Origin of the sequence: Mycobacterium stomatepiae (genome assembly GCF_010731715.1) — a bacterium.
GTDB lineage: Bacteria > Actinomycetota > Actinomycetes > Mycobacteriales > Mycobacteriaceae > Mycobacterium > Mycobacterium stomatepiae.
Genome location: NZ_AP022587.1, coordinates 4535430 through 4763373 on the forward strand (window position 1 = coordinate 4535430; position 227944 = coordinate 4763373).

General features: G+C 65.4%; 216 protein-coding genes, 6 tRNA genes and 15 pseudogenes (2 of these 237 only partly in view). 117 read left to right on the forward strand and 120 right to left on the reverse strand.

The genetic code is table 11. The features are described from left to right. The 3 genes in view from ipdF to fadA6 are tightly spaced (at most 44 nt apart) and all read left to right on the forward strand, a layout consistent with a single transcriptional unit that may run on beyond the window. Positions 1-330, forward strand: the 3' end of a protein-coding gene (ipdF, locus tag G6N54_RS21465) for a (5R,7aS)-5-hydroxy-7a-methyl-1-oxo-2,3,5,6,7,7a-hexahydro-1H-indene-carboxyl-CoA reductase (RefSeq protein ID WP_163791819.1). 459 nt of this gene lie to the left of the window's left edge; the window shows 330 of its 789 coding nt (coding positions 460-789); its start codon lies beyond the left edge, outside the window; its stop codon occupies positions 328-330. Between the two features lie 44 nt (positions 331-374). Further along, the gene (gene kstR2 / locus G6N54_RS21470) at positions 375-977 is read left to right on the forward strand and encodes a TetR family transcriptional regulator KstR2 (protein ID WP_163791820.1); all 603 of its coding nucleotides are present in this window, start codon (positions 375-377) and stop codon (positions 975-977) included. Positions 978-979: 2 nt separating this feature from the next. Next, a complete protein-coding gene (gene fadA6 / locus G6N54_RS21475; protein ID WP_163791821.1) occupies positions 980-2140 on the forward strand; it encodes a steroid 3-ketoacyl-CoA thiolase FadA6 in 1161 nt (386 codons plus the stop codon). A gap of 123 nt (positions 2141-2263) precedes the next feature. Here fadA6 and ipdC read toward each other — a convergent pair whose 3' ends face one another. The 4 genes from ipdC to echA20 form a co-directional block, all read right to left on the reverse strand. Next, a complete protein-coding gene (gene ipdC / locus G6N54_RS21480; RefSeq protein WP_163791822.1) occupies positions 2264-3334 on the reverse strand; it encodes a (3aS,4S,5R,7aS)-5-hydroxy-7a-methyl-1-oxo-octahydro-1H-indene-4-carboxyl-CoA dehydrogenase in 1071 nt (356 codons plus the stop codon). A gap of 82 nt (positions 3335-3416) precedes the next feature. Continuing rightward, a complete protein-coding gene (gene ipdB / locus G6N54_RS21485) occupies positions 3417-4160 on the reverse strand; it encodes a cholesterol ring-cleaving hydrolase subunit IpdB (RefSeq protein WP_163791823.1) in 744 nt (247 codons plus the stop codon). Then, on the reverse strand, positions 4157-5041 hold the full coding sequence (gene ipdA / locus G6N54_RS21490; RefSeq protein ID WP_163791824.1) for a cholesterol ring-cleaving hydrolase subunit IpdA: 885 nt from the start codon (positions 5039-5041) through the stop codon (positions 4157-4159). The genes ipdB and ipdA overlap by 4 nt, the downstream gene beginning before the upstream one ends. Then, positions 5038-5796, reverse strand: coding sequence for a (7aS)-7a-methyl-1,5-dioxo-2,3,5,6,7,7a-hexahydro-1H-indene-carboxyl-CoA hydrolase (echA20, locus tag G6N54_RS21495; RefSeq protein ID WP_163791825.1), 759 nt, complete (start codon positions 5794-5796; stop codon positions 5038-5040). Before echA20 ends, ipdA begins: the two co-directional genes overlap by 4 nt. A 65-nt stretch (positions 5797-5861) precedes the next feature. Between echA20 and G6N54_RS21500 the strand changes: the two genes are divergently transcribed. After that, positions 5862-6659 carry an SDR family oxidoreductase gene (locus G6N54_RS21500; protein WP_163791826.1) on the forward strand — a complete coding sequence of 266 codons (798 nt, stop codon included), beginning with the start codon at positions 5862-5864 and terminating at the stop codon, positions 6657-6659. Between the two features lie 14 nt (positions 6660-6673). Next, positions 6674-7579, forward strand: coding sequence for an SDR family oxidoreductase (locus G6N54_RS21505; RefSeq protein ID WP_163791828.1), 906 nt, complete (start codon positions 6674-6676; stop codon positions 7577-7579). Between the two features lies 1 nt (position 7580). Here the strand turns inward: G6N54_RS21505 and G6N54_RS21510 are convergent, their stop codons facing one another. From G6N54_RS21510 to G6N54_RS21520, 3 genes are read right to left on the reverse strand one after another with little or no spacing between them, the layout of a single operon-like run. Then, positions 7581-8030 (reverse strand): nitroreductase family deazaflavin-dependent oxidoreductase, encoded by a 450-nt coding sequence (locus tag G6N54_RS21510; RefSeq protein ID WP_163791829.1) that lies wholly within the window; start codon positions 8028-8030, stop codon positions 7581-7583. A gap of 12 nt (positions 8031-8042) precedes the next feature. Then, complete coding sequence (locus G6N54_RS21515; RefSeq protein WP_163791831.1) at positions 8043-8429, reverse strand: hypothetical protein; 387 nt, start codon at positions 8427-8429, stop codon at positions 8043-8045. Positions 8430-8433: 4 nt separating this feature from the next. Further along, positions 8434-9597, reverse strand: a complete 1164-nt coding sequence (locus G6N54_RS21520) for a steroid 3-ketoacyl-CoA thiolase (protein WP_163791833.1) — start codon at positions 9595-9597, stop codon at positions 8434-8436. 132 nt (positions 9598-9729) lie between these two features. Between G6N54_RS21520 and G6N54_RS21525 the strand changes: the two genes are divergently transcribed. The 7 genes from G6N54_RS21525 to G6N54_RS21555 all read left to right on the forward strand — a co-directional run bounded on the left by G6N54_RS21525 (position 9730) and on the right by G6N54_RS21555 (position 16618). Further along, positions 9730-10980, forward strand: coding sequence for a cytochrome P450 (locus G6N54_RS21525; RefSeq protein ID WP_163791835.1), 1251 nt, complete (start codon positions 9730-9732; stop codon positions 10978-10980). Next, a complete protein-coding gene (locus G6N54_RS21530) occupies positions 10980-11993 on the forward strand; it encodes an acyl-CoA dehydrogenase family protein (RefSeq protein WP_163791837.1) in 1014 nt (337 codons plus the stop codon). Before G6N54_RS21525 ends, G6N54_RS21530 begins: the two co-directional genes overlap by 1 nt. After that, positions 11984-13147, forward strand: a complete 1164-nt coding sequence (fadE29, locus tag G6N54_RS21535) for an acyl-CoA dehydrogenase FadE29 (protein WP_163791839.1) — start codon at positions 11984-11986, stop codon at positions 13145-13147. Before G6N54_RS21530 ends, fadE29 begins: the two co-directional genes overlap by 10 nt. Continuing rightward, positions 13144-14094, forward strand: a complete 951-nt coding sequence (locus G6N54_RS21540) for a bifunctional MaoC family dehydratase N-terminal/OB-fold nucleic acid binding domain-containing protein (RefSeq protein WP_163791841.1) — start codon at positions 13144-13146, stop codon at positions 14092-14094. Before fadE29 ends, G6N54_RS21540 begins: the two co-directional genes overlap by 4 nt. After that, positions 14091-14492, forward strand: a complete 402-nt coding sequence (locus G6N54_RS21545) for a MaoC family dehydratase (protein WP_163791843.1) — start codon at positions 14091-14093, stop codon at positions 14490-14492. Before G6N54_RS21540 ends, G6N54_RS21545 begins: the two co-directional genes overlap by 4 nt. Continuing rightward, positions 14492-15661, forward strand: a complete 1170-nt coding sequence (locus tag G6N54_RS21550; protein ID WP_163791846.1) for a lipid-transfer protein — start codon at positions 14492-14494, stop codon at positions 15659-15661. Before G6N54_RS21545 ends, G6N54_RS21550 begins: the two co-directional genes overlap by 1 nt. Before the next feature lie 117 nt (positions 15662-15778). Continuing rightward, a complete protein-coding gene (locus tag G6N54_RS21555) occupies positions 15779-16618 on the forward strand; it encodes a hypothetical protein (RefSeq protein WP_163791847.1) in 840 nt (279 codons plus the stop codon). A gap of 67 nt (positions 16619-16685) precedes the next feature. Here the strand turns inward: G6N54_RS21555 and G6N54_RS21560 are convergent, their stop codons facing one another. Further along, positions 16686-17546 carry a MaoC family dehydratase gene (locus tag G6N54_RS21560; RefSeq protein WP_163791849.1) on the reverse strand — a complete coding sequence of 287 codons (861 nt, stop codon included), beginning with the start codon at positions 17544-17546 and terminating at the stop codon, positions 16686-16688. 1 nt (position 17547) lies between these two features. Beyond that, complete coding sequence (gene kstD, locus G6N54_RS21565) at positions 17548-19242, reverse strand: 3-oxosteroid 1-dehydrogenase (protein WP_163791851.1); 1695 nt, start codon at positions 19240-19242, stop codon at positions 17548-17550. 72 nt (positions 19243-19314) lie between these two features. On the opposite strand from kstD, the gene G6N54_RS21570 reads away from it, so the two are divergent. The 7 genes from G6N54_RS21570 (at position 19315) to G6N54_RS21600 (ending at position 25696) form a co-directional block, all read left to right on the forward strand. Continuing rightward, on the forward strand, positions 19315-20100 hold the full coding sequence (locus tag G6N54_RS21570; protein ID WP_163791852.1) for a 2-keto-4-pentenoate hydratase: 786 nt from the start codon (positions 19315-19317) through the stop codon (positions 20098-20100). A gap of 45 nt (positions 20101-20145) precedes the next feature. Beyond that, complete coding sequence (locus G6N54_RS21575) at positions 20146-21060, forward strand: acetaldehyde dehydrogenase (acetylating) (RefSeq protein ID WP_163791854.1); 915 nt, start codon at positions 20146-20148, stop codon at positions 21058-21060. Continuing rightward, positions 21057-22115: a 4-hydroxy-2-oxovalerate aldolase gene (gene dmpG / locus G6N54_RS21580; protein ID WP_163791856.1), complete on the forward strand. Its 1059-nt coding sequence runs from the start codon at positions 21057-21059 to the stop codon at positions 22113-22115. Before G6N54_RS21575 ends, dmpG begins: the two co-directional genes overlap by 4 nt. A 77-nt stretch (positions 22116-22192) precedes the next feature. Beyond that, a complete protein-coding gene (locus tag G6N54_RS21585) occupies positions 22193-22492 on the forward strand; it encodes a hypothetical protein (protein WP_163791858.1) in 300 nt (99 codons plus the stop codon). A 100-nt stretch (positions 22493-22592) separates the two neighbouring features. Then, positions 22593-23720, forward strand: coding sequence for a hypothetical protein (locus G6N54_RS21590; RefSeq protein WP_163791860.1), 1128 nt, complete (start codon positions 22593-22595; stop codon positions 23718-23720). Then, positions 23717-24499, forward strand: coding sequence for an SDR family oxidoreductase (locus tag G6N54_RS21595; protein WP_163791862.1), 783 nt, complete (start codon positions 23717-23719; stop codon positions 24497-24499). The genes G6N54_RS21590 and G6N54_RS21595 overlap by 4 nt, the downstream gene beginning before the upstream one ends. A 48-nt stretch (positions 24500-24547) precedes the next feature. Continuing rightward, positions 24548-25696, forward strand: coding sequence for a sulfotransferase family protein (locus tag G6N54_RS21600; RefSeq protein WP_163791864.1), 1149 nt, complete (start codon positions 24548-24550; stop codon positions 25694-25696). A gap of 3 nt (positions 25697-25699) precedes the next feature. Here G6N54_RS21600 and G6N54_RS21605 read toward each other — a convergent pair whose 3' ends face one another. Then, a complete protein-coding gene (locus G6N54_RS21605; RefSeq protein ID WP_163791866.1) occupies positions 25700-26146 on the reverse strand; it encodes a hypothetical protein in 447 nt (148 codons plus the stop codon). A gap of 1 nt (position 26147) precedes the next feature. After that, the gene (locus G6N54_RS21610; RefSeq protein WP_163791867.1) at positions 26148-27320 is read right to left on the reverse strand and encodes a Rieske 2Fe-2S domain-containing protein; all 1173 of its coding nucleotides are present in this window, start codon (positions 27318-27320) and stop codon (positions 26148-26150) included. Positions 27321-27446: 126 nt separating this feature from the next. Between G6N54_RS21610 and G6N54_RS21615 the strand changes: the two genes are divergently transcribed. Then, positions 27447-27971 (forward strand): gamma carbonic anhydrase family protein, encoded by a 525-nt coding sequence (locus tag G6N54_RS21615; protein ID WP_163791869.1) that lies wholly within the window; start codon positions 27447-27449, stop codon positions 27969-27971. 9 nt (positions 27972-27980) lie between these two features. Here G6N54_RS21615 and G6N54_RS21620 read toward each other — a convergent pair whose 3' ends face one another. From G6N54_RS21620 to G6N54_RS21645, 7 genes are all read right to left on the reverse strand, one after another. Beyond that, entirely contained in the window at positions 27981-28961 is a 981-nt protein-coding gene (locus G6N54_RS21620; protein ID WP_179969101.1) for an NHL repeat-containing protein, read from the reverse strand. A 58-nt stretch (positions 28962-29019) separates the two neighbouring features. Further along, complete coding sequence (locus G6N54_RS31865; RefSeq protein ID WP_179969102.1) at positions 29020-29364, reverse strand: NHL repeat-containing protein; 345 nt, start codon at positions 29362-29364, stop codon at positions 29020-29022. Next, the gene (locus tag G6N54_RS31870) at positions 29310-29978 is read right to left on the reverse strand and encodes an NHL repeat-containing protein (RefSeq protein ID WP_179969103.1); all 669 of its coding nucleotides are present in this window, start codon (positions 29976-29978) and stop codon (positions 29310-29312) included. The genes G6N54_RS31865 and G6N54_RS31870 overlap by 55 nt, the downstream gene beginning before the upstream one ends. A gap of 113 nt (positions 29979-30091) precedes the next feature. Beyond that, complete coding sequence (locus G6N54_RS21630; protein WP_163791871.1) at positions 30092-30499, reverse strand: nuclear transport factor 2 family protein; 408 nt, start codon at positions 30497-30499, stop codon at positions 30092-30094. After that, entirely contained in the window at positions 30496-31689 is a 1194-nt protein-coding gene (locus tag G6N54_RS21635) for a thiolase domain-containing protein (RefSeq protein ID WP_163791873.1), read from the reverse strand. Before G6N54_RS21635 ends, G6N54_RS21630 begins: the two co-directional genes overlap by 4 nt. After that, positions 31689-32753, reverse strand: coding sequence for a thiolase domain-containing protein (locus G6N54_RS21640; protein ID WP_163791875.1), 1065 nt, complete (start codon positions 32751-32753; stop codon positions 31689-31691). Before G6N54_RS21640 ends, G6N54_RS21635 begins: the two co-directional genes overlap by 1 nt. A gap of 15 nt (positions 32754-32768) precedes the next feature. Next, complete coding sequence (locus tag G6N54_RS21645) at positions 32769-33761, reverse strand: Zn-ribbon domain-containing OB-fold protein (RefSeq protein ID WP_179969104.1); 993 nt, start codon at positions 33759-33761, stop codon at positions 32769-32771. A 70-nt stretch (positions 33762-33831) separates the two neighbouring features. Here G6N54_RS21645 and G6N54_RS21650 point away from each other — a divergent pair, with 70 nt between their 5' ends. Genes G6N54_RS21650 through G6N54_RS21660 form a run of 3 tightly spaced genes read left to right on the forward strand, consistent with a single transcriptional unit; the run spans position 33832 to position 36838 of the window. After that, positions 33832-34872, forward strand: coding sequence for an LLM class F420-dependent oxidoreductase (locus G6N54_RS21650; protein WP_163791877.1), 1041 nt, complete (start codon positions 33832-33834; stop codon positions 34870-34872). Positions 34873-34916: 44 nt separating this feature from the next. Then, positions 34917-35633, forward strand: a complete 717-nt coding sequence (locus G6N54_RS21655; RefSeq protein WP_163791879.1) for an acetoacetate decarboxylase family protein — start codon at positions 34917-34919, stop codon at positions 35631-35633. Then, positions 35630-36838, forward strand: a complete 1209-nt coding sequence (locus tag G6N54_RS21660; protein ID WP_163791881.1) for a cytochrome P450 — start codon at positions 35630-35632, stop codon at positions 36836-36838. Before G6N54_RS21655 ends, G6N54_RS21660 begins: the two co-directional genes overlap by 4 nt. Positions 36839-36886: 48 nt before the next feature. Here G6N54_RS21660 and G6N54_RS21665 read toward each other — a convergent pair. The 3 genes and pseudogenes from G6N54_RS21665 to G6N54_RS21675 form a co-directional block, all read right to left on the reverse strand. Then, positions 36887-38145: pseudogene (locus tag G6N54_RS21665) on the reverse strand (IS30 family transposase). A gap of 67 nt (positions 38146-38212) precedes the next feature. Further along, the gene (locus tag G6N54_RS21670) at positions 38213-39055 is read right to left on the reverse strand and encodes a hypothetical protein (protein WP_163791883.1); all 843 of its coding nucleotides are present in this window, start codon (positions 39053-39055) and stop codon (positions 38213-38215) included. Positions 39056-39169: 114 nt separating this feature from the next. Further along, positions 39170-39994, reverse strand: coding sequence for a crotonase/enoyl-CoA hydratase family protein (locus G6N54_RS21675; RefSeq protein ID WP_163791885.1), 825 nt, complete (start codon positions 39992-39994; stop codon positions 39170-39172). A gap of 64 nt (positions 39995-40058) precedes the next feature. Between G6N54_RS21675 and G6N54_RS21680 the strand changes: the two genes are divergently transcribed. From G6N54_RS21680 to G6N54_RS21695, 4 genes are read left to right on the forward strand one after another with little or no spacing between them, the layout of a single operon-like run. Beyond that, positions 40059-41711: an acyl-CoA synthetase gene (locus G6N54_RS21680; RefSeq protein ID WP_163791886.1), complete on the forward strand. Its 1653-nt coding sequence runs from the start codon at positions 40059-40061 to the stop codon at positions 41709-41711. Then, entirely contained in the window at positions 41708-42475 is a 768-nt protein-coding gene (locus G6N54_RS21685) for a fructosamine kinase family protein (protein ID WP_163791888.1), read from the forward strand. The genes G6N54_RS21680 and G6N54_RS21685 overlap by 4 nt, the downstream gene beginning before the upstream one ends. A 25-nt stretch (positions 42476-42500) precedes the next feature. Continuing rightward, positions 42501-43325 carry an amidohydrolase family protein gene (locus tag G6N54_RS21690; protein WP_163791890.1) on the forward strand — a complete coding sequence of 275 codons (825 nt, stop codon included), beginning with the start codon at positions 42501-42503 and terminating at the stop codon, positions 43323-43325. Continuing rightward, positions 43322-44872: an acetolactate synthase large subunit gene (locus tag G6N54_RS21695; RefSeq protein ID WP_163791891.1), complete on the forward strand. Its 1551-nt coding sequence runs from the start codon at positions 43322-43324 to the stop codon at positions 44870-44872. Before G6N54_RS21690 ends, G6N54_RS21695 begins: the two co-directional genes overlap by 4 nt. On the opposite strand, the pseudogene G6N54_RS21705 reads toward G6N54_RS21695, so the two are convergent. After that, positions 44862-45633: pseudogene (locus G6N54_RS21705) on the reverse strand (alpha/beta fold hydrolase). The gene G6N54_RS21695 and the pseudogene G6N54_RS21705 overlap by 11 nt on opposite strands. Positions 45634-45815: 182 nt before the next feature. On the opposite strand from G6N54_RS21705, the gene G6N54_RS21710 reads away from it, so the two are divergent. Further along, positions 45816-47051 (forward strand): cytochrome P450, encoded by a 1236-nt coding sequence (locus tag G6N54_RS21710; protein ID WP_163791898.1) that lies wholly within the window; start codon positions 45816-45818, stop codon positions 47049-47051. Here G6N54_RS21710 and G6N54_RS21715 read toward each other — a convergent pair. From G6N54_RS21715 to G6N54_RS21730, 4 genes and pseudogenes are all read right to left on the reverse strand, one after another. Next, a pseudogene (locus G6N54_RS21715) lies at positions 47045-47758 on the reverse strand (hypothetical protein). The gene G6N54_RS21710 and the pseudogene G6N54_RS21715 overlap by 7 nt on opposite strands. 4 nt (positions 47759-47762) lie before the next feature. Then, positions 47763-49271: a long-chain-fatty-acid--CoA ligase FadD17 gene (fadD17, locus tag G6N54_RS21720; protein ID WP_163791900.1), complete on the reverse strand. Its 1509-nt coding sequence runs from the start codon at positions 49269-49271 to the stop codon at positions 47763-47765. A gap of 4 nt (positions 49272-49275) precedes the next feature. Further along, positions 49276-50373 carry an acyl-CoA dehydrogenase family protein gene (locus tag G6N54_RS21725; RefSeq protein ID WP_163791902.1) on the reverse strand — a complete coding sequence of 366 codons (1098 nt, stop codon included), beginning with the start codon at positions 50371-50373 and terminating at the stop codon, positions 49276-49278. Positions 50374-50401: 28 nt separating this feature from the next. Next, a complete protein-coding gene (locus G6N54_RS21730; protein WP_163791904.1) occupies positions 50402-51580 on the reverse strand; it encodes an acyl-CoA dehydrogenase in 1179 nt (392 codons plus the stop codon). A 190-nt stretch (positions 51581-51770) separates the two neighbouring features. Here G6N54_RS21730 and G6N54_RS21735 point away from each other — a divergent pair, with 190 nt between their 5' ends. From G6N54_RS21735 to G6N54_RS21790, 12 genes are all read left to right on the forward strand, one after another. Beyond that, positions 51771-51962, forward strand: a complete 192-nt coding sequence (locus G6N54_RS21735) for a ferredoxin (protein WP_163791906.1) — start codon at positions 51771-51773, stop codon at positions 51960-51962. Positions 51963-51997: 35 nt separating this feature from the next. After that, entirely contained in the window at positions 51998-52912 is a 915-nt protein-coding gene (locus G6N54_RS21740) for a 3-oxoacyl-ACP reductase (RefSeq protein ID WP_163791908.1), read from the forward strand. 237 nt (positions 52913-53149) lie between these two features. After that, entirely contained in the window at positions 53150-53914 is a 765-nt protein-coding gene (locus G6N54_RS21745; protein WP_036471724.1) for an MlaE family ABC transporter permease, read from the forward strand. Positions 53915-53921: 7 nt separating this feature from the next. After that, the gene (locus G6N54_RS21750; protein WP_163791910.1) at positions 53922-54764 is read left to right on the forward strand and encodes an MlaE family ABC transporter permease; all 843 of its coding nucleotides are present in this window, start codon (positions 53922-53924) and stop codon (positions 54762-54764) included. A gap of 18 nt (positions 54765-54782) precedes the next feature. Further along, positions 54783-55985, forward strand: a complete 1203-nt coding sequence (locus G6N54_RS21755; RefSeq protein ID WP_163791912.1) for an MCE family protein — start codon at positions 54783-54785, stop codon at positions 55983-55985. Then, on the forward strand, positions 55985-57037 hold the full coding sequence (locus tag G6N54_RS21760; RefSeq protein ID WP_163791914.1) for an MCE family protein: 1053 nt from the start codon (positions 55985-55987) through the stop codon (positions 57035-57037). The genes G6N54_RS21755 and G6N54_RS21760 overlap by 1 nt, the downstream gene beginning before the upstream one ends. Further along, positions 57027-58091, forward strand: a complete 1065-nt coding sequence (locus G6N54_RS21765; protein ID WP_163791915.1) for a virulence factor Mce family protein — start codon at positions 57027-57029, stop codon at positions 58089-58091. Before G6N54_RS21760 ends, G6N54_RS21765 begins: the two co-directional genes overlap by 11 nt. After that, positions 58088-59524: a virulence factor Mce family protein gene (locus G6N54_RS21770; RefSeq protein ID WP_163791917.1), complete on the forward strand. Its 1437-nt coding sequence runs from the start codon at positions 58088-58090 to the stop codon at positions 59522-59524. Before G6N54_RS21765 ends, G6N54_RS21770 begins: the two co-directional genes overlap by 4 nt. After that, a complete protein-coding gene (locus tag G6N54_RS21775; protein WP_163791919.1) occupies positions 59521-60678 on the forward strand; it encodes a virulence factor Mce family protein in 1158 nt (385 codons plus the stop codon). The genes G6N54_RS21770 and G6N54_RS21775 overlap by 4 nt, the downstream gene beginning before the upstream one ends. Before the next feature lie 11 nt (positions 60679-60689). After that, entirely contained in the window at positions 60690-62369 is a 1680-nt protein-coding gene (locus G6N54_RS21780) for a virulence factor Mce family protein (protein ID WP_163791921.1), read from the forward strand. Next, the gene (locus tag G6N54_RS21785; protein ID WP_163791923.1) at positions 62369-63079 is read left to right on the forward strand and encodes a mammalian cell entry protein; all 711 of its coding nucleotides are present in this window, start codon (positions 62369-62371) and stop codon (positions 63077-63079) included. Before G6N54_RS21780 ends, G6N54_RS21785 begins: the two co-directional genes overlap by 1 nt. Next, positions 63079-63564, forward strand: coding sequence for a mammalian cell entry protein (locus tag G6N54_RS21790; RefSeq protein WP_163791925.1), 486 nt, complete (start codon positions 63079-63081; stop codon positions 63562-63564). Before G6N54_RS21785 ends, G6N54_RS21790 begins: the two co-directional genes overlap by 1 nt. 10 nt (positions 63565-63574) lie before the next feature. On the opposite strand, the pseudogene G6N54_RS21795 reads toward G6N54_RS21790, so the two are convergent. From G6N54_RS21795 to G6N54_RS21805, 3 genes and pseudogenes are all read right to left on the reverse strand, one after another. After that, a pseudogene (locus tag G6N54_RS21795) lies at positions 63575-64152 on the reverse strand (hypothetical protein). A gap of 80 nt (positions 64153-64232) precedes the next feature. Continuing rightward, entirely contained in the window at positions 64233-65714 is a 1482-nt protein-coding gene (locus tag G6N54_RS21800; protein ID WP_163791927.1) for an alpha,alpha-trehalose-phosphate synthase (UDP-forming), read from the reverse strand. Beyond that, positions 65715-65879, reverse strand: a complete 165-nt coding sequence (locus tag G6N54_RS21805) for a hypothetical protein (RefSeq protein ID WP_163791928.1) — start codon at positions 65877-65879, stop codon at positions 65715-65717. A gap of 583 nt (positions 65880-66462) precedes the next feature. On the opposite strand from G6N54_RS21805, the pseudogene G6N54_RS30715 reads away from it, so the two are divergent. From G6N54_RS30715 to G6N54_RS21830, 5 genes and pseudogenes are all read left to right on the forward strand, one after another. After that, positions 66463-66631 (forward strand): annotated as a pseudogene (locus tag G6N54_RS30715) (DivIVA domain-containing protein); the annotation flags it as partial. A 494-nt stretch (positions 66632-67125) separates the two neighbouring features. After that, positions 67126-67437 (forward strand): hypothetical protein, encoded by a 312-nt coding sequence (locus G6N54_RS30720; protein ID WP_163787998.1) that lies wholly within the window; start codon positions 67126-67128, stop codon positions 67435-67437. 109 nt (positions 67438-67546) lie between these two features. Beyond that, positions 67547-68481: pseudogene (locus tag G6N54_RS21820) on the forward strand (enoyl-CoA hydratase). A 106-nt stretch (positions 68482-68587) separates the two neighbouring features. Continuing rightward, positions 68588-69433 (forward strand): SDR family oxidoreductase, encoded by an 846-nt coding sequence (locus G6N54_RS21825; protein WP_163791930.1) that lies wholly within the window; start codon positions 68588-68590, stop codon positions 69431-69433. A gap of 15 nt (positions 69434-69448) precedes the next feature. Next, positions 69449-70240 (forward strand): SDR family NAD(P)-dependent oxidoreductase, encoded by a 792-nt coding sequence (locus G6N54_RS21830; protein ID WP_163791932.1) that lies wholly within the window; start codon positions 69449-69451, stop codon positions 70238-70240. A 6-nt stretch (positions 70241-70246) separates the two neighbouring features. On the opposite strand, the gene G6N54_RS21835 is transcribed toward G6N54_RS21830, so the two are convergent. Further along, on the reverse strand, positions 70247-71824 hold the full coding sequence (locus G6N54_RS21835; protein ID WP_163791934.1) for an LCP family protein: 1578 nt from the start codon (positions 71822-71824) through the stop codon (positions 70247-70249). Between the two features lie 266 nt (positions 71825-72090). On the opposite strand from G6N54_RS21835, the gene G6N54_RS21840 reads away from it, so the two are divergent. Beyond that, positions 72091-72729 carry a DUF2510 domain-containing protein gene (locus tag G6N54_RS21840; protein ID WP_163791936.1) on the forward strand — a complete coding sequence of 213 codons (639 nt, stop codon included), beginning with the start codon at positions 72091-72093 and terminating at the stop codon, positions 72727-72729. A gap of 23 nt (positions 72730-72752) precedes the next feature. Here the strand turns inward: G6N54_RS21840 and G6N54_RS21845 are convergent, their stop codons facing one another. Beyond that, positions 72753-72959: a hypothetical protein gene (locus G6N54_RS21845; protein ID WP_276057019.1), complete on the reverse strand. Its 207-nt coding sequence runs from the start codon at positions 72957-72959 to the stop codon at positions 72753-72755. 121 nt (positions 72960-73080) lie between these two features. On the opposite strand from G6N54_RS21845, the gene G6N54_RS21850 reads away from it, so the two are divergent. From G6N54_RS21850 to G6N54_RS21885, 8 genes are all read left to right on the forward strand, one after another. Continuing rightward, on the forward strand, positions 73081-74232 hold the full coding sequence (locus G6N54_RS21850; RefSeq protein WP_163791941.1) for a TDT family transporter: 1152 nt from the start codon (positions 73081-73083) through the stop codon (positions 74230-74232). Between the two features lie 190 nt (positions 74233-74422). Next, the gene (locus G6N54_RS21855; protein ID WP_179969105.1) at positions 74423-75298 is read left to right on the forward strand and encodes an alpha/beta fold hydrolase; all 876 of its coding nucleotides are present in this window, start codon (positions 74423-74425) and stop codon (positions 75296-75298) included. A gap of 116 nt (positions 75299-75414) precedes the next feature. Beyond that, positions 75415-75633, forward strand: coding sequence for a hypothetical protein (locus tag G6N54_RS21860; RefSeq protein ID WP_163791942.1), 219 nt, complete (start codon positions 75415-75417; stop codon positions 75631-75633). Between the two features lie 119 nt (positions 75634-75752). Beyond that, the gene (locus tag G6N54_RS21865) at positions 75753-76355 is read left to right on the forward strand and encodes a S1 family peptidase (protein WP_163794882.1); all 603 of its coding nucleotides are present in this window, start codon (positions 75753-75755) and stop codon (positions 76353-76355) included. Between the two features lie 169 nt (positions 76356-76524). After that, positions 76525-76989: a lipoprotein LpqH gene (locus G6N54_RS21870; RefSeq protein WP_163791945.1), complete on the forward strand. Its 465-nt coding sequence runs from the start codon at positions 76525-76527 to the stop codon at positions 76987-76989. 50 nt (positions 76990-77039) lie between these two features. Next, positions 77040-77990 (forward strand): MAP_0585 family protein, encoded by a 951-nt coding sequence (locus G6N54_RS30725; protein WP_179969061.1) that lies wholly within the window; start codon positions 77040-77042, stop codon positions 77988-77990. 22 nt (positions 77991-78012) lie between these two features. Next, positions 78013-78783, forward strand: coding sequence for an enoyl-CoA hydratase (locus G6N54_RS21880; RefSeq protein ID WP_170313070.1), 771 nt, complete (start codon positions 78013-78015; stop codon positions 78781-78783). A 117-nt stretch (positions 78784-78900) separates the two neighbouring features. Continuing rightward, positions 78901-80541 carry a diflavin oxidoreductase gene (locus G6N54_RS21885; protein WP_163791947.1) on the forward strand — a complete coding sequence of 547 codons (1641 nt, stop codon included), beginning with the start codon at positions 78901-78903 and terminating at the stop codon, positions 80539-80541. Here the strand turns inward: G6N54_RS21885 and G6N54_RS21890 are convergent, their stop codons facing one another. Further along, entirely contained in the window at positions 80542-81147 is a 606-nt protein-coding gene (locus tag G6N54_RS21890) for a TetR/AcrR family transcriptional regulator (protein WP_163791949.1), read from the reverse strand. 72 nt (positions 81148-81219) lie between these two features. Here G6N54_RS21890 and G6N54_RS21895 point away from each other — a divergent pair, with 72 nt between their 5' ends. Both G6N54_RS21895 and G6N54_RS21900 read left to right on the forward strand, forming a co-directional pair. Beyond that, positions 81220-82635: an ABC1 kinase family protein gene (locus G6N54_RS21895; RefSeq protein ID WP_179969106.1), complete on the forward strand. Its 1416-nt coding sequence runs from the start codon at positions 81220-81222 to the stop codon at positions 82633-82635. After that, positions 82622-83836 (forward strand): cytochrome P450, encoded by a 1215-nt coding sequence (locus G6N54_RS21900; protein WP_179969107.1) that lies wholly within the window; start codon positions 82622-82624, stop codon positions 83834-83836. Before G6N54_RS21895 ends, G6N54_RS21900 begins: the two co-directional genes overlap by 14 nt. Positions 83837-83855: 19 nt before the next feature. Here the strand turns inward: G6N54_RS21900 and G6N54_RS21905 are convergent, their stop codons facing one another. Together G6N54_RS21905 and G6N54_RS21910 are read right to left on the reverse strand one after the other, a co-directional pair. Next, on the reverse strand, positions 83856-85394 hold the full coding sequence (locus G6N54_RS21905) for a sensor histidine kinase (protein ID WP_163791950.1): 1539 nt from the start codon (positions 85392-85394) through the stop codon (positions 83856-83858). Next, positions 85391-86116 carry a response regulator transcription factor gene (locus G6N54_RS21910; protein ID WP_163791953.1) on the reverse strand — a complete coding sequence of 242 codons (726 nt, stop codon included), beginning with the start codon at positions 86114-86116 and terminating at the stop codon, positions 85391-85393. The genes G6N54_RS21905 and G6N54_RS21910 overlap by 4 nt, the downstream gene beginning before the upstream one ends. 132 nt (positions 86117-86248) lie before the next feature. Between G6N54_RS21910 and G6N54_RS31170 the strand changes: the two genes are divergently transcribed. Next, positions 86249-86806 carry a hypothetical protein gene (locus G6N54_RS31170; RefSeq protein WP_163791955.1) on the forward strand — a complete coding sequence of 186 codons (558 nt, stop codon included), beginning with the start codon at positions 86249-86251 and terminating at the stop codon, positions 86804-86806. A gap of 387 nt (positions 86807-87193) precedes the next feature. Here the strand turns inward: G6N54_RS31170 and G6N54_RS21920 are convergent, their stop codons facing one another. The 4 genes from G6N54_RS21920 to G6N54_RS21935 form a co-directional block, all read right to left on the reverse strand. After that, positions 87194-87631 carry an ATP-binding protein gene (locus G6N54_RS21920; RefSeq protein ID WP_163794886.1) on the reverse strand — a complete coding sequence of 146 codons (438 nt, stop codon included), beginning with the start codon at positions 87629-87631 and terminating at the stop codon, positions 87194-87196. A 98-nt stretch (positions 87632-87729) separates the two neighbouring features. Further along, positions 87730-88170: a response regulator gene (locus G6N54_RS21925; RefSeq protein ID WP_163791957.1), complete on the reverse strand. Its 441-nt coding sequence runs from the start codon at positions 88168-88170 to the stop codon at positions 87730-87732. A 112-nt stretch (positions 88171-88282) separates the two neighbouring features. Further along, positions 88283-88588 (reverse strand): hypothetical protein, encoded by a 306-nt coding sequence (locus G6N54_RS21930; RefSeq protein WP_232072915.1) that lies wholly within the window; start codon positions 88586-88588, stop codon positions 88283-88285. Positions 88589-88861: 273 nt separating this feature from the next. Next, positions 88862-89176 carry a hypothetical protein gene (locus tag G6N54_RS21935; RefSeq protein WP_163791961.1) on the reverse strand — a complete coding sequence of 105 codons (315 nt, stop codon included), beginning with the start codon at positions 89174-89176 and terminating at the stop codon, positions 88862-88864. A 335-nt stretch (positions 89177-89511) separates the two neighbouring features. Here G6N54_RS21935 and G6N54_RS21940 point away from each other — a divergent pair, with 335 nt between their 5' ends. Beyond that, entirely contained in the window at positions 89512-90315 is an 804-nt protein-coding gene (locus G6N54_RS21940) for a DUF732 domain-containing protein (protein ID WP_163791963.1), read from the forward strand. Positions 90316-90341: 26 nt separating this feature from the next. Here G6N54_RS21940 and G6N54_RS21945 read toward each other — a convergent pair. Next, positions 90342-90416, reverse strand: a tRNA-Thr gene (locus G6N54_RS21945). A 29-nt stretch (positions 90417-90445) separates the two neighbouring features. Next, positions 90446-91171 carry a hypothetical protein gene (locus G6N54_RS21950; protein WP_163791965.1) on the reverse strand — a complete coding sequence of 242 codons (726 nt, stop codon included), beginning with the start codon at positions 91169-91171 and terminating at the stop codon, positions 90446-90448. Positions 91172-91329: 158 nt separating this feature from the next. Here G6N54_RS21950 and phoP point away from each other — a divergent pair, with 158 nt between their 5' ends. Next, entirely contained in the window at positions 91330-92049 is a 720-nt protein-coding gene (gene phoP / locus G6N54_RS21955; protein ID WP_163791967.1) for a two-component system response regulator PhoP, read from the forward strand. Between the two features lie 35 nt (positions 92050-92084). Next, positions 92085-93548, forward strand: coding sequence for a sensor histidine kinase (locus G6N54_RS21960; RefSeq protein WP_179969108.1), 1464 nt, complete (start codon positions 92085-92087; stop codon positions 93546-93548). Here G6N54_RS21960 and G6N54_RS21965 read toward each other — a convergent pair. The 10 genes from G6N54_RS21965 to G6N54_RS22010 all read right to left on the reverse strand — a co-directional run bounded on the left by G6N54_RS21965 (position 93536) and on the right by G6N54_RS22010 (position 102581). Next, the gene (locus tag G6N54_RS21965; protein ID WP_163791968.1) at positions 93536-93940 is read right to left on the reverse strand and encodes an HIT family protein; all 405 of its coding nucleotides are present in this window, start codon (positions 93938-93940) and stop codon (positions 93536-93538) included. The two genes, G6N54_RS21960 and G6N54_RS21965, sit on opposite strands and share 13 nt — an antisense overlap. Positions 93941-93972: 32 nt before the next feature. Beyond that, on the reverse strand, positions 93973-94389 hold the full coding sequence (locus tag G6N54_RS21970; RefSeq protein WP_163791971.1) for a ketosteroid isomerase family protein: 417 nt from the start codon (positions 94387-94389) through the stop codon (positions 93973-93975). Between the two features lie 16 nt (positions 94390-94405). Next, positions 94406-96415, reverse strand: coding sequence for an oxidoreductase (locus G6N54_RS21975; protein WP_232072916.1), 2010 nt, complete (start codon positions 96413-96415; stop codon positions 94406-94408). A gap of 77 nt (positions 96416-96492) precedes the next feature. Then, positions 96493-97620, reverse strand: coding sequence for an NDMA-dependent alcohol dehydrogenase (locus G6N54_RS21980; protein WP_163791975.1), 1128 nt, complete (start codon positions 97618-97620; stop codon positions 96493-96495). Between the two features lie 153 nt (positions 97621-97773). Further along, complete coding sequence (locus G6N54_RS21985) at positions 97774-98328, reverse strand: nuclear transport factor 2-like protein (RefSeq protein ID WP_163791977.1); 555 nt, start codon at positions 98326-98328, stop codon at positions 97774-97776. Positions 98329-98331: 3 nt separating this feature from the next. Next, positions 98332-98541, reverse strand: a complete 210-nt coding sequence (locus tag G6N54_RS21990) for a ferredoxin (RefSeq protein WP_163791979.1) — start codon at positions 98539-98541, stop codon at positions 98332-98334. Positions 98542-98551: 10 nt separating this feature from the next. Continuing rightward, a complete protein-coding gene (locus G6N54_RS21995) occupies positions 98552-99904 on the reverse strand; it encodes a cytochrome P450 (protein WP_163791980.1) in 1353 nt (450 codons plus the stop codon). Continuing rightward, entirely contained in the window at positions 99901-100725 is an 825-nt protein-coding gene (locus tag G6N54_RS22000) for an SDR family oxidoreductase (protein ID WP_163791982.1), read from the reverse strand. Before G6N54_RS22000 ends, G6N54_RS21995 begins: the two co-directional genes overlap by 4 nt. Beyond that, positions 100725-101945, reverse strand: coding sequence for a cytochrome P450 (locus tag G6N54_RS22005; RefSeq protein ID WP_163791984.1), 1221 nt, complete (start codon positions 101943-101945; stop codon positions 100725-100727). The genes G6N54_RS22000 and G6N54_RS22005 overlap by 1 nt, the downstream gene beginning before the upstream one ends. Next, entirely contained in the window at positions 101946-102581 is a 636-nt protein-coding gene (locus G6N54_RS22010; protein WP_163791986.1) for a TetR/AcrR family transcriptional regulator, read from the reverse strand. It lies immediately after the preceding gene. Positions 102582-102804: 223 nt separating this feature from the next. On the opposite strand from G6N54_RS22010, the gene G6N54_RS22015 reads away from it, so the two are divergent. From G6N54_RS22015 to G6N54_RS22030, 4 genes are read left to right on the forward strand one after another with little or no spacing between them, the layout of a single operon-like run. Beyond that, positions 102805-104271 carry an aldehyde dehydrogenase gene (locus tag G6N54_RS22015; RefSeq protein ID WP_163791988.1) on the forward strand — a complete coding sequence of 489 codons (1467 nt, stop codon included), beginning with the start codon at positions 102805-102807 and terminating at the stop codon, positions 104269-104271. 18 nt (positions 104272-104289) lie between these two features. Continuing rightward, positions 104290-105039, forward strand: coding sequence for an SDR family oxidoreductase (locus G6N54_RS22020; RefSeq protein WP_163791990.1), 750 nt, complete (start codon positions 104290-104292; stop codon positions 105037-105039). After that, positions 105036-105890 carry an NAD(P)-dependent oxidoreductase gene (locus G6N54_RS22025; protein WP_163791992.1) on the forward strand — a complete coding sequence of 285 codons (855 nt, stop codon included), beginning with the start codon at positions 105036-105038 and terminating at the stop codon, positions 105888-105890. The genes G6N54_RS22020 and G6N54_RS22025 overlap by 4 nt, the downstream gene beginning before the upstream one ends. Continuing rightward, positions 105891-106322, forward strand: a complete 432-nt coding sequence (locus G6N54_RS22030) for a carboxymuconolactone decarboxylase family protein (protein WP_163791994.1) — start codon at positions 105891-105893, stop codon at positions 106320-106322. 3 nt (positions 106323-106325) lie between these two features. On the opposite strand, the gene G6N54_RS22035 is transcribed toward G6N54_RS22030, so the two are convergent. Both G6N54_RS22035 and G6N54_RS22040 read right to left on the reverse strand, forming a co-directional pair. After that, positions 106326-107432: a M42 family metallopeptidase gene (locus tag G6N54_RS22035; RefSeq protein WP_163794888.1), complete on the reverse strand. Its 1107-nt coding sequence runs from the start codon at positions 107430-107432 to the stop codon at positions 106326-106328. A gap of 74 nt (positions 107433-107506) precedes the next feature. Next, positions 107507-108601 carry an aldo/keto reductase gene (locus G6N54_RS22040; protein WP_163791995.1) on the reverse strand — a complete coding sequence of 365 codons (1095 nt, stop codon included), beginning with the start codon at positions 108599-108601 and terminating at the stop codon, positions 107507-107509. A 73-nt stretch (positions 108602-108674) separates the two neighbouring features. Here G6N54_RS22040 and G6N54_RS22045 point away from each other — a divergent pair, with 73 nt between their 5' ends. Together G6N54_RS22045 and purD are read left to right on the forward strand one after the other, a co-directional pair. Next, positions 108675-109082 carry a MarR family winged helix-turn-helix transcriptional regulator gene (locus tag G6N54_RS22045; RefSeq protein ID WP_163791998.1) on the forward strand — a complete coding sequence of 136 codons (408 nt, stop codon included), beginning with the start codon at positions 108675-108677 and terminating at the stop codon, positions 109080-109082. Positions 109083-109107: 25 nt separating this feature from the next. Continuing rightward, positions 109108-110376 carry a phosphoribosylamine--glycine ligase gene (purD, locus tag G6N54_RS22050; protein WP_163792000.1) on the forward strand — a complete coding sequence of 423 codons (1269 nt, stop codon included), beginning with the start codon at positions 109108-109110 and terminating at the stop codon, positions 110374-110376. Here the strand turns inward: purD and G6N54_RS22055 are convergent. Together G6N54_RS22055 and G6N54_RS22060 are read right to left on the reverse strand one after the other, a co-directional pair. Further along, on the reverse strand, positions 110373-111956 hold the full coding sequence (locus G6N54_RS22055) for a gamma-glutamyltransferase family protein (protein WP_163792002.1): 1584 nt from the start codon (positions 111954-111956) through the stop codon (positions 110373-110375). The two genes, purD and G6N54_RS22055, sit on opposite strands and share 4 nt — an antisense overlap. A gap of 44 nt (positions 111957-112000) precedes the next feature. Then, complete coding sequence (locus G6N54_RS22060; protein ID WP_163794889.1) at positions 112001-112918, reverse strand: alpha/beta hydrolase-fold protein; 918 nt, start codon at positions 112916-112918, stop codon at positions 112001-112003. Positions 112919-112991: 73 nt separating this feature from the next. On the opposite strand from G6N54_RS22060, the gene G6N54_RS22065 reads away from it, so the two are divergent. Next, a complete protein-coding gene (locus G6N54_RS22065; protein ID WP_163792004.1) occupies positions 112992-113609 on the forward strand; it encodes a TetR/AcrR family transcriptional regulator in 618 nt (205 codons plus the stop codon). Positions 113610-113612: 3 nt separating this feature from the next. Here the strand turns inward: G6N54_RS22065 and G6N54_RS22070 are convergent, their stop codons facing one another. After that, the gene (locus G6N54_RS22070; RefSeq protein ID WP_163792006.1) at positions 113613-114356 is read right to left on the reverse strand and encodes a DUF429 domain-containing protein; all 744 of its coding nucleotides are present in this window, start codon (positions 114354-114356) and stop codon (positions 113613-113615) included. 80 nt (positions 114357-114436) lie between these two features. Between G6N54_RS22070 and purB the strand changes: the two genes are divergently transcribed. Beyond that, positions 114437-115855, forward strand: a complete 1419-nt coding sequence (gene purB, locus G6N54_RS22075; protein WP_163792008.1) for an adenylosuccinate lyase — start codon at positions 114437-114439, stop codon at positions 115853-115855. Continuing rightward, positions 115852-117108 carry a cytochrome P450 gene (locus G6N54_RS22080; protein WP_163792009.1) on the forward strand — a complete coding sequence of 419 codons (1257 nt, stop codon included), beginning with the start codon at positions 115852-115854 and terminating at the stop codon, positions 117106-117108. Before purB ends, G6N54_RS22080 begins: the two co-directional genes overlap by 4 nt. On the opposite strand, the gene G6N54_RS22085 is transcribed toward G6N54_RS22080, so the two are convergent. Beyond that, positions 117109-117729 carry a hypothetical protein gene (locus G6N54_RS22085; RefSeq protein ID WP_163792011.1) on the reverse strand — a complete coding sequence of 207 codons (621 nt, stop codon included), beginning with the start codon at positions 117727-117729 and terminating at the stop codon, positions 117109-117111. A gap of 57 nt (positions 117730-117786) precedes the next feature. Between G6N54_RS22085 and G6N54_RS22090 the strand changes: the two genes are divergently transcribed. Next, positions 117787-118680 (forward strand): phosphoribosylaminoimidazolesuccinocarboxamide synthase, encoded by an 894-nt coding sequence (locus tag G6N54_RS22090; RefSeq protein ID WP_163792013.1) that lies wholly within the window; start codon positions 117787-117789, stop codon positions 118678-118680. After that, positions 118677-120827 (forward strand): S9 family peptidase, encoded by a 2151-nt coding sequence (locus tag G6N54_RS22095; protein ID WP_163792015.1) that lies wholly within the window; start codon positions 118677-118679, stop codon positions 120825-120827. The genes G6N54_RS22090 and G6N54_RS22095 overlap by 4 nt, the downstream gene beginning before the upstream one ends. Positions 120828-120930: 103 nt before the next feature. On the opposite strand, the gene G6N54_RS22100 is transcribed toward G6N54_RS22095, so the two are convergent. Next, the gene (locus G6N54_RS22100) at positions 120931-122571 is read right to left on the reverse strand and encodes a DHA2 family efflux MFS transporter permease subunit (protein WP_163792017.1); all 1641 of its coding nucleotides are present in this window, start codon (positions 122569-122571) and stop codon (positions 120931-120933) included. Between the two features lie 224 nt (positions 122572-122795). Further along, on the reverse strand, positions 122796-124394 hold the full coding sequence (locus G6N54_RS22105) for a DHA2 family efflux MFS transporter permease subunit (RefSeq protein WP_197939549.1): 1599 nt from the start codon (positions 124392-124394) through the stop codon (positions 122796-122798). 235 nt (positions 124395-124629) lie between these two features. On the opposite strand from G6N54_RS22105, the gene G6N54_RS22110 reads away from it, so the two are divergent. Both G6N54_RS22110 and G6N54_RS22115 read left to right on the forward strand, forming a co-directional pair. Continuing rightward, positions 124630-125334 carry a DUF2334 domain-containing protein gene (locus G6N54_RS22110; protein ID WP_163792018.1) on the forward strand — a complete coding sequence of 235 codons (705 nt, stop codon included), beginning with the start codon at positions 124630-124632 and terminating at the stop codon, positions 125332-125334. Positions 125335-125374: 40 nt separating this feature from the next. Continuing rightward, positions 125375-127051, forward strand: a pseudogene (locus G6N54_RS22115) (FAD-binding dehydrogenase). A 32-nt stretch (positions 127052-127083) separates the two neighbouring features. Here G6N54_RS22115 and G6N54_RS22120 read toward each other — a convergent pair. After that, entirely contained in the window at positions 127084-127722 is a 639-nt protein-coding gene (locus G6N54_RS22120) for an MBL fold metallo-hydrolase (RefSeq protein ID WP_163792020.1), read from the reverse strand. On the opposite strand from G6N54_RS22120, the pseudogene G6N54_RS22125 reads away from it, so the two are divergent. From G6N54_RS22125 to purQ, 3 genes and pseudogenes are all read left to right on the forward strand, one after another. Continuing rightward, positions 127699-128432, forward strand: a pseudogene (locus G6N54_RS22125) (ATPase). The gene G6N54_RS22120 and the pseudogene G6N54_RS22125 overlap by 24 nt on opposite strands. 64 nt (positions 128433-128496) lie before the next feature. Then, complete coding sequence (gene purS, locus G6N54_RS22130; RefSeq protein WP_163792022.1) at positions 128497-128736, forward strand: phosphoribosylformylglycinamidine synthase subunit PurS; 240 nt, start codon at positions 128497-128499, stop codon at positions 128734-128736. Next, complete coding sequence (purQ, locus tag G6N54_RS22135) at positions 128733-129407, forward strand: phosphoribosylformylglycinamidine synthase subunit PurQ (protein WP_163792024.1); 675 nt, start codon at positions 128733-128735, stop codon at positions 129405-129407. The genes purS and purQ overlap by 4 nt, the downstream gene beginning before the upstream one ends. 6 nt (positions 129408-129413) lie before the next feature. On the opposite strand, the gene G6N54_RS22140 is transcribed toward purQ, so the two are convergent. Next, positions 129414-130799 (reverse strand): WS/DGAT/MGAT family O-acyltransferase, encoded by a 1386-nt coding sequence (locus tag G6N54_RS22140; protein ID WP_179969110.1) that lies wholly within the window; start codon positions 130797-130799, stop codon positions 129414-129416. Positions 130800-130993: 194 nt separating this feature from the next. Here G6N54_RS22140 and G6N54_RS22145 point away from each other — a divergent pair, with 194 nt between their 5' ends. Next, positions 130994-131833, forward strand: coding sequence for a mycofactocin-coupled SDR family oxidoreductase (locus tag G6N54_RS22145; protein WP_232072918.1), 840 nt, complete (start codon positions 130994-130996; stop codon positions 131831-131833). Here G6N54_RS22145 and G6N54_RS22150 read toward each other — a convergent pair whose 3' ends face one another. Next, entirely contained in the window at positions 131834-132655 is an 822-nt protein-coding gene (locus tag G6N54_RS22150) for a lysophospholipid acyltransferase family protein (protein WP_179969111.1), read from the reverse strand. A 372-nt stretch (positions 132656-133027) separates the two neighbouring features. Continuing rightward, complete coding sequence (locus tag G6N54_RS22155; protein ID WP_163792028.1) at positions 133028-133492, reverse strand: hypothetical protein; 465 nt, start codon at positions 133490-133492, stop codon at positions 133028-133030. Between the two features lie 423 nt (positions 133493-133915). Between G6N54_RS22155 and G6N54_RS22160 the strand changes: the two genes are divergently transcribed. After that, positions 133916-134314, forward strand: a complete 399-nt coding sequence (locus tag G6N54_RS22160; protein ID WP_232072919.1) for a VOC family protein — start codon at positions 133916-133918, stop codon at positions 134312-134314. Here the strand turns inward: G6N54_RS22160 and G6N54_RS22165 are convergent. From G6N54_RS22165 to G6N54_RS22200, 8 genes are all read right to left on the reverse strand, one after another. Next, positions 134308-134775, reverse strand: coding sequence for a cupin domain-containing protein (locus G6N54_RS22165; RefSeq protein ID WP_163792031.1), 468 nt, complete (start codon positions 134773-134775; stop codon positions 134308-134310). The genes G6N54_RS22160 and G6N54_RS22165 overlap by 7 nt on opposite strands. Before the next feature lie 17 nt (positions 134776-134792). After that, positions 134793-136241 (reverse strand): dihydrolipoyl dehydrogenase family protein, encoded by a 1449-nt coding sequence (locus G6N54_RS22170; protein WP_163792034.1) that lies wholly within the window; start codon positions 136239-136241, stop codon positions 134793-134795. Between the two features lie 24 nt (positions 136242-136265). Further along, positions 136266-136982: a haloacid dehalogenase type II gene (locus tag G6N54_RS22175; RefSeq protein ID WP_163792036.1), complete on the reverse strand. Its 717-nt coding sequence runs from the start codon at positions 136980-136982 to the stop codon at positions 136266-136268. 8 nt (positions 136983-136990) lie between these two features. Next, a complete protein-coding gene (locus G6N54_RS22180; RefSeq protein ID WP_163792038.1) occupies positions 136991-137854 on the reverse strand; it encodes a DUF427 domain-containing protein in 864 nt (287 codons plus the stop codon). Between the two features lie 45 nt (positions 137855-137899). Beyond that, positions 137900-138952: a zinc-binding dehydrogenase gene (locus tag G6N54_RS22185; RefSeq protein ID WP_197939550.1), complete on the reverse strand. Its 1053-nt coding sequence runs from the start codon at positions 138950-138952 to the stop codon at positions 137900-137902. A 139-nt stretch (positions 138953-139091) separates the two neighbouring features. Then, a complete protein-coding gene (locus G6N54_RS22190) occupies positions 139092-139748 on the reverse strand; it encodes a TetR/AcrR family transcriptional regulator (RefSeq protein ID WP_232072920.1) in 657 nt (218 codons plus the stop codon). Then, positions 139745-140446, reverse strand: coding sequence for a TetR/AcrR family transcriptional regulator (locus G6N54_RS22195; protein WP_163792040.1), 702 nt, complete (start codon positions 140444-140446; stop codon positions 139745-139747). Before G6N54_RS22195 ends, G6N54_RS22190 begins: the two co-directional genes overlap by 4 nt. Beyond that, positions 140410-141393 (reverse strand): alpha/beta fold hydrolase, encoded by a 984-nt coding sequence (locus G6N54_RS22200; RefSeq protein WP_163792042.1) that lies wholly within the window; start codon positions 141391-141393, stop codon positions 140410-140412. The genes G6N54_RS22195 and G6N54_RS22200 overlap by 37 nt, the downstream gene beginning before the upstream one ends. A 162-nt stretch (positions 141394-141555) precedes the next feature. Between G6N54_RS22200 and G6N54_RS22205 the strand changes: the two genes are divergently transcribed. Further along, positions 141556-142272: an SDR family oxidoreductase gene (locus tag G6N54_RS22205; protein ID WP_163792045.1), complete on the forward strand. Its 717-nt coding sequence runs from the start codon at positions 141556-141558 to the stop codon at positions 142270-142272. Between the two features lie 29 nt (positions 142273-142301). Continuing rightward, positions 142302-144001, forward strand: a pseudogene (locus G6N54_RS22210) (MOSC domain-containing protein). A 190-nt stretch (positions 144002-144191) separates the two neighbouring features. On the opposite strand, the gene G6N54_RS22215 reads toward G6N54_RS22210, so the two are convergent. Beyond that, the gene (locus G6N54_RS22215; RefSeq protein ID WP_163792047.1) at positions 144192-144992 is read right to left on the reverse strand and encodes a family 1 encapsulin nanocompartment shell protein; all 801 of its coding nucleotides are present in this window, start codon (positions 144990-144992) and stop codon (positions 144192-144194) included. Further along, positions 144989-146008, reverse strand: a complete 1020-nt coding sequence (locus tag G6N54_RS22220; protein WP_232072921.1) for a Dyp-type peroxidase — start codon at positions 146006-146008, stop codon at positions 144989-144991. Before G6N54_RS22220 ends, G6N54_RS22215 begins: the two co-directional genes overlap by 4 nt. 109 nt (positions 146009-146117) lie before the next feature. Here G6N54_RS22220 and G6N54_RS22225 point away from each other — a divergent pair, with 109 nt between their 5' ends. After that, positions 146118-147377: a M18 family aminopeptidase gene (locus G6N54_RS22225; RefSeq protein ID WP_163792049.1), complete on the forward strand. Its 1260-nt coding sequence runs from the start codon at positions 146118-146120 to the stop codon at positions 147375-147377. A gap of 11 nt (positions 147378-147388) precedes the next feature. Then, entirely contained in the window at positions 147389-147736 is a 348-nt protein-coding gene (locus G6N54_RS22230; RefSeq protein WP_163792051.1) for a VOC family protein, read from the forward strand. Positions 147737-147885: 149 nt separating this feature from the next. Here G6N54_RS22230 and G6N54_RS22235 read toward each other — a convergent pair whose 3' ends face one another. After that, positions 147886-148284, reverse strand: coding sequence for a nuclear transport factor 2 family protein (locus tag G6N54_RS22235; RefSeq protein ID WP_163792053.1), 399 nt, complete (start codon positions 148282-148284; stop codon positions 147886-147888). A gap of 127 nt (positions 148285-148411) precedes the next feature. On the opposite strand from G6N54_RS22235, the pseudogene G6N54_RS22240 reads away from it, so the two are divergent. Continuing rightward, positions 148412-149200, forward strand: a pseudogene (locus tag G6N54_RS22240) (helix-turn-helix domain-containing protein). 50 nt (positions 149201-149250) lie between these two features. Next, positions 149251-151527, forward strand: a complete 2277-nt coding sequence (gene purL, locus G6N54_RS22245) for a phosphoribosylformylglycinamidine synthase subunit PurL (protein WP_163794897.1) — start codon at positions 149251-149253, stop codon at positions 151525-151527. A 45-nt stretch (positions 151528-151572) separates the two neighbouring features. Here the strand turns inward: purL and G6N54_RS22250 are convergent, their stop codons facing one another. Together G6N54_RS22250 and G6N54_RS22255 are read right to left on the reverse strand one after the other, a co-directional pair. Continuing rightward, complete coding sequence (locus G6N54_RS22250) at positions 151573-152820, reverse strand: HAD family hydrolase (protein WP_163794898.1); 1248 nt, start codon at positions 152818-152820, stop codon at positions 151573-151575. 47 nt (positions 152821-152867) lie between these two features. Continuing rightward, positions 152868-154082 carry an MCE family protein gene (locus G6N54_RS22255; protein WP_163792055.1) on the reverse strand — a complete coding sequence of 405 codons (1215 nt, stop codon included), beginning with the start codon at positions 154080-154082 and terminating at the stop codon, positions 152868-152870. Between the two features lie 19 nt (positions 154083-154101). Between G6N54_RS22255 and G6N54_RS22260 the strand changes: the two genes are divergently transcribed. The 3 genes from G6N54_RS22260 (at position 154102) to purM (ending at position 157318) form a co-directional block, all read left to right on the forward strand. Next, positions 154102-154491 (forward strand): sterol carrier family protein, encoded by a 390-nt coding sequence (locus G6N54_RS22260; protein ID WP_163792056.1) that lies wholly within the window; start codon positions 154102-154104, stop codon positions 154489-154491. Between the two features lie 136 nt (positions 154492-154627). Beyond that, a complete protein-coding gene (gene purF / locus G6N54_RS22265; RefSeq protein WP_163792058.1) occupies positions 154628-156163 on the forward strand; it encodes an amidophosphoribosyltransferase in 1536 nt (511 codons plus the stop codon). A 60-nt stretch (positions 156164-156223) separates the two neighbouring features. Beyond that, entirely contained in the window at positions 156224-157318 is a 1095-nt protein-coding gene (purM, locus tag G6N54_RS22270) for a phosphoribosylformylglycinamidine cyclo-ligase (RefSeq protein ID WP_163792060.1), read from the forward strand. A 63-nt stretch (positions 157319-157381) separates the two neighbouring features. Here purM and G6N54_RS22275 read toward each other — a convergent pair whose 3' ends face one another. Then, positions 157382-157564, reverse strand: a complete 183-nt coding sequence (locus tag G6N54_RS22275; RefSeq protein ID WP_163792062.1) for a DUF3073 domain-containing protein — start codon at positions 157562-157564, stop codon at positions 157382-157384. 146 nt (positions 157565-157710) lie between these two features. Continuing rightward, complete coding sequence (gene ygfZ, locus G6N54_RS22280) at positions 157711-158802, reverse strand: CAF17-like 4Fe-4S cluster assembly/insertion protein YgfZ (protein WP_163792064.1); 1092 nt, start codon at positions 158800-158802, stop codon at positions 157711-157713. A gap of 213 nt (positions 158803-159015) precedes the next feature. On the opposite strand from ygfZ, the gene G6N54_RS22285 reads away from it, so the two are divergent. Continuing rightward, complete coding sequence (locus G6N54_RS22285; protein WP_163794899.1) at positions 159016-159888, forward strand: aminodeoxychorismate lyase; 873 nt, start codon at positions 159016-159018, stop codon at positions 159886-159888. Positions 159889-160124: 236 nt separating this feature from the next. On the opposite strand, the gene G6N54_RS22290 is transcribed toward G6N54_RS22285, so the two are convergent. From G6N54_RS22290 to lmeA, 10 genes are all read right to left on the reverse strand, one after another. Next, a complete protein-coding gene (locus G6N54_RS22290) occupies positions 160125-161627 on the reverse strand; it encodes a sensor domain-containing protein (RefSeq protein WP_163792066.1) in 1503 nt (500 codons plus the stop codon). A gap of 152 nt (positions 161628-161779) precedes the next feature. Next, the gene (locus tag G6N54_RS30740) at positions 161780-163213 is read right to left on the reverse strand and encodes a RyR domain-containing protein (protein ID WP_232072922.1); all 1434 of its coding nucleotides are present in this window, start codon (positions 163211-163213) and stop codon (positions 161780-161782) included. Between the two features lie 60 nt (positions 163214-163273). Further along, positions 163274-164152 carry a hypothetical protein gene (locus G6N54_RS30745; protein WP_232072923.1) on the reverse strand — a complete coding sequence of 293 codons (879 nt, stop codon included), beginning with the start codon at positions 164150-164152 and terminating at the stop codon, positions 163274-163276. A 119-nt stretch (positions 164153-164271) separates the two neighbouring features. Next, a complete protein-coding gene (locus tag G6N54_RS22300) occupies positions 164272-164940 on the reverse strand; it encodes a nitrobindin family protein (RefSeq protein WP_163792068.1) in 669 nt (222 codons plus the stop codon). A 162-nt stretch (positions 164941-165102) separates the two neighbouring features. Beyond that, a complete protein-coding gene (locus tag G6N54_RS22305; protein ID WP_163792070.1) occupies positions 165103-165405 on the reverse strand; it encodes a DUF1416 domain-containing protein in 303 nt (100 codons plus the stop codon). Position 165406: 1 nt separating this feature from the next. Then, complete coding sequence (locus G6N54_RS22310) at positions 165407-166240, reverse strand: sulfurtransferase (RefSeq protein ID WP_163792072.1); 834 nt, start codon at positions 166238-166240, stop codon at positions 165407-165409. 38 nt (positions 166241-166278) lie between these two features. Next, positions 166279-166749, reverse strand: a complete 471-nt coding sequence (locus tag G6N54_RS22315) for a DUF4395 domain-containing protein (protein ID WP_163792073.1) — start codon at positions 166747-166749, stop codon at positions 166279-166281. 94 nt (positions 166750-166843) lie between these two features. Continuing rightward, positions 166844-166963, reverse strand: a complete 120-nt coding sequence (locus tag G6N54_RS31715; RefSeq protein WP_370494849.1) for an Ms5788A family Cys-rich leader peptide — start codon at positions 166961-166963, stop codon at positions 166844-166846. Between the two features lie 5 nt (positions 166964-166968). Further along, positions 166969-167391, reverse strand: a complete 423-nt coding sequence (locus tag G6N54_RS22320; RefSeq protein WP_163792075.1) for a thioredoxin family protein — start codon at positions 167389-167391, stop codon at positions 166969-166971. 76 nt (positions 167392-167467) lie between these two features. Further along, entirely contained in the window at positions 167468-168277 is an 810-nt protein-coding gene (gene lmeA, locus G6N54_RS22325) for a mannan chain length control protein LmeA (RefSeq protein ID WP_163794900.1), read from the reverse strand. Between the two features lie 187 nt (positions 168278-168464). Here lmeA and G6N54_RS22330 point away from each other — a divergent pair, with 187 nt between their 5' ends. The 6 genes from G6N54_RS22330 (at position 168465) to pstB (ending at position 174226) form a co-directional block, all read left to right on the forward strand. Further along, positions 168465-169238: a winged helix-turn-helix transcriptional regulator gene (locus tag G6N54_RS22330; RefSeq protein WP_163792077.1), complete on the forward strand. Its 774-nt coding sequence runs from the start codon at positions 168465-168467 to the stop codon at positions 169236-169238. Beyond that, positions 169235-170185, forward strand: a complete 951-nt coding sequence (mshD, locus tag G6N54_RS22335) for a mycothiol synthase (protein ID WP_163792079.1) — start codon at positions 169235-169237, stop codon at positions 170183-170185. Before G6N54_RS22330 ends, mshD begins: the two co-directional genes overlap by 4 nt. Before the next feature lie 189 nt (positions 170186-170374). Continuing rightward, the gene (gene pstS / locus G6N54_RS22340; RefSeq protein WP_163794901.1) at positions 170375-171445 is read left to right on the forward strand and encodes a phosphate ABC transporter substrate-binding protein PstS; all 1071 of its coding nucleotides are present in this window, start codon (positions 170375-170377) and stop codon (positions 171443-171445) included. Between the two features lie 48 nt (positions 171446-171493). Further along, the gene (gene pstC / locus G6N54_RS22345; protein WP_163792081.1) at positions 171494-172525 is read left to right on the forward strand and encodes a phosphate ABC transporter permease subunit PstC; all 1032 of its coding nucleotides are present in this window, start codon (positions 171494-171496) and stop codon (positions 172523-172525) included. Next, positions 172522-173436 (forward strand): phosphate ABC transporter permease PstA, encoded by a 915-nt coding sequence (gene pstA, locus G6N54_RS22350; RefSeq protein WP_163792082.1) that lies wholly within the window; start codon positions 172522-172524, stop codon positions 173434-173436. The genes pstC and pstA overlap by 4 nt, the downstream gene beginning before the upstream one ends. 13 nt (positions 173437-173449) lie before the next feature. Continuing rightward, entirely contained in the window at positions 173450-174226 is a 777-nt protein-coding gene (gene pstB, locus G6N54_RS22355) for a phosphate ABC transporter ATP-binding protein PstB (RefSeq protein ID WP_163792084.1), read from the forward strand. A 4-nt stretch (positions 174227-174230) separates the two neighbouring features. Here the strand turns inward: pstB and phoU are convergent, their stop codons facing one another. From phoU to G6N54_RS22380, 5 genes are all read right to left on the reverse strand, one after another. Continuing rightward, entirely contained in the window at positions 174231-174899 is a 669-nt protein-coding gene (gene phoU / locus G6N54_RS22360) for a phosphate signaling complex protein PhoU (protein ID WP_163792085.1), read from the reverse strand. Positions 174900-174956: 57 nt separating this feature from the next. Beyond that, a complete protein-coding gene (locus G6N54_RS22365) occupies positions 174957-177098 on the reverse strand; it encodes an LCP family protein (protein WP_163792087.1) in 2142 nt (713 codons plus the stop codon). Positions 177099-177321: 223 nt separating this feature from the next. Beyond that, positions 177322-178455, reverse strand: coding sequence for a tRNA dihydrouridine synthase DusB (dusB, locus tag G6N54_RS22370; protein ID WP_163792089.1), 1134 nt, complete (start codon positions 178453-178455; stop codon positions 177322-177324). 17 nt (positions 178456-178472) lie between these two features. Then, the gene (locus G6N54_RS22375; protein WP_163792091.1) at positions 178473-179501 is read right to left on the reverse strand and encodes an acyl-ACP desaturase; all 1029 of its coding nucleotides are present in this window, start codon (positions 179499-179501) and stop codon (positions 178473-178475) included. A gap of 127 nt (positions 179502-179628) precedes the next feature. Next, complete coding sequence (locus G6N54_RS22380; protein ID WP_163792093.1) at positions 179629-180240, reverse strand: TetR/AcrR family transcriptional regulator; 612 nt, start codon at positions 180238-180240, stop codon at positions 179629-179631. A gap of 68 nt (positions 180241-180308) precedes the next feature. Between G6N54_RS22380 and G6N54_RS22385 the strand changes: the two genes are divergently transcribed. Continuing rightward, on the forward strand, positions 180309-181373 hold the full coding sequence (locus tag G6N54_RS22385) for an oxygenase MpaB family protein (protein WP_163792095.1): 1065 nt from the start codon (positions 180309-180311) through the stop codon (positions 181371-181373). A gap of 256 nt (positions 181374-181629) precedes the next feature. Here the strand turns inward: G6N54_RS22385 and G6N54_RS22395 are convergent, their stop codons facing one another. Both G6N54_RS22395 and G6N54_RS22400 read right to left on the reverse strand, forming a co-directional pair. After that, positions 181630-182424, reverse strand: coding sequence for a TIGR04255 family protein (locus tag G6N54_RS22395; RefSeq protein ID WP_372513293.1), 795 nt, complete (start codon positions 182422-182424; stop codon positions 181630-181632). A 133-nt stretch (positions 182425-182557) separates the two neighbouring features. Next, positions 182558-182633 (reverse strand) — tRNA-Lys (locus G6N54_RS22400). 112 nt (positions 182634-182745) lie between these two features. On the opposite strand from G6N54_RS22400, the gene G6N54_RS22405 reads away from it, so the two are divergent. The 3 genes from G6N54_RS22405 (at position 182746) to G6N54_RS22415 (ending at position 183053) form a co-directional block, all read left to right on the forward strand. Next, positions 182746-182818, forward strand: a tRNA-Glu gene (locus tag G6N54_RS22405). Between the two features lie 48 nt (positions 182819-182866). After that, positions 182867-182940, forward strand: a tRNA-Asp gene (locus G6N54_RS22410). Positions 182941-182976: 36 nt separating this feature from the next. After that, positions 182977-183053: transfer RNA gene (locus G6N54_RS22415), tRNA-Phe, on the forward strand. 230 nt (positions 183054-183283) lie between these two features. Here the strand turns inward: G6N54_RS22415 and G6N54_RS22425 are convergent. The 6 genes and pseudogenes from G6N54_RS22425 to G6N54_RS22445 form a co-directional block, all read right to left on the reverse strand. Further along, positions 183284-184588, reverse strand: coding sequence for a cytochrome P450 (locus G6N54_RS22425; protein WP_163792099.1), 1305 nt, complete (start codon positions 184586-184588; stop codon positions 183284-183286). A gap of 10 nt (positions 184589-184598) precedes the next feature. Beyond that, complete coding sequence (locus G6N54_RS22430) at positions 184599-185264, reverse strand: alpha/beta hydrolase fold domain-containing protein (protein ID WP_197939551.1); 666 nt, start codon at positions 185262-185264, stop codon at positions 184599-184601. A gap of 241 nt (positions 185265-185505) precedes the next feature. Further along, positions 185506-186066, reverse strand: coding sequence for an FAD-binding oxidoreductase (locus tag G6N54_RS31400; RefSeq protein ID WP_408632602.1), 561 nt, complete (start codon positions 186064-186066; stop codon positions 185506-185508). Then, a pseudogene (locus G6N54_RS31405) lies at positions 186040-187334 on the reverse strand (FAD-binding oxidoreductase); the annotation flags it as partial. The pseudogene G6N54_RS31405 and the gene G6N54_RS31400, both read right to left, overlap by 27 nt. A gap of 10 nt (positions 187335-187344) precedes the next feature. Continuing rightward, positions 187345-188958: a benzoylformate decarboxylase gene (gene mdlC, locus G6N54_RS22440; RefSeq protein WP_163792101.1), complete on the reverse strand. Its 1614-nt coding sequence runs from the start codon at positions 188956-188958 to the stop codon at positions 187345-187347. Positions 188959-188995: 37 nt separating this feature from the next. Continuing rightward, positions 188996-189823, reverse strand: a complete 828-nt coding sequence (locus G6N54_RS22445) for an alpha/beta hydrolase (protein WP_163792102.1) — start codon at positions 189821-189823, stop codon at positions 188996-188998. Between the two features lie 10 nt (positions 189824-189833). Between G6N54_RS22445 and G6N54_RS22450 the strand changes: the two genes are divergently transcribed. Both G6N54_RS22450 and G6N54_RS22455 read left to right on the forward strand, forming a co-directional pair. Beyond that, positions 189834-191123 (forward strand): PucR family transcriptional regulator, encoded by a 1290-nt coding sequence (locus G6N54_RS22450; protein ID WP_163792103.1) that lies wholly within the window; start codon positions 189834-189836, stop codon positions 191121-191123. Between the two features lie 665 nt (positions 191124-191788). After that, positions 191789-191856: transfer RNA gene (locus G6N54_RS22455), tRNA-Phe, on the forward strand. A 696-nt stretch (positions 191857-192552) separates the two neighbouring features. On the opposite strand, the gene G6N54_RS22460 is transcribed toward G6N54_RS22455, so the two are convergent. From G6N54_RS22460 to G6N54_RS22490, 7 genes are all read right to left on the reverse strand, one after another. Further along, complete coding sequence (locus G6N54_RS22460) at positions 192553-192921, reverse strand: hypothetical protein (protein WP_163792104.1); 369 nt, start codon at positions 192919-192921, stop codon at positions 192553-192555. Next, entirely contained in the window at positions 192912-194444 is a 1533-nt protein-coding gene (locus G6N54_RS22465) for a Trm112 family protein (RefSeq protein ID WP_163792105.1), read from the reverse strand. The genes G6N54_RS22460 and G6N54_RS22465 overlap by 10 nt, the downstream gene beginning before the upstream one ends. Positions 194445-194585: 141 nt before the next feature. Beyond that, a complete protein-coding gene (locus G6N54_RS22470; RefSeq protein ID WP_163792106.1) occupies positions 194586-195656 on the reverse strand; it encodes an MBOAT family protein in 1071 nt (356 codons plus the stop codon). A gap of 52 nt (positions 195657-195708) precedes the next feature. After that, positions 195709-196539 (reverse strand): hypothetical protein, encoded by an 831-nt coding sequence (locus G6N54_RS22475; protein WP_163792107.1) that lies wholly within the window; start codon positions 196537-196539, stop codon positions 195709-195711. 38 nt (positions 196540-196577) lie between these two features. Next, the gene (locus tag G6N54_RS22480) at positions 196578-197336 is read right to left on the reverse strand and encodes an AMP-binding enzyme (protein WP_264078363.1); all 759 of its coding nucleotides are present in this window, start codon (positions 197334-197336) and stop codon (positions 196578-196580) included. A 49-nt stretch (positions 197337-197385) separates the two neighbouring features. After that, positions 197386-198414 carry an AMP-binding protein gene (locus tag G6N54_RS22485; protein ID WP_163792109.1) on the reverse strand — a complete coding sequence of 343 codons (1029 nt, stop codon included), beginning with the start codon at positions 198412-198414 and terminating at the stop codon, positions 197386-197388. Beyond that, positions 198407-199867 carry a class I adenylate-forming enzyme family protein gene (locus tag G6N54_RS22490; RefSeq protein WP_163792111.1) on the reverse strand — a complete coding sequence of 487 codons (1461 nt, stop codon included), beginning with the start codon at positions 199865-199867 and terminating at the stop codon, positions 198407-198409. Before G6N54_RS22490 ends, G6N54_RS22485 begins: the two co-directional genes overlap by 8 nt. Before the next feature lie 1940 nt (positions 199868-201807). Between G6N54_RS22490 and G6N54_RS22495 the strand changes: the two genes are divergently transcribed. Further along, positions 201808-202764: a C1 family peptidase gene (locus G6N54_RS22495; RefSeq protein WP_163792115.1), complete on the forward strand. Its 957-nt coding sequence runs from the start codon at positions 201808-201810 to the stop codon at positions 202762-202764. Between the two features lie 4 nt (positions 202765-202768). Here the strand turns inward: G6N54_RS22495 and G6N54_RS22500 are convergent, their stop codons facing one another. From G6N54_RS22500 to G6N54_RS22515, 4 genes and pseudogenes are all read right to left on the reverse strand, one after another. After that, positions 202769-203224 carry a PPOX class F420-dependent oxidoreductase gene (locus tag G6N54_RS22500; protein ID WP_163792116.1) on the reverse strand — a complete coding sequence of 152 codons (456 nt, stop codon included), beginning with the start codon at positions 203222-203224 and terminating at the stop codon, positions 202769-202771. Positions 203225-203277: 53 nt separating this feature from the next. After that, positions 203278-203661 (reverse strand): hypothetical protein, encoded by a 384-nt coding sequence (locus tag G6N54_RS22505; protein WP_163792118.1) that lies wholly within the window; start codon positions 203659-203661, stop codon positions 203278-203280. Between the two features lie 239 nt (positions 203662-203900). After that, on the reverse strand, positions 203901-204329 hold the full coding sequence (locus tag G6N54_RS22510; protein ID WP_163792120.1) for a tautomerase family protein: 429 nt from the start codon (positions 204327-204329) through the stop codon (positions 203901-203903). A gap of 17 nt (positions 204330-204346) precedes the next feature. Then, positions 204347-205485, reverse strand: a pseudogene (locus G6N54_RS22515) (LLM class flavin-dependent oxidoreductase). Between the two features lie 5 nt (positions 205486-205490). On the opposite strand from G6N54_RS22515, the gene G6N54_RS30750 reads away from it, so the two are divergent. The 3 genes from G6N54_RS30750 to G6N54_RS22530 all read left to right on the forward strand — a co-directional run bounded on the left by G6N54_RS30750 (position 205491) and on the right by G6N54_RS22530 (position 207385). Then, positions 205491-205799 carry a BBE domain-containing protein gene (locus G6N54_RS30750; RefSeq protein WP_163792122.1) on the forward strand — a complete coding sequence of 103 codons (309 nt, stop codon included), beginning with the start codon at positions 205491-205493 and terminating at the stop codon, positions 205797-205799. 27 nt (positions 205800-205826) lie between these two features. Then, on the forward strand, positions 205827-206516 hold the full coding sequence (locus G6N54_RS22525; RefSeq protein WP_163792124.1) for a M15 family metallopeptidase: 690 nt from the start codon (positions 205827-205829) through the stop codon (positions 206514-206516). Positions 206517-206578: 62 nt separating this feature from the next. Further along, complete coding sequence (locus G6N54_RS22530; protein ID WP_163792126.1) at positions 206579-207385, forward strand: methyltransferase domain-containing protein; 807 nt, start codon at positions 206579-206581, stop codon at positions 207383-207385. 4 nt (positions 207386-207389) lie between these two features. Here G6N54_RS22530 and G6N54_RS22535 read toward each other — a convergent pair. Next, positions 207390-207608: pseudogene (locus tag G6N54_RS22535) on the reverse strand (SDR family oxidoreductase); the annotation flags it as partial. A gap of 64 nt (positions 207609-207672) precedes the next feature. Between G6N54_RS22535 and G6N54_RS22540 the strand changes: the two are divergent. From G6N54_RS22540 to G6N54_RS22555, 4 genes are read left to right on the forward strand one after another with little or no spacing between them, the layout of a single operon-like run. Then, on the forward strand, positions 207673-209250 hold the full coding sequence (locus G6N54_RS22540) for a methylmalonyl-CoA mutase family protein (RefSeq protein WP_163792128.1): 1578 nt from the start codon (positions 207673-207675) through the stop codon (positions 209248-209250). After that, a complete protein-coding gene (locus tag G6N54_RS22545) occupies positions 209251-209679 on the forward strand; it encodes a cobalamin-dependent protein (protein WP_163792130.1) in 429 nt (142 codons plus the stop codon). It abuts the gene before it with no gap. Next, entirely contained in the window at positions 209661-210617 is a 957-nt protein-coding gene (locus tag G6N54_RS22550) for an LLM class F420-dependent oxidoreductase (protein ID WP_163792132.1), read from the forward strand. Before G6N54_RS22545 ends, G6N54_RS22550 begins: the two co-directional genes overlap by 19 nt. Then, complete coding sequence (locus tag G6N54_RS22555; protein WP_163792134.1) at positions 210614-211651, forward strand: CaiB/BaiF CoA transferase family protein; 1038 nt, start codon at positions 210614-210616, stop codon at positions 211649-211651. Before G6N54_RS22550 ends, G6N54_RS22555 begins: the two co-directional genes overlap by 4 nt. 46 nt (positions 211652-211697) lie before the next feature. On the opposite strand, the gene G6N54_RS22560 is transcribed toward G6N54_RS22555, so the two are convergent. From G6N54_RS22560 to G6N54_RS22570, 3 genes are read right to left on the reverse strand one after another with little or no spacing between them, the layout of a single operon-like run. Further along, entirely contained in the window at positions 211698-212963 is a 1266-nt protein-coding gene (locus G6N54_RS22560) for an amidohydrolase family protein (protein ID WP_163792135.1), read from the reverse strand. A gap of 40 nt (positions 212964-213003) precedes the next feature. Next, positions 213004-213318, reverse strand: coding sequence for a DUF4286 family protein (locus G6N54_RS22565; RefSeq protein WP_163792136.1), 315 nt, complete (start codon positions 213316-213318; stop codon positions 213004-213006). Between the two features lie 20 nt (positions 213319-213338). Then, positions 213339-213641 carry a 2Fe-2S iron-sulfur cluster-binding protein gene (locus G6N54_RS22570; protein WP_232072924.1) on the reverse strand — a complete coding sequence of 101 codons (303 nt, stop codon included), beginning with the start codon at positions 213639-213641 and terminating at the stop codon, positions 213339-213341. Between the two features lie 178 nt (positions 213642-213819). Here G6N54_RS22570 and G6N54_RS22575 point away from each other — a divergent pair, with 178 nt between their 5' ends. The 4 genes and pseudogenes from G6N54_RS22575 to G6N54_RS22590 all read left to right on the forward strand — a co-directional run bounded on the left by G6N54_RS22575 (position 213820) and on the right by G6N54_RS22590 (position 217970). Further along, positions 213820-215235: a class I adenylate-forming enzyme family protein gene (locus G6N54_RS22575; protein ID WP_163792140.1), complete on the forward strand. Its 1416-nt coding sequence runs from the start codon at positions 213820-213822 to the stop codon at positions 215233-215235. Further along, positions 215213-216117: pseudogene (locus G6N54_RS22580) on the forward strand (acyl-CoA dehydrogenase family protein). The gene G6N54_RS22575 and the pseudogene G6N54_RS22580 overlap by 23 nt, the downstream one beginning before the upstream one ends. Further along, entirely contained in the window at positions 216104-217201 is a 1098-nt protein-coding gene (locus G6N54_RS22585) for an acyl-CoA dehydrogenase family protein (RefSeq protein ID WP_163792143.1), read from the forward strand. The pseudogene G6N54_RS22580 and the gene G6N54_RS22585 overlap by 14 nt, the downstream one beginning before the upstream one ends. A gap of 1 nt (position 217202) precedes the next feature. Then, positions 217203-217970 carry an enoyl-CoA hydratase/isomerase family protein gene (locus G6N54_RS22590; protein WP_163792144.1) on the forward strand — a complete coding sequence of 256 codons (768 nt, stop codon included), beginning with the start codon at positions 217203-217205 and terminating at the stop codon, positions 217968-217970. A 37-nt stretch (positions 217971-218007) separates the two neighbouring features. On the opposite strand, the gene mbp1 is transcribed toward G6N54_RS22590, so the two are convergent. Then, positions 218008-218250, reverse strand: coding sequence for a microaggregate-binding protein 1 (gene mbp1 / locus G6N54_RS22595; protein ID WP_163792146.1), 243 nt, complete (start codon positions 218248-218250; stop codon positions 218008-218010). A gap of 141 nt (positions 218251-218391) precedes the next feature. Further along, the gene (locus G6N54_RS22600) at positions 218392-219261 is read right to left on the reverse strand and encodes a proline iminopeptidase-family hydrolase (protein WP_163792147.1); all 870 of its coding nucleotides are present in this window, start codon (positions 219259-219261) and stop codon (positions 218392-218394) included. 225 nt (positions 219262-219486) lie between these two features. Here G6N54_RS22600 and meaB point away from each other — a divergent pair, with 225 nt between their 5' ends. Both meaB and G6N54_RS22610 read left to right on the forward strand, forming a co-directional pair. Continuing rightward, positions 219487-220374 (forward strand): methylmalonyl Co-A mutase-associated GTPase MeaB, encoded by an 888-nt coding sequence (meaB, locus tag G6N54_RS22605; protein WP_163792149.1) that lies wholly within the window; start codon positions 219487-219489, stop codon positions 220372-220374. Between the two features lie 127 nt (positions 220375-220501). Beyond that, on the forward strand, positions 220502-221401 hold the full coding sequence (locus G6N54_RS22610; protein ID WP_179969112.1) for a thiamine pyrophosphate-dependent enzyme: 900 nt from the start codon (positions 220502-220504) through the stop codon (positions 221399-221401). On the opposite strand, the gene G6N54_RS22615 is transcribed toward G6N54_RS22610, so the two are convergent. After that, entirely contained in the window at positions 221394-222047 is a 654-nt protein-coding gene (locus tag G6N54_RS22615) for a response regulator (protein ID WP_163792152.1), read from the reverse strand. The two genes, G6N54_RS22610 and G6N54_RS22615, sit on opposite strands and share 8 nt — an antisense overlap. Before the next feature lie 112 nt (positions 222048-222159). On the opposite strand from G6N54_RS22615, the gene G6N54_RS22620 reads away from it, so the two are divergent. Next, positions 222160-223377: a sensor histidine kinase gene (locus G6N54_RS22620; protein WP_163792154.1), complete on the forward strand. Its 1218-nt coding sequence runs from the start codon at positions 222160-222162 to the stop codon at positions 223375-223377. A gap of 114 nt (positions 223378-223491) precedes the next feature. Here G6N54_RS22620 and G6N54_RS22625 read toward each other — a convergent pair whose 3' ends face one another. Both G6N54_RS22625 and G6N54_RS22630 read right to left on the reverse strand, forming a co-directional pair. Beyond that, positions 223492-225105 carry an FAD-dependent oxidoreductase gene (locus G6N54_RS22625; RefSeq protein ID WP_163792156.1) on the reverse strand — a complete coding sequence of 538 codons (1614 nt, stop codon included), beginning with the start codon at positions 225103-225105 and terminating at the stop codon, positions 223492-223494. Between the two features lie 14 nt (positions 225106-225119). Then, positions 225120-225797, reverse strand: coding sequence for an IclR family transcriptional regulator (locus tag G6N54_RS22630; RefSeq protein WP_163792158.1), 678 nt, complete (start codon positions 225795-225797; stop codon positions 225120-225122). 126 nt (positions 225798-225923) lie between these two features. Between G6N54_RS22630 and G6N54_RS22635 the strand changes: the two genes are divergently transcribed. After that, positions 225924-226787 (forward strand): alpha/beta fold hydrolase, encoded by an 864-nt coding sequence (locus G6N54_RS22635; RefSeq protein ID WP_163792160.1) that lies wholly within the window; start codon positions 225924-225926, stop codon positions 226785-226787. Then, positions 226787-227944: pseudogene (locus G6N54_RS22640) on the forward strand (bifunctional 3-(3-hydroxy-phenyl)propionate/3-hydroxycinnamic acid hydroxylase) (it continues 567 nt past the right edge of the window). Before G6N54_RS22635 ends, G6N54_RS22640 begins: the two are co-directional and overlap by 1 nt.

The following is a 227944-nucleotide window of genomic DNA, read 5'->3' on the forward strand; positions in this document are numbered from 1 at the left end:
AACAACGCCAGCGTGCTGGGCTGGCGGGCTCAACATTCGCAGTCTCACTACGCGGCCGCCAAGGCCGGGGTGATGGCCCTGACCCGTTGCAGCGCAATCGAAGCCGCCGAATACGGGGTGCGGATCAACGCGGTGTCGCCGAGTATCGCGCGGCATAAGTTTCTGGAGAAGACGTCGTCGTCCGAACTGCTGGATCGGCTGTCGGAGGGCGAGGCGTTCGGCCGGGCCGCCGAACCGTGGGAAGTGGCGGCCACCATCGCGTTCCTGGCCAGCGATTACTCGAGCTACCTGACTGGTGAAGTCATCTCGGTGTCTAGTCAGCACCCGTGATAGGCCGACTGGCCAAGCAAGCGCTTGGTTGATATCCTGGGCGGGTGGACCGAGTGACCGGTCAGGCGAACAGCCGGCGAGACGAGCTCTTGGAGCTTGCCGCGACCATGTTCGCCGAACGGGGTCTGCGGGCCACCACCGTGCGCGATATCGCCGACGGCGCCGGCATTCTGTCCGGCAGCCTGTATCACCATTTCTCCTCGAAAGAGGAGATGGTCGACGAATTGTTGCGCGACTTCCTGGACTGGTTGTTCACCCGCTACCGCGAAATCGTGGACAGTGAAGCCAATCCGTTGGAGCGGCTCAAGGGCCTGTTCATGGCTTCGTTCGAGGCGATCGAGCACCGGCACGCCCAGGTGGTGATCTATCAGGACGAGGCCCAACGGCTGTTGTCGCAGCCCCGGTTCGCCTACATCGAGGACATGAACCGGCAACAGCGCAAGATGTGGGTCGAGCTGCTGCATCAGGGCGTCGAGGAGGGCTGCTTCCGGCCAGATCTGGACGTGGACCTGATCTACCGATTTATTCGTGACACCACCTGGGTGTCGGTCCGCTGGTATCAGCCCGGCGGACCGCTCACCGCAGAGCAGGTGGGTCAACAATATCTCGCCATCGTGCTTGGCGGGGTCACCAAAGAAGGAGTCTGAACATGGCTGAGGCGTACGTGATTGACGCTATACGTACCGCGGTCGGCAAGCGCAACGGCGCCCTGGCCGGGATCCATCCCGTCGACCTGGGGGCCCACGCGTGGCGCGGGCTGCTTGACCGGGTCGACGTCGACCCCGCCGCCGTCGACGATGTGATCGCCGGCTGCGTCGATGCCATCGGCGGCCAGGCGGGCAACATCGCGCGGCTCTCGTGGTTGGCCGCCGGCTACCCCGAAGAGGTGCCCGGTGTCACGGTGGACCGGCAGTGTGGGTCCAGCCAGCAGGCGGTTTCTTTTGGCGCGCAGGCGATCATGGCGGGGACGGCGGATCTGATCGTGGCCGGCGGCATGCAGAACATGAGCTGGATCCCGATCTCGTCGGCGATGACGGTCGGCGAGCAGTTCGGCTTCACCTCGCCGACCAACGAGTCCAAGCAGTGGCTGCACCGCTACGGCGATCAGGAGATCTCACAGTTCCGCGGATCGGAGCTGATCGCGGAGAAGTGGAACATCTCGCGTGAAGAGATGGAGCAGTACTCGCTGACCAGCCACGAGCGCGCGTTCGCGGCGATTCGTAGCGGCCACTTCGACAACGAAATCCTCACCGTGGAAACAGAATCCGGGCCCTTCCGGGTCGACGAGGGTCCGCGCGAGTCGTCGCTGGAGAAGTTGGCCGGCCTGAAGACTCTGGTCGACGGCGGCCGGCTGACGGCGGCGATGGCCAGCCAGATCTCCGATGGCGCGAGTGCGGTGTTGCTCGCTTCCGAGCAGGCGGTCAAGGAGCACAAGCTGACCCCCCGCGCCCGCATCCATCACATCAGCGCGCGCGCGGCCGACCCGGTGTTCATGCTCACTGGCCCGATTCCGGCCACCCGCTACGCGCTGGAAAAGACCGGGCTTTCGATCGGCGACATCGACACCGTCGAGATCAACGAGGCCTTCGTGCCGGTGGTGATGGCGTGGCTCAAAGAGGTCGAGGCGGACCCGGAGAAGGTCAACCCCAACGGCGGCGCGATCGCGCTGGGGCACCCACTGGGCGCCACGGGCGCAAAGCTGTTCACCACGATGCTCAACGAGCTCGAACGCATCGGCGGCCGCTACGGCCTGCAGACGATGTGCGAGGGCGGTGGCACCGCCAACGTCACGATCATCGAGCGGCTGTAACCCGTTGAGCCGCAGTGTGACACTCACCAGTCCGTTGGGCGTTGCACTGCGGCGTTGAGTGAGCGCTTACGGCGGGCTTTTCGCCGATTTCCAGCCCTGGCGCAACACTCGGCGCAGCGGCAGTTAGCCCTCGATGAAGCTCGACGCCGCTTGTAGGTGCTCGACGGCCTCACGCACGATTGATTCGATCAGCTCGGCGCACGACGGCAGGTCCTCGAGAATACCGGCGACTTGTCCGGACGCCAGCACCCCGGCCTCGGTGTTGCCCTCAACGAGCCCGGCTTTCAACAACATTGGCGTATTGGCCGCCATCACGACCTGCGCCAGGGTCATTTCCTTGCCGTGGCGCATCGCCAGGCCGTCCTGAATCATCGACTTCCACGTCATCCCGGACATGTGCTTGAATTTCGCGGCATTGCGAACCGCTGCAGTCAAACCCCTTATTGGCGTGCCGTTTTCCAGCTTTTCAACCAACCCGGTACGCAGCACCCGGTGTGGCATGCCGTCGACGCGCTTGGTGACCACCGTGCCGTCCAGCGCCGACTCTAGATAGCGGCGCTTGACCGTGTCGGGCACCGTGGAATCCGAGGTGAGCAGAAATCTGGTGCCCATCGCGACACCGGCCGCGCCGTAGGATAGGGCCGCGGCCAGACCGCGGCCGTCGAAGAAGCCGCCCGCCGCGATGACGGGGATGCCGGTGCCCTTGACGGCGTCCAGCACCGACGGCAACAGCAGCGTGGTGGCGACGGGTCCGGTGTGGCCACCGCCCTCGCCGCCCTGCACGATCATTGCGTCGGCACCCCAGCTCGCCACCTTGTGCGCGTGCTTGGCCGCGCCGATCGACGGGATCACCACCGCCCCAGCATCTTTCAGCCGTACGATCAACTCCTGCTTGGGAGCCAGTGCGAACGACGCGACCTTGACGCCCTCGCGGATCATCAGCTCGACCCGGTCGCCGGCGTCGGCGGCGTCCGCGCGCATGTTCACGCCGAACGGCTTGTCCGTGGCGGCCTTGACCTTCTTGATGGCGGTGTCGAGCTCGTCCAGCGTCATCGTGGCCGACGCCAGGATGCCGAGCCCGCCGGCATTGGCGGTGGCCGCTACCAGGCGGGCTCCGGCCACCCAGCCCATCCCGGTTTGCACCACCGGGTGCTCGACACCGACCAGCTCGGTCAGCGGCGTGCGCAGCTTCATAGCCACCGCCGACGGTGCAGTGGGGGCACCCCCAGCCGTGCAGCGGCGAGGGGGACGAAGCGATGAGGAGGAGGCGGAACAATCATGAACGTATCTCTCGGTCGCGCAACGCTTTCGGGTCGATCTTTTCGCGAATCAGGCTCAGCTCGGCATCGGTAGGCAGCCGGGTCTCGTCGGCTCCATCGAGTCCGTGGATCTCGAACGACGTGTTCTCCCGCACCTCGTCGGCCGAAACTCCGGGATGCAGCGACACCGCCCGCATGGTGCGGTCCGGCCCGCCGAAGTCGAACACGCCGAGGTTCGACACCATCCGATAGGTATTGGCGAAACGGAATGCCGGATTGTCGGCATCCACGTTGTCCCAGCCGATTCCGCAGACGATGTCGACCTTCTCGCAGAACACGCGCTTGGAGTGGTTGCCGACCCAGTAGCTGGTCGCGTGGTTGATCGCGTTGCCGGGCGCGCCGCGGACGCCGAACATCTGCCGCTTGGGCTGCTGCAAGGGGCCGAACGCCGAGATGTTCTGATTGCCAAAGCGGTCAACCTGATTGGCGCCCATCACCACGTGGCGGCGGCCCCAGGCCAGTGTCTCGAAGACGCGGCCGAACGGCATCCACCCCTCGACGGCGCCCGAGGCGCCCAGTGCCGGTGTATCGGCGAGCAGCTGTGCTTCGCCGTCGGTCAGCAGAATGTCGGGGGAGAACGTCAGGCGGGCCAGCCGCGCGCCGACCGAGGCCATGTTCGTCATCGGGCTGACCATGATCTCGCCGGCTTCCCTGAACAGTTCGGCACAGGCGATCGCGCACACTTCGGCTCGGGTGCTCACTTGGCTGCCTCCTCTGCGAAAGCGCGCACGGCGGATTGATATTCGTCCTCGCCGCCGGATAGGTAGGTGGCCACGAACTGTTGCCAACCCTCGTCGGTCGAGGCGGCCTCGGCGTAGTGCCGCTGGAATTTCTCATCGCGACCGTAATCCGGTGCGGCGGTGGTGAAGTGAGCGCCGTTCGGTGCTTCGACGACGCCGTCGACCATCATCCGGTTGACCAGCAGCGCCTGCGGCGGCACCGCCTTGATCAGCTCTTGGGTGGACACCACCCGTTCCACCGAAAGGTAGCGCTTCTCGGCGGCCATCAAGAACAGGTCGTCGAAGTAGGGGTCGATTCCGGTGTAGGCCGCATTGCCTTGGCTGTCACCGAGATTGAGGTGCGCGAACGCGGCGTCCAGGCGCAGCGCCGGCATCGCGATCAGCGTCTCGTGCCCGCCGCCGGGCGCCGGATACGGGCTGGTCACCGTCTTCAGCTCGCCCTCCCAGAAGTCCAGCACCGAGCTCCCCAGCCCGGCGCGAATCGGCAGGAACGGCAACCGTTGTGCCGCCGCCTGTAGGCCGCAGCGCAGCATGCCCTCATCCATCTCGCGGGCCTCGATCGCCCCTGCGCTGCGGGCTTTGGCGAACCACGGGTCGTAGAAGGGCGGCGAGTCCAGCGAGACGAACCCGTAGTACACCCGCTTGACCTTGCCCGCCGAACACAGCAGCCCAAGGTCGGGTCCGCCGTAGGTGACCACGGTCAGGTCCTTGACATCGGTGCGCAGCATGGCGCGCACGAACGCCATCGGCTTGCGCCGCGATCCCCAACCGCCGATGCCGATGGTCATGCCGCTGCGCAGCCCGGCAACGGCCTCGTCGAGCGTGGTTCTCTTGTCGCTCAAGACTTCTCACCCTTCGTCGTACCGGCGAACGCGTCGCGGTGCTCGTCGGACACCCCGGCGAGGTTGAGCTCGAACGTAAAGCCTTGCTCCATGCGGTAACTCGAGTTGACTCGCTGAACGTCGATCAAGTTCAGCGCTTCCTTGGCCGCGCGGATCACGCGGGTGTCCTTGGCGGCGATGTCGCGGGCGACCCGCAGGGCGGCCTCGTCGAGTTCGTCGCGGGGGACCACCTCGTGCACCGAACCGAAGTGGTGCAGGGTGGCGGCGTCCACGGTGGCCGCGGTGAAGAACAGCCGCCGCATCATGTGCTGGGGGACCAGCCGGGACAGGTGTGTGGCCGCGCCCAGCGCGCCGCGTTCCACTTCCGGCAGCCCGAAAGTGGCGTCGTCGGAGGCCACGATCGCGTCGGCGTTGCCGACCAGGCCGATGCCGCCGCCGACGCAGAAACCGTTCACCGCGGCGATCACCGGCACGGCGCATTCATAGACCGCCCGAAACGCGTGGTAGCAGCCGCGGTTGGCGTCGATCAGCGCGGTGAAGCCCTCGGTGCGCTGCATCTCCTTGATGTCGACACCGGCGTTGAAGCCGCGGCCCTCGGCGCGCAGGATCACGGCGTGGGTCTCGGGGTTCGCGCCGGCGGCCGTGATCGCGTCGCCGAGTTCGAACCAGCCCTTCGAAGGGATGGCGTTGACGGGCGGGTAGTCGACGGTGACGGCGACTATGCCCGGTTCTGTGCTGGTGGATGTAATGGTCAATTGGCACTTCCTAGTGAAATTGAGGCCGACTACCTAAGCAAGCACTTGCTTGGTACACTAGCACAGTGACTCGCGCCGAAGCAGGCCCCCTTTCTGCAGGAGCCATCAATTTGGGATTGGCCGGGCGGGTGGTTCTGGTGACGGGTGGCGTCCGCGGAGTGGGCGCCGGAATCAGTGCGGTCTTCGCCGAGCAGGGCGCGACGGTGATCACCTGCGCACGCCGTGCGGTCGAGGGCCTGCCGTACGAGTTTCATCCGTGCGACATCCGCGACGAGGAAGCGGTCCAGGCATTGATCGACACGATCGTCGAGCGCCATGGTCGGCTCGACGTCGTCGTCAACAATGCGGGTGGATCGCCCTACGTGTTGACCGCGGAGTCCAGCCCCAAGTTCAACCGCAAGATCATCGAGCTCAATCTCATTGGTGCGCTGCTGGTTTCGCAGTTTGCCAACGAGAAGATGCAGCCTCAGGTGGGCGGCGGGTCGATCGTCAACATCTGCAGCCTCAGCGGTAGGCGCCCGTCGCCGGGCACCGGTGCTTACGGGGCGGCCAAGGCCGGCTTGGAAAGCCTGACCCAGACCGTGGCGGTGGAGTGGGGCCCCAAGGTCCGGGTGAACGCCCTCGTGGTCGGCATGGTCGAAACCGAGCAGGCCGACCTGTTCTATGGCGACGCGGACTCGATCGCCGCGATCTCCAAGAACGTGCCCCTGGGCCGGCTGGCCAAGCCCGAGGATGTCGGTTGGGCCGCAGCATTTTTGGCGTCCGATGCGGCGTCCTACATCAGCGGTGCCTCCTTAGAGGTGCACGGCGGCGGCGAGCCGCCGCATTATCTGTCCACCACGACCGCCAGCGCGGTCAAGTAGAGGAGACAAAAACTATGGGCGTGGTCGACGGCCGTGTCGTCATCGTCACCGGAGCAGGCGGCGGGATCGGCCGCGCGCATGCGCTGGCCTTCGCGGCCGAAGGCGCGCGCGTGGTCGTCAACGACATCGGTGTGGGTCTCGATGGTTCTCCGGCGGGCGGCGGCAGCGCCGCGCAGGGCGTGGTCGACGAAATCACCGCTGCCGGCGGGGAAGCCGTCGCCAATGGATCCAATGTCGCCGACTGGGACCAAGCCGCCGCGCTGATCCAGACCGCGGTCGACACGTTCGGTGGGCTGGACGTGCTGGTGAACAACGCCGGCATCGTGCGCGATCGAATGATCGCGAACACCAGCGAAGAGGAGTTCGACGCCGTCACCGCCGTGCACCTCAAGGGCCACTTCGCCACGATTCGGCACGCGGGGTCGTACTGGCGCGGGTTGTCCAAAGAGGGCAAAACCGTTGACGCGCGGATCATTAACACCAGTTCGGGCGCGGGACTGCAGGGCAGCGTCGGGCAGGGCAACTACAGCGCCGCCAAGGCGGGAATCGCGGGCCTGACGCTGGTCGCCGCGGCCGAGATGGGCCGCTACGGTGTCACGGTCAACGCGATCGCACCCTCGGCCCGAACCCGGATGACCGAGACCGTCTTCGCCGAGATGATGTCCACCCAGGACCAGGCGTTCGATGCGATGGCGCCGGAAAACGTTCCACCGCTGGTGGTGTGGCTGGGCAGCGCCGAGTCGCGCGACGTCACCGGGAAGGTCTTCGAGGTCGAGGGCGGCAAGATCCGCATCGCCGAGGGCTGGGCGCACGGCCCGCAGATCGACAAGGGTGGCCGATGGGACCCCGCCGAGCTAGGGCCCGTGGTCTCCGACCTGCTGGCCAAGTCGCGGCCGCCCGTGCCGGTCTACGGGGCCTAGCTCACGCCGGGTCGCAGATGACGACCGGGATCACCCGGTCGGTCCAGGACTGGTAGTCGTCGAAGTTCGGATACATCGACACCAGCTTGGGCCAGTACTCCGCCTTCTCCTCGGGCGTGGCGTCGCGGGCACGTAACTGCAGCACCTCGTCCTTGATCTGCACCGACACTTGAGGATTGGCCTTGAGGTTGAGGTACCACAGCGGGTGCTTGTCACGGCCGCCCTGGGAGGCGACCAGAACGACACGGTTGCCGTCGCGTAGGTAGAGCAGCGGGCTCACCCGCGGCTCGCCGGTCTTGCGGCCGGTCGTGGTCAGCAGGGCGACCGGAGCCTTCTGGAAGACGCCGCCGAGCCTTCCCTTGCTGCGCTTGTAGATCCAGGTGTTGCCTTTCGACATCCACTTGATGAAGAAGCCGACCACTGGCGAATTGAGAGATTTGGGTTTTTCCATTGGCCCCGGACCCTAGCGCTGAATGAATGGATGGAAGCGGACTTTGATGTGATGGATTTCGGCTGCCCCGGTTGGACTTTCGGCGGGGATCACAAATGTCTCGTCGACCCGTGCGGCCACGCGCCGGCCACCGAACGCCGCCTTGGTCAGCACGTTGTATTCGGCTCGCACCTCGTCGCCGGTGATGGAAAAGGCCGGCGGTGTCGTCTCGGCGAGCAGCCGGTACTGGGGTCCACGATTGAGGCTGCGCCGCAGGTGGTTTCCGGAGAAGCCGTTCTTGAAGCCCTGCTCGATGCGGGTGCACCCGGGCGCGAACGGAACCGCATCGCCGACATGGCTGACGAGCGCGTCAATGTACGCCTGCGCCGCGGCGATGCGGTTCTCCTCAGAGACGATCAATGCGTTAGATGCGCTCGATGATGGTGCCGGTGGACAGCGCGCCGCCGGCGCACATCGTGATCAGCGCGGTGGTCTGATCGGTGCGTTCCAGCTCGTGCAAGGCGGTGGTGATCAACCGGCTGCCGGTGCTGCCCACGGGGTGGCCGAGTGCGATCGCGCCGCCGCTGACGTTCACCTTGTCCATGTCGGGGTTGTGCACGCGCGCCCAGGACAACACGACGGACGCGAAGGCCTCGTTGATCTCGGTGATGTCGATGTCGCCCATCTTCATCCCGGCCTTCTCCAGCACCTTGGCGGTCGACTGCACGGGCCCGTCGAGGTGGTAGTACGGCTCGGCTCCGACCAACGCCTGACTGATGATGCGGGCCCGCGGCTTCAGGCCCAGAGCCTTGGCCTTGTCCTCGTCCATCCACAACACCGCGGCCGCGCCGTCGGAGATCTGCGACGACGTGCCCGCCGTGTGGATCCCGCCCTCGATCACGGGCTTCAGGGAGGCCAGACCCTCCAGCGTGGTCTCGCGCAGGCCCTGATCCTTGGTCACGACGTGACGGTCGCTGGTCGGCTGCTTGTTCTCGTCGAGCACGGGCGCCTCGATGCCGCTGATCTCGCGGTCGAACCGGCCCTCGGCCCACGCCTGCTGCGCCTTGCGCTGCGAGTCGAAGCCGAGCTGGTCGATGTCTTCGCGGGTGATGCCGCGACGTTTTGCGATGCGCTCAGCGGCGGTGAACTGATCCGGCAAATCGATGTCCCACGACGCCGGCCGCAGGATCCCGCGATCGGGGCCGGCGTTGGCGCCCAGCCCGACGCGGCTCATCGCCTCGATGCCGCACGCGATGCCAATGTCGATGGCACCCGCCGCGATCAGGCCCGCGACCAGACCGTTGGCCTGCTGCCCGCTGCCGCACTGGCAGTCGATGGTCGCGGCACCGACGTGCTCGGGCAGGCCGGCGACGAGCCAACTGACGCGAGTGATGTTGTTGGACTGCTCGCCGAACTGCGTGACGCAGCCGCCGATGATCTGCTCGACGTCGCCGGCGTCGATACCGGCCTTCTCCACAAGAGCCTTCTGCGTGGCCCCCAGTAACTCGGTGGCGTGCAGACCGGACAGCCACCCGTTCCGCTTACCGATAGGGCTACGTGTGGCTTCAACGATGACAGGGTTACCCATTCCGTCAGGCTAGAACACGTTTCATTACTCTGACAAGCGAGGATGACGACCTGCCTTTTATCTGCGCAGGAGCCGTGTTTTACTGACACTAGAACACGTTGCAATTAGTGTTGTAAAAGGAGCGCACTCTACATGGCACCCCCCAACATTCCTTCCGACTTCGACTTCCTTGACCCCGACGTCAACCTCGCCGGGCTGCCCGTCGAGGAGCTCGCCGCGCTACGTAAAGCGGAGCCGATCCACTGGGTCGACATCCCGGGCGGTTCGGGCGGCTTCGAGGACAACGGCTACTGGATCGTCACCAAGCACGCCGACGTCAAGGAGGTGTCGCGACGCAGCGACGTCTTCTCGAGCTGGCAAAACGGTGCCATCCCGACCTGGCCGCCGGAGATGAAGCGTGAGCAGGTCGAGCTGCAGCGCAGCGTCATGCTCAACATGGACGCGCCGCACCACACCCGGCTGCGCAAGATCATCTCCCGCGGATTCACGCCACGGGCAATCGGTCGCTTGCAAGCTGAACTGGCCCAGCGGGCCGAGAACATCGCCAAGACCGCGGCGAGTGAGGGTAGCGGCGATTTCGTCGAACAGGTCTCGTGCGAGCTGCCGCTGCAAGCCATCGCGGGACTGCTCGGTGTTCCCCAGGAAGACCGCGACAAGCTCTTCCGCTGGTCCAACGAGATGACCGGCGGCACCGACCCCGAGTACGCCACCGTCGACCCCGCGCAATCGTCGATGGAACTGATCATGTACGCGATGGCGATGGCGGCCGAGCGCAACGAGAATCCCACCGACGACATCGTCACCACGCTGATCCAGGCCGACATCGACGGCGAGAAGCTCTCCGACGACGAGTTCGGGTTCTTCGTGGTGATGCTCGCGGTGGCGGGCAACGAGACCACCCGTAACTCGATCACCCACGGCATGATCGCGTTCGCGAACAACCCCGATCAGTGGGAGCTGTTCAAAAAGGAGCGCCCGGCCACCGCGGCCGACGAGATCATCCGGTGGGCGACCCCGGTCTCGGCGTTCCAGCGCACCGCCAACGAGGACATCGAGTTGGGTGGCGTGCTGATCAAGGCGGGGCAGCGGGTGGTGATGTCGTACCGATCGGCGAACTTCGACGAAGAGGTCTTCGAGGACCCGCACCGCTTCAACATCCTGCGCGACCCCAACCCGCACGTCGGATTCGGCGGCACCGGTGCTCACTACTGCATCGGCGCGAACCTCGCCCGCATGACGATTAATCTGATCTTCAACGCGGTTGCCGATCAGATGCCGGATATCAAGTCGATCGGCGAGCCCGAGCGGCTACGGTCGGGATGGCTCAACGGCATCAAACACTGGCAGGTCGACTACACCGGAAAGAGCGCGGTTACGTCCTGATGGATTTCGATCTCACTGCAACGCAGCAGGCTGTCGCCGATGTGGCAACGTCGGTACTCGAAAAGGATTTGGGCTGGGATGCTTTGGTCGGCGGAGGTGTGACGGCGCTTCCGGTGCCCGAACGTCTCGGTGGCGACGGCGTGGGACTGCCCGAGGTCGCCACGGTCTTGACCGAAGCGGGGCGCCACGGCGCGATCACGCCGGCACTGGCCACGCTGGGCTTCGGCGTAGTGCCGCTGGTAGATCTGGCGTCCGAGGAACAGCAGGACCGGTTCCTAGCGGCTGTCGCCAAGGGTGGCGTGCTGACCGCGGCGCTCAACGAGCCCGGTTCGGCGCTGCCCGACCGGCCCACCACCACCTTCGCCGACGGTCGGCTGTCGGGCACCAAAGTCGGTGTCGCGTATGCAGAACAAGCGGATTGGATGATCGTGACGGCCGACAACTCGGTCGTCGTGGTGTCGCCGAAGGCCGAAGGTGTCGAGCTGGTTCGGACCCCGACGTCGAACGGCTCCGACGAGTACACGGTGAGGTTCGCCGCGGTCGCGGTTCCCGACACCGACGTGCTGGCCGGCGCCACCGCCCGCCGCGTCAACGAGTTGGCGCTGGCGGCGATCGGCGCCTTCACCGACGGGCTGGTGGCCGGGGCGCTGCGGCTGACCGCGGATTACGTGGCCGGACGCAAGCAGTTCGGCAAGCCGCTGTCGACCTTCCAAACGGTCGCCGCGCAGCTGGCCGAGGTCTACATCGCTTCGCGCACCATCGATTTGGCGGCGAAGTCGGTGGTGTGGCGCCTGTCCGAAGGCCGGGACGCCGACGAAGATCTCGACGTGCTCGGGTACTGGATCACGTCGCAGGCCCCGCCGGTGATGCAGATCTGCCATCACCTGCACGGCGGGATGGGCATGGACATCACCTACCCCATGCACCGGTACTACTCGACGATCAAAGACCTGGCCCGCCTGCTGGGCGGGTCGTCTCATCGACTCGACCTGGTGGGAGCGCAATGTTCATAGACCTGACTCCCGAGCAGCGTGCGCTGCAAGCGGAGCTCCGCGAATACTTCTCGAATCTGATCTCGCCCGACGAGGCGAAGGCGATGGAGTCCGACCGCCACAACGAGGCCTATCGCGCGGTGATCAAGCGCATGGGGCAGGACGGCAAGCTCGGCGTGGGCTGGCCAAAAGAGTTCGGCGGCTTGGGTTTCGGCCCGATCGAGCAGTCGATCTTCGTCAACGAGGCGCACCGCGCCGACGTGCCGCTGCCGGCGGTGACGCTGCAGACGGTCGGTCCCGCGTTGCAGCAGTTCGGCAGCGAGGAGCAGAAGAAGAAGTTCCTGCCCGCCATTCTGGCCGGCGAGGTGCACTTCGCGATCGGCTACACCGAGCCGGAGGCCGGCACCGACCTGGCCTCGCTGCGTACCACCGCCATACGCCAGGGTGATGAATACATCGTCAACGGCCAGAAGATCTTCACCACCGGCGCGCACGACGCCGACTACATCTGGCTGGCCTGTCGCACCGACCCGGAAGCCGTTAAGCACAAGGGTATTTCGATCCTGATCGTCGACACCAAGGATCCCGGCTACTCCTGGACGCCGATCATTCTGTCCGACGGGGCCCACCACACGAACGCCACGTACTACAACGACGTGCGGGTGCCCGCCGACATGCTGGTCGGCGAGGAGAACGGCGGATGGCGGCTGATCACCACCCAGCTCAACAATGAGCGCGTGATGCTCGGCCCGGCGGGTCGTACCGCCGGCATCTACGACCGGTTGCACGCGTGGGCGTCCAAACCCGGTGGCGACGGCGTCACGCCAATCGATCACTCCGACGTCAAGCGGGCGCTCGGTGAGATCTACTCGATGTGGCGGATCAACGAGCTGCTCAACTGGCAGGTGGCCGCGGCCGGCGAGGACATCAACGTGGCCGATGCGGCGTCGACGAAAGTCTTCGGCACCGAGAAGATTCAGTACATCGGCCGTCTCGCCGAAGAGATCGTCGGCAAATACGGCAACCCGGCCGAGTCGGACACCGCGGAGCTGCTCGAGTGGCTCGACTCGCAGACCAAGCGCAATCTGGTGATTACCTTCGGTGGAGGCGTGAACGAAGTGATGCGCGAAATGATCGCGGCATCCGGCCTCAAAGTGCCGAGGGTGCCTCGATGACCGATATCAAGGAAGCGGTTGCGGAGATCACCGCCACCGTCGTCGCCAAGCCGCGCGACGCTCGGGATCCGGTGAATCAGCCGACGATCAAGAACTGGGTCGAGGCGCTCGGCGACGCGAACCCGATCTATGTCGACGAGGCTGCCGCCAAGGCTGCCGGGCATCCCGGAATCGTCGCGCCGCCGGCCATGATTCAGGTGTGGACGATGTTCGGCCTGGGCGGTGAACGTCCCACCGACGACCCGATGGGTCCGATCATGCAGCTGTTCGACGACGCCGGCTACATCGGCGTGGTCGCGACCAACTGCGAGCAGACTTATCACCGGTATCTGCGGCCCGGCGAGCAGGTCACCATTCATTCGGAGATGCGCGACGTGGTCGGTCCCAAGCAGACCGGGCTCGGCGAGGGTTGGTTCATCAACCAGCACATCACCTGGCGGGTGGGCGACGAGAACGTCGCCGAGATGGCTTGGCGCATTTTGAAGTTCAAGCCGCGCGAGGCCGGTTCGGCGTCGTCCGTGCCGGAGGACCTGGACGCCGACGCCATGATGCGTCCGGCGATGTCGCGTGACACCGCCTTCTTCTGGGAGGGCGTCAAAGCTCACGAGTTGCGTGTTCAGCGTCTCGCGGACGGCAGCCTGCAGCACCCGCCGGTTCCGGCGGTGTGGCAGGACAAGGCCGAGCCCATCGACTATGTGGTGGCCAGCGGTCGTGGCACGGTGTACAGCTACGTCGTGCACCACGCGCCGAAGGTGCCGGGCCGCACGCTGCCTTTCGTGATCGCGCTGGTCGAACTGGAAGAGGGCGTCCGCATGCTGGGCGAGCTGCGCGACGTCGACCATGCCGCGATCAAAATCGGAATGCCCGTTCGCGCAACCTATATCGACTTCCCGGCTGGCGACTCCGGCCCGGAGTGGACCCTTTACGCCTGGGAGCCCGACGCATGAGCGCACCTGTTGTTGAAGTGGGTACCGTGCTGCCTGAGCTGAAGCTGGAGGGTTCACCGACCTTCATCATCTCAACAGCCCTGGCCACCAGGGACTTTCAGGACGTGCACCACGACCGGGACCTGGCGCAAGCCAAGGGGTCCAAGGACATCTTCGTCAACATCCTCACCGACACCGGGCTGGTGCAGCGCTACGTCACCGACTGGGCTGGTCCGACGGCGCTGATCAAATCGATCGGGCTGCGGCTCGGAGTGCCGTGGTATGCCTACGACACCGTCACCTTCTCGGGTGAGGTGACCGCCATCGACGATGGCCTGATCACGTTGAAGGTGTTCGGTCGCAACAGCCTTGGCGATCACGTCATCGCGAACGTGACGCTGACGATCGGGGGTTCCTGATGTTGTCGGGTAAGGCAGCGATCGTCGGCATCGGCGCCACCGACTTCTCCAAGGACTCCGGGCGTAGCGAGCTGCGCTTGGCGGCCGAGGCGGTTCTCGATGCGTTGGACGACGCGGGACTTTCGCCGTCGGATGTCGACGGGCTGACCACTTTCACGATGGACACGAACAAAGAGATCGCCGTCGCGCGGGCGGCCGGCATCGGCGAGCTGACGTTCTTCTCGCAGACCCACTATGGCGGTGGTGCCGCGTGCGGGACGGTTCAGCATGCCGCGATGGCCGTCGCGACGGGTGTGGCCGATGTCGTGGTGGCGTATCGGGCGTTCAACGAGCGGTCCGGTATGCGGTTCGGTCAGGTGCAGACGCGGCTGGTGGGAGATGTTGGCGTACAAGCTGATTCGACGGCAGCCGACAATTCCTTCTCGTATCCGCACGGGCTGTCGACGCCGGCGGCGCAGGTCGCGATGATCGCTCAGCGCTACATGCACTGGTCCGGTGCGACCAGCCGGGACTTCGGCGCCATCTCGGTGGCCGATCGCAAACACGCCGCCAAGAACCCGAAGGCTTACTTCTACGAGAAGCCGATCACCATTGAAGACCACCAGAATTCGCGGTGGATCGCCGAGCCGCTGCGGCTGCTGGACTGCTGTCAGGAGACCGACGGGGCCGTCGCGATCGTGGTGACGTCGGCGGAGCGTGCGAAGGATCTCAAGCATCGGCCGGCGGTCATCGAGGCGGCTTCGCAAGGCTCCAGCCCCGATCAGTACACGATGGTCAGCTACTACCGCCCCGAACTGGGCCTGCCCGAGATGGGTGTGGTGGGTCGGCAGCTGTGGTCCCAGTCGGGGCTGTCGCCGGCCGACATTCAGACGGCGGTGCTCTACGACCACTTCACGCCGTTCACGCTGATTCAGTTGGAGGAGTTGGGTTTCTGCGGTCGCGGCGAGGCCAAGGACTTCATCGCCGACGGTGCGGTCGAGGTGGGCGGGCGACTACCCATCAACACCCACGGCGGCCAACTCGGCGAGGCCTACATCCACGGCATGAACGGTATTGCGGAGGGTGTGCGGCAACTGCGAGGCACCTCGGTGAACCCAGTGCCCGACGTCGAGCACGTACTCGTCACCGCCGGAACAGGTGTGCCCACCTCCGGATTGATTCTCGGCTAGGCGTCGGGCCTCTCGGCCGAACGTGCGGCCAGCCGCGCGTTCGCTGCCGAGCGCGAAGCTGGCCGCGCGTTCGTCGAGTGAAGTGACGTCGACGGTAGGGCATGCGACGCTGCGGCGATGGGCGAACCATTCATCGGAACTGAGGCAATCGCCCTCGGTACGGTGACCAAGAGTCAGTTGAATAGACGCTATAGGCGGCTATTCAGAAACGTGTATGTCGATCCTGACACTGAAGTCACGGCCGCGCTGACGGCGAAGGCCGGGTGGCTGTGGAGCGGACGGCGAGGAGTGGTGGCCGGGTTTTCGGCGGCTGCGCTGCACGGCAGCAAATGGGTGGATGACCGAAAAGTGGCGGAATTGATTCACATCCATCGCCACCGCGTGCCGGGAATCCAGACTCACGGAGACCTCATCGAGGCGGACGAAGTCGAGGTGATTGGCGGCGTCGCGGTGACATCGCTCGCAAGGACAGCCCTCGACCTGGGGTGTTGGTACCCGACCACGACTGCTGTGGCGGGTATCGACGCGCTCGCGAGAGCAGCTGAGGTCAAGGCTGCCGATGTTGAATTGCTCACCAAGAGGTACCCGGGACGCCGCGGCATCGCCCAGGCACGGGAGGCGGCGGGCCTATTCGACGCGGGCGCACAGTCGCCGAAAGAGTCATGGCTTCGCATTGTCTTGATCCGGGCAGGCTTGCCGCGGCCCCAGACGCAGATTCCTGTCGTCGACGAATTTGGCAGTGCGATCGCGCATCTAGACATGGGCTGGGAGGACATCAAAGTCGCGGTCGAATACGACGGCGAACAGCATCGGAATGATCGCTGGCAGTACAAGCGTGATATCCGGCGGTTGGAAGCGATCGAGGGCTTAGGCTGGATCGTGGTCCGCGTGGTGGTGGGCGATCGTCCGCCTGACATCATTCGCCGCGTCCGGGCAGCCCGCGCACGTCGAACGTGAAGCTGGCCGCACGTTCGAGCGCCAGAGTGCGGCTGGCCGCGCGCTCGGCTTGAGGAAGCGCCAAACGCTAGGCCGGGACCAACTCGACGCCGGACAGCACCACCGCGTTGTCGCGCGAGGGCGCAACGACAGCGGCCACGAAGCGGCCGTCTTCCTTCCACACGTTGACCCGCAGTGTCTCGCCGGGGAACGCCACACCCGAAAAGCGCGCCCCATAGGCGGCCACCGCACCGGCATCCCCGTCCAGCAGCGCGTCGGTGATCGCCTTGCAGGTCATGCCGTAGGTGCACAGGCCGTGCAGAATCGGCTGGGAAAATCCTGCGGCAGCAGCGAATTCGGGGTCGGAGTGCAGCGGGTTGCGATCACCGCACAGCCGGTACAGCAGCGCCTGCTGCGGCAACAAGGGCATATCGACCTCGAGGTCCGGGGCCCCATCGGGCGCCCCATCCGACGACGAAGGCCCGCGCTCGCCACCGAATCCGCCCTCACCGCGCGCGAAGATCGACCGTCGCTGCGTCCACAGCACGGTGCCGTCGGGAGCCGACGCCGTCGTCTCGCTCCAGATCACCGCTGCCTTGCCTTTGTCCCAGATATCGGTGAACCGGGTGACGGCCGTGGCGGAACCGGACGGCGGTAGCGGCCCGGGCACCTCGATCCGCTCGCTGGCGTGCAGCACCTTGCCCAGCTCGATGTCGATGCCGGGGAATTGCACCGTCGGCGGCTTGGTCATGTGGAACGACGCCGCGACGTTGCCGAACGTCGGCAGCACCTGCGGGGTGTCGTCGATCAGGTAGCGCAACTCGCGCGGGTCCATCGGGTCGGCACCGGCACCCAGGCCAAGGTGGTAAAGCTGGATATCGCTACTGCTCCAAGAGAATTCGAGGGGCTCTAGCTCGGCGGCCAGCGCGACGTCTACATCGATCGGCATATCAGTTCTCTCCTGCGATGTGCAGCGCGGCAAGGTACCCGAAGGTCATCGCCGGCCCGATGGTGCCGCCCGGACCCGGGTAGGTGTGCCCCATCACCGGTGCACTGACGTTGCCCGCGGCGTACAGGCCGTCGATGATGCTGCCGTCGTCGCGCAGCGCGCGGGCGTGGACGTCGGTGCGGATGCCGCCCTTCGTCCCCAGGTCGCCGGGCACCATCTTGGCGGCGTAATACGGTGCGTGGGTGAGCTCCCCGAGGTTCGGATTGGGCTTGTTGGTGGGGTCGCCGTAGTACCTGTCGTACGCGCTCTCGCCGCGGCGGAAGTCCTCATCGACGCCGGTGCGGGCGAAGCCGTTGAATCGCGCCACGGTAGCCGAGAACTCGGCGACAGGTAAACCGGCCTGCGCGGCCAGCTCTTCGAGCGTGTCGGCCTTGATGATGACGCCGGATTCCATCCACTTGGTCGGAATACGTTGTCCCGGTTGTAGTCCCGCGAAGATATAGCGGTCGCGGTACTGTTGGTCGAATACCAACCAGGCCGGAATGTTCTCGCCCGGGCCGGGCCCCTGACCGAATTCTCCGCCGTACATGTGATGACAGGCCTCGACGTAGGGCATCGACTCGTTCATGAACCGTTTGCCGGACATGTTGACGATGATCGACCCCGGCGAGTTGCGCTCCGACAGCGCAAACCACGGCGCGCCGACTAGCGGAACCGTCGGACCCCACCAGGCGTCCTCCATGATATCCAGTGCGGCGCCGACCTTTTCGCCGGCAATGATGCCGTCACCGGTGTTGGCTTTGGCGCCAACCGTCCATTCGGTGGTGATCGGCGCGCGCTGGTACTTCACCCGCATCTGCTCGTTGTGCTCGAAGCCGCCGCTGGCCAGGATCACTCCGCGCCGGGCCCGGATCAGCTGCGGTTCAACCGATTCGGACTCGCCGGCGGAGCGGACGTAAACGCCCCGAACGACGCCGTCCTCGACGTACAGATCGGTCAAAGCGGTGTTCAGCTGCACCGGAACGCCGGCGCGCTGCAGCCCGATTCGCAACGGCGCAATCAACGCGCGCCCCATGCCGACCAGGTTTTTGCCGGTGCTCTTCGCCCACATCGTGCGCGCGCCGACCTTCAAGCTGCGCAGCACTCCCCGCGGGTGCCGCTTGAGCATGTTCAGACGCACGTAGTCCTGCTGCATCACAACCACATTGAGCGGTACCTTGCCGTAGGCCGGTTCCAGCCCGCCCTCATCGGGCCCCAGCTTGCGCGCATCGAACGGCTTGGGTTCGATCGAGCGCCCCTCCGCGCGGCCGCCGGGCGCCTCGGGGTAGTAGTCGGAGTATTTCGGCACCCAGCACATCTTCAATGGCGTGTTCTTCAGCACGAACGACAGCATCTCGGGACCGCGCTGCAGGTAGGTGTCGATGCGCTCCGGCTCGACCCCGCTGACCGACCGGTCGCCGACGATTCCGTGCAGGTATGTGCGGGCAGCCTCGGGGGTGTCACGCACGCCGTCGCGCTTGAGGACCTCGTTGTTCGGGATCCAGACGCCGCCCCCCGAGCGTGCGGTGGAGCCGCCGAAATGTGGGGCCTTTTCGATGACTAGTGTCGAAAGGCCTCGGTGCGCGGCGGCGAGGGCAGCCACCATGCCGGCTCCGCCGCTGCCGACCACGACGACGTCGTACTCCTGCGCTGTCATGTAGAACACGTTATAGAATTGGCCGGGCTGGCCGCTACCGGCCCGGTCAAACGAACGAGGGGACTTCGGTAAATGCTCAGTGTTGCGATCCGCGACGAGCTGGCTGCCGACCTGGCGCAAGCCGAGCGCAGCCGTGAGCCGATCGCTCCGCTCACGTCCGCCCACCCCGACATCGACGTCGTCGACGCATACGAAATCCAGCTGATCAACATACGGCAACGGGTCGCCGAGGGGGCCCGAGTGCTGGGCCACAAAGTCGGCCTGTCCAGCAAGGCGATGCAGCAGATGATGGGCGTCGACGAGCCGGACTATGGCCACCTGCTCGACGAGATGCAGGTCTTCGAGGACACCCCGGTCAAGGCGGGCAACTACCTGTACCCGCGGGTCGAGGTCGAGGTCGGTTTCATCCTGGCCGACGACCTGCCGGGTGCGGGCTGCACCGAGGACGACGTGCTGGCGGCCACCGAGGCGCTGGTCCCGTCGATTGAGTTGATCGACACCCGGATCACCGACTGGAAGATCGCGTTGTGCGACACCATCGCCGACAATGCCTCGTCGGCCGGTTTCGTCCTCGGCAAGGCCCGGGCAAAACCGGCCGACATCGACGTCAAGACGATCGACGCGGTGCTGACTCGCAACGGCGAGGTGATCGCCGAGGGTCGCAGCGACGCCGTGCTGGGCAACCCGGTGACCGCGGTGGCTTGGCTGGCCCGCAAGGTCGAGAGCTTCGGGGTCAGGCTGCGCAAGGGCGACGTGGTGCTGCCCGGATCGTGCACGAAGGCGATCGACGTGCGTCCCGGTGACGACTTCGTCGCGGAGTTCGCGGGGCTGGGCTCAGTCCATTTGTCGTTTGAATAGGCTCGGATTAGATCAGTTGATTTAACGCTTCGAAAAAGGAGCATCATGCCGTCGAAGGCAAGCGTGGCCATTGTCGGGTCGGGAAATATCAGCACCGACCTGCTGTACAAGTTGCTGCGATCCGATTGGTTGGAACCGCGCTGGATGGTGGGCATCGACCCGGAAAGCGAAGGCCTGGCGCGGGCCCGCAAGCTGGGCTTGGAGACCACCCACGAGGGCGTGGACTGGCTGCTGGCCCAGTCCGAGAAGCCCGACCTGGTGTTCGAGGCCACCAGCGCGTACGTGCACCGGGATGCGGCGCCGAAATACGAAGCTGCCGGTATCCGGGCCATCGACCTGACGCCGGCCGCGGTGGGCCCGGCCGTCATCCCGCCGGCGAACCTGCGCCAACACCTCGACGCCCCGAACGTCAACATGATCACCTGCGGGGGACAGGCGACGATCCCGATCGTCTACGCGGTCAGTCGCGTCGTCGAGGTGCCCTACGCCGAGATCGTCGCCTCGGTGTCGTCGGTCTCGGCGGGGCCGGGCACCCGCGCCAATATCGACGAGTTCACCAAGACCACCAGCAAGGGCGTCGAGACCATCGGCGGTGCCCAGCGCGGCAAGGCGATCATCATCCTGAACCCGGCCGACCCGCCGATGATCATGCGCGACACCATCTTCTGTGCCATCCCTGACGACGCCGACCACGACGCGATCACCCAGTCCATCCGCGATGTGGTGGCCGAAGTGCAGACCTACGTCCCCGGTTACCGGCTACTCAACGACCCGCAGTTCGACGAACCGTCGGTTGTCAACGGCGGCAACCATGTGGTGACGACGTTCGTCGAGGTCGAGGGCGCCGGCGATTACCTGCCGCCGTATGCGGGAAACCTCGACATCATGACGGCCGCGGCTACCAAGGTCGGCGAAGAGATCGCCAAGGAGACCCTCGCGGTCACAGGAGCGCAATCATGACCACCGACATCTTCTTCAACCCGGTGTGGGACGTCCGCATGACGGATACGTCGCTGCGCGACGGCTCCCACCACAAGCGCCATCAGTTCACCAAGGAAGAGGTCCAAGCGATCGTGGCGGCCCTCGACGCGGCCGGGGTGCCGGTGATCGAGGTGACCCACGGCGACGGACTGGGCGGCTCGTCGTTCAACTACGGCTTCTCCAAGACCCCCGAGCAGGAGCTGATCAAACTCGCCGCCCAGACGGCCAAGGAAGCCAAGATCGCGTTCTTGATGCTGCCGGGCGTGGGAACCAAAGAGGACATCAAAGAGGCCCAGGACAATGGCGGGTCGATCTGCCGGATCGCCACGCATTGCACCGAGGCCGACGTCTCGATCCAGCACTTCGGCCTGGCCCGCGAGCTGGGCCTGGAGACCGTCGGATTCCTGATGATGGCGCACACCATTTCGCCGGAGAAGCTGGCCGCCCAGGCCCGCATCATGGCTGATGCCGGCTGCCAGTGTGTCTACGTCGTCGACTCCGCCGGAGCCCTGGTGCTCGACGGTGTCGCCGATCGGGTGTCGGCCCTGGTCGCCGAACTCGGCGACGATGCCCAGGTCGGTTTCCACGGGCACGAGAACCTCGGGCTCGGCGTGGCCAACTCGGTCGAGGCCGTGCGCGCGGGTGCCAAGCAGATCGACGGCAGCGTGCGCCGGTTCGGAGCCGGTGCGGGCAACGCGCCGGTCGAGGCCCTGATCGGCGTGTTCGACAAGATCGGCGTCAAGACGGGCATCGACTTCTTCGACATCGCCGACGCCGCCGAGGACGTGGTGCGCCCGGCCATGCCGACCGAATGCCTGCTGGACCGCAACGCGCTGATCATGGGCTACTCCGGGGTCTACTCGAGCTTCCTCAAGCACGCCGTCCGTCAGGGTGAGCGGTACGGCGTCCCGGCCCACGAACTGTTGCACCGGGCGGGCCAGCGCAAGCTGATCGGCGGTCAGGAAGACCAGCTGATCGACATCGCGCTGGAGATCAAACGCGAGCGCGACACCGGCGCCGCGGTAACGCGCTGACCCCGCCGGTGTAACGCACCGGCTTCGCTTTGCTGGGACACAGCCCGCGCATAGCTGACGTCGGTAATCTGGCCCGCATGAGCACATCCAACACACGCGGCCCGCGTCGCCGTGGACTGTACGGCCTGCTCGCCGGGGGGCTACTTACCGCAACCGCCGCGACAGTGATCGCACTGCCGGTGGCGAACGCGGATCCGTGTAACCAGACCGTCGGTGATTCCATCAACGCGTATCTGATTCGGCATCCCGACGTGAAGCAGACGCTGTCCGCCAAGTCTGCGGCGGAGGGCGGCAGCCCGAACGTGATGGACTATCTGAATCGGCATCCGGATGTCCGCCAGCACCTGATCGACCTCTCGCAGCAGTGCACCTCGTAGCGATCGGGCGGGCTAGTCTTTCAAGTCGGTAAACGCCCTCGACGACGCGCGGGAATGTTCGCCATAGACGAAAAAGTAGAACACGTTCTAGCGTCTAGGCGTGCTCACTAATCCCCTCGCTGCCGCGATCGCCGAGGCCGAGCAGCTGGTGGCTGCCGCGCCGTTTATCGAGACCGAAGCCGACCTGCTCGAAGGACTGCAATATCTGGCCGACGGGATCTCGGCCTGTATCCACATGGCCGTCGACTACGACCGTGACCATCCGTTCCTGCAGTCGGGCACCGGGCCATTCGCCAAGATGGGCCTGGACAACCCCGACACACTGTATTTCGGCACGCGGGTGCACGCCAACCACGATTACCTGGTGACCGGCGTGCGGGGTACCACCACCGACCTGAGCTTCCAGCTGCTGGGCGGCGAGTACACCGACGACAACGTGCCGGCCAGTCAGGTGGCCTTCGACGACCGCGAACTCGACATCGCGCCGGACGGCACCTTCGAGTGGCGGGTGCGCCCGACGAGCAATGGCCAGCTGGTGATGCGCGAGGTGTATGGCGACTGGTCAGCCCAACGCGGGACGCTGGCGATCGCCCGGCTGGACACTGCCGGCACCGCGCCGCCGCCGTTGACGCGTGAGCTCATCGAAAGGCGCTACGCCACAGCCGGAAGGCAGCTGGTGCAGCGGATCAAGACCTGGCTGCAGTTCCCGCAGTGGTTCTACGACAACCTTCCGGTCAACACACTGACCGCGCCGCGCCTGACGCCCGGCGGCCTGGCTACCCAGTACTCGTCGGTCGGGCACTGGGATCTGCGGCCAGATCAGGCGCTGATCATTACCATCCCGGTCAGCGACGCGCCTTACCTTGGCTTCCAGCTAGGCAGCCTGTGGTACATCTCACTCGACTACATCAACCACCAGACCTCACTGAATAACACTCAGGCGCAGGCGGATCCGGACGGGATGGTCCGCATCGTCGTCTCTGATGGCAATCCGGGTGTCACCAACTGGGTCGAGACCCTCGATCACCGACGCGGATATCTGCAATTCCGCTGGCAGCGGGTGTCTCGCGAGCTGACCGAGGCCGACGGGCCCACCGTCGAACTGGTCGACCTCGACGCGGTAGCGAGCAAGTTGCCGTACTTCGAGCAGAACAAAATTTCCGAGGACGATTGGCGCGCTCGAATTGCGCTGCGCCAAAAACAAATTCAGGCAAGGATGCTGGGATGACGAAGTTGCTCGATGGCAAGGTAGTGGTGATCAGTGGGGTTGGCCCGGGCCTGGGCACCACGCTGGCGCACCGATGCACGCGGGAGGGTGCCGATCTGGTGCTGGCGGCCCGCACTCCGGAGCGTCTGGACGACGTCGCCAAGCAGATCGCCGACATCGGCGGCCGCGCGACGACGGTGCGCACCGACATCACGGAGGACGACCAGGTGAGCAACCTGGTCGATGCCACGCTGGAGGCCTACGGCAAGGTCGACGTGCTGATCAACAACGCATTCCGGGTGCCATCACTGAAACCGTTCTCGGGCACCGGCTTTCAGCACATCCGCGACGCCATTGAGCTCAGCGCGCTAGGTGCGCTGCGCCTGATCCAGGGCTTCACCCCGGCCCTGGCCGAGGCAAAGGGCTCGATCGTCAACGTCAACTCGATGGTGCTTCGGCACTCGCAGGCGAAGTACGGCGCTTACAAGATGGCCAAGTCCGCGCTGCTGGCGATGTCGCATTCGCTGGCCACCGAACTGGGTGAGCAAGGGATCCGCGTCAATTCCGTTGCACCCGGCTATATCTGGGGTGAGACACTGCAGGGCTACTTCAACCACCAGGCTGGCAAGTACGGCACCACGGCTGACCAGATCTATGCGGCCACAGCGGCCAACTCCGACCTGAAGCGGCTGCCCACCGAAGACGGGGTGGCCTCGGCGATCTTGTTCATGGCCAGCGACCTGTCCAGCGGCATCACCGGACAGACGCTGGACGTCAACTGCGGGGAGTACCACACCTAATGCCGCTATCGACGATGCAGAGCGACGCGATGAGGAGGGGATGGCGTAATGGCGGGTGACCGCACAGATGTCGGTACCGTCGACGAGCTGAAAGCATCGGCCACCAAGCTGATCGGCCTCGACGACTTCGGCGCCGACGACGATAACTACGCCGAGGCACTCGAGGTGCTGCTGGACTCCTTCCGGCGCGACGCGAACCTCACCGTGTTCGGTAGCAAGATGAATCGGTTCTTCCTGCGCGGCGCGCTGGTGGCTCGGTTGTTCTCCGAGTCCATGTGGAAGCAGTACCCCCAGCATGTCGACGTGGAGATCAACCGGCCGATCTTTGTGACCGGCCTGGTGCGTACCGGCAGCACGGCGCTGCACCGGCTCCTGGGCGCCGACCCCGCACACCAGGGCCTGCACCTGTGGCTAGCCGAGTTTCCGCAGCCCCGTCCGCCGCGCGATACCTGGGACTCCAATCCGCTGTACCGCCAGCTCGACGAGCAATTCACCAAGGCGCACAAGGAGAATCCGGACTACACCGGCCTGCATTTCATGGCCGCCTACGAGCTGGAGGAGTGCTGGCAGCTGCTGCGGCAATCGGTTCACTCAGTGTCTTACGAGACCCTGGCGCACCTGCCCACTTACTCGCAGTGGCTGTCGCGTCAGGACTGGGGCCCGTCGTATCGCCGGCACCGCAAGAACCTTCAGTTGATCGGCCTCAACGACACTGACAAACGTTGGGTGCTGAAGAATCCCAGTCATCTCTTCGCGTTGGACGCACTGATGGAGACCTATCCCGATGCGCTGGTGATCCAGACCCACCGACCGGTCGAGACGATCATGGCGTCGATGTGCTCGCTGGCGCAGCACACCGCGCAGGGATGGTCTGACACCTACGTCGGAGCGCAGATCGGCGCCGATTCCATGGAGACCTGGTCGCGCGGGCTGGAGCTCTTCAACACCGCACGCGCCAAGTACGACCCCGCCCAGTTCTGCGACGTCGACTACCAGGATCTGATCGCCGACCCGCTCGGCACCGTTGCCAACGTGTGCAGCCACTTCGGCCTAACGCTGACCGACGACGCGCGAAAAGCCATGGAGGACAGCCACGCCGAGAGCCAGACCGGCGCTCGGGCTCCGAAGCACAAGTACTCGCTGGCCGATTACGGGCTCACCGCCGAAGAGCTCAAGGAGCGATTCGCCGGGCTGTAAGCCTCAGTCCTCGTCGGGACGCTCCAGATAGCCCTCGGCGACTGCATGCTCGATGCTGTCGGACAGCCGCGGGCAGGACCTGGTTCGTGCGGTGTCGCCACCGGATTCACGCACCTCGGTGAAGTGGGCACACCGCTGCGACGCCTCGGTATTCCATTGCACCGCAGTATGTCCCGGGCCCAGCCTTCGCACGGTCACCGTGACATGACAGAAGCGGCAATCGACCGGCCGCAGACCCGACGTCAGGTAGCGCTCACGGTCGGCCAGGCTGGCCTCGCGCACCGCCGCCGCGCGCGCCGGGTCGTTCGCGAAGTCCCTTGATTTCGACCAGGACCCAGACCCCCCGTTGTGGGCCGGCTTGTCGTCGTGGTCGTGGCCGTCGCCATGCAGCAACAGCATCGATCGGGCGAGCCGATCGACGTCGGGAACCGCCGGCTGATCGTCAGACATTTCAGTGTTGTTCGGCTGGAACTTCTTCGGCCGCAGCAGTTTCGGCATCCTGTGCCTTCAGGTTCTCTTCGACCTCGACGTTCCAGTGTTCGATGGCGCGGCTGGTGTCCACCTCGATCTCGAAGCGCTCCACCATTTCCGGCTCGACGTCGGCGGCATCGACGTAGAACTGCTGATACCAGCGACGCAGCTGGTACACCGCACCGTCTTCCTCGACCAGCAGCGGGTTGTCGATCCTGGTCTTGTGCTTCCAGATCTCGACATCCTGCAGGAAGCCCTTGCTGACCCCCTCGGTGAAGACGCGGGACAGCTTCTCGGTCATCTTTTCGTCCATGCCCTTGGGCTTTTCGACTATGACACCCCACTGCAGGACGAACGAGTTCTGGGTCACCGGGTAGTGGCAGTTGATCAGAATCGACTCGGCTTTGAAGCCGCCGTAGCTGTTGTGCAGCCAGTTGATCATGAACGACGGTCCGAAGTAGGACGCCTCGGAGTCCAGGTGCGCCTCGCCGTAGGAGGTGCCCAGGTCGCTGACGTCCGGTCGGCCCACATTGTGCAGGTACTGCGACGCGACGTGACCCTCGAAGACGTTCTTGAAGTACGTCGGCAGCCCGAAGTGGATGTAGAAGAAGTGCGCCATATCGGTGACGTTGTCGATGATGTCGCGGCAGTTGGATCCCTCGATCAGGATACTGTTCCACCGCCACTCGGTCCACTCGTCGCTGTGGGACTCCGGGATGTCCGGAATGCGCACCGCCGGATCGGGCGGGTTGTTTTCGTGGTCGTGCCAGACGAAAAGCAGACCGCCCCGGACGTCGGTCGTCCATGACCGGGTGCGCGCCGTCTTGGGAGTGCGCTTGGCGTACGGCACCAGCTTGCACCGGCCATCGCCGCCCCAGCGCCAGTCGTGGAACGGGCAGGCAACCTCGTCGCCCTTGATGGTGCCCTCGGACAGGTCATAGCCCATGTGGCGGCAGTAACCGTCGAGCACCTTGATGTCGCCCTGCGAGTCGGCGAAGACCACCAGCTTGGTGCCGAACGCCTGGATCGAGTGCGGCTTACCGTCCTGGAAGTCCTTCGCGACGCCCAGGCAGTGCCATCCACGGGCGTATCTGGTCGGCAACGCGCCGGGATCGATTTCCCGGATGCCGACCGCGTTGGTGTCGGTACTCACCTGTCACCTCCAAATTGCGGGCCTCTAACTAGAACACGTTACAGTTTTCTGATGCGGACGCGCAACGACAGCGGATCTAGCTGCGTTGTCCCTGGGGGTGCTACCCGCTTGGGGTATATCTAGACGATGCCACTGTTTGCTTTCGAGGGCCGCGCGCCACGCATCGATCCGACAGCTTTCGTGGCGCCGACGGCGACCCTCATCGGCGACGTCACGGTCGAAGCCGGGGCGTCGGTTTGGTTCAACGCCGTGCTGCGAGGCGACTACGGGCCGATCGTCGTGCGGGAAGGCGCGAATGTGCAGGACGGGTCGGTGCTACACGCGCCGCCGGGCATCCCCGTCGACATCGGACCGGGTGCGACGGTGGCCCACATGTGCGTCATTCACGGCGTTCACGTCGGGTCCGAGGCGTTGATCGCCAACCACGCCACCGTTCTCGACGGCGCGGTGATCGGCGCGCGCAGCCTGGTCGCTGCCCATTCGCTGGTGACGGCCGGCACGCAGATCCCGGCCGGGGTGCTCGTGGTCGGATCCCCGGCACAGATCAAGGGCCCGATCGCCGGGACCGGCGCGGAGATGTGGATCAACCTGAATCCGCAGGCCTACCGCGACCTGGCGCAGCGGCACCTTGCCGGGCTGGAGCAGATCTGACCGTTCGGGTCAATGCGTGAGTACGGTCGGCTGGTATCCCGCCGCCAACTTCAGTACCCGGTTGTGGAAATCGACCACATACACGTCGTCCTGAGGTCCCACCGCTATCCCATAGGGCGCGAAGAGATCGCCGAAAGGCAACAGGGACACCGTGTTTGAGCCCACTGTCAGACGTAGCACCCGATTGTTGTTCAAGTCGGTGACGTAGACGCTGTTGCTGCGATCGACGGCCACACTGTTCGGAAAGTTCAGGCCGGTGAACGGGAGGATCTCCGGGTTGGTCGTGCCCGCGGGCAGCTTCTGCACCCGATTGTTGCCGGCGTCGGCGACGTACACGCCGTCGGTGCTGTCGACCGCCAGATCGTAGGGCTGGTTGAGATCGGTGAACGGAACCACGACCTGAACGGCTGTGCCGACCGGAAGTTCGAGCACCTGGTTGTTCTTGAAGTCGGCAACGTAGACATCGCCGACGCTGTCCGCCGTCACGCCATGGGGCTCGGTCAGACCGGCGAACGGTAGCTCAATCTGCGTCTTGGCGCCGGCAGGCAGTTCCAGCACCCGCTTGTTCTTCTGGTCGACGACATACAGGTTGCCCTTGGTGTCCGCGGCCAGGCCGGCCGGGCGGTTCAGACCGGTGAACGGCAACTCGATAGGGGTAGTGGAGCCGGCCTGCAGTTCCAGCACGCGATTGCCTCCGGAGTCGGCGACGTAGACGTTGCCGGCGCGGTCCACCTCCACGCCTTCGGGATCCGCGAGGGTGAACGGCAGCACGACCGGGCCGGGAGCCGACGGTGCCGAACTCGACGCTGTGCTCTGCGTGGACCCCGGGATGCCGGACGACGTGCGCCCGAATGCGAAATACCCGACCAGGCCGAGGGCCACGATGACCACGACGGCTGCGGCGCCGGCGATCGTCAAGGTGGGGCGGGACCGTGACGCCTTCGGCGGCTTGGCCTTTGCCGGCGTTTCGAATTCCCAATCGTCGTCCATGGGCCGCCTCTCTCAACCACGACGGTGATCGCGACACCCGGACACTACCGCGCGAGACCTAATTCCCAAGGGCTATCGGCTGGTATCCCGCAGCCAGTTTGAGCACCCGGTTATGGAAGTCGATGACGTACACGTCACCTCGACCACTCACCGCCAGCTCGAAGGGGGCGACCAGATTGGTGAACGGCAGGCTTGACACGGCATTCGAGCCGGCCGCGAGCTTGAGCACCCGATTGTTGTTCAGGTCGGTCACGTACACGTTCTTGCTCTGATCGACGGCCACGCTGTTCGGAAAGTTCAAGCCGGTAAACGGCAGTGCGACGGGGGTGGTCGCCCCGGCATCCATTTTCACCACGCGGTTGTTGCCGGCGTCTGCCACGTAGACCGTGTCGGCGTCGTCCACCGCAAGGTCGTAGGGCTGCTTGAGATCGCCAAATGGCAACTCGGACTGGGTATTCGAGCCGGGGGCAGTTCCACCACCCGGTTGGCGTTGAGGTCGGCGACGAAGACAGTCCCGCGGCTATCCACCGCGATCCCATGCGGATCGTCGAGTCCGGCGATCGGCAGCTCGATCTGGGTGGTGGAGCCGGCCGGCAGTTTCAGGACCCGCCTGTTGGCTTGGTCGACCACATACACGGCGTTGTTGCCGTCCACCGCGAGACCGCCCGGCTCGTTAAGCCCGGTGAAGGGCACCACAATCGGATGGTCCGAGCCGGACGTGAGCTCGAACACCTGGTTGGTAGCCGAGTCGGAGACGTACACATTGCCGGCAGGGTCGACCTCCAGGCCGTCGGCGTCGGTGAGCTGAAACGGCAGTACGAGCGGAGCGGCACGACTCGGCGACGGAGCCGGCTTGGAGGCGGCATGGTCGGCGGTCGTTCGACCGAATACCAGGTAGACGCCGGCAGAGACGACCGCGACGACGATGAAGATGACCGCGGCCATGATCTTGAGAGACGCCCCGCGCCGTGGTGGTGTGGCCTTGGCGGGCGCTTCGACTTCCCAATCGTCATCCACGGGTCGACTCCCTCAACCCCCCCGGGTCATCGCGACACCAGGACACTACCGCGCGGCGTTGCCCGCGCACAGCAATTTTCGGGTGAATTCCGTAAATCGGCTTTGCCGACGACCTAGATCTTGCGGGTATTGGCCGCCGCGCGGTCCATCTCCCAATACGCGCGCAGGGCAACTAGTTTGCCCTCGTCGTTGGCCTTGTAGGTGAACACGCCTTCGGCCGTTGTCTGGTAGTCGCCGGTGGTGATCAGGATATGGCCGACGTTCGCTTCCTCGTTGCCGCACTGGTAGGTGTCGCGGAAGAAGAACTCGATCTTGGTGGTGGGGGAGATGGCCTTGTCCCAGAACGCCGAGATCGCATCGCGGCCGCGGTGTCCCTTGCCTTCGGGGTCGAAGGCCGACGGACCGATGGGATCCTCGACGACGGCGTCGTCGGTGAACACCGCAAGCCAGGCATCTTTGTCCCTGGCCCCGACCGCCTCACGCGAGCGCCGGCCGGCCTCGTGGGCCGGATGTTCGGTCACGCGCTTACTTTTTCGGGTTTGTCGGCCCCGACCACCCACATCGAGTAGTACTGCGAACCGCCACCGTAGGCGTGCCCCAGCGCCTTTCGTGCACAGGGTACCTGGTGATCGCCGCCCTTGCCCATTACCTGGATCGCCGCTTCGGCGAAGCGAATCAGGCCGGAGGCGCCGATCGGGTTCGACGAGAGAACCCCGCCGGAGGGATTGACCGGCAGCTTACCGCCTATTGCGGTCTCGCCGGATTCGGTGAGCTTCCAGCCCTCGCCCTCGGGCGCAAAGCCTAGGCTTTCCAACCACATTGGCTCGAACCACGAGAAGGGCACGTATATCTCGGCGGCGTCGATCTCGTCGATCGGGCTCTTGATGCCGGCGGCATCCCAGAGCGCCTTGGCCGCGTCGCGGCTGGCCTGCGGGCTGACCTGGTCGCGGCCCGAGAACTGCAGCGGCTCGGTGCGCAGCGCGGTGGCATGGATCCACGCTACCGGTTGTCCTTGCGCCAGGCGGGCTTCGGCGATCTCCTCGTCGCCGATAACGACGGCGGCGGCGCCGTCGGAGGACGGGCAGGTCTCGTCGTAGCGGATCGGGTCCCACAGCATCGGGGACTCCATCACCTTCTCGACGGTGATATCGGGTTGGTGCAGGTGCGCCAGCGGGTTGCGGGCTCCGTTGAGCCGGTCCTTGACCGCCACGATGGCGCCGATGTTCAACGGCGCGCCCGAGCGGCGGATGTAGGAGCGCACATGCGGGGCGAAGTAGCCGCCCGCGCCGGCGCCGACTGGCTTGATGAAGGGGATGGGAATCGACAACGCCCACATGGCATTTGATTCCGATTGCTTCTCCCACGCCATCGCCAGCACCCGCCGGTACTTCCCGGACTGGACCAGGCTGGCGGCCACCACCGCGGTGGACCCACCGACCGAGCCCGCCGTGTGTACCCGGATCAGCGGCTTGCCGGTGGCGCCCACGGCGTCGGCCATGAACAGTTCCGGCATCATGACGCCCTCGAAGAAGTCCGGCGCCTTGCCGACCACGACCGCGTCGATGTCGTCGAAGGTGGAGCCGGAGTCTTCCAGCGCGCGGTCGATCGCCTCGCGCACCAAGCCGTTCATCGAGACGTCTTTGCGCTTGGCTACATACTTGGTCTGCCCGGTACCCAGTACCGCGGCGAGGTGCGCTCCTCCACCGGCCATCAGTTCTTTCCTTCCATGACCGCGACCAGGTTCTGCTGCAACGCGGGTCCGCTGGTGGCGTGCGCTAGCACTCGATTCGCAGAACCGTCCCAAATGTGTTGTGCGGCAAATCCGATGCGCTCGAGACCGGCGACGAACATGGGGTTGGCTGACAATGCTCCGCCGGACGGATTGACTTTCGTCTTGCCCGGGATCCGGATGGCGTCCATCAGGATCAGGTGCTGGTGGGTGAAGGGGGCATGGATCTCGGCGACATCCAGGTTGGCGGTGGTGCCGCCGGTGGCCGCCTTGGTGGCTGCCCGCGTCGACGGGGAGTCGGTGAGGTCACGTGCACCGAGCACCGGGGTTTCGATGCGATGCTCGATTCCGGTTATCCAGGCCGGGTTTTCGCGCAGCTCGCGGGCACGATCGTCGGCAGCGAGCACGATTGCGGCCGCGCCGTCGGTGATCGGTGCGATGTCGTGCCGCCGCAGCGGGTCGGCGAAGAAAGGCCGGTCCAGCAGGCCTTCGACGTTGACCGCCGATTCGACCTTGTCGACGCGTCGGGCGTTGGTGAACGAATCGAATGCAACGCGGGCCATTTGGATTTCGGTCCACTTACCGTTGTCGAGTCCCAGACGGGCCTGCAGTCCGGCCATCGACACCGAGTCCGGCCACAGCGGCGCGACGGTGTAGGGGTCGGTCTGCCGAGACAGGATCTGGCGCAGGATGCCGGCCGACGACTTGCCGAATCCGTACACCAGCGCGGTGTCCACCTCGCCGGTCAAGATCTTGATGTAGGCCTCGTAGAGAGCCCAGGCCGCATCCATCTCGACGTGCGACTCGTTGATCGGCGGAACGGCGCCGATCGAGTCGATCGCAGAGATAAACGAAAAGGCCCTTCCAGCAAGGTAATCGGACGATCCCGAGCACCAGAAGCCGATATCGGTGCGGGCGATGCCCAGCTCCTCGTAGAGCTGGGCGAAGCACGGAATCAACATCTCGACGCCGTTGGTGGTGCCGTCGGTGCGGCGGACATGCGGGGGGTGGGCAAAGCCGACGACCGCAACATTGCGTTCGCTCATGTGCAGGTGGGCCCTTTACAGGTGGTGCTTGTAGGTGTCGTACTCGGCGTCGGGTTCACCGGTGGGCCGGAAGTACTCGATGTTGTCGATGCCAAAACCCCACTCCTCGCGAGGTTTCCACACCGCTTCCACGCGCATGCCCATCCGGACCTCGTGTGCGTCGATGTCGGCGACCAGATGTAGGAACGGGATATCGGCACCGTCCAGCAGCACATAGGCGGCCACGTAAGGAGGCTTGATGCGCTGACCCTGGAACGGGATGTTGATGATCGCGAATGTGGTGACGGTGCCCTTGTCCGGCAGCTCGACGAACTCGGTGGTGGGCTGGCCGGTGGCCGGATCGGCGCCGTGCGGCGGGAAGTATACCTTGCCGTGTTCGCCTGTCTTGGCCCCCAGCAGTTTGCCTTCGGCGATCGCCCGCAGGTAGGCGCTTTCCTCGTGCGAGGCGGTGTGCTGAATGGTCAGCGAGATCGGCGTGATGATCATCGTGACCGGGTCCTGGTCACTGGCGACCGGCTCGACCGGCTCTTCCTCCTCACCAAGCTTGAAGTACGCGATGTCGGTGATGGCGCCCACCGTTTCGTCGGCCCAGTGCACATGCACCCGTGCGCCGGTCTTGATCTTGTCGGGTTCGCCGGCATCGACCGCATGTATCAACGGAGTGTCCGCGCCGTCGAGCTTGATCAGGGCCCAGGCGAACGGACGGTCCAGCGGCTGGCCCTCAAGGGGGTCGGGCTGCCAGGCCCAGGACATCACGGTGCCGACGGGCGAGACCGGTACCATCTTGCCCAGCGGTTCGTAGGTGACCGGGTCATATTCCGCCGGTGGCACATGCACCCGGCCATCCGATCCGCGCACCCCGAGGACACGGTGCTCACGCAGTGCGGTGAAGAACTTGCTGAGCGTGGTCCCGACTGAACGGGTGTAGTCGAAGGACAGAGTTAACGGCGCTGAGAGGGGCGGCTCGGAATGATCGTTCGTGGTCGGGCCGCTCGAAGTGGCTGTCACGCCTTCGAGTAGAACAGGTTCTAAGAACCGATTCAATATCGGGTCCGTTCTGGCCGGGAAAGGCGGAGAAATGAAGCTGGGTTTGCAGCTGGGATATTGGGGCGCTCAGCCGCCGGAGAACCACGGCGAACTCGTCGCCGAGGCCGAGGCCGCCGGATTCGATGCCGTGTTCACCGCCGAGGCGTGGGGGTCGGATGCCTACACACCGCTGGCCTGGTGGGGTTCGTCGACGCGGCGGGTGCGGCTGGGCACGTCGGTTGTTCAGCTCTCGGCGCGGACCCCGACCGCGTGCGCGATGGCCGCGCTCACTCTCGACCACCTCAGCGGTGGGCGGCACATTCTCGGGCTGGGGGTGTCCGGACCGCAGGTCGTGGAGGGCTGGTACGGCCAGTCATTCCCGAAGCCGTTGGCGCGCACCCGCGAGTACATCGACATCATCCGGCAGGTGTGGGCCCGCGAGGCGCCTGTGACCAGCGACGGCCCGCATTACCCGCTGCCTTTGAAGGAGGGGCCCGGGCGACCGGCAACCGGCCTGGGTAAGCCGCTAAAGCCGATCACCCACCCGCTGCGCAGCGACATCCCGATCATGCTCGGCGCCGAGGGGCCGAAGAACGTCGCGCTGGCCGCCGAGATCTGCGACGGCTGGCTGCCGATCTTCTACACACCGCGGATGGCCGACACCTATAACGAGTGGCTGGACGAGGGCTTCTCGCGGCCGGGCGCCCGCCGCAGCCGCGAGGACTTCGAGATCTGCGCGACGGCCAACATCGTGATCACCGAGGACCGCAGCGCCGCATTCGCGGCCATGAAGCCCTACATCGCGCTCTACATGGGCGGCATGGGCGCCGAGGACACCAACTTCCACGCCGACGTCTATCGCCGGATGGGTTACGCAGAAGTGGTCGACGAGGTCACCAAGCTGTTCCGCAGCAACCAGAAGGACAAGGCCGCCGAAATCATCCCCGACGAGGTGATCGACGACGCCGCGATCGTCGGGGACGTCGACTACGTGCGTAAGCAAATCGCGGCCTGGGAGGCCGCGGGCGTCACGATGATGGTCGTCTCCGGCCGCTCTCCCGAGCAGGTCCGGGACCTCGTCGCGCTGATCTAGGCCCAGGCTTGCCCCGTCAGTAGAACGGGTTCTAGATTGACCGGATGACTGTGACGCAGCACACCATCGCGGCCACCGTTCTCACCATGCCGGTGAGGATCCGCCAGGCAAATCAGCACATGGCGATGTTCTCGGTGGACGCCGACGCCGCCCAGCACCTGATCGACTACAGCGGTCTGCAAGTCTGCCGTTACCTGCCAGGCCGAGCGATCGCGGTCCTGATGCTGATGCACTACATCGACGGAGACCTGGGGCAGTACTACGAATTCGGCACCAGCATCATGGTCAACCCGCCCGGTTCGACCGCGAGTGGCCCGCGCGCTCTGGGGTCCGCCGGCGCCTTTATCCACCACCTGCCCGTCGACCAGCCGTTCACCCTCGAGGCCGGGACGAAGATCTGGGGCTACCCGAAAGTCATGGCGGACTTTACGATTCGTGAGGGCCGTCAATTTGGATCCGACTGTGTGATCGACGGGCAACTGGTGATCGGCATGGACTTCCGTCCGGGCCTGCCGATTCGGCTGACCCCGCGCCATCAGGCGCAGCGCAGCTACTCCCACCGCGACGGCATCACCCGCGAGACCGCGTTCGAGCACACCCTCGACGGTGTGCGGACGCGGCTCGGCGGTGTGAGCGTCCGGCTGGGTGATCACCCCTACGCGAAAGAGCTTGCGTCGCTGGGGCTTCCCAAGCGCGCGATGTTGTCCAGCTCTGCTGACCAGGTTCAAATGACATTCGGTGACGCCCAGGAGATCTCATGACCCTTCCCGATTTGGAGACTAAGCCCGACGTCGACTTGACCGACGGCGCTTTCTACGCCGGTGACTCCCGGTCCATCTACAAGTGGATGCGTGAGCACGAGCCGGTCTTCCGGGACCGCAACGGGCTGGCCGCTGCCTCGACGTATCAGTCCGTCATCGAGGCCGAGCGCAACCCCGAGCTGTTCTCGAATGCCGGCGGCATCCGCCCCGACCAGCCGGGCGTCGAGATGATGATCGAGATGGACGATCCGCAACATCTGTTGCGCCGCAAGCTCGTCAACTACGGCTTCACCCGCAAGCGGGTTAAGAACCTGGAGGTCTCGATCACCTCGCTTTGCGACACGCTGATCGACGCCGTGTGCGAACGCGGCGAGTGCGATTTCGTCTGGGACCTCGCCGCGCCGCTGCCGATGGCGGTCATCGGCGACATGCTCGGTGTGCGTCCCGAGGAACGCGCGATGTTCCTCAAGTGGTCCGACGATTTGGTCAGTTCCCTGAGCAGCACCGCGGCCGAGGCCGATGTCCAGGTCACGATGGAGGCCTTCGCCACCTACAGCCAATACATGATGGGCATGATCGAGGCCCGCAAGAAGGAAGCGACCGACGACCTGGTCAGCGTCCTGGTGCACGCGGAGGTCGAAGGGGCGAAGCTGGAGGACCATCAGATCGTCACCGAGGTGCTGCTGTTGCTGATCGGCGGCGACGAGACCACCCGGCACACGCTGTCCGGCGGAACACGGCAGCTGCTGCTGCACCCGGATCAGCACCAGCGTCTGGTGGGAGATTTGAGATTGCTGCCCAACGCAATTGAAGAGATGCTGCGCTGGACCGCGCCGGTAAAGAACATGGCCCGCACGATCACCACCGACACCGAGTTCCACGGGACCCAGCTGCACGAGGGCGAGAAGATGATCCTGCTGTTCGAGTCGGCGAACTTCGACGAGAAGGTCTTCGAGGAGCCGGAGAGTTTCAATATCGAGCGCTACCCGAACAACCACCTCGCATTCGGCTTCGGCACGCACTTCTGTCTCGGCAACCAGCTCGCCCGGCTCGAGCTGTCGATCATGCAGTCGCGCCTGCTGCAGCGCCTGCCGGACCTACGACTGGCCTCCCCAGACGCCCAGCTGCCGTTGCGCCCGGCGAACTTCGTGTCCGGCCTGGAGAAGATGCCGGTCGCGTTCACCCCCAGCGCGCCGCTTTCATAGCCCGTCAGCGCCGAGCGTGAAACTGTTGCGAAAAAAACGACGGTGGATTCAAGGTTTGGTTGCAACAGTTGTGTCTGTCGGGGTGGACAGTAGCTTGTTGAGGCGGTTGGTGGGGTTGTCCCAGTTGAAGCGTTTTCGGGGTCGTCCGTTGAGTTCGTCGGCGACGTAGGCGAGGTGTTCGGCGTCGTGCACCGAAAGGTCGGTGCCCTTTGGAAAGTATTGCCGTAGTAGGCCGTTGGTGTTCTCATTGCTACCGCGCTGCCAGGGTGAGTGGGGATCGCAGAAGTAAACCTCGATGCCGGTGTCGATGCTGATGCGGGCGTGGTGGGCCATTTCGTGGCGTTGGTCCCAGGTCACGGTGCGGCGCAAGGTGGCGGGCAGGTCTTTGACCGCGGCGATCATGGCCTCGGCGACGGCCTCGGCGCTACGGGTATGGGGTAGGTGCAGCAGTCGGACATATCCGGTGGAACGTTCAACCAGCGTGCCGATTTGAGAGGCCTGGTCCTTGCCGATGATCAGGTCTCCTTCCCAATGGCCTGGCACGGCGCGGTCGTTAGCTTCGGCGGGCCGCTCACTGATGTTGACCATGCCTTGGATACGGCCGCGGCCGTCACCGGCGCAGGCCCGTCGGCGCGGTTTACGCAACGCGCGCCCGGTGCGCAGGCATGTCCTCAGTTCCCGGCGCAGTTCTCCGCGCCCTTGCACGTAAAGCGCCTGGTAGATGGTTTCGTGGGACACCTGCATCTCCGGGCGGTCAGGATAGGTCGCGGTCAATACCCCGGCGATCTGTTCGGGGCTGTACTTGTTGACCAACAACGCTTGCACCTCGGCCCGCAATTGCTCACAGCGGCCCAACTTGCCGGTCTTGGGTCGACGCGCCCGTTGCTCGCTGCGCCGCTGAGCGATGCGCGCCGAGTAGCCCGACTTCGCGTCCCAACCGGCCCGGCGGGCCTGAACCGATACCGGGCGCGATAACGGCCCACATGCCCTCGCATGACACCGTTGTGGGCAATCTCGCGCATGATCGTCGACGGCGCCCGGCCCAACCGGCGCGCCATCGAACGGATCGACTCACCGTGCGCGGTGCCGATCATGATCTGTTCACGCTCATCCGCCGACAGCCGCGGCCGTCGCTGTCCTTGAGGCTTTGACCATCGTGGATTCACACCACCAAACCTGCGAAACCACTTGCTACCGCACGTCGCCGACACGCCGACCGCCACCCCGGCATCCTCCGAGGACCATCCCGCAGCGATCAAATCCCAATACCGCCGCTGCACCACCAACAACTGAGGCTGACCCGTCATCAACACCCCTAACTACGAAGTGTTGCAACCACCCCTTGAACTCAAGGACAAAAATTCCGCAGCAGTTTCACGTTCGGCGATTCCATGCCGCAGCCAGCCGCGCCAGGATGCCGCCTCGCGTGTGTTCGCCCATGACGCGGATGGTGATCCAGCCCATGGCATCTAGCGCTTCATAGCGCTCGATATCCCTGCGCAGTTGCCGACGATCGGTGCGATGATGCTCGCCTTCATACTCGAGCGCGATCTTGATGTCTTCCCAACCCATGTCGACAACCGCGACCAGTTCGCTGTACTGCCCGTAGACCGGAATCTGCGTCTGTGGCCGAGGGTATCCTGCCTCGATGGCCAGCAGCCGCAGCCATGTCTCGCGCGGTGACTGCGCACCGGCATCGACAAGGTCCAGCGCGCGCCTGGCCCGCCTGATGTTCCGGTGGCCCTTATAGCGTTCGGCGATGAGTTCTGCATCGGCGACCTTCAACCGGGTTGCCCGAGCCAGGGCGTCGAGAGCAGCGACGGCGCTCCCGACGGGATTGCGGCAGGCAAGGTCGAACGCCGTCCGCGCCTGGGTCGTCACTGGCATTCCCCGCACCGTCGTGATTTCGTCGTCCTCGATGCGATCGGCCCAGGTGCGGACATGTGTTGGCGCGTGGCGATTCTGGTAGATGAGTTCGGCGGGTGCCTGTCCATCGACCCATTCGGCGCCGTGCAGCGCCGCGGCCGACCGGCCGGCGATAACCCCGCGGCGCCGTGACCACAACCACGCCGCCTCGGCGCGCACCACGGCGGTGATCTCGGTATCGCCGGCAACGTAGACGTCACGGTGGATCGCCACAAACCTGCCGGTTCGCAAGGCATACAGCGTCACACGGCCGGACGTGACGGCCTCGCTACCAAGAAATGGGTTTCCCATTCCGCGGAGTATGCCGACGGGCACCGACGGGCCGTCCAGTGTGAAGCCATTGCGAAAATCCGACCGGAAGTTCGCGACAGCTTCACGCTCGACGAAGCGAGCGAACGAAAGGTGCTACTTGTTCTGGAAGTTGGGCTTGCGCTTTTCGGCGAATGCCCGCGGGCCTTCCTTGGCGTCGTCGGACAGGAACACCTTGATCCCGATCTGGGTGTCGATCTTGAACGCGTCGTTCTCGTGCATGCCCTCGGTCTCGCGGATCGCGCGCAGAATCGCCTGCACGGCCAGCGGGCCGTTGTTCTCGATCAGCTCGGCGATCTCGAGCGCCTTGGTCAACGCCTGGCCGTCCGGCACCAGGTGCCCGATTAGACCGATCTCCTTGGCCTCGGCCGCGGTGATGTGCCGGCCGGTCAGCAGCAGGTCACAGGCCACGGTGTAAGGGATCTGGCGCACCAGCCGCACCGCCGAGCCGCCCATCGGGTACAGGCTCCACTTGGCCTCGGAGATGCCGAACTTGGCGCTCTCACCGGCGATGCGAATATCGGTGCCCTGCAGGATCTCGGTGCCGCCGGCGATCGCCGGGCCCTCGACGGCCGCGATCAGCGGTTTGGTCAGCCGCCGGCCCTTGAGCAGAGCGTCGATGCGTGACGGGTCGTAGCTGCCGTCTTTGAACGATTCGCCCGGCGGCTTCTTGGTTGCTGCCTTGAGGTCCATGCCCGCGCAGAAGTAGCCACCGGCGCCCGTCAGGATGCAGCATCGGATGTCGTCATCGTTGTCGACGCGGTCCCAGGCCTGCACCATGATTTCCATCATTTCGGTGCTCAGGGCGTTGCGGGCGTGCGGGCGGTTCAGGGTGACGATCAGCGTGTGACCGCGCTGTTCAACCAGCGCGTCGGGTCCTGTTGGTTCGTTTGCTGGCGCTTGCCCATTATCAGGGGCCACGGCTACCGCCTTTCCCTCCACATCGAGTACGAACTTGTCAAGAAATGTAACACGTTCTAATTTGGTGGCCGTGGCCCTGAATATTGCCGATCTTGCCGAGCACGCCATCGACGCCGTGCCTGACCGTGTTGCCCTCATCTGCGGCGATCAACAGCTGACCTACGCCGAGCTGGAGGAGAAGGCCAACCGCCTCGCGCACTACCTGATCGAACAGGGTGTGAAGAAGGACGACAAGGTCGGCCTTTACTGCCGCAACCGCATCGAGATCGTCATCGCGATGCTCGGCATCATCAAGGCCGGCGCCATCCTGGTGAACGTCAACTACCGCTACGTCGAGGGCGAGCTTCGCTACCTGTTCGACAACTCCGACATGGTCGCGCTGGTCCATGAGCGTCAGTACTCCGACCGCGTTGCCAACGTGCTGCCGGAAACCCCGAACGTCAAGACGATCCTGGTCGTCGAGGACGGCAGCGACAACGACTTCGGCCGTTACGGCGGCGTCGAGTTCTACGCCGCGATCGCGAACAGCTCGCCTGAGCGTGACTTCGGCGAACGCAGCGCCGACGACATCTACCTGCTGTACACCGGCGGCACCACCGGATTCCCGAAGGGCGTGATGTGGCGCCACGAGGACATCTACCGCGTGCTGTTCGGTGGAACCGACTTCGCCACAGGCGAATTCATCGAAGATGAGTACGACCTGGCCAAGGCCGCCGCGGCCAATCCGCCGATGGTCCGCCACCCGATTCCGCCGATGATCCACGGCGCCACCCAGTCGGCGACCTGGATGTCGATCTTCTCGGGTCAAACCACCGTTCTCGCACCGGAATTCAACGCCGACGAAGTTTGGCGCACGATTCACGATCACAAGGTGAACCTGCTGTTCTTCACCGGCGACGCGATGGCGCGTCCGCTGCTCGACGCGCTGCTGGCCCATCAGGACAAAGGCAACGAATACGACCTGTCGTCGCTGTTCCTGCTCGCCTCTACCGCGGCGCTGTTCTCGCCGAGCATCAAGGAGAAGTTCCTCGAGTTGCTGCCCAACCGGGTGATCACCGATTCGATCGGCTCGTCGGAGACCGGCTTCGGCGGCACCAGCGTCGTCGCCAAGGACGCCCCGCACAGCGGGGGACCCCGGGTGACGATCGACCACCGCACCGTGGTTCTCGACGAGGACGGCAACGAGGTCAAGCCGGGTTCCGGTGTCCGCGGGTTCATCGCCAAGAAGGGCAACATTCCGGTCGGCTACTACAAGGACGAGAAGAAGACTGCCGAGACGTTCAAGACGATCAACGGTGTCCGCTACGCCATCCCCGGCGACTATGCCACGGTCGAGGAGGACGGCACCGTCACGATGCTGGGCCGCGGCTCGGTGTCGATCAACAGCGGCGGCGAGAAGATCTACCCCGAGGAGGTCGAGGCCGCGCTCAAAGGCCACCCCGACGTCTTCGACGCCCTGGTAGTCGGCGTACCCGATCCCCGCTACGGGCAGCATGTGGCCGCCGTTGTGCAGGCCCGGCCCGGGGCGCGGCCCGCACTGTCGGAGCTGGACAGCTTCGTGCGCTCCGAGATCGCGGGATACAAAGTGCCGCGCAGTCTTTGGCTCGTCGACGAGGTGAAGCGCTCACCTGCCGGCAAGCCGGACTACCGCTGGGCCAAGGAGCAGACCGAGGCGCGGCCCGCCGACGATGTGCACGCCGCGCACGCGACCGCTTGATCTACTTCGTCAAACAGCACGCGGGCGCTCCCACCGGCTACTTCGCCTGGGAAGCCGCCGGGCTGCGCTGGCTTTCGGCGGTCGACGGCGGTGTGCCCTGTGCGCCGATCGTCGCGGTTGACGCGACGAGCCTGACCCTGCGGCGACTCGAATCCGTGCGCCCCGACGCGGAGGCGGCGCGAATCTTCGGCAGCCGGCTGGCCGTCACGCACGACGCGGGTGCTCCGGCGTTCGGCGCGGGCCCCGACGGTTGGGATGGGCCGGGCTTCTTCGGCCCGTTGTCGCAGCCATTGCCGATGTCACTGCGGAGCCACCGGCGCTGGGGCGACTTCTACGCCCAAGAGCGGTTGGCTCCGACGCTCGAGCTCGCGGCGCCCGAGCTCGACGCGTCGGCCCGCGCCGCGATCGACGCCGTGATCGCGCGTTGCCGTGCCGGCGATTTCGACGACGACGACCGGCCGGCCCGGCTGCACGGCGATTTGTGGTCCGGCAACGTGATGTGGACAGCCGGCGGTGTGGTGCTGATCGACCCGGCCGCGTACGCCGGGCATCGCGAGACCGACCTGGCGATGCTCGCGCTGTTCGGCTGCCCGCATTACGACGCCGTCATCGCGGGCTACCAGCAGGTGCGACCGCTGCACCCCGGCTGGCGCGACCGCGCGGGGCTTCACCAGCTCTTCGCACTGCTGGCGCATGTGGTGCTGTTCGGAGGCGGGTATGCGCAGCGCACCCACGCTTGTGCCCGCGCCGCGCTGGCCGTCTGACGCCCGCGGCTACTGTGGAATGGCGATGACGATCGATGTCTGGATGCAGCACCCGACTGCGCGGTTTCTGCGCAGCGATTTCCTGGCGTCCCTGCGGCGTTGGACCGACGGGTCCATACCGGATGCCGACATCCCGATCGAAGTCACGGTCGCAGCGATGGATGCGGCCGACGTCGACTTCGGGCTGCTCAGCGCCTGGTACGGCCCTCATGGCCAGGACCTGGTCTCCAACGACGAGGTCGCCGAGTGGATTCGGTTGCATCCGAACCGGTTTGCGGGTCTGGCGACCGTCGATCTCGACCGGCCGATGGACGCGGTCCGCGAGCTACGGCGCCGGGTCGCCGAAGGATTCGTCGGCCTGCGGTTGGTGCCCTGGTTGTGGAACGCGCCGCCTACCGATCGGCGTTACTACCCCCTATTCGCCGAGTGTGTCGAGGCCGCCGTTCCCTTCTGCACCCAGGTCGGCCACACCGGCCCGCTGCGGCCCTCGGAGACGGGGCGCCCGATTCCCTACGTCGACCAGGTGGCACTGGACTTCCCCGAGCTGGTGATCGTGTGCGGACATGTCGGCTATCCCTGGACCGAGGAAATGGTGGCCGTCGCTCGCAAACACGAGAACGTCTACATCGATACGTCGGCGTACACGATCCGGCGGTTACCCGACGAACTCATTCGATTCATGAAAACCGGTACCGGACAACGCAAAGTCCTGTTCGGCACCAACTACCCTATGATCACTCACGCGCATGCTTTGGCCGGGCTCGACGAACTCGGGCTCGACGACGAGGCTCGCCACGACTTTCTCCACGGCAATGCCGAACGCGTATTCAGACTGGAGGCAAACAGATGAACGGTGCGCAGGCTCTGATCAACACCCTGGTCGACGCCGGTGTCGACGTGTGCTTCGCGAACCCCGGCACGTCGGAGATGCACTTCGTGGCAGCGTTGGACACCGCTCCCCAGATGCGCGGTGTGCTAGCCCTTTTCGAGGGTGTCGCGACGGGCGCGGCCGACGGATATGCCCGCATCGCCGATCGGCCGGCGGCGGTGCTGTTGCATCTGGGCCCCGGATTGGGCAACGGCCTGGCCAACCTGCACAACGCACGGCGGGCGCATGTGCCGATGGTGGTCGTCGTCGGAGACCACGCCACGTATCACAAAAAGTACGATGCCCCACTGGAATCCGACATCGACGCGCTCGCGGGCACCGTCTCGGGCTGGGTGCGCCGCACGGCCACCGCAGCCGACGTCGCGCTGGACGCGGCCGAGGCGATCGCTGCCAGCCGGGCCCGCTCGCAGATCTCCACGCTGATCCTGCCGGCCGACGCGTCCTGGTCGGACGGCGCCCAGCCCGCCACCCCGACAGCGCCGCGGCCGGCAGGCGCCGATCCGCTGCTGGCGCCGGAGGTCGCCGAGGTGCTGTGGTCGGGAGAACCGGCGGTGATCATGGTGGGCGGCGATGCCACCCGGGGCCCCGGGCTGGCCGCGGCGGCACGGATCGCGCAGGCGACCGGGGCGCGCTGGCTGTGCGAGACCTTCCCGACCCGGCTGGAACGCGGCGCCGGTGTTCCCGCCGTCGAGCGGTTGGCGTACTTCGCCGAGGCCGCCACCGCGCAACTGGACGGCGCCAAGCATCTGATCCTGGCCGGCGCGAAATCTCCGGTGTCCTTCTTCGCCTACCCGAACATGCCCAGCGACCTGGTCCCGGCGGGGTGCGAGGTGCACGTGCTCGCCGAGCACGTCGGCGCGGCCGACGCGCTGATCGCATTGGCCGACGAGATCGCACCCGGCTCGGTTGCCCCGCTAGCAGAGGCGTCGCGTCCGCAGCTGCCCACCGGTGGGCTGACCTCCGCGTCGGCGGCCGAGGTGATCGGTGCGCTGATGCCGGAACGGGCGATCGTCGTCGACGAGTCGAACACCTCGGGCCTGCTGCTGGCGCAGGCCACCGCCGGGGCGCCGGCTCATGACTGGCTGACGCTGACCGGCGGGGCGATCGGCTACGGCATCCCGGCCGCGGTGGGTGCGGCGGTGGCCGCCCCGGACCGTCCGGTGCTGTGCCTGGAATCCGACGGCTCGGCGATGTACACGATTTCGGGACTGTGGACCCAGGCGCGCGAGAACCTCGACGTGACCACCGTGCTGTACGACAACAGCGCCTACGACATCTTGCGCATCGAGCTGCAACGTGTCGGCGCCGGGTCTGCCCCCGGGCCCAAAGCGCTGGACCTGCTTGACTTATCGCGGCCCACCATGGATTTCGTGAAGATCTCCGAGGGCATGGGGGTGCCGGCCCGGCGCGTGCACACCGCCGAGGAGTTCGCCGATGCGCTGCGCGAAGCATTCGCCGAGCCCGGGCCGCATCTGATCGATGCGGTGGTGCCATCGCTCACGGGTTAGGTAGCAACGGCTTGCGCTGTGTGCCAAATCCTTTCGCGCGCCGCGCCGCCGCGTCGGAGTTTTCGGCTATAGAGAGCAACACATTTGCCAACAGTGCCGGCCGGGAAAGAAACGGCGAATGACCGCCGGGAATCTCGACGATGTCGGCGCCGAGTCGTTCCCGCGCCACTCGCCTGGACCACCGCGGCCCGACCATTCGGTCATCGGAGCAAATCACGGAAGTGCACTTCACCGAGGGGAATTCGTCGAGAGGGAATGCAACCTTGCCGGGATGGTGGGCTTGCGGGGCGAAGTCGATCGATCGCACCCTCGGCCGCGATGTCGTCGCAGTCCGCGAAGAGTATCTCCTTGGCGAGCCCGCGATGGACCCACGCTTGCGCCCCTTGCGCGTCGAATTCACCCATCCCGGCCATCCAACCAAAATCGGACATACCGGTTTCGGTCGCGAACTGGTCCTGCAGACTTCTACCGAGAGCAGGAATCAAGGCGCATAGATACACGACGTGTCGCACCGGACGACGAGCCGCGACCAGTGAGGCAGCGGAACCGTTCATCGAGTGCCCCACCACGATGACATCGTCATCGCGGCCGTCGATGGCGTCGCACACCAAGTCGGAGTAGGTGTTGAAATCGGCCGATCCATCCTGGGCCGGCAGATCCATTGCCACCACATCATGGCCGGCGGTCTCGAGTATTGGAGTCAACAACTCCCAACACCACGCACCGTGCCACCCGCCATGCACCAGTGCAAATGTTGTCATCGCAGCCCTAGCTCCCGAGAAGCACGGATATGTAAGTGCCACAAAAAATTCTACGCTTCCGTAAATAACGGTGGTTCGCGTCGGAAGTTGGCATCGGCCGTTGTCTTCGCGAACACGCCATGACGACGGCTTTCAAAAATCGGTATGGTCATACCGAAATGCTGTTCGACCAGTGGGGATCCATGGCAGCAATTCGATCTCGCTCGTGCACAAGGGTTTTCGATGCGGGTTTGCCCATCGTTCGTTATGGCGATCTCACCGACGCTGATGCGGCCCACCGTGTCATCGCCGCGGCTCGTGCCCAGGCTCCGATCGCCATCGGTTCCTATGGCCCCGAGGTACTGAGCTATGAGCTCGTCCGCACGGTGCTCCGCGACGACCGGTTCGCTACTGCCAAGGGTCTTGGACTCGACGCTCAAGGGATTACCTCGGGCCCTTTGTGGGAGAGGGCGAATACCAACATCCTCAGTCTCGACGGCGCCGAGCATCATCGGTTGCGCCGCTTGGTATCCAAGGCGTTCGGGCCCCGGGGTGCCGAGCGGTTGCGCTTGCCGATCGTCGACGTCATCAGCGGTCTGGTCGAATCGGTCGCCGCGCTGGGACACTGCGATGTTGTCTCCGACGTCACGCGTGGCTATCCGACGCCGGTCGTCTGCGCGCTGCTGGGCGCGCCACCGGAGGACTGGCAGCTGTTCTCCGATTGGACCGACGAGATCACGAAAATCTTCGAGTGGAATGTCGCCGAGGACGGGCCGGCGATCTTGGCGGCATGGGATGAACTCGACGCGTATCTCGAGGACTTGATCGCACGGCGGTCCACATCACTGGCCGACGATCTGATCTCCGATCTGATTCGCGCCGAGGTCGAAGGCGACCGTCTCACCCACGGCGAGATCATCAAGCTGTGCGGCAGCCTGCTGCGCGCCGGGACCGACACCACCCGCAACCAATTGGCCGCCGCGGTCCAGGCTTTAGCGGATCGCCCCGATCAGTGGGCGCTGCACGCTCGGCATCCCGAATTGGCCGGCATTGCGGTGCATGAGCTGATGCGTTATTTCCCAATCAATTTCAGCGTTGTCCGCCGGGCTGCTGAGGACGTCGTGCTGGACGGGGTGCTGATTCCCGCAGGCACGCTGGTATTCGCCAACACCGCCGCGGCCAACCGCGATCCGGACGTCTACCGCGACCCGCACCGGCTCGACATCACTCGGCAGGACCCGCCGGCCATGCTCACCTTCGGTGGCGGCGTGCACTACTGCCTCGGCGCTCACCTCGCGCGACTCGAACTGACCGAGGCGCTGCGGGTGATCACCCAACGCATGGCCAACCCGCGCCGCAGCGGCCCCGCGCGGTGGAACGCGATCAGGGGGATCACCGGTCCGACCACCCTGCCGGTGGAGTTCGACGTTCGTCAGTAGCGGGCCAGCACGGGAAGCCGGCTGACGAGCCAGTCCGTCAATGTGTTGACGACCTCGACTCCGGTTTCAAAGCCGCCGTCGCGGACCTCGGCCGCCAATGCCACACCCCATTCCCCTGAAGGCGTGGGCAGGATCCCGAATTGCCGCACCAGGTATTCGCCGTCCGTGCCCGGACCCCAACCGCCTTTGGCCGCGGAGCCATTGGCGGCCAGACCCCACCGATGATCGGGCGTGAGGTCGGCCATTAGGTCGATCACGTCCGACGCGCCGGAGATCGACGGCAATTCCGCGGCGAACCGCGCTTGCCGCTGCAGAGTCCACCGCGTCTGGCCAAATGCGGTGAAACCACGCCGAAGCCGCCGCGATTCGACCACCGTCGCGGTGTCCCCACCCTCGGCAACGACGCCCTGGACCTGGCGCGCCGCGTCGCCCGGTTCGCCCAGCAGCGACCACAACTGTTCGGATGCGCGATTGTCGGATTCGGTGATGGCCTTGACGGCCAGTTCTTTCGCATTCAGCTAATCGCTGCGCAACGCCGCGATCGCCAGGGGCACTTTGATCGTCGACCAGGCGACGCCCGACCACCACCGGCCCAGTGAATAGGTCCGGTCCGGGCGGGCGATCGCTACGCCAATGTTGGCCGGTACCACGTCGGAAAGCTGTTCAAAGCTCGCTTCCAGCGCAAGCTCCAGGGGCCGCGACGTCATCGGGCTACCGGGGTATCGGCCATACCCGATCATGACAGTCGATACCTTCGGCCGCCAACTGGCGCTTGAGCACCTTGAATGTCACTGTCCGCGGGAGCTCCGCGCTGATCCTGACGTACGACGGCCATTGCTTGGGCCCGAGGTCCGGCTGCTCGGCCAGGAATGCCCGAAATTTCTCGGCATCGAACTGGCTGCCCTGTGTCATCACCAATGCGGCCATCACCTGGTCGCCGACCACGGGGTCCGGGACCGGGTACACGGCGACCTCCGCCACGTCGGGGTGACGCAACAGCACCCGTTCGATCGGGGCGGCGCCGAGGTTCTCGCCGTCGACTCGCATCCAATCGCCAAGCCGCCCAGCGAAGTATGCGTATCCGTCCTCGTCGCGATAGGCGAGGTCTCCACTGTGGTAGACCCCGCCGGCCATTCGCTCGGCCTCGGCGGCCGCGTCGTTGTAGTAACCCTCGAAACGACCTGGCCCGCTGGTGTTTACCAGCTCGCCAACGATTCCTACCGCGCAGGGCCGGCCGGTCTCGGGGTCGACGATGTCCAGCCCTTCGGTCAGCGGCCCCAGCGCGCCCGGCGGTGTATCGGGGGTGCGGGCGATCGCGACCCCGCCTTCGGTCGAGCCGAATCCGTCCTGGACGGCGCAGCCGAAGCGGCGGCCGAACCGCTCGATGTCGGCGGGAACCCCCTCGTTGCCGTAGACCGCCCGCAGCGGGTTGTCCGCGTCGTCGGGTTGCTCCGGCGTGGCCAGCACATAGGACAGCGGCTTGCCCACGTAGTTCGCGTAGGTCGCGCCGTAGCGACGCACATCCGGCAAGAACCCGGACGCAGAGAATTTGCGCCGCAACGTCATTGATCCCTGGCACGCCGCCGCCACCGCCCAGCCGACCAGAACCGCGTTGGAATGAAACAACGGCATCGATATGTAGCAGACGTCGTCGTGACCGAGGTCGAACCGCTGAGACATCGTCGTCCCGGCGATCGCGACCTTGCCGTGACTGCACTTCACCGCCTTCGGCTCGCCGCTGGTACCCGACGTGAAGATCAGCATGAAAAGGTCTTCGGCCGACGCGGACTGGAAACTCAACTCGGCGGTGCGATGTGCGTCGACCTCGGCGGCCCATTGCGCCGAATCGACGTTGAGGTGATCGATATCGTCAAGTGTTGCAGCGGATTTCGAGTCGGCCAGGACGAGCTGGCAGTCGGCTCGGCTGATGTCGCGAGCCAGTGCTTCGCCGCGGCGCACCGGGTTGAGGCCGACGGGCACAATTCCCGACATCCCGGCCGCCGCCAACATCGCGGAGAAGAACGGGGTGTTTTCCAGCAGCACGCCGACATGCGGTGGCCGGTTCGGGTCGAGACGTTCGCGCATTGTGGCGGCGATCGCGGCCCCGTGCTGCAAGTGATCGCGCCAGCTGGTGAACGACTCCTCGAAGTAGACGCCTCGATCTTCGACCTCGGCCAGCGGCACCAGCAGTTTGGTGACCGTCGGGTCGGTCGGAATCACGAAGCTAGGCAGGAGTTTCAGCCAGTTCGCGGCCGATCTTGCGCAGCTGGCCGGTGGCACCGCCGAGCGCGAATTCGGCCTCCTTGGCCGCCAGGAAGTAACGGTGTGCCGGGTGATCGGTGTCGACACCGACGCCCCCGTGCACGTGCACGATGGTGTGCGCGACCCGATGGCCGGCGTCAGCTGCCCAGAACGCCGCACTGGCCACGTCCATCTCGGCGGGGATGTCTTCGGAGACCTTCCACGCCGCCTGGGTGAGCGTCAACCGCAGCCCCTTGACGTCGATGTAGCCGTCGGCGAGCCGCTGCGACACCGCTTGGAAGCTGCCAATCGGGCGGTCGAATTGTTCACGCTCGCGGGCGTATTCGGCCGTCATCTGCAGACCGCGATCGAGCACCCCGAGCTGGTATGCGGCACGGCCCAGCGTTCCGAGCGTGCCGAGCCAGGCGACGACTTCACTTCCGCCGACCTTGCGCCCATCGTCGGTCGCGACGCCGTCGAGCGCCAGCTGCCCGACACTGTTCTTCCCGGTCGTCGTCAGGGTGGTCACGCTGACACCGGAGTCTTCGGCGCTGACCAGGAAAACAGCTGTGCCGGAATCGGTTTCGGCGGGAACCAGGAACGCGTCCGCGACGGGGCCAAAGAAGACCTGCGTGCGGGTACCGGTCAGCTTGTAGCCGTCGCCGGCGCGGGTGGCCTGCACGGGCCCCTCACCCATCTCGCCGTCCAGGGCGACCGCAAGGATCTTCTCGCCCTTGACGGCCGGTACTCCCCAGTTCTGCTGCAGTTCCTCGGAGCCGAACCGCGCCAGCACTCCGGCACCCAGCATCACCGATTCCAGGTACGGCACGGCGGCCAGCTGGCGGCCCAGCGCAACCAGGATCGCGACCTGCTCGAGCGCACCGAAACCGTCGCCGCCCAGCGCGGACGCCGATGCACTGGTCAGGATGTCCGCGTCGACCAGCTTCTGCCATAGGCCCCGGTCGAATCGTTGCTCGAGCCCGTCGAGTTCGCGTTGGTGCTCCGGTGTGCAGACCGAGTCCACGATCGTAGTGACCAGGCCGCCGAGGTCATTCGCCGCTTCGGTTGTCGTGAAATCCATGTTCGTCCTTCTCGATGCTCAGCGGTATTTAGCGGTTTCGAGGCAGGCCGAGGGCGACCATGCCGATGATGTCGCGCTGTACCTCGTTGGTGCCGCCGCCGAAGGTCAGGATCAGGCATGCCCGGTGCATCCGCTCCACCCGGCCTGCCAGCTTCGCGCCCGGCGAATCCTGACGCACCGTCGCCGCGGTACCCAGGACCTCCATCAGCAGCCGGTAGGCCTCGGTGGCCAGCTCGGTGCCGTACACCTTCGCCGCCGACGCATCCGCCGGCCCCAGGTCGTGCCCTTCCGCCGATGCCAGTTCCCAGTTGATCAGCTTGAGGACTTCGGCCTTGGCGTGCACGCGAGCCAGGTTCAGCTGGACCCACTCGGAGTCGATCAGCCGGGTACCGCCGTCGTCCTTGGTGTTCTGCGCCCATTCGCGAACCTCGCGCAGCGCCAGGAAGATCGGCTGCGGGGACACCAGCGCGACCCGCTCGTGGTTGAGCTGGTTGGTCACCAGCTTCCAGCCGCCGTTCTCCTCACCGATCAGGTTGGTCACCGGCACCCGCACGTCGGAGTAATAGGTGGCGCTGGTGTCCACACCGGCCATGGTGTGCACGGGCGTCCACGAGAAACCCTCTGCAGTCGTCGGCACCGCGATCATCGAAATTCCGCGGTGCTTCTTGGCTTCGGGGTTGGTACGTACGGCCAGCCAGACCCAGTCCGCGTAAGCAATCAGGCTGGTCCACATCTTCTGGCCGTTGATGACGTAGTCGTCGCCGTCCCGGACCGCCGTGGTGCGCAGGTTGGCCAGGTCGGTGCCGGCGCCGGGCTCGGAGTAACCGATCGAGAAGTGCAGCTCTCCGGCCGCGATCTTGGGCAGGAAGAACTTCTTCTGCTCTTCGGTGCCGAACGCCATGATCGTCGGCGCCACGCTGTTGATCGTCAGGAACGGCACCGGCACGCCGGCGATCGCGGCCTCGTCGGTGAAGATCAGCGAGTCCATCGGGGAGCGGTCCTGGCCGCCGTATTCCTTGGGCCAGTTCAGGGTGAGCCACCCGTCTTTGCCCATCTGAGCGACGGTGTCGCGATAGGCGGTGCCCGTCCCGACCTCGCCCTGTGTCGAGTGCAGCGCCTCGCGTCGCTCCGGCGTCATGAGCGCGGTGAAGTACGACCGCAGCTCGCGACGCAGCTCCTCCTGTTCAGGGGTGTAACTGATGCGCATTCTGGCCGTCCTTTTGTTTAACGTGACAAGCGGCTGATCGACCAACGGCTACCCGTTCGCCTTCCCGGTTGTAACACGTTCTAGTCTTGGAATCCAGCGACCGTTTCCTAAGACGCACCTGAGCCCTATGGTGGAGCTACATTCTGATGGGACATGGGCGAGATCCAGGCCAGCTTTCAAGGAGGATGCCGTGCGGGTGATCGTGGATCGTGACCGGTGCGAGGGCAACGCGGTGTGCTTGGGAATCGCGCCGGATATCTTCGACCTGGACGACGAGGATTACGCCGTCGTGAAGATTGATCCGATTCCATCCGATCAAGAAGATCTCGCCGAGCAGTCGATCGCCGAGTGCCCGCGCGCGGCGTTGCTGCGCCAGGACTAGCGACGAGCGACCCGAAAACTAGAGGTATTCATAAATTGACTAGCAGCACGAACGCGACCGATCTATCCGGAAAGGTCGCGGTGGTGACCGGTGCGGCCGCGGGACTTGGGCGCGCCGAAGCGCTCGGCCTGGCTCGGCTGGGCGCCACCGTCGTCGTCAACGACATCGCCGCCGCGCTGGACGCCTCGGACGTCATCGACGAGATCAGCGCCGCGGGTTCCAAGGCCGTCGCGGTGTCCGGTGACATCAGCCAGCGTTCGACGGCCGACGAATTGGTCTCCTGCGCCGACGGGCTCGGCGGACTCGACATCGTGGTCAACAACGCCGGCATCACCCGCGACCGGATGCTGTTCAACATGTCCGACGAGGAATGGGACCAGGTCATCGCCGTGCATCTGCGCGGGCATTTCCTGCTCACCCGCAACGCCGCGACCTACTGGCGCAGCCGGGCCAAGGATGCCGGGGGATCGATCTTCGGCCGGATCGTCAACACCGCCTCCGAGGCCGGACTGGTGGGCCCGGTGGGCCAGGCCAACTACGGCGCCGCCAAGGCGGGGATCATCTCGCTCACCCTGACGGCCGCGCGGGCGCTGGGCCGCTACGGGGTGTGCGCCAACGCGATCTGCCCACGCGCGCGCACCGCGATGACGGCGGACGTATTCGGCAGCGCACCGGATATAGAGGAAGGCGGCGTCGACCCGCTGTCGCCTGAACACGTGGTGAACCTGGTGCAGTTCCTGTCGTCTCCGGCTGCCGCGGAGGTTAACGGCCAGGTGTTCATTGTTTACGGACCTCAGGTGACATTGGTCTCAGCTCCGACCGCCGAGCACAGGTTCACTGCGGACGGCGCGGCGTGGGAGTCGGCTCAACTGAGCAGCACATTGCGCGACTACTTTGCTGGTCGGGATCCGGAACGTAACTTTTCCGCGACCGCTTTAATGGAACAATAGCGGCGGCAGAACTTTTTCTCCGGACGGAATCAGCTAGTAGAACGTGTGTCAGATTGTCAATGGCATAAGGGCGCTGACCAGGACAAATCAACGCATTATCCAGAGATAACCTGTTCATTGACACGGTGAACTTCTTCTGGGTTAATATGATCCGGCTCACACGGAGCCGGCCGCGATGAACGACGACGCAAAGGTGACGCATAGGCTTCGCCGTGAGCAGCAAAGGGGGGTGCCGCGTTGATCGAACAGCTTGCGGTTCCGGCCCGCGCTGTCGGCGGGTTTTTCGAGATGATGATCGACACGGCCCGTGCTTCTTTCCGACGACCGTTTCAAGGCCGCGAGTTTTTGGATCAGACGTGGATGATCGCGCGCGTGTCGCTGGTCCCGACGCTGTTGGTGTCGATCCCATTCACGGTCCTGGTGGCATTCACCCTCAATATCCTGCTCCGCGAGATCGGTGCGGCCGATTTGTCAGGCGCCGGAACGGCATTCGGCACCATCACCCAGCTGGGCCCGGTGGTGACCGTGCTCGTCGTCGCCGGTGCGGGCGCCACCGCGATCTGTGCGGACCTCGGCGCGCGCACCATCCGTGAGGAAATCGATGCGATGCGGGTGCTCGGCATCGACCCGATCCACCGGCTGGTGGTGCCCCGCGTTCTGGCGTCGACCGTTGTCGCGCTGCTGCTGAACGGTTTGGTGTGCGCCATCGGTTTATCCGGTGGCTATGTTTTCTCTGTCTTCCTCCAGGGCGTCAACCCCGGCGCGTTCATCAACGGGTTGACCGTGTTGACCGGATTGCGTGAGTTGGTGCTCGCCGAAGTCAAGGCGCTGCTGTTCGGCGTGATGGCCGGCCTCGTCGGCTGCTACCGCGGCCTCACCGTCAAAGGTGGGCCGAAGGGCGTCGGCAACGCGGTCAACGAAACCGTCGTCTACGCATTCATCTGTCTGTTCGTCATCAACGTGGTGATGACGGCCATCGGCGTGCGGTTCTCGACGAAGTGAGCACGCGATGAGCTACGACCTCACTTACCGATTCCGCAACATCGCGGCGAGATTGCAAGGCCCGGTTGACGACTTCGGTGAGCAGGCGTTGTTCTACGGCCAGACGATGCGCTATGTCCCCAACGCACTCACCCGGTATCGCAAGGAGACGATCCGGCTCGTCGCGGAGATGACGCTGGGCGCGGGTGCGCTGGTGATGATCGGTGGCACGGTCGGCGTCGCGGCGTTCCTGACGCTGGCCTCCGGCGGGGTCATCGCCGTGCAGGGTTACTCGTCGCTGGGCAACATCGGTATCGAGGCATTGACCGGCTTCCTGTCGGCGTTCCTGAACGTGCGCGTGGTCGCACCTGTCATTGCCGGCATCGCGCTGGCAGCGACGATCGGTGCCGGTGCCACCGCCCAATTGGGTGCCATGCGGGTGTCCGAGGAAATCGACGCCGTCGAATGCATGGCGGTGCACTCGGTGTCCTATTTGGTGTCGACTCGGCTGATCGCCGGCCTGGTCGCGATCATCCCGCTGTACTCGCTATCGGTGCTCGCCGCGTTCTTCGCTGCCCGCTTCACCACGGTCTTCATCAATGGGCAGTCGGCCGGTCTGTACGACCACTACTTCAACACGTTCCTGATCCCGTCGGACCTCCTTTGGTCGTTCCTGCAGGCCATCGTGATGTCCATCGCGGTGATGCTGGTCCATACCTATTACGGCTACAACACCAGCGGTGGGCCGGTGGGCGTGGGCATCGCGGTCGGTCAGGCGGTGCGGACCTCACTGATCGTCGTCGTCGTCATCACTTTGTTCATCTCGCTGGCCGTCTACGGCGCTTCCGGTAACTTCAATCTCTCCGGGTAAGGGGGGACCGCTCAATATATGGCAGACGCCGGATCGCGACGTACAACTGTTCGGCTGGCAGCGGCGCTGCTGGCCAGTTTGTTGGTGGCGTTTTCGGTGCTGACCTACCTCTCCTACACAGCGGCTTTTGCCTCCGTCGACACGGTCACCGTCGCGGCGCCGCGGGCCGGGCTGGTGATGGACAAGGGCGCCAAGGTCAAGTACCGCGGCATCCAGATCGGCAAGGTCACCGACATCAACTACGGTGGCGACCAGGCACGCCTGACGCTGGCGATCAACAGCGACGACATGCATTACATTCCGTCCAACGCGGCCGTACATATCGCGGGCAATACGATTTTCGGCGCCAAATCGGTGGAATTCGTTCCGCCCCAGGTGCCTTCGCCGACGTCGTTGCGCCCCAACGCGCACGTCCAGGCCGCCGCGGTGCAGCTGGAAGTCAACACGCTGTTCCAATCGCTGATGGATCTGCTGCATAAGGTCGACCAGGTCGAGCTGAACGGAACGCTCAGCGCCTTCGCCGAGGGCCTGCGTGGCCACGGCGACGACTTCGGTGCGCTGCTCTCGGGGTTGAATACCCTGACGCAACAGACGAATCCGAAGCTGCCCGCGTTGCAGGAGGACTTCCGCAAGACGGCCATCGTCACGGGCGTCTACGCCGACGCGGCCCCGGACCTGAACACGATCTTCGACAACCTGCCCACCATCAACAAGACCGTCGTCGATCAGCAGAAAAACCTCAACAACACGCTATTGGCCACGATTGGCCTATCCAACAACGCTTACGAGACGTTGCAGCCGGCCGAGCAGGACTTCATCGACGCCATCAACCGGCTGCGGGCACCTCTTAAGGTCGCGTCCGACTACTCGCCCGAATTCGGTTGTCTGTTCAAGGGTATCGATCGTGGGCTAAAGGAGTTCGGGCCCATTCTCGGTGTCCGCAAGGCCGGCTTGTTCACCTCGTCGAGCTTTGTGCTGGGCGCGCCGGCGTACACCTTCCCGGAATCACTGCCGATCGTGAACGCCTCCGGCGGACCGAACTGCCGTGGCTTGCCGGACATTCCGAACAAGCAGAACGGCGGGTCGTGGTACCGCGCGCCGTTCCTGGTCACCGACAACGCCAACATCCCCTACGAGCCGTTCACCGAACTGCAGTTCGACGCACCCTCGACGCTGCAATTCCTGTTCCACGGCTCCTTCGCGGAACGGGACGACTTCTGATGGCGAGTTCGGAATTGCCATCGCACCGGTCGATGGTGATCAAGGTCAGCGTGTTTACGGTAACGATGCTGCTGGTGGCCGCGGGCCTGGTGGTGGTCTTCGGTGATTTCCGGTTCGGCGACGAAAGCACCTACCACGCAACGTTTATCGATGCGTCTAAGTTGAAGGCAGGCCAAAAGGTCCGCATTTCGGGTGTGCCGGTCGGCTCGGTGAACGGCCTCAAACTCAACCCGGATAACACCGTCGACGTGGCATTCGAAATCGACAGCCGCTACACGCTGTACTCGTCGACACGCGCGGTGATCCGCTACGAAAACCTGGTCGGTGACCGCTTCCTCGAGATCACGTCCGGCCCGGGCGAGCTGCGTAAGCTGGCACCGGGGGGAACGATCAACGCCCAACACACCCAGCCAGCACTGGATTTGGATGCGCTGCTGGGTGGGCTCAAGCCGGTGCTCAAGGGCTTGGATGCCGACAAGGTCAACACGATCAGCGGCGCGGTCATCGAGCTGTTGCAGGGCCAGGGTGGAGCATTGTCGAACGTGCTGGCCGACACCAGCGCATTCTCGACGGCGCTGAGCCAGCGCGACCAACTGATCGGCGACGCGATCACCAACCTGAACGGGGTGCTGGGCACCATCGATCAGAAGAGTGCGCAATTCTCGACCAGTGTCGACCAGCTGCAGCAGTTGATCAGCGGTCTGGCCAAAAACAAGGATTCGATCGCGGGAGCCATTCCGCCGCTGGCATCGACCACGACCGATCTCACCGAGCTGCTGAAGAATTCGCGTCGACCGCTGCAAGGCATCCTGGAGAACACCCGGCCGCTGGCGACCGAAATCGACAACCGTAAGGCCGAGGTGGACAACGACGTTGAGCAACTGGGCGAGGACTATCTGCGCCTTGCCGCACTCGGCGCCTACGGGTCATTCTTCAACATCTACTTCTGTTCGGTGACGATCAAGATCAACGGACCGGCCGGTAGCGACATCCGCCTGCCCTTGGGTGGCCAGGTGGATCCCAGCGTAGGGAGGTGCGCTTTTGCCAAGTAACGCCAAGCGCGAACGTGACCCCTTGCGCACCGGGGTCTTCGGTGTAGTGCTGGTTCTCTGCGTGGTGTTGCTCGCATTCGGCTACGCCAACTTGCCGTTCTATCCGCAGGGCCGGGTCTACGACGCTTACTTCAGCGACGCCGGCGGCATCTCGCCCGGCAACTCCGTTTACGTGTCGGGCTTCAAGGTCGGCAAGGTGCAGGCTGTCGGACTGGCCGGAGACAGCGCGAAGGTGACGTTCTCGGTGGATCGCCACATCGCGGTCGGTGACCAGTCGCTGGCCGCGATCCGTACCGACACCATCCTCGGCGAGCGCTCGATCGCGGTGACTCCCGCGGGTCATGGCAAGGCGACCACTATTCCGCGCAGCCGCACGACCACGCCGTACACGCTGGCCGGCGCGCTCGAGGATTTGGGGCAAAACGCGAACGACCTGGACAAGCCGCAGTTCGAACAGGCGTTGAACGTTCTCACCGACACGCTGCACGGCGCGACCCCGGAACTGCGCGGCGCGCTCGACGGGGTGACGTCGCTATCGCGCACGCTGAACCGGCGGGACGAGGCGCTGCAAAGCCTGCTGGCACACGCGAAATCGGTGACTGGTGTGTTGTCGCAACGCGCCGACCAGGTCAACAAGTTGGTCGACGACGGCAACGAGTTGTTCGCCGCGCTCGACGAGCGCAGCGCCGCGCTGGGACAATTGATCTCGGGCATCAGCGGCCTGTCGGCACAGCTGTCTGGGTTCGTGGCCGACAACCGCAAGGAGTTCGGCCCGGCCCTGAGCAAACTCAACGACGTGTTGAGCAATCTGAACGAGCGCCGCGACTACATCACCGAGGCCTTGAAACGGTTGCCCACCTATGCGACCGAGCTCGGCGAGGTCGTGGGATCCGGGCCCGGATTCAACGTCAACGTATACGGTGTGATCCCGGCACCGCTACTGGCGACGATGTTCGACTTCTTCTACCAGCCGGGTAAGCTGCCGGCCAGCCTCTCCGACTACCTGCGCGGGTTGATCCAAGAACGCTGGACCATCCGACCGAAGTCGCCATGATCCAGCGAATCGCCGGCAGCCGCGGGCTGCGCTACACCACCATCATCGCGCTGATCGCGGTGCTGGTGGGCGGCGTGTATGTGCTTACTTCCCAAGCGAATAACCGCACCATCGTTGGCTACTTCACGTCCGCGGTCGGGCTGTACCCCGGTGATCAGGTACGTGTCCTGGGCGTTCCGATCGGCAAGATCGACTCGATCGAACCGCGGCCGTCGGACGTCAAAATCACGATGACGGTGCCCAAGGACGTGAAGATCCCGAAGGATGCCAAGGCCGTTATCATGTCGCCGAACCTGGTGGCGGCGCGGTTCATTCAGCTTGCCCCGGCATATACCGGCGGGGCGGTGCTGCCCGACGGCGCGAGCATCGACCTGAACCGCACCGCGGTCCCGGTGGAATGGGACGAGGTCAAGGAGGCGCTGACCCAACTGGCCGTCTCGCTGGGCCCGGCGGGTGGGTCCGTGCAGGGCCCGTTGGGCGCGGCGATCAATCAGGCCGCGGACACGTTCGATGGTAAGGGCCAATCGTTCCACGGTGCGCTGCAAGAGCTTTCGCAGGTTGCTGGGCGACTGGGGGATTCACGCAATGACATCTTCGGTACGGTCAAGAACCTGCAGGTTCTGGTCAACGCGTTGTCGGCGAGCAACGAGCAGATCGTGCAGTTCGCCGGAAGCGTGGCCTCGGTGTCGCAGGTACTCGCCGACAGCTCGCGCCACCTGGACAACACCCTGGGCACGCTCAATCAAGCACTGACCGATATCCGCGGCTTCCTGCACGAGAACAACTCGACGCTGATCGATACGGTCAACCAGCTCAACGACTTCAGCAAGACATTGAGCGATCAGAGCGACAACATCGAACAGATCTTGCACGTCGCCGGTCCCGGTATCGCCAACTTCTACAACATCTATGACCCGGCACAGGGCACACTGAACGGCCTGTTGTCCATCCCCGAGTTCGCCAACCCGGTGCAGTTCATCTGCGGCGGGTCGTTCGAAACCGCGGCGGGGTCGAGGGCACCCGACTACTATCGGCGCGCCGAGCTGTGCCGCGAGCGCCTGGGGCCGGTGCTGCGCCGGCTGGCGGTGAACTACCCGCCGGTCATGTTCCACCCGCTCAACACGATCACGGCGTATAAGGGCCAGATCATCTACGACACACCGGAAACCCAAGCCAAGGCGCAGACACCGATCCCGCAGCTGACGTGGATACCGGCCCCGGGTGTCCCGCCGCCCGCCGTCCAGAATCCGGCGGACCTGCAGGCTCTGCTGGTGCCGACGGCCCCGCAGGCCGGCCCGCCGCCGGGCGCGCCGGCTGGTGCTGGCCCGGCGCCAGCCCCGGGACCAGCACCCGGATCCGCGTTCGGTCCCCTTCCGGGTCCCGCGCAGGGACCTTCGGCGGGGCTGCAAAATGGCCCGGGGGCCGGCGGATGAGAAGAATCCTGTTGCGCAGCAGCGCATTGGCATCGGGCACTGTGTTGCTCGCCGGTTGCCAATTCGGCGGCCTGAATTCGCTGTCGATGCCTGGCACCGCCGGTCACGGCAGTGGCGCATACTCGATCACTGTCGAGATGCCCGATGTCGCCACGATGCCGCAGAACTCGCCGGTAATGGTCGACGATGTCACGGTCGGCAGTGTGTCCGGTATCGCTGCCGAGCAGCGAGCGGACGGATCTTTCTATGCCGCAGTAAAATTGGCGTTGGACAAGAACGTCGTGCTGCCGGCTAACGCGACCGCGACGGTCGCGCAGACGTCGTTGCTCGGTTCGCTGCACATCGATCTGGCCCCGCCGAAGGGCAAGCCGGCCACCGGCAGGCTCGTCGACGGTTCCAAGATCTCGGAGTCAAACACGGGCCGCTTCCCCACGACCGAAGAGGTTTTCTCTGCCCTCGGTGTCGTGGTCAACAAGGGCAATCTCGGTGCGCTGGAAGAGATCACCGACGAGACCTACCAGGCCGTGGCCGGTCGGCAAGGCCAGTTCAAGGATCTGATGCCCAGGCTGGCCGAACTGACCTCGGGACTCAACCGGCAGGTCGGCGACATCATCAACGCGGTCGACGGTCTGAACCGATTTTCCGCGACCCTGGAGCGCGACAAGGCCAACCTGGGCCGGGCGCTCGACACTCTGCCCGAAGCGCTGAAGGTACTCAACAAGAACCGGGAACACATTGTCGAGGCGTTCTCCGCGCTGAAGAAATTGGCGACGGTTACCTCGCACGTGCTGTCGAAGACGAAGGTGGACTTCGCCGAAGATCTCAAAGCTCTGTACTCGGTGGTGAAGGCGCTCAACGATAACCGGAAGAATCTCGTCACGTCGCTGCAGATATTGCTGACGTTCCCGTTCCCCAACTACGGCATCAAGCAAGCCGTGCGGGGCGATTACCTCAACGTGTTCACCACGTTCGACCTCACCTTGCGCCGGCTTGGTGAGACGTTCTTCACCACGTCGTATGCGCTCGATCCGAACATGATGCACATGAGCGAAATCCTCAACCCGCCCGATTTCTTGACCGGCGAACTGGCCAACCTGTCCGGACAGGCGGCCGACCCGTTCAAGATTCCACCCGGCACGGCTTCGGGACAGTAGGCGCGGCGCAGATGATAGACAAACTCACCAGGATTCAGCTCTGGATATTCGCGTTGATCACCGCGATCACGCTGACCATCATGGCGATCTTCTATCTGCGGCTGCCCGCGACGTTCGGCATCGGAACCTATCTGGCCAGTGCCGACTTCGTCGCCGGAGGCGGCCTGTACAAGAGCGCAAACGTCACTTATCGGGGAGTCGCGGTCGGCCGGGTGGAGTCGGTGGGGCTGAACCCCAACGGTGTTACCGCCGAAATGCGGCTGAACAGCGGCACTCCCATTCCGTCGAACGTCGTCGCCACCGTGAAGAGTGTCTCGGCGGTCGGTGAGCAATACGTCGACCTGGTGCCGCCCAAGGATCCGGCATCGACCAAGTTGCACAACGGATCTCGGATCGATCGGGCCAACACCCGGATCGGCCAAGATGTTTCCGATCTGTTGAAACGGGCCGAGACGCTGGTCAACAGCCTCGGGGACACCAAGTTACGGGAGCTGTTGCACGAGACATTCCAGGCGGCTAACGGGTCGGGGCCGGAGCTGGCCCGGCTGCTCGAATCGGCCCGGTTACTGGTGGATGAGGCCAACGCCGACTACCCGCAGGTCTCGCAGTTGATCGATCAGGCGGGCCCACTCCTGCAATCCCAGATCCGCGCCGGCGCCGACATCAAGTCGCTGGCAGATGGGTTGGCGCGGTTCACTTCCGAGGTGCAACACGCCGACCCTCAGCTTCGGTCGACGCTGGCGACCGCACCGGACGCAATCGACGAGGCCAACACCGCGTTCACCGGCATCCGCCCCAGTTTCCCCGCGCTGGCCGCCAGCCTCGCCAACCTGGGTCGGGTGGGCGTCATCTACCACAAGTCGATCGAACAACTCCTGGTCGTGCTGCCGGCGCTGTTCGCCGCGATCATCACGATGGCGGGTGGGCCTCCTCTTGACGAGGGCGGCAAGCTGGACTTCAAGCTCGACCTCAACGACCCGCCGCCGTGCGCCGTCGGCTTCCTGCCGCCACCGTTGATGCGTACACCGGCCGACGAGACGGTGCGCGAGCTGCCAAGAGACATGTACTGCAAGGTCGCTCAGAACGATCCGAGCACCGTGCGCGGCGCACGCAACTACCCCTGCCAAGAATTTCCCGGCAAGCGGGCTCCGACGATTCAGCTGTGTCGTGACCCGAAGGGCTATGTTCCGATCGGCCGTAACCCGTGGCGTGGTCCACCGGTCCCGTACAACACGCCCCAGACAAATGGGCTGAACACTTTGCCGCCCAACAAGTTCCCCTACATTCCGCTAGAAGCGGAGCCGGATCCGGGTACTCCGATCGTCGGGCCGCCGCCACCTGGTGTGGTGCCCGGGCCCGGGCCGTTGCCCAACAAGCAGCCCGCCTTCGATCCGCCGCCGCCAAACGACAGCGGGCCGCCGCCGGGCAATCCGTCATGGATGCCGCCGGGCGTCCCGCCGGTGCCGCCCCAGATCCCGTTCCCGAAGTGGCTGCCGCCGCCATCGCCACCACAGGCTATGGGGCCGCCAGTCGCGCCGAGCCTGCCTAACGGCCCCGCGTACACGACCTATGACGAAAGCACCGGAGCATTCCGGGACCCGGCAGGAGGCACTGGTATCTTCGCGGCCGGCGCGAACACGTCCAACGCCGAGAATTGGGAGGACCTGATGCTTGATCCAAGGCCGATGTAGTGGCCTCCGCAGTCAATGGCGACCAAACGACGGCACCGCGTGCCCGTCGCCGGGCGTCGCGCCCGGCAGGTCCGGCGAACAGTGATTCGAGCGCGGTCACCGAGGTTGCGCTCGAGGTTTCGGCCGAAGCTAAGAAGCAACCGGCCAAACGCGTCAAGAACCTCAAGGCGCTCAAGCCGCCACCGCGGCGACGGCCGAATGCGCGCATGGTTGGCTGGGTTTCGTTGGCTGCCGGGCTGCTAGCGATTGGCGCGCTGGCCGGCTGTCTGACCGCCTTGATCGTTTCCCAACGGCACGCCGAGGCGGCGCAGGCCCACGATCAGCACTTCGTCGACACCGCCACGCAGACGGTGCAAAACATGTTCAGCTACAAGCAGGACAACATCGACGACAGCGTGAACCGGTTCTACAACGGCACCAGCGGTCCGCTGCGCGGCATGCTCGGCGCCAACAACAATATCGAAAACCTCAAGGCCCTGTTCCGCTCCACCAATGCGACATCCGAGGCAGTGATCAACGGCGCGGCCCTGGAAGGCATTGACACGGCTACTGATAACGCCTCGGTGTTGGTGTCGGTGCGCGTCACGGTGGCCGATATCGACGGTGTCCACAAGCCGTCGCAGCCGTACCGGCTGCGGGTCATCGTCCACGAGGATGAGCAGGGACACATGACGGGTTATGACCTGAAATATCCCGACGGAGGCAACTGATGCGGCGATGGCTGGTCATCGCCGCGGGGTACCTCGCGGTCGTCGGCATCGTGGGGTTGTCCGCGGCGGCCGGCTGGTTCTACTGGGAACGGGTCGAGATCCGCGGCGAGCAGACGGCACGGGCGGTGCTGCCGCAGCTCGCCGCCAAGGAGGTGCCTGCGGTCTTCGCCTACGACTACCAGACCGTCGAACGCAGCCTCGCCGACGCGTATCCGATGCTGACGCCCGACTATCGTCAGGAATTTCAGAAGAGCGCCAATGCGCAGATCATTCCCGAGGCCAAGAAGCGCGAGGTGGTCGTCCAGGCCAATGTCGTTGGCGTTGGGGTCATGTCAGCAAAGCGGGATTCGGCATCGGTGATGGTGTACATGAACCGGACCGTGACCGATAAGACCCGGCAGCCGCTCTACGACGGCAGCCGGTTACGGGTGGACTTCAAGAAGATCGGCGACAAATGGCTGATCGCCTACATCACGCCGATCTAGCCATCAGCCATCAGTAGCAGATCGCAATGTTGTTGCACTGCATGGGATAACGTTGGATCGGGCTGGGCGGAGGCCCGGTCAGCTGCAGCGAGAACGGTGTTTTTTCATCGCCGGTTCCAAGCCGCAGACCGAACCGTGCATCGTGGTATGCGTGCCGCTCATGGTTTCGTCGCTGAAGGCCCAGGTGTCGGTCGACTGCGCGGTGCCGCCGCCCGGGCATGAGACGCCGTCTGGCTTGTCGACGCCGAAAGTCCACAGCATGCTCGACATTCGGGCCCGGCCGCTGAAGTTCTGCAGCTTGTCGGCGGCGGAGATCTTCTGATCCGTGGCGCTCACGACGTTGAGCGCACATTGCATCGCGAACACGATCGGGTCGGAATAGTCGTTCATGTTCCGGGTTCCGGAGGGCTGATCGCATATTGCCGTGACGGTCCAGGTGACCCCCGAGACGCCCGCCTCGTTGTAGTGGTAGGTCCCGTCCGCCGGAGGGCCCAGAGCGCGTGCCGGATTGCCCGATTCCAGCGCGATTCCTATTGCCACCGCTGAGAAGACGCCGGCTCCTGCGGCCAGCGCGCGACGCATTTTCACAGTGCCCTCCCTTCCGGTCTTCCCTTTAGCTGCATCGAGTATCACAGCGTTTCGGCGTCAACACCATGGGTCGGTTGCCGTTATTTCGTGCCCGGTGGATGCGCCTCGGCGAGCGCATCGAGAAACGACCGCGCCCAGCGGTCCACGTCATGAGCGAGCACCTGGCGCCGCAACGACCGCATCCGTCGGCGGCCCTCGTCGGCCGGCTGGTTCAGCGCTGCCTCGATCGCGTCCTTGACGCCCTCCAGGTCGTGCGGGTTGACCAGGTAAGCCTGTCGCAATTCGGCTGCGGCGCCGGTGAATTCGGACAGAACGAGCGCACCGCCGAGATCGCTGCGGCAGGCGACATACTCCTTGGCTACCAGATTCATGCCGTCCCGCAGCGGGGTGACCAGCATGACGTCGCTGGCCACGAAGAACGCGATGAGTTCGTCGCGGGGAACCGACCGATGGATGTAATGCACCACCGGATGGCCGACTTCGGCGTATTCGCCGTTGATGTGGCCGACCTGGCGTTCGATTTCGTCGCGCAGCAGCTGATAGCTCTCCACGCGTTCGCGGCTGGGGGTGGCCAGCTGGACGAGCACCGTGTCGTCGCGTTTGATGCGTTCCTCGGAGAGCAGTTCGGAAAAGGCCTTCAACCGAACGTCGATGCCCTTGGTGTAGTCGAGCCGGTCGACACCCAGCAGGATCTTGCGCGGGTTGCCCAACTCTGTGCGGAGCTCTTTGGCGTGGCGCCGGATGTCGCGATGCTTGGCCACCCCGTCGAGAGTGCCGGAGTCGATCGAGATCGGAAAGGCACCCACTCGCACGCTGCGGGATTCCAGTTGCACCTCGCCGAACCGCGACCGCACACCGACGGCTCCACGGGAGGTATTGGCGCTGAGCAGTTGTCGGGAAAGAAACAGGAAATTCTGGGCGCCACCGACGAGGTGGAAGCCGACCAGGTCGGCACCGAGCAGGCCTTCGATGATCTCGGTGCGCCATGGCAACTGCATGAACAGCTCGACGGGCGGGAACGGGATGTGCAGGAAGAAGCCGATCGTCAGGTCGGGGCGCAGCGTGCGCAGCATCTTGGGGACCAGCTGCAATTGGTAGTCCTGCACCCACACCGTCGCGCCGTCGGCCGCGGCGCGGGAGGTGGCTTCGGCGAAGCGTTGGTTGACCTCGACGTAGCGATCCCACCATTCCCGGTGGTAGATCGGCTTGACAATGACGTCGTGGTACAGCGGCCACAGGGTCGCGTTCGAGAATCCCTCGTAGTACTGGGCGACGTCGTCGGCGGACAGGCGCACCGGGTAGAGCTGTAGTTCGTCCTGGGCGATGGGCTCGTCGTCGACGTCGACTTCCTCGTCGACCACCCCGGGCCAGCCGACCCACGCCCCGCTGCGTTTGCGCAGCAGCGGCTCCAGGGCCGTCACCAACCCCCCGGGGCTACGCTTCCAGGCCGTGGAGCCGTCGGGGAGCCGCTCCAAATCGACCGGTAGCCGATTGGCGACCACCACAAAGTCGGAATTCCCGACATGTGCAGCCTTCGAGCTCGGGCCTCCCCGGGAAGCCATTTATGCGTCGAGTTTCGCCGGTCCAATACCGAGCATGGACAAGAAAACGCGGCACTCGTCGGCGTCGTTGGCGTGCGCGGCGACGACCCGCCTGGCCTGGTTGGCGGTGCTGTCGGCCAGCGGCTCGACATCGCCGATTTCGCCAGGATCAGATTTTGTAGGCATGGCACAACTCTATGCGACGCCGATATTCGCCCGCAGCCGTCTGCTGCGGCGCGGAGCCTGCCAGCCCGTAGGACCCGGTTTACCGATGCCGCACACCTGGCCGAAATCTATGTGCGGTCATTTGTTCGTGCAAGGCACCGGAATTGTTAACAAATACCGAATCTTCCTGGGCGAGACGCCGTATCGGGCCTCGCGCCCGAGGGCCGAGCAAGGTGGCCGGATTTAAACCCGAAGATTCGCTTTCATCGGTGTTTCCGCGAGGCGTCCTGGCGAATGTTTGCGAGGCCCCGGCGCCCGGCGTCCGGCGGAGTCCGTGCGGGTCTCAATTGACGTTCGGGTAACTCGGTCTAGGCGGGTCGAAGCCACGGTGATCATGGTCTCGACGTGGAAAGATTCTGTTACACCATGGTGTCGAGAGGTTGCGTCGCGGTAGCCTGCAAGGGGCCGCACCTGTCTGTCTACTGACGGATGTCCAGTTGTTCAAAGGCAAACCAGGATGTCATCACGACAAACGAATTATCCTAAGCCGCAGTGCGCCGAACTTTGGCGTTGCGCTGACGTCTAAGACTTCGGGAGAAGAACAATGGCTCTCACCCCGGCCGATGTTCACAATGTCGCGTTCTCTCGGGCGCGCATTGGTAAGCGTGGCTACAGCGAGCAAGAAGTCGACCTGTTCATCGACCTGGTTGAGCAAGAGCTGATCCGCCACATCGAAGAGGACGCCGAACTCCGGCACCGCAACGCCGAGCTCCGCAATCGCGATGGTGGGCTCAAGAAGCGAGAAGCCGAGCTCGCCCAGCGCGAAGCCATTCTGCACGAGCAGCAAGGTGAAATCCGCAGGCAAGAAGTGGAAATTCGCAAGCACGAGGATCAGCTTCGCCACCAGGAGGCCCAGCTCGCCCATCGGGGAACGCCGCTTCCGCAGCAGGTCGCTCAGCTTCGCTATCGGGAAGCCCAGGTCGCGCAGCGCGAGGCCCAATTCGCCCAGCACGAAGCCGAGGTCGCGCAGCACGAAGCCCAGCTCGCCCAGCGGGAGTCCCAGCTTCGCCGCCGGGAAGCCGAGCTCAACCAGTGGGAATCCGAACTTCGCCAGCAGGAAGCCGAGTTCGAGCAGCACGAAGCCCGACTCGCCCAGCGGGAATCGGAGATAGAACACCACGAAGCCGAGCTGCACCACCTGCTGGAACAGCCGCATGCGGTCGCCTCCGGCGCAGAGGCCGCGGCGGGCCAGGTAGCGCGACAGCAATTGCGAGCGGTACCGCCGCCGGTCGCGGTCAACGGGGTAGCGCACCTCGAGGAGACGCGCACGGTCGCCGCTGTGCACGGACGGCACGACATGGAGCGGATGGCGATCCGGGCGGTCACCGACACGCTCGGCAACACGGTGACCGAGACCGTGCACGAACGGACCCGCCGCAGCGACGGCACCCCGGCGGTTGCCTCCGACGATTCGACCGAGCTCGATCAGTTGAAGGAAGAGAACGCGGAACTGGCCCGCTCCCAGGGCTTGCTCAAATCCGCGGCCGCCCTCCTCGCGGCCGCACTCGACCGGCCGTAGCCCGGCCGGCCCTCGCTCGGCGGGCGGCGGCCAACCCAATTCCAGGTTGCTTACACGCTCGCCGTAATGTGTAAACAAGGCGTATTCAACGACGAACGAGGTGGGCCGAATGACAGTCTCCGAGGAAGCCGACGCCGCGGCGGCCAACGCCAGCGCTAACGAGCTGGTGGCCTACGAGACCCTCGACGAGGGTCGCATAGCGCGGATTTGGCTGAACCGGCCCGAGGCCCGCAATGCGCAGAGCCGCGGCCTGTTGGTCCAGCTCGACGAGGCGTTCGGCCGGGCCGAGGCCGACGACACCGTGCGTGTGGTGATCCTGGCGGCGCGCGGAGGAACTTCTCCGCCGGCCACGACTTGGGCTCCGAGCAGGCGCTGGCCGAACGCGCCCCCGGGCCGGGACAGCACCCGACCTTCCGTTCTCACGGCGCGACTTACGAGCCGATCATGGAGAAGCTTTACCACCAGGAGTGGCACTTCTTCTTCGAAAACACCTGCCGCTGGCGCGATCTGCGCAAGATCACGATCGCCCAGGTGCAGGGCAACGCGATCTCAGCTGGCCTGATGCTGATCTGGGCATGCGATCTGATCGTCGCGGCCGACAACGCGAAGTTCAGCGATGTCGTCGCCGTCCGGCTCGGCATGCCCGGCGTCGAATACTATGCTCACCCATGGGAATTCGGTCCGCGAAAGGCCAAAGAACTTCTGCTGACCGGTGATTCGATCGATGCCGACGAGGCCCATCGGCTCGGTATGGTTTCCAAGGTCTTCCCGGCCGACGAATTAGAGGAAAAGACACTGGAATTCGCGCGACGTGTCGCCGAGCGGCCCACGATGGCGTCGCTGTTGATCAAGGATTCGGTCAACGCCGCCTCCGACGCGATGGGTTACACCGAGGCGCTGCGCCACGCATTCCACGTCCACCTGCTGGGCCACGCACACTGGGCGGCGTTCAACGAGAACAGGTGGCCGGTCGGCCAGCCGCCGCACGTCGAGGACTGGCGTGCGGCGAAGCCGACCAAGGTCGCGCGCCGTGATACGCCGTAGCAATTTCGGCAGGCTTCTCGCCTAACGAGACCCGGGGTAGCGATATTCCGGGCGGGTGCTGCATGCTTCTATGGCTAGAACCTGTTCCAGTTTGAGAGGGCCCCGCGTGCAGCTATCTTTCGAAGACCGGACGTATTTGATCACCGGCGGCGGCAGCGGCATCGGTAAGGGTGTGGCCGCCGGGCTGGCCGTCGCCGGGGCTTCCGTCATGATCGTCGGCCGCAATGCCGACCGTTTGGCGGGCGCCGTCGAGGAGGTCCAGGCGCTGGCCGATAGTGCCGGTAAGGGCGGCGCGATCCGCTACGAGCCCGCCGACGTCACCAACGAGGACGAGGTGTCCCGTGCGGTCGACGCCGCAACCGCATGGCACGGTCGGCTGCACGGCGCGGTGCATTGCGCGGGCGGCTCGCTTACCATCGGGCCGATCACTCACACCGACTCGGAGTCGTGGCGAAACACCGTGGACCTCAACGTCAACGGCACCATGTACGTGCTCAAGCACGTCGGGCGTGAGTTGGTGCGCGGCGGCGGCGGATCGTTCGTCGGAATCTCGTCGATCGCGGCCAGCAACACGCACCGGTGGTTCGGGCCCTACGGCGTCACCAAGTCGGCGATCGACCACATGATGATGTTGGCCGCCGACGAACTCGGGCCGTCCTGGGTACGCGTCAACAGCGTCCGTCCCGGCCTGATCCGCACCGATCTGGTGGACGCCGCCGTGATTCAGTCGCCGGAGATCAGCGGCGACTATGCGCTGTGTACGCCGCTGCCGCGGTGCGGTGAAGTCGAGGACGTGGCCAACCTGGTCCTGTTCCTGCTCAGCGACGCGGCTGCCTGGATCACCGGACAGTGCATCAACGTCGACGGCGGCCATATTTTGCGTCGCGGCCCGGACTACTCCTCGATGATGGTGCAGATGTTCGGCGAGGACGCGCTACGCGGAGTGGTTTAACCCAGGAGAAGCAAGATGAACAGACTCGAGGGCAAACGGATCCTGGTGACGGGCGCCGCATCGGGGATCGGGCAGGCCACCGCGTTGCGGTTGCTGCGCGAGGGGGCCAGCGTCGTGGCCGCCGATATCTCCGCCGACGGTCTGAGCACCACCCAGGCCGGCGCCGACGAGGCAGCGACGGCGCAGCGACTCACCACGATGCCGATCGATGTCGGTGACGAGGATTCGGTGATCGACGGCGTGTGCTGGGCGGTCGAGAAGCTCGGCGGCCTGGATTCCGTGGTCAACGCGGCCGGCATCCTGCGCGCGTCGCACACCCACGAGACCACACTCGATCAGTGGAATCAGATCATCAACGTCAACCTGACCGGTACCTTCCTGGTGGTCCGGGAAGCGCTGCCGTCACTATTGGCGAATTCGCGCAGCGCGATCGTGAACTTCAGCTCGACCTCGGCGTCGTTCGCCCATCCGTATATGGCGGCCTACGCCGCGAGCAAGGGTGGAATCCAGGCCTTCACCCATTCCCTGGCGCTGGAGTACGCGAAGGACGGTCTGCGGGCGGCGTGCGTCGCGCCGGGCAGCATCAAATCCGGGATCACCGATGCCACCGGCGGATACATCCCGAAGGACGCGGATTGGTCGTTGTTTCCCCGGCTGATGCCGATCCTGCCGACCACGACGGAATCCAGCGGCGCGGGAATGGCCGGACCCGAAGCCGTCGCCGGCGTGATCGCCATGTTGGTGTCCGACGACGGAGCCTGGATCACGGGCACCGAAATTCGAATGGACGGCGGCACACACGCTTGAGCGCGGCTAGTTGACGCAGGGCACTCCGCCGCCGTCGATCGGTTTGCCCTGATCGGGTGTCGGGTAGGTGCTGGTGCCGTAGCCGTAGTTCCAGCTGCTCTTGTTTGACGTCGTGGTCGACGACGAGGACGACGAATAAGAATCGTCGTCCATGGATTCGTCCAGCGTCGGCATCGTGAAGTTGGTGTCGACGGTCACGCGGACGTGTCCCGGCTGCAGCGTGGAATCGGGCTGGGTCGGTGTATCCAGGTTCAGCAGGCCGGCGATATTGCGGGCGTCGGTTTCGGCGCCCGCGCCGTACTGGACGGACGCGGTGCTCGGGTCGAACCAGGTGCGGTCGCGGGCCTGAACCGAGGTGTAGCCGTACTTTTTCAGGCCGTGGGACACCTGGCTGGCCAGACCGCTCGTGGTCCCGACGTTGACCACGTCGATGGCGGTGGACGGATTCGGCTTGGCGGCGGTCGTCGGCGATGAGCTGGTCGACGAATCGATACCGATCGCGGCCGCCACCTCGGCCTTGATCGCCGCCGGGTCGACGATGTTGACGTCTAGGCCGTTGATGTTGTCGTAGCGGACCACCGGCAGTGTCCGGAACTCCACCTGGTTTGCCGCAGCGCTTCCGGCGATTTCGCCCATGCGGCGGAACATGTCCTCGTCCCAGCCGGCCGACAGTACGACGTCCTTGCGGGCCACCGCCATCAGGCTCTTCATCTTGTCCAGGTTGGTGAAGGTGCCCGCATCTTGCAGCTCACGCATGACCGACGAAATGAATGCCTGCTGCCGATGGGTACGATCCAGGTCGCCGTTGTCCAGGCCATGACGTTGCCGGACGAAGGCCAGCGCCTCGGAGGCATCCAGTCGTTGCGGCCCAGCCGGGAAATCAGCGCCGGAGTAGGAGTCCTCGACGGCGTGGTTGAGGCAGACGTTCACACCGCCCAGGCTCTGTGCCAGATCGTAGAAGCCGGCCAAGTTGACTTCGGCGAAATAGTCGATCGGAACGCCGGTCAGGCTGCGCACCGCGCGCAAGGTCGCCGCCCGGGCGGCTTCACGGCCCTTTTTCTCGAGCTCTTTTTGGCTGCTTACACCCTGGTTGATGAGCTTCTGGGCGACGTACTGCTTGGTGAGGCCGTACGCCTCTTTGATCTTGATGTGGTTGTACCCCGGAACGCCGTTGAACGGCACCCAGTCGTCCCGGGGGATCGAGAAGGCGACCACTTTGTTGTCGGCGCCGACGTGCACGAGTATCAGGGTATTGGTGTTGTAGCCACCGTCATCGGAGTCGCCGGCGTGCAGCTGCTTCAGGATCGAATTGGGGAGGTCGTTGCCGTCTTGGTCTTTTCGTGAGTCCAGCCCGATCAGCAGGATGTTCATGTTGTCGCCGCTGGATCGCGGATCCTCGGGGGTCAGGGCTTCCGAGACGGTGATTCCGCCCAGCGCGCCGTGCGCCACGTAGTAGCCCGCGCCGGTCATCAATACTGCTGCGGTCGACACCAGCGTCATGAACGCCCGTGTCACCCCCCTGCGCAGCGGCGAGGGCTGGCGAACCGCTCGATGGCGGCGATGTGCGCCGCCGGAGCGTGCCATCAGAGACCTTGACCCTTCACCCGCGCACGACTCGACTCCGCGTCGGCGGTTTGCGGTGATCGGGCGAAAAGCATGAGGTCAAGTATGCGGTAGCTTGCTGTGAAGCCCCCAACCAAGGTGGCCGCGAACGGCTCACTGTGGCCCTTCTCACGCCGAGGAATCGCCCGAATTGCCGCCCCAAATCTTTCCGCTACCAGCATGTTTTGGCTAATATGCGTCGAGCTTGGCGGTTCGCAGGCGTCGCGGGCCGGCCTCAGGAGGAAAACATGGCCGTCGAGATCGATGCCGACTCGTCACCGGACGGAGACACTGCCGACCCGGAGGCTCCTGAGCACGGCTTACGGCGGGTCTGGCAGGACATCCCGCCGGGTCTGCGCACGGTGATACCCCTGGTTCTGTTGGTGGCCGTGGTGATCGTCGGTTTCTACAACTGGGTGCGGCCTTCACGCGACGATTGGTCGCATTTGCCGGACCGACTTATTTGCCAGATGCAGTCGGTGACCAGGCCACCGCCCGCGCTCACCGTGGACTCGGTCGGTGTCACCCATCCTCGGGCCGACGTGCTGCAGCTCGCGGTGCACTTCTCTCAACCGCTGCCGGCGGCGCCGGGCTACCAATTGACCTACCACCTCGCCAACAACGGCAGCGCGTTCGCCGTGCTCGATCAGCGGCCGGGCACCGACGAGTTGGTGATCCGCAACATCCGATCCGACGCTGCCGACATCGGAAGCGATCCCGGCACACACGCCAGACGGACGGCACCCGACACCGTCGAGATGATGCTGAACCTCACGAAATTCGGTATCCAGAAGGACTTCGTGAACCCAGCGCTTACGGTTTTATCTCAGCTCGACGCGCCGTCCGAAGAGCAGCTGACGTACGCGTTGCAGGTTTGCCACGGATAACGAAAGCTGTTGCAGCACAGCGTCTAGCGCACGTTTTCGAGGTCCTCGCCCGAATGGTAGAAGACCCGAATATTCGAACCGGTGGCGATTTCCGCGAGATATATGCCGAGCGGTTCGACCTCGTAGTAATAGTGAATGTGGCCCTGCTTGTCCAATGTCGTCGCGCACGTGAGGCCCGGCGCACCGCATCGCTGTTTGGTCGGAAGCGCGAGCACACCGATTACCAGCATGACGATGATCGCGACCACGATTCGGGCTCTGTTCACGGTCTGCCTCGTTTGCACGGAGTACGTCACCGATGGAGTGTAAGCGCAACCTTGAGCAATCCCGGGGAAGTAGGGTCTGTCAGCTATGACGCGTGCAACCTCTGACAACTCTCCGCCGTCGCATACTCGCGTCGAGATGCTCGGCAATATCGGGCCCAATTGGTTTGCCTCGGTAATGGGGACAGGAATCGTTGCTATCGGTGGCGCGACGCTGCCATTCCATATTGTGGGCCTGCGCGCGTTCGCGGAAGCGGTGTGGGTCATCGCCGCCGCGCTGCTGGCGTTGCTGATCGTTTTGGTTGGCGGTCACTGGTTGCTGCACCCGACGGTAGCGCGCGGGCATGCCCGCAATCCGCAAATGGCCCATTTCTATGGCGCCGCGCCAATGGCGCTGATGACGGTCGGCGGGGGAGCGATCGTGGTGGGCAAGGATCTGATCGGCGCGCGCATCGGCGTCGACCTGGACTGGGTGCTGTGGACCGCTGGAACCCTCGGCGGGCTGTTCACCTCGGTCACCATCCCGTTTTTGATGTTCACCCAGCACGACGTCGAACCCGACGCGGCGTTCGGCGGGTGGTTGATGCCCGTGGTTCCGCCGATGGTGACCGCGGCGACGGGGGCGATGCTGTTGCCGCACATAGCCGCGGGCACCGGCCGTCAGACCATGCTCTATTTCTGTTATGCGATGTTCGGGTTGTCGTTGCTGGCCTCGTTCAACATCATCGCGATGATCTGGAGCCGGCTGGTGCTGTATGGCACTTCGGGCACCGCGCGAGTGCCGACACTCTGGATCGTGTTGGGTCCGCTTGGCCAATCCATCACGGCCGCAGGACTTCTCGGTACGGCCGCGTTGCACGGCTCCATCGACCACGACGTGGCCGGGAATCTCAATGCGTTCGCGATTCTGTATGGAGTTCCGGTGTGGGGCTTCGCGGTGTTGTGGATCGCGCTGGCCACCGCGCTTACCGTGCGGACGTTGCGGCGCGGGATGCCGTTTGCGCTGACGTGGTGGAGCCTGACGTTCCCAGTCGGTACCTTCGTGACTGGGACTTCGCAACTTGCCGCCCACACGCATCTGCCAGCCTTCAAGGTGGCCGCGGCCATCGCCTATGCCGGTCTGCTCTTCACCTGGTTGTTGGTGGCCGTCCGCACCACCCGCGGTAGCCTGCGCGGGAATCTGCTCAAGCTGCCGCCGAGTACCGCACCGATCAAGGCCCACAAGGAGCAGGTGTCCTGAGGGCTTCGGCGGCGGCCCAGCTCGCCGGATTGCGCCGCACCACTGAGGCAGTGATACGAGTACGTCGACGTGGCGACACCGGCCCAATGCACGCGTGGGAGGTGGCGTCGCGCGGCTCGTCGAGTTCTTTCGCGGTGCACACGATTCCCCGGGCGGCAACGACTTAGCGAGGTCGCCTTACCATCTTTTGATGACGACGGCTCCTGAACAGTTCTCCATCTCGGGGATGGGCGGCATTCGCATTGCGGCTGACCGCCAGGGCGATCCGGGTGCGCGGGCGGTGGTGTTTCTGCACGGCGGCGGACAGACGCGGCGCTCCTGGGGCCGCGCGGCCGCAGCGGTCGCCAAACGCGGTTGGCAAGCCGTCACGATCGATTTGCGGGGCCATGGCGAGTCGGACTGGTCCAGCGAAGGCGACTATCGTGTCGCCAGCTTTGCCGCCGATGTCCAAGAGGTGCTGCGGGGCCTGCCCCCGAAACCGGTGCTGGTGGGCGCCTCGCTGGGCGGATTCACCTCGATGCTGTTGGCCGGCGAGATTTCGCTCGGCATCGCCAGTGCCGTCGTTCTTGTCGACATCGTTCCCAACATGGAGCAATCGGGGGCGAATCGCATTCACAGCTTCATGGCAGACCGGGTGGAATCCGGATTCGCCTCGCTGGAGGAAGTCGCCGACGCGATCGCTGAATACAACCCGCACCGGCCCCGGCCAACCGATCTCGAAGGCCTGACCACCAACCTGCGCCGCCGCGGAGACCGTTGGTATTGGCACTGGGATCCCCAATTCATCAGCGGCACTGCGGCTTTCCCGCCGTTCGAGGTTACCGACGCCGATCGCATGCACACCGCCGTCGAGGCAATCTTGCGCAGCGGTGTGCCGATGCTGCTGGTTCGTGGTCAAGTGAGCGACCTGGTCAGCCAGGAGCGCGCCGACGAATTTCTCGCCCGCTTTCCCGAGGTCGAGTTCACGGATGTGCACGGCGCCGGCCACATGGTCGCCGGAGATCGCAACGACGTATTCGCCGGGGCCGTCCTGGATTTCCTGTCCCGCCACGTCGACACGGAATAGCGCCTCCGCCGTTCGAGCTGAACCGCCATCACGAGCAGCGTACGGGTATCGCCAATATTTGTTCCGATACCAACACCGCCGGCGGCGCGACCAGATCGTCGGCACCACCGGATGGGATGGCCGCGGGCGCTACCTTGCCCGGGCCGGAGCGACGCGACGGCCGCCCGGGGATCATCGACCGGGTCTGCGTCGCCGAGTGGATCGCCGGCTCGACGAATGGGAGCGGCGAGGAAGTCCTGGCGCTGCTCACCGGCGTCAGGAGCGCGGCGCACGATCGCATCGATCCTTCCTGCGATCGCCCGCCGTCGGCGACCTGGGCCGGTGCAAACTCCTAACAGCGGTCCGCCGCGCTCTGACCAGCTACGAGTCGACTCCGGCTGGTAGCATCCTGGCCCGACAAGAGGAGAGCGGCGTGGATAAAACGCGGTTGCGGTGGCTGATTCTGTTTGTTGCCATGCCGATGGCGGCGACGATGTTTGCGAATACGGCTGCGGCAGAGGCGCCGCCGACGCCGGGCGTGCAGGTCGAAGATGAAAGAGCAACGTGCACAGCGGGTTTCGCTGCCCAGGGTGATGATGGCAGCTACTATTTGCTGACCAGTGGTCACTGCGATGCGCACGACGGTTCGATATGGACCTACGGCCCGAGCATCCCGCTCGGGCCGATCACCGCCAGCGAGGAAGAAGGCGACAAGCGCGACGCCGCCATCATCCGTCTCGACCCTGCTGTCGGTGTGCCATCAGGTGGCGTCGGCGGTTTGCCGGTGCGAGATGTGTTGGGCAGCAGCCAACTTAAGGTGGGTACTCCCTTCTGCAAGCTGGGGGCGGTCACGGGAGAGACCTGCGGCTCGATCACCCATATCGACGGCAACGTGGTCGAAGCCAGCGTGTTCAGTCTGGGTGGCGACAGCGGCAGTCCCGGGTACGTGAAGAACGACGACGGCAGCGTGAGCGCGGTTGGTCTCTTGATGTCCTCACCCGACGGCGACGACAACACCACGTACTTCACCCTCGTACAGCCGCTGCTGGGCAAGTGGGGAATCCGCATCCTGCCGTGACGAGTGTCGACCAACTGGCCCTGCGGGAATTGCGGTTTTGCAGCGCTCGCTAATGGGTACAAGCCGGTCCGGTGTCTTCCGCGCGGCCCCATGCTGCCCGGTAGGGTCCGTAGGTGTTGACAGCGGCGAACGTGGAAATAGCGGCACCAGCAACACGAAGGAGTGGGCGGTGAAACGTGCGATCGTGATCGGCGCGGCCGGCGTGGCCATAGTGGTCGCAAGCTGTGTCGGCTGTTCGAGCAACAAGTCCAACACCGGTGCATCGAGTACGGCGGCGGCACCGGCCGGCCCCCAGGTCATCGTGGACGGCCAGAAGCAGAACGTCACCGGCCAGGTCACGTGCACACCGGCCGGCGACAACATCAACATTGGAATCGGTGATGCCTCCCAGGGCGTCGGCGCGGTGATCAGCAACGCCAACCCGCCCATCGTCCACGCCGTCGGGTTGGGCAACGTGAACGGCATCGCGCTCGGTTACTCCGACGCCGCGCCGAACCAAGCCAGCAATGCCGGGGCCGCGGTGGACGGCAAGACATACGCGATCAAGGGCACGGCGACCGGGACCGACATGACCAATCCGGATCAGCCACAGACGATAACCAAGCCGTTCGAGATGGACCTGACCTGCCCGTAACCCGGGCCCGTAGACGTCGTCGGGGCCGAAACCCCAGAGGGGACGCAGCTATGTCTAAGAAGCGTGTCAGCGCGGTGGCGCTCGCGGCCGGGCTCACCATCTCCGCGTTGAACCCGGGGTTCGCGAGCGCCTTCCCGCTCGACCCACCGCCGCCGTGCCCGGGTGGCAACTGCCACGGCGGCCCAGGCGGACCCGGCGGTGGACCGCACAGCCCGGAGGCGCCGGCAACGTCTGTCGCACCGGCATCCACGGCGGCTCCGCAGACCACCGCCGCGCCGCAGACGACGGCCGCCCCGCAGACGACGGCCGCCCCACAGACGACGGCCGTGCCGCAGACCACTGAGCAGCCGAGTCCGCAAACGACCGCGCCGCAAACCAGCGCGAGTGCGCCGAGCACCACCGCGCCGGCGACCCAGAGCACGACTCCGCCGGGCAGCCAAACAACGACGCCGGCCCAACAGACCACGACACCGCCGGCCAACCAAACGACGACGCCGGCCGAACAAACCACCACGGTCCCGAGTGCGCAAACCACGACACCGGCGGGCAGCCAGACCACCTCGCCGTCCGGACAGCGGCCCACCCGGACCGTGGTGGCGCCGAGCACCCAACCGCCGCACGAGCCCTACCAGCCGCGGGGCACCTACCTGACGGCTACCGCCGAGATCGGCGGTCCGATGGACTCGTCGGTCGGCTTCAGCGTGGTCGGCCACGGGGCACCACCTCCGCCGCCGCCGCGGGGTTGGGGCTGGAACGACGGCCCGCCTCCGGGCCACCCGCCGCCACACTGGTACGGCCCGCCGCCTCCGGGTGGCTGGGACGGGCCGCCGCCTCCGGGGGGCTGGAACCGCCCGTGGGTGGGGCCGCCGCGTGACGTGGTGTATGCCCGCTCCAACTTCTCGCCATTCGCCTACAACACCTTCACCGTCGTTCCGGTCTTCAACTGGCAGTTCGGTGGTTGGGGCTACTGGTTCTTCGGTGTGTGGATTCCGCTTTACTGACGACCACAGCGAAATCCCTTAGTTGGAGCGACGATTCGTCCGACTAGGCCGCGATGGCGGCCTGGTCACTGTCGAGCTGGTCAATTCCAAGACGCTGAACATCTTGGGTAGCGGGGCCATCGAGGAACTGACCCAGGCGTTCCGCGAGATCGGCAGCGACAGCGACGTCCGGGTCGTGGTGCTGCGTGGGGCCGGCGACAAGGCATTCATCGGTGGCGCCGACATCAACGAGATGGTCGACTTGGACCGGTCCACCGGCGAGGTTTTCATCCGTCGGCTCGCAGGGCTGTGTGAGGCGATTCGGGAATGCCCGGTGCCCGTCATCGCCCGACTTGCGGGTTGGTGTCTCGGCGGCGGCCTGGAGGTAGCGATCTGCTGCGATCTGCGGATCGCCGAGTCGGGGGCCAAATTCGGCATGCCGGAAGTGGCCGTCGGAATTCCATCGGTTATCCATTCGGCCCTGTTGCCCGCGCTGATCGGAGCCTCGCATGCGGGCTGGTTGTTGTTGACCGGCGAGACGATCGACGCCGAGACGGCGGCCGGGTGGGGACTCGTCCATGAGGTCGCCGCGCCCGAAGAACTGGACCGCCGCATCGCCGAACTCACGACGAAGCTCAGTGGATTCGGCACCGCCGCGGTCCGTCAACAAAAGCGCCTACTGAACAAGTGGTTCGACATGAGCCTTCATGGGGCGATCGAGGACAGCGTCGAGCAGTTCGGTCTGGCATTCCTGACGGGGGAGCCTCAGCAGCACATGCGGGCGTTTCTGTCGCGTATGCGCGACAAGAGCTAATCCCGACGCACTTCCCGCGGCAACGCCCCTTCTTGCGGGCCCACTCCAGATAAAACTAAGGTAAGACTAAGCTTATGGGGACGATGAGTCTCGCATGCGACGACAACGGGAGCGATCATGACTTCTCAACCAGAACTCTCGCTGGTTGTGGGCTACGGCAGTGACATGGGTAATGCCGAGGATGCCGCCATGACGTTCGCCGAAGCGGTCGAGGAGTCCCTCGGCATCGGCGCCACCGCAATCGAACTCAACCAAGTCGAGCCGGCCGACCTGCAATCGGCGACCCACTTCGTTGTCGTGTGTTCGACATGGGGCGAGGGCGAGTTCCCGGACAACGCCTCCTTGTTCTGGGAGGCGATCAGCGCCGAGGGTGCCGAGCGGCTCGAACACTTGAGGTTCGCGGTGCTTGCCCTCGGCGACACCGGATACGAGCAGTTCTGCAATGCCGGGCGGCTCCTCGACGCGCAACTGGAAGCGCTGGGCGGTATCCGTCTGATGGACCGAGTCGATGTCGACGGTGTCTATGTCGCCGAGGCCGAGGCCTGGACGAACGATCTCGTCAAGCTGCTGATGGCCGGTCGCACCGATCCTGCCCCCGCGGTTGTCGTCAGCGCGGAGCAAGTGCGCCCGTCCGACAACGCCGAACAGGCTCGCCGCGACCGCAGTCACCCTCTCTTCGATGCGCGCATCGTGGTCAACCGGCTGCTCACCACGGCCGAGTCCGACAAGGAGGTCCGCCACTACGAGGTGGACCTCTTCGGTTCTGGGATCGTTTACAACACAGGTGATTCCATCGCAGTTCATGCCAGCAACGATCCGATCCTCGTCGACGCGATCCTTAGCGAACTCGGCGTGGGTGCCGACCACGCCGTGGTCGGCTATGACGAGCGGCTGGGCGCGTTGCTCACCGATCACCTGGAGATCCGGACACCGTCGCGAGCGCTGCAGACATTGGTCGCCTCCCGAATGCGGGACGCCGCCGCGGCGAGTGTGCTGGGTACCGAAGCCGTTGTCGGGCCGGGCTCTTGGTGGTGCGGCAAGGACGTGCTCGACCTGATCAGGCTGGGCGAGCTGACCATCGACGACGTCGTCGACACCCTGCGTCCGCTTCAGTCCCGCGACTATTCGATCGCGTCGAGTCCGCTGGTGCATCCCGACCATGTGCACCTGACGGTGGCGTCGGTGCGCTACACGGTCGGGGATCGCCGGCACGGCGGCGTAGCCTCGACGTTCCTGGCCGACCGCGGTGACACGGTACGGGTTCACCTGCGGCCCAACCATTCCTTTCGGCTCCCCGCGGCCGACGTGCCGATCATCATGGTCGGTCCGGGGACCGGCATCGCACCGTTTCGCGGCTTCCTGCAGGAACGACAGGCCGTCGGCGCGTCCGGTCGATCGTGGTTGTTCTTCGGGGACCGGCGGCGCCACTGCGATTTCCTCTACGGCGACGAGCTCGCCGCATTCGTCTCCTCCGGCACGCTAACCCGGCTCGACTGCGCGTTCTCCCGCGACGGGGCGGCGGGCGATCCGAAACAGTATGTCCAGCAACGTATGTGGGAGAACTCGGCTGAGATCTACAGCTGGCTGCAAGATGGCGCCTCTATCTACGTGTGCGGCGACGCCGAACGAATGGCCAAGGATGTCGACGCGGCACTGCGTGGCATCGTGGCCAGCCGCGGCGGGATGGATGACACCGCCGCGCATGCGTATGTCAACGAGCTGATGAAGAACCATCGCTATCTGCGCGACGTTTACTGATCAGTCGTCGCTGAGTGCCTGAATGCGGGCGGCCAGGACCTCGGTCCACTCGACGAGGTAGTGATCGTCGGGCACTGCCGCCTCGGGCTGATGAAACAGGCTGGTGGCCAACCGGGTCCCGAGTACACCGTTGACGCCGAGCGTGGCCAAGACCTTGGCTTGTTCTGGCGTTATCACGGGCGCCCAGGCCGTAATCCACTCTGCCAGTTCGGCATTGAGTGTATCGACGAGTGCGGCATAGGCGGTGTCGAGGCGGTCGGAACGACCCGCGGAGGTGCGCGCGGCGATCTGCAGGAGTTCGATTTCTTCGTCGATCACCGAGAGCAGATACCTGCCCAAGACGGTCAACTCCGCATGCATGTCACCCAGGCCCGCGAAGAGCGCGCGGATGTCGCGCATGGCACGGCGGCGATCCAGTTGGCGATCAATGCCCGCGTTGAGAAGCTCCTCTTTGGATTTGAAGTGGTGATAGAGGGCTCCCGAGCCGGGTGCCAGACCGGCGGCAGCTTCGATCTGTGAGACGCTGGTCGCATCGAAGCCCTTGGCACTGAACAGCCGCATTGCCTCGCCGACCAGCCGTTCCCGTGTTGATGCGGGTGTCGACATTGACCCCTCCAAAGTGATCACTTACCTTTAGCAAAGTACCACTTCAACGGGCAGGGTTGGGTGAGGGGCCAGATGCCGCGTCAGCACAGCCCGCTACCGCAGGGCCGAATCCGCCGCACCATGCCGTTGGTCGGCTTCGCCGCGAGGGCGGCCGGGGGCCGACTCGTCGCGGGACTGCGCCGGCGAGCGGGCGAAGACGACGCGGTCGAGCGCTTCCACGAGCGCGCTGCCGAGCGTTACACCGAACTGCTGGGGCACTCCAAGGGTGTCATGATGAAGCTCGGTCAGGGCATGTCGATGATCGACACGCGCGCGTTGGGCACCGCCGAATTTTGGCCCTATCAGAAGGCGATGCGCCGGCTGCAGGCCGACGCCCCGCCAATGCATCCTGATCTGGTTCGAGAGGTTCTCACCGCCGAACTCGGTTCGGCAGTTGACCAGTTCGCCGAATTCACCGACGAGCCAATCGCCGCCGCGTCGATCGGGCAGGTGCATCATGCCGTCCTGCGCGACGGTCGCCGGGTCGCCGTCAAGATTCAGTATCCCGGTGTGGCCCAAGCTATTCGCGAGGACCTGGCCAATACCGAGTTGCTGACGACGTTTTTTCGCTTCATGACGTCGGCGTTGGGCATGAAGCCGGATTTTCGGTCGGTGGCGCGTGAGGCGGCGGCCCGGATCTCCGAAGAGGTGGACTATCGGAACGAGGCCGCGATGATCACCATGTTCAGCGATCTCTACCGGGGCCACCCGTTCATCCGGGTTCCCGACGTCATTGCCGAAGTATCCAGCGACCGGGTCTTGACGATGACCTACCTCGACGGGATGGACTGGCCGCAAGCGCAACAGGCGGATCAAGACCTGAAAAACGTGTGGGCCGAGGTCATCGTGCGCTTCAGTCAAGGCAGCTTCCGGCACGCGAACCTCATGCATGCCGACCCTCATCCCGGCAACTACCGATTCGGCGACGACGGTACCGCCGGATTCCTGGACTTCGGCTGCGTGAAGGTACTCACCGAACGGAAACGCTGGCTACTCGTCGCGATGAATCGCGCCGTGATCGAGCGGCGCAAGGACGACTACCGCGACTTGATGGTGCAGGCCGGCTTCCTCGCCGCGGACTCCGACCTCACCGCCGACGAGCTTTATCAGTGGCAGTCGGAGATGCTCCGCGAGTCCATCACGGAGCACCAGCCGGCCACCTACACGCCCGAGGCCACCGGGCGCACCATCCGCGGATTGTTCGGCATTCGAAGCGCCGATCATCCGATGGCGCGGATGAACGCACCTGACGACTTCGTCTTCGCCGGCCGCGTCCTGCTCGCTCTCTGCGGTGTGCTCGTCGGCCTGACCGCCACTGGGCCCGCCCGGTCGATCATCGACGACATGGACGGTGTGGCCAAGCCGATTACCGAACTGGGCAAGCTGCACCACGCCTGGGTCCGCGAGCGACGTCTCCCGTCGGCCTTGGGTCGCCATGACCATCCCTGACGTCCCTGACTTCACCGAGATCCCCGACACTCCGGCGACCGCGCGGTTGCCGTGGGACGCGGCGGACCCCTTCTCCTACTACGAGCACCGAGGACGGCGCGAGGGTGACGTGGTCTGGGAACACGGGATGAGGGCGTGGCTCGTCCTCGGCTATCAGCCCGTGCAACAGATTCTGTCGGGGGCTGGCTGGACGAGCAGCCCGCTGGCGAACGCCAACACTCGGGATGCCCTCCGGGCGGTCAATCGAGATATATTGCGCAGCAATATCTTATTCACTGACGGCGCGGACCATCAGCGGCTGCGGGATTCGGTTCGCGACGTCTTCACCCCCGCCTTTATCGCCGGTCTGCACGAAGGCGTCGAAGCGATCGCCACGGAAACGATCGACCACATACCAGCCGGAGTCGAGTTCGACTTCATGGCCGAAATCGCCTCACCGCTACCGATCGCCGTGGTCGCGGCCTGGATGGGCCTCGATGTCGGCACGGCGCGATTGCTCGGTGACGAATCTCCGGCAATCAGCCGGATGATCAATGATGTCGCGGACACCGGCGCTGTCGAAGCCGGAACGGCGGCCTTCGCCGCGCTCCTTGCCGAGCTTCTCCCGCTGGCCGCCGACCGCCGCACCAACCACCGAGATGACCTGCTCAGATATATCGCCGCCGACCCGGACCTCGAACTCGACGACGTCGTCACCACCGCGGCGATCATCGGCGTCGCCGGACATGAAACGACAGCAAACCTGCTGGGCGCAGCCATGATTCGCCTCCTGAAGACCAGGCCAAACGGGGTGCGCCCCGTCGACACCATCGACACGGTCGACGATCGACTTGTCAACGAGCTGCGCCTTGACGGGCCCGTGCAAGCCGTGGCGCGTACCGCCACGCTCGACCAGATCGTCGGCGGCGTCGCGGTCCACGCCGGGGAGCCGGCCATCGCGGTCATCGGCGCCGCCAACCGCGATCCAGAGACGTTCAGCTGGCCCAACAGGTTTCAGGTGGACCGCTCCGGACCAGCGCCGCTGACATTCGGATTCGGACCGCATTACTGCTTGGGTGCCGCGCTCGCCCGGCTTCAAATTTCCGTTGCACTGCAACACATCCTGGCCCGTCGCCCGGTGCTCTGTGGCGACCCGACATGGCGGGACACCCCGACCATCCGCGGACTTCTGTGCATGCGGGCCATGTTCGAGGACGACTAGAAAGCCGGCACGGCAATGCTCATGGTGTGTCGGGGTGTAACGGCAGGATGAGCTGAAAGCGTGCGCCCTGGTCGTTGGCCAGGCAGCTCAGCTCCCCATGGTGGGCGCGCGCGAGGGCGCGGGCGATGGGCAGGCCCAGCCCGGCGCCGCCGTGGTCACGATCGCGCGAGGTATCAAGTCGGACGAGGCGATCGAAGATTCGCTGGCGATCCCCGTCGGATATCCCGGGGCCGGAGTCCGTGACGGTCAACTCGGCGTGTGGAGTTCGGGACTGGCGTTGGGCGAGGCGTACGTCGATCACGATCTGGCCCCCGGACGGGGTATGCCGGCGCGCGTTGTCGACCAGATTCGACAGAATCTGAGCAACCCGGTTCCGGTCAGCGCGAATCGGTAGCGTCTGCTCGCCGGTGCGCGTCACGACGATATCCGGCGAAAGTACGCCCGCCCGTTCGCGTTCGGCTTCCGCGATCGCAACGAGGTCGGTGTCCGCGAGATCTAGTGTCAGGCCGGCGTCGATACGGCTCAGGTCGAGCATGTCGGCGACTAATCGGCCCGCCCGCCGCGACTCGGCCAGCAGCAGCGACACGCGGTGGTACTGCGCTTGGGCCCGTTCGTCGTCGTCGTCTTCGGCTGCAGTGCCCAGGATTTGCTCACCGGCGGCACGAATACCGGCGATCGGTGTGCGCAGTTCGTGGGCGGCATCGGCCAGGAATTGCCGGGCGCGCTGTTCGGAAGCTTCCAGGGCATCGAGCATGCCGTCGAAAGCCGCTGCCGCGCGGCCGAGTTCGGTACCGGCGCGGTCGGGTCGTAGCCGTTGGCCGCGGTCGCCGGTGGTGATGGCTTGAGCCAACGTGGTCAGCCGATCCAGCGGTCGCAGCGCCGCGCGGGTGACCACCGTCAGCAGCAGCCCGGCCACCGCGAGCGTGATCAGACCGCCGGCGATCATGACTTCACGCAATCGCCGGATCAGCGCGGTGGTTTGGGTCGTATCGGCGACCAGGATCACCCGCCCGCCCGTCGGCAGCGGGTGCACCACCACGGTGGCGGTGCCGTCCGGAGACTCGGCCGGGGGCGGCGGTGGCCAGCCCGGCGGTACGGGTGGGGGTGGCCAGCCCGGTGGTCCCGGTGGTGGCGGCGGCCAACCTGGTGGCGGCGGGGGCGGCCAGCCTCCCGCTGGGGGTGTGCCCCAATCACTAGGCGGGAGAACCCATCCCGGTGGCGGCGGTGGCACAGTCGGCCCGGTGGTGGCGTCGGGTGCGAGCGCACGGTCACCGTAGGTCGATCCGTCGGCGGTGACCAGCAGTGCACGGATTCCTCCGCCACCCAGTTGTGCCACCACTCGGTCGGGCGGGGTGTTCGCGATGGCCAGCGCGTCGGCTCGTGCGGTCGTGGACATCAGTCGATCGTGAAGATCACGGCGGGTCTGGATCCCGATCAACACGTCGATGATTACGCCCAGCACCAACAGCAGGATGGTGAGCAGGCCAAGGACCATCAGCACCAGTCGCCGGCGCAACGACGGCGTGCGGGTCCGCGGCAGTGCCGGGCGATCGCTCATGGCCGGGTTGGTTGCAGGCGGTAGCCGATGCCCCGGACGGTGTGCAGGATGCGGGGTCCGTGGGCCTCCAGTTTGCGACGCAGGCTGCTGATGTGCACGTGCACCAGATTGGCGTCGTACGCGTCGTAACCCCACAGCGACGTCAGGATCTGTCCGGCGCTGACGATGCGGCCGCGCTGCTCCACCAGGAAGCCGAGCAGCCGCAGCTCGGTGCCGGTCAGGTCCAGCGGCGATCCCCTTCGGGTGGCCACGGCCGCGTCTAGGTCCAGCGTCAGGTCGCCGCACTGCATCACCGCGGGTAACCGGCCGCGGCGGCGCAGCACCGCCCCCACCCGCGAGATCAGCTCGGCCAGCTCGAAGGGCTTGACGACGTAGTCGTCTGCCCCGCCGTCGAGACCACGCAAGCGGTCGGGCAGTCCGTCTCGCGCGGTGAGCAACACGATTCCCGCCTGGCCCCAATCGCGGATGACGTCAATCAATTGGAAGCCGTCCCGACCGGGCATCATCACGTCCAGCACGACGAGATCGGGCCGAAAACCCTCCAGCACGTCTTCGAGGCCGCCTCCGTCGGGCCGAATTTTGGTGAGGTATCCGGCGTGGGTCAACGCCTCACCGACCATTTCGCGGATCGCCTCGGAGTCCTCGACGACCAGAACCCGCGCCGCGGCGCTCAAGCCGGCCGACGGCTTCCCCGATGCCGGTGCGCGATGGGATTGGCTCATCCCTTCATTCTCGGCCGCCTCCTGAAGCGGACCTGAAGAAACCCCGGTGCTGGCGAATTCTTCAGGTTGGACTCAGATCGGCTTCCTACGGTCACGGGCATCGCAGTGATTTCGACAGTTTGGAGGGAACCCATGTCTGACGAGCAACGACCACCGAGCACATCGGGCGCCGGCGAATGCCTGCGCCCCAGCGGCGATCCGACCGGCTCGGTGCCGCGGCAGTCGATCGTGCGGCGGCATCCCATCGGCGTGGCGGTCGGAACCGGCGTCTGCGGCTTCATTGTCGGCGGGATCCTGACGGCCATATTCCTGCCACTTCTGATGTTCGGGCCGCCCCCACCCATGCCGTTTGGCATGCTCTCACCGCCGCGGCCCATCGGTGTCCCGCCGTGGGGGGCTCCGCCGCCGCCGCCGGGATGGGGCCCCCCGGCCGGCGGAGGTGGAGCCATGCCCGGCGGCTGGGGAGCCCCGCCCGGCGGCTGGGGACTCATGCCGCCACCGCCGCCCGGACGGGCATTCACGCCCCCGCCGCCGGGACAGCTGCCGGAGCCGCCGCCGGGAGCCACGGCCCCTGCGGCCTCCGTCGGGGACACCCCAGCCTCCCGTGCCGCCGCCACCGGCGTCCGGCCAGCAGCGTTGACGGCGGGCGGGCCATGCCTACCCCGTCTGCTGGCGCGACCGCCGCCCTAAGGCGCGTACTGCGCAATGAACTGACTAATCGATAACAGAAATGGGTCGAGTGATGAAGATAAAGCAGGTAATCGCTGGTTCGCTTTTGGCGGGTGCCCTGGGAATTGCCGCGACGGGCTTCGGTGTCGCGGTGGCTGGTGCGGATCCATTCCCGCCGCCGCCGATTCCCGGGCAGCCCGGGCCGCCGCCCGGAGGGCCGGGTGGGCCGTTCGGTCCCCCGGGGCCGGGTGGACCGATTGGTGGGCCGCCGCCGCCCGGAGGGCCGCACCCGCCAAGCTTCTGAGCCGGGTCTATACGTACGGTGGCCGCCTCAATCAGTTTGAGGCGGCCACCGCCGTGCGTGGACGTCAAAGCCGGTGGAAAGTAATAGCCTTGAACAAAATTACTTCAATGTTGTTGAGGTGCAGAATAATCAAGCCATACCGTGGTGCCGCCGGGACGAGTGTCGATGTTGCAACGATCCGCCAGGGCATGCATCAATATGATGCCGCGGGACGCGCGAGGGTCTTGAGGTCGACACGACTGGCGCCCTTGCCAGGTTCCGCGATCGCTGACACACACGCTGATGGTCTTCGCCGCGGGGTCGTAGCCGGCCTGAAGTCTCATGATGCCGATCGCGTCCGCGGCGCGGTAGGCGTGTTCAACGCAATTGGCGAGCGCCTCGTTCACGCCGAGAATGATGTCCTGGCTGATTTCCGGAGAGGCTTGCGGCAACTCCCGCAGCCAGCCTCGCAGGGTTTGGCGCAACTCGGACGCGGTGGCCGGGTCGGCTGTGCCCGCGCAACTCAACTGCGCCGGGATGGCCGATGAAGGCTCCGCACTCATGAGTCGTCGCATACCCCATCGATCGTGGAAGAAACCAAAGATGCGAATCGCTTGGGCCACAAAACAATAGATGTTACGAGATCTCGCCGCGCGGCAGACTAGTGACGTGGTGGCAATTGCACGATCCGGACGAAGAAGTTGTCGATCTGGCGGATGGCGGCCATGTACTGGTCGAGGTCAACGGGCTTGGTGACATAGGCGCTGGCATGCAGGTTGTAGCTGTGCAAGACGTCTTCCTGCTCAGACGACGTGGTGAGGACGACGATCGGGATGTCTTGGAGATCAGGGTCCGACTTGACTTGTTGCAGAACCTGGCGGCCGTTGAACTTGGGCAGGTTGAGATCCAGCAAGATGAGATCGGGTCGCGGCGCCTCACTGAATTCGCCTCGGCGGTAGAGGAAATCCAGCCCTTCGGCGCCGTCACGGGCGACATGGAGCGTATTGGCGATCTTGTGGTGCGCGAACGCTTCTCGCGTGATCAGCTCATCGCCAGGGTCGTCTTCGACGAGCAGTACGTCGATCGGATGAGGCGACGTCATCGGGGATCCACCTTCCGGACGAGCTGACGCTCGAAGAGCGCATCTTGAAAAGATGTGTTCCCCTTGGCAACACGCGTCAACCCGGCTGTGATAGATCTATCATTACGTTAACCTATTGTCCGGCAACAGTATCCATCGGCGGACCATTGCCGTGCCCAATACTGCGATGGGCCAGGCTGGTCGCCAGTGCCCTATCGCCTTGGACGGTCCCCACAATGTCGACGGGATCGTTGACCGTGAAATGTGAAGCGACGGTGTGGGATTTGCAGCCGCTATCGCTGATCACGGTGGTATCGGGGGTAAGTAAGTAGGTTTGGGTGTACCCGCTGGCACTACGTGCGGTAACCGAGTCGGCGGACACCGCGATCAGGACCCCCTCCTGACTCACCGGTCGCGGGGCCGACGCGGGTGCTGTCACGGCGATCACATGGTCAGGTACCGTTGGCTTTTCGGGATGGACCGCGAGTGTGGTGAAGCTCGCCGCACACAAGATCGAAATGGGAGCGGCGCCACTCACGAGTACTCGGCGTGGCCTGGCCGGCCCTTCCAGTCGGTGCTTGCCGCCCACGATCAATCCTTCTTTCGCGGTACAGCGCCGACTGTTCTCGACACCTCCCGAGTCAGATCCGTTGAGTAGGGTGTTACCCGACGCGCCAAGCCGGTAAACCCACGCCGCGCTGACGAAGGCGGATCAGCCGGCGTTGAGCGTCGGACAGTCCTGGTAGCGTGCGGCGTCGATGAATGCGTCGGCTCGCTCCGCGGCCTCATCCTCGTCCACCCCGGTCAGGTCCGAATTGTTGGCCTTCAAGGCCGTACCGACGATCTGCTGGCGGGTCCAGCCTTGCGCCAGGGCGGCGCATATCGTCTTTTCCGTCTGGTTTCGGTGGTTCGGCCAGTCGGGCAGGAAGTTGATCTGATCGGCGTGCGCCCGGGCGATTGTGTCGGGCAGCGCCGCCATGCCAATTAGCGGAATCATGAGAACGATTCCGGAAAGCAATTTGGTCATGGCGCGGACCGTACGCGTGCTAACCGGGGGTTTGCTGTGCTGTCACTGTGTGGCTACCTTAGTTTTTTGCCAGAATCGGCACAGGAAAATGACAGCAGCCGTCATTGCACGTGTGAATGTCACTGCCCAAGAATGGCGTTCGGTTAAACAAGAATTCGTTTGTCGCGTTCTCTCGGTCGGCGCGAATGGCGCGGTTCGGGTGGCGTGCACCACAAGTTGCCGTGGTTCGGGTTCGATGCCGACATCCGTGGCATGGCCAGCCGAAACGTTGCCGGCACAGCCGGCGTCCACCCGTGGTGTTGACCGGGAGTTGCGACGCTCGCAAACTGGTTGATATGCGCGACCGAGAGACCATCGACTCGGAATTGCGGCGCGCCGCCTTAAGGCGCCAATCGCTTCGCGAGCAGGGTCGGAAACCGTCGTCGCGAGAGGCCGACGAACTACTCGACGAGCTCCTGGCGCACAGCTCGGATGCGTCCTACGCCGCCCCGGTGACGACGCGCGAAAGTGATCTGTTTGTCCCCGACGCGTGGTTGTTGCAAGAGCGCACCACCAAGACAAAGCCCCGTCGGCGTAAGGGTGCGCTGCGCCGCGTTGGGCTCCTTGCGGCGTTGCCGCTATCCCTGATTGCGATCGTCGCCGCGGCGGTGGTGATGTTGGCGGTGCACCACGAGAGTTCGACGGCGATGCAGCCGGAAGCGCAGCCGACGGAGACTCCGCCATCGGGCGCGCCGGCCAAGCCGTTGGCGCCGCAAGTCCCGGCGCCGCGTATCGACGTTGCCGACGCGGCGCTCGTCGACGTATTGAAGCACGAGGGTGTGCCGGTTCCCAGTCAGGAGTATGTGACGGCACAGGGACACGCGGTCTGTGACTTTCTGGCCCAGCAACGCAGTTTCTCGGATGCAGTCGGGTTCGTGCAGCGATCGTCGATTTGGGATGCCAACCAGAGCACCGAGGTCGCCGCGGGTGCCATCGTCGCGTACTGCCCCCAATCTCGACCCGCCGTCGCGGACCCGATGCAGCCGGCCTATCAGAACACTCTCTCTGATCTGCAGGCGATCGAAGGGAAACTGCAAGGCATCCAAGACGATCTGCACGGTATTCAGGGTGGCCTGGACGGCCTGCCGGGCCACCCGTGAACCGGGTCGCCACGCCACATGTTGTCTGGAGCCCCCTGTCAGGATTGAACTGACGACCTTTCGCTTACAAGGCGAGTGCTCTACCACTGAGCTAAGGAGGCCGGGGTAAACCGGCTGCAAGCTTAGCGGTTCAGGAGTCGCTCTCGATGATGCGCTGAGAGGGCACCGGGCGTGACACCGGGCGGCGTGCGGGCCGGCGCCCGGGCAGCGGGATGCGCTCGGCGATATTGCTCAGCGGGTTGACGACCATGGTTAGCGCGCTGACGGCGTCCTGCAGCGTGGAGATGGCGGGCTCGAGCGCCTCCATCCCGGGCGTCAACCGGGCGAGGGTGTCGGCGACGTCGGCGAGCTGGTCCAGCGGACCGTGTTTGGCGGTCAGCTTGTCGATCAGGCCGCCCTCGGACAGCAGCCGGTCGGCCAGCCCGTCCTCGGACAGCACCCGTTCGATCAACCCGTCTTCCGACAGCAGCTGATCGGCCAGCCCGCCGGGCTGCAGCGCGCGGTGTAGGCCGCCGCCCTCCGCGGTCAGGCGGTCGACCAGGCCTTCCTCCGACATCAGCAGGTCGACCACGCCGCCCGGACGCAGCAACCGGTCCAGCGGGCCGTCGGGCGCCATCGCGCGTCCCAGCGGTGCATCTTCATCCATCATTCGGGCCAGCCGGTTGGCTCGGGTGATCGCATCGTCGAGCCCGAGCATGGACGTCATGGCGTTCGTGCCTCGGGTTCCACCCTCCCCGAGCGACCGCTTCGCCACCCCCACGGCCGCGCTGGCGAGGGTCAGGCTCGCCTCCGCGGCGGCAAGGCCGACCCGCGCGGGCACGGTCGCGGCGGAGACGATGCTCTTGGCGAGATCCATGGTCCGAGTTTAGGCACGACGCGCGCTCAAAAACCGGGTACCGGTCCAAGCCGATGCGATGATTCTTGGCAGACTATTAGCAGAACCTTGTCACCGAGCTAGCAGAGAATACACAGGAACTGTCAAGGCAACTCTCAGTTGGGAATGGAACGGACCAGATGACAGCGGTACCCCACGTCGACACTAAACCGGAAGCGCGAGTCCTCGTTGTTGACGACGAAGTCAATATCGTCGAGTTGCTCTCCGTAAGTCTCAAGTTCCAGGGATTCGAGGTTGCCACCGCGACCAACGGTGCCCAGGCGCTGGACCGTGCGCGTGAGGCGCGGCCCGACGCGGTGATCCTCGACGTGATGATGCCCGGGATGGACGGCTTCGGGGTGCTGCGCCGGCTACGCGCCGACGGCATCGATGCGCCGGCGCTGTTCCTGACGGCTCGCGATTCCTTGCAGGACAAGATCGCGGGCCTGACCCTGGGCGGCGACGACTACGTGACCAAGCCGTTCAGTCTGGAGGAGGTCGTCGCCCGGCTGCGGGTGATCCTGCGACGTGCCGGTAAGGGAACCGTCGAGAAGCCGAACGCTCGATTGACTTTCGCCGACATCGAGCTCGACGAGGAAACCCACGAAGTATGGAAGGCCGGCGAACCGGTGTCGTTGTCGCCGACCGAATTCACATTGTTGCGCTATTTCGTGATCAACGCCGGCACGGTGCTGAGCAAGCCGAAAATCCTTGACCACGTTTGGCGCTACGACTTCGGCGGCGACGTGAATGTCGTCGAGTCCTACGTGTCTTATCTGCGGCGAAAGATCGATACCGGCGAGAAGCGGCTGCTGCATACCCTGCGCGGGGTGGGCTATGTGCTGCGGGAGCCGCGCTGAGCACGCGCTCGGCCATTCAGCGAAAGTAGCAATCGGTGGCGAAGAAGACGGAACCGGCCACACACGTTCGGCGTGGATTGCCCCTCCGGGTGGGCCTGGTCGCGGCAACCCTGGTTTTGGTGGCGTGCGGTCTAGCGGCCTCGGGCGTCATGGTCACGTCGATCCTGCGGCACAGTCTGGTCAGCCGCATCGACCAGACGCTGCTCGAGGCGTCGCGCGGCTGGGCGCTGGCACCACGACGGCAATTGACGGAGACCTCCTTCGAAGGCCCGGACCCGGGCCGGCCCCCGTCGAAGTACTACGTGCGCGGTGTCGGCACCGACGGCAAACCGTTCACGGCCATCAATGACCGCAATGCCGAACCGGCATTGCCGCCCAACAACGACGTCGGCCCCAACCCGACGACGCTGCCCTCGGTCAACGGCTCGGATATTCAGTGGCGCGCGGTCTCAGTGCGGGGGCCCAACGGCCTGACCACCGTCGCGATCGACCTGTCGGACGTCGACCACACGGTGCGGTCCCTGGTGTGGCTGCAGTTCGGGATCGGAGTGGCGGTGCTGGCCGTGGTCGGGATCGCCGGCTTCGCGGTGGTGCACCGCAGCCTGCGGCCGCTGCTCGAGGTCGAGCAAACGGCCGCCGCGATCGCCGCTGGACAACTGGATCGTCGTGTGCCAGAACGTGATCCGAGAACCGAGGTGGGCCGGCTTTCGTTGGCGCTCAACGGAATGCTCACCCAGATTCAGCAAGCGGTGGCGTCCTCGGAGTCCTCGGCCGAGAAGGCCCGCGGCTCGGAGGACCGGATGCGGCGGTTCATCACCGACGCCAGCCACGAACTGCGCACCCCGCTGACGACGATTCGTGGTTTCGCGGAGTTGTACCGGCAGGGCGCGGCCCGCGACGTGGCCATGTTGCTGTCGCGCATCGAGAGCGAATCCAGCCGAATGGGACTGCTGGTCGACGATCTGCTGTTGATGGCACGGCTGGATGTCGCGCGGCCGTTGGAACACCATCGCGTCGACTTGCTGGCGCTGGCCAGCGATGCCGTACACGACGGGCGGGCGATCGACCCCAAGCGCACGATCAGCCTGGAAGTCTTCGACGGTCCCGGCACCCCCGAGGTGATCGGTGACGAGCCCCGCATCCGTCAGGTGCTGAGCAACCTCGTCGCGAATGCTGTGCAGCACACGCCGTCTAGTGCCGACGTCATCATCCGGGTCGGCACCGACGGCGACGACGCGGTGCTCGAGATCGCGGACCAGGGTCCGGGCATGACACAGGAGGATGCGTCGCGGGTGTTCGAGCGGTTCTACCGAACCGATTCCTCGCGGGCCCGAGCCAGCGGCGGAACCGGATTGGGGCTGTCGATCGTCAGCTCGCTCGTGCAGGCGCATGGTGGCACGGTCACCGTGCAAACCGCGCCCGGCAAGGGGTGCTGCTTCCGTGTCACCCTGCCGCGCGTCAGCGATGTGCCCACACCGGAGCCGGCTCAGGTCAGCTGAGCCAGGGCCGCCTTGATCCGTTCTTGCGCCTGATCGAGCGACTCCGCCGACGGGTTACGGTCGACGTTGGCGAAGCCGAAGTCGCTGAGGCTGCGGGTGGGGAACACGTGCACGTGCAGGTGCGGCACTTCCAGCCCTGCGATGATCAGCCCGGCACGCTCGGCCCGGAGCGCCTTGCACACGGCCTTGCCGATCAGCTGGCTCACCGACATCACGCGCGCGAACGCGCCCTCCTCGACGGCCTGCCACTGATCGATCTCGGCGCGCGGCACCACCAGCGTGTGCCCTTGTGTCATCGGCTCAATCGTCAGGAACGCGACGACGTCGTCGTCCTCGTAGACGAACCTGCCGGGTAGTTCACGGTTGATGATCTTGGTGAAGATCGAGGCCATGGCCCCCAGCATAGGGGGCCGATTCGCCCGGGTTACTGCTGGCCGAACTCCATCACCTCGAGGTTCCAGTACCCACGCATGTTGGTGATCAGCCCGGCCTCGTTGACCTTGTAGGTGAACACGCCCCGCACCTTGCTGGTCATGCCGCCTTCAAACTTGCTCTGCAGCACCAGAATATGAGCGATCTCGTCCGGCGAGCTGGACGGGAAGGTCTCCTCGCACGTGATGGTCAGCTGGTTCTGGGCGATGTTGTTGTCGAAGAACTCGCCGACCGCCGCCTTGCCGCGCACACCGGTGCCGTCGGGATTGGTGACGGACTTGCCGATCGGATCCTCGATGACCACATCGTCGGTCATCAGCGCCAGCCAGCCGTCCCGGTCCTTGCCCTGGGCGCAGCGCCACGACGACTGCGACGCCGTCAGCGCCGGGGATTGGGTGGTTTGGGTCATCGGTGTTCTCCAATCTCTAGATCGCACACGCGGCGCGTGCGCCTTCCTCGGTTGCCTTGCGAATAAGCCCCAGGCCGCTGCGATCGCCGGCGGCATGAACGTCGGCCCGGGGCAGGGCGGCCTTCAGCTCGTCGAACAGTGCGGTGTCGGGTTCGACCGATCCGGCGATCACGACGCTGTCGGCGGGCAATTGCCGAGCGTTCCCGCCGGCGGGTATGAACGCGACGCCCTCGGTCGTGATGCGATCGACGGCCGCGCGGACGTGCACGGTGGCCCCGAGGCGGTCGAGTCGATCCATGTGTTCGGTCTTGCGTTTGTTGCCCACTTCCGGAGCGATTTCGTTGCCCGGTTCGAGGATCGACACCAGCCGGCCCCGGCTTGCCAGAAACTCGGCCAGTTCCAGCGCGACCAGGTCGCCGCCGATGATGACGACCCGCCGGCCGACCGGCATCCAGGCGCGCGTGGCAAGGCGCACGGCCGCCGGAAGCAGCAGCCGTTGTCGCCAGCCGGCCAGCATCGCGGCACCCAGCCGCTGCCAGGCCGGATCGGTGGATTCGGCGTGGCCGCCGAGCAACTCACGCAATCCGGGGCCAGTGTGCACGTGCGGCAGGTCGGCTCCCCGAATTGCCGGCACCGCGACATGGCCTCCCGTGGCCACCACCACCGCGTCGGGTGCATGCGCGACGATGTCGTCGGCCGAAACAGAATGGCCCAGATGTACTTTGGTGGTGCTGAGCTTGATCTCGTCGCGCAGATACCGCAGGAACGGCTGGTTCTCGGGATGCAGCACGGACGCCCAGCGCAGCGCGCCGCCGAGTTGGCCGGCCCGTTCGAACAGCGTGACACGGTGGCCTCGTTCGGCGGCCACCCGGGCGGCCTCCAAACCGGCCGGCCCGCCGCCGATCACCACGACGCGCTTGGCGCGACCTGTGCGGGGTGCGGCGAGCTCCCGCTCCTTGCCGGTGCGGGGGTTGACGGCGCAGTCGACCGAGAAGCGCTGTTCCATTGCGTCGATACAGTTTTCGCAAGAGATGCATTTTCGGACGCGGTGCGACTGGCCGGTCCACAGTTTGTGCGGCAGCTCGGGGTCGGCCAGCAGCGGGCGTCCCATCGCGATGAAGTCCGCTCGCCCGTCGGCCAGGATCCGTTCGGTCCGGACGGGATCGTGGATGCGGCCGACGGCGATCACCGGCACGTCGACCACCTGCTTGACGGCCGCGGCGGCGCCGACGTTGAGTTCGTCGCCGTCGTCGGCGGCGTTGACCATGCCCGTGACGAGCCGGTCGATCACCCCGCCGCTGACGTGGAAGGCGTTCACGCCGGCCGAGACGAGTTCGGGTGCCATCCTGGCGGTTTCGTAGATCGGCCGTCCCCCGGCGACTCGCTCGTAACCGGAGATGCGCAGCGTGATCGGTAGCGCGTCGCCGACCTCGGACCGGATGGCCGCCAGCGCCTCGAGCAACACTTGTACCCGGCCGTGCGGCTTGTCGCCCCGGTAGTCGTCGGTACGCCGATTACGTTGTGGGGCAAGGAAAGAACCCAACAGCATGTAGCCGTGCGCGGCGTGCAGTTCGATGCCGTCGTAGCCCGCGTCGGCGGCGCGGCGCACCGCCGCCTTGAACAAGTCGAAGATCGCGCAGAGCTGCTGCTTGCTGATCTCGATGGACGGGCGGCCGGTGAGATACGACGGGATGACCGAAGGCCCCAGCGATTCGACCCCGAAGATCTCTGGCCCCAGGCCGTCCGGGCCGGCGTGCACAATCTGCGGCTGGATCTTGGCACCGTGCTCGTGCACGACCTCCACCAGCGCCCGATGGGCGTCGACCGCCTCGTCGGTACCCAGGTGCAGGCCGCCGGGGGTCTCCGGGTGATGATGGTCAATCCCGGTGGCACCTAATGTGATCAGCCCGACCCCGCCACGCGCACGCGCGGCGAAATAGTCGCGGGTGCGCGCCGACGGCAGCCCGTCCGGCGTGCCGTACATGGTCTCCATCGGAGACATGACGACGCGGTTGCGCACCCTCATGGCGCCGATTCGCCCCGGCGCCATGAGGGTGCGGAAAGGCGGTCACTCTCCGGCCACGTGCCTCGCGGCGGGTCGGCTTACCGGTCGGCGTCGGTGAAGCGGATGACGCCGCGAATGTTCTTGCCGCTGAGCATGTCCTGGTAACCCTCGTTGATCTGCTCGAGGCGGTACTGGGTGGTGACCATGTCGTCCAGGTTCAACTTGCCGGCCTTGTACATCGACAGCAGCTGAGGGATGTCGTACTGCGGGTTGCCGCCACCGAAGATGGTGCCCTGCAGGTTTTTCTGCATTAGGGTCAGCATCGCGAGGTTGAGGTTCACGTTAGTGTCCATCAGGCTGCCGATGGCAGTCAGCACGCAGGTGCCGCCCTTCTGGGTGATGTTGAGGTAGTTGTCGACGTCGGCGCCGTGTAGCTCACCGACGGTGACGACCACCTTGTGCGCCATCAGGCCGTAGGTGACCTCCATGATGCCCATCAGCGCGGCGTTGATGTCGGGGTAGACGTGCGTGGCGCCGAACTTCAAGGCCTGATCGCGCTTCCACTCCACCGGGTCGATCGCGAAGATGTAGCGCGCGCCCGCGTTGACCGCACCCTGCAGCGCGGCCATGCCGACACCGCCGACGCCGACGATCGCGACGTCCTGGCCCGGCCGGATGTCAGCGGTGCGCACCGCCGAGCCATAGCCGGTGGTGACGCCACACCCGACCAGCGCGGCCACCTCGAATGGCACCGACGGGTCGATCTTCACGACCGAGCTGCGGTGTACGACCATGTACGGCGAGAACGTGCCCAGCAGCGTCATCGGGAAGACGTTCTGGCCGCGCGCCTGGATACGGAACGTGCCGTCGGAGACCGCGGCGCCGCCGAGCAGCCCGGCGCCCAGGTCGCACAGGTTGCGCATGCCGGCCTGACAGGTCGCGCACTGTCCACAGGACGGGATGAAGGACAGCACCACGTGGTCGCCGGGGGCGATGTCCTCCACACCGGGGCCGACCTCGGTCACGATGCCCGCACCCTCGTGACCACCGAGGACCGGGAAGCCCGCCATCGGGATGCCGCCGGTAACTAGATGGTGATCCGAATGGCACATCCCGGCCGCTTCCATCTGGATCTTGACCTCGTGCGCCTGCGGGTCGCCGATCTCAATTTCCTCGATGGACCACGGCTGGTTGAATTCCCAGATCAGCGCGCCTTTTGTCTTCATGAAGGTCCTCCACTAACGTGCCCTGACCCGAGTGCCGGTGAAAGGGGCCGGCCGGGGCCGGATGGCAATCTAGAACGTGTTCTCATTCGCAGCCTATTATGACGCGCATCACCGGACTGTAAACAAGTGGGGGACCACCAACCGGTCGGGAGATCACCAGATGGGAACCGGAGCCTGGCCAAGCGGGTAGTAGCCGGGCAGCTTTTCGCCGGCGATGCTGCGTTCGATGCGCTTCTGCATTCCGGCGCTCAGATCGCCGGACTCGATCAGCTTCCCGAACATGTAGGCGACGTGACCGAAGTCGAAGAAGTCGCGCTGCCACTCGATCAGGCCTTCGTCGTTGAGTCGGAACCAGCTGCCGCCGATGCCGTAGATCTCGTCCTGGGTGCCGTCGGTCTTGTTGACGATCTGCTTCCAGAAACCGACGATCTCGCCCTGCTTCTCGTCGATGAGTACCTTCTGGTACTCGTAGACCCAGTTCTCCAGGCCTTCCATCTCCAGGCCGAGCGCGACGTCGCGGATCTCGTCGACGCCCACGCACATCACGTCTTCCTTGGGGCCGATGTTCCAGCCGTAGGTGGCGTCCTCGGTGTAGAAGTCGGCCAGCGGCTTCCAGTCGCCGGCCTTCTCGCAGTCCTTGTTGGCCTGCAGCCAGCGGTCGACCCAGGCCTCAAGATCTGCGCGTGAGTGTGACGCTCGTGATGTCATAGGTCAATCTCCTGAATCTTCTTTGATGAATAGTGCTTGGGTTGGGCACATATCGACCGCGCGCTGGACCTCGTCGCGCGCGTCTTCGGGCGGTTCGGCGTCGAGGATCTCGACCTTGCCCCGCCTGGGCACCTTGAAGTAGTCCGGTGCCTCCAATTCGCACATGGCGTGGCCCTGGCATAGATCCAGGTCGACTCCGATACGAAATGCCATGGCAGGACTCCTAGGCGGTGCGCTTGCGGTAGCGCGCCTTGGCCGGTCGGGCCAGCTGCACGACCATCTTTGAGTGGTCGTTGTGGTAACTGTCGGCCGGCTGCGCCATCTCGAACTCGTACTCGCGCAACAGAACCGAGAAGATCGCTTTGATTTGCATCTGCGCGAACGCCGCGCCGACGCAACGGTGCCGGCCCGCGCCGAACGGAATCCAGGTCCACCGGTTGACGATGTCGGCCTGCTCCGGCTTGTTGTAGCGATCCGGCTTGAACGCGTCCGGATCGGGAAAGTCCTCGGGGATCCGGTTGCTGATCGCCGGAGAAGCGGCGACGAAGTCGCCCTTGTGGATTCCGAAGCCCTCGACCTCGAGCTCGCCCTGCGCGACCCTCATCAGGATGATCAGCGGCGGGTGCAGGCGCAGGGTCTCCTTGACCACGTTGTCTAGCTTCGGAATCGAACGCAGCGCATGGAAACTCACCTCTTGGCCATCGGCGTACAGCTCGTCGAGCTCGGTCAGCACCTCCGCGTACGCCTCGGGATGACGGATCAGCTCGATCAGGGTCCATGCCGAGGTTCCCGAGCTGGTGTGATGCCCGGCGAACATCAGCGAGATGAACATTCCGGTGACCTCGTCGGCCGAGAAGCGTAGGTTGCCGTCTTCGTCCTTGATCGACACCAGCACGTCGAGCATGTCTCGGTCGCCCTTGTCCCTGGGCGGGTTCGCGATTCGCTGATCCATGATCTCCTGCACCAGCGCAACGAGTTTCACGCGCGCCTCGTCGCGCAGCCTGAAGCTCTCGATCGGCAGGTAGGGGTCGACGTAGCACAGCGGGTCGGCGCCGCGCTCCAGCTGGTGGTAGTACTCCGCGAACCGGTGGTCGAGCTGGTTCCGGAACTTCTCACCGATCAGGCAGGCCGTCGAGGTGTAGATGGTCAGTTCGGCGAAGAAATCGAGCAAGTCGATCTCGCCCTCGGATCCCCAGTCGGCGATCATCCCTTTTACCTGGCGCTCGATCGTGGCGGCGTGGCCCTTCATCTGCTCACCACGCAGCGCCGAATTGTGCAGCATCTCCTTGCGCCGCTCGGGGCTGGCATCGAACACGACGCCCTTGCCGAAGATCGGCGTCATGAACGGGTACGCTTCGGCCTGGTCGAGATCCTCGTCGGCGGAGCGGAAGAAGAACTCGTTGGCGCTCGCCCCGGACAGCAGGATGACGTGCTTGTCGACCAGCTGGAACCACCCGACGTCGCCGCACTCCTCGCGGATGCGCGTCATCAATCCGATTGGGTCGGTGCGGAATTCCTCAAGATGGCCGTGCTCTTCTTCGCCGCCGGAAACCCGGGGCACGATAGCGGTGGTCATGACGGCATCCCTTCTTCTCCCAGCGCGAGTTTCTGACGGTCTTTGTTGTCGGCCAACGGCGCTTCGGGCTGAAGCTCCATGCTGGCGATGAAGCCACCGCGCGGTGTCTTGGCGACGAATGTGATGGCTCGCCCGAGGTCTGCCGCACGCAGGAAGTAATCGTGGCGGGCCTGGCCCCACTTGGCCCAGTCCTCCAGAGCCGGGCCGATCTTGTCGGCCGGCAGGCTCCAGCCCATCGACGTCTTGGTCGGGCCGGGGTGCACGATCGAGGCGCGCACGCCGGTGCCCTCGAGCTCCATCTGGAAGTTGGTGACCATCGCGACGAGCGCGGCCTTGGCCGCACCGTAGGCACCCATGTGGGGCCGCTGGCGCAGCGCCACATCGGAACCGACAAAGATGAGGTCGCCGCGTTGGCGCTCGAGCATGCCCGGAAGCACCGCGGCGGCGAGTCGGTTGGCGCCGACGAGGTGGATCTGCAGCTGCGACTCGAACTCGTCGGTGGTGATCTCGGCCAGCTTGCCGAAGTAGGTGTCTCCCGCGCCGGCTACCAGCACCTCGATCTCGCCGATGGCGTCGACCGACTGTGCCACAAAGGATTTCACCGAGTTTGGGTCGGTGACGTCGAGGTGGAATCCAACCGCCTCGCCGCCGTCGGCGTTGATCTTGCCGACGATGTCATCGAGCTTTTCGACCCGGCGGGCACCCAGTGCGACCGGGAAGCCGTGCGCCGCGAGTTCGATCGCGGTGGCCTCTCCGATGCCGGAGGAGGCGCCGGCGACGATCGTCGGCCGGCGTTCGGGAAGGGGGGCAAAGCGAGGCATCAGCGGGTCTCCACGGTGATGGGTAGGTGAGCGAATCCGCGAACATTGCTGGAGTGGACGCGGACGGCGTTGGCCTCGTCGACTTGATATCCGCGGATTCGCTTGAACAACTCGGTGAGCGCTACGCGGGCTTCCATCCGGGCCAGGTGGGCCCCCAGGCAGAAGTGTGCACCACTACCGAAGCTCATGAGTTTGGAACCGATTTCACGCCCGATTAGATAATCGTCCGGGCGGTCGAACACCCGCTCGTCGCGATGGGCGGAACCGGGCAGGAGTAGCAGCACGTCCCCGTCGGGGATCGTGGTGTTGTAGAGGGTGAGCTCGCCGGCCACGGTACGGGCGAGGATCTGGCTGGACGTGTCGTAGCGCAGCGTCTCTTCGACCCACGGCGTCACCAGTTCGAAGTCGTCATAGATCGGGGCCAGCTGGTCGGGGTGCTTGTGTCCCCAAAATGCAGCGTTGGCAAGCAGTTTGGTGGTGGTCTCGTTTCCGGCGATCACCATCAAGAACATGAAGCCGAGCACTTCGTCGTCGGTGAGCCGGTCGCCGTCGATCTCTGCCTCCAACAGCGCGGTGGTCAGATCGTCGGTGGGGTTGGCACGGCGCTCGGCGACCATCTGCTGGTAGTAGACGATCAGGTTGATCGACGCCTCGACGGCCTCGGGTGGAACGTCGGTGACGCCCTCGTCGCGGTGCATCACGCCGTCGGCCCAGGCCCGGACCTGAACGCGGTCCGCCTCGGGCACGCCCATCAGCTCGGAGATCACGTCCATCGGCAGCTTGCCCGCGAACTCGTCGACGTAGTCGACCACCCCGCCCGACAAGGCTTTTTCGAGCATCGTGTCCAGGTGCTTGACCGCGATCTCGGTGACCCGCGGTTCGAGCTCGCGGATGCGGCGCGGCGTGAAGCCCTTCGACACCAGGGTGCGCAGCCGCAGGTGGGCCGGGTCGTCCATCGCGAGGAAGCTCATCGTCTTGCTGGCGTGCGGGCCACGCGAGGCCGGATCCAGCGAGACGCCGAACTTGTTGGAAAGCGTTGTGCTGTTGCGGAATCCTTGCAGCACATCCTGATGCCGCGACAGCGCCCAGAAGTTCAGTTCCTCATTGCGATACAGCGGAGCCTCGTCGCGCAGCCGCTGGTAGTAGGGATACGGATCTTCGTGGAAGTCGTAGTCGTAAGGATCGAGTACCAACTCGTGGTCTCCAACGTGAATGGTCATTTAAGTTTTTGTCTCCTGGCTCGTCTCCCCGGTGCCGGCCAGCAGGAGGCTGACGACATAGGTGAGCCGGTCGGCGATTTCGTGGTAGGTGAATTGGCCGCTGGCGGCTTGAACCAGCGCGCCGAAGAACGTCATCTCGAGGGCGGACACCGTGCCGGCGTCGGCGCCGGGCCCGATGGCCGTCGCGATGCGGCGGTGAATCTCCGCACCGATCCGGTCCCGCGCGGCGCCCACCGCGGGATCGGCGCCCCCGCCCAGCAGCGCCGTCGTGCAGGCCGCGCCGACCTCGGGCTCGTCCGCGACCACCAGCGCCAGATGGCGCAGCACCTTGTCCACCCGGGTCAGCATCGGCTCGTTGACGTCGGTGAAGAACGGGACCTGCCGCACCAGGTCCAGGTACACCTCGGCGATCAAATGGTTCTTCGACGAAAAGTAGGTGTAGGCGGTCGCCGGGGCGACTTTGGCACGGGCCGCGACGGCGCGCACCGTCAGATCGGCATACGACTTCTCCCGCAGGGTTTCGATGCCGGCGGCAAGCACCTTGCGGAAGGTCTCCTCTTGGCGGCGATTGCGCGGCGCCTGACCGATTGGTTGTTCGGTCTGGCCTGCGACCGAAACCAGGGCATCGCTGGACACATGTCTAAGCTATCGGACGAAGGGGACGCGAAGCAAGCCTGCCGGGCAAACATACTGGTTAATGAGCAGTTATGCCGCGGCGGTCCTCCGATTCCGAAGTCGGCTCTTGCACCGTCGACGACCCCAGGGCTATGGTGCCATGGGACATTATCGGACATCTGTCCATTCGAATGGGCGTATCGATTCGCCCCTTGGATTTGTCACGCGTAGACGGGAGCGGGAGATGGCCTTGTTGGCCAACGGCGCGAGTGAACTCTTCATCGACGGCAAGCTGTCAGCCGGCAGTGCCGGCACCTTCCCGACCATCAACCCGGCCACCGAGGAAGTACTGGGGGTCGCGGCCGACGCGAACGCGGACGACATGAGCCGTGCGATCGAGGCCGCGCGTCGCGCCTTCGACGAGACGGACTGGTCGCGCAACACCGAGCTGCGGGTGCGGTGCGTGCGCCAGCTGCAGGCGGCGATGAGGCAGCACCTCGAGGAGCTGCGCGACCTGACCATCGCCGAGGTGGGCGCCCCGAGGATGCTCACCGGCATCGCCCAGCTCGAGGTCCCGGTCAACGACCTGTCGTTTGCCGCGGATACGGCCGAATCGTACGAGTACAACCAGGATCTCGGCGAGGCCAAGCCGATGGGCATCCCGACTCGGCGCACCATCGCCCGTGAGGCCGTCGGCGTCGTCGGCGCCATCACTCCGTGGAACTTTCCCCACCAGATCAACCTGGCCAAGATCGGGCCCGCCCTCGCCGTGGGCAACACGGTCATCCTCAAGCCCGCCCCCGACACCCCATGGTGTGCCGCCGTGCTGGGCGAACTCATCGCCGAGCACACCGACTTCCCGCCGGGCGTGATCAACATCATCACCTCCAGCGACCACGCCGTCGGCGCGATGCTGTCCAAAGACCCTCGGGTGGACATGGTTTCGTTCACCGGGTCGACGGCCACCGGGCGTGCGGTGATGTCCGACGGCGCCGCGACCATCAAGAAGGTCTTCCTCGAGCTGGGCGGCAAGTCGGCGTTCATCGTCCTCGACGACGCGGACTTGGCCGGCGCCGTCGGCGTGGCCGGCTTCTCGGTCTGCATGCACGCCGGACAGGGATGCGCGATCACCACCCGGCTGGTGGTGCCGCGGGCCAAGTACGACGAAGCCGTCTCCATCGCGGCCGCGACGATGGGCGGCATCAAGGCAGGCGACCCCACTGACCCCGGAACCATTTGCGGCCCAGTTATTTCCGCCCGCCAGCGCGACCGGATTCAGGGCTACCTCGACTCGGCGATCGCCGAGGGCGGAACGTTCGTGACCGGTGGTGGCCGCCCGGCCGACCGTGAAGTCGGATTCTTCATCGAGCCCACCCTGATCGCGGGGCTGGGCAACGACGCTCGCGTGGCGCAGGAAGAGATCTTCGGTCCGGTCCTGACCGTGATTGCGCACGACGGCGACGACGACGCGGTGCGCATCGCCAACGACTCGGCGTACGGGTTGTCGGCCACGGTGTTCGGCACCGACCCGGAGCGGGCGGCGCGGGCCGCCGCACGGGTGCGCGCCGGCACGATCAATGTCAATGGCGGCGTGTGGTATTCGGCCGATGCGCCGTTCGGCGGGTACAAGCAATCCGGCAACGGCCGCGAGATGGGTCTGGCCGGATTCGAGGAGTACTTGGAAACCAAGACCATTGCGACAGCGGTTTAACCAGAGGAGCCTCAGGACATGAGATTTGAAAACAAGGTCGCCATCGTCACCGGCTCAGGTGGCGGTATCGGGCAGGCCTACGTCGAGGCGCTGGCCCGGGAGGGCGCGGCGGTGGTCGTCGCCGACATCAACGTGGCGGGCGCCGAGAAGGTTGCCGACGGGATAAAAGGTGAGGGTGGTACCGCGCTGGCGCTGCCCGTCGACGTGTCGGATCCGGTGTCGGCCAAGGAGATGGCCGACCGCACCCTGGGCGAGTTCGGTGGCATCGACTACTTGGTGAACAACGCGGCCATCTTCGGCGGCATGAAGCTGGACTTCCTGATCACCGTCGACCCCGAGTACTACAAGAAGTTCATGAGCGTGAACCTCGACGGTGCGCTGTGGTGCACCCGCGCGGTGTACAAGAAGATGGCCAAGCGCGGCGGCGGGGCGATCATCAACCAGTCATCCACCGCGGCATGGTTGTACTCGAACTTCTACGGGTTGGCCAAGGTCGGGATCAACGGACTCACCCAGCAGTTGGCCACCGAACTCGGAGGCCAGAACATCCGGATCAACGCGATCGCGCCGGGGCCGATCGACACCGAGGCCAACCGATCCACGACTCCGCAGGAGATGGTCGCAGACATCGTCAAGGGAATTCCGTTGTCGCGCATGGGACAGCCCGAAGACCTCGTCGGCATGTGCCTGTTCCTGCTGTCGGACGAGGCGTCCTGGATCACCGGGCAGATCTTCAACGTCGACGGCGGACAGATCTTCCGGTCATGACCGACCTGAAGCTGGGGTACATCGGGTTGGGCAACATGGGTGCCCCGATGGCCACCAAGATGACCGAATGGCCGGGCGGGGTAACGGTTTACGATATCCGGACCGATGCCATGATGCCGCTGGCCGAAAAGGGCGCCGGCATTGCCGACAGCGTTGCCGACGTGGCCGCCGCCGACATCATCCACATCACCGTGCTCAACGACGCACAGGTGCGCGAGGTCGTCGGCGAGCTGTCGGGCCATGCCAAGCCCGGCACCGTCATCGCGATCCACTCGACGATCAGCGACACCACCGCCGTCGAGCTGGCCGCCGAGCTCAAACCGCAAGGCATCCATGTCGTCGACGCGCCCGTCAGCGGGGGGACGGGCGCCGCGGGCCAGGGCAAGCTCGCCACCATGGTGGGCGCCGAGCGCGAGGTGTACGAACGGATCAAGCCGGCATTCAAGCACTGGGCGGCGATGGTGGTCTACGCCGGTAAGCCCGGCGCCGGAACTCGAATGAAGCTGGCGCGCAACATGTTGACGTTCACCGGCTTCGCGGCGGCCTGCGAAGCCATGAAGCTGGCCGAGGCCGCCGGTCTCGATTTGCAGGCACTGGGCCGGGTCGTCCGCCACACCGACGCGCTGACCGGTGGGCCAGGCGCGATCATGGTGCGCGAGGACATGGAAGACCTTGCACCGGAGAACTTTCTGTACGAATCTTTCCTGCACACCCGCGGACTGGGGGAGAAGGATCTGAGCCTGGCGCTAACTCTGGGCGAGGCCGTCTCCGTCGAACTGCCGCTTGCCCAGTTGGCATTCGAGCGGCTGGCAGCAGGCCTCGGGGTACCACACACACAGAAAGACACCTAGATGGACGAACTTCGTCGCAAGGGCCTCGAAAAAATGAACGAGGTCTACGGCTGGGAAATGCCAAACATCGAGGGCGACGCCTACTTCGACCTGACCGTCGACCATCTGTTCGGCGACATCTGGAACCGGCCGGGACTGTCGATGCGCGACAAGCGCATCATGACGTTGACGGCGGTGACCGCGGTCGGCAGCCGCGACCTGGCCGAGATTCAGATCAACGCTGCGCTGCTCAACGGCGAACTCACCGAGGACGAGCTCAAGGAGATGGCCGTCTTCCTCACCCACTATCTCGGCTTCCCGCTGGGGTCCGCGCTCAACGGGGCCGTCTCAGCCGTCGTCGCGAAGCGCAAGAAGGCCGCCGCCAAGGGCGCCGACGAGGACAAGAAGGCCAACGTGGATGCGGCGCTGAAGATGCACTCCGGCAAGGAATGACGGCTAAGCCACCAGAAAGTCGGCGACGATCGTGGCCATCGCATCAATGGCGTCGCGGGTGATGACTTCGAATCCGTGGGTGCTCAGGGTGGGCAAACACAGCAGCCCCGCGCGCGGCGTCAGACCGCCCGCTTTCGCGCGGGACGCATCGGTTTCGAAGGCGCCCAGCACTGCGGCCTGAGGTTGCAATCCCCGATCGGTCGCGATCTGCATCAGTCGATCGGCGATGTTCTTGTCGTAGACGCACAGCGCGTCGCTGTAGCCCACGATCGGGCCGCCGGCGACGGTGGTCGCGTACTCCTGTTCGGTGGGTCCGACCTCCAGCGCCAGGGTGAGCGTGCCCGGGAGCGTGGCACTGGCGTAGGAGCCGCCCACCCCGCCGATTTCTTCGTTGGTGGTGAACACCAGGTAGACATCGTCACCTGGTCGTCGACCACCGTCGCGCAGCAGCCGGGTGGCGCGCAGCAGGGCTGTCACCGCTGCACGGTCGTCGAGGAAGTAGCAGCCGACATAGTCGTCGCCGACGTCGACCAACGTCCTCTTGCTGCGGTCGACGCATACCCGTGTCCCGGCATGAACGCCCGCAGCGGAGAGCTGTTCTGGGCTGCGACCGGTGAAAAGGTACACGTGCTGCCAGTCCAGCGCTCGATCACCCTTGTCCGGCTTGGTCTCCCAGATGCGCGGACTCTCCTTAGTGGTGTGCTCGGAGCCGAGGGTGAGTACCGCGGTGAATGTCTCGTTGTCGCCGAGCACGGCGACCGGACCGAGTCCGAAATTGCCGGGGTGCATCACTCCCAGCTGGGTGACATGCAGCGATCCGTCGGGCTCGATTCGTTTGACCACCATGGAGAGCTCATCCAGGTGTGCCATGACGCGCGTCCCGGTGCCGGGCCCCGCCGTCGGGGTCCAACGGTGTCGACTCTGCGTGGTGTCAGAACCGGAATCGGTTGCGGCTCCGATAAATCCGATTAGGTTGCCGGCATCGTCCACCCACATATCGTCGACGATGGGTTCCAGTTCGCGAGCGCACACGGCGCGCACCGCGTCCTCCTGACCGCACGGTCCGTAGGTCCACAGAAGTTCTTGCAAAAGGTCGTCGCCGTGCGCCATGAAGCCCCCTTCCGTCACCAGCTACCCACCGCGGTTCGCGCACAAACAGTTGGTGGTAGCAATGAGGGGCTTACTCAGTAAGGCTGGCCGCCTTCGGGCATCACGTATTCCGAGGGCGGTCCGAAGACGCCGTTGACCGTGGTGCCGCCGTTGATCATGCCCGCAGCCATGTCCAGCATGCTCTGCGGGAACCCGAGGCTCGGTTTGGTCAGCTTGTCGAGCCGGGCCAGTTCCTCGGCGGACAGGTTCACGTCGACGGCGCGGACGTTGTCGTCGAGCTGTGAGAGCCGGCGTGCCCCGATGATGATCGACGAGACGCCTTTCTGTGCGTGCAGCCACGCAAGCGCTACGCTGGCGACGTTCGTCTCGTGCGCCTTGGCGATGACCTCGAGTTCGTCGATAAGCGTGTAGGTCTTCTCGGTCAGGAAGCCGCCTACCATCGCGCCACGATCGGCGTTGTGCTGACCGGCATTTCGCCGGGTGTACTTGCCGCTGAGCACACCGCTTTTCAGCGGCGACCATGGTGTGATGCCGAGGCCGAATTCGTCGGCCATCGGAACCAGCTCTTGCTCGACGGTACGTTCGAGCAGTGAGTACTCGATCTGCAGGCCGATGAAAGTCGACCAACCGCGGAAACGCGCGATCAGGTTGGCTTCGGCGATCTTCCACGCCGGGGTGTCCGACACGCCGATGTAGCGAACCTTGCCGGCCGCAACGAGATCGTCTAGCGCCCCCATCGTCTCTTCGATCGGCGTGTTTTTGTCCCACATGTGCAGCCAGTACAGATCGATGTAGTCGGTTTGCAGCCGCCGCAGCGAGTTTTCGCAGGCACTGATCAGCGATTTGCGGCCCGCGCCACCACCATTGGGGTCGCCGGAGTATCGGTTGCCGCTGAACTTGGTCGCGATCACCAGGCGATCGCGACGCGCCGCGTGGCGCCCGATGTGGTCGCCGATGATCTTCTCGGAGTGGCTGCGGGTGTAGAAGTTGGCGGTGTCGATGAAGTTGCCGCCGAGTTCGGTGTAGCGATCGATGATCTGTTGAGATTCCTCCACACTGGTGCCCCAGCCGAGGTCTTCCCCGAAAGTCATCGCGCCCAGGCACAGGGGGCTGACGCGCAAGCCGGACCTTCTGAGTGTCACGTATTGATCCAGAGGCATGAGGGCCACTTCCTGGTAGATTGTTCGGATATGAGGTTGTTCACTACTAAACTAGTTCACGACTGAACGATCTGGCAAGTAAATGTCTGCGGTTGACGGGGCCAAGATCTGGTCACTGAACTATCGGGTGCTCCTCTCGGTCATATCGTGCGCCGAGGGCGACATCTGTGCGCTCGGGCTCGAGTCCAAGGAGCTGTTCCTGCTCGCCGAGATCGACGAGCACCCCTACCCGGCCGAGTTGGCGGCGGCATTGAGCATGCCGAAGGCGACGGTGACGCTCTATCTGAAGCGACTCGAGGCCGCCGGGTTCGTGCGCCGGGAGATCGACCCGTCCGATTTGCGGCGTCATCGGCTGCTGCTGACCCCCCCGGGGCGCCAAGCCGTCGCGAAAGGACTGGCGCTGCTGTCCGCCGAGTTCAACAAGCGTCTTGGGCGTCTCACCGCGGCGCAGCAAACGGAGCTCAAGAACCTGCTCGAGAAAATTCTGTAACTCGGTGCCGCTAGTCTGACCTGTCGTGCGCGTTCTGGTGATCGGCTCCGGTGCCCGTGAACATGCCCTGCTGCTGGCTCTCAGTAGAGATCCGCAGGTCACGGGGCTCGCCATTGCGCCCGGCAATGCCGGCACCGCCCGGCTGGCCGAGCAACACGACGTCGATATCACCTCCGGCTCGGACGTAGTCGCGCTGGCTCGCGAGGTCCGGGCCGACCTTGTCGTCATCGGCCCCGAAGTGCCCCTGGTTCTCGGGGTGGCCGACGCGGTGCGCGCCGCCGGTATCGCCTGCTTCGGGCCCGGTAAGGACGCGGCCCGCATCGAGGGATCGAAGGCATTCGCCAAGGAGGTCATGGCGGCCGCCGGGGTGCGGACCGCGTCCAGCGAAATCGTGGACAATCCGGCGCATTTGGATGCGGCCCTCGATCGCTTCGGCCCCCCGGCCGGTGACCCGGCCTGGGTGGTCAAGGACGACTCGTTGGCGGCCGGCAAGGGCGTGGTGGTGACACCGGATCGTGACACCGCGCGCGCCCACGGCGCCGGGCTGCTCGAGGCCGGCCACCCGGTGCTGCTGGAATCATTCCTCGACGGCCCCGAGGTATCGCTGTTCTGCGTGGTCGACGGCGAGACGGTGGTGCCGCTGCTGCCGGCGCAGGATTTCAAACGGGTCGGCGACGGCGATGCCGGCCCGAACACCGGTGGGATGGGCGCTTACGCACCGTTGCCGTGGCTGTCCGGCGACGTGTACCGCGACATCGTCAGCGGCATCGTCGAACCCGTTGCGGCCGAGATGGTTCGGCGCGGCTGCCCATTTTCTGGACTGCTCTACGTCGGCCTCGCTATTACCGCGAAGGGGCCCGCTGTGGTCGAATTCAATTGCCGTTTCGGCGATCCGGAGACCCAGGCCGTGCTGGCGCTGCTGGATTCACCACTCGGGCAACTGCTCTACGCGGCCGGGACCGGCGCGCTGGCCGGCTTCGGTGAGTTGAGCTGGCGCGACGGGGCCGCCGTGACCGTGGTGTTGGCCGCCGAGAACTATCCCGGGCGTCCTCGGGTCGGTGACGTCATCGGCGGATCCGAGGCGGACGGAGTGCTGCATGCCGGAACGGCGCGGCGCGACGACGGAGCGATCGTATCGACCGGGGGTAGGGTGCTGTCGGTGGTCGGCACCGGCGCCGACCTGACCGGCGCGCGGGCCGAAGCCTATCGAATTCTCGACTCAATTCGGTTGCCGGGCAGCCACTTCCGCACCGACATCGGGTTGTTGGCGCAAGAGGGCAAGATCAAAGTCTAGAAGGCCACGGCTTGACCGTCGCGGCGCGGGTCGCTCGCCGCGAGATATCCGTCGTCGAGGCGCCAAATCGCTTGGCAGCTGCCAAATGCGTTGTAGTCGTCCACCGCGAGGAGGTCGTGCCCGCGCCGGCGCAGCTCGTCGAGGGTCGACGGCGGGAACCCCGGCTCGCAACTGACCTGCATGCCCTGCACCCAGCGAAACCGCGGGCCGTCGCAGGCCGCCTGCGGATTCTGGCCGTAGTCGGCGATGCGGACCAATACCTGCACGTGGCCCTGGGGTTGCATCGGACCGCCCATCACCCCGAAGCTCATCACGGGCGCGCCCTCCTTGGTCACAAAGCCCGGAATGATCGTCTGGTAAGGCCGCTTGTTCGGCCCGACCTGGTTCGGATGTCCTTGATCTACAACGAAACCCGCTCCGCGGTTTTGCAGCGAGATGCCCGTGCCCGGTACCACCACGCCCGACCCGAAGCCAATGTAATTCGACTGAATCATCGAGACCATCATGCCGGCCGCATCGGCCGCGGTGAGATAGACGGTGCCCCCGGTAGGGGTACCCGCCGTCGCGGGCTTGGCTCGATCGAGGTCGATCAGCGCGGCCCGCCCCTTCAGGTAATCGGCGTCCAGCAGGTCCTCGGGGCGCACCGCCATATGGTCGATGTCGGAGACGTAGGCTTGCGCGTCCGCGAAGGCGAGCTTGAGCGCTTCGATCTGCAGGTGCACGCTGTCGGCGGAATCGACCGGCAGCGGGGATACGTCGAACTGGGCGAGGATCCCGAGCGCGATCAGCGCCACGATGCCCTGGCCATTGGGCGGTAGCTCGTGCACCGTGTAACCGCGGTAGGTTCCGCTGATTGTGTCCACCCAATCGGCGCGGTGGGCGGCGAGGTCGCTGGCCCGCAGCACGGCGCCGTTCGCCGTCGCGTGTACTTCGAGTTGGGTCGCCAGTTCGCCGCGGTAGAACGCCACGCCGTTGCTGGCGGCGATCGTTTCCAGGGTGGCGGCTTGCTCGGGAAACCTAAAGCGCTCACCGGGTTTCGGTGCTCGCCCGTCGGGCAGGAACGCCTCGGCGAAGCCCGGCTGCGATTCGAACAGCGACACCTGCGCCGCCCATTGCTGTGCGACCGTCGGTGAGACCGGAAAGCCGTTGCGGCCGTGGGAGATCGCGGGCTCGAAGAGGCGCTCGAACGGCAACTTGCCGAACTTGGTGTGTAATTCGACCCATGCCGACACCGCTCCGGGCACGGTCACCGAATTCCAGCCGAGCCCGGGAACATCGTTGCCGCCGAAGTACTCCGGCGTCCATGCGGCCGGCGAACGACCCGATGCGTTCAGTCCGTGCAGCTGCGTGCCGTCCCAGACGATGGCGAAGGCGTCCGAGCCGATTCCGTTGGACACCGGCTCCACCACGGTCAGCGCGATGGCGGTCGCTACGGCCGCGTCGGCGGCACTGCCGCCCGCGGCGAGCATCCGAAGGCCCGCTTGGGCGGCGAGTGGTTGCGACGTGCAGACGACGTTAGATCCCAGAACGGGCTTTCGTGGCCAGGCGTACGGAAAGTTCCAGTCGAAGGGTGCGCTCACCCACGCGAGCGTAGCGCTGCGGCGCAAATGCGCTGCTGACAGGCTTAAGCGGTCAGCAGCGGTGCCATCCAGGTCAGTTCGGCCGGCAGTTGTGAGCTCCAGAACGCGGGGTTGTGCCCGCCGGGCGAGAACCCGCCCGCGGGTGGGTTGGGCAGCGTAGCGATGAACTGCTTGGTCGCGTCGTAGAACGGATCGCTGTCGCCGCAGTCGATGCGGATCGGTATGGACGCCAGCGCCGGCATGCCGAACACCGAGTTCGCGGCGAAGTCGTCGGGCCCGTCGAAAGCCCCGGGCGCGGCGGCCCCGGAAGACATCCACAGCGCCGGGCTCACCGCACAGATAGCGGCGGTGCGCGCGGGTCCCAGCCGGCCGCCGAGCAGCAGTGCGCCATAGCCGCCCATCGACCAGCCCAGGAAGGCCGCCCGGGAGGTGTCCAACCGCTGGCTGTCCAGCATCGGGATCAACTCGCCCAGCACCATCGCGCCGGAGTCCTCGTCCGAAGACCGCTTGTGCCAATATCCGCCGCCGCCGTCGACCGCGACGACCGCGAATGGCGGCAGGCCCGCGTTGACGGCCTGGGCCAGGCCCTGCTCGACGCCGCCGGCCATCACGCCCGCCGCGTCATTACCCTTGCCGTGCAGCGCGATCACCGGGCGCAGCGCCTTGGTCTGCCTCGGCGGCCGGGCGATCGCCCAGTTGGTCGATATGCCGCCCCGTGCCGCCGAAACGAAGGAACCGGTCGTCATCGTCGGCGCCGGATCCGCCGTTGGAGCGGGCTCGAGGGGGGCGGCGGGTGATGGCGCCAACGGCGCCTGGGTGCTGGCTCTCGACACCGGCATGCTGCGAGTTGTACTGGTGTGTAACAGGTTGTCGAGCGCGAACACGCCGGTCGCACCTATTGCCGCGCTGGCACCAAGACCGAGCACGGCGCGGCGGCTCAAGTCGGGCATGCGGGCCATCATGCCATGTTGGTTGGGCGGGCCGTTTGGCGGAAATGGCAATGCAGTACCACTTTGACTGGCACGATGGCTACTCGTGACTGCAGCGGTTACTCCGAAAGGAGAACGTCGACGGTATGCGCTCGTGAGCGCTGCCGCCGAGCTGCTTGCCGAAGGCGGGTTCGAAGCGGTGCGGCACCGGGCGGTCGCGCAGCGGGCCGGACTGCCCTTGGCGTCCACTACTTATTACTTCTCGTCTCTCGACGACTTGATCGCTCGCGCGGTCGAACACATCGCGATGATCGAGGTGGCGCAGCTGCGAGCTCGGGTCAACGCGCTGTCCCGGCGGCGCCGCGGCCCCGAGACCACCGCCGAGGTACTGGTCGAGCTGCTGGTGGGCGACCTCTCCGATCAGACGCTTGTCGAGCAGCTGATATCGCGATACGAGCGCAACATCGCTTGCACCCGCCTGACCGCGTTGCGCGAAACCATGCGCCGCAGCCTGCGGCAGCGAGCCGATGCCGTTGCCGAAGCGATCGAGCGATCCGGCCGAGCCGTGCGCATCGAGCTGATCTGCACCCTGATCTGCGCGGTCGACGGCTCGGTGGTCTCCGCGCTGGTGGAGGGCCGCGACCCCCGCACCGCGGCGATGGGAGCGGTGATCGACATCATCGACGTGCTGGCACCCATCGATGAACGGCCGGTGCGGATCTGACCCTTACCCGGTCAGGTCGGCGGGCAGCGACGGCGTCACGATGTATCCGTTGGCCGAGTCCCCGTAAATCGTGATGCGACCCGGGCAGCGCTGGGCGTACAGGGCGACGTAGGCGCAGACCACGGCGTCGACCGGGTCTTCGGCGCGACGCAGATCGCTCTTGCGCTGCGCCGCGGTCACCTGATTGCGCAGCCGGATCCAGTCGGGATGGTCGGCGACGCGCAGCGGTACGTCGGTGTCGACCAGCCGCTCGACGCCGTCCATCAGCAGCAGTAGCTCCGATTTGAGCCGCGCTTGGCTACGGCCGGGTTTGGCCTTGTACTTCAAGGTCCGCTCCAGCCGGAACAACGCGACCGTCGCCGCGTGCGGGTATACCTCGAGCGCTCGCCGCGGGGTGGCCGAGCGTGGATCGAGGTCGAGGCCCAGTGCTACGGCCAACCGCGCGCCGCGCGGGCCGTTGGCGAACTCGGGTTTCCCGGTGTTGGCCGGATGTGCACCGGCTTCGAATCGGCGGAAGTCGCGGTTGAGTGCCGTCTCGGCCGGGCGTTGACCGGTCGGGTTGTTCACCACCAGCGGAGCGTCGAAGCCGACCACGCAGTCCCCGTGCACGTAAGGGCGCAACGCCGCCAGGATTTCGTCGTCGTCGCGGACGGCGCCGGCGCTCACCAGGCGGCCGTCGGAGTCGACGACGGCTACACCCGTCGGGTTGCGCAGGCCCCACGCGAGGTCGACACCGCCGAAGTACATGCCGCCAAACTGTAACCACCGACGCCGCTACCCGGGAAACGCGTTGCCAGTCGCGCTCTCGCGGTGGATAAGCTGACGCGGTGAGCATTCCGAATGTGCTGGCCGCCCGGTACGCCAGCGCCGAGATGGTCGGGATCTGGTCGCCGGAGGCCAGGGTCGTCGCGGAGCGGCGGCTGTGGCTGGCCGTGTTGCGGGCGCAGACCGAACTCGGTGTTGCGGTACCGGCGGAAGCGGTCGCCGACTACGAGCGGGTGCTCGAGGATGTGGACCTGGCCTCGATCGCGGAGCGCGAGCGGCTGCTGCGGCACGACGTCAAGGCGCGGATCGAGGAATTCAACGCCCTGGCCGGTCACGAGCACGTGCACAAGGGGATGACCAGTCGCGATCTGACCGAGAACGTCGAGCAGCTCCAGATCCGGCGATCGCTGGAGCTGGTTTTCTCCCATGGGGTGGCGGTCGTCGCGCGGCTGGCCGAGCGGGCCGTCACGTATCGCGATCTGGTGATGGCCGGACGCAGCCACAATGTTGCCGCACAGGCCACCACGCTGGGCAAGCGGTTCGCGTCCGCGGCTCAGGAGACGCTGATCGCGCTGACCAGGTTGCGCGAATTGATCGATCGCTATCCGCTGCGCGGCATCAAAGGCCCGATGGGCACCTCGCAGGACATGCTCGACCTGCTGGACGGTGACGCGGTCAAACTGGCCGAGCTCGAACGGCGTGTCGCTGAATTCCTGGGTTTTGCAACAGTTTTGACCAGTGTTGGGCAAGTCTATCCGCGCTCGCTGGACCACGACGTGCTGTCCGCGCTGGTGCAGTTGGGTGCCGGGCCCTCGTCGATGGCGCACACCATCCGGCTGATGGCGGGCCACGAATTGGTGACGGAGGGATTCGCGGAGGGGCAGGTCGGTTCCTCGGCGATGCCGCACAAGATGAACACCCGCAGCTGCGAACGGGTCAACGGGCTGCAGGTGGTGCTGCGCGGTTACGGCTCGATGGCCGCCGAGCTGGCCGGCGCGCAGTGGAACGAGGGCGACGTGTTCTGTTCGGTGGTACGTCGAGTCGCCTTGCCGGACAGCTTCTTTGCCATCGACGGCCAGATCGAGACGTTTTTGACAGTGCTCGACGAGTTCGGCGCCTACCCGGCGGTGATCGAGCGGGAGCTCGATCGCTACCTGCCGTTCCTGGCCACCACCAAGGTGTTGATCGCGGCCGTGCGGGCCGGCATGGGGCGAGAGGCCGCGCACCACGTGATCCGGGAACATGCGGTGGCAACGGCATTGGCGATGCGGGAACGGGGCGCCGAGCCCGATCTGCTGGACCGGTTGGCCGCCGACGAGCGACTGCCGCTGGACCGTGCGGCGTTGGACGCCGCGCTGGCCGACAGACAGGCGTTTACCGGTGCCGCTGCCGATCAGGTCGATGAAGTTGCCGCGCAGGTCGATTCGTTGGTGGGCCGCTACCCGGACGCGGCCAAGTACGCTCCGGGCGCGATCCTGTGACCCTCGCCGGCGCCCTGTCTGGGATCGACTTCACCGACCTGGATAATTTGGCCAACGGTTTTCCGCACGAGTTGTTCGCCGTGCACCGTCGCGAGGCGCCGGTCTATTGGCATGAGCCGACCGACAATACCCCGGACGGCGAGGGCTTCTGGTCGGTTGCGACCTACGCGGAAAGCCTTGCCGTGCTGAAGGACCCGGTGACATACTCGTCGGTGACCGGTGGTGCGCGACCGTTCGGCGGGACGCTTTTGCAGGACTTGTCCATCGCGGGTCAGGTGCTCAACATGATGGACGACCCGCGGCACTCGCAGATCCGGCGACTGGTCAGCTCCGGCCTGACGCCGCGGATGATCTCCTGCGTCGAAGACGACCTGCGGACCCGGGCCCGACGGCTGCTCGATGATGTGGTGCCCGGCGAACCGTTCGACTTCCTCGTCGACATCGCTGCCGAACTACCGATGCAGATGATCTGCATTCTGCTGGGAGTGCCTGAATCCGAACGGCATTGGCTGTTCGAGGCCATCGAGCCGCAATTCGACTTCGGTGGCTCGCGCAAGGCCGCGTTATCTCAGCTCGCCGCGTCGGAAAGAGACGCCGCGGCGGGGTCGCGGATGTACAGCTACGGCCAAGAGCTGATCGCGTCGAAACGTGCCAACCCGACCGACGACATGTTGTCGGTCGTCGCCAATGCGACGATCGACGAGGTGGACGGACCGGTGCCGTCGGATCTCGAGGTGTATCTGTTCTTCAGCCTGCTGTTCAGCGCCGGCGCGGAGACGACTCGCAACGCGGTTGCCGGCGGGTTGCTGTCGCTGGCCGAGAATCCGGACCAGTTACGTTCACTGCGTGCCGATTTCGATCTGCCGCCGACGGCGGTCGAGGAAATGGTGCGGTGGACGTCGCCGTCGCCGTCCAAGCGGCGCACTGCCACCCGCGACGCCGTGCTCGGCGGGCAGTCGATCGAAGCCGGACAGAAGGTGCAGATTTGGGAAGGCTCGGCCAACCGCGACGCCGGCGTCTTCGACCGCGCCGACGAATTCGACATCGAGCGAAAGCCCAATCCGCACTTGGGCTTCGGCCAGGGCGTGCACTACTGCCTGGGGGCCAATCTGGCCCGCCTGGAGCTGCGCGTGCTGTACGAGGAGCTGCTGACGCGCTTCGGCGCCGTACGGGTGGTGCGGCCCGTCGAATGGACACGAAGCAACCGGCACACCGGCATCCGGCATTTGGTCGTCGAGCTGCTCGAGGCGTAGCTAGCGCGCGCGAATCGTGATCCCCGCCGAGCGCAGTTCCAGCGCCGCCAGCGCACGGATCGTGAACGGATCTTCGTGACGCCACCCACCGACCGGATCGGTGCTGACGGCGGCCAGCTTCGCCGGCGAACGGTTCGTCAGGGCCCGCAGCGCCAGCAGCTGTTCGCCGGCCGGGGTGGCGGCCAGCGCGGTCACGGTCAATTTGCGCCGGAAGAACCGCAGGCGCAGGTAAAGCCACGGCATCGTGGCGATGAGGATCGGCGGAGCGATCACGGCGAGCGCCAGCAGCACCGCGAGCCAGCCGGCCGTGGTGTCCAGCTCGTGCAGGGCGCCCGCGATCTCGACGGCGGCGTCGCCGGCCGACGTGAGCGGCTTGCTGACCGTATCGCCGACCACCGGGATATGTTGAGCGCCATGGCCCGCGGACGCCAGGCTGCCGGCGATGCTGTGGGTGCCGTCCTCGACTTGTCGGCCGGCGTCGGCGATCGTCGAGATGGCTTCGTAGACAGCGGTGCCGACGAACAACCAGATCGCTGTCCACACGACGATGACGGCATCGCTGAACAGCTGGGCCAGCAATCGGCCGGGCGTGGTGGCGTAGGGCAGAAAGCGCGATCGCATAACCTCGATCACAGCACAGCCCCAGGCCCGGGGTGGGCTTCCCGATAGGCTGGCCCGATGCGCCCTGCACTGTCGGACTACCAGCATCTGGCCAGCGGTAAGGTCCGCGAGCTGTACCGCGTCGACGACGACCATCTGTTGCTGGTCGCCAGCGACCGGATCTCGGCTTACGACTTCGTCCTGGACAGCACGATCCCGGACAAGGGCCGCATCCTCACCGCGATGAGCGTGTTCTTCTTCGGCCTTGTCGAGGCTCCCAACCACCTGGCCGGACCGCCCGACGACCCGCGCATCCCCGACGAGGTGCTGGGGCGCGCGCTGGTCGTGCGACGGCTGGAGATGATGCCGGTGGAGTGTGTGGCCCGCGGCTACCTGACCGGCTCGGGACTGCTCGACTATCAGGCGACCGGCAAGGTTTGCGGCATCACGCTGCCGCCGGGCCTGGTCGAGGCCAGCAAGTTCGCCCAGCCTCTGTTCACCCCGGCGTCCAAAGCCGCCTTGGGCGATCACGACGAGAACATCTCCTTCAACCGGGTGATCGAGATGGTGGGGGCGGTACGCGCCAACCAGCTGCGCGACCGCACGCTGCAGATCTACGTGCAGGCCGCCGATCACGCCTTGACGAAGGGAATCATCATCGCCGACACCAAGTTCGAATTCGGCACCGACGCCGACGGCAACCTGCTGCTGGCGGACGAGATCTTCACCCCGGACTCCTCGCGGTACTGGCCCGCCGAGGACTACCGCGTCGGGGTGGTGCAGACCAGTTTCGACAAGCAGTTCGTCCGCAATTGGCTCACCAGCCCCGAATCCGGCTGGGACCGCCAGGGCTCCCAACCCCCGCCACCGCTACCGGACGACATCATCGACGCCACCCGTGCCCGCTATATCAATGCCTACGAAAGGATTTCCGGTTTGAGTTTCGGTGACTGGATCGGCCCGGCCGCATGACGGAGCCAATTACGCCACCCGTCGCGAAGCGGGTGGAGACCACCCGCGAGCACCATGGCGACGTGTTCGTCGATCCGTACGAGTGGCTGCGCGAAAAGTCGAATCCCGAAGTCATCGACTACCTGGAGGCCGAGAACTCCTACGTCGACCAGGCTCTTGCCCACCTGGAACCGTTGCGGCAAAAGATTTTCGATGAGATCAAGGCGCGTACCAAGGAAACCGACTTGTCGGTGCCGACCAGGCAGGGTGACTGGTGGTACTACTCGCGCACCTTCGAGGGAAAGCAGTATCGCGTCCAATGCCGTTGCCCGGTAGCCGATCCCGACGACTGGGCTCCGCCGGTTCTGGACGAGAACACCGACATACCGGGCGAACAGGTTCTGCTCGATTCGAACGAAGAGGCCGAGGGTCACGACTTCTTTGCCCTCGGCGCCGCCCTGGTCAGCCTGGATGCCAATCTGCTCGCGTACTCCGTCGACGTCATCGGTGACGAGCGGTACACGCTGCGGTTCAAGGACTTACGCACCGGCGAGAAATATCCCGACGAAATCGCCGATATCTCCAGCGGCGTGACATGGGCGGCCGACAACCGGACGGTGTACTACCTGACCCTGGACGACGCCCACCGCCCCGACAAGGTGTGGCGGTATCGGCTGGGCTCGGGGGAGCCGTCGGAGTTGGTGTATCACGAAGCTGACGAACGGTTCTGGGTCGGAGCGGGCCTGAGCCGAAGTGAGGCGTACGTCTTCATCGCGTCGGGATCGTCGGTGACCTCCGAGGTCCGCTACGCCGACGCCACCGACCCGCGGGCCGAGTTCACTGTGGTGCTGCCAAGGCGCGACGGTGTCGAATACTCGGTGGAGCATGCGGTGGTCGGGGGAGAAGATCGCTTCCTAATCCTGCACAACGACGGCGCGGTGAACTTCACGCTCACCGAGGCCCCGGTAAGCGATCCCACCCAACAGCGCACCCTGATCGAGCACCGCGACGACGTACGCCTCGAAGCCGCTGACGCGTTTGGTGATCATCTGGTGATCAGCTACCGGCGTGCGGCGCTGCCGCGAATCCAGTTGTGGCCCATCGGTTCCGACGGTGAGTACGGTGACCCCGAGGAGATCGCGTTCGATTCCGAGCTGATGTCGTCGGGCCTGGGCGCCAATCCGAACTGGGTTTCCCCCAAACTGCGGGTCAGGGCGGGATCGCTGGTGACGCCGTTGCGGGTCTACGACATCGACCTGGGTACCGGCGAGCGCACCCTGTTGCGTGAGCAGCCCGTGCTCGGCGACTACCACCCCGGCGACTACGTCGAGCGTCGCGACTGGGCGCTCGCCGCCGACGGGACCCGCATTCCGGTGTCGATCGTGCATCGTGTCGGCCTCGAATTCCCGGCGCCCACTCTCATCTACGGCTACGGCGCCTACGAAATATGCACGGATCCAACCTTTTCCATCTCGCGGTTGTCGCTACTGGACCGGGGCATGGTGTTCGTCATTGCCCACGTCCGCGGCGGGGGAGAAATGGGCCGGCTATGGTATGAGCACGGAAAGCTGCTGGAGAAGAAGAACACCTTTACCGACTTTGTCGCGGCGGCACAGCATTTGGTGGACGCGGGAGTGACGCGCCCGCACGAACTGGTGGCGTTGGGGGGCAGTGCCGGTGGGCTGTTGATGGGCGCGGTGGCCAACCTGGCGCCCGAGCTGTTCGCCGGGATCCTCGCTCAGGTCCCGTTCGTCGACCCGCTGACCACGATCCTGGATCCGTCGCTCCCGCTGACCGTCACCGAGTGGGACGAGTGGGGAAATCCGTTGAGCGACAGCGAAGTCTATGCATACATGAAGTCATACTCGCCCTACGAGAATGTCGAGACGAAGAAGTATCCCGCCATTCTGGCGATGACGTCGTTGAACGACACCAGGGTCTACTACGTGGAGCCGGCTAAGTGGGTGGCGGCGTTGCGACACGCTAACGGCGACGGCAACCCGGTGCTGCTCAAGACGCAGATGGCGGCGGGCCATGGCGGCGTCAGCGGCCGCTACCGGGGGTGGGAAGAGACCGCGTTCCAATACGCGTGGCTGCTAGCCGCTGCCGACGGCGACCGCTACGGCCGCGGCGAGGAAAACGATCTCGGTGGCGGTCCGCAGGGGTAGCCGGGTCGTCATCGACTGAGGCGGAGTGGGCATCCGGGACACACGGCCGCGCGGGCAGACCGTGCCGCCAATCGCGACGATGCTGTTCGAGGGGTAAGCGGGGTCAGTCGGCCGGCGTTGCCGCGGGCTCGGGTTCTTCCTCGGGCTCCGGTCGCTTCGTCGGCAGGAACGCGGCCGGGACGATCGTCACCACCAGCATGGCGATGGCCACCACGAACACGGCCGTGTACGCGTGGGAGAGGGCGAGCGACACGTTCTTCGCGAACTCGGGGCCCAGGGTGTTCCACGCGGATGCCGAGGCCTCCACCGGCATGTTGTGTCCGCTGGCTTGCTGCTGCGCTGAGACCATCTTGTTCGCGGTGATCAGGGCGTCGCTGTGGTTGAACAGCTGAGTCAGGATCACGCCCAGGAACGCGGCCCCAATCGACCCACTCACCTGCTGGTTGACGGTCACCAGCGTGGTCCCGCGGGCGACCTGGTGTGGGGCCAGGGACTGCAGCACCGCCGCCGACAGCGGCGTTGTCGTACAGCCGATACCCAGGCCCATCACCGCGAGCCCGATCAGCAGCGTCGGGGTGTAGGGGGTTTGCGTGGCGACGCCGTAGGTGAAGATGCCCAGGCCGATTGCCATCACCGGTAGGCCGATCAACACGACCATGCCCGGTCCATGTTTGTCCATGAAGGCCCCGGCGAGCGGCATCGTCAACAGGGCGCCGAGGCCGACCGGCACCAAATGCATTCCGGATTGCATAGGCGTTTGGTGCATCGCGAGCTGGAAGTAACTCGGGACCAGCAGCCCGATCCCGATGAACGGAGCCCCGAATACCAGCAAAGCCAGATTCGCGTGCGTCACCACGCGGTTCTGGAAAAGCCTCAGATCGATGAGCGGGTGGTCGGTCCGAAAGGAGTGGAAGACGAATGCCGCGATCAACACCAGACCGGCGAGCGTCGGTGCCCACACGCGGTAGTCGGTTACCGTGCCGGCCGCCGGGATGAACGACACCCCGGAGAGGAAAAGCGTGACGCCGGGCGGCAGCAGCACCACGCTGACGACGTCGAGTGCTTCCGACGGGGCGGGACGATCTTTGGGAAACGTGATCGCCGCCAGAATGATTGCCGCCAGGCCGATCGGCAGGTTGATCAGGAAGATCCACTGCCAGCCATAAGCGCCGACCAGCCAGCCGCCCAGGATCGGCCCGCCGATCGGGCCGAGCAGGATCGGAATTCCGCCGATCGCCATCAAGCGGCCCACCCGATGCGGGCCTGCTTCGTGTGTCAGGATCACGAAGCTCAGCGGCATCAGCATGCCGCCGCCGACACCTTGGATTACTCGAAATATGATGAGCACCAATATATTTGGCGATATCGCGCACAGCAGCGAGCCCAGCATGAACACCAAGACCGAACCGATGAACAGTCGTTTGGTGCCGAACCTGTCGGCGGCCCACCCGGTGACGGGGATAACGGTGGCAAACGCCAGCATGTAACCGGCGACCGTCCAGGAAACGACGGCCTGGCTGGTGTTGAGCTCCTTGACGAAGGTGCCCTGTGCGACCGCGACGACGGTGGTGTCCAGGATCGCCATCACGGCGGCCAGCCCGCACACGAAGACGACGCGGAACAGTTTGGCGTCGAGTTTGTCGGGGTAGTCACGAGCGCCCGCAGCTGCGTGTCCGCTGGAAGCCATGGGCACCGCGAGGTTGGGAGCTGCAGAGCGCGCTCGTTCCACGGCGTCGCTGAGCATCTCCCGAGCATATCGAGACGATCCCGCGATTTTGTCGCTTTTGCCCGTATTCCCGATCCGCAAGCGGGGCTGTCGGGCTGCTATATGCGCTTGCCATCCACCTGGGTGTGATCTTCTAGACGTCCTGCAGGCGTGAATGCAACGCGCGGCGAATCAATGCCCGGAGCAATTTTCGCCAAACGGTGCTTCGGATAGCAAAGTCCAGTTCAGCGTGGCAATCGTGACTATTCGACGGCGGTTTGAATGGCCGGCTTTTTTGGCAGAAATGACGCCGGGATGATGGTAAATGCCACCAATACCACGGCGACCACGAATACGGATGTATGGGCGTGTGAAAGGTCGCGCAGCAAGTTAGCAGAAAAGTTTGGGGCCAGTGACTGGTGTGGTATTTGGGACGGATCGACCGGCACACCGCTGACCGCGGCCTGCTGCTGTAGCGCCGCGAGCTTGTTCGCGGCGGTGATGTCGTCGCTGCGGTTGAATTGGTTGGTCAGGATCATCGCCATCAGGGCGGTTCCCACCGAACCCCCCACCTGATGACTGACGCTCATCAGCGTCGTGCCGCGGGCAATCTGGTGCGGCGCCAATGCCACCGAGAGCGGCATCATCGCGCACCCCATCCCCAGGCCCATGATCGTTAGCGCAGTCAGCAGCGTGGGTGCATATGCGGCGTGCCTGGCCACCCCGAAAGCGAACGTCCCCAAACCGGCGATGATCATCGCGATACCGGCCAGCACGTATTTGCCCGGTCCATGCCGATCGACGAGCGGACCGGCCAATCGCATGGTCAGCATGGCGCCGAGTCCCTGCGGGATCAGATGCACCCCGGCCTGCATCGGCGTCTGGTGCAGCACCTGCTGGAAATAGCTCGGAAGCAGCAGGCCGGCCCCGAAGAAGGCGCCGGCGAACAGCAGCATCGTCACATTGGCCCGGGTGAGCACCGGGTTCTGGAACAGGTGCAGATCGATCAGCGGGTGATCCGTGCGACGCAGCGCGTGCGCGACGAACGCCGCGGTCAACACCAGGCCGATGGCCGCCGGTATCAGGACCCGGCGATCGGCTACCGTCCCGCAGCGCGGGATCGACGACACCGCGAACAGGAACGTCGCCAATCCGGGTGAGAGCAGCAGTCCGCCGACCATGTCGAATGTTTCCGATCGGGCGGGGTGATCGCGGGGGAACACCACCCATGCCAGGACGAAGATGGCCGCCCCGATCGGCAGGTTGATCAGGAAGATCCACTTCCAGCTGGAGGTGTCGATCAGCCAGCCGCCCAGGATCGGGCCGGCGATCGGGGCGAGCAACATGGGAATGCTCAAGATCGACATCAACCGGCCGAGGCGCCCGGGGCCCGCTTCGCGCGTCATGATCATGAATCCCAGCGGCATCAGCATGCCGCCGCTGACGCCCTGCACTACGCGAAATATGATGAGCTGCAAGATCGTTGACGCCAGCGCGCATAGCAGCGAGCCCAACACGAATGCCACCACCGAGCCCATGAAGAGCCGTTTGGTGCCGAACCGGTCGGCCGCCCAGCCGGTCAGTGGGATGACGGTCGCCAACCCGAGCGTGTAGCCGGTCATCGTCCATGCGACGACGGCCTGATTCGACTCGAAGTCGGCGATGAAGGTGCGTTGCGCGACGGTGACATCCAGGATCGCCATGATCGTGGCCAGCAGACATACGCCGGAGATCCGCAACAGCGGGGCGTCGAGTTTGTCCGGATAAACACGCTCCTCGGCACCCAGCAGCCCCGTGGGGGCGAGGGGCAGCGCGGCGTCGCCCGCTGCAGAACGGGCCTTGTCCATGGCGTTGCTTAGCATATCGAATCGTTTTCCGATCCGGTCGCTGGTTCGCGTTTGCTCGATGGTGCGCCGGTATGGCCGTCGCCCCGCGGCGGGCCGGGTGCGCCTGAAGGCGATCGGAGTGAACGGCCCAGCGCCGTTGCGTGAAAGCCGTATCGGACCACAAAGTGACACCTGGCGTACGCGTCGATATACGCCTACAGTCTGCGTGTCCTTCACCATCCCGACATCTGCGCTCGTCAAACTGCGGGCTGTGGGTGGAAAACTGATCGTCTCGGTCTCAGGGATAGGCGAGCGCACCCTGGACGACGTCGAGGCGTTCTGCGCACAAATGGATTCCCGCAAGGTGCCGGTTTCGTTGCTGGTGGCGCCGCGCCTGTCCGGCGACTACCGCCTCGACCACGACCCGCGCACCGTCGAGTGGCTGAGCGCCCGGCGCGCTGGCGGTGATGCCATCGTGCTGCACGGCTATGACGAGGCGGCCACCAAGAAGCGGCGTGCCGAGTTCGCCATCCTGCGGGCACACGAGGCCAACCTGCGGCTGATGGCCGCCGACCGGGTGCTCGAGCACCTCGGACTACGTACCCGGCTCTTTGCCGCGCCAGGCTGGACCGTCTCGCCTGGGGTAGTTAAATCCCTGCCGAACAACGGATTTCGGCTGCTGGCTGATTTACATGGGATCACCGATCTGGTCCGCCACACCACCGTGCGCACCCGCGTCCTCGGCATCGGCGAGGGTTTCCTCACCGAACCGTGGTGGTGCCGCATGGTGGTGCTGTCCTCCGAGCGCGTCGCGCGTCGCGGCGGCATCGTGCGGGTGGCCGTCGCGGCCCGTCAGTTGCGCAAACCGGGACCGCTGCAGGCGACGCTGGACGCCGCCGATCTCGCTTCGATGCATGGGTGCGAGCCGACGGTGTATCGCTGGCGACCCGACAAGGCGATTTCCGACGCGGCCTGACGAAGCCGTCTGATTGGACCGGGCACTACCCTGGTCCGACATGAGCGACTCTCCGGTGGCACGCTTCGCCGCTGACGCGATTGTTGTCGGGGCGGGATTGTCCGGCCTGGTGGCCGCCTGCGAGCTGGTGGACCGCGGCTTGCGGGTGCTGATCCTCGACCAGGAGAACAGTGCCAATCTCGGGGGTCAGGCCTTCTGGTCGTTCGGTGGTCTGTTCTTTGTCGACAGTCCCGAGCAGCGTCGGCTGGGCATTCGGGACAGTCACGAACTCGCGTTGCAGGATTGGTTGGGCACAGCGGCTTTCGATCGCGACGAGGACTACTGGCCACGGCAATGGGCCCACGCCTACGTGGATTTCGCGGCCCGGGAGAAGCGCAGCTGGCTGCGCGAACGCGGTCTGAAGCTCTTTCCGTTGGTGGGCTGGGCCGAACGCGGTGGGTACAACGCACAAGGACACGGCAACTCGGTTCCCCGGTTCCATATCACCTGGGGCACCGGGCCTGCCCTGGTCGACATCTTCGCGCGTCAGCTGCGGGATCGTTCGACGGTCCGCTTCGCACACCGGCACCAGGTCGACGAATTGATCGTGGAGGGCGGGGCGGGCGGCGCGGTGACCGGCGTTCGGGGCACCGTACTGGAGCCGTCGACCGAAGCTCGCGGCGTGCCGTCATCGCGAAACGCGGTGGGGCAATTCGAATTTCGCGCATCTGCGGTGATCGTGACCAGCGGTGGGATCGGTGGCAATCACGATCTGGTGCGCAAGAACTGGCCGAAGCGGATGGGCCGGGTGCCCGAGCAGATGCTGAGTGGGGTGCCGGCCCATGTGGACGGCCGGATGATCGGTATTTCCCAGCACGCCGGGGCTCGCGTGATCAATCCGGACCGGATGTGGCATTACACCGAGGGCATCACCAATTACGACCCGATATGGCCACGGCACGGCATCCGGATCATCCCGGGCCCCTCGCCACTCTGGCTGGACGCGGTCGGTAACCGGTTGCCGGTTCCGCTGTATCCCGGGTTCGACACGTTGGGCACGCTGGAATACATCACCAAATCCGGGTACGACTACACCTGGTTTATCTTGAACGCCAAGATCATCGAGAAGGAATTCGCCCTCTCGGGACAGGAGAAGAACCCGGATCTGACCGGGCAGAGCGTGCGTGAGTTGGTTCGTAACCGGGCCAGCTCCGGGCCGCCCGGACCGGTCCAGGCGTTTGTCGACCGCGGTGTGGACTTCGTCAGCGCGGATTCGTTGGGCGAGTTGGTGTCCGGCATGAACAAGCTGCCCAATGTGGCCCCGCTGGATTATGCGACGGTGGAGGCCGAGGTGACGGCCCGCGATCGCGAGGTCGTCAACAAGTTCAGCAAAGACGGTTAGATCACCGCGATCCGCGCAGCCCGCGGATATCTGGGCGACCGGCTGGGCCGGGCGGTGGCGCCGCACCGGTTAACCGATCCGAAAGCGGGCCCGCTGATCGCGGTCAAGTTGCACATCGTGACGCGAAAGACGTTGGGCGGCATCGAGACCGACTTGAGCGGGCGGGTTCTCAAGGATGGTGGCACTCCGCTGGCCGGCCTGTACGCGGCCGGCGAGGTGGCCGGATTCGGCGGTGGCGGCGTGCACGGCTACCGCGCCCTGGAGGGCACGTTCCTGGGTGGCTGCATCTTCAGCGGCCGGGCCGCCGGCCGCGGCGCCGCCGCCGACATCAGTTAGCTGTTGTCCGCTCTCGCATGGGAAGCCAACCGCTAGAAGGTGACGCCGCTTTCTTCGGGCAATACCTGGAAGTCGGTGTCGGTCATCTCGGTGAACCGGCCGTAGTAAATGCCCCTGGCATCGGGAGCGACGATGCCTTGGTGGATAGGCACCGCGCGCGTCGGGGACACCGCCCGCAGGTAATCGATGGCCTCGGAGATCTTCATCCACGGGGCGGCCGCGGGAGCGGCCAACACGTCCACCGGCTCGTCTGGCACGAACAACGCGTCACCGGGATGCATCAACCGCGCGCGGTGCTCGCCGTCGCCCACCAGATACGAAAGGTTCTCTATCACAGGGATTTCCGGGTGAATCACCGCGTGCTTTCCGCCGAGCGCCCGGATCGTCAGTTCGCCGACCGTCAGCTCGTCGCCGGCATGAACCGGTTGGAAGGGGGCGTCGAGTTGAGCCGCGGTTTGTGAGTCGGTGTACAGCGCCGCGTGGGGATTGGCCTCGATCAGCGCCGGCAGCCGCGCGGGGTCGACATGATCCGGGTGCTGGTGCGTGATCAGGATGGCGTCCAGGCCAGTGATGCCCTCGAACCCATGCGCGAAGGTCCCGGGATCGAAGAGCACGCTAGTGTGATCGAACTCGGCAAGTAGGCAGGCATGTCCGAAATGCGTCAGTTGCATGTCTACGATTGTGCCCTGACGGGGGTGGTCGTGTGCGCGTAGTTTTCGCGACGATGCTGGTCGCCGGTGGCCTGGTGGCCGCCCTGATCTTCGTGGTCCCCGCATCCGCCGAACCGGAGACCTGCCCGCCCGTCTGCGACCAGATCCCCTCCACCGCGTGGATGCAACAGCGGGCCGTGCCGCTGAATTCGACTTACAACTGGCCCGCGTTCGCGGGCCTGTCCGCGCAAACGACCGGGACCGGGGCGGGACCACGGTTCCGGTTCGAGGAGCTGTGCGCCGCGCAGCCGCTGGCGCAAGACCCGCGCGCCTCGGCGGTCGCGGCCCGCGCCACGGTGGCTCACCCGGACGGCCAATGGCAGCTGAGGGCCCAGATCGTGCATTGGCGTGGTGACACCGCCCGTGGCGGATCCATCGCGTCCTCGGTGTTCGGTAACGCCATCGCGCTGCTGCGGGGCTGTCAGCTGGGGGCGCCGTTGCAGTCGCCGTCGATCACCACCGACGAACCGACCCGGATGGCCGCGGTCATCAGCGGCCCGGTGATCATGCATACCTACCTGGTCGCACACGTCGCGAGCAGCACGATCAGCGAGCTGACGCTGTGGAATACCGCGCCGCCGCAGCCGCCGTGGCCCTCGATCGCGGACAACCAGGTGCTGGACTCGATGACGGCTCCGCTGTGCGAGGCCTACATCGCCTCGTGCCCGTGAGCCGCGTCCAGCAACGGCCGCCGGTAGAGTTGGCGCCGACAGCGACTCGTCAGGAGGAACGCCGGTGGCGCGGGTGATCGTTCATGTGATGCCCAAAGCGGAGATTCTCGACCCGCAGGGTCAGGCGATTGTCGGCGCGTTGGGCCGACTCGGACATCCTGGGATTTCAGATGTCCGTCAGGGCAAGAGGTTTGAGCTCGAAGTCGACGACAGTGTCGATGATTCCGTGCTCGCCGAGATCGCCGAATCGCTGTTGGCCAACACCGTGATCGAGGACTGGACGATCAGCCGGGAAGTGCAGTGACGGCGCGGATCGGCGTCATCACCTTTCCCGGGACGCTGGACGACGTGGACGCCGCCCGTGCGGTGCGCCGCGTCGGCGCGGAGGCGGTGAGCCTGTGGCACGCGGACGCCGACCTCAAGGCGGTCGACGCGGTGGTGGTGCCGGGCGGGTTCTCCTACGGCGACTATCTGCGGGCCGGCGCGATCGCCCGCTTCGCCCCGGCGATGTCCGAAGTGGTGTACGCGGCGGGCCGCGGTATGCCGGTATTGGGGATTTGCAACGGTTTTCAGGTGCTGTGCGAGACTCGGCTGCTGCCCGGGGTGCTGACCCGCAACGCCGGTCTGCACTTCGTCTGCCGTGACGTGTGGCTTCGGGTGGCATCGAACGCGACGGCGTGGACGTCGCGCTACGAGCCCGACGCCGACCTGCTGGTTCCGCTGAAATCGGGCGAGGGACGGTATGTGGCGCCGGAGAGCGTGCTCGACGAACTCGAGGGCGAGGGACGGGTGGTGTTTCGGTACCACGAAAACATCAACGGCTCGATGCGTGGCATCGCCGGCATCAGCTCGGCCAACGGCCGCGTCGTCGGGTTGATGCCACACCCCGAGCATGCCATCGAGGCGTTGACCGGCCCCTCCGACGACGGGCTGGGCCTGTTCTACTCAGCGCTCGACGCCGTGCTCGCCGCCTGACGTCACCTACACGGGAATACCTGCAGCACTGCGTAATTCGGTGAAGGACTGGGTCATCGCGTCCGTCGCCTCATGCGGGTCCTTGAAGGTTTGGTCGTCGGTGAGCACCGCGATCCCGAGCGCGTCGACGTAGCTCCACACCGTGATATTGACCGGTGCGCCCGGCGAGAGCACTCCGGTGGAGTAGATCTCGGTCACCGCGGCCCCGCCGAAATGCCCGCGCTCACGCGGCCCCACCACGCTGGAGACCGCCACGTTCATCAGCTTGTTCGGCACGTCGTGACGGCCGAGCCACCGGAACGCGGCCGGGGCGAATGCCGTCGGCAGGTACGCCATCAACCGTCCGTACAGCTCCGGGCCCATGACTTCGTGGTCCTCCTTGGCGATCCGCGTCGCCAAGGAGACCAGCCGCGCCCGCTCGGCAGGGTCGGCGACGTGCACCGGCAGCGAAATCATCAGGCCGCTGATCTCGTTGCCGGTGATGCGGTCCGACTTGTCGGTGGCGGTGGGCACCGAGGCGATGATCGGGCGGGGCGCTTCGCCGTCATAGTCCAGCAGCAGCGTGCGCAGTCCGCCGGTGGTTATCGCCAGCACCATGTCGTTGACCGTGATGCCCAACGCCTTGGCGGTCGCCTTGACGTCTCGCAGTGGCAGCGTGGCGCTGGTGAACCGCCGCTGCGGGGACACGACTTGGTTGAGGAAGGTCGGCGGCGCGGCGAAGGCGTCGGCCAGGTCCGGGTGATCCCCGCGCTCTTTGGACCGGCGTCGTACCCGGCTCATCCCCACCGCGGCATCTTTGATCAGCCCCGGCAGTTCGGCGATCTGCCGGACATGGTCTCTCGCGGCCGCACGTAGCAGATCGCCCTTGGTCGCGGTGATGCCCGCCTCGTCGTTGTCGCGCTCGTCGGTCACCGCACCCTTGAGGTCCATCGCGCGCGCGAGCAGGTTGACCGACGCGACGCCGTCGGCCAACGCGTGGTGCACCTTGCCTATCAAGGCGAATCGACCGTCGGCTAGCCCTTCGGCGAAATGAAATTCCCAGAGTGGGCGGCTGCGATCCAGCGGCGTGGACGCCACCCGCCCGATGACCTCGTCCAGTTCGCAGCGGCCGCCCGGGGCGGGCACCTGCACCCGGCGCAGATGGTAGTCCAGGTCGACCTCGCAGTTCTCCTGCCACATCGGGTGATGGAGTTGCCCGGGAATGTCGACGAGCTTGTAGCGCAACGGTTCCAACAGGTGCAGCCGCCGGCGCACGTGCAGCCGGAAGGCCTCGAAGTCGAACTCCCCGTCGAAGTCCGACGGGTCGAGGATCGCTACCTTCAGCGTGTGCGTGTGCAGGTTCGGCGTCTCGCTGTAGAGCAGCATCGCGTCCATACCGTTAAGTCTTTTCACCCGCCACCTCGCCGTGTCGCCGCGACCTGAAAGCAACTAGCCGTAGTGCTTTCGGGTTTGCCATGGGTCGTCGTCGACCGGTTCTTGCCCGTAGGAGACAGCGCCTCTGTCGTGTGAGGAGACACGTCATTGTCGGGACCCGGCAGGGGACGGACCATCGGGCTGGAGGTTCTCGGCATCTGGGGAGGAAGCCAGTGATCGACAAAGGTACTACCCTCGAGGGCCGAGTCGCGCTCGTCACGGGGGCGGCCCGCGGGCAGGGACGTGCGCACGCCATCCGCCTTGCCAACGAGGGCGCCGACATCGTCGCCGTCGACGTGTGCGCCCCGATTTCTACCACCATCCGGTACCCGGCGGCCACTTCCGCCGAGCTGGTGGAAACGGCACGGGCAGTGGAGGATTCGGGGCGCAAAGCACTCTTTCGCGAGATCGACATCCGGAATCTGGCGGATCTGCAGCAGTTGGTGGCAGATGCCGTCGATCAATTCGGCAGGCTCGACATCGTCGTCGCCAACGCGGGGGTATTGAGTTTCGGCCGGTTGTGGGAGATGTCCGAAGAGCACTGGGACACGGTCATCGACGTCAATCTGAGTGGTACGTGGCGCACCCTGCGTGCCACGGTGCCGGCGATGGTCAACCTCGGTAACGGCGGATCGATCATCATCGTCAGCTCGACTACCGGGCTGAAGGCCACACCTGGCAACGGCCACTATTCAGCATCCAAACACGGTTTGGTCGGGCTCACGAATGCCTTGGCCGTGGAATTGGGTGAGTACGGGATCCGGGTCAATTCCGTCCACCCGTACGCCGTGAGCACGCCGATGGGAAGCTCGGTGGACATGCTGACGTTTCTCAGCGAGCATCCTGCTTACTTGCATAGCCTTTCCCCCATGCCGTTTCGCGCTTTGGGCGCTCCCGAAGAGGTCATGACGCCCGAGGACATTGCGGATGTCGTTGCCTGGCTTGCCGGAGACGGGTCTGCGAACATGTCGGGCAGCCAGGTCGTGGTGGATCGCGGGCATCTGAAGCATTAGCTAGCCCAGGATGGGAAACCGGCGCTGGGCGGCCAGCCTCTTGAGCGCGGCTTCCATCACCGATCGCACGTGCGCGTCGACCTCACCGATGTCGGGGTCCCTGCCGAACCGGTCGATGACGTCGATCGGCTCCAGCACCTCGGTGACGATCTTGGACGGCAGCGGCAGGTTCGGCGGGAAGATGACGCTGAGCCCGAATGGGAAGCCGAAACTGATCGGCAGAATGTCCACGCGGGCCTTGGTGATTCCCAGCTTGCGGGCCAGCCAGTTGCCGCGGGTCAGAAAGAGCTGCGTCTCTTGGGCGCCGATCGAGACGGTCGGCACGATCGGCACTCCGGCTTCGATGGCGGTCCGCACATAGCCGGTGCGGCCATTGAAGTCGATGGTGTTCGCGCTCAGCGTGGGCCGGTAGGAGTCGTAGTCACCGCCCGGGAAGACCAGCACGACCGCGCCCGAATGCAGTGCGGAGGCGGCATTTTCGCGACTAGCTTCGATGACCCCCGCCCGGCGCAGCCAGCCGTCCAGCGGTCCCAGGAACACCCCGTAGTGGGCCAGGGTGTACACCGGCCGGTCGTAACCGAACTTGTCGTAGAAGGCTGAGGAGAAGATCAAGACGTCGGGCGTGAAGATGCCGCCGGAATGGTTGGACACCGCCAGAGCCCCTCCGGCCGGCGGAACGTTGTCAAGGTTTCGCACCTCGGACCGAAACCAGCGGTTGACGACGGGGCCGACTGTGTTCTTCACCTGTTCGGTGAAAGTCGGATCCCATTTGGCGGTTTCGTGTTTGTCGACGTCGCCCATCGCGATCCCCCGCGGTTGCATTCGGAATCATCAGTTGCCAGCGCGGGGCCGTTCCCCGAGGGCACACCGCGTGCGACATATGCTACTCTCTTTTTTAGAGAATTTTATATCCGTTTGCTGGGAGCTATCACGCACGGGAAATGACCGAAGCTGCTCGGGTTAGTGGTACGCGACGGACTGGATACCGCTCGTGCGCAACAGGGCCCTGCACCTCCAGCGCCATCCCTGGCCGGACATGCTGGTGGAGACGCGCACAGTGACCGGCTGGCGCGCTATCCGATGCGGCTGGTCACTCCGACCGCGCGCCAATTTCTCAAACGCTATACGCACCCGCGCGGCGCGATCCGCGCCGAGTTCGGCGACCCCCGGCCCGACACCGTCTGATCAGCCCGCTCAGCCGGCGTCCAGCACCAACGGCTGTGCGGGACACTCGGCCACCGAGTCCAGCTCGGCGAAGAACTCGATCGCGGCAGCGATGGTGTGGTCGATGTAGGTGGCGAAGTCGTCGAAGGCGACGGGCTCGCGGATCTTCCGGGAGCTGCGCGCGATGACGCCAACCCGCTGCGGGTCAGAGGACCCGCGGACGGTTACCACGACGTCACGGCTGCGGCGATTCCACGATTCGGCAAGGTCGGCCAACTCGGCGCCGTCGGTTGCGGGGAAGAAGCAGCCGGGAGTGACTTGGATCGCGAATTCGTCCCGGTGCCAACGGGAGATCCCGAGGTGGACATGGAGCCGCCGCGGGCGGGTGTTGGCGACGTAGAATAATTCACCGTCGTGCTGGCCGCGGAAGTAGCGGCTGCCGCGGGTGCACAGGTAGCGTTCGATCAGGTCGGCGGAAAACGCCTCAGTGGTCATGAATTATATGGTGAGGCCTGCGGCTTTACGGATCCTTTGAGTCGGGTGATGTGTCGGCAAAGAATCTGTTGAGAATTTGCTGAGATTGTAACGATCTAGTCACGTTAAGTCACTGTCCCGCAACGGAATACAGCTGAATCGGTTGCGTAATCGGGGCAATACGCGCACCGGCACGTTCAACCGGCCGGCGACGTTCTGCATGCTCACCGGAGTGTGCCGAGCACTCGCCTAGCGTCAGCGCCAGTGCCCGGTCAAGGCTATCTGGGCAACGAAATTCTGGACGGTTGCCCGTCGGCGGGTCGTGGGCGCGAAGTTTGCGGACGAAGACGGGACAGACGGCTCACATACTTGCGCGGGCTACGCTGGTATCGAATGTTTTTCGCGCACCGCCGGCTCGATGAGCGCGGCTCAGGAGGGGTAATCGTGGGGTTCGCCATCGAACGGTTCGACCACATCGTCATCAATTGCCACGATGTCGAGGCCACCGCCGCATGGTACGAGCGCGTTCTCGGGATGAAGCGCGAGACGTTCGGCCAATCCAAGCGAACGGCGCTGTGCTTCGGAAATCAGAAGATCAACCTGCGGCCCGTCGGCGCGCTCGCCGACGACCCCGATTGGGTCACCGGAGCCGTCGAAGCGGCGGGTTCGGAAGACCTGTGCTTTATCACCGCGTCCAGTCCCGACGAGGTCCGCGCACATCTCGAGGCGTGCGGCGTGGAGATCGCGTCGGGACCCGTCAGCAAGACCGGCGCACTGGGGCCGATGACCTCGCACTACTGCCGCGACATCGACGGCAACCTCGTCGAAATCGCGGTCTACTGACCGCTTTCGAGTGGATACAGGGCGGGCAGGTTGACCACGATGGCCTCCTGGCTCCTGCGTGCGATCACGACCTCCGCGATCGTGTTCGGGTCGGGATTCTCTTCGCGGTGCGGCAGAAACGGCGGGATGAACACGTAGTCGCCGGGTGCGGCCGTGATGCGTACCTCGTCGACGCCGTCGTGAAAGACGAACTCGGGGTTGCCGCTTCGCACATAGATCGCTGTCTCCGACTCGCCGTGGTGATGATTGGACGACACGGTCGAGGGTAATGCGTGGGTCTCACCCATCCATAGCTTCTCGGCGCCGACCGATTTGCCGGACAGCGCCGCAAACCGTCGCAGTCCTTCCGACTGTGCGGTATCGGAGCTGATCTCCGACGCCTTGATGTGGTGCACCCGGCTCTGCGGCACCCGCTGTGAAGTGCCGTCGAAGTCTGGGTGAAATCCGTCCGCGGTAGCCATCCCCGCCCCCTTCGCAACTATCGGCTATCCGAATCCCGGTAGGCCTCAAGGAATCTCAGCCACAGCTCACTGATCGTGGGGAAGCACGGCACCGCGTGCCACAACCGATCGATGGGAACCTGGCCGGCGACGGCGATGGTGGCTGAGTGCAACATTTCGGTGGCACCCGGCCCGACCAAAGTCACGCCGAGCAGATGGCGCTGATCCTCATCGACCACCATACGCGCACGGCCGGTGTAGCCATCGGCATACAGCTTGGCTCCCATGACGACGTCACCGATTTCGATGTCGACGGTGCGTACCCGATGACCGGACTGCACGGCCTGCTCGGCCGTCAGGCCGACGGCGGCTGCTTCGGGATCGGTGAAGAACGCCTGCGGTATGGCGTGGTGATCGGCAGTCGTGGCATGGGTACCCCAGGGCTCGGTATGCAGCGGTGTCCCGGCGGCGCGGGCTCCGATCGCCGCGCCCGCAATGCGCCCTTGGTACTTGCCCTGATGAGTCAACAGGGCACGGTGATTCACGTCGCCGGCCGCGTAGAGCCAACCGTCCTCGATGGCTTTCACCCGGCAGGTATCGTCGACCTCGAGCCAGCTACCCGGCGTCAATCCCACTGTGTCCAGACCGATGTCGTCAGTAAGCGGCGCGCGGCCCGTTGCGAAAAGTATTTCGTCGACCAGCAATTCATCGTCATTGTCGAGTTCGATCGTGACGGGCCCGTCCGGGTCGGGTCGACGAAGCGCGCGCACCGACACACCTAGCCGCACCTCCGCACCCGCGTCCGCCAGCCCGCGCCCGATCAGCTCGCCCACGAAGGGCTCCATCTTCGGCAACAGACCGGAGCCCCGCGCCAGCAACGTCACCGAGGAACCGAGCCCTTGCCATGCCGTTGCCATTTCGACCCCGACACCGCCGGCGCCGACCACTGCGAGGCGGTCGGGGACATCGCTGCTGTCGGTCGCCTGACGATTTGTCCATGGTCGGGCCTTGGTGAGGCCGGGCACGTCGGGCAGCGCGGCCTTGCTCCCAGTGCACACAACCACCGCGTGCCGGGCAGTTAGCGTGAGCGCGTCACCACTTGCTGTCGCGACGACGACCCGCCGGGCACCGTCCAACCGGCCGTGCCCACGCACCAGTGTCGCTCCGATTCCGGCCACCCACTCGGCCTGGCCGGTGTCGTCCCAGTTGGTCACGTAGCGATTTCGTCGGCCGAAGACACCGGTGGGGTCGATCCGCCCGGTGACCGCTTCGCGAGCACCGTCGACGCGGCGCACATCGGACACGGCGAGCACCGGTCGCAGCAACGCCTTGCTGGGCACGCAGGCCCAATACGAACATTCACCCCCGACTAACTCGCGCTCGACGACCGCGACGCCTAATCCCGCGGCTCGGGCGCGCTCTGCCGCACTCTGTCCGATTGGTCCCGCGCCGAGTATCATCACGTCGACTTCCGTGTCGGACGCCATCGTCGGAATCGCCTCGCTTTCGGGTCAGTATGTCGAGCTGGGCGGCGGCCCGTCACTGGGGCGTGGCCCGGTGATCAGTTGCTCGGCGAGTTGGTGCAGATCGTTTGCCACGAGATCAGGTTGCGGCAGGCCCTCAACCGGCAGCGGCGGATTACCCGGCCTGGTGATCAGGGCGGTGCGGTAGCCGACATTGTGCGCGCCGAGCAGATCCCACACGTGGGCGGCCACCATCATGCACTCGGTGGCTGCCACGCCGAGCGCCTCGCATGCGTGCCGGTAGACCACGGGCGAGGGCTTGAAGGCGCGACACGATTCCACACTGAGCTGTCGATCGAATAGCGATGCGAGCCCTGCGTTGTCCAACGGCGTCGAAACTCCGGGTCGGTGTGGCGAGTTCGTCAGCGTTACCAGGCGAAAACCGTTGTCGCGCAGTGCGGTGAGGGCTCCTTGGGCGTCAGGGTGTGCCGGCATGGTGCGCATCTGTTCCTGGAGGCGACGCGCGTCGGCGTCGGCGACTTCCACTCCGTAGATATCGGCCAGCATGCGTAATGCGCCGCGACCGATCGTGAAGAAGTCCACATACATGTCGGCGAGGGTGACCGTCATCGAGTACGTGACGAGCTGGCCGAACCATTCGCGCAGCACCCGTTCGTCGCCGAACAACTCTCCGAAAAGCGGTGCGATGGACTCGATATCGATCAGAGTCTCGTTGACGTCGAATACCAGGACAGACGGTGTCATCGGCATGCCTAATGCTTTCCCAACACCTCATCGGTGTCCAGCCCGCGGTCGACGCCGTGCGGAATGACGGTCTGGCCGGGCTCGAGGTGCAGCTGCTCGCCGTCGAGGTAGACGTCGATCTTGTCCGGCTCGAAGGACACCAGGTTGCTCACCCGCTCGACCTCGGTCCACGCATTCACGTAGGACCAGGCCGCACGTTTGCGCTCGCCGACGTCGTAGTAGGAGGCGATGCCTTTGTAGGGGCAGAAGGTTTGTCCGTCAACGGATTCGAGTGCGGACTCGTCGACATCATTGCGTGGTACATACCAGCGTGGGGCAAACCCGGATTCATACAGCGCCAAAGGGTGCCGTGTATCAGCAACCACCCGATCGCCATCGCGGATGACGAGATGCCTTGAGGTCGAGCGAATGTCGATGCGATGGTAGGCATCGGCGGCATGCCCGACGATGCGTTCGTCTTCCTCATAGAAGGCATCCATCCCACGCCATGCGAACGCTACCCTTCCATCCAATACGGCGGCGTGTCGTGGTAACTCGACGTGTTGCCAAGCGGCGTGCTGCGCCTCGTGCTTACCGACCCGGACGGTGAACCATTGGGTGTCGCCCAGGCCTTTATGTGGCGTCACCCGGTCCTCGGAGACCAGGATGCCCGCTTCGATGTCACCGGTCGGGAAGTAGGCCACCGGGTACCGTCCCGGCTCATGCAGCAAGACCACGTCTTCGCTGTCGGCGACCCACCGCTCGCCAAACCGCACCCGCAAGCGCCGGCGCAACGGCTCCGCGAATAGCAGGCGGGGCGGCATCGGCTGTTCGGTGAGGAAGTGTCCGATCGACGCGGTCGCCAGCGGACCTTGTTGCCATGCCAAACCCATAGTCTTTCCTTGTCTTTCGCGCGAGCGGGCGGGTCGTGTCGTGTGTCAGTCCATGACCACGACGATCTTGCCGCCAGCTTCTCCGGACTCGGCTACTCGGTGTGCCTCGCGAATGTCGTCGAACGAGAACACGCGCGCGGGCTTCGCGTCGAGAGTGCCGTCAGCCACCTCCCGGGCGATCTCGCTCAGCGGTATGTCGGACACCTCGAAACCTGGGTTCCCGAAGACGGGACTGGCGAAGAAGCTGAAGCTCACGCCGCTGGGCATGCGCGCCAACGGGTTGAAATCCCCAATCGGGTCAAGGCCGCCCAGCCATCCCGCGAGGCAGGCGGTGCCGCCGACACGCAGCATGTCCAGGGAATCGAGGATGGTGCTGTTGCCGACGAGGTCGAGCACCGCGTCGATCTGCTTGGCCTCGGCGATATGAGCCGCAAGGTCGGGCCGCTCCACCTCGACGCGAGGAGCGCCGAGCCGCTGCAGCAAGGGAAAACGCTTCTCGCTGCGCGCGGTCGCAATGATGTTGGCTCCCGTGATGTCCGCCATCTTCAGGGCGGCCTGGCCCAACGCCGACGTCGCGCCGCGGATCACCAGCGTCTGTCCCGATGTCAGCTTGAGATTGCGGAACAGGCACGTCCAGGACGTCGCATAAGTTTCCGGCAATGCCGCCAGTTGCGACCACGGGAGGTCGGATTCCATCAGGGTGACGTTCGCCGCGCGTACCCGGGTGTATTCCGCGTAGCTGCCGTTGATAGTCCGGCCCAGGCCACCCATCAGGGCCGCGACCTTGGCGCCGACCGGAAACTCGCCGCCCGGGCACGAGTCGACGATGCCGACGCATTCGATACCGCTGACTTCGGCGGCTTCGGCCCACTCTCCTCGGCGCATGTGTATCTCGGCATGGTTAATGCCGAAGCCCTTGACCTCGATCACCACTTCGCCGGCTTTGGGCAACGGCTTGGGGATCTCGGTGTGCACCAGGCGGTCGAGCCCGCCGAACCCGGTCAGGATGATCGCCCGCATCGTGTCGCCGCCGGGCTGCTCCCGGACCACGGCCGGGGAGGTCGGCAGGGTGGGGGCAGCGCCGCTCGTGGTGGCCATGACATTCCTCGTTCCAAATGGTCGGCCAGACTTCGGTATCGATGCGCCTGAAAATTATGGGGCGCATGACCCATAATTATGGGCTACCTAGCCCAAAATTGTCCAGCCCGCGAGACGTGCCAATCGGTCGTCGCGGCGTTCAGGACTTGCGTTTGCGCGTGGCGTTCTTTTGCCGCCGCGGTGCGGTGGTGAAGGAGCGCACGTAGTCGACCGCGGCGTTGACCGCGACCCGCAGCGGCTCGGCCTCGCCGGTGGCGTGTGTGACCATCGCACCGCCCTGATGCGCGATGACCAGCGAGGCGGCCAGGTGGCGCGGGTCTGCGTCGGCGCGCAGGTCGCCGCGGCGGCGCATCGCGTCGAGGCCGGTGCGGAACAGCTCGAGCCATTGGTCGTAGCCGTGCGCGAGGTCGTCGCGAACTTCGTCGTCGGCCTCGATCAGTTCGCCGGCCAGCGAACCGTAGACGCATCCGCCCAGCCGGTACACGGTGTCGATGTCGGCGACGCATGCGTCGGCCCATGCTTGCAGTGCCTCGATGTTGTCGAGCGTGCCGAGCCGAGGTTGGGTGTGAAACTCGACGACGTCATCGCGGCGCGCGGCGATGACCTCGCGGGTCAGGTCGCGTTTGTCGCGGAAGTAGTGCGAGATCTGCGATCCGCCCACCCCGGCGGTGCCGCGTACCTCGTCGATGCTGGTGTTGGCCACGCCGCGCTCGAACATGAGCCGGGCCGCGACATCGATGATGCGGGCCCGGGTCGCCTGTCCCTTGCGGGTGAATCGCGGCCTCTCGTCAGTCACGTTGTCGCCCTGGGCTTTCCACGTCGACCACCGGGACGGCGTGGAGGCCGCGGCACGCGTTCTTCGGGGTCGGTGGCAAACATTCGCAGATAGTTGACCGCGAACCGGGTGGCGTCGGCATGTGGCCACTCCGCCCGGTAGGTGAAGGCCAGCGTGGCACCGCCTTGGTGGGCGCTGATGATCGCGAGCGCCAATTTCCGCGGGTCGGCGCTCGCGATCAGGGCCCGGTTGTCCTTCATCCGCTGAATCGCGACCTCGAGCAAATCCACCCACTGCCAGTAGCCCGTCGCCAACGTCGCGCGAGTCGCGTCGTCGGACTTGGCCAGCTGCGCGGTCAGCGCGTGGTAGGTCGGTGTGCCACCGGAGGTTCCGATGCGGCGGAGATAACGTAGGTTCAGATCGATCCAACGCTCGAAGTCGTCGAACGTGTCCAGGTCGCCAAGTGTGGGCTGGCGGTGGAAGTCCAGCACCACGCCGATCTGTCGCCTGATCACGGCGCGAATCAGGGTGCCCTTGTCGGCGAAATAATGGGCGAGCTGAGAGCCGCTCACCGAGGCGGCCTTGCGCACGTTCTCCATGTTGGCGGCCGACAGGCCCTCGGTCACGATCAGCTGGGCGGCGGCCTGCACGATCCTGTCGCGGGTGGCACGCCCCTTGGCGGTCAACCGTTGTTCGTCCTGAACATCGGGATAGGCCATCGCGTCAGGCTAACCCGCGAGCGCCGCCGATTATGGGATATGCAGCCCATTGCGGTCCGTGCCGCGCGCGGGCCCCGGCTAGGCGGGCACGCGTTCCCAGAGAAGGTGCGGATCAGCCTGGCGACCTCGTCGAGTGCGGACTCCAGCAGGAAGTGCCCGCCGTCGAGCAGATGAATCTGCGCGTCGGGAAGGTCGTCGGCGAACGCTTCGGCGCCGGCGGGTCCGAAGATCTCGTCACCCCGGCCCCACACCGCGAGCAGCGGTACCCGGGTGGCGCGAAAATACTCGTGCACCTGCGGGTACATCGGCGCGTTGGTGGCGTAGTCGCGGAACAGTTTCAGTTGCACCAGGTCGTTGCCGGGTCGCGAAAGCAACGCGAAGTCGTGCTCCCAGCAGTCGGGATCGACGAGTGTCTCGTCGGCCACGCCGGTGAGATACTGCCACCGGGTGGCATCGAGGCTGAGGAATTGGCGTATCGGCGTCTCGGTCTCGGTGGTCGGGTCAGCCTGGTAGGCCCACACGGTCTTCCAGAAGCCTTCCACGAAGCCGGCGTCGTAGGCGTTCCCGTTCTGGCTGATGATCGCCGTGATGGCGGACGGATCGCGCAGCGCCAGCCGCCAACCGATCGGCGCGCCGTAGTTCTGCACGTACATCGCATACCGGTCGATGCCGAGGCCGCGCAGCAGGCCGACGGTCAGGTCAGTCAGAGCATCGAAGGTGTAGTCGAACTCGGTGACGGCCGGGGCATCAGAAAGCCCGAAGCCCAGGTGGTCGGGCGCGATCACGTGGAAACGGTCGGCGAGTGCCGGGATCAGATGCCGGAACATGTGGGAGCTGGTCGGAAACCCGTGCAGAAGAACCAACGCCGGCCTGTCCGCGTCCCCGGCCTCCCGATAGAACAGCCGATGGCCGTCGATGGTCGCGTAACGATGATGAACAGCCGGCATGGAATTCCTCCTGCGCCACGTGGCCTGGAGTAGCATTTTTGGGATGTGTAACCCAGTATGCACCAAATTCGTCGACTCGCAATAGTCCCGCGGGAGTTGACCGCTCGGCAGGCCCGGAATATTCTGGGTCGTACATCCCAATCCGTCGGGTGAGGAGCATCCGTGGGTAACACGTTGCGGGACAAGACCGTCGTGGTGGTCGGCCGCGGCAGTGGCATCGCACGTGCGGTGGCTCTGCTGGCACACGGCGAGGGCGCACGCGTCATCGTGGCCGGACGCGACCAGGGCAAACTTGCCACCGCACACCGCGATAGTGACATCAGCGCCGAGGTCGTCGATCTCACCGACGACGCGTCGATCGCGGCGCTTGCCGATCGGGTAGGCGCCGTGGACCACGTGGTGTCGACCGCCTCCGCGCGGGCGCGGGGTGCCCTGGCATCGCTGGAACGCCGCAACCTGCAGCTGTCCTTCGACACCAAGGTCATCGGGCCGACGATGTTGGCCAAACATTTTGCGGCGCAGATCAGCCCGGGCGGCTCGTTCGTATTGTTCTCGGGCGTGCATGCCTTCAAGCTGAACACCGGATACCTCGGGGTGGGCATCACCAATGGAGCCGTGGATTTCCTGGCCCGCTGGCTGGCCGTCGAGCTCGCGCCGACGCGAGTCAACGCGATTTCGCCCGGAGTCATCGATACCGGGGCATGGGACGCCCTGGGCGAAGAGGGCAAACGCGACTACTTCGCGCATATCGCGGCGGGCAACCCGGTGGGGCGCATCGGCACCCCGGAGGACGTGGCGAACGCGGTGCTCTTCGCCATGAACAACACCTTCATGACCGGAATGACGTTGAGGGTCGACGGCGGCGAGCCACTGATTTAGGCTCTTTCGCAAAGCCAAAGGAGACGACAGTGGGCAGGCTTGTGTCGGTGAATGTCGGCATGCCCAAGAACGTGCAGTGGCGCGACAAGACGGTCTATACCGGCATATGGAAGACGCCGGTCGACGGGCCGGTCATGGTGCGCCGCCTCAACATCGACGGCGACGGCCAGGGCGATCTGGGCGGCCACGGGGGCGAACAACGTGCCGTCATGGTCTATCAGGCCGAGTCGTATGACTTCTGGATGCACTACCTGAATCGCGGCGATCTGGTACCGGGCCACTTCGGCGAGAATTTCACCATCACCGGGCTCTCCGACCAGGAAGTGTGCATCGGCGACCGTTACCGGATCGGCGATGCCGAGTTCGAGGTTACCCAGCCGCGGGTCACCTGCTTCCGGGTCGGTTTGCGTCTCGACGAACCCGAGATGCCCAATCTTCTTGTTTCCCAACACCGTCCAGGGTTCTACTTTCGCGTCATCACCGAGGGTCATGTCCAGGCCGGCGACGACATCGTGCGGACCCGTCGCGGCCGACACGAGCTCAGTGTCGCCGACGTCGACGCGCTGTTGTATCTGCCGAACCGCAACCCCCCTACGCTACGCAAGGTCGTCGATGTTCCAGCGTTGAGCCCCGGGTGGCAGCAATCGTTCAACGACATGCTCGCCTCGGGGGAGGAGTCGGCGCCGGAGATCGGCGTTGGACCGGGGTGGAACGGATTTCGGCCATTGCGGGTCACCGCGGTACGCCGGGAGAGTCCGTCGGTGCTGTCGATCCGTTTCGAGTCCGACGACCATGCCCCGTTGCCACCGCCGCGGCCCGGGCAATACCTGACCGTGCGACTTCCCGGGGCCGGCGATCCGATACCGCTGCGCAGCTATTCGCTCTCCGGCGATCCCGTGGCGGGCGACTACCGGATCAGCGTCAAGCGCGAAGAGTGCGGTTTGGCCAGTCGATGGTTGCACGCGCACATCGAACCGGGATCGGTTATCGAAGCCGCGGCCCCCGCGGCGATTTCTATCTCGCCGACGACGACAGGCCGGTGGTGCTGATGTCGGCCGGAATCGGTATCACTCCCGTCCTGGCGATGCTGCATGCGCTGGCGGCGGCCCGCAGTACCCGCGACGTCTGGTGGCTGCATACCAGTCGCAATCCCGAAACCCAAACCTTTGCAGATGAAGTCACGACCCTGATCGAGTCGCTGCCAAATGCTCGGCAGCGGGTGTTCTATACCCAGACGCAGGGCCGTTTGGGCCAGCAGGCCATCGCGGCGCTTGGGCTTCCGGTCGATGCCGCCGCATATCTTTGCGGCCCAACCTAATTCATGACCGACATGCGCGACGCCCTGACTGCCTCCGGGCTCGTCGGCGCGCGCATCCACAGTGAGCTCTTCGGTGCGCTGCCGGCGATCAATCCCGGCGTCGTCGACGGGGCCCCGCGGGTCCCGCCCCATGCGCCGGACGGCCCACCGGGGGTCGGGCCGTCAGTTACCTTCGCGCGCAGCGGTCTTACCGCCAGCTGGTCTTCCGACTACGGGACCATCTTGGATTTCGCGGAGGCATGCGACGTACCGACCCGTTTCTCGTGCCGAAGTGGCGTCTGCCACTTGTGCGAGACGGGCGTCGTCGCTGGTACAACCCAGTATGTCCAGGCTCCATTAGAGCTACCCGGACCGGGGACGGTGCTCATCTGCTCGGCAGCGCCCGACAGCGACCTGGTGCTCGATCTTTGATCGAGCGAAAGCCATTGCGGGCACAGGGGAAGCCCCAGGAGGTCATCGCGCGCGTCAACCGGGCGATGCCCGCCGAAGGTTGTGGTGTACGCGACCGGACAACTTCGCCGAGCCGGTAATCCTGCAGGCCCTCACTCGCACTTTGTCTGCGGATTTACAGGATCGATGAAGCACTCGTCTGTTGCGGGTCCTAAGAACCCAGCGCGACCGACGCCTCGGTGGTGTAGCACAGGAACGTCAGGGTCTCCTGCAGATACAGCTGCACGGTGTCGGCATCGTGACTGCTGTAGCCGATGGAGACGTCGGTGCCCAGCTGCAGATCGAAGTCGCCGCCCCGGGTGGTCAGCACGAAAGCACCGTCAATGGCGGGCGCCCAGATGATGTCGCCATTCACCAGCCGGTTGATGTGCTCGAGGATCGGATACCCGTGCTCGGTGGTTTCGCTGACCTTCGTATAGATATCGGCAGACAGCAGAACCGAATACGGGCCGTCGACACCGGCCAGCCGTAGCTCGGACAGCGCCTGCGTGATGATGTCTGGTATCTCGCGAGGGTCGTCAGGCAACTGCAGCGCGGGATTCGAACTGCTGTTACGGATTCCGTCGATCGACGCCGCCGGGTAGCCCTCGAAGATGGCGCGGTCCTCGACGAATGCCAGTTTCTTGGCGGCCTCTTTGACGGGATCCCAGTCGGAGTCCTGCGAGCCACGCTCCACGTCGTCGATCTCGTCGCGGGATAACGTGAACGGAACACGCAGGCGGACAAGAGGTTTGCTGGACCGCAAGTGAGCCACCACACCATCGGTCGGAGCCTGCACGTCGACCAGCCGGCCCGTGCTGACCGCGGCCGTGACCGGCCCGCCGGGCTCGCTGACGTCGACCACCCGACGTCCGGCTATGTGGCGCTTGAACGTTCGCGTCGCTTCCAATTCGATTTCAGCCCAGGCGACGTCGGTGACCGGCGCCAGATTGCGGTAGAGGTTGTTCGTCATCGGGTGGTTCCTTTCAGGCTGCCGATCGAAAGTGAGCCGTCATCAGTGGGGGACGTTTCCGGCCGCTCTGTCTCGAGCGGTGCGGGAAGGGGCGGCGGATCGTCGAGGAAGTCGATGGTGGGGGAGAAGAACAGTCCACCGGTCAGCGCAGTCGAGAAGTCAAGCACGCGATCGGTGTTGCCCGGCGGATCACCGAGAAACATGTTACGCAACATGCGTTCGGTGACCTCGGGTGTGCGCGAATAACCGATGAAGTAGGTGCCGTACTCGCCTTTGCCGACTTCACCGAACGGCATGTTGGCGCGCACGATCTTCAACTCGTTGCCGTCGTCGTCTTCGATGACGTTGAGCGCGATGTGGGCGTTGGAAGGCTTGACGTCGTCGTCCATCTCGATGTCTTCGAGCTTGGTGCGGCCGAACACCATTTCCTGCTCCGTGACCGACAGCGAATCCCACGCCGACATGTCGTGCACGTACTTCTGCACGTGCACGTAGCACCCGCCGGTGAAGTCGGGATCCTCGTCGCCGATCGCGGTGGCGTTGACAGCGATTGGGCCGTCGGGATTTTCGGTGCCGTCGACAAAGCCGAGCAGATCGCGGTTGTCGAAGAACCGAAAGCCGTGCACTTCGTCGACGACACTGACGGCGCCGGCCATCGACTTGAGGATGCGGCCCGCGAGCTCGAAACAGACGTCCAGCGACTCGGCCCGAATATGGAACAGCAGGTCGCCGGGAGTGGCCGGCGCGCTATGCCGCGGTCCGCTCAGCTCGACGAAGGGATGCAGTTCGGCCGGGCGTGGTCCGCCGAACAGCCGATCCCAGGCGTCCGACCCGATCGAGGTGATCACCGACAGGTGCTTGGTGGGGTCGCGAAAGCCGATGGCGCGCACTAGGCCCGAGATGTCGGGCAGCGCACCGTTCACGGTTGCCTCGCCGCCATCGTCGATCGTTACGACCAAAAAGATCGCGGCGGGTGTCAACGGCGTGAGGATGGGCTGGGGCTGAACCGGAGGCACCCTGGTGACCTTAGCGTGGCGACGGCGAGCGCAGGAAGTGCGCGAGTGAGGAGTCGCGCAATTGGGCCCAGCGTGAACTGCGTGCTCGCGGACAGCCATGATGTTGGACATGTCGGCCAGCGCCGCAGGCCTCTGCGAATTCATCGACGCTTCTCCGTCCCCGTTCCATGTCTGCGCCACGGTGGAGGGGCGGCTCCTTGCCGCCGGCTACACCGAACTGCGCGAAGCCGAGCCGTGGCCCGGCGAACCGGGACACTTCTTCACCGTCCGTGCGGGATCACTGGTCGCCTGGAACACCACCGGTCCAGACGGTCCGTTTCGGATCGTCGGCGCGCACACCGACAGCCCTAACCTGCGGGTCAAGCAGCATCCGGACCGGGTGGTGGCGGGCTGGCAGGTGGTGGCGCTGGAGCCCTACGGCGGGGCGTGGCTCAACTCCTGGCTCGACCGCGATCTGGGCATCAGCGGGCGACTGTCGGTGCGGGACGGCTCCGGGCTGGACCACCGGCTCGTCCGGATCGACGATCCGATCCTGCGGGTGCCGCAGCTGGCCATTCACCTTGCCGAGGACCGCAAGTCGGTGACGCTGGACCCGCAGCGGCACGTCAACGCGGTCTGGGGTGTCAGCGACCAAGCGCGTGCATTCGTGGACTACGTGGCCGGCCGCGCCGGGGTGGCACCGGCCGACGTGCTGGCCGCCGACCTGATGACGCACGATCTGACCCCGTCGACGGTGCTCGGCGCCGACGACAGCCTGCTCAGCGCACCCCGGCTGGACAACCAGGCCAGTTGCTATGCCGGGCTGGAGGCATTGCTTGCGGCCGAACCGCGCGCCAACGTGCCGGTGTTGGTGCTGTTCGACCATGAGGAGGTCGGCTCGTCGTCGGACCACGGGGCGCAGTCCAACCTGCTGAGCACCATTCTGGAGCGCATCGTGCTCGCGGCCGGCGGCAACCGGGAAGACTTCCTGCGTCGGCTGCCGGTATCGCTACTGGCCTCGGCCGACATGGCGCACGCCACCCACCCCAACTACCCGGAGCGCCACGAGCCCGGCCACCTGATCGCGATCAACGCCGGGCCGGTACTCAAGGTGCACCCCAATCTGCGGTACGCCACCGACGGGCGCACGGCGGCGGCGTTTGCGCTGGCCTGCCAGCAGGCCGGGGTCGGGTTGCAGCGCTACGAGCATCGCGCCGATCTGCCGTGCGGTTCGACGATCGGGCCGATGGCCTCGGCACAAACCGGCATCCCCACCGTCGACGTCGGCGCCGCGCAGCTCGCGATGCACTCCGCACGCGAGATGATGGGTGTCCAAGACGTGGCCGCCTATTCCGGTGCGCTGCAAGCGTTTTTGTCGCCCGTGGCATAGGGTTTGGCGATATGGCGCTCCACGTGGAAATGGTCACCATCGATTGCAGCGATCCGGCGACGTTGGCCGGGTGGTGGGCGCAGCACTTCGGTGGCACGACGCATGATTTGCTCGCCGAAGAATTTACAGTGGTGACCTTGTCTGACGGGCTACAGCTCGGATTCCAGAAGGTGCCGGATCCCACGCCGGGGAAAAACCGCGTGCACCTGGATTTTGGTGCCCAGGACGTCGAGGAAGAAGTGTCGCGGCTAACGGCCGCGGGAGCCACAGAAGTCGGTCGGCACAGCTTCGGGGATGATTTTCGCTGGGTGGTACTGGCCGACCCCGAAGGCAATGTGTTCTGCGTGGTCCGTCAGTAACTCGATCCGCCGTCGAGCAGCGCGTGCTGCCGCTCGTGAGCGGGCGAAAGAGCGGGGCGCCGACCAACGCCTTCGTCGTCCGCCCCGGGGCGTTGGGCGGCTCGGTGAGACACTCGGTGTGCTCTGAGCGGAGCACTGCGGGCCTGAATTCAGCCCCGCTCTAGGAACAGTGGGTCGTAGCGGATGACGTTCTCCACGACGATGCCGTCGCGAGTGCGGACCCGGTCGAGCCCGCGGATCCGGAACGGGCCGTCCGGCCCGGTGCCGCGCCCGATGTAGTGCACAAACACCAGCTGCTCATCCGGGGCTGCGCCGGATACCGTCGCGCTGTCGACGACCTCGAGCTGTAAATCCGGTGCGGCATCGAGAATTTCGGCGATCTTCGCCGTGTACGCCTCGATCCCGCGGACCGGTTCCGGGTCACCCGGCCAGTAGCCGACGATGTCGTCGGCCAGAATGTCCAGCCCGCGTGAAAGGTCGGGAGCCGCCCAAAACGCTGCGAACAATTCGGCGCTGAACTTCGGTCCAGCAGAAGCGATGTCGGTCATGATTCCCTCCAGGGGCAGACGCTCCGGTTGAGCGCGTTCGTCGGCAAGCGTGTCCCGGCGCGCTGCGGCAGCACAATTACCTCCGAGGTCATCGCCGTGACTACGCAAACGTCGTTACCGTGAACGGGTGAGCCACGCGCCCGTCGGTGTCCTGTTGCGCGAATGGCGCACGCGCCGACGAGTCAGCCAGCTCGACCTATCGCTGAGTGTCGGTGTGTCGGCGCGGCATCTGAGCTTCATCGAGACCGGGCGCTCGCGACCGAGTCCGGAGATGGTGCTCACCCTGGCCGAGGGCCTCGACATTCCGCTGCGGGAACGCAATGCGCTGCTGCTCGCCGCCGGATTTGCCCCGCGCTAGCAGGCGCGCCCGCTGGACGACGCGGCCCTCTCCCCGGCCCGGGACGCGGTGCAACGCCTGCTCGACGCGCACGACCCGTACCCCGGTGTGGTCATCGACCGGTGCTGGAACATCGTGGGGGCCAACGCCGCCGCGTCTGCGCTCACCGCCGGCCTGCCCGAGGAACTGCTCGGCCCGCCGGCCAACATCTACCGGCTGTGCCTGCATCCCGACGGCCTGGCCGCGCGGACCCTGAACTTCGGGGAATGGGCGGGCTACCTATTGCACCAGCTGCAGCGCACGATCGCACTCACCGGCGACCCGGCACTGCGGGCCCTGGGCGAAGAGGTGCGCGCCTACCCCGGCGTCGCGGTGGCCGCGAAACCCTGGGGCACTCCATCGGACGGCGCGTCGTTGCTCGTTCCGTTCGTGCTCGATGCCGGCGGTGGCCACCGGTTGTCGATGTTCACCACCCTGACGACGTTCGGCACTCCGCTCGACGTCACGCTCGCCGAATTGGCCGTCGAATTGTTCTATCCGGCGGACGTCGAAAGCGCCCGCCTGCTGCGCGGCGAGTAGCTCTTTAGACTGTGTGCGTGACTGTCTCCGGAGCGGGCGCCCGTACTCACGTGGCCGACACCGTCGAACACGCAGCCGCCACCCCCGACCAGCCGCAGCCGTTCGGCGAATTGGGCCTTAAAGACGACGAGTACCAGCGGATTCGCGAGATTTTGGGCCGCCGGCCCACCGACACCGAGCTGGCGATGTACTCGGTGATGTGGAGCGAGCACTGCTCCTACAAGTCGTCGAAGGTCCATCTGCGCTACTTCGGCGAGACCACGACCGACGAGATGCGCGCGGGCATGCTGGCCGGCATCGGCGAGAACGCGGGCGTGGTCGACATCGGCGACGGGTGGGCCGTCACGTTCAAGGTCGAGTCGCACAACCACCCGTCCTACGTCGAGCCGTACCAGGGCGCGGCGACCGGCGTCGGCGGCATCGTGCGCGACATCATGGCCATGGGCGCCCGACCGGTCGCGGTGATGGACCAGTTGCGGTTCGGCGCCGCCGACGCACCCGACACCCGGCGCGTGCTCGACGGCGTGGTCCGCGGCATCGGCGGCTACGGCAACTCGCTGGGCCTGCCCAACATCGGCGGTGAGACCGTCTTCGACGCGTCGTATGCGGGCAACCCGTTGGTGAACGCGCTGTGCGTGGGGGTGTTGCGCAAGGAGGACTTGCACCTGGCGTTCGCCTCGGGAACCGGCAACAAGATCATCCTGTTCGGCGCGCGCACCGGTCTCGACGGCATCGGTGGCGTATCCGTGCTGGCGTCGGAGACCTTCGGCGGCGACGAGGGCGGCGGGCCCGGGCGCAAGAAGCTGCCCTCGGTCCAGGTCGGTGACCCGTTCACCGAGAAGGTGCTGATCGAGTGCTGCCTGGAGTTGTATGCAGCGGGCATCGTGATCGGCATCCAGGATCTTGGTGGTGCCGGATTATCTTGTGCGACTTCCGAACTCGCATCGGCCGGTGACGGCGGCATGCGTGTGGAGCTGGACACCGTTCCGTTGCGCGCGGCCAACATGACGCCCGCCGAGATCCTCTCCAGCGAGTCGCAGGAGCGGATGTGCGCGGTGGTCGCCCCGGAGAACGTCGAGGCCTTCCTGGCGGTGTGCCGGAAGTGGGAGGTGCTGGCGACGGTGATCGGTGAGGTCACCGATGGTGATCGGCTGCGCATCACCTGGCACGGCGAGACCGTCGTCGACGTGCCGCCACGCACCGTGGCGCATCAGGGGCCGGTGTACGAGCGTCCGGTGGCGCGCCCGGAATCGCAGGATGCCCTTAACGCCGACCGGTCGAGCGGTCTGCCCCGGCCGGTCACCGGTGACGAGCTGCGCGCGACTTTGCTTGCGCTGCTGGGGAGTCCGCATCTGTGCAGCCGGGCATTCATCACCGAGCAGTACGACCGCTATGTGCGTGGCAACACCGTGCTGGCCGAGCACGCCGACGGCGGGGTGCTGCGCATCGACGAGTCCACCGGCCGCGGGATCGCGCTGTCGACCGACGCCTCGGGTCGCTACACCAAGCTGGATCCCTACACCGGAGCCCAGCTCGCGCTGGCCGAGGCGTACCGCAACGTCGCGGCCACCGGGGCCGTCCCGGTCGCGGTGACCAACTGCCTCAACTTCGGCTCGCCCGAAGATCCCGGGGTGATGTGGCAGTTCTCCCAAGCGGTCCGAGGACTCGCCGATGGCTGTGTCGCCCTCGGGATTCCGGTGACCGGTGGCAACGTGAGCTTCTACAACCAGACCGGAACGGCCCCGATCCTGCCCACTCCGGTGGTGGGCGTGCTGGGCGTGATCGACGACGTCGACCGGCGTATCCCGACCGCGCTGGGCACCGACCCGGGAGAGTCCCTGCTGCTGCTGGGCGACACCCGCGACGAGTTCGACGGGTCCATTTGGGCGCAGGTGACCGGCGATCATCTCGGCGGGTTGCCGCCCGCGGTCGACCTGCCGCGCGAGAAGCTGCTGGCCGAGGTGCTCAGCGCGGCATCGCGCGACGGGTTGGTGACCGCGGCCCACGACCTGTCCGAGGGCGGGCTCGCCCAGGCCATCGTGGAATCGGCGCTGGCGGGTGAAACGGGTTGCCGCATCGTGCTTCCCGAGGGCAGCGATCCATTCGTGACGCTGTTCTCCGAGTCGTCGGGCCGGGTGCTGGTCGCGGTGCCGCGTGCCGAGGAGAGCCGGTTTCGGTCCATGTGCGACGCGCGCGGACTTCCCGCCGCCCGTATCGGCGTCGTCGACTCGGACTCGGACTCGGTCGAGTTTCAAGGCTTGTTCACGGTGCCGCTGGCCGAGCTGCGCGCGACGTCCGAAGCGGTGCTGCCGCGATTCTTTGGCTGATCGCGCCGGTTCGTCGCGTCCCGGCAGGCTTGCGCCGCAACCGATTTACCCGGTGTGCACGCGGTCCTGCTGATCGGGGACGACGGTGCCGTCGGGACCGAGCAGTGGTGCCTGGCCGCCCTGAGGCGCGTCGGAACCCTGTGTCGCGCAGGGGTAGGGCGGGCTTGCGCCCAAGGGGCCGATGAACATCGGGTTGACCAGCCATCGTCCGTCGAGATCGGCGTAGGCCCGGCACATCAATTCGATCTGGTTGCGATTGATCACCAGGTGCAGTGCTGTCGCGTCGGCGACGAAGGTGGCGTCTCCGTCGGAGTCGCCAGCCCCGAACACCTGGCGCCGCTGCTCGGGCAGCTGGTCGAAGGCGCCCGCCCCCTGGACGCCGAACACCTGCTCGTTGATCCGGCAGCGCTTGCCCTCGTTGTACGGGGTGGATGGCTCCCCACCGCAAAGGGCCAATCGCGACGTCAGCACGTCGCCGTCGTGCTCGGTGCGGGTGCCCATCACCCGGTCGGCCGAGATTCCCAGGTCGGCGGCCCAGACCCGCACCACCGGCTCGGGCGAGGCGGAGATGATCCGTACGTCAAATCCGTTGGCCTGCAGGGTTGCGACGAGATCTCGCATCTGGGCGTAGTAGCGAATCCACCCGGTTTGGCGGGTACTGCCCACCAATTGATCGGTGCCCTCGGGTGCGTCCAGGTTTTCCCGCCGGGCCGCTTCGGCGAATCCGGTTAGGTCAGCCTCGGTCCAGCCGGCCAGCAATTGTGCCGCCCAAGCGGCGGCGGGATTGATGCGTCGACGGTTGTAGCCGGTGAATGCCGGTGCGCCCGTTCTGGTCTGGCGATCGCCGGCTATCGAGAGCAGTTCGTCGGCGCAGCCGGGATTGGCTCCCGTCGGCAGCGGCTGGCCCGGGGGAGCCAGTGCGCCACAGGCGGAGGCCAATTCCTCGGCGGCCGCCGGGGTGAGGTATTGGCTTGTCGTGCTCCAATTTCCGTCGGTGGGCTGACGCAGCTTCGAGTTGCGCACCATCCACCAGAAGGTCGCGGAGCCGATGTCGTTCTTCACCATGGTGCCGTCCCAGTCGAACAGCGCCACCGGCGCGTCGTTCGTCTCGGGCTCCAGCTTGCCGCAGCTGCCCAGCTTGCCGATCATCGCGTTGAGCCGGTCCCGGTTGTCGCCGTACCAGCCGGGATCGGCGGCCAGGGTGCGACAGCCATTGTCGCTGGCGTCGCCTTCGCGATGGTCGCCCGAATCGCCACAGCCCGACAGTGACGCCGCGGTGATCGCCAACGCCATGAGTCGGCGTGCGACGGCCGCAGTCCGGTGAGAAGTCATCGTCTCTTTCATGGGTTGATGGTGTTGTCGCCCAGTTGGCGGCCCCACACGTATTCCACTGCGAGTGGTGAACCGACTTCGAAGTGGTTGTACGGGGCTACGCTCGCACCGGTATCCATGACCAGATAGGGAGCCGGCCACAGTTCGCGGGTGATCGATTTCCAACAGCCCGGCCGCCCGCCGGGGCCACCGTGCGCATTGGTCCGCGGCAGGTTCTCGGGATAGATGTACGGATTGGGCGCTCCCGCGATCGAGCCCGAGGAGTGCGCCCCCAGCGCATAGCCGTTGTCGCCGAGCGCGACGTGCAGCTTGGGTGCGACCTCGTTGAAATTGCGTATGGTGCAAAAGATTTCGGGGCTGTATTCGTCCAGTAGCTGGGCGGTGGGGACGAGATCGGCGGCCCCGCGCGAAAAGTACGGTCTGCTGCGCTCGAACACGTCGGCGCCGCTGTTGCCCAATCCCGCCGCCGCCAGCAACGCCGCATCCAGATCGCCCTGCTGCCGGTTGAGCGTTCGCGCGGTCGTCACCACGTGCTCGAGCGCATCCCACAAGTCCGGGGCGGCATCGGCATAGGTGTCGCCCAGCGCCGCCAGCTGGGCAATATCGACGCGTAGCCGTGGCAGCTGCGGATTCACGTCGTCGAGGATCGCGTTGCCGTTGAGCAGTGAGGCGCCGAATTTCTCCCCCAGCCCGGCCAGCGCCTGCGCCGTCGCGGACAGCGTCAGGTTCACCTTGACAGGATCGATCTTCTCGGTGATCGACGTCAGCGTCTCGAACAACGTGTTGAACTCGGTCGTCACCGTCGTCGCGTCGATTACCATAGACGGTGTAATCGATTGTGTTGTAGGGTGTTTCGGCGAACTCAAGGCGACGTATTTGTTGCCGAACACCGTGCTCGCCTTCACTTCGGCCGCCACGTTGGCAGGAATCATGTTGACGTACTTCGGGGTCACGTCCAGCACCACTTTGGCGGCCGGCTTGCCGGCCCGGGTGATCTCGGAGATACCGGCCACCCGGCCGATCTCGACACCGTTGTAGGTGACCTTGGAACCGGGATCCATCACCAGACCCGCGCGGGCGACCACCATCGTCAGCTTCGTTTTCGGTGTGAAGTCTCCGCGAAACTGCGAGTACAAGGCCAACCCAACGAGCCCCATGACCACGATCGTCACGAGTCCGATGGTCTTGTATGGGGGCGGCGGCCGTGAGCGACGACGCTCCATGATTCTGAGACCCTAAGGTATGGCCGCCCGCGATAGCGCCGTTCCGGCCAAGACACGTCAGGTCCTAATGACCGTGGCGGACTGGCTGCGCGACGAATCCCGTCCGGCACCGGATCGAGCCACATTGGCGACGGCGGTTCGGCTCACCGCACGCACCCTGGCCGCGCTGGCACCGGGCGCCAGCGTCGAGGTCCGGGTCCCGCCGTTCGTCGCGGTGCAGTGCGTGGCCGGGCCGAAACACACCCGCGGCACGCCGCCCAATGTGGTGGAAACCGATCCTCGGATGTGGTTGCTGCTGGCCACCGGAATCGTGACGCTCGCCGACGCGAAGGCCGCCGGATCGCTGACGTTATCGGGGGCTCGGGCGGGTGAAATTGACCACTGGTTGCCCCTGTTCGATATGGGCTGAATATAACCTTGAACTGCAGGTTTAGGGTGACACGCCGAGAACATTTGGGTTCAACACGCCCAACAGAGTCGTCCCCGGGGCTTACGTGCCCGTAAACTTCCTTACGTCACTACCCCTCGCTAGGGAGCCGCCCACCGTGACCGTCGCTGGATCAGATGAATCCGAGCAGGACCTGAACTCGCCCCGCGAAGAGTGCGGTGTATTCGGGGTTTGGGCCCCGGGCGAGGAAGTCGCCAAACTCACTTACTACGGCCTCTACGCGCTGCAGCATCGCGGCCAGGAAGCCGCCGGCATCGCCGTCGCCGATGGATCTCAAGTACTGGTCTTCAAGGACCTCGGCCTGGTCAGTCAGGTGTTCGACGAGCAGACGCTCGCGGCCATGCAGGGCCACGTCGCGATCGGGCACTGCCGGTACTCCACCACGGGTGACACCACCTGGGAAAACGCCCAGCCGGTGTTCCGTAACACCGCGGCCGGCACCGGGGTTGCCTTGGGACACAACGGGAATCTGGTCAACACCGCTGAACTTGCCGCCCGCGCGCGCGACGCGGGTTTGATCTCGAAGCGTTACCCGGCCCCGGCGACGACGGACTCCGACATCCTGGGCGCGCTGCTGGCCCATGGCGCTGCCGACTCCACCCTGGAGCAGGCGGCGCTCGACTTGCTGCCGACCGTGCGCGGCGCCTTCTGCCTGACCTTCATGGACGAGAACACGCTGTACGCCTGCCGCGATCCCCACGGGGTGCGGCCGCTTTCGCTCGGACGCCTGGATCGCGGTTGGGTGGTGGCCTCGGAAACCGCCGCGCTGGACATCGTCGGTGCCTCGTTCGTCCGCGACATCGAGCCGGGTGAATTGCTGGCGATCGATGCGGACGGGGTGCGGTCCACCCGCTTCGCCAACCCGACTCCCAAGGGTTGCGTCTTCGAATACGTCTACCTGGCCCGGCCGGACAGCACGATCGGCGGCCGATCGGTGCACGCTGCCCGGTTGGAGATCGGCCGCCGGTTGGCCCGCGAGCGGTCGGTGGACGCCGACCTGGTGATCGGCGTGCCGGAATCGGGCACACCTGCGGCGGTGGGATACGCGCAGGAGTCCGGCATTCCGTACGGGCAGGGCCTGATGAAGAACGCCTACGTTGGGCGGACCTTCATTCAGCCGTCTCAGACGATCCGCCAGCTGGGCATCCGGCTGAAGCTCAACCCGCTCAAAGAGGTGATCCGCGGTAAGCGGCTCATCGTCGTCGACGACTCGATCGTGCGCGGCAACACCCAGCGTGCGTTGTTGCGCATGCTGCGCGAGGCCGGCGCCGTCGAGGTGCACGTGCGCATTGCCTCGCCGCCGGTGAAGTGGCCGTGCTTCTACGGCATCGACTTCCCGTCGCCGGCCGAATTGATCGCCAACGCCGTCGAGGACGAGGAAGAGATGCTCGAGGCGGTGCGGCATGCCATCGGCGCCGACACGCTGGGCTACATCTCGCTGCGCGGCATGATCGCGGCGACCGAACAGCCGGCCTCCCGCCTGTGTACCGCCTGCTTCGACGGCAAGTATCCGATCGAGCTGCCCAGCGAGACCGCGCTGGGCAAGAACGTCATCGAGCACATGCTCGCCAATGCGGCGCGCGGAGCGGAGCTCGGCGATGTTGTGGCCGACGAGGTTCCCGTCAACCACTGATTGGATCCTTCAAAGACGTTCGATTCCGGCGGGAAGCACCTACCGGTAGCCTTTATCGCGATGACGGATCCCGGAAAAAGCCCCGGCGAAGAACCGGGCAGTCAGGGCATTACTTACGCGTCGGCCGGGGTGGATATTGAAGCCGGTGACCGCGCGGTCGATCTGTTCAAGCCGCTGGCGGCAAAAGCCACCAGACCCGAGGTGCTTGGCGGGTTGGGCGGATTCGCCGGCTTGTTCGCACTGCGTGGCGACTACCGCGAGCCGGTGCTGGCGGCCTCCAGTGACGGCGTCGGCACCAAGCTGGCGGTAGCGCAGGCGATGGACAAGCACGACACCGTCGGCCTCGACCTGGTGGCGATGGTGGTCGACGACCTCGTCGTCTGCGGTGCCGAACCGCTGTTCCTGCAGGATTACATCGCCGTCGGCCGCACCGTGCCCGAACGAGTGGCAGCGATCGTCGGCGGCATAGCCGAGGGATGCGTCCGGGCCGGGTGTGCACTGCTGGGCGGCGAGACCGCCGAGCACCCCGGTTTGATGGAGCCCGACCACTACGACATCTCCGCGACGGGTATCGGCGTGGTCGAGGCTGACGACATCCTGGGGCCCGACCGGGTGAAACCCGGCGACGTCATCATCGCGATGGGATCGTCAGGCCTGCATTCCAACGGATACTCGCTGGCGCGCAGCGTCCTGCTCGAGATCGATCGGATGAACCTGGCCGGCTACGTGGAGGAATTCGGCCGCACGCTGGGCGAAGAGTTGCTGGAGCCCACCCGGATCTACGCCAAGGACTGCCTGGCGCTGGCCGCCGAAACCCAAGTCCGCACGTTCTGCCACGTCACCGGTGGCGGACTGGCCGGCAACCTGCAGCGCGTCATCCCGCACGGATTGGTCGCCGAGGTGGACCGCGGCACCTGGACGCCCGCGCCGGTGTTCGCGATGATCGCCCAGCGCGGCCGGGTGGAGCGCGCCGAGATGGAGAAGACCTTCAATATGGGAGTCGGCATGATCGCCGTCGTCGCACCCGAGGACACCGACCGCGCCCTGGCGATTTTGACCGCACGGCACCTGGATTGCTGGGTGCTGGGGACGATCTGCAAGGGCGGAAAAGAAGGCCCGCGCGCCAAACTGGTTGGGCAGCACCCCAGATTTTAAGGGGCTGCGCCTAACTGGGACCAACACTGTGCCGATGCACGCGGCATCGGCACGGAGCAAGTTCTAGCGACGCCAGTCGTCTTCGCGCTCCCAAGATTCGTCGGCGCCATCCAGCTCGCCGGAGGACGGGTCCGCCTCGGACCCTGCGAGCTCGCGCTGAAGCCGATCGAAGTCGGTCTGCGGGGAGCTGTATTTAAGTTCTCGAGCAACCTTGGTCTGCTTTGCCTTAGCCCGGCCGCGGCCCATGGGGGAACCCCCTCGCGCAATAACGGAGCGGCCTAGCGAGTAGGCGGCTCCGATCTCTGGTGTCGTTATTGTCCTGCCAACAGCTTACCGTGCCTCGCGGATGAGCGTCGGTGCCCCCTGTCCGCCGTGTTGGACTTCATCGAACATTATCTCGCGCCGCCCCGCAGCCGCTCGACGGCCAGCCGCCCCGCGCCGATCTGCTCGCTGGGCGGCAGGGAATCGGCGTCGATGACGGCCGCGACCGAGGCCTCGGGGCCGGTCGCCAGTTCGGTGCCGGCGGGCAGTCCCCGCTTGAGCAACGCCAGCGCGATCGGCCCCAGATCCACGTGATCGACGGCGGTGCCCAGCCGTCCCACCGCACGCCCGCCCGCCAGCACCGGGTCGCCGGTGCAGGGTCGGTCCACCGAGCCGTCAAGGTGCAACAGCACCAGCATTCGGGGCGGTTTGCCCAGGTTGTGGACCCGGGCGACGGTCTCCTGCCCTCGGTAGCAGCCCTTGTCCAGGTGGACGGCCCCGGCGCCGGGACCACCGATCCACCGCACCTCGTGCGGAATCGTGCGTTCGTCGGTGTCGACGCCGAGGCGCGGGCGCACCGCCGCGACCCGATGGGCCTCGTAAGCCCACACCCCGGCCGGTCGCACGCCGGCCTGCGCGAAGCGGCCTTGCCAGCCGGCCGCGTCGGCACGCGGCACCAGCAGGTCGAGCTCGATCTGGCCGGCGGGGGCCGGCATCCGCCGCACAAAGCCGCCGCCGGCCAGCGCAATGGCGACCAGCTCGTCGGGCAGGGCGCCCAGGGCAAGCACGTCGAGCACCGCGCGGTCGGCCAGTCGGGGACCGATCAGCGACAAGACCGCCAGGTCGGCGGCGGCCGGCGTGACGTCGGACCAGAACACCATCTTGCTCAGGTAGCTCAGCAACGGCTCGCCGCGCCAGGGTTCGGTGTCGAGATAGGTGACGCCGCCGAGTTCGGTCTGCAGCCAGTGGTCCTCGACGCGGCCCTGCCCATCCAAGCTCAGATTCTGGGTGCTGGACCCGTCGGGAAGCTCGCTGACGTGCTGGGTCGAGATGTTGTGTAGCCAGTTCTGCCGGTCCGCGCCGGTCAGCGTCAGGACCGCGCGGTGCGAGCGGTCCACCAGCACCGCATCGGTTTCGGCCGCGCGCTGCTCGCTGAACGGATCGCCGTAGTGCCAGACCGCGCCGGCGTCGGGTCCCGAATCGGGTGCGGGTACTGCAGTCATGTGCGCCGCTCCTCCTTTTGCTCTGCCTCGTCGCCCCCGCCAGTCACACGTCAACTCTACGGATTCACCTCTGCCCGGCCTCACGCCCGCGAACGTGCGGCCAGCCGCGGATTCGGCGGTGAGCGTACGGCTGGCCGCGCATTCGGCAACGGGTGTGTGCTGGCCCCCGGTTCGCGGCGGCTAGGCTCTGTCGGCATGGCAGCCCAGACGGGTGTGATCGTCACCCTCGACGGCGAAATACATCCGCCCGGCGCCCCGCTGCTGCATGCCGACGACCTCGCGGCCGTTCGCGGTGACGGTGCCTTCGAGACCCTGTTGGTCCGTGACGGCGGGGCGTGTCTGGTCGGGCCGCATCTGCAGCGCCTGACCCAGTCGGCCAAGTTCATGGATCTACCCGAGCCGGACCTGGCGAATTGGCGGCGCGCGATCGACATCGCCACCCGGGAATGGGTGGCCGGCTCGTCCGGCGAGGGGGCAATGCGGTTGATCTACAGCCGCGGTCGCGAGAGCGGTTCGGGGCCCACCGCGTACGTGATGGTCACCGCTGTCCCGGAACGGGTGGCCGTGGTTCGCAGCAATGGGGTCGCGGCGATCACGCTGGACCGGGGGCTACCCGCCATCGGTGCCGGCGAGATGCCGTGGCTGCTGGCCGGTGCGAAAACCCTGTCGTACGCGGTGAATATGGCCGCGCTGCGGCACGCCGCCAGGCAGGGCGCCGGCGACGTGATTTTCGTCAGCTCGGACGGCTACATCCTGGAGGGCCCGCGTTCGACGGTGGTGATCGCCACCGATTCGTATGCGGGCCCGGACAGCAATCTGTGCCTGCTGACGCCGCCGCCCTGGTATCCCATCTTGCGTGGCACCACCCAGCAGGCGCTGTTCGAGGTCGCGCGCAGCAAAGGCTACGACTGCGACTACCGGGCGCTACGGGTTTCAGATTTGCTTGCCGCCCAAGGTATCTGGCTGGTTTCCAGCATGACACTGGCGGCCCGTGCGCACACGCTCGATGGCCGCCCGCTGGGCCGCTCATCGATGACCGAGGACTTCGCCCAACTGGTGGACGCGGCGATCGTCAGCGATCGCTGAGCGCTGAACTGTGTTGTCGGCTCGCACAGCGGCGAGTACGGTCGGCCGTACACAAGAAGGGAGGTGGTCCGCGAAATTGATAGCTTCATGGACATGTGAGGTGGCTACGCGCTAGCTGCAATGGCTACCGAAGACCTAGCGATTCACGCTGGCGAATTCCCCGTAGCCACCCGGCCCCCGAGCTTCCCGGTCTGTCCAATCGGGACATAGCTCGGGGCCGCTCCATGTTTGGGCCGCTATTGAATGCTTCGCGCCGCGATCTGTTCGGCAATTTTGCCGGCTTGGCCGGGAGCGGCATCCGGGCCGCACACCGTCACGTCGATGACGTTGGCGCCCTCCGCGTGCAGCACGTGGTGGCATGTCTTTGCGCTGTCCGCGCGGGTGCGCTGCTGCGCAATCTTGGGCACGGTCCCATCGACTTGAGCGAACGTGTAATCAAAGCTTCTGCCATTGAGCTTCTCGGTCACCGTCTTTCCGGCGCAGGCCTTCCACTTGTCCGCGGATTGCTGGACGAACGCGCTCGCCTTATCGGGCGACGAGAATTGCGAGATACCCTCGATGATCCGCAGCGGCGGGTCCTGTCCGGGCGAGTGCACGATCAGCCCCGTGGTCGCGGTGAATCCGCTGGCGCCCTGGTAGACCGCCGCGATGGTGGGCTCGAAAGCGCCGGCGCACTCCGGATCGGACAGCGTGTACTTGGGGCTGCGCAGCTGACTGACTTTTTCGCCGGGCACCAACGCTGGGTCACCCACGATGGTGCCGACCTCCGGGGCTCCGAGCAAAAAGGTGTCCAGCTTCGACGATTCGACACCCGAATCCGCCGCCGTCGGTACCGAATTCGAGCCGGACGCCTTCGGGGCCGGCTTTGTTTTGCCGCCCTGGGTGGTCATCACCACCACGATCGCGATTGCGGCGATGACCGCCACCGCGGCACCGCCGATGATGATCAGCCGCTTGTTCGACCCGCCGCCGGCCCCGCCACCGCTCACGGCGGTCGGGACGGTGACCGCGTTCGCGCCGGTCGGTGCTGCCGCGGGAGTCGCGGCAGCAGCCGGAGACGCGGTGGCCCCCGCGGGCGAAACGTCCTTGGCTTCGATTTCGGCTAGCACGTTGTCGATTTCGCTTCGCGTGCGGTAGGTGACGTCGTGTCGCAGTCGCAGCATGCGCAGCAGTTGCGCGATGTCGCCGCGGGCGCTGGGGTCGTCGCCGTCCTCGTCGAAACCCGACCGCAACTCGACCAGCAGCTGGAGCTGCTGCTGCGGGCTGAGCTCTTTTTCGGCGAGGGTATTGCCCAGCCGGGTGATGTAGCCGAACGGCACCGGGGGCTCTTCGGGCAGCGGATCCGGCAGCGGCACGGGCTTGCTGCGAAGCGCGTGCACGGCGGTGACCAACTGAATGCCGGCATCGACCGTCGGCTCCCGGTAGTCGATGATCTGCAATGCGGCAAGGGGATTCACGCGCATGCTGTCGACTTCACCGATCCGGACCGGAAGGATCGGACGGCCGAGGGCCTGGGCGTAGCGCAGCTCCGCCTGGCTCGGCTTTGATTGCAGCCAGTTGCTAGACAGTGCGACGATGAACACCTCACAGTCGCGGATCTGCTCGAGGATTTTGGCCCACCACGAGTCGCCGCCGAGCTCTTGGTCGAACCACACCTGGTTCTGCCCGCGGCGAAGCGCGGTGGTCAAAGCGTCGACCGTGGACCGATCTTGGCTCGAGTAGCTGATGAACAGCGCCATCGCAGTCTCCTAGGGTGAAGGGGAGCGAACGAACTGGGGCGAAAGCCTGCCTGCGCGACCCGTACGCACATGCGCCGATACCGTATCAGTGTTGGGCCCCTTCAGGATGCGCAAATTTTCAGCGCTAATTGGACTCGGCAACAGGCGGCCGGTCACCCCTCGCCACCGTCTGGGGCATGGGCTTCTTCGGGCGGTCGGTATGCGGCATAGCGCCGGGCGAACTCGTCACCGGGGACCGGCCACTGCTCACCGCTGGCTCCGCGCACAATCCAATCGCCTTCGCCGGCATTCGTCGGCCCCTCCAGGGTGTTGATGGTCTCGCCCGGATAAGCCGGGCGGGCTTGTACCCGCCCCTTGCGTTGCCACTGCCCGTCGCCCGCGGGCTCGTAGGTGTCCCGGAAAATGTCGTCACGCACCGACCAGAGCTTGCCGTCCTCGGAGATCGCCCAGTCGCCCGCATCGGCGCGCATCGTGTGTCCGGAGTCCGACGTCCATGTCCATGGCGCGCTTCGTTGTTCGGCGGCCACCGTCCCCACCCGGGTGAACGATTGCCACAGCGGGCGTGAACGAAAGCCCAGCTGCCGCAGGCTCCACAGCGTGCCCGCCAGGCTGCGCACCGCGGCGTTGAGCAGCTCGGGGTCGGCCTCCACCACCGACCAGTCGACGAGCTTGTTGTGGATCTTGCGCGAGTCATCGCGCGGCGTACCGTATTTCCAGCCGTTGCGGCGGTAGTAGCGACACCAGTCCTCGTGCTCGGCCTGAGCCATCCGCACCGACGAGTCTTGGTCGAAGCCCATCAGCCCAAGCTGTTCCAGCGGCGTCAACTCCGCCATTTCGCTGCCGGACAGTTGGGTGGGTGGGCTGCCCCAGGTGTTCCAGGTGTGTCCCGCGATCTGCTCCACCATCCACAGCGCGTTGCGGACCTGGCGCCGGTTGGACCCGCGGTAGAACTCGTTGAGCTCGGCCCACGGCACCGATGCGGGCCCCCGCGTCCAGCTCGGGTCGATCGTGGCGACATAGCGCTCGTGGATCAGCCGCGCCGCCCGCTCCCAGGCGTCCTGTACCTGACCCTCTTGGGTATCCAGCACCAGCGAATAGGACTGCAGCCGGCCGACGACCTGGATGGAATCGTCGGTGATGCTGGTGTTCAGGTCCGAGGCGTAGATGGGCATGTCGGGGAAGCGGGCGGCCAGCCTCGCGGCGGTTGTCCCGGCATGGGCGTCGACGAAGATCACCGCGCTGGTCGCGGGGTCGACGTCACCGATCAGCTTCAGCATCGCCGGTATCGTCGGCGCCTCCGCGACCGCGTCGATGGTCGGGCCCTCCGATACGAATCCGGCTTGCTGACGGTGGAACTCGTGATCGCGCAGGTACTCCTCGGCGTCTCGTTCGACGAGGGTCAGCGCCGGCAACGCCACCGCGCCGGGCGGAGTGTAGAAGTCACGCTCCAGGGCGCGCTGGGTCAGATCCGCGCACAGTGCCAGTGTCAATTGCGAAGTGCCGCAGACGAATACGCGTTTGATTCGCCCCGCTGCCAGGACGCCGTCGAGCAGCCGGCCCGCGGTCACCTCGTATTTGCCGACCACGTCGGCCGCCCAGCGGGTATCCGATCCGCCGAACTGCTGGGCGCGCCAGGCCTGGGCCAGCTAGGGATCGTCCATGCGAACGATCAGCGGCAACCGTCGCTTGTGGGCGATTTCGGACAGACGGCGGCTGATCTGATCCAGCCACATCAGGTTGAGTGCCGGGTCGGGCGCCATCAGGTAAAGCCGAGACAGGCGGCGCCACAGCCGAAGTGACACCAGGGTCGACGGCGTGTTGAAGTCCACCAGCACCACCCGGGCGCCTTGGCGGCGGGCCCGCTGCACGCGCTCGTCGCTGGCACCGGTGATGACCACGAGGGTGCCGCGCCGGTCCAAGGTGCGCGCGACGGCGCTGATCATCGACTGGGTGTCACTGTCGACACCAACGATGGCAGTGACGGATTCGGCCCAGTTGGCCCGCAGTCGGTCCACCTGTGACCGGAAGACCCCGACCACCGCGCCGCCCAATCCGGTGAAGATCGCCGACAGCGCGGCGATCCGGGCCAGTTCCAGGCCCACCGGTGTCGGGCTCGGGCAGGTTTTCCCGCTGACGGAGAAGTCGCCGGTGCCGCCCTTGACTAGACTCGCCGTCGCCATCAGGGGAGTGAAGAAGGCCGGATGGTTGGCGTCGTGACATCCCCAGTACGAAGTCAGCCCGAGCACCGCCGTCATCGGGACCAGGGCTGCAATCAGGGTGAACGAAACACCCACCACACGGTGGCTACCCGAGCGGAAATTCAACACCGACGCCCAAATGAGCACGACGACAACGACGGCGAGCGTCGGCATCGATCCCGGCTCGCCGAACCACCCCAGCCAGGCCGGAAATGAGTCGTCGATGGACGGGCGCGCATCCAGCACGGCCAGGTAGGCGATCAACACCAGGCCGACGGCGGTTACGGCCCAACGCAATATGGGCGAGGGTGCCCTCGTGGGACGCATCCGCCGATCTCCCTTCGCGCGGCCGCTCGGACGTCGAACAGTACACGCAAAAGATCGGCCGAAGGCAATGGTTTTGGTGCGAGCGCCCAAATACCTACGCGGGCAACAGCAGCGGGCCGCTAGCCGACGAATCGCGACAGCCGCGCCGACAGGTGCGGCACCAGCCCGCCGTCGGCGTCCACCCGCTCCTCGACGTAGGCGAGGTCGCCGCCCTCGACGATGCCGTAGAGGCGCTTGGCGCCGCCGACCAGAACGCCCGACCGGCTGCGCGCCAGGGCATCGGTCACCAACTCCCACGACGACTGGTTGCGTGGGCGCCCGTAGAAGAGCTCGACATAGCCCGACGAGTGGGCGAGCAACAGCTCGATGGCCTGAGATTCGCTCGGGTCGTCGGGATCGAGCACGAAACGCCAGAAGCCGGTCTCGCGCAGGCCGGGCTCCTGGTAGGCGCCGTCGGTGTCGAGCTGCCAGGATCTGGCTTCCCAGTTCAGGTAGTCGCCGCCGTCGTGGGAGACCACGATCTGCTGGCCGAACCGGTAGTCGCCGTCGGACCCGCGGCCCTCGCCCTCACCGCGCCACACGCCGACCAGTGGCAGCAGGGCCAGCAGCGCGTCGTTGAGGTTGGCGCCTTCGCGCAGGTTCGCGGTGTCGGCCGGGATCGGCAGGTCGTCGAATGCAGGGATGTTGCGGGCCGCGGTCACCTTGGCGCGTTCGGCGGCGGCAGCCACCGCGCGGCCGCCAGAATTTGCAGAGCCGGCCGGGCCCTCTGGGTCATCGTCGTACGTCACGACTCGTCGGTAATGAGCCGGTAGAGGGTGTACAGCGCAAACCAGGAGATGACCACCACTGCCGCGACCAGCATGATCTCGAAGAAGAGCACCACGCTGCCGAGTCTATTCGTTTCACGCCGTCAACCGCGCTTCCGGGGGATCCCGTCACGGCATCAGCGCTCAGGCGATCTTGACGTCCACTTCGTGGATGCCGGCGCCCGACGGTGCCACGACGGCGTCGCCGTTGCCGGCCTTGGACAGGGCACGCAGCGTCCAGGATCCGGGTGCGGCGAAGAACCGGAAGTCACCGGTGGCCGATGCGACGACCTCGGCCGTGAACTCGTCGGACGAGTCCAGCAGGCGGACGAACGCGCCACCGACGGCTTGGCCGTCACCGTCCACGACGCGGCCGGTGATCACGGTTTCCTTCTCCAGGTCGACGCTGGCGGGCAACGTCTGTCCTTGCCTAGGTGCAGAGCACATATCAGCTTCCCAACTCGATCGGGGCGCCCACCAGGGAGCCGTATTCAGTCCAACTGCCGTCGTAGTTCTTGACGTTCTTATGCCCGAGTAATTCCTGCAGAACGAACCAGGTGTGCGACGAACGCTCCCCGATTCGGCAGTACGCGATCGTTTCCTTGGTGCCGTCCAGACCGGCGTCGGCGTACAGCTTGGCCAACTCCTCGTCCGACTTGAAGGTGCCGTCCTCATTAGCGGCGCGGCTCCACGGGACGTTGATCGCTCCCGGAATGTGTCCGGGTCGCTGGCTCTGCTCCTGCGGCAGGTGTGCAGGGGCCAGGATCTTGCCGGAGAACTCGTCGGGGGAGCGTACGTCGACCAGGTTCTTGGTGTTGATGGCCGCGATGACCTCGTCCCGGAACGCCCGGATGGTGTTGTCCGGTGGTGCCGCGCTGTACGAGGTGGCCGGCCTGCTGACGGTGTCGGCGGTCAGCGGGCGGCCGTCGAGCTCCCACTTCTTGCGGCCGCCGTCGAGCAGCTTGACATCGGCGTGGCTGTAGAGCTTGAAGTACCAGTAGGCGTAGGCGGCGAACCAGTTGTTGTTGCCGCCGTAGAGGACCACGGTGTCGTCGTTGGAGATGCCGCGCTCGGACAACAGTTTGGAGAACTGCTCGGCGTCGACGAAGTCGCGCTTGACCTGGTCCTGCAGATCGGTGCGCCAGTCGAGCCGGATCGCGCCGGCGATGTGGCCTCCGTCGTACGCGCTGGTGTCCTCGTCGACCTCGACGAACACGACGTTCGCCGTGTCGAGATTTTTCTCAGCCCACTCGGCGGAGACCAGGACGTCGGAGCGTGCCATGGTTGGGGATCCTTTCGATTAACTGCGATGAACTGTGGTTACGCCGGACCGGCGGTCGGTCGAAGGCGAACCACGAGCGGGTAAAGCTGGCAGCCCAGACAGATGCCAAAGGCCGCATTCAGGAACGCCGCCACCAGGGCGAAAGCCGTCGCGACGACGCCCACCAAGGGCGCACCGATGGCGAATCCGGCGGTACCGACGATCGCGAAGATCAAGCCGACCAATTGCGCGAATTTCAAGGGAGCCACCGGTTCGCGCTCTTTGACCGGGTCCAGCCGGGGTGCCACCAGGGTGGCGAACAGCCGGCCATAGGGGTGGCGGCGCGGCCCGGCGAGAGCGCCGATCGCGAAGACCACGGCCTGCAGACCCAGAATGATCGCCGCCGCCGGCGGGCTCAGTGCCGAGACGAGCAGCGTCACGACCAGTACCGCGGTGGTGACCCAGGCGACGAACCTGGGTCCGCGGACGTCGACGCGGTCCAGCTGGGCGCCGGGATTATTGCTTGACACGAGAGACTCCTATTTGCCTGTTGCACGGAAAAACTGAAGACATGCCACGGTGGGGTTCCGGGCTGTCCGAGCGCTGCGCGGCGGGCGCGGCTACTCAGCAGCTACAGCAACAGCGACAACAACAACCCGCGATGCGGCACAGATCGACTGCGCGACGCCTGGTGAGCATGGGCTCCATGCGGGATGACACGTCGGTCAGCTTACCCAATGACATCGCGATCAAGCCAACAGCGGTTCGAGCGCGGAGCGCAGGTCGGCGGCCTTGGGCACGCCGGATGCTCGGTATCGCTGGCGTCCGTCGACATCGAAGATCAGCGTGGTCGGCAGGGACAGTACCGAAAAGCGGCGTGCCGCTGCCGGGTTGGCGTCGATGTCGACTTCGACATGGGCGACGTCGCCCATGTTGTCGCAGACCTGATCGACCACCCTGCGCACCCGATCGCAGGGTCCGCACCACGGTGCGCTGAAATGCACGACGGTCGGCCCGGTGCTGGAAAGACCCAGGTCCGCGGCGGCGGTGCCGGTGCTTTGGCCCGGGTCGGAATCGACTTCTTTGACGCTGCCGGAGCGCCGAGTCATCAGCCAGCCGGCGACCGCCGCCAGGGCGAGCGCCGCGACGATCGCGACGACCACAGTTGTCATCGGCGCCGCTCTTCACCGCAAGGGGGAGGAGCCCCCACCCCAATGCTTGGCGCCGCATCGTCGACAGTGCGTGTCATTACCGTTTAAACACTTCCAGGGTCACGGTTACTCCCGTGGTGATGCCTTCGATGATCACGTCCGAGCCGCGTGCCCCCACGGTGCGCGGTGCCACGCCGAACGGAAGCCGCTGATCGGGCAGTCTGGCGGTGAAGACGTGCAGCACCGCGTCGCGCTTATCGTCCGGGACGGTTTGGTTGGCGGTATCCGGTCCGGTGAGGATGCCGGTCGGGGTGAACACCAGCGTTGCCGGGTCATCGGGGGCGATCGAAAGGTCCATCGAGACGCTGACCCGATGATCGAAGTTTGCCGATTTCGGCGTGCCGCTGAACACCAGCCCGTGGCTGCCCGAAATGCCCGACTCGGTGGTACCGCCGGTGGCGTCGTTGGTCTCGGCGGGTGGCGCCTCCACCATCAGGTCGTCCATGCCGAGGTATCGGCCCAGGTGCGTCGAGTCGAGGATGATGCGGCTCTCCAGCTTGCCCACCGGCAGCTTCGCATCGGGTCTGATCAGCCACGACGCGTAGGTCAGGTCGATCGAATGCATGGTGGCTTCGAGGGTGGCCTTACCCGTCGGCGCGTGATCGATGCCGTTTGCCTTGATCTCCAGCTCCCGGTAGTGGCGCTGCATCGCCTCCGGAATGAAGGGAAAGGCCAGGATGGCCACGAAGGGATCCGACTCCAGATTCGCCGCCTCCCGCACGCTGCGCGACAGGTGGTATTCGGCGTAGATGCTGGCGCCGTAGTCCACGCCAACGATGCCGCCGACGATGATCGCCACGGCTGACACCGCGGCGATCACACTGATCAGCACCCTGCGCATCCGAATATTGTGGCGCAGACCGGCGCGGCGCGCGGCGGGGGATTGCGGTCCGGATAACCTCGTGGCGGGGCTCACAGTAGCAACCAAGGACACGCACAAAGGCCAGGTGGCACGTTATCGTAAGGTGGCCTGGCCGCCAACGCGACGTGGCTTTATGAATCAGGGAGATGCCATTCCCACGAGCTGAAGGGGCTTGTTGGAGCTACTACTACTCACGTCTGAGCTGCACCCGGACCCGGTCCTGCCGTCGCTGTCGTTGCTTCCTCATACCGTGCGGACAGCACCGCCCGAGCCTTCCTCACTCCTGGAGGCGGGGACCGCGGACGCGGTGCTCGTCGACGCGCGCACCGATCTGTCGGCCGCGCGCGGGCTCTGCCGTCTGTTGAGCACCGCGGGCCGGTCGGTCCCGGTCGTGGCGGTCGTGGCCGAGGGCGGACTGGTGGCGGTGAGCGCCGACTGGGGTCTGGACGAGATCCTGCTGCCCGGCACCGGGCCCGCAGAGGTCGACGCTCGGATCCGACTGGTGGTGGGACGCCGCGGCGGGCTGGCGGACCAGGAAAGCGCGGGCAAGGTCAGCCTCGGCGAGCTGGTGATCGACGAAGGCACCTACACCGCGCGGCTGCGCGGCCGCCCGCTCGACCTCACCTACAAAGAGTTCGAGCTGCTGAAGTACCTGGCTCAACACGCGGGCCGGGTATTCGCCCGCGCCCAGCTGCTGCACGAGGTGTGGGGATACGACTTCTTCGGTGGCACCCGGACAGTCGATGTGCACGTGCGCCGGTTGCGGGCCAAACTCGGCCCCGAGTACGAGGCGCTGATCGGCACGGTCCGCAACGTGGGCTACAAGGCTGTTCGCCCGGCACGCGGACGAGCGCCGATCCCTCAGCCCGATGACGACGCCGAAGGCGACGACGTCGACTCCGAGAATCTGCAGGACCCGCTGGCCGACCCGCTGCGCAGTCAGTGACGTGGTCGGACCGGGGGCCCGACTGGCGCTCCGCACTGACCACCGAAGAACAGCAAGGGGTGCGTGAACTCGTCGCGGCGGCAACCGAATTCGATGGGGTAGCACCGGTCGGCGAGCAGGTCCTTCGCGAACTCGGGCACGAACGCACCGAGCACCTTCTGGTCACCAGCGCCACAGCAGATGGTGCCACCACGATCGAGGGCTACCTCAATCTCACCCCACCCCGCGACGGCGCCGACGGGATGGCCGAACTCGTCGTTCACCCCCGGGCCCGCCGGCGCGGTTTCGGCGCGGCGATGGCACGTGCGGCGATCGTCAAAACTGCTGGAAACAACCGCTTTTGGGCGCATGGCACGCTGGCGTCCGCCGCCGCGACCGCGTCCGCGGTGGGGCTGGTGGCGGTGCGCGAACTCGTCCAGATGCGGCTCGTGCTGCACGAGATCCCCGCCCCGGTGGCCCCGGCTCCCGGCGTGCGAGTCCGCACCTACGCGGGTATCGACGACGATGCCGAGCTGCTGCGGGTCAACAATGCCGCGTTCGCCGACCACCCCGAACAGGGTGGCTGGACCGAGGCCGACCTGGCCGAGCGGCGCAGCGAGCCGTGGTTTGACCCGGCGGGTTTGTTCCTGGCGTTCGGCGGCACCGAAAGCGAAGCGCTGCTGGGCTTTCACTGGACCAAGGTGCACCTCGATCAACCGCGCCTCGGCGAGGTGTACGTCCTCGGTGTCGACCCGTCGGCGCAGGGCCGCGGGCTGGGACAGATGTTGACGGCGGTCGGCATCGAGTCGTTGGCTCGACGCCTCCGCGGCCCGCAGCAGCCGGGTGACGTCACCGTGTTGCTCTATGTCGAGTCGGACAACGTCGCTGCGGTTCGGACCTATCAGCGCCAGGGATTCACCGCCTACAGCGTCGACACCGCGTACGCGCCTGAGTCGGCCGCGGGGTGAGGAGAAAGCGCAGGCAGAGGTGGCGTGCCAGCTGATTGTTCACCGCACGTTCACCTAGGCGCTCTTGGTGACGGGGCGTCAGCGCATAGTTTCGAGCGGCGGCCGCATGCGTCGAAACTGCGTCAGAAAGCGAGACAGGTGAGCCTGGGCAACGTGGGCAAGACGCTGGCGGCGGTGTTGGCGATCACGATGATCGGTGCGGGCCTGACTGCCTGCGGCAGCGATGACAACCACCACGGCCCGGTCTCGGGAGCGGGGTCGGGACCCGCCGGCACGCCGAGCTGCCAAGGCAAGAACGAACTGACCGCGGAAGGATCGACGGCCCAGCAGAATGCGATGGCGGTATTGAGCCATGTCTGGGGTCAGTACTGTCCGCGTAAGTCCGTGGCGTACAACCCGACCGGGTCGGGCGCGGGCCGCGAGCAATTCATCGCCGGCCACGTCGACTTCGCCGGGTCGGATTCGCCGCTGATCGCCGACCAGATCCTGCCCGCCACCAAACGGTGCAACGCCAACCCCGCGTGGGACTTGCCACTGGTGTTCGGCCCGGTAGCCTTGGTCTTCAACCTGCCCGAGGTCAAGACGCTGACCCTCAACAGTGACGCGCTGGCCCGGATTCTGACCGGACGGGTCGCGGTCTGGAATGACCCCATCCTGACGGCGCTCAATCCCGGTATCCCGATGCCCGACACCAGGATCAGGCCGATTTACCGGATGGATTCATCGGGTACCACCGACAATGTGCAGAAGTTCCTGACGGCCTCCGCGCCGGAGAGCTGGTCGCGGGGAGTGGGCGCCGAGTTTCAGGGCAGTGTCGGCGAGGGAGCGACGAAGTCGTCCGGTGTCATCCAGGCGGTGCGGGCCACCCGCGGCGCGATCGGATACGTCGAGAAGGGCTTCGCCGACCAGGCAGGCCTTCCCTACGCGCAACTCGCCACGGCCAGTGGTGTGGTTCCGCTGACAACCGAAACTGCCAGCACCGCCATCAACACGGCAACCTTCGTGTCCAGCGGCAACGACCTGGTGCTGAACCTGGATTCGATGTATGGCACCCAGCAGCCGGGTGCCTATCCGTTGGTGCTGGCCACTTACGAGATTGTCTGCTCCAAGGGTTACGACGCGGAGACCGCCAGGGCGATCAAGTCGTTCCTGACCGTCGCCGCCGACACCGGTCAGGCCAACCTTGCTTCGGCCGGCTACATCCCGTTGACCGATAAGGTCAAGGAACGACTGGTCGCCGCGATCAATGCGATGCAGTAGCCCTCGGATCCAAGGAGCGATACCAAAACCGGCAGTGACGGATTCACCATGACGACGCCAGATCCACCCCAGGCGGGTTCGGGCGCGGTCGCGTCCTTTCCGGAGGCGCCAGTCGTACCCATCCGCCCGTGGAAGGGCGTGCAATCCCGCTTCGGGGACCGGATATTTCGCAAACTCGCGGAAACGTCGGCGGTCCTGATCGCCGTCGTCGTCATTGCGATCGGCGGGTTCCTACTGCTGCGCGCGATACCGGCGTTGAAGCGCAACCAAGAGAACTTCTTTACCTACCGCGGCAGCTGGGTTACCACCAACACCTCGGCGATGCACTTCGGCATCCTCGACCTGCTGCAGGTGACGGTGCTCATCTCGGTGTTCGCGTTGATCGTTGCCATGCCGGTCGCACTCGGCGTCGCGATCTTCCTCACCCAGTACGCGCCGCGGCGGCTTGCCGGGCCGTTGGCCTACACCGTTGATTTGCTGGCCGCGGTGCCCTCGATCATCTACGGCGTGTGGGGCCTCTACGTCTTGGCTCCGCAACTGCGGCCCGTCGCGACCTGGCTGAATCAGTCGCTGGGTTGGTTCTTCCTATTCGCCGACGGCACCGCGTCCGCGGGCGGCGGCGGCACGATTTTCACCGGCGGGATCGTGCTGGCGGTGATGATTCTGCCGCTGATCACCGCGGTCACCCGCGAAGTGTTCGTGCAGACACCGCATGAACAGATCGAGGCCGCGCTGGCGCTCGGCGCTACCCGCTGGGAGGTGGTCACGACGACGGTGCTGCCGTTCGGTAGGTCCGGGTACGTCAGCGGTGCGATGCTGGGGCTGGGTCGCGCCCTGGGTGAGACGGTGGCGCTGCTGATCATCTTGCGCGGCACGCAACAGGCGTTCGGCTGGTCGTTATTCGACGGCGGTTCGACGTTTGCGACCAAGATCGCCGCCACCGCATGGGAATTCAACGACCGGTTCAAGGCCGGCGCGTATATTGCCGCTGGACTGGTGCTCTTCGTGCTGACCTTTGTAATCGATGCCGTGGCGCGCGGCGCCCTTGCCGGGATCAGGAAAGGCAGGCGCGCGCGGTGACCTCGATCTTCGACCGGCCGCTGAAGGCGCGCACGCTGTCCCGGCTCGGCCGTCGCCGCCGAGCTTCGAACATCGTTGCGACGGTGTTGGTTTCGCTGTCCATGCTTATTGCACTGGCGCCGCTGCTGTGGGTGCTGTGCGCGGTCATCGTCAAAGGCTGCAAGGTGATCGCGTCGACGTCGTGGTGGACGCATTCGCAAGCTGGGACGACGCCGTTTCTGGCCGGGGGTGGCGCGTATCACGCGATCGTCGGCACCCTGCTGCAGGGGGTGGCCTCCGCCGCGATCTCCGTCCCGATCGGTGTGATGCTCGCGATCTATTTGGTCGAGTACGGCGGTGGCACCAGTCTCGGCAGACTGGCGACATTCATGGTCGACATCCTGTCCGGTGTGCCATCAATTATTGCCGCATTGTTCATCTACGCGTCGTGTGTGGCCACCCTTGGCCTGGGCCGTTCGGGTTTCGCGGTGTCATTGGCGCTGGTGCTGTTGATGGTTCCGGTGATCGAGCGGTCGACGGAGGAGATGTTGCGCATCGTTCCGGTTGACCTCCGCGAGGCCAGCTACGCGCTGGGCGTGCCGAAGTGGAAAACCATTGTCAGGGTAGTGATTCCGACCGGATTGTCGGGCATCGTCACGGGCATCATGCTGGCGCTGGCCAGGGTGATGGGTGAAACGGCTCCGCTGCTGATCCTGGTCGGCTATTCGCAGGCGATGAACTTCGACATCTTCAACGGGTTCATGGGAACGCTGCCTGGCATGATGTTCAACGAGACAGCGTCGGGCGCAGGCGTTAACCCGATTCCCACGGATCGACTCTGGGGAGCCGGGCTAACGCTTATCGTCATGATCGCCGTTATCAATGTCGGAGCCAGGGTGGTCTCGATGATGTTTGCGCCCAAGAAGTCCTAGGGAGGAGTGCTGGGTGGCAAAGCGTTTGGACTTGAAAGACGTCAACATCTACTACGGATCGTTTCAAGCGGTCGCCGACGTGACGCTGTCGATTCTCCCGCGCAGCGTGACGGCCTTCATCGGCGCGTCTGGGTGCGGCAAGACGACGGTGCTGCGCACATTGAACCGGATGCACGAAGTCATCCCCGGTGCCCGGGTGGAGGGCACTGTGTTGCTCGACGACGAGAACATCTACGCCCCGGGCATCGACCCGGTGGGTGTGCGACGTGCGATCGGCATGGTGTTTCAGCGGCCAAACCCGTTTCCAGCCATGTCTATTCGTGACAACGTGGTGGCGGGCCTGAAGCTGCAGGGGGTGCGCAATCGTCGGCTGCTCGACGACATCGCCGAGCACTCGCTGCGGGGCGCCAACCTGTGGGATGAGGTCAAGAACCGACTGAACCGGCCCGGTGGCGGTCTATCCGGCGGGCAGCAGCAGCGGTTGTGCATCGCGCGCGCGATCGCCGTGCAACCCGATGTGTTGCTGATGGACGAGCCGTGTTCGGCGCTGGACCCGATCTCGACGATGGCGATCGAGGAACTGATCAGCGAGTTGAAGCAGGACTACACGATCGTCATCGTCACGCATAACATGCAGCAGGCCGCCCGCGTCAGCGATCACACGGCGTTCTTCAACCTGGAAGCGGCGGGAAAGCCCGGTCGGCTCATCGAGATCGACGACACCGAAAAGATCTTCTCCAATCCCGCGCAGAAGGCCACCGAGGACTACATCTCCGGTCGCTTCGGCTAAGGGATTACGACGTCGTCGACGCCGTCTCGTCTTCGGGCAACTTGCCGGTCGCCTGGAATATGACGCGCCTGGCCACCTCGACGGCGTGATCGGCGAAACGTTCGTAGAAACGGCCCAGCAGTGTCACGTCGACGGCGGCCGCGACGCCGTGCTTCCATTCGCGATCCATCAGCACCGAGAACAGGTGCCGGTGCAGGTCGTCCATCGCGTCGTCTTCTTCGCGGATCCGGGCCGCCTTCTCCGGGTCACGGGACAACACGACCTCTTGTGCACCGTTACCTAATTCGACTGCAACCCTGCCCATTTCGGCGAAGTAACCGTTGACCTCCTCGGGCAGAGCGTGTTGAGGATGGCGCCGGCGCGCGATCTTGGCGACGTGCAGCGCCAGCGCGCCCATCCGGTCGATGTCGGCCACCATCTGGATGGCGCTCACGATGGACCGGAGGTCGCCGGCCACCGGCGCCTGCAGCGCTAGCAGCACGAAGGCACTCTCCTCGGCGCGAGCGCTCAAAGCCGCTATCTCTTCGTGGCCGGAGATCACCTGTTCGGCGAGGACGAGGTCGGCCTGCAGGAGCGCTTGGGTTGCCTGCTCCATGGCTACCCCCGCCAGCCCGCACATCTCGCCAAGGCGCTCGGACAAATCCGAGAGTTGCTCATGATATGCGGTCCGCATGTTGCCAAGCCTACTAACTCGGCGTCGGAATCGGCGATCTACTGAAGCGAAATACGGTTATTCACAGCTGGTATCGGCGGCGTTCGTCACCGACAGATCGTCCGGCAATTTCGTCGGCGCGCCTCCCGGGCTGCGATCGATCTGGACGGACAGCGACGAACCGCTGGGCGCGGGAGTGGAAACCGACTTGAAATCGGGGCCGAGCACCACCTGGACGACCTGCCCGTAGCCGGAGACCCGGGCGACCTTCGAGTTGGCGAACGCCGACGCGACCGTCGCGGCCGCCAGCTCGTTGCCGAGCGAGAAGAACACCGTCGTGGCATTGAGTGAACTCGGATAGTCGTCGGGTGACATCACATTGAACCCGTTGCGCTGAAGCTGGTTGGTGGCGGTGGCGGCCAGCCCGCTCTGTGCGGTCGCATTGGAGACCCGCACGGTGATCTCGTCGGGCGAGGCCGTCGTCACCTGCTCGCGTCGCGCCTCGGGTGCGGCGCTCGGCGCTGGTGCTGGTTTCTTGGGGGTGGGTGCGGTCGTCGGCCCCGACGTCGGTGTGGTCCCGAGGTTCTGCGCGTTCTGGTCGTTTTCTTCGGGCAGCGGATCGTCGTTGATGATCGCGTTGAAGAGCGCCTTCATGTCGGCCGTCCGCGGCGGTTCGTCGCCGTTCTGGTCGGTGACACCGGTGGGCACCGTGACGAACGTGAAGTGCCCGGCCGCCATCTTCTGCAGCGACTGGCCTAGCTGAACAAGGTCCTTGGTCTGAACGTTGTCCACGCGGCTGTTGCTGATGAACATGTTGACGACGTTGTTGAGCTTGTTGAGGTCGGTCAACGTGTCCTCGGAGATCAGCGAACGCAGCAGCGACGACAAGAACAACTGCTGGCGCTTGATGCGGCCGTAGTCGCCGTTGAACTCCGTGGTGACCTGGCGGGCCCGCACATAGTTCAGCGCCGTCGGGCCATCAATGACCTGGCGTCCCGAATGCTCGAGGACCGTGCCGAGTTCGTAGTCGTGCAGCGGCGTCTTGCTGCACACCTCGACACCGCCGAGTGCCTCGACCATCTTGGCGAAGCCGGCGAAGTCGACGGCGATGAACCGATTGATGCTCAAGCCGGACAGCTTCTGGATTTCCTTCACCAGACATTTCGGGCCGCCGAAGGAGAACGCCGAGTTCAGTTTGGTCTCGGTGTAGACCATCTTGGAACCCCACGTCTTCGTCTTTTCGTCGTAGAGGGGTCCGTATTGTCCGGTTTCGGGGTTCCACGCTTCGCATTGCATCGGCGTGATCGCCAGGTCGCGCGGGAACGAGACCGCCACCACGCGTTTGCGGTTGGCGGGAATGTTGACCAGCATCACGGTGTCCGACCGGGCGCCCCCGGCGTCCTCGGTGTCGCCGGCGCCCATGTCGGCGTTCTCGCCGGAGCGCGAGTCCATGCCGACGATCAGGAAGTCTTCGTCGCCGTACTGCGCGCTGGGATCGACGATGTCGCCGGAGTTCGGGTCGAGCGCGTTGACGACGTTGAGCCGGTGGTTCTTCGACGCGCTCCACTGCCACGCACCGCCGGTCAAGACCAGCGTCACCCCGGCACACAGCGCGGCCATCGACCGAACGGCCAGCAGTAACGGCCGTCGCCGCGACTCCTGTTTCGACGACGACTTCGCGGCAGATTTCGGCCGCCGGGTCCGCTTCGGCTTGACCGGGGGCGACTCGGCCGGGTCCTCGACCGCCAGCTCGAGTGCGGGCTCGTCGACGTTCGGGTAGTTCGTGAGGCCGAGATCGGGAACCTCCGAGACCACGTCAAGCGAGTAGGCCGGGGTGTCGATGACCTGGGTGTCCTGCAGGTCGGCGCACATCTCCGGATCGGGTTCGGCGGGTTCGTCGTCGAGCGCCGCGCGCCGGTGATGAGTGCCGGTGCTGCCGGCACCGACCTTGGCGATCAGGTCCGCGACGCTGAGTGCGCCGGAGGCGTGACTGCCGCCCCGGTCGGTGCGGCGGGCCGGCCGCTCGTCGGCCTGGCTGTCTTCGGCTGCCGGGGCGGGTGGTTCGATCTGCCATCGATGGACGCTGTTATCGCCGGGCGGTTCGGAGAATCGCTCCCACGGAGCGGCGCTGAGTGCGGCGGGCGAGGTCGCGGCGGCCGGTTGCCGGTCGCGCGGGTCACGGTGGTGGCCAAGAGTGGCGTCTACCTCGCCGTCACCCATGCTCTATCCGCCTCCGAAGCTCCGCTACCGCCGTCAGTGATGTCCGTGCGCCAATTCACGCAGCGCCGTGCCATCCGCGCTGCCACTTCGCTACCCGGTTAGGTCGCGCCATACTCCATAGCCCCTGTGTAGCGGGTTAAACGAGCCGCTACCCAAGCCCAATCCAGCAGGTCCACATCGTACTGACTTATGGCCGCCGACGCGATTTCGAGCGGGGTTCGGCTCAGCCGCCGGAGTGCATGACGTCGGCTCCGGCCGGAACCGTGCAGTCATCGGGATCGTCCAGCCAGCCTTCCGGCAGGCTGACCCGGGCCGGCGATCCCTGCCGGCCGCGCGGCCCGGTCGCCGCCTCCGGGAATTCGACGCTGCCGTCCAGCCGGCCCAGCAGGGCATCGAGCTCGTCGAGCGTCTTCACGAGGGCCAGCGCCCGCCGTAAATCGGAGCCGGCCGGGAAGCCATGCAGGTACCAGGCGACGTGTTTGCGGATGTCGCGCATGCCCTTGTCTTCGCCGAAGTGTGCGGTGAGCAGTTCGCCGTGCCGGCGCACGATGTCGGCGACCTCGCCGAGCGTCGGCGGGGTGGGGGCCGGGCTTCCGGTGAATGCGGCCGACAGTTCGGCGAACAGCCAGGGCCGGCCCAGGCAGCCGCGGCCGATGACGACGCCGTCGCAGCCGGTGCTGGCCATCATGGTCAGCGCGTCGCTCGCGTCGTAGATATCGCCGTTGCCGAGCACCGGGATCGTCTTCACCTGCTGCTTGAGCAGGGCGATCTGCTCCCAGTCCGCGGTGCCGGAGTAGCGCTGGGCGGCGGTGCGGGCGTGCAGCGCGACGGCTGCCGCGCCTTCGGCTTCGGCGATGCGGCCGGCGTCCAGGTGCGTGTGGTGCTCGTCGTCGATGCCGATGCGGAACTTCACCGTCACCGGAATGGCGGTGCCCTCGGTGGCGCGCACCGCGGCGGCGACGATCTGGCCGAACAGCCTGCGCTTGAACGGCAGCGCCGCACCACCGCCGCGCTTGGTGACCTTGGGAACCGGGCAGCCGAAGTTCATGTCGATGTGGTCGGCCAGGTCCTCGTCGGCAATCATCTTGGCCGCCGCGTAGGTGGTGGCCGGGTCGACGGCGTAGAGCTGCAGCGAGCGCGGCGATTCGTCCGGGGAGAACGTCGTCATGTGCATCGTCACCGGATGCCGCTCGACGAGGGCGCGCGCGGTCACCATCTCGCAGACGTAGAGGCCGCTGACCGTGCCGACCTTCGACTGCTCGAGTTCACGGCACAGCGTCCGGAAAGCAACGTTGGTCACGCCTGCCATCGGGGCCAGCACCACCGGGCTGGCGAGCGTGATCGGGCCGATGCGCAATTTCGTTCCGAGCCGGACTACCGGCGGCTCATCGCCAGCTTGCCGGCGGTCTGGTGCAACTCGAACGCGGTGACCTTCTTGCCCGTGCGTGCTTCCCGCTCGAGCTGGCGCTGCTTGGACATCTCGAACTTGTCGCAGGCATCCTCGAGTTCCTTGATCAGCAGGCCAAGGTCGTCGCGCAACGCGGCAGCTTCGCCGGTGATGTCCTCACGCTCGAAGAAGCGCCATTTCTTCAGCACCGGCATCACGACCTCGTCGAGGTGGATGCGGGGATCGTAAACGCCACCGACGGCGATGTAGACGGCCTTGCGACGGAACTCGGGCACCTGGAAGCCGGGCATCTGGAAGTTGCGCAGGATCTTGTGCAGCGACTTCGTCGCCTGGTTGGGGTCGATCTCGAAGCCGGCCTCGCTGACGTCCCGGTAGAAGATCATGTGCAAGTTTTCGTCGGCCGAGATCTTGCCGAGCAGCTGGTCGGCGATCGGCTCGTTGCAGGCCCGACCGGTGTTGCGGTGCGAAATCCTGGTGGCCAGCTCCTGGAACGTCACGTAGATGACCGAGTCGAACAGGCTCTCGGCGAACAGGTCGTCACGAACCTGGTGGTTCTGGCCCGGGCTGAAACCCCGGTTGACCACCTCGATGCGCAGTTTCTCCAATTCCACGGGATCGACCGCGCGGGTCACCACCAGGTAGTCGCGCAGCGCGATGCCGTGCCGGTTCTCTTCGGCGGTCCAGCGGTTGACCCAGGTTCCCCAGGGGCCGTCGAGGCCGAAGTTCATCGCGATCTCGCGGTGATAGGAGGGCAGATTGTCCTCGGTCATCAGGTTCTGCACCATCGCGACCTGGGCGAGGTCGGAGAGCTTGCTCTGCTCCGGGTCCCAGTCCTGCCCGCCGAGCGCGTAGAAGTTCTTGCCGTCCGACCACGGGATGTAGTCGTGCGGGTTCCACGGCTTGTGCATCGTGAGGTGCCGGTTCAGGTACTTCTCGACGACCGGCTCCAACTCATGCAAAAGCTGCAGGTCCGTCAGGTCGGCTGACGCTGGCATGACACCCCCAGTTATCTGTGTCTAATGGTTGCAGTCAATATATCTGTGTCGATCAGTAGCATCAAGTTCCCGCCCAGGCGCGCCGAGTCACAACTTGGCGAATTTGTGCAGGTACGGCAAAAGGCCGTTACTCGGATACCCCGTCGAGAGGCGATACATACGGAGCCGCCGTATTGAAAAGCATGTTCACGCAGTAATCGATGAACTGCTTACGGGTGGCCCCGAGCTGGCGGTTCAGGTAAGCGGTGAACAGGCTGGTCAGACCGCCGACCAGGCTGGTGGCGATCATTTTCTGCAGCACCGGATCGCCGATGTTGGATAGCTTTTTCTGCAGCAGGTCGATAAAGCTGGGCATCCACTCGGCGCCCGACTGGGTCAGGATTGGTTCGACGGCCGGGGCCAGCAGCAGCACCCGCCCGCGCACCGGGTCGTCGACCATCAGCTCGACGAACTGCTCGACGGCTTCCCGCGGTGAGTCCGCCGAGGTGAGGGCCGTCATGGCTCGCGCGCAGACGTCGTCGTACACCGCCCGCACGAATTCGTCGCGGTCGGAGAAGCTCTCGTAGAAATACCGTTCGGTCAGCGCGGCCTTGCGGCAGACGGCCCGGACGGTCAGCGCGGGCCCGCGCTCGCTGCCCAGCAATTGCACGCCGGCGGCGATGAGGTTGTCGCGTCGGAGGGCGTGGCGACTTTCCAGGGGGACGCCTGACCAACGGCCCCGTCGTTGACCGGACTGCACATCGCTCCTATGCTCAAAATTGACAACGCACGTAGTCAGAATTTCGGCTAGCTACAGGAAACCCAACAGTGACCAAACATACGTCCGAAGCCTGCCCGCTGACCAGCGCCGAAGCTGGTAGCGACGCGACCACCGTAGGCGAGGTGGCAAGTGCTCTCGAAGGCTCCGACGGCGTCGCCAGCGGGTGCCCGGTATCCCCGTCGGGTTACCAGACGCCACCGATGCCGCTCGGCCCGGATTCGCTGACGTGGCGCTACTTCGGTGATTGGCGCGGCATGTTGCAGGGGCCGTGGGCGGGCTCCATGCAGAACATGCATCCGCAACTGGGCGCGGCGGTCATCGACCATTCGACCTTCTTCCGGGAACGCTGGCCGCGCTTACTGCGGTCGTTGTATCCGATCGGCGGAGTCGTCTTCGACCAGGACCGTGCTCCGGTCACCGGCGCCGAGGTGCGTGACTACCACGTCGAGATCAAGGGTGTCGACGGGCAGGGCCGCCGCTACCACGCGCTGAACCCCGACGTCTTCTACTGGGCGCACGCCACCTTCTTCGTCGGGACTATCCATGTGGCAGAACGGTTTTGCGGCGGTCTGACCGAGGCGCAGAAGCGTCAGCTGTTCGACGAACACATCGACTGGTACCGGATGTACGGGATGAGCATGCGCCCGGTTCCGGCGTCCTGGGAGGAATTTCAGGTCTACTGGGATCACATGTGCCGCAACGTGTTAGAGAACAACGAAGCGGCCCGCGCCGTGCTCGATCTGACCGACCTGCCCAAACCGCCGTTCGCCCAGAAGGTGCCGGACTGGTTGTGGGCCGCGCAGCGCAAACTGCTGGCGCCGTTCTTCGTCTGGTTCACCGTGGGTCTCTACGATCCGCCGGTTCGCCGGCTGATGGGCTACCAGTGGTCGCGCCGCGACGAATGGCTGCACCGGCGACTTGGTAACCTCGTTCGACTCGTATTCGCCTGTGTGCCAGCACGATTCCGTAAGCATCCGCGGGCCAGAGCTGGTTTAGATCGCGCGTCCGGACGGGTCGCGGCCGACGCGCCGCTGGTGCACACACCGGCGCGCAACTTGCCGCCGGTCGACGAGCGCGGAAATCCAATGCACTACTGCCCCAACGTTTCCTAGGTCGCCGTCCCTATCTCACGCGGTCGCGGTAACGGCCCCGGCAGGCCCCCGTGCCGGGATTGTGGTAATAACTAGCCTGTCTATGTTTGCCTGAGATCGGGACTAGGGAGACCACATCAAGGCGCGCGGCTGGAACGTGTCGTCTCATACGGTCAAGGAACTGCAGTCGGCCAACGGATTTCACTATCCCGACGACGAGGTCGCGCAGGCCTTCGCCGATGTGACTTACAGCAGCGCGGTGATCACCCGATAGTCGTCAGCCCAGCAGGTCGTCCCTCAGACGGCTGGTGAGCATTTCCTGAAACACCGCGCGGGCCGGCTCGTAGAGGTTGTGAAAAGTCGCACGCACCGCATCCCGGTTGTATTCGGGGATCGAGGCGGCCGGGGTCCAAAAGCTGTCGATGTCCAGCTGGAAAAACGGTCCCGGCTGGGCCGGCAGCGTCCGGCGCAGGTAGTAGTTCGGGTCGAGGGCCTGGCCCATGCCCGGCCCGTAGCGCACGATCAGCGATTTGCCCGGTTGCTGCTCGCGGTAGACGGCGGCGCCCTGCCATTCGGTCAAGGTCAGCCCGCCGGGCGCGATGCGTTGCGGACCGAGCAGGGGTTCGGCGATCCACTCGGCCCAGTCGATGCGGCCGTCGGCGCCCAGCGTGACTCGGATCTCCAGGAGGTAGCGCAGACCAATGCGTTCCACGCCGACGATCGACGACACCTGCGAGCGTGCCTCCACGACACGCATCGCGACGTCCGACAACGCCTCGAAGGTGGAGTAGGCGGTGGTCTCGATCACGATCGCCTGGGCCTTGATCGAGGCGGCCAGCGTGCTGTCCCGGTTGACGTAGCGGGGGAACTGCTCGGCCGTCGGTGCCGGACTTCCCGCCGGGCCCATCGCCCAGGCCACGTCCTGAGCCTGGTGTTCGATGGGCAGGTCGTCGGAGAGGAGACTCTTGAGGTCTCTGCTCGACGATTCGGTGAGGGGATCCGTTGCGGGGTGACGGATTTCCATCGTTACCAGGGCTGCGGGCGCGTTTTGCCAGGCCGGATCGACACTCACGTCGCGAAGCATAACCAAGTCGGGCCGCGGTCAAACGGGGGCCATTCCCCGCGTGAATCGCCTGATTCCCCCATCCAGGGAGTCAAGGATCAGCCGAAGTAACTGTCACGCATCAACCGAGGTCATACACCGTTGGTGCCCCCACTAGGACTCGAACCTAGGACCTGCGGATTAAAAGTCCGTAGCTCTACCAACTGAGCTATAGGGGCGGGCGAACGTTCAGGATACTTGGGCGCCAAACGCGGCTCGAACGGCGCTCGTTTGAGGATTAGGCCTGCGGTGACCTAAGCTGGTGCGGCTCCCAACGGTAGTTGGACTTTGGCCCCCATCGTCTAGTGGCCTAGGACGCCGCCCTTTCACGGCGGTAGCACGGGTTCGAATCCCGTTGGGGGTACGCGCGACGGCGGTAACGTCGAAGTGAGCAGTACAAGTAGGAAAGCAAGGCCCTGTGGCGCAGTTGGTTAGCGCGCCGCCCTGTCACGGCGGAGGTCGCGGGTTCGAGTCCCGTCAGGGTCGCCCATTAAAGGCGAGGCACGTTATCGGTGCCTTCCGGGCCAGGTAGCTCAGTTGGTACGAGCGTCCGCCTGAAAAGCGGAAGGTCGCCGGTTCGATCCCGGCCCTGGCCACCAGTCTTCAGCTGCACGGACGCGGTGCCAGCACTCTATGGTCGGTTGGTCTTGTCCGTTCGCATTGTTCTTGGCGACGTCGTTGAGTCGGTCGAGATTGGTGGCGACGAATTCGTCTGAGTACGGGTCGCTGTAGACAATCGCGGTGCCGGTCGGCGGGGAGTGGCTCCATGGTCTTCTGGACGTAGCGAAGGTCGGCGCCGGAGGCGCCGTCGCGTCGGCTGGCAAGGCTCTCAGCGGTGCCGCTGTTTCAATCGAAAATTGACACGCGACTGGTCGAGCGTGAGAGGCAGCGGTTGCTGCGGGCCGAGTTTGGCACCGGTCGCCGCCGGGCTACGCTCGCCGAGAATCGCTGTCAATACCGCGACGCCGAGTCGCAGCGCTAGGTCGGCACCTGGACATGCTTGCGGGCCGTGACTGAAGAAGTTGAATGACCACGAGGATTCGGCGGATCCTTGCGTCCACGCTGTGGGATTGAACTGATCCGCCTCGGGGAAACGGCTGGTGTCGCGGTGGTTGAAGGTGTTGACGATCATGACTTGTGTTCCCCCCGGTACGATCTCGCCGTCCCACTCGGTTGGCCCGGTGAGGGTTCGCGCTAAGGCGGGCGTGCTGGGCCAGAGGCGCATCGCTTCGGATAGGCAGCCGACGAGGTAGTCGTGAGCGCTGTGTTCGTCGATTGCGTTCTGCGCGTTGAGGAGAACGTCGGGGTGGGTGGCCAGCAGCGCCAGACAACGCCAGAGATTGATGGCCAGGGTGTCACCCATCGCGAACATCCAGTGGATGACTTGATGGGTCGGGTAGGTGATGTCGGAGGCGGATGCCGCGGCGAATTGTCCGACCAGACTGTGTGCATCCGCGGCCTTTACGTAGCGGTCCAGCGCGGTGAAGAAGGCGTCGAAAAGCTCGGGGTCTCCCTTGCCGGGCGGGTTAGCCTTGGCCATCAGCGTCACGAGTTGCGTCGAAATCTGTTGGTCATCAGTTACGTTGTCGCCGAGAATGATTCGTCGCGCGATTCGTTGTATCGCACTGTGGAATTGCGGCCAGTCGAGGGTGTCGGGCATCGCTCGGGCTTCTTCGTCCGCAACGGTGTCGCAGCGGTGGGCGATCGCGCCGCTACCGGTGGCGTGTGCGAAGACAGCCTCGGTGAATCGGCGGCGGTCGGACCAATGATCGCCTCGTGAGATGGTCAGGGCGTGCGGCTGGAATTTCTTCATTCCGGAGAGTTTGGGTTCGGGGTCGGACGCGAAAGGCGCTGGGGCGCCGGAGAGTATGAAACGGATCTGATCGGGGCCGAAGACGAGCAGCGTGGGCCTGCTGCCGACTTTCACCCAGATCGGTCCATCACCGTAGTGCCGGTGCAGCGCGGTGAGCAGCCGGTGTGCGCGGCGGGCGACACCGGCCCGGTCGAGCGCAGCGGTGACCGCCGGCCGGCGGCTGAAGAGCCCCTCGGCCAGATTGGGCAGCGCCACCAGCGTCGTGAAACGCAGACTTTCGAGTGTGGTGGTATGCGGCAGGGCGCCTGTGTGACCCGTCAAATTTCCTCGCTCAAACGACGTTGAAGGCGGCGTCGATGTGGCTGAGCAGTGCTTGGCGTACCGGCTTGGCTTCAGGAACGGGCAGCAGCGGGTAGACGTGAACTGCTCCGGGCTGCTCGTGGTAGGTGATCCGGCCGGTGCCGATGCTGTCGCGCAGCTGACGGCAGTCGGCGAGAAAGATGTCGCGGTCGCCGATGTAGAGGTCGATCGGTGGAAGGTTGTGCAGCGCGCCGAAAATGGGGCTGACCCGGTAATCGTCCGCCGGGAGGTGATCCGCCCAGATGCGACCGCACTCGCGTAGGCCGGGAACCGCGAGCCAGGGGTCGCGCGTGGCGAGGCTCGGGATGGCGGGATTGGTCAGTGCGATGTCGAGCCAGGGACTGATCAGGGTGAGCCCGAGCGGCGGGGTGGCTCCGGCGCTGATGGTCGCCTGGGTCGCGGCGAGCGCCAGACCCGCGCCGGAAGAGTCGCCGGCCAGATAGGTGGGCCCGTCATGCGCGACTCGGCCGATCACGGCCCCGACAAAGTCGATCGCGTCCTCGGCATGGTGCTGCGGCGCGAGTCCGTAGAGGGGGACGTGTACAGGACGCCGGGTCGCGTCGGCGATCGCGCAGACGAGTTTCCAGTGCGCGGGCTGGATCTGATTGACGTAGGCGCCCCCGTGTATGTAGACCACCGACGGCCCCCGGGCAGGAATGGGCTCACTGTTCGCTGATTGCACTGTGTAGCAATCGAACCCGCCCAAGGTAGCACCGGCCAGATGGTAACGAGGCGACGTTGCGAGCCGAGAGGGCGGTTCCCCGCTTTTCTTGGGCCGGTTGAGATAAGCGCGGGCGCTCCGCTCAGTTGCGTAGGTGCGAGGTCGACGGACGAGTCGCCCGTAGGTAGCGATGGCACGCATCTGCCAGGACATCGGTCTACCGTGCGACCGCAATCTTGAAGACAGCGCGGGTGATCGTCCCGAATGCGTTTCTGCCGCCGATGAATAGCCGTTTGGTGTCGTAGCCCGCGACGTCTTTCATGTTCTGGCCGCCGAAGCGGGCCGCGGCGGCGCCGTCGGGAAGGACAACCTCGACGCCGAGCAATCCGTGGCGGACTTCTCGACGTTCCTCGGCGGTCGCGTTGGCGATCAGTTCGCCGACAGTGCGATCGAGGCCCTCAGTGGGGATGGCCGGGCAGGTCACGCCTTGTTCGTGGAGTGTGCGTGAGAGGTCGCCAAGGGTGACCGCGGCACCGACCACCAGATTCAAGTTGCCGGTGTTGACCTCAACCGTGGTGTCGTCGCCGTCGGCGTTCGTCGCGGAGGTCGGATGACCTTCGAGTGCCGCGCGCACGGCGGCTTCGAACGCGGGCAGCGCGGGCTCTTCGGGCGAGGGTTCGGGCAGCATGATGCCGGGGTTGAAGGTGTGCGCGGGATCGAAGACCTGCTTGAGGGCGCGTTGGGCGGCGATCTCGACCGGGGTGAAGCGTTTGGTCATGAATTGGATCTTCTCGGTGCCGACGCCGTGCTCGCCGGTGATGGTGCCGTCCAGCCTCAATGCCGCTTCGATGATTTCGTTGTTGGCGGCCTCCAAAGCCGCGGCCGCGTGTGGGTTCTCCTTGTCATAGAAGGTGGTCGGGTGTAGGTCCCCGTCTCCGGCATGTCCGGTCACGGCGATGAACAGCAGGGCGTCCGAGTGACGTTTGGCGGCGTCCTGGATTGCCTGCTGCATCTCCGGAATGTGTTGGCGTGGAACGGTGACGTCGCCGATGAAGAAGCCTTTGCCGCTGTGCACGACGGCGTCGGGGCGTGCAGGCGTCCGTACCAGAGCTTGGCGCGGGCGTCGTCGTCGTCGGCGCGGCGCACTTCGGTGGCGTGTTGTCGCAAGACCTTTTCGACGATCGCGGCGTCGCGGTCGACCTCGGCGGCGGTCCCGTCGACGTCGATGAGGACGATCGCGTCGGCGTCGGTGGGATATCCGGTGTCGGTGAACTGCTGCAGGCCGTTGATGCCGGCTCGGTCGAGCCATTCGACCGCCGCGGGCACAGTCCCGGTATGGATGATCGCGGAGATGGTTTCGGCCGCCGCCCGGGCGGTGCTGAAGCTGCCCATCAGGCTGCGAGTGACCGGCGCGATGGGGCGCAACGCGACGGTCGCCTCCGTGAGGATCGCGAGGGTACCTTCCGACCCGATCAGAATCCCGAGTAGATCCGGGCCGTCGTCGGCGGCGCTGAGGTTGATTACGGTGCCGTCAGCCAGAACTGCTTCGACGCTGAGGACGTGGTTGTAGGTGACGCCGTATTTGAGAGCGTGTGGCCCGCCGGCGTTTTCGATGATGTTGCCGCCGACGCTCGCCAGATGTGCCGATACCGGGTCGGGTGAGAAGACCAGCTTGTGTGGGGCGAGCTGCTGCTGCAGATCGAAATTGATGACACCGGGCTGGACGCGGGCGGTGCGGGATGTCGGGTTGATGTCGAGGACCTGGTTCAGCTGTGTCAGATCGATCACCGCGCGGTCCGCGCCGGCCATGACTCCGGCACTGCAGTTCGATGCGCCGGCGCGGGTGACCAACGAAATGCCATGCTCGGCAGCGATTTTGACTGCGGCGACGACGTCGTCACGACTGCGCGGGCGCAACACCAGACCAGGCTGCTGGCCGAAACCCCAATAGTCTTTGCTGTTTTCGGCCAGCGTGGCCTTGTCGGTGGCCACTGTGTCGCTTCCCTGAAGGGCCGCGGTGAAAGCCGAAACGATCGTGTCATCCACCAGCTGTTTCCTAGCTGCCGAAGCCTGCGGGCACGGGTGTCGTGCGGGCGTTGATCAGGGTGGGCCGGTTGCGGTCGGCGATGCCGGCTTTGACGAGCTCGAATACCTCGTCGGAGCTGTGTGCTTCGTGGGCGTCGACGCCGTAACTGGCGGCAGTTCCCACGATGTCGAGCCCGGGGATGTCGAGTCCGGGGACGTTCGGGGTCTTTTCCCACACGCCGAACTCTTTGACCACGCCGTATTCGGCGTTGGACGCCACAACAATGGTGAGGGGGATGTTGTAGTGTGCGGCGCTCCACAGGGCGGTGATCGCGTAGTGGATGGAGCCGTCGCCCATCAAGGACACGACCGGACGGTCGGGAGCCGCGATTTGAGCACCGACGGATGCCGGTAGCCCCCAGCCGAGTCCGCCGCCGGCGGCCGACAGATGTGACCGCGGATTGCCCGGACGGATGCTTTCGGTCATGGTGATCTCGTTGCTGCCTGCTTCGCTGACCCACAGGGTGTCCGCGGGTGCGGCGTGAGCGACAGCGGTCCACAGATCCGCGGGCTTCAGCGGCACCTGCTCCGACACCCGCTCGGGGACCGCGGCGCGTGGCTCGGGCGCGGAGCGCTGAGTGCGATTCACTGTCGCCGCTAAAGCCTTTGTCGCGGTGCGAATATCGGCGACGATTGCGTCGCCGACGGGGGCGCGGGCGGCCTCGTCGGGATCGTTGGAGATCTGGATCAAGCGAGCGCCCTCGGGCAGGTAGGGCCCCGGCACCAACGGGTAGTAGCGGAAGACCGGCGTCCCGATGGTGAGGATCAGGTCGTGGCCGGCGAGGAGGCCGGAGATCCATCCCGCCCCCGGAGGCAGGGCGCCGTGGTAGAGCCGGTGATTTTCCGGGAACCCGCTCCAACCGGTCAAAGGTGCAGTGTAGACGGGTGATTCGGTGCGCTCGGCCAACTCGATCACCGCGTCGTAGGCGTCGTAGCGGTCGATGTCGCCACCCACCACGATCACCGGCGACGAGGCGGCGTCGAGTTGTGCGCCGACTTGCTCGGCCAGCTCGGTCGGAAAGCCCGTTGCGTGGGTCACGGTGCGATCGCGCACCACCGAGATATCGGCGAGCTGGTCGTCGGTCAGTTCGATCGGCATGTCGTCCATCGGCAGCGAGACGAACACCGGGCCCATCGGCGGGGTGGTGGCCAGGTGGATGGCCCGGGCGAGCACCGCCGGGGACTCACTGGCGGTCGCCGGCTCTGCAGCCCACTTTACGAACGGTTTTGGCGCCGTGGTCGGTTCGTGATTGGTCAGCAGGCAGTACTGGTTTTGCATGTTGCGGCGCTGATTGCCCGCGGTAATGACCAGCGGCGTCTTGTTGACGTAGGCGTTGTAGATCTGGCCCTGCGCGTTACCCATGCCAGGTGCGGTGTGCAGATTGACCAGGGCGGGACGGCGGGTGATTTGCGCGTAGGCGTCGGCCATGCCGACCGGGATCATCTCCTGCAAGCCAAGGAAGTAGCGAAAGTCGTTGGGAAAGTCCTGCAGCAGTGCCAATTCCGACGAGCCGGGGTTACCGAACCAGGTGGTCAAATTGTGTGATCGGAACAGGTCGAGGATGGCGTCGCGCACTGTGGTCATGGGTGGCCGTTGCTTTCGTACGAAGGTGTGAAAGAGGTCAATCGAGTTCCCCGGACACGGGGTTCAGCGCCCAGCTCAAGGCGAAGTCGGCGACTTCTTCCCATCCCGGTGCGCCGCAGGTGAAGTGGTCTCGCTCAGGGAAGAGCTTGTAGGCGGTGATCGCGGCCGAGTGTTTGGCGTTTTTCGTGTAATTCTCGTGCTGCACAGCGGGCGGCAGGATGTGGTCGTGGCCGCCGGCGATGAACAGCAGCGGCGCGCGATCGTCGTTGGCAAAGTTGTAGGTGGTGGCCGCGTGGGGCGTGACGTTGGCCAGGCCGCCCTGGAACAAGATCCGCGCCGGGACCGGAACCGTGTACCGCTCGTAGGCGCTCGCGGAGTCGGCTTCGGTGAGTGTGTTGGTGAACGCGTAATGGAATTGCTCGGCTGTTATGGGCACCGCGCGGTGCAGGTTGGCAGGATTCTTCAATACCGGAAATGTAGCCCGGACCTCCGATAACGGCAGCGCTTTAATGCCTTTGACGGCAGCACCGTCGATCGACACGCCGGCCTGCCCATAGCCGGCGTCGAGTAGGAGCTGGACGAACGTACCGCCGAAGGAATGGCCCATCAGTATTGGCGGCTCGGCGAGTTCTTCGATGATCTCGGCGAGATGATCGAACACCTCCCGCACCCCAAGGTCGGCCAAGGGTTGGGGGTTCTCGCGCAGCGCGGCGACTCCGGCCGGCCCCGGGGCTACGCCGGGGTAGCCCGGTGTCAGGACGGAGAAGCCGCGAGCGCGGTAATGGGCGACCCAGTCCTCCCAGGCGAACGGCGTCATCCATAGGCCGTGGACCAAAACGATGGTCTGCTCAGGGGCGGCGTTCATGACATGAATCGTGGTCGCCGCGAGTGGGCTTCACAATGAACGGCAGCCCAAAGTCGCGATCTCTAACCTTGTGCCCCGGCACAGCGACGTGCGGCGCTTTACGATTCGATACATGTTGAAGCAGCGACCGCCAACAGTGCTCGTCGATCGCGTGCGGCAACAGTCAGACGAGATCGTGACGAAGGTGCTCACTCAGCTTGCTACTGAAGTCCCGGACTTCCTGCCCAGCGGTGACGACGGCGTCGAATCTGTCCGCGAGAACATCGCCGACTACCTCGCAGAAATGCTCGACTGGATTGATCTCGGCGCCGATCCTGGCCATTGGAATCTCGACACCGCACACCGAATGCGTCACCGCGCCGGCCAGGGCCTGACACTGTCGAATCTATTGCACGCCTACCGCCTCGGCGGGGCGGCTATCTGGGATGAGCTCGCACGTCTGGCGGACACAAACGAAGTCGATAAGGAAGCCCTCATTGCGGCGACACCGTCCATCTTCGCCTGGATGAACACCAATTCGCTTCGCGCACATGCTGTTTTCCGCGAAATCGACATCCGCGACGCGCGGCGCAACGAGCAAGTTCGCGCGGCCTTGCTTGACACGGTGCTGTTCAACGAGTCCAGCATCGGAGCGCCGTTCTGGGACGCGGTCGCCGCCCTCGGCCTCCCACGGACAGGTCAGTTCACGATCATCGCGGCCACCAGTGCAGAGCTTTCAGCCCAGCAGTCGCCCCCTGATATTGAAACGCTGATCTCGGCGCACTCGGCTGTTTACGACTCGTGGTTTCGCCTTGCGTCGCATGCGCAGTTGGGGGTCGTATCGCTTCGACCGAACCGCTCCGACGCACTCGACGGCATTGCCAGCAACATCTGCGCCGACATCGCCGTCACGATCGGCCTCAGCAGCCCCTTCACCGACATCGCTGACTGCTCTAAAGCCCGGGCTCAAGCGCAAGTCGCCGCGTCCGCTTCCTCGGCCGGTCGCCCGACTATTCGTTACGACCGCGACGTCATGGCGGTGTTGCTCGCCAGCTCGCCAGACGCCGCCGCATCGGTTGTCAGAGCCACGCTGGGCCCGGTACTCGAGTTGCCGATTGAACGGCGCGAACCCATCCTCACCACGGTGTACACCTGGCTACAGCGCGGTCAGTCCGTCTCGGCGACCGCCGACGAGCTGCACTGTCACCGCAACACCATCAACTACCGGTTGCGCCGATTCGCCGAACTCACCGGGCGACCGCTGGCCGACAATTTTTGGCTGGCTCAAGTCGCACTGGCGCTGGAAGCTGCACGCACTTAGAAGGAAACCGCGCGCGATCTGCACGACGCCTGCTCCCAAAGCGCCAAGCGCTCTGAAAATTGTTCGGGCAGCTCCACGCCCATTGACGTAGTTTCCACACCCAGCCAGTCCCCGCCACAAGCGTACGGCTGGGCCTGGTCAAAAAGTGGTGCCGCCGAGCCACCACCTCAGGGCTGGTGACCGCAGCCCCAGGCCATCCGTTGCCGACAGTTCCGCATCAACGCCGTCATCGACGGCACCGCGGACACTTTTGGGACATATATCAAACCCGTTGGTGCCAGCCGGAACACGGCCTACGCCGCGACCGCCGTCCGACCGGCCGCTGTCGCTCTCGGGCCCTGCGGCATTGGCGGTCCCGGGCACTCGCGGTCTACCGGCGTCCGCGACTCCGGTCGTGTTCCGGCTGGCCGTTAGGGTTGTGGTCGGTCCAACAGTGGGTCGCTCCGCTGGCGTCCTCGTTGGACGCGCCGTCGACCCCGTGATGTTGGGCATCGGGCAGCTGCTCCCCGGGAGCCCAACGCGCGCATCACTGAGTGACGGGTGGTGAGGGGTTCCCTGTCGGGAGTGCGATCACCGTGTCCGGTTTGTGTCCGATCGTCGGACGAGCAGCCTGCGTCAGACGCGCTCAGCGCGCCGCATTCGGCGCATGAACGGCGTTAAACCGCAGGTCAGTGGCTATCCCGTCCGCCTGAAAAGCGGAAGGTCGCCGGTCCAATCCCGGCCCTGGCCACCAGGGTATTGACCCCACTCCAGCCTTTACCCTCCGCGCTCTTGACGAGCCAACTAGAGCGCCTTCTCAATCGCCCCTTTGGACGCCTGCTCAACGCGATCGGACGCGGTAGCTAGTCCACCGGGTGAGCTAGCGGCGGACCCGCAATCAGGCTCACAAAAGCTGATTCCCGGCATCAGGGTTGACCTCCCTACGACCCTGTCGACTTATCGATCTCTGCGCAATGTCCGATGTTGGACAAACCTGAAGAGCATCTACTGTATCGCCTTGGGTCGCAACGCGATACGTCCACCTTGCGATGGACTTAATGGCCACACAGAAAGAAACCGATTATGAGCACAACAACTCTTGTGCTCGTTGCAACCACAGCCTGCACCTTCGGGTAGCTGATTCCCTTGAAGAGGGATCGCGCGGGTGGGCGCCAACTGCGGTTCCTCGAGGGGCGGTCTTGTTCCGGAACTAGTTTCGCCGTTGCCGGCAATGCTGGAGGCACTGTGGTGGATGCCGTGGTCTTTCATTGATGAGATTTTCGCCAAGCTGATGGCGGTTATCCCGCTGTGTCCGAATCTGCACTGGCTTTTACGACACCGGATTTGAACGCTGAGATTCCGCATGGGCTTTCGTGGATATAGTTGATCGCGCCGCAGAAGCAACTTATCGGATGTACACGACGTTTCGGCGAGGCCCTGCGCGGTGCGGTTACGGCTTAAATGCAGCTTCCTGGATTGCTTGAACAAGCGTGAGCAAGTCTCTTAGCTGGCTGTCATTACGCCTCGTGTGCACTCGCCCGTCCGTCTGATGAAGCATCGAGGCGCTCGCTTCAAGGAAGTGCGCGAGCGTGATGTTCACATACCCACCGTCGACGGGGATCCGGAGGAAGGCTGTGTCGCGAAGAGGCAGCTCGTCGACTGGGATTGCGTCCGAAAGCATTTCAAGCAGATTGACCGAATCTGTGGGCGACACGGCATCGGGAGGGCCGATCCAGAATTCGGGAGTTTCGCTGTCGCTCTCCCATACCAGCAGGCCGCAATCAGCCGGAAGATCGGTAGCCTGCGCTTCTAGCCGCACGTTCGCTCCGCAGGACGCGCTGACGAGGGCGAACCACAACAATAAAAGGCCGTTGCCAACGACGTTGACAACCTGGTCTTCACGGTTATGTCCCGACATCGCGCTCGCGAAAAGCCGCGCCAACTCGTAGAGGCCGGGGCCGGATATGTTCTGCCCCGCGATAGTGAAGGGCAATTCTGAGACGTGCTGGATGGCTGACCAGAACCCGGCAACGGTTCGGATGCCCACTGATTCGCGTGAAAACGCTGCATTCGATGCCCGGCCGCCGACATGGGCACACCGCGAATCAGCTCCTGTTCTTCGAGGAACTGCAGCCAGTCTCGTACTGGCAGCCCGGAATCAAACGCCGCCGATATCTGCTCGGTCGTCTGGCCGACCAGTGCGAGCAAATATGCTGACAGGGTTGAGTCCTGCACATCAACGGCTTCATCCGGCAGTCTGTCCTCGTACACCGGATGACGGCCGAGCAGGTGGGCCACGCTCTTGCCATGCAGGTTCGGGTTCACCCGCCATTGACCTCTCGAAATGCTAAGGCTGAAAAGTGGATTCACCGCGTATCGAGTTGACTCCGCCCGCAGGTGGGAAGGTGTTTCCGGAGGCGGACGATGTCTGGGTATCAGCGCGAGGACACCGTTGTAATCCGAAGTCTCACAGTCATCAACGAGAACCGCGGTTGACGGGCCGTTGAAGAGAGTGCACTCACTGAAAACCCACCCGTCGGCGTCGCGCACCCCGCCGGCGGCGGACAGCCACGAATGGTATTGGCGGCCATGCAGATGGCGGCCACCTCTTTCGAAGAACGGGTCGGGCTCGCTGTTGCTGAGGTGCACGTGGGGGAACACCGCAGCACCGCGGCGTTTGGTCACCCGAAGTGCTTCGGCACCAAAATGGGGCCAGGGGAAGCGATGGACACTATCTGCGGCGTGTAACAGCGTCATCGATTCGTCACGAAACGGCCAGGGCTCACCCGGATTCACAAAGCACACATCGAGATTCGTGGCGCGATCGGAGAGCAGGTAGCGGAAACCTCGATACCCCATGACACTGCTGTTGCCCTCCCACAACGACAGCACTCGCTGCCGGGGAAAACGTGCGGCAAGATACTCACCACTCCAGCCGGTTCGACACCACACGTCCAATATGAGATCGCCCGGATGGAGTAGGGGCTCAACGTGGGGGAGCAGTGGTTCAAGCGCGCGGGTGGATTCGTTGAACGGGTGAAACGCGGCATAGGATTCGAGGACTCCTCGCTTCCAACGTACGGACTGGTACTGCTCGAAGTCGGTAGCTGAGCCGAGCAGTGATCGAGCAAGCCGGCGCAAAGCCATCAGATCAGGTATTTGGCCAGATGGCAGTGGTTCGGTGAAGAACCCGAATCCCTCCAGGACCGGAATGCCCAATCCGCACTCCGAGCAGCTCAGGCTGCCCCAGACCAGGTTCGGTCCGCCGTTGACCAACACGTTTGGGTCTAGTCCACCCAGACAGGCCGGGCAGCACAGGATTTCGAGCAGCGACTCATGCATCTCACTACCCGTGCATGTAAAAGATCGCGGTCCCTGGCGCAACTAGGCACTCGATGACCTGTACCAGAAAAAATGCGTACCATAACGTCCACACGACGTCGACCAACCGACGCGGCAGCCGAGCGCAACACCACGTATACATCACACACCTCCTGCAAGAAGCCATGTTTCGACCAGATCGGTGACTTGAAAACTGAGCACCACGAAGTTCAACGTGAGTACGGTCGTCGCTACCTGAATCACGCGACTTGCCACGGGGCCCCGAGTTTGCGGCTCGCCACGTGCCGTCCGATAGCGGCGATGGGCAGCGAGACCGATGCCGTGATACAAGCCCCACAGCAGATAATGAAGCGTCAGCGAATGCCACAGCCCAAGAATCACCATGCTCGAGACGAGAGCCAGCGACGGCCGGCGGCTGACTGCGAGTACCGGGATATACACATAGTCACGGCACCAGCTCGACAGCGACATGTGCCACCGTTGCCAGAAATCTGAGATGTTCCGCGCGATGAACGGCCAGTTGAAGTTTTCGCGGAGTGTGACACCGGTAAGGGCGCCGAATCCGATTGCGATATCGCTGTACCCGCTGAAGACCACATACAGCAATGTCCAGTAATGCAAATCGGCGAGATAGCTACCGAGCGGGCCACTGGTTTCTCGCCAGTGCGCCACGTACGGGCTGAGCTGGAGGCCCAGGTTGTAGTTGCCCACCACGACGACCTTGACGAGTCCGTACAGGATGCGCTGCATCGCATGCACGAATGCAGGATGATCGAAGCGCCGCCTGCGCCAGCCGCGGAGAAATTCGTCGAAACGATGGATCGGACCTAGCGGCAGGGACCCCGGCAAAAAATGATAGGCCAGGTACTCGCCGAAATCGTGCGCACGAAGGTTGCCCTTAAATGCCTCGAAGAGGTAGTGCACCAGCCGCAGGACATAGAAAGCCATCCCAAGTGGAAGTACCACGCGCTGGGTGAGTCCGTCGCCATTGCCCTTACCAAAGTAGAGATTCGCTGCGTAGAACGCCGCGAGCACCGCCACAGCGATCGGCAGCACGCCGCGCCTGCGGATCCATCGGCGTGCGACGTAGAAGGTCCAACCGGCGCAAATCGCAAGAATCAACAGGGATGACGCAGAGAGCACAGCGAGGATCAGCGCGCCGCTGGCTGTTATCCCAGTCGCTCGCCAGCGCGGCGGAAGGCGCCACGACATGACCGCCGCAAGCCCGCTACAGCCAAGAATCCAGCAGAGAAGGACCGCATCGCTAATGGCGGGACTCCTGCCACGCAATGATTTGTGTTGCTAACCAGGCGCTGTAGCGCTTTCGGCCGTCTTCGTTGAAATGCCCCAAGTCGCAGTAGCTGCTTTCCGGAAACGGTGGGGGCGACCAGGATTGCGCCCCCAGCTCCGCCTGCAGCTGTTGGCGGTGGTGAGCCGCCTCGTCGCGCAGACCGACAGGTTGCAGGCGGCCCGCTGTTGCCGAGACGGGAACATCCAGCAGCACCACCGTCGTGCCGCGATGAGCCAACTGTTTAAGCAGGGTCGTAAACCGGGTTATCGCCTCGGGTCGGGCAATCCGCCAGCCGGCGGCCTTTTCTGCGTAGCCTTGTCGCAGCTGCGAGCAGGCTGGCGGGCTGAGCCATCGGTCGACGCCCTCGTTGCCGTCATACCCGGGTCCGCCATCTAGGAGCAGCGCGAGGTTTTGCCCCAAATGGCCTAGATAGACTTGGAACTCCGGCCACGTCGTCGACCACCGGGGATGGTCAAAGTATGAGCGCTGATCGACCAGCAGCAGATCGCTTTCAATCAGCAACAAGTCCGGAGGGTGCGCCAGCGATGCAATCAACGCGGGTTCGAGCAATCGCGGCGTACCGGCATCGCGCGTGATGCGATGAAACACAAGGCCATTGGGAACCCCGGGCCGCTTAGCGAACCGATCATCGTAGTCGATTCCGTACCGGACTTTAGAAGTACCGATGACCACAACATGTAAGGTGCCGGCAGGAGAATTGAGGCGTTCGAGGTGCAGTACCTGCGGCACCGCCAGGTTGCCGGCTACGAGGGACAACCCACAAATCAGCGCGACGAGGAGCACCGCGGCTGGAAACACCCAGATGGGTGGATGCCGCCGTGTCACCGCTGAACCAGGGGGAGAGCTTTGTCTAACCTGGTGAGTCCCATGATATCTCGCGCGCTGAGCTCGATACCAAACTCCGCTTCGATCGCCACGACGAACTCCATGTGCGCCAAAGAATCCCAGCCGGAAATGTCTTCGGGTGAACTGGTCAGCCGGAGTGCGGCGCGTGGTTGTTTGAAACAACGTGCGGCGACATCGAGCAACCGGTCCTCTATCGCGCCGGTCGATCCTCCGGCGCTGGCACTATGAGACACCTCAGCGGCCGCGACCATCGTGCTGGCCTGATCCAAGAGCACCTTGCCGCTGCGGCCCCGTGGCAACTTCGGCACGATGACTATTCGGGTCGGCAACTTGCGTGGTTCCAGGTGCATGGCGCAGTACTCGTGGAGTTCTGAAACCGCGACATCGCGCGCGACTACTAACGCGACGAGAGTCTCGCCCCATATCGGATCGAGTCGCCCGAAGCTCACCGCTTCTGTCACGCTCGGGTGCATCTGAAGAACCTCGGTGATTTCCTCTGGATGGATGTTGTAGCCACCACGAATAACAATGTTTTTCTTCCGACCGCAGATTCGGTAATTGCCGTCGCTACCGAGGCGAGCGATGTCCCCGGTGTGAAGCCAGCCGTCGCGAAGTGCCGTGGCGGTCAGTGCCGGCTCGTCAAAATAGCCGGACATCAGCATCTTTCCGCGGACCGTCAGTTCTCCCGCAGCGCCGGGCGGTACCTCGTGGCCCGCGTCGTCCACGATGCGCAATTCACAGTCGACCGGCTGGCCGATGCTGCCAGCTGCGCCGGTGTCATCGTCAGTGCGCGCGAAAACGCCCCCCGGTCGTTTCCGTAAGTCCGTAGACGTTGACCACGGCCACTCCGTAGTTGTCTACGAAGGCGGTCTGCAGCGCGCTTTCCAGTTGCGCGCCGCACGAGATCATGTAACGAAAGTCGCCGCCCTGGAAGGAGTCTCGCTGATCGTGGCCAAGTCGCAGCATGAGCGCGAGCATGGTTGGCACCGCGATCATGTGGGTGATACGCAACTGGTAGACGGCATCGAGTAATGCCGAAACCGCCGCAACCTGGAAGTCCATCGGGCGGTAGACAGTCGCACCAGTGAAGAAAGCCATTACCGGGCCCTGGATCATGCCGTCTGCATGCGAGAGCATGAGCGGATTCAGGATGCGGCTCTGCGGCCCATATCCGTAGACCTTTGCCAAGGTTTCGAGGTGAGCAAACAGGGCACGGTGACTGATGCCCACCCCTTTGGGCTGGCTGGTAGTGCCCGACGTGAACATGATGTAGGCAATGGTTTCGGCCGGGACGCTGGTAGGCGGAGCGACCAAATCCTGCGCTGCGAGTTCGGCTTGGAGACCGCTTTGGGGAGACTTACCCAGTAGACGACTGAGCACCCCGGAAGGCGTTGCGGCGCCTGTGATTTCCAAGATAGGCGCCGTCATCGCTGTCAAAGACCAATGCTTTACCAGGTCGCTGTCCGCGATTGTCAACACCGGTTTGGCCTTGGTGATCAGGGCGGCAGCGCGCTCGGGGCCTGTATCAGCATCAAGGTTGACGGCGGTAACTCCGTGACATATCAGGGCGATGAACAGCATCGCCGCTTCCTTATCGCTCGAGGTTGCGATGACCACCCGCGAACCGACCGTGATGCCCCGCTTTTGCAGTAAGGCGCCAACTCTGCCGATCCGATCATGCAACTCGCCGTGCGTGATTTGCACTCTCTCGGTCACCAGCCACGGGGTGTCAGCAGCAGCGTCGGTCTTTAGCGCTGCGTAGCAGCGTGACCCAGCGGTGCTAGGCGCATCGTCGATGGTTGTGTCAATCATTGCTCACCAGCTCGACCAATTCGCGGCGCAGGAGTTTGCCGGTCGCCGCCCTGGGCAGCGCAGTGGTCAACTCGAACCGTGTCGGAACATGGGTCGGGCCCAAGCGTGATGAGACCAGCGCGGCAAGTTCGCGTTTGGTGTCAAGGCTCAACTCTTCACCGCCGGTGACGAGGATCGCGACTATGCGTTCGCCGCCGTGCAAGTCAGCTACGCCAGCGACCGCAGCCTCACACACAATTGGGTGCCGTTCCAGCACTGCCTCGATTTGCTGAGGCGAGATACGTTCCGTCGTGACACTGTTAATGAATAGCCCGGTTCGACCCAAGAGGAAGTGACGGCCCTGGCTGTCGCGCCGCATGATGTCGCCCGTGCGCAGCCAGTCGCCGGCATAGAGGGACGCTGTGGCCACCGGGTCGTCGAGATAGTGGGGCGCAGGTTCGACCATGCGCACCTGGAGCTCGCCGGCGCCGCCACTCCCGAGAACGTTTCCCGCTTCATCCACGAGACGCGCTTCCACGCCGACCGTCCACCCGAGTGATCCGTCAAGCGGATCCCAATTCTCGACCACTTGTGAAAGGCAGATTCCGGCACTCTCGGTCAGACCGTAGTAATTGATCACCGGAACCCCGGTGGCGGCGTGGAAAACCTGGGTTTCAGCCATATGTAGATCGGCGCCCGTGCAATACACAGCGCGCAGCGAAGCCAGTTGCGTAGGCGAAATCCGGCGGCCCATCAAGTTGATCTGTCGAAGCACAAGCGGAGCGGCGACGAGCCGTGTCACCGCCTTCTCGTGGACAACATCGACAATGTGCAAAACGGTTCGCCGGTCGCGCGGTGGAAGCGCGACGCTGCGAACCCCGAGCAGCGGAGCGGCGATGAGCGCATTGCGTAAGCCACTAATCGTGTGTGGCTCAGGCAAGTTCAAAAGTGTCTCGTCACTGCGCCAGCCGAACGCGTCCACAACGCGTTGAGCACTTCCGGCCAGCGCGCCATGGCTCAGCACGACAATTTTTGGCGTACCCGTTGAACCTGATGTGCACAGATAAGCCGCTGGCGCTGTCGGTGGCACCGACACCGGCTCGGCGATCCTGGGATGTCCCTGCCGCTGCCGGCCGGGCCCCACCACCTCTACTGGGCAACCCGGACGCAGACCTTCCCACCGTTGGTCTGACAGCGGCTCGGCGACGATTTGGTCGGGTTTGATGCGCTCGCAGAGTTGACGCAAGCGAAAGTCGGGCCAAGTTGTATCCACCGGCGCGAACACAAGCCCCTCGAGCACACATGCCCAGAAGGTCACAAACGCGGCGGGTCCCTGCTGGCCGTGAAAGAGCACGACATCTGCGGGTTTGCGACCGTTGGAACGAAATTGAGCGCGAATCTCGCTGATCTGTGAAACCAAATCGCAGAGGTTGCTGGAGCCCGCACTGAGTGTGCTGATCGAGAAGGTTCCCACTCGCGATGCGTAGGAAAGGATATGCGCTAAACTCACGACGACTTTCCCCCTCGAAAAGTCCCGACTTCCCCTCCGAAACTGTGATAACGATTATCGATTGATCGCCCATCGGTGCAAGCGGAACTATCGCTATATACGATTTGCTTACACCTTTGCTGAACGACCCGCTGAGGCCGGGCGCGAGCTGCGGAGGCACGGGCGGGCAATCGCGCACGCTCGCGCGGAACAACCGTGGGACGGGTGGACTCACGGGCGCATCTCTTAGCCCGCTGTGGCCGACTGGGTTTTGATCAGCAAGACGCGTAAGGCGAGGTCACGGAGGTTCACAACCAGCTTCGTCAACCTGGCCTGCTTATGGGGTGTGCGATTCTCGGCTATGCGCCCCGTTGTCGACGGCATCGCCAGGGCTTTCTAAATTTGGCGGTCGCACTAGTCGCGCCACAGCCTAAGTGCCGCTCGCGACGAACCGTCTTGCTGTTTATCGGCATCACCTGCGAAGCGCGAGAACTATGGGCGCTCGCTCGATACCAGCATCCACCAACTCTGTTGCGGGACAGGTACTCTGAGGCCCGGACCTGCACGCGCCTCGGCCGCCAATGATGACCACGCCCGGGTCATGCAGGTTGCTGCTGAAGGCGCCAACGGGCTTCCTGTCCGCCGCAGAGCTGGTGCGAATCCACGACGCAAGGGTGTCAAGAAACCGTGAAAATTATCCGGTGCGCGACGTCAAGAAACCGTTAATTCCTGCAGGCGACGATCGCGCCTCGCGGTTCTGGCGTGGTACGGATTCACAACTAGGCGAACGTTAACTCCGGGTAACGAAAGGGTTTGATGATGGCGGTAGCGCTCGCAGCGAAAAGATACCCACCGGTCCCTTTGGCCGCTTTGGTGGTGATGCCGATTTCATCGGCTGTCATCACGCTCGGGCTGCGCATCTATCTCGAGACACGAGCTGTGCAGGGATCACTCGACGCGGCCGCGTGGGCTTTGCTGCTAATTATGTTGATTTCAATCATATCTTTCCTGATGTGGAAGCCGTATTCATCGGCGACCGATTTACCAGTCCGACTCAGAGAGAGCCCGGTGACTTGATCAAAAGGCTGATGGCGTTGTACTGGGCTTTTGTGTTCTCTCTGAGAACGCATTTCGGGACGTCCGTACCGTTAACTGTGAAGATCGGCGGCTTGTCTCCGCTAGTGGGGTGTGATGCTGGCTCTGCCGGTATTTCCTCTTATTTTTGCTGAAATCGATAGTCACTGGAAGCCACTATTTCGACCGTTATGTCCAACATCAATGCATGGCAGTTGGTTTATGGACTGCTGCGCATCCTGTCGGTATCAGCGACTTCTAATTGACGCCGACGACAGCGTCCGTCCCGGCTCTCCGCCGTACAGCAATTGCAATCACCAGACGATTGGGGGCTGTTACAACGATGGATCGCAACTTGTTTCACCGGAAAATAATGTGGCCGCATTGGGTAGCGCCCTGGGCGCGCCTCATCGCTGATGCCGTCGAGGGTATGAGTCATCTTGCCTCGGAGGCGCTAAGCGTTGCGACAGCCGAAGTCACCCGGCAGAGCTGTTCGACCAAGCCGACAACTGGACTACCGGACGTAGGCGCGGTGCCCAAGGTACGGGCGCCGATTTGCTGTAACGGACGTTGCGTAGGCGGGCGACCAGAAGATACGCAAACACGTTGTCGCCGTCCCGCTCTCTGTAGGTCGCGATACCGATTGTTCTGAGGCATCGCGTGAACGCGGCCGTCAGGGTATTCGCTATCCGCATGTAGGCGCCGAGCGCTGTCGCGACATCCTCACTGGGATCATTGTTGGTCCCGCGTGGTTGGCCAACCGCGCTTCTGCAATGCCGGGCGAGCACGGTTGGACGCAATTAGGTTGTTAGGCGTCGTTGGCAACTTTGTCGTGTGTCCTAGGAGAGCCCGTGGATCCAGGGATCAACCGGCGCTCGCTGCTGAGCCTGTCGGTGGCCGGCGCCGTGGCAGCGGCATTGCCCTCGTGTGGCGGCCACGAACAGAGTCAGAGCCCAAGCGCAACCCAAAGCCAGAGCGAAGAACTGGTCGACCTCACCTCCTACGGATACGACCCCGACATCCCCGAGCTGGGGGAGACGGAAAGGCCCAGGCACCCGGGCGAAGTACCGCCGGCAGCGGCGGTCCCCGGGGAGTGGTTACCGCCGGTCGGGCGGCAGACCATGCCGAATTGCTTCGTGTGGGGCTCCGTATACGGCCTCGCGACGTTCTACGCGGCCCGCAAAAGCCGCACACCGCCAACCAGTCCCGACCGCCAGGCCGGACCCGACTACGCCTACATTCGCTACGAAATCGCGAACAAGACCCCCGAGAACACCTGCCACGGCGGCCAAATCACCAAATGTCTGGATTGGCTTCGAGATAACGGCGGCACTCCATCGCTGGCCGCCGCCCCCAACCACAAGCCGGGATTCAAAGCGACGTGTCGGGTGGAGTGGGGCGAGTACGGCTCGCAGACCATTCCGCCGGATCCCCGCTTCCGTGTCCCCGAGTACAAGTTGACCCACGTCACCGGCGCCGAGGGTTTGAATAATTTGCGCGCCGTCATCGCGTCGGGTACGCCGATCGCTTTTGGCACCTCCCTGTACACCGACTTTTCGCACTACCGCGGCCAGCCCTCGCCCTACGTCGGGAATGGAAAGCTAAGCCGCGACAAAAACGGCAAGAAGTCTGGGCATGTGATGGTCATCGTCGGCTACGACGACGCGTACACGAAGTCCACCGGCGCGGTCCGCATTCAGAACAGCTGGGGAAGACGTTGGGGCGAAAAGGGCTTCGTGTGGATGGCGTATGACACGTTGGAGAAATTGGCCCAGGGACAAGGGGTTTACATTCCTGAGTCGGCATGAGCCGTTATTTCGGCGGAAAACCTCCGGTGGCCACCGGGCCCCAGCGGCGCGGCGTGACGCGAATCAGACACTTGCCCTGATCCATCATGGCGCGACGGTACTCGGCCCAGTCGGAGTGCTCTCCGGCGATCACCCGGAAGTAGTCGACGAGCAATTCCACCGCTTCGGGTAGGTCGATTACTTCCGCATCCCCATCGACTTGCACATAAGGCCCATTGAAATCATCGGAGAGGACGACCACGCTCGCCGACGGGGTGCGGCGGATATTCGCACTCTTGGCGCGCTGTGGGTACGACGCAATCACGATGCGGCCCTGCTCGTCGACGCCACCGGTTACCGGTGAACTGTGCAACGAGCCGTCCGCACGGAACGTGGTCAGCAGCATCTTGTGTCTCGGCCGGATGAACTCGAGCAGTTCGGGGAGACTGACCACGTCCGCGGTCGCCACTTTGGGAGCCATGAAATCCATCGTAGCGACCCCGTATCGGATCACTCAGATACGTTGTAGCGCAACTAGATCGGCGTGACGATTTCCGACGTGTAGAAGTCGATCGGTGTCTGCGAGTGCGGCGACGGGCGGTCGACGAAAACCCAAACCCCCGTGGAATTCGCCGCGATCGGGCCGTCCAGTGTTACCGTGCCCGCGCCGCTGCCGTCGGTGTCGATTCCGCCGGCACTGACCCCGGCATCTCCGGCACCGCACCCCGCCGAAGTTCGGGGCGTCTGAATCAGTCGGACGTTGTAATGGGATCCCGGTTCGGCGGCAATCAATTGCACCTGCGCGACGACCTTGTTCGACGCCTTACTGATGACCGTCTGACCGCTGCCCTTGCCCATTGTCGGCACATTGACCGCCCAGGTGAAGTCGCACGCCCGGAACTTCGGCGTCAACGGCACCAGCGAACCACCTGAACTAACATCCGCGGCCGCGACGCCCGTTGCTCCGCAAAACGCAGCCGCTCCAAGAATATTGGCGCCGATGCACAACAGCGCGGGGATTTTTCGCATTGATTTCCTAGCCATAGACTCCGCTGGAACCTACCAAAGGTAGTGAACGAAAATGGCTATAAAGAGTTGACAGTTAGACAAATCACATGCTGCAGCATTGTGCTGTCCAGCTCACACACCTGCCCGCATCACTCGGCGACCAGGCCTTTCACCTGCTGGTAGTAAATGATGTTGCCGCCGCCAGCCCAATTACCTTCCGGGATTTCGTGAATCAGCGTCCAGATCTGAAACGCCCGCGGGCCGTGCGGCTCGATTCCCGCCGCGGCACACACCGCCTCGTGCACGTCGGCGGCGAGCTGTTCCTTGCGGGCCTTGTCGAGTGCGCCCGCGAACACCGTGAGCTCTACCCGGAACCGGGGTTCGCCCGACCCGCGGCCACCGACCGAGACCTCGGCCGGCTCCTTCGCGTGTAGATACACCAGGGTGTTGTCGCGCAAAAACGGTGTGCCGGGTGCGCGTTCGGCGCGCAGCAGCGCGCTGACCAATTCGTCGGTGAGCCGGCTCAACGCGTCGTCGTCGATGGAGCCACGCGCGAATGTCAGGTCAATCATCGGCATTGCCAATCGCCTCCTTGCTAGAGCTTGCGCAGGCCTCGCACGACCTTGATGTAGGGCGTGGTCGCGGACGCGCTTTTGCGCAAACTCGGTTGAATCGCACCGGCATTGCCCACGACGGGTAGCGCAGGCCATGGTCGCGAAACTCCGCGATTTGTTCGATGACCTCATCGGGTGTGCCCACCGCGAACAATTCCCGGACGAGCGATCGCGGAACCTTCGCCGCATAAGACAGGGCGGTCTGTTCGTCGATCAATTGCGGAATCAGGTCCTGGACTCCGGTGAAGTCCGCGCCGAGCGGATGCTGCGCGCCGTGGCGTTCCCAGTCCTTGGCGGGGGAGTTGAGGGTGAAGACCTTGGCGATGTCGGAGTCGACGACCTCGTCGATTTCGTCGCGGGACCGTCCGGTCACAATGAACCGGATCAGCGCGGGGGTGATGGCTTGCGGGTCGCGGCCCGCATTCGAGGCCGCGGTGCGCACGATCTCGAGTTGCTCACCGTATTCGCCCGCCCGCGTCGTCCCGGGGAACCAGCCATCGGCGTATTTGCCGGTGGCGCGCATCATCCGGGGCCCGTGGGCGGCGATCCAGATCTCCGGCCACTTGCCCTTATACGGCGGCAGCGCGAAAGTCGCGTTGTGCAAAGGAAAGAACTCCGAATCCCGGCTGACCAACTCGCCATTGGAGTTCCATAGCGCCCGGATGGTGGCTGCCGCCTCCTCGAAGCGCCCCACCGGCTGCGACCAGTCGACTCCATAGGGCGCATTGCTTTCTCGCTCACCGGTTCCGATGCCGAGCACCGCGCGCCCCTTGGCCAACAGATGCAGCGAGGCGACGGCCTGCGCCGTGACGGCGGGGTTGCGCCGGCCGGCGTCGGTGACCGCCACCCCCAGCCGCATTCGGGCCTTGTTGCGCCCGGCGAGATAGCCGAGCATCGTCCAGGGTTCGAGGTGCGCGTCCATCTTCGGGATGATGCGAGCGGCGCCGACGTGCTTGGTGTTCCACATCGACGGCCGCAGAACCGAATTTAGATGGTCGGCGACCCAGAACGAGTCGGCTCCGCAGGCCAGTCCGGTCAGGTAGTCGGCGTGGATCAACGGCTTTGGGCCGAAACGCGAATTGATCGTGTTGTGCATGACACCCACGCCGAACTTCGCCATCGCCATTGCTCCTTCGGGCCGCCGACCACGGGCTAGCCGATCGGCGACCCAGGACCATAAGTGATCGGCCGCGGTTCATCAATGACGGGCCCGTTGCCCTGCCCGACGACGCGACCGCACACATCGGCTGGGCGGACCGGGTCGACGCGGGCCTGGCGCCGCACGCCCTGCCCGGTGGCTATCCGAACATGCTGGGGCCGGACGCGCACGAGCAGACCGCGCATGCGTATGGCGGCAACGCCACGCGCCTGGGTGCGGTCAAGATGCAGTTCGACCCTGACGGCGTATTTTCCGCCATCGGCCTACCGGGTTAATCGACGAACAGCCGCGACAATGGCGGGATGCGTTATGTGCGCCTGGTTCTCTCGCTAGTGGCAGTCGCGGTATCCGCAGCCACAACCGCACAGGCCGGCCCGGACGTGCCGCCCGTCAGTGACGCGGCACGCGCGGCCGATTTCGTCGACGTTCGCACCGTCGTCCCCGATGCCGTCGTCGACCTGCGCTACGCGACGACCAACAACTTCACCGGCACGCAGTTGTATCCCTCCGACGCCCGTTGCCTGGTGCACCAATCCATGGCTCAAGGCCTCGCGACCGCCGCGTCGGCGCTGCGTCCCCAGGGGCACCTGCTGGTGTTCTGGGATTGCTATCGGCCCCACGACGTTCAGGTCAGGATGTTTAATGTGGTTCCCAACCCGGCCTGGGTGGCGCGGCCGGGTCAGTTTGCGCACAGCCACGAGTCGGGGCGTTCGGTGGACGTGACCTTTACCAGCGTGCAACCGCAGTGCCCGCCCGAACGTCACGCGGGTGGGCTATGTCTGGCCGACATGGGCACCGACTTCGACGATTTCACCCCGCGCGCAACGGCCTTCGCCACGCAGGGTGTCAGCGCCGACGCTCAGGCCAATCGGGCCAGTTTGCGCGATGCGATGAAGTACGGCGGGCTGTCCCCGTATTCCGGCGAGTGGTGGCACTTCGACGGTCCCGGAGCCGGTGTCGACCGTCCGATTCTCAACGTCTCCGTAGACTGACGCATCTCACATAGTGAGATGCTAGTTTCATATTATGACTGGACTTCGGTAGACTTTGCGTCATGAGCGACCGAGCCACCTACACGAACGGACATCACGAGTCGGCACTGCGCAGCCACCAGCGGCGCACCGCGGCGGACTCAGCGGGCTACCTGCTGCCGTACCTGCGGCCGGGGCTATCGCTGCTCGACGTGGGCTGCGGCCCGGGGACCATCACCGCGGACCTCGCCAACATCGTGGCACCCGGATCGGTCACGGCTGTCGATCAATTCGCCGACGTCCTCGACGCGGCCCGCACCGAGGCCCAGCAACGCAACCTGTCCAACATCTCGTTCGCGACCGCCGACGTGGGTCGGCTCGACATGGCCGACGACACATTCGATGTCGTGCACGCGCACCAGGTGCTGCAGCACCTCGCCGATCCGGTGCGCGCGCTGCGCGAGATGCGCAGGGTGTGTACACCCGGCGGCATCGTGGCCGCTCGCGATGCCGACTACGCGGGGTTTGTCTGGTTCCCACGCCTTGCGGCACTGGACTTTTGGCGCGACATCTACCAACAGGCCGCGCGAGCCAACGGTGGCGAGCCGGACGCCGGCCGGCGCCTGCTGTCGTGGGCGCTGGAGGCGGGCTTCGACGACGTGACGCCCACCGGAAGCCTCTGGTGCTTTGCCACCGACGAGGCCCGCGAATGGTGGGGCGGCATGTGGGCCGACCGGATCCTGCACTCCGGCATCGCCGCCGACATTCTGCGGTTCGGTCTGGCCACCCCCGCGCAGCTCGAGGAGATCGCGCAGGCATGGCGGGACTGGGCGGCGGCGAAGGACGGTTGGCTGGCGATCCCGAACGGCGAAATCATCCGCCGTGCTTAGGTATTCAGTCCGCGAGCTGATCGGGAATGGGCTGCGCGCCGCCACCGTAACGGGACAGGTCCGCGACTCCGCTCGTCCGCAGCACCCCGGAATCGATGTAGCAATTGCCGGTGGCCTGCCGAGCAGGGCGGGAGAGGATCTCGGCGGCGGCGTCGCCCATGATCTCCGGACTGCGTGACGACTCGGCCAACTTCGCGTCATCGGCCATGTTGGTCACCGCGCTGCATTTAGCCTGGTCAACACGTGGTATTAGCATTCTCTTTTTTTTGCAAGTACGTTATTCATCGATGGATAATATGGCCCACAGTCCCTCCGGCATCCCGCTGCAGCCCGTATACGGGCCAGCGGATAGGAGCGCGGAGCCGCCGGCGCCCGGAGAGTTCCCCTTCACGCGGGGCAACTTCGCGTCCGGCTACCGAGGCAAGCTGTGGACTTTCCGGCAGTACTCCGGCTTCGGCACCGCCGAGGAATCCAACCGCCGCTACCGATACCTGCTCGATCAGGGCGGAACCGGGCTGTCGGTGGCGCTCGACCTGCCCACCCAGTGCGGATACGACTCCGACGACCCCGAGTTCGGCGAGGAAGTCGGCCGGGTCGGCGTCGCGGTCGACACCCTGGCGGACTTCGAGATCTTGTTTGACGGCATCCCGCTGGACAAGCTCAGCACGAGCATGACGATCAACGGGACCGCGGCGATTCTGCTGGCGTTCTACGTCGCCGCCGCCGAGAAGAAAGGGATCCCGCGGGCCAAGCTCACCGGCACCATCCAGAACGACATCCTCAAGGAGTACGCCTCGCGCGGAACCTGGATCTGGCCGCCGGAACCGTCACTGCGGCTGATCGCCGACACCATCGAGTTTTGCGCGGCCGAGGTCCCGAGATTCAACGCAATTTCGGTGGCCGGTGCGCATTTCCGCGACGCGGGCGTCAACGCGGTGCAGGAGATGGCGTTCACCTTGGCCGACGGGGTGACGTATTGCGACACCGTGGTGGAGCGCGGTCGCATGACGATCGACCAATTCGCCCCGCAGATCTCGTTCTTCTTCTACACCCACGGCGACTTCTTCGAGGAGATCGCCAAATACCTTGCGGGGCGCCGACGTTGGGCGACCATCGTGCAGGAGCGATACGGCGCGAAAAGCGAAAAAGCGGCGATGTTTCGCTTCGGCTGCGTCTGCGGGGGCGCGTCGCTGTACGCGCCGCAAGCGCACAACAACATCGTCCGGGTCGCCTACGAGGCGATGGCCGCGGTACTGGGGGGTGTGCAGTCGATGTTCACCGCGGCCTGGGACGAGCCGTTCGCCCTGCCCACCGAGGAAACCACGACTCTGGCGCTGCGGACCCAACAAATCCTGGCGCATGAAACCGGCGTGGCCAGCGTCGCCGACCCGCTGGGCGGCTCATATTTCGTCGAGGCGCTCACCGACGCCACCGAGGCCCGCATCATCGAGATCATGTCCGACCTCGAGCGGCACGGCGGTATGGTCCAAGCGATCGAGGACGGCTACCTGCAGGGCCTGATCGCCGACGAGGCCTTCAACATGCATCAGCACGTCGAAGCCGGTACCCGCCCGGTGGTCGGGGTCAATCGGTTCGTGACCGAGGAGCCCGAACCCGACGTGGTCACCTATGAGCTCGACGCCGAAGGGCGTGATCTGCAGCTCAAGCGGCTATCCAAGGTTAAGACCGAAAGAGATTCGGCCGCGGTCGAATCCACCCTTGCGGCACTGTCGCGTGGCGCCGAGGGCGGCGACAACCTGATGCATAAACTGATCGACTGTGCCAACGCCTATTGCACGGTCGGGGAGATGGTCTCCGCACTCAAGGTGGTATGGGGCGAATTCCAGCAACCGGTGGTGTTCTAGATGGCGGTAAGAATTCTGGTCGCGAAACCCGGCCTCGACGGGCACGACCGGGGCGCCAAGATCGTGGCCCGCACCTTGCGTGACGCCGGATTCGAGGTCATCTACACCGGTATCCGTCAGCGCATCGAAGATATCGCGTCGATCGCGGTCCAGGAAGACGTCGCCGTCGTGGGCCTGAGCATCCTGTCCGGTGCGCATCTGGCGCTCACCGCCCGGACCGTCGAAGCGTTGCGCGCCGCCGACGCCGCCGACATCGCCGTCGTCGTCGGCGGAACCATCCCGCACGCCGACGTCCCCAAACTCGTCTCCGCCGGTGCCGCGGCGGTGTTTCCCACCGGCACACCGCTGGAAACCTTGGTGCGCGAAATCCGCGCGCTGACCGGCACTCCCGATCCAGTCACGGAGGAACCATGCGCGTCGGAGCGATGATCGGCGCCGAGCGGGGCGACATGGCCCGCAAGGTGGACAAGCTGATCTCCGATATCGAATGGGCCGAATCCGCGGGGCTGGACACCGCGTGGATGCCGCAGGTACCCAACGACTTCGACTGCCTGACCATGGTATCGCTGATGGCCGCGCACAGCTCACGCATCGAGCTGGGTACCGCGGTGGTGCCGCTGCAGGCGCAGCATCCGATTGCTCTTGCCCGCCAAGCGCTCTCGACGCATGCCGTGGCTGCCGGGCGCTTGGCACTGGGTGTTGGACCGTCGCACCACTGGATCGTCCGCGACATGCTCGGCTTGCCGTATGAGAAGCCGGCTGCCTACACCCGCGACTACCTGCAGGTGCTCAACGCCGCGATCGCCGGCCCGGGATCGGTTGACGTCGAGAACGACTCGTTCACGGTGCACAACCCGATGGCGATCGGGGCCGATACCCCGATGCCGGTCCTGGTCGCCGCGTTGGGTCCGGTGATGCTGCAGATCGCCGGTGAACTCGCCGACGGCACCGTGTTGTGGATGGCCGACGAACGCGCGATCGGTGATCACATCGCGCCGAAGATCACCAAGGCCGCGGCGGACGCCGGTCGCCCCGCGCCGCGGATCATTGCGGGTATCCCGGTATGCCTCTGTGCGCCTTCCCAAGTCGACGACGCGAAAGAGCGGGCCAACCGCATCCTGGGCGAGGCGGAGGTGTCGCCCAACTATCAGCGGTTGCTCGACCGCGGCGATGCCCACGATGTCGGTGATCTGTGTGCGGCCGGCGACGCGGAACAGATTCTGCGGCGATTCCGCGCTTTCGCCGACGCCGGTGTGACCGACTTGTCGGTACGCCTGCTGCCGATCGGTGACAACCGGGATGAGCTGGTCGCTTCCAAGCGCCGCACCCGCGAAGTGATCGCCTCGCTCGCGGCGGAATTGCGTTGACTGCCAGCTTCACCGGGCCGCTGGCAGGCATACGGATCCTGGAAGTCGGCACCATGCTGGCGGGTCCGTACGCCACCATGCTGCTCGCGGACCTCGGCGCCGAGGTCGTCAAGATCGAACCCCGCGGCGGCGAAATCTCGCGCAGCGTCGGCGCCACCTACTTCGCCAGCATCAACCGCAACAAGTCGAGCATCGCGCTGGACCTGAATTCCGATGTGGGACAGCAACGGTTGGGTGAACTGGTCGCCGAGTCGCAAGCGCTGCTGGTGAACCTGAAGCCGTCGGCCATTCGGCGGCTGGGGCTCACCTATGACGCGCTGCGCCGGCACAACGAGCGGATCGTCTGCGTCGCGATCACCGGGTTCGGGCTGTACGGCGGCGACGACCCGGCCTTCGATTACGTGGTCCAGGCCGGCGTCGGGACCGCCGCCCTGACCGGCGACCCGGACGGCCCGCCGACGCTACCCGGTTACTCCTCGGCCGACAACTCGACCGGAATGACCGCGGCGCTGGGCCTTTTGGCCAAGATCATCTCCGGAACCGGTGGACAGGTCGACGTGTCGCTGCGCGACGTAATGCTGTCACAGCTGAACTATCACGCATCGGCGTACCTCAACAGCGGCGTCGAGCCGCGGCGCCGGCCGTGCGGCGCGCACTCCTATTACGTTCCGGCCCAGCTTTTTCCGACCGCGGACGGGTATCTGGCGCTGTTCATCACGCACGACGGCTTCTGGAAGTCGTTTGCGGCCGAGGCGGGCATCGGGGGCTTCGAGACGATGGCCGAGCGGGTCGCTCGCCGCGACGAAGTGCTGGCCGTGGTCACCGCGATGCTGGCAACCGATACCGCCGCCGGATGGGAACGACGACTGCGACCGCTGGGAGTGCCCGCCGCGGCGGTGCGCACGCTGCCCGAAGCGCTCGAGGCGACGCCGGAAGTGGTTGTCACGGCCGGAGATTTTCGGCTCGTCGGCAGCCCGATCCACATCTCCGGGTATGAACCCGACTATCGGCCGCCGCCGGACCTGCCGGAATAGCGACCTTTGCCGCCGAGTGCGCGGCCAGCCGCGCGTTCGCTGCGGACTACCGCGCTACGGCGGCCTGCCTCTCCGCGAAGAGGCGTGCCCACTCGGCGCGCGGCCGGATGGATACGTCCACGTCGGTCGCCTTGGCGCGCAAGGCCTTTACGGTCGCCTGCTCGCGCGGAGTACGGGCGAACGGGTCCCAGCTGAAGAACCGGCTGGCGTTGCCCCAGGTGATCTTGTTGATGTCGGAATCCGACGCGCCCGCAGCAGTCAGCTCGGCCAGCACCTGCTCGGGTGCATCGGGCCAGAAGCAGTCCGAGTGCGGGTAGTCGCACTCCCAGGCGATGATGTCGATGCCGATCTCGTGGCGCAGCTTCAGCGACGTCTTGTCGGTGACGTAGCAGGCCAGCGAGTGCTCGCGAAACACGTCGCTGGGCAGCTTGGCGCCGAAGTCACGGCGCAGCCACTTCTGGTTGGTGTAGTGGCGGTCGCTGCGGTCCAGATAGAACGGAATCCAGCCGATGCCGCCCTCGGAGAAGGCGAACTTCAGGTCCGGATAGTTGCGCATCGCGGGACCCCACAACAGATCCTGCGCGCACATCGCCGAAACCTGGGTGGCCAGAATGATCATGTTGTCAATCGGCGCGTTGGGAGCCATGCTGATCGCCCCGAATCCGGTGCCGATGTGCAGACACATCACCACGTTCTCTTCGGACAGCGTGCGGAACACCGGGCCCCAGTAGTCCTCGTCGTGGTAGCTCGGAAGTCCTTCCAGATGCGGCAATTCCGGCATCGTCACCGCCCGGCAACCCTTGGCGGACACCCGGCGGATCTCATCGCACATCGCCTGCGGATTCCACGTCGGCAAAATGGCGATCGAGATGAAGCGGTCCGGATAGGAACCGGCCCACTCGTCGATGTGCCAGTCGTTGTAGGCCGACACCATCACCAGCGTCGCTTCCTCGCGGTGCATGTTGAGGTGCCGCGCGGAGAAACCGGTGAACGTCGGAAAGCACATCGACGCCAGGATGCCGTTGCGGTTCATGTCCCGAACGCGTTCGTGCACGTCGTAGACGCCGGGGCGCATCTCGGCGAAACCGGCTGGGTCGCGGCCCCATTCCTCGGCCGGCCACGACACCACGGCATTCAGTCCGCTCACGCCCTGCGGCCTGCCCTGGTACATCCACTGGTCGACGCCCTTGGCGTCGACCACGACGACCGGGGCCTCGGGCTTGTACTTGGCGGGTACGTGGCGCAGGAACATATCCGGCGGCTCGACCACGTGGTCGTCGATGCTCACCAGGATCAGGTCACCGGCATCCATCAAGCTTTCCTCTTCCCTGCAGCGGCACAGCCGAATTCGGCTAGCCGTCGACTTCGGTCGTCGTCTCCAGTAGCCGCGGGGTCGGCGCGGGATCGAGCAGCAGCGCGTCGGACATCGTCAGCTTGCCCGCGTTGGCGATCATGTTGTCCAGGACGGCCTGCAGATCGTCGCCCTCGATCTCATAGATGGCGACATAGGGGCCCTCGCCGTCGACCGGGCGCAGCCGCCGGGCCGAGACGATCCCGTCCAGAGCCACCAGTTCGGGCAGATGGACTTCGTCGTACCAGGTGTTGTACTCCTGCTCGCGCTCGGGCGAACTGGGCCGACTCTCCACAAGCAGGATGCCCTTGGACATCAGAAGCCACCTCTCTGTGACTACTCGTAGCGCACCGTGACGGAAGCCGTATCGGGTACACCCTGGCACGTCAGAATGTAGCCGTCGGCCACTTCGTCGTCGTCGAGAGCGTCGTTGATCCGCATGGTCGCGTGCCCGTCCTCGAGGCGAGCCATGCAGGTGCCGCAATTGCCGGCCTCGCAGTTGAAGGGGGGATCTAGGCCGGCACGCCGTGCGCTCTCCAGCAGCGTTTCGCCGGGAACCAACGCCACCGTCGCCTTCTTGCGCTCCAGGTGGATCGTCACCGTGCCGGGCTCGGCGCCGTTTGTCGTGGGATCTGCCACCCTCGGAGTCTCCTCGGTCGTCGCGGTGAGCGCCGCCTGCTGGAACGCGTCGGGTCCACCGTGGCGGCCCCACCCGCGCTTGCGTTCTTCAGTATAGAGAATACTATTCTCGCTAGCCGATAGCATCTCTCTACTGCGCCGATGTCGGGTCAGCCTGGCCTGCGGGGAAGGACAGGACGTGACCGAGCCGGCCGCGCTCGCGTTTGAGGAACGGCACTACAGCCTGCCTCAGCTCGACATGATGGCCAACAGTCTGGCCGCGGCCCTGGGCAAAAGCGGTGTCACCGCGGGTAAGCGAGTTGCCGTCATGTCGTCGAACCGGCCTGAGTTCGTCGCCGTCCTGCTGGGGATCTGGCGGCTGGGTGCCACGGCGGTGCTGATCAGTCCCGCCTGGAAACGCGACGAGGTCGACCACGCGCTGGCGTTGACCACCCCCAGCCACGCGGTCGGGGACCATCCGGTATTGGGCGGACTGATGCCGATGGTGCACCTGGATGATCCGGTCATCCCCGGCGAGCCCATCGCGCTGTCGGGGCCACCGCCCGCCGATGCGGTGCTGGTCTTCAGTTCGGGCACCACCGGTCTGCCCAAGGCCGTTCGGCATACCCACGCCGCACTGGCCGACGCGGTGCGGCACTGGCGCGACGCGTTGCAACTCACCCGGCAGGACCGGATACAGGTCGCCACGCCGCCGTCTCACATCCTCGGTCTGCTCAACATCGTCTCCGCGCTGCGGACCGGCGCCTGGCTGCGGCTGCACCGCCGCTTCGATGTCGATCGGATGCTCGACCACATCGAAAACGACCGCATCACCATAGAAATGGCGGTCGCGCCGATCGCGCTGGCCATGGCCGCGCATCCAACCCTCGAGTCGTACGATTTGTCGTCGTTGCGCTACATCATGTGGGGCGCAACGCCGGTCAGCGCTAGCGTCGCCGAGACCGTCACGCGACGCACCGGCGTCGGATGGCTGCCGGCATACGGCACCACGGAACTCCCTGTCATTGCCTGCAATCCGATCGACGGCGCCCGGCTCGACTCCGTCGGGCGCCCAGTGCCGGGGGTGGCGCTGCGGGTCGTCTCACTGGAGACCGGTCTGCCGGTCGGCGCGGGCGAGGTCGGTGAGATCCAGGCGCGGTCAACCTCGCTGATGGCGGGCTATCTGCCGGGCGGCGCGACGGACGAGGCGATGTGCGACGGTTGGTATCGAACCGGGGACGTCGGCTGGCTTGACGCCGATCGCTGGCTGCGGATCACCGACCGCCTCAAGGAGATGATCAAGGTGCGCGGCTTTCAGGTCGCGCCCGCCGAAATCGAGACTGTGTTGCACGGGCACCCCGACGTGAAAGACTGTGCGGTGTTTGGAATTCCGGACGGGATCAACGGTGAAGCCGTCGTCGCCGCGGTCGCCACGCGGGCTGCCGGCGACATGGAAGCGGTCGCCGCCGACCTCACCACCCGGGTGGAGGAGAAGCTGGCGTCTTACAAACATCTGAGCCGGGTCGTGTTCGTGCCCGATATCCCTCGCCTGCCGTCGGGCAAGGTGCTGCGCCGAGTGCTGAAGGAGCGCTATGGATGTACGTCTGACAGCTGAACAGCAACAGTTGCGTGATGCCGCTGCGAAACTGGCCGACGATCTCGGGCCGGCCACGGTGGCCGACCTCGCCGACGACAGCCGAATCACCAGGCTGGACAAGCAGATTGCGGCGACGGGCTGGCGCTCGCTGCGCTCCGATGGGGCCTCCGCCGTCGAAGTCGCCATTGTCGCCGAGGAATTCGGGCGCCGGTTGGTCGACACCCCATTCCTCGGTCCGGTACTGGCCGACGACTTCGCGCACCGTATCGGAGGCGATGCCGGCGGCGCGACGGTGGCCGTCGACGATCGCGCGATCGACGCGCGTGGCGCCCGGCGCGCCCTGTCGCTCGCCGGCAACACGGTGGCGGCCGTAGACGTCGGCGCCGTACGCACCGGTGCCGACTTGACCAGAGCCGAAGCCGAATTGGCGGGTTCTCCCGAGACACTCGGCGAGCTGGTGGACGACGCGGCGGCGCGCTGGTACGCGCTCGCGTTGGTCGCCACGTCGGCGGACCTGGTCGGAATCGCCCGGGGTGCGCAGGCCGTCGCCTGCGACTACGCGAAAATTCGGGAGCAGTACGGCAAGCAGATCGGCTCATATCAGGCCGTCGCCCACCTGCTGGCCGAAAGCCTTGCCCTGATTGAAGGTTCGGTCAGCGTGCTACGCCACGCCGCGTGGGGCGTCGACGAACTCGAGCCGGCGCAGGCCATCCAGGCCGCCCAGATCGCGAAGGTCTACTGCGCGCGTGCCACCAGAACCGTCTGTGAGACCGCGGTCCAGGTCCACGGCGGCATCGGCAATACCTGGGAGTGCATCGCGCACGTCTACCTGCGCCGCGCCCTGACGTCGACAGAGTTGTGGCCGTCACGTTGAAGGAGATCGATCTTGGACTTTCGTGACTCACCCGAAGAGGCGGCCTTCCGTGAGCGACTGCGCAGCTGGCTTTCGGCGCACGCCAAGGAATACTCCGGTACGGGCGACGAGTACTGGGAGCGGATGGCCGGCTGGCATCGTGCCCTGTATGAGAACGGCTTTTTCGGCCTGTCCTGGCCACGCGATTGGGGTGGACAGGACCTAGCGCCGGTGTACGACGTCATCGTCGACGAAGAGCTGGTGCGCGCCGGCGCGCCGCCACGCCCCAGCGTCGGCTACCTGGTGTACGGCATCGGCGAACACGCCGGCGACGAGGTCCGGAAACGCTTCCTGCCCGGCATCATCAACGGCACCGAGCGCTGGTGCCAGGGTTTCAGTGAACCCGGAGCCGGTTCAGATCTGGCGTCGCTGACCACCACCGCGACCCGCGACGGCGACAACTACGTCATCCATGGGCACAAGATCTGGACCAGCTATTCGGATGTGGCCGACTGGTGTCTACTACTGGCCCGCGCCGATCCCGATGCGAAGCGGCACCGGGGTCTGTCAGCATTCGTGATCGCGATGAAACAGCCCGGCGTGCAACAACGTCCACTGCAGATGATGAACGGCGTCACCAACGAATTCGGTCAGGTGTTCTTCGACGGTGCCACGGTTCCGGCCGCCCGAATGGTCGGTGCTCCCGGTGACGGCTGGGCGGTGGCGATGACCGTCGTCGGACACGAACGCGAACCCTCCACCCTCGGCTACGCGGCCCGCTACGGCAAGCTCGTCCGACAACTGTTGACGCACTGGGTTGATCGCGAAGGTCCGATTCCTGAAGAGCTGGCCTGGGCGGCGGTCCAGTCGGACATGCTGACCCACCACGTGCGGCGGCGGTTGTCCGAACAGCTGGACGGGGTGTCGCACGGGTCGGAAGGCTCGCTGGACAAGCTGCTGATGACCTGGGTCGAGCAATCCGTGGGCCACGCCGCACTGGCGGTCGCCGGGATCCGTGATCCCGACCTGCTGAGCGCCTACCTGTACAGCCGTGCGCAGAGCGTCATGGGCGGGACATCGCAGATACAGAAAAACATCATCGCTTCACGCATCTTGGGATTGGGAGTCTGACGTGTACGACATGCCTGCTGAAATCGACGTCCGCGCCGACGGTGCGCTGCGGATCATCACGCTGAATCGGCCGGATTCGCTGAACTCGGTCAACGACGATCTGCACTCCGGGCTGGCACGGATATGGCAACGGTTGACCGATGACCCTACCGCCCGCGCCGCGGTGATTACCGGTGCGGGCCGGGCTTTTTCGGCTGGCGGCGATTTCGGTTATCTCGAGGAACTTTCCAACGACGCCGACCTGCGGGCGAAAACCATCCGTGACGGTCGCGAGATCGTGTTGGGCATGGCGCGGTGCCGAATTCCCGTGGTGGCGGCCGTAAATGGGCCTGCCGTCGGTCTGGGTTGCAGCCTGGTCGCGTTGAGCGACATCGTCTACATCGCCGAAGACGCCTACCTCGCCGACCCGCACGTGCAGGTGGGTCTGGTGGCCGCCGATGGCGGGCCGCTGACCTGGCCGCTACATATCAGCCTGCTGCTGGCCAAGGAGTACGCCCCGACCGGCACCCGCATCAAGGCGCAGCGTGCCGTCGAACTGGGGCTGGCCAACCATGTGGCGGCCGACCCTGTCGCGGACGCAATCGCTTGCGCCAAAAAGATTTTGGAGTTGCCGCAACAGGCGGTCGAAAGCACCAAGCGGGTGCTCAACATCCACCTGGACCGGGCGGTGCTGGCAAGCCTGGACTATGCCCTCTCGGCCGAAAGCCAGTCGTTCCTGACCGAGGACTTCCGGGCCAACGTCGCCAAGTTCAACGCCGCCAAGAACTGAGCCGCACCTCGCGGCTCAGTCCTTTGGGCGGGCGGGACTAGCTCTTAGCCGCGGCCTTCTCGCGGGCTTCGGCCGTCTTCTCCGCCCCACGCGCGGCCTCGGCCTGGGCCTCTTTCTTGGCCACATCGCGCTGCGCCTTGGCCTTGTCCTGCTGGGCGCGGCCTTCCTTGCGGAGACCTTCGTGGCTGATCAGGATGCCGACGATCTCCTTGGTCTTGCCGATGGCGTCTTCGATGACGCCCTTGATGCCTTCCACGATTCCACTGTCGCGGTCACTCATAATGGAGCCCCCTTCGTGAGAAGTTGTTGGTCTAGTGACCCGTACCCGGACAAGCGGGCTCAGCAACGTTTTAATCGGCGCGTCCGGTGTGGTGTCGGTCACGGTCCGTGTTGACCAGCTGCAACGGCTTTCGATCCGGCCTCAAAGATCGTGGTGTCGCAAGAAGTCCCGCATCACTTCGTCGAACCGGTCCGGTTCTTCGATGAACGGCATGTGAGAACTCGACTCGAACAACTCATACCGTGAGTCCTTGATGCGCTGGTGCATTTCCCACATGTGCTCGTGGTCGCATTCGTCGTACCTGCCCGCGACGACGAGGGTCGGCAGGGCGATCTCGATCAATCGGTCGAAGACGTCCCAGCTGCTGACGTTGCCGACGATGCGAAAGTCGCTGGGGCCGAACATCGTTTCGAAAATTTCCGCGCCCATCCGGATGAACGCTTCCTGAAGTTCCGGCGGCCACGGGTGAACCCTGCACAGATACGTCTCGTTCCAGGTGCGGATTGCGTCCTGGTATTCCGGCGAGTGTGTTGTGCCGGCGGCCTCGTGTCGGTCGATGGCGGATTGGGTGTCCGCGTCCAAGTCGCGTTTGAGCCGGGCGACCATGTCCGAAAACGCGGGTATGGACGAGATGCTGTTCGAGATCGTCAGGCTGGCGGCGGTGGACGGGACGTCGAGCAGGTACTGCTGGGCCAGCATTCCGCCCCACGAGTTGCCGAACAGGTGGAAGCGCTCCAGGCCGAGCGCACCGATCACGGCGTCCATTTCGGCGACCGAGCGTTCCACCGTCCAAAGTTCGGTGTTCGACGGGCATTCGGAGTTTCCGCAGCCGAGCTGATCCCAGAAGATGACCTCGCGTTCATCGGCCAGGCGTTGCAGCGAAAGCAAATAGTTGTGCGGGACGCCGGGCCCGCCGTGCACTGCCAGCAGCGGAAGGCCCGGACCACCGCCGACGCGCTTGAACCAAACATTTCCGCCCGGAACCGCGATGGTCCCCTCCGACTGAGCCATGGCTGCCCGCCGCCTCCCTACGTTTGAAAGAGCAGTGTCCGCGGATAGGACGAGATCGTAGTCCGCGTCCCTTTCGGCCAGGTGGCACATGCTTGCAACGAACACTCTCATTCTGAGAGAATCTTGTTCTCGTGACTCTGCGGCCGGCTCTCACGTCCGCGCTGCGCCGTCTGAACTGGAGAAGCCTGTGATCGTGCCCGCCCCGCGCGTCTCCATAATGTGTTCATGACCCTCGCCGACTTAATCGCCGCAGCGCGCAACGGATCTCAGCGCGCGGCGGGTCGGCTGCTCAGCCTCGTCGAGGGCGAGCAGCGCGACGAGGTGCTGGCAAGCATCGGTCCGGCAAGCGCGCTGACGGTGCGTGTCGTCGGCATTACCGGACCGCCCGGCGCGGGTAAATCGACGACGGTCGCGGCCCTGGTCGGCGCCTACCGGGAGCGTGGCTGCCGGGTAGCCGTGCTGGCTGTGGACCCCTCGTCACCGTTCAGCGGCGGTGCGATATTGGGTGACCGCATTCGAATGGCCGCGCATATCAACGACTCTGACGTGCTGATCCGTTCGGTGGCAAGCCGCGGACACCTTGGGGGTCTGGCCGCGGCGGTCCCGGCGGCCATCCGTCTGCTGGGCGCGATCGGTTACGACATGGTGCTGCTGGAAACAGTGGGGGTGGGGCAGTCGGAGATCGAGATTGCGGCCGTCGCCGACCCCACGATCGTCATGCTCAACCCCGGAGCGGGAGACGCTGTCCAGGCCGCGAAGGCCGGCGTGTTGGAAGTCGCCGACATCGTGGCGGTCAACAAGGCCGACCGCGAAGGCGCCGAACAGACCGTGCGGGATCTGCGGGCCGAGACCAAGGCTCCGATCGTCAGCCTGATCGCCGCCCGGGGGGAGGGTGTCGACGCCCTGGTCGCCGCGATCGACGATCATCACCGCACCGATAGCCGGGAGCGCCGGGTGGCGCGCGCCCGTGCGCAAATCCTTTCCCTGGCCCAGAGCCAGCTGCGGGCTCAGCCGGATCTCGACGGGCTCGCCCAGTCGGTGGCCGACGGACAGGACGACCCCTATTCGGCCGCTGCGGGACTGCTGTTGCGCGCAGGCCAGGATCAGATCTGATCCTCGCCTGTCCCCCAATCGGGGGAATGGGCGTTCATCTGGATTCGGGCCCGATCGGCGGAGGTTTGCCCAGCTAAACCGGCCTAACTTAACTCTTGTATCCACGACGAGTTAGGAGACCCCCAAGATGACTCGCACACCCGAACTGTCAGCGGCACGGTTACGCGACCAGCTGGAGTTGTACCGCCAAATGTGGGTCTTGCGCCTGCTCGACGTGGCGGTGGAGGAGTTGCGCATCGACGGTCGTCTCAACCAGCCCGTGCAGGCCGCCTGCGGCCAGGAGGCGGTAGCCATCGGCACCGCCGCGGCACTGCGCCCGGGCGACGTCATGACCACTGGCATCATCCACTTGCAGCACGCCCAGCAGGTCGGTTGCTCGCTGCCCCTGGGCCCGGCCATCGCCGCGCTGATCGGCCCCGGCTTCGGTCCGGACAGCGACGAGGACGCTCCGTTCGCGGCTTCGATTCGCGGTTTGTCCGCCTCCTCGAGAGCCCTGCAGCAGTCACCGCTGCTGGCCGTGGGTCACGCCTACGGTAAGCAGTTGATCGACGATGGCAGGGTCACGGTGTGCGCCATGGGAACTCGTGATGTGAAGTCCGCCGATTTCACCGAGGCCGCGCAGATCGCGGTGTCCTGGCGGCTTCCGGTCGTGTTCGTCATCGAGAACGCACGTCAGGCCACCGACGTGGCCGATTACCACGGCATGCCGGTGCTCTCGGTCGACGGCAACGACGTTGAGGCGGTTCGTAACTCGGTTGTCGAAGCAGTGCGGCGGGCGGGCGCGGGCGAAGGTCCCGTTTTGGTGCAGGCGGTGACCCAGCGTCCGAATGGTGTCTCCTCGGTGGACCCCCTGGTCTTCGAAAGGCAGCGCCTGATCAGCGACGGCGTCAGTGCCGGTCACCTCTACGAGGTGGAGCGCCGGGCGCGCCACCTGGTCGCCGAGGCCGAGGCTCACGCGAGGGCGATGTTGTGGGAAGAGGAGCCGGCACCGATTCGGGAGCCGGAAGTGTGGCCGGCCGCTAGTTGAGCAGACCTTGCCGCATTGCCTCAGCGACAGCCGCCGCCCGATCGCTAACCCCGAGCTTCTCGTATAGCCGCTGCACGTGCGTTTTGACCGTGGACGGCGCCACGAACAGCTCGCCGGCGATCGCGGGGATGCTTTGACCGCGGGCGATCCGATTGAGCACCTCGCGTTCCCGAGCGCTCAGCACGGGAGCCGAGGGTTCGGCTCGCTGCCGGATCTGCGCGGCAAGGCCGCCGGCAAGCGAGGGGGCCACCACGTCGTTTCCGCTTGCGCAATCGAGGACGGCTTTGACGATTTCGGTGCGCGTCGAGTCCTTGAGCAGAAATCCGGCAGCACCCTGCTGCAGCGCTTGGTACACGATCGCCGCCTCGTCGTGTGCCGACAACAGCAGCACGCGGGTGGGCAATTCGTTGCTGCGCACCGCCGCGGCCACTTGCGCGCCATCCATGCCGGGCATCCGGTAGTCGAGCAGCGCGACATCGGGGCGGTGCTCCTTGATCAGCTCGAGCGCCTGCGTGCCGTCGTCCGCCTCGCCGACGACGTTCACCTCACCGCTGAGCGCCAGCGCGCGCACAACGCCTTCACGGAAGAGCGGGTGGTCGTCGCCGACGACGACGCGGACCTTCTCGGGCGTTGCTCCGCCAGTCATGGCGCACAGCTTAGCGGGTTAGGGCAAAGGTGAAGTGGGAGTTCGGGGCTTCTTGCTGCGCATTTCCTCTAGTTGCGGCGGGGGGACCGACATCCATGAGTACGGTGATCGGGTGACGCAGATAGGCGACGCGGAACTGCAGCGAGCACGCAGGGTTCATCAGCTGCGTTCGTACCGCATCGCGGCGGTGATCCGGATCGGCGTGTTGGGGCTGATGATCGCCGCCATGATCATCGGAACGCCCCGGTATGAATGGCGCCAGCAAAGCGTATTGATAATCCTGTACGCGGTTATCGCACTCTGCGCTCTCGCGCGCGAGTTCTCTCCGTTTCAATGGCTCGAGCGGGGACGCTTGATCGGGATCGGTCGACTCGAGCCTTTCGGATTCACCGTCATCGATGTCGTGACGGTGACGGTGTTTCAGGTGTTGTCTACCGACAGCATCGATCCACTTCTGATCATGATGTTGCTCCCCATCTTCATCGGCCTTGATGTCTCGTCGCGGCGTGCGGCGGTGGTGCTGGCCTGCTCGATGATGGGGTTTCTCGTTGCGGTGCTTCAAGATCCATTGATGCGACACGAATTCGGACTTTCCGAGTGCCTGTTTCGGTTTGCGCTCTACGCCGGTCTCTGCGGCACGGCCTATCTGGCCGTACGCATGGAGGAGCGGCACACTCGCGCCATCGCGGGACTAAGCGCGCTGCGGGAAGAATTGCTCGCCCAGACGATGACCGCGTCCGACGTGCTACAGCGCCGCATTTCGGAATCCATTCACGACGGACCGCTGCAAGATGTCCTGGCCGTGCGCCAGGAGGTCGTCGAGATCAGGGCCGCCTACCCCGGCGACGACCGTATCGAGCGTGCGCTCGCCGGCCTTCAGACCGCTTCGCAGAGCCTGCGGCAGGCCACTTTTGAGTTGCATCCGGCGGTGCTCGAGCAGGCGGGTCTAGGAGCCGCGGTGCAGGAGTTGGCCTCCTACACTCAGCGACGTTCGGGCATCGAGGTCAGCACCGATATCGACTACCCGATCCGCGACGAGATCGACCGGATCGTCTTCGGCGTGGTTCGCGAACTGCTGTCCAATGCCGTGCACCACTCGAAGGCCAAGCACGCATCCGTCACGCTCGGGGTCACCGACCGCAGATGTGTGCTGAACGTGACCGACGATGGTGTTGGATTCGACGCCGAGACCAGGGCGCGCCGCCTGGGCGAGGGCCACATCGGATTGGAATCGCATCGGACGCGGGTGGATGCGGCCGGCGGTATCTTCCTCTTCCTCGATACCCCGGTGGGCACTCACATCTGTGTGGAAGTGCCGCTGAAGTCGTGAAAAGCGGCGTCCTCCGGGTGCGCGCTCGCGAGACTTAATGTACTGCGGCCCTGCCCGTATGAATCTGCCCGGCGTGTCCTCGCAATGGATTGAGTGTCGCGAAGGCGTGATGTGCTACCGCAGGTCGGCGGACTTGCCGGTGGCGGCTGCATAGCCCGCGCGGTAGCCGAAAACCATTGCCGGACCGATGGTTCCGCCGGCACCGCCGTAGGCCCGTCCGGTCGCTCCGGCCATCGCATTGCCCGCGGCGAACAGGCCGCCGATGGGCTCCCCGTTGACGTGCAGCACGCGGCCGTCGTGGTCGGTGCGTGGTCCGCCCTTGGTGCCCATCGCGCCGATGCTCACCGGCACCGCGTAATACGGTGCGGTGTCGATCGGGCCGAGCGTCTTACCGGCCGCCGTGGTGGCGCTGTCGTCGCCCCAATAGCCGTCGTACGCACTGGAACCGCGGCCGAAGTCGGGATCGGCGTCCGCGGCGACGTGACGGTTCCATTCCTCGATCGTGCGGATCAGGCCATCAGCGTCGATACCGGCCTTGTCGCCCAGTTCGTTGAGGTCCGCGGATTCACAGAACCAGTCGGGAACCGGCTCGCCGGGGGCGATCCCCAGAAAGCCGTAGCGCTGCAAGTGAACTGAATCGAACACGATCCAGCCGCGATCGTTGACGTATCCGCCCCGAGGATCCAGGTAGTGAAATGCGCCGGCCATCGAGTTGTAATCGCATGCCTCGTTGACGAATCGGTGCCCGGCCTGGTTGACGATGATGCTTCTGGGCCGCGTTCGCTCCAGCCGCACGCTGCGGCTGCGCTGGTTCCCTTCGATGGTGTCGCCGGGGATCTGCACGATCGGGACCCACCACGCCTCGCCCATGTTGGCCAGATCCGCGCCGTGTGCCATCGCCATGCGCAACCCGTCGCCGGTGTTGTTCGGCGGCGAGACCGCACCGTGCATCGGGCCGCGCAGGAAGGCCTGCACCCAACCCGGATTCCATTCGAAGCCGCCGACACCCAGGACGACCCCGCGGCGCGCACGCACGTTGATCTGCTTACCGCCCGGGGTAATTCGGACACCGACGATCTCGCCTTCCTCGGCGACGAGTTCCTCGGCCCGGGCGTTGGTGTGCGGTGTCACCCCGGCGTCGAGTAATCCCTTTAGCAGCCCCGCGATCAGCGCGGTGCCGGCGACGCAGAGGTCGCTGTCTTCCTCGGCAATGACGTGCAGGCGCGCCCGCGTTTCGGCATCGATACCGACGTTGGACCAGTCGGCGGGAAACGACGTGATCCGGCCGCCCCATTCGCCGAGTTCGCTCAGGTCGAACGGCCCGGCGCTCAGCGAACGGCCGCCAGTTGGTTGTCCGCCTGGCAGCTCCGGGCGGTAATCGGCGAATCCTTCGGCAATGTCGAAGCGCAGGCCACTATGTCTTTCGACGAATTCCAGCATGATGGGGCCGGTCCGCACGAACGTCTCGACCAGGGCGTCGTCCATCGTGCCCAGAGACTGCGCGCGCAGGTACCGCAACGCGTCGGCTTCGGTCAATTCGCCGTCGGGAGAACGATTATGGGCTGGAATCCACACGACGCCACCGGACACCGCGGTGGTCCCGCCGACGGTCGGGGCCTTCTCGAACACCTCGACCGAGGCGCCGGCAGCGACGGCGGAGAGCGCGGCGGTGAGCCCGGCCCCGCCGGTGCCCAGCACCACCACGTCGACTTCGGAATCCCAAGACATCAACGGCAATCCCTTCAGCTCAGCAGCTCGGACAACTGCTTCGCGGCTTTGACGGCCGCATCCCTGCCACGTAGCACCACGTCTTCCCGATGGGAGATGAGGTTGATGCACGTCGGCGGCGACGGCGCCGGGCGGTGGACGGCCACGGCCAGGCCGTACGTGTTCGGTTCGATCTCGCCATAGGTGCTCACCCAGCCGCGCTCGCGCGCGCGGGACACCAGGTCCCGTTCACCCGGGCGTGGGGGCAGGCTTGCGAGCAGCGCGATTCCGGCGGCGCCGCGCTCCAGCGGGTACCGGCTGCCCTCATGGAAGGACAGCTGGTAGGCGACGTGGGTCGGCACGATCACCGCGACGGCCACCTGCTGATCGCCCTCGGCGACGAGCAATGACACGGTGGTGCCCAGTTCGTCGGCCAGGGCGCGCAGCGTCGGCAGACTCAGTTGGCGCACATTGCGGTCAAACGAGGCGCCGAGCACCGCGAGGCCGGCGGCCGGCCGGTATCGCCCGTCTTCTCCCTTGGCTACCAAGCGGAATTGGACCAGCGTCGACAGCAGGCGATAGGCGATGGTCCGGTGCACCCCGACCTGTTCAGCCAGCTGCTGGACGGTCAGTCCCGTCGGGGAATCCGCCACCATTTGCAGGGCGGTGAGTCCCCTGGCCAGCGTTTGCGAGCCGGTACCCGAACCCGTCACAGCCTTGACATACCTCCAGGAGAGAGCGAAGCTCTTTATATAACGCACCAATATGTGCGATATATGCACACGAGGTAAGTCTAAAACGAGAATCAGATTTCCACCAGTGGTAGGCGGAGAGGATCCGTGGCCGAGTTCGAGAGCATCTGGAGCGATCTCCAGGGTGTCGCGTTTGAGCAGGGCTATCTCGACGCCGGGGGAGTCCGGACCCGCTACCTGCGCGCCGGTGATCCCGGCAAGCCGGTACTGGTGCTGCTGCATGGATCCGGCGGCCACGCCGAGGCGTACGTGCGCAATCTGGGCGCCCACGCCGAGCATTTCTGGACCTGGTCGATCGACATGCTCGGTCACGGATATACCGACAAGCCGCGCCACCCGCTGGAAGTCGGCCACTACGTCGAGCACCTGATGGCCCTGCTGCGCACCGTCGGCGTGGACCGCGCCTACCTCAGCGGCGAATCGCTCGGCGGGTGGGTGGCCGCGCGCACCGCGGTCGATCATCCGGATGTGGTTGAGCGACTGGTGCTTAACACCGCCGGTGGCTCCCAGGCCGATCCCGTGGTGATGCAACGGATCATCACGTTGTCCATGGCGGCCGCCGAGAACCCCGCCTGGAAAACGGTGCAAGCCCGCATCAAATGGCTGATGGCCGACAAGTCCAAGGACTACGACGATCTGGTCGCCAGCCGCCAACGGGTATACCGCCAACCGGGATTCGTCTCCGCGATGAGCGACATCATGGCGTTGCAGGACCCCGAGATTCGCGCCCGCAATATTCTGGGGCCGGCGGAGTACGGCTCGATCGTGGCGCCGACGCTGGTGCTGTGGACCAGTGACGGTCCCACCGCCGACGTGACCGAGGGACGCCGGATGGCGTCGATGATTCCGGGCGCGCGGTTCGAGGTGATGCCTGGCTGTGGCCACTGGCCGCAGTATGAGGACGCCAAGACCTTCAACCAGCTGCATCTCGATTTCCTGCTGGGACGCTAATGGCAACCGACGGGCACAGGCAGGCAGCGATGGATCTCGACGTCGTGATCGTCGGCGCGGGCCCGGTCGGTTTGACCCTGACCAATATCCTTGGTGCCCAAGGTGTTCGCACCCTGCTGGTCGACGAGCGCGACTCGCTGATCGACTACCCCCGCGGGGTCGGCCTGGACGACGAGTCGTTGCGGACCTTCCAGTCGATCGGTCTGGTCGACCGCATCCTGCCGCACACGGTCCCCAACCAGATCCTGCGCTTCGTCGACGGTAAGCAGCGGGTGCTTGCCGAAATGGCGCCGCCCGACGCGCGTTTCGGCTGGCCGAAGCGCAATGGGTTCGTCCAGCCGCTCGTCGACGCCGAATTGCTCACCGGTCTGGACAGATTCGAGTGTGTCGAGGTGTGCTGGAGCCGGCCGATGACGGCCTGCGCCGAAACCGACGACGGCGTCACGGTCGAACTCGGCGGCGAGGGCGGCAGCTCCACGGTGCGGGCCCGCTACGTGGTGGGCTGCGACGGCGGGCGGAGCATGACCCGCCGGGTGATGGGCGTGTCCTTCGACGGGACGACGTCGTCGACGCGCTGGTTGGTGGTCGACATCGCCAACGATCCGCTGGGCCATCCGAACAGCGAGGTGGGCGCCGACCCCGAACGTCCGTACGCCTCGATTTCGATCGCGCACGGAATTCGCCGGTTCGAGTTCATGATTCACGCCGACGAGACCGACGAGCAGGCCGAGGATCCGGCGTTCCTGGAGCAGATGCTGGCCCGCATGGTGCCGCAGCCCAACCGGGTCGACGTGATCCGGCGCCGCGTGTACACCCACCACTCGCGAATCGCCGGGGCGTTCCGCAGCGGCCGGCTGCTGCTCGCCGGGGACGCCGCGCACCTGATGCCGGTGTGGCAGGGGCAGGGCTACAACAGCGGCATCCGGGATGCGGCCAACCTGGGCTGGAAGCTGGCCGCGGTGGTCAACGGCCGGGCCGACGACAAATTGCTGGACACCTACGACATGGAGCGCCGCAAGCACGCGCGGGCCATGATCGATCTCTCCACGATGGTGGGCCGGGTCATCTAGCCGACCAACCGCAGGGTGGCAAGCGTTCGCGACGTGCTGGTGCGTTCGGCGTCAATTGTGCCGAGGTTCAAGCGATATGTGCTTGAG

What these genes read in the sequence shown, in the direction of transcription:
- G6N54_RS22180 (WP_163792038.1), bottom strand. Translation starts at nt 137,854, where the DNA reads ATGGGTTTGGCATGGCAACAAGGTCCGCTGGCGACCGCGTCGATCGGA.
- G6N54_RS22530 (WP_163792126.1), top strand. Translation starts at nt 206,579, where the DNA reads ATGAGCGACCGAGCCACCTACACGAACGGACATCACGAGTCGGCACTG.
- G6N54_RS22260 (WP_163792056.1), top strand. Translation starts at nt 154,102, where the DNA reads ATGGCCGCCCGCGATAGCGCCGTTCCGGCCAAGACACGTCAGGTCCTA.
- G6N54_RS22095 (WP_163792015.1), top strand. Translation starts at nt 118,677, where the DNA reads ATGACGGAGCCAATTACGCCACCCGTCGCGAAGCGGGTGGAGACCACC.
- G6N54_RS21935 (WP_163791961.1), bottom strand. Translation starts at nt 89,176, where the DNA reads ATGACCAAATTGCTTTCCGGAATCGTTCTCATGATTCCGCTAATTGGC.
- G6N54_RS22465 (WP_163792105.1), bottom strand. Translation starts at nt 194,444, where the DNA reads ATGCATGAGTCGCTGCTCGAAATCCTGTGCTGCCCGGCCTGTCTGGGT.
- G6N54_RS21545 (WP_163791843.1), top strand. Translation starts at nt 14,091, where the DNA reads ATGAGCGCACCTGTTGTTGAAGTGGGTACCGTGCTGCCTGAGCTGAAG.
- G6N54_RS22185 (WP_197939550.1), bottom strand. Translation starts at nt 138,952, where the DNA reads ATGGCCACCACGAGCGGCGCTGCCCCCACCCTGCCGACCTCCCCGGCC.
- G6N54_RS21560 (WP_163791849.1), bottom strand. Translation starts at nt 17,546, where the DNA reads ATGCCGATCGATGTAGACGTCGCGCTGGCCGCCGAGCTAGAGCCCCTC.
- G6N54_RS21695 (WP_163791891.1), top strand. Translation starts at nt 43,322, where the DNA reads ATGAACGGTGCGCAGGCTCTGATCAACACCCTGGTCGACGCCGGTGTC.
- G6N54_RS21950 (WP_163791965.1), bottom strand. Translation starts at nt 91,171, where the DNA reads ATGGATCTCGCCAAGAGCATCGTCTCCGCCGCGACCGTGCCCGCGCGG.
- G6N54_RS22195 (WP_163792040.1), bottom strand. Translation starts at nt 140,446, where the DNA reads ATGGCCTATCCCGATGTTCAGGACGAACAACGGTTGACCGCCAAGGGG.
- G6N54_RS21635 (WP_163791873.1), bottom strand. Translation starts at nt 31,689, where the DNA reads ATGGCCGGTGGAGGAGCGCACCTCGCCGCGGTACTGGGTACCGGGCAG.
- G6N54_RS22020 (WP_163791990.1), top strand. Translation starts at nt 104,290, where the DNA reads ATGAGATTTGAAAACAAGGTCGCCATCGTCACCGGCTCAGGTGGCGGT.
- G6N54_RS21985 (WP_163791977.1), bottom strand. Translation starts at nt 98,328, where the DNA reads ATGACATCACGAGCGTCACACTCACGCGCAGATCTTGAGGCCTGGGTC.
- G6N54_RS21555 (WP_163791847.1), top strand. Translation starts at nt 15,779, where the DNA reads ATGGGCGAACCATTCATCGGAACTGAGGCAATCGCCCTCGGTACGGTG.
- G6N54_RS22500 (WP_163792116.1), bottom strand. Translation starts at nt 203,224, where the DNA reads ATGGCTCCCAAAGTGGCGACCGCGGACGTGGTCAGTCTCCCCGAACTG.
- G6N54_RS21920 (WP_163794886.1), bottom strand. Translation starts at nt 87,631, where the DNA reads ATGAGTGCGGAGCCTTCATCGGCCATCCCGGCGCAGTTGAGTTGCGCG.
- G6N54_RS21805 (WP_163791928.1), bottom strand. Translation starts at nt 65,879, where the DNA reads ATGCCTACAAAATCTGATCCTGGCGAAATCGGCGATGTCGAGCCGCTG.
- G6N54_RS21750 (WP_163791910.1), top strand. Translation starts at nt 53,922, where the DNA reads ATGAGCTACGACCTCACTTACCGATTCCGCAACATCGCGGCGAGATTG.
- G6N54_RS22610 (WP_179969112.1), top strand. Translation starts at nt 220,502, where the DNA reads ATGACTCGCACACCCGAACTGTCAGCGGCACGGTTACGCGACCAGCTG.
- G6N54_RS22170 (WP_163792034.1), bottom strand. Translation starts at nt 136,241, where the DNA reads ATGGCGTCCGACACGGAAGTCGACGTGATGATACTCGGCGCGGGACCA.
- G6N54_RS21970 (WP_163791971.1), bottom strand. Translation starts at nt 94,389, where the DNA reads ATGACCCAAACCACCCAATCCCCGGCGCTGACGGCGTCGCAGTCGTCG.
- G6N54_RS21990 (WP_163791979.1), bottom strand. Translation starts at nt 98,541, where the DNA reads ATGGCATTTCGTATCGGAGTCGACCTGGATCTATGCCAGGGCCACGCC.
- G6N54_RS22310 (WP_163792072.1), bottom strand. Translation starts at nt 166,240, where the DNA reads ATGGCACGCTCCGACGTCCTGGTCTCCGCCGAGTGGGCTGAGAAAAAT.
- G6N54_RS21575 (WP_163791854.1), top strand. Translation starts at nt 20,146, where the DNA reads ATGCCGTCGAAGGCAAGCGTGGCCATTGTCGGGTCGGGAAATATCAGC.
- G6N54_RS22120 (WP_163792020.1), bottom strand. Translation starts at nt 127,722, where the DNA reads ATGCAACTGACGCATTTCGGACATGCCTGCCTACTTGCCGAGTTCGAT.
- ygfZ (WP_163792064.1), bottom strand. Translation starts at nt 158,802, where the DNA reads ATGACTGCAGTACCCGCACCCGATTCGGGACCCGACGCCGGCGCGGTC.
- G6N54_RS31715 (WP_370494849.1), bottom strand. Translation starts at nt 166,963, where the DNA reads ATGTCATTGGGTAAGCTGACCGACGTGTCATCCCGCATGGAGCCCATG.
- G6N54_RS21505 (WP_163791828.1), top strand. Translation starts at nt 6,674, where the DNA reads ATGGGCGTGGTCGACGGCCGTGTCGTCATCGTCACCGGAGCAGGCGGC.
- G6N54_RS21600 (WP_163791864.1), top strand. Translation starts at nt 24,548, where the DNA reads ATGGCGGGTGACCGCACAGATGTCGGTACCGTCGACGAGCTGAAAGCA.
- G6N54_RS21530 (WP_163791837.1), top strand. Translation starts at nt 10,980, where the DNA reads ATGGATTTCGATCTCACTGCAACGCAGCAGGCTGTCGCCGATGTGGCA.
- mbp1 (WP_163792146.1), bottom strand. Translation starts at nt 218,250, where the DNA reads ATGAGTGACCGCGACAGTGGAATCGTGGAAGGCATCAAGGGCGTCATC.
- G6N54_RS22025 (WP_163791992.1), top strand. Translation starts at nt 105,036, where the DNA reads ATGACCGACCTGAAGCTGGGGTACATCGGGTTGGGCAACATGGGTGCC.
- G6N54_RS21965 (WP_163791968.1), bottom strand. Translation starts at nt 93,940, where the DNA reads ATGGCCTCGATCTTCACCAAGATCATCAACCGTGAACTACCCGGCAGG.
- G6N54_RS22150 (WP_179969111.1), bottom strand. Translation starts at nt 132,655, where the DNA reads ATGCAACCGCGGGGGATCGCGATGGGCGACGTCGACAAACACGAAACC.
- G6N54_RS21840 (WP_163791936.1), top strand. Translation starts at nt 72,091, where the DNA reads ATGGCCGTCGAGATCGATGCCGACTCGTCACCGGACGGAGACACTGCC.
- G6N54_RS22305 (WP_163792070.1), bottom strand. Translation starts at nt 165,405, where the DNA reads ATGTGCTCTGCACCTAGGCAAGGACAGACGTTGCCCGCCAGCGTCGAC.
- G6N54_RS21780 (WP_163791921.1), top strand. Translation starts at nt 60,690, where the DNA reads ATGATAGACAAACTCACCAGGATTCAGCTCTGGATATTCGCGTTGATC.
- G6N54_RS21775 (WP_163791919.1), top strand. Translation starts at nt 59,521, where the DNA reads ATGAGAAGAATCCTGTTGCGCAGCAGCGCATTGGCATCGGGCACTGTG.
- phoP (WP_163791967.1), top strand. Translation starts at nt 91,330, where the DNA reads ATGACAGCGGTACCCCACGTCGACACTAAACCGGAAGCGCGAGTCCTC.
- G6N54_RS21585 (WP_163791858.1), top strand. Translation starts at nt 22,193, where the DNA reads ATGAGCACATCCAACACACGCGGCCCGCGTCGCCGTGGACTGTACGGC.
- G6N54_RS22165 (WP_163792031.1), bottom strand. Translation starts at nt 134,775, where the DNA reads ATGGCTACCGCGGACGGATTTCACCCAGACTTCGACGGCACTTCACAG.
- G6N54_RS22275 (WP_163792062.1), bottom strand. Translation starts at nt 157,564, where the DNA reads ATGGGCCGCGGCCGGGCTAAGGCAAAGCAGACCAAGGTTGCTCGAGAA.
- G6N54_RS22100 (WP_163792017.1), bottom strand. Translation starts at nt 122,571, where the DNA reads ATGCTCAGCGACGCCGTGGAACGAGCGCGCTCTGCAGCTCCCAACCTC.
- G6N54_RS22015 (WP_163791988.1), top strand. Translation starts at nt 102,805, where the DNA reads ATGGCCTTGTTGGCCAACGGCGCGAGTGAACTCTTCATCGACGGCAAG.
- dmpG (WP_163791856.1), top strand. Translation starts at nt 21,057, where the DNA reads ATGACCACCGACATCTTCTTCAACCCGGTGTGGGACGTCCGCATGACG.
- G6N54_RS22255 (WP_163792055.1), bottom strand. Translation starts at nt 154,082, where the DNA reads ATGGAGCGTCGTCGCTCACGGCCGCCGCCCCCATACAAGACCATCGGA.
- G6N54_RS22060 (WP_163794889.1), bottom strand. Translation starts at nt 112,918, where the DNA reads ATGATGGCCCGCATGCCCGACTTGAGCCGCCGCGCCGTGCTCGGTCTT.
- G6N54_RS21655 (WP_163791879.1), top strand. Translation starts at nt 34,917, where the DNA reads ATGACTGTGACGCAGCACACCATCGCGGCCACCGTTCTCACCATGCCG.
- G6N54_RS22615 (WP_163792152.1), bottom strand. Translation starts at nt 222,047, where the DNA reads ATGACTGGCGGAGCAACGCCCGAGAAGGTCCGCGTCGTCGTCGGCGAC.
- G6N54_RS22445 (WP_163792102.1), bottom strand. Translation starts at nt 189,823, where the DNA reads ATGAACGCCGCCCCTGAGCAGACCATCGTTTTGGTCCACGGCCTATGG.
- G6N54_RS22105 (WP_197939549.1), bottom strand. Translation starts at nt 124,394, where the DNA reads ATGCTAAGCAACGCCATGGACAAGGCCCGTTCTGCAGCGGGCGACGCC.
- G6N54_RS21910 (WP_163791953.1), bottom strand. Translation starts at nt 86,116, where the DNA reads ATGAGCCAATCCCATCGCGCACCGGCATCGGGGAAGCCGTCGGCCGGC.
- G6N54_RS22625 (WP_163792156.1), bottom strand. Translation starts at nt 225,105, where the DNA reads ATGTCTTGGGATTCCGAAGTCGACGTGGTGGTGCTGGGCACCGGCGGG.
- G6N54_RS21995 (WP_163791980.1), bottom strand. Translation starts at nt 99,904, where the DNA reads ATGACCACCGCTATCGTGCCCCGGGTTTCCGGCGGCGAAGAAGAGCAC.
- G6N54_RS21975 (WP_232072916.1), bottom strand. Translation starts at nt 96,415, where the DNA reads ATGAGGGTGCGCAACCGCGTCGTCATGTCTCCGATGGAGACCATGTAC.
- G6N54_RS21605 (WP_163791866.1), bottom strand. Translation starts at nt 26,146, where the DNA reads ATGTCTGACGATCAGCCGGCGGTTCCCGACGTCGATCGGCTCGCCCGA.
- G6N54_RS21670 (WP_163791883.1), bottom strand. Translation starts at nt 39,055, where the DNA reads ATGGGAAACCCATTTCTTGGTAGCGAGGCCGTCACGTCCGGCCGTGTG.
- fadE29 (WP_163791839.1), top strand. Translation starts at nt 11,984, where the DNA reads ATGTTCATAGACCTGACTCCCGAGCAGCGTGCGCTGCAAGCGGAGCTC.
- G6N54_RS21525 (WP_163791835.1), top strand. Translation starts at nt 9,730, where the DNA reads ATGGCACCCCCCAACATTCCTTCCGACTTCGACTTCCTTGACCCCGAC.
- G6N54_RS22550 (WP_163792132.1), top strand. Translation starts at nt 209,661, where the DNA reads ATGCGCGTCGGAGCGATGATCGGCGCCGAGCGGGGCGACATGGCCCGC.
- G6N54_RS22230 (WP_163792051.1), top strand. Translation starts at nt 147,389, where the DNA reads ATGGCGCTCCACGTGGAAATGGTCACCATCGATTGCAGCGATCCGGCG.
- G6N54_RS22000 (WP_163791982.1), bottom strand. Translation starts at nt 100,725, where the DNA reads ATGCCTCGCTTTGCCCCCCTTCCCGAACGCCGGCCGACGATCGTCGCC.
- G6N54_RS22225 (WP_163792049.1), top strand. Translation starts at nt 146,118, where the DNA reads ATGTCGGCCAGCGCCGCAGGCCTCTGCGAATTCATCGACGCTTCTCCG.
- G6N54_RS21980 (WP_163791975.1), bottom strand. Translation starts at nt 97,620, where the DNA reads ATGAAGACAAAAGGCGCGCTGATCTGGGAATTCAACCAGCCGTGGTCC.
- G6N54_RS21890 (WP_163791949.1), bottom strand. Translation starts at nt 81,147, where the DNA reads ATGTCGACACCCGCATCAACACGGGAACGGCTGGTCGGCGAGGCAATG.
- G6N54_RS21570 (WP_163791852.1), top strand. Translation starts at nt 19,315, where the DNA reads ATGCTCAGTGTTGCGATCCGCGACGAGCTGGCTGCCGACCTGGCGCAA.
- G6N54_RS22600 (WP_163792147.1), bottom strand. Translation starts at nt 219,261, where the DNA reads ATGGCTCAGTCGGAGGGGACCATCGCGGTTCCGGGCGGAAATGTTTGG.
- G6N54_RS21650 (WP_163791877.1), top strand. Translation starts at nt 33,832, where the DNA reads ATGAAGCTGGGTTTGCAGCTGGGATATTGGGGCGCTCAGCCGCCGGAG.
- G6N54_RS21710 (WP_163791898.1), top strand. Translation starts at nt 45,816, where the DNA reads ATGGCAGCAATTCGATCTCGCTCGTGCACAAGGGTTTTCGATGCGGGT.
- G6N54_RS21520 (WP_163791833.1), bottom strand. Translation starts at nt 9,597, where the DNA reads ATGGGTAACCCTGTCATCGTTGAAGCCACACGTAGCCCTATCGGTAAG.
- G6N54_RS21755 (WP_163791912.1), top strand. Translation starts at nt 54,783, where the DNA reads ATGGCAGACGCCGGATCGCGACGTACAACTGTTCGGCTGGCAGCGGCG.
- G6N54_RS22540 (WP_163792128.1), top strand. Translation starts at nt 207,673, where the DNA reads ATGGATAATATGGCCCACAGTCCCTCCGGCATCCCGCTGCAGCCCGTA.
- G6N54_RS22070 (WP_163792006.1), bottom strand. Translation starts at nt 114,356, where the DNA reads ATGTACTTCGGCGGTGTCGACCTCGCGTGGGGCCTGCGCAACCCGACG.
- G6N54_RS31170 (WP_163791955.1), top strand. Translation starts at nt 86,249, where the DNA reads ATGTCTGACGAGCAACGACCACCGAGCACATCGGGCGCCGGCGAATGC.
- G6N54_RS22035 (WP_163794888.1), bottom strand. Translation starts at nt 107,432, where the DNA reads ATGGCGCACGGCGACGACCTTTTGCAAGAACTTCTGTGGACCTACGGA.
- G6N54_RS21885 (WP_163791947.1), top strand. Translation starts at nt 78,901, where the DNA reads ATGACTTCTCAACCAGAACTCTCGCTGGTTGTGGGCTACGGCAGTGAC.
- purM (WP_163792060.1), top strand. Translation starts at nt 156,224, where the DNA reads ATGACGGATCCCGGAAAAAGCCCCGGCGAAGAACCGGGCAGTCAGGGC.
- G6N54_RS21595 (WP_163791862.1), top strand. Translation starts at nt 23,717, where the DNA reads ATGACGAAGTTGCTCGATGGCAAGGTAGTGGTGATCAGTGGGGTTGGC.
- G6N54_RS22085 (WP_163792011.1), bottom strand. Translation starts at nt 117,729, where the DNA reads ATGCGATCGCGCTTTCTGCCCTACGCCACCACGCCCGGCCGATTGCTG.
- ipdC (WP_163791822.1), bottom strand. Translation starts at nt 3,334, where the DNA reads ATGAAGCTGCGCACGCCGCTGACCGAGCTGGTCGGTGTCGAGCACCCG.
- G6N54_RS22525 (WP_163792124.1), top strand. Translation starts at nt 205,827, where the DNA reads ATGCGTTATGTGCGCCTGGTTCTCTCGCTAGTGGCAGTCGCGGTATCC.
- G6N54_RS21660 (WP_163791881.1), top strand. Translation starts at nt 35,630, where the DNA reads ATGACCCTTCCCGATTTGGAGACTAAGCCCGACGTCGACTTGACCGAC.
- fadA6 (WP_163791821.1), top strand. Translation starts at nt 980, where the DNA reads ATGGCTGAGGCGTACGTGATTGACGCTATACGTACCGCGGTCGGCAAG.
- G6N54_RS22215 (WP_163792047.1), bottom strand. Translation starts at nt 144,992, where the DNA reads ATGACGAACAACCTCTACCGCAATCTGGCGCCGGTCACCGACGTCGCC.
- G6N54_RS21860 (WP_163791942.1), top strand. Translation starts at nt 75,415, where the DNA reads ATGGCCGCGGGCGCTACCTTGCCCGGGCCGGAGCGACGCGACGGCCGC.
- G6N54_RS21900 (WP_179969107.1), top strand. Translation starts at nt 82,622, where the DNA reads ATGACCATCCCTGACGTCCCTGACTTCACCGAGATCCCCGACACTCCG.
- G6N54_RS21760 (WP_163791914.1), top strand. Translation starts at nt 55,985, where the DNA reads ATGGCGAGTTCGGAATTGCCATCGCACCGGTCGATGGTGATCAAGGTC.
- G6N54_RS22565 (WP_163792136.1), bottom strand. Translation starts at nt 213,318, where the DNA reads ATGTCCAAGGGCATCCTGCTTGTGGAGAGTCGGCCCAGTTCGCCCGAG.
- G6N54_RS22030 (WP_163791994.1), top strand. Translation starts at nt 105,891, where the DNA reads ATGGACGAACTTCGTCGCAAGGGCCTCGAAAAAATGAACGAGGTCTAC.
- G6N54_RS21905 (WP_163791950.1), bottom strand. Translation starts at nt 85,394, where the DNA reads ATGAGCGATCGCCCGGCACTGCCGCGGACCCGCACGCCGTCGTTGCGC.
- G6N54_RS22485 (WP_163792109.1), bottom strand. Translation starts at nt 198,414, where the DNA reads ATGATTGACACAACCATCGACGATGCGCCTAGCACCGCTGGGTCACGC.
- G6N54_RS21770 (WP_163791917.1), top strand. Translation starts at nt 58,088, where the DNA reads ATGATCCAGCGAATCGCCGGCAGCCGCGGGCTGCGCTACACCACCATC.
- G6N54_RS21865 (WP_163794882.1), top strand. Translation starts at nt 75,753, where the DNA reads ATGCCGATGGCGGCGACGATGTTTGCGAATACGGCTGCGGCAGAGGCG.
- G6N54_RS21940 (WP_163791963.1), top strand. Translation starts at nt 89,512, where the DNA reads ATGCGCGACCGAGAGACCATCGACTCGGAATTGCGGCGCGCCGCCTTA.
- pstS (WP_163794901.1), top strand. Translation starts at nt 170,375, where the DNA reads ATGATCGGTGCGGGCCTGACTGCCTGCGGCAGCGATGACAACCACCAC.
- G6N54_RS21690 (WP_163791890.1), top strand. Translation starts at nt 42,501, where the DNA reads ATGACGATCGATGTCTGGATGCAGCACCCGACTGCGCGGTTTCTGCGC.
- G6N54_RS22005 (WP_163791984.1), bottom strand. Translation starts at nt 101,945, where the DNA reads ATGACCATTCACGTTGGAGACCACGAGTTGGTACTCGATCCTTACGAC.
- G6N54_RS22365 (WP_163792087.1), bottom strand. Translation starts at nt 177,098, where the DNA reads ATGGGTGACGGCGAGGTAGACGCCACTCTTGGCCACCACCGTGACCCG.
- G6N54_RS22290 (WP_163792066.1), bottom strand. Translation starts at nt 161,627, where the DNA reads ATGGCGCTGTTCATCAGCTACTCGAGCCAAGATCGGTCCACGGTCGAC.
- G6N54_RS21620 (WP_179969101.1), bottom strand. Translation starts at nt 28,961, where the DNA reads ATGGACGACGATTGGGAATTCGAAACGCCGGCAAAGGCCAAGCCGCCG.
- G6N54_RS21725 (WP_163791902.1), bottom strand. Translation starts at nt 50,373, where the DNA reads ATGGATTTCACGACAACCGAAGCGGCGAATGACCTCGGCGGCCTGGTC.
- G6N54_RS22045 (WP_163791998.1), top strand. Translation starts at nt 108,675, where the DNA reads ATGTCTGCGGTTGACGGGGCCAAGATCTGGTCACTGAACTATCGGGTG.
- G6N54_RS22235 (WP_163792053.1), bottom strand. Translation starts at nt 148,284, where the DNA reads ATGACCGACATCGCTTCTGCTGGACCGAAGTTCAGCGCCGAATTGTTC.
- G6N54_RS21540 (WP_163791841.1), top strand. Translation starts at nt 13,144, where the DNA reads ATGACCGATATCAAGGAAGCGGTTGCGGAGATCACCGCCACCGTCGTC.
- G6N54_RS21895 (WP_179969106.1), top strand. Translation starts at nt 81,220, where the DNA reads ATGCCGCGTCAGCACAGCCCGCTACCGCAGGGCCGAATCCGCCGCACC.
- mdlC (WP_163792101.1), bottom strand. Translation starts at nt 188,958, where the DNA reads ATGACCACAGTGCGCGACGCCATCCTCGACCTGTTCCGATCACACAAT.
- G6N54_RS30745 (WP_232072923.1), bottom strand. Translation starts at nt 164,152, where the DNA reads ATGCGTCCCACGAGGGCACCCTCGCCCATATTGCGTTGGGCCGTAACC.
- G6N54_RS22545 (WP_163792130.1), top strand. Translation starts at nt 209,251, where the DNA reads ATGGCGGTAAGAATTCTGGTCGCGAAACCCGGCCTCGACGGGCACGAC.
- G6N54_RS22090 (WP_163792013.1), top strand. Translation starts at nt 117,787, where the DNA reads ATGCGCCCTGCACTGTCGGACTACCAGCATCTGGCCAGCGGTAAGGTC.
- G6N54_RS21835 (WP_163791934.1), bottom strand. Translation starts at nt 71,824, where the DNA reads ATGGCACGCTCCGGCGGCGCACATCGCCGCCATCGAGCGGTTCGCCAG.
- G6N54_RS22200 (WP_163792042.1), bottom strand. Translation starts at nt 141,393, where the DNA reads ATGCCGGCTGTTCATCATCGTTACGCGACCATCGACGGCCATCGGCTG.
- G6N54_RS31400 (WP_408632602.1), bottom strand. Translation starts at nt 186,066, where the DNA reads ATGACCAAACGCTTCACCCCGGTCGAGATCGCCGCCCAACGCGCCCTC.
- G6N54_RS21925 (WP_163791957.1), bottom strand. Translation starts at nt 88,170, where the DNA reads ATGACGTCGCCTCATCCGATCGACGTACTGCTCGTCGAAGACGACCCT.
- G6N54_RS21615 (WP_163791869.1), top strand. Translation starts at nt 27,447, where the DNA reads ATGCCACTGTTTGCTTTCGAGGGCCGCGCGCCACGCATCGATCCGACA.
- G6N54_RS21845 (WP_276057019.1), bottom strand. Translation starts at nt 72,959, where the DNA reads ATGCTGGTAATCGGTGTGCTCGCGCTTCCGACCAAACAGCGATGCGGT.
- G6N54_RS21790 (WP_163791925.1), top strand. Translation starts at nt 63,079, where the DNA reads ATGCGGCGATGGCTGGTCATCGCCGCGGGGTACCTCGCGGTCGTCGGC.
- G6N54_RS22155 (WP_163792028.1), bottom strand. Translation starts at nt 133,492, where the DNA reads ATGACCACTGAGGCGTTTTCCGCCGACCTGATCGAACGCTACCTGTGC.
- G6N54_RS21730 (WP_163791904.1), bottom strand. Translation starts at nt 51,580, where the DNA reads ATGCGCATCAGTTACACCCCTGAACAGGAGGAGCTGCGTCGCGAGCTG.
- G6N54_RS22320 (WP_163792075.1), bottom strand. Translation starts at nt 167,391, where the DNA reads ATGACAACTGTGGTCGTCGCGATCGTCGCGGCGCTCGCCCTGGCGGCG.
- G6N54_RS22375 (WP_163792091.1), bottom strand. Translation starts at nt 179,501, where the DNA reads ATGCCAGCGTCAGCCGACCTGACGGACCTGCAGCTTTTGCATGAGTTG.
- phoU (WP_163792085.1), bottom strand. Translation starts at nt 174,899, where the DNA reads ATGCGGACCGCATATCATGAGCAACTCTCGGATTTGTCCGAGCGCCTT.
- G6N54_RS22560 (WP_163792135.1), bottom strand. Translation starts at nt 212,963, where the DNA reads ATGGATGCCGGTGACCTGATCCTGGTGAGCATCGACGACCACGTGGTC.
- G6N54_RS30725 (WP_179969061.1), top strand. Translation starts at nt 77,040, where the DNA reads ATGTCTAAGAAGCGTGTCAGCGCGGTGGCGCTCGCGGCCGGGCTCACC.
- G6N54_RS21640 (WP_163791875.1), bottom strand. Translation starts at nt 32,753, where the DNA reads ATGAGCGAACGCAATGTTGCGGTCGTCGGCTTTGCCCACCCCCCGCAT.
- meaB (WP_163792149.1), top strand. Translation starts at nt 219,487, where the DNA reads ATGACCCTCGCCGACTTAATCGCCGCAGCGCGCAACGGATCTCAGCGC.
- G6N54_RS21550 (WP_163791846.1), top strand. Translation starts at nt 14,492, where the DNA reads ATGTTGTCGGGTAAGGCAGCGATCGTCGGCATCGGCGCCACCGACTTC.
- kstD (WP_163791851.1), bottom strand. Translation starts at nt 19,242, where the DNA reads ATGACAGCGCAGGAGTACGACGTCGTCGTGGTCGGCAGCGGCGGAGCC.
- G6N54_RS21830 (WP_163791932.1), top strand. Translation starts at nt 69,449, where the DNA reads ATGAACAGACTCGAGGGCAAACGGATCCTGGTGACGGGCGCCGCATCG.
- G6N54_RS21850 (WP_163791941.1), top strand. Translation starts at nt 73,081, where the DNA reads ATGACGCGTGCAACCTCTGACAACTCTCCGCCGTCGCATACTCGCGTC.
- G6N54_RS22510 (WP_163792120.1), bottom strand. Translation starts at nt 204,329, where the DNA reads ATGCCGATGATTGACCTGACATTCGCGCGTGGCTCCATCGACGACGAC.
- G6N54_RS22470 (WP_163792106.1), bottom strand. Translation starts at nt 195,656, where the DNA reads ATGTCGTGGCGCCTTCCGCCGCGCTGGCGAGCGACTGGGATAACAGCC.
- G6N54_RS21800 (WP_163791927.1), bottom strand. Translation starts at nt 65,714, where the DNA reads ATGGCTTCCCGGGGAGGCCCGAGCTCGAAGGCTGCACATGTCGGGAAT.
- G6N54_RS22175 (WP_163792036.1), bottom strand. Translation starts at nt 136,982, where the DNA reads ATGACACCGTCTGTCCTGGTATTCGACGTCAACGAGACTCTGATCGAT.
- G6N54_RS22250 (WP_163794898.1), bottom strand. Translation starts at nt 152,820, where the DNA reads ATGGCGTTGGCGATCACCGCGGCGTCACTGTCGGGCTGTGGCGATTCG.
- G6N54_RS21855 (WP_179969105.1), top strand. Translation starts at nt 74,423, where the DNA reads ATGACGACGGCTCCTGAACAGTTCTCCATCTCGGGGATGGGCGGCATT.
- G6N54_RS21510 (WP_163791829.1), bottom strand. Translation starts at nt 8,030, where the DNA reads ATGGAAAAACCCAAATCTCTCAATTCGCCAGTGGTCGGCTTCTTCATC.
- pstC (WP_163792081.1), top strand. Translation starts at nt 171,494, where the DNA reads ATGACGACGCCAGATCCACCCCAGGCGGGTTCGGGCGCGGTCGCGTCC.